General features: G+C 63.1%; 211 protein-coding genes, 2 tRNA genes, 1 other RNA gene and 2 pseudogenes (1 of these 216 cut by a window edge). 107 read left to right on the top strand and 109 right to left on the bottom strand.

The genetic code is table 11. The features are described from left to right. Both argJ and IVB22_RS36140 read right to left on the bottom strand, forming a co-directional pair. A protein-coding gene (gene argJ, locus IVB22_RS36145; RefSeq protein WP_247521905.1) for a bifunctional glutamate N-acetyltransferase/amino-acid acetyltransferase ArgJ crosses the window boundary here: on the bottom strand, window positions 1-575 show its 5' portion. The gene continues 682 nt to the left of window position 1, outside the view; only the first 575 of its 1257 coding nucleotides appear in the window; its start codon is at window positions 573-575; its stop codon lies off the left edge, out of view. Between the two features lie 221 nt (window positions 576-796). After that, window positions 797-1717 (bottom strand): peptidylprolyl isomerase, encoded by a 921-nt coding sequence (locus IVB22_RS36140; RefSeq protein ID WP_247521904.1) that lies wholly within the window; start codon window positions 1715-1717, stop codon window positions 797-799. A gap of 350 nt (window positions 1718-2067) precedes the next feature. On the opposite strand from IVB22_RS36140, the gene secA reads away from it, so the two are divergent. Then, on the top strand, window positions 2068-4902 hold the full coding sequence (gene secA, locus IVB22_RS36135; RefSeq protein WP_247521903.1) for a preprotein translocase subunit SecA: 2835 nt from the start codon (window positions 2068-2070) through the stop codon (window positions 4900-4902). Window positions 4903-5019: 117 nt separating this feature from the next. Here the strand turns inward: secA and IVB22_RS36130 are convergent, their stop codons facing one another. From IVB22_RS36130 to IVB22_RS36110, 5 genes are all read right to left on the bottom strand, one after another. Continuing rightward, window positions 5020-5355 carry a GYD domain-containing protein gene (locus IVB22_RS36130; RefSeq protein WP_247521902.1) on the bottom strand — a complete coding sequence of 112 codons (336 nt, stop codon included), beginning with the start codon at window positions 5353-5355 and terminating at the stop codon, window positions 5020-5022. 475 nt (window positions 5356-5830) lie between these two features. Beyond that, complete coding sequence (locus IVB22_RS36125) at window positions 5831-7306, bottom strand: murein L,D-transpeptidase family protein (protein WP_247521901.1); 1476 nt, start codon at window positions 7304-7306, stop codon at window positions 5831-5833. Window positions 7307-7593: 287 nt separating this feature from the next. Further along, on the bottom strand, window positions 7594-8556 hold the full coding sequence (locus tag IVB22_RS36120) for an acetyl-CoA carboxylase carboxyltransferase subunit alpha (protein ID WP_247521900.1): 963 nt from the start codon (window positions 8554-8556) through the stop codon (window positions 7594-7596). Window positions 8557-8851: 295 nt separating this feature from the next. Continuing rightward, window positions 8852-9814, bottom strand: a complete 963-nt coding sequence (gene xerD / locus IVB22_RS36115) for a site-specific tyrosine recombinase XerD (protein WP_247521899.1) — start codon at window positions 9812-9814, stop codon at window positions 8852-8854. A gap of 70 nt (window positions 9815-9884) precedes the next feature. Beyond that, window positions 9885-10031, bottom strand: a complete 147-nt coding sequence (locus IVB22_RS36110; RefSeq protein WP_247521898.1) for a histidine kinase — start codon at window positions 10029-10031, stop codon at window positions 9885-9887. 143 nt (window positions 10032-10174) lie between these two features. Here IVB22_RS36110 and IVB22_RS36105 point away from each other — a divergent pair, with 143 nt between their 5' ends. The 3 genes from IVB22_RS36105 to IVB22_RS36095 all read left to right on the top strand — a co-directional run bounded on the left by IVB22_RS36105 (window position 10175) and on the right by IVB22_RS36095 (window position 13369). After that, window positions 10175-10807 carry a shikimate kinase gene (locus tag IVB22_RS36105; protein WP_247521897.1) on the top strand — a complete coding sequence of 211 codons (633 nt, stop codon included), beginning with the start codon at window positions 10175-10177 and terminating at the stop codon, window positions 10805-10807. Continuing rightward, complete coding sequence (gene aroB / locus IVB22_RS36100; protein ID WP_247521896.1) at window positions 10804-11946, top strand: 3-dehydroquinate synthase; 1143 nt, start codon at window positions 10804-10806, stop codon at window positions 11944-11946. Before IVB22_RS36105 ends, aroB begins: the two co-directional genes overlap by 4 nt. Window positions 11947-12016: 70 nt before the next feature. Next, a complete protein-coding gene (locus tag IVB22_RS36095) occupies window positions 12017-13369 on the top strand; it encodes a hemolysin family protein (protein WP_247521895.1) in 1353 nt (450 codons plus the stop codon). 18 nt (window positions 13370-13387) lie between these two features. On the opposite strand, the gene IVB22_RS36090 is transcribed toward IVB22_RS36095, so the two are convergent. The 3 genes from IVB22_RS36090 to IVB22_RS36080 all read right to left on the bottom strand — a co-directional run bounded on the left by IVB22_RS36090 (window position 13388) and on the right by IVB22_RS36080 (window position 14807). Continuing rightward, on the bottom strand, window positions 13388-13828 hold the full coding sequence (locus tag IVB22_RS36090) for a hypothetical protein (RefSeq protein ID WP_247521894.1): 441 nt from the start codon (window positions 13826-13828) through the stop codon (window positions 13388-13390). Window positions 13829-13977: 149 nt separating this feature from the next. Then, window positions 13978-14493, bottom strand: a complete 516-nt coding sequence (locus IVB22_RS36085; RefSeq protein ID WP_247521893.1) for an AAA family ATPase — start codon at window positions 14491-14493, stop codon at window positions 13978-13980. A 35-nt stretch (window positions 14494-14528) separates the two neighbouring features. After that, window positions 14529-14807 (bottom strand): BolA family transcriptional regulator, encoded by a 279-nt coding sequence (locus IVB22_RS36080; RefSeq protein ID WP_247521892.1) that lies wholly within the window; start codon window positions 14805-14807, stop codon window positions 14529-14531. 110 nt (window positions 14808-14917) lie between these two features. On the opposite strand from IVB22_RS36080, the gene IVB22_RS36075 reads away from it, so the two are divergent. After that, window positions 14918-15565, top strand: a complete 648-nt coding sequence (locus IVB22_RS36075) for a J domain-containing protein (protein ID WP_214488917.1) — start codon at window positions 14918-14920, stop codon at window positions 15563-15565. 150 nt (window positions 15566-15715) lie between these two features. Here IVB22_RS36075 and IVB22_RS36070 read toward each other — a convergent pair whose 3' ends face one another. Then, window positions 15716-16807: a citrate synthase/methylcitrate synthase gene (locus tag IVB22_RS36070; protein ID WP_247521891.1), complete on the bottom strand. Its 1092-nt coding sequence runs from the start codon at window positions 16805-16807 to the stop codon at window positions 15716-15718. Between the two features lie 73 nt (window positions 16808-16880). Here IVB22_RS36070 and IVB22_RS36065 point away from each other — a divergent pair, with 73 nt between their 5' ends. Further along, window positions 16881-18098 carry a citrate synthase family protein gene (locus IVB22_RS36065; protein WP_247521890.1) on the top strand — a complete coding sequence of 406 codons (1218 nt, stop codon included), beginning with the start codon at window positions 16881-16883 and terminating at the stop codon, window positions 18096-18098. Here IVB22_RS36065 and IVB22_RS36060 read toward each other — a convergent pair. Beyond that, a complete protein-coding gene (locus tag IVB22_RS36060) occupies window positions 18056-18715 on the bottom strand; it encodes a DedA family protein (RefSeq protein ID WP_247521889.1) in 660 nt (219 codons plus the stop codon). The genes IVB22_RS36065 and IVB22_RS36060 overlap by 43 nt on opposite strands. Window positions 18716-19017: 302 nt before the next feature. Here IVB22_RS36060 and cobS point away from each other — a divergent pair, with 302 nt between their 5' ends. The 4 genes from cobS to IVB22_RS36040 all read left to right on the top strand — a co-directional run bounded on the left by cobS (window position 19018) and on the right by IVB22_RS36040 (window position 24386). After that, a complete protein-coding gene (gene cobS / locus IVB22_RS36055) occupies window positions 19018-20016 on the top strand; it encodes a cobaltochelatase subunit CobS (RefSeq protein WP_247521888.1) in 999 nt (332 codons plus the stop codon). A 155-nt stretch (window positions 20017-20171) separates the two neighbouring features. After that, the gene (cobT, locus tag IVB22_RS36050) at window positions 20172-22073 is read left to right on the top strand and encodes a cobaltochelatase subunit CobT (protein ID WP_247521887.1); all 1902 of its coding nucleotides are present in this window, start codon (window positions 20172-20174) and stop codon (window positions 22071-22073) included. A 4-nt stretch (window positions 22074-22077) separates the two neighbouring features. Then, entirely contained in the window at window positions 22078-23148 is a 1071-nt protein-coding gene (locus tag IVB22_RS36045) for an esterase-like activity of phytase family protein (RefSeq protein ID WP_247521886.1), read from the top strand. 125 nt (window positions 23149-23273) lie between these two features. Further along, window positions 23274-24386 carry an NADH:flavin oxidoreductase/NADH oxidase gene (locus IVB22_RS36040; protein ID WP_247521885.1) on the top strand — a complete coding sequence of 371 codons (1113 nt, stop codon included), beginning with the start codon at window positions 23274-23276 and terminating at the stop codon, window positions 24384-24386. 189 nt (window positions 24387-24575) lie between these two features. On the opposite strand, the gene IVB22_RS36035 is transcribed toward IVB22_RS36040, so the two are convergent. The 8 genes and pseudogenes from IVB22_RS36035 to rpmB form a co-directional block, all read right to left on the bottom strand. Next, complete coding sequence (locus IVB22_RS36035; RefSeq protein WP_247521884.1) at window positions 24576-25700, bottom strand: DUF2336 domain-containing protein; 1125 nt, start codon at window positions 25698-25700, stop codon at window positions 24576-24578. Between the two features lie 1014 nt (window positions 25701-26714). Further along, on the bottom strand, window positions 26715-28001 hold the full coding sequence (locus IVB22_RS36030) for a DUF2235 domain-containing protein (protein WP_247521883.1): 1287 nt from the start codon (window positions 27999-28001) through the stop codon (window positions 26715-26717). A 113-nt stretch (window positions 28002-28114) separates the two neighbouring features. After that, window positions 28115-28441, bottom strand: a complete 327-nt coding sequence (locus IVB22_RS36025; RefSeq protein WP_247521882.1) for a transcriptional regulator — start codon at window positions 28439-28441, stop codon at window positions 28115-28117. 4 nt (window positions 28442-28445) lie between these two features. Further along, window positions 28446-28703, bottom strand: a complete 258-nt coding sequence (locus IVB22_RS36020; RefSeq protein ID WP_247521881.1) for a type II toxin-antitoxin system RelE/ParE family toxin — start codon at window positions 28701-28703, stop codon at window positions 28446-28448. A gap of 107 nt (window positions 28704-28810) precedes the next feature. Continuing rightward, a pseudogene (locus tag IVB22_RS36015) lies at window positions 28811-29014 on the bottom strand (DUF2235 domain-containing protein); the annotation flags it as partial. A gap of 281 nt (window positions 29015-29295) precedes the next feature. Further along, window positions 29296-31068, bottom strand: a complete 1773-nt coding sequence (locus tag IVB22_RS36010; protein WP_247521880.1) for a hypothetical protein — start codon at window positions 31066-31068, stop codon at window positions 29296-29298. Window positions 31069-31300: 232 nt separating this feature from the next. Then, complete coding sequence (locus IVB22_RS36005) at window positions 31301-32182, bottom strand: hypothetical protein (RefSeq protein ID WP_247521879.1); 882 nt, start codon at window positions 32180-32182, stop codon at window positions 31301-31303. A gap of 98 nt (window positions 32183-32280) precedes the next feature. Continuing rightward, window positions 32281-32589, bottom strand: a complete 309-nt coding sequence (gene rpmB / locus IVB22_RS36000; protein ID WP_247521878.1) for a 50S ribosomal protein L28 — start codon at window positions 32587-32589, stop codon at window positions 32281-32283. A gap of 451 nt (window positions 32590-33040) precedes the next feature. On the opposite strand from rpmB, the gene IVB22_RS35995 reads away from it, so the two are divergent. From IVB22_RS35995 to IVB22_RS35965, 8 genes are all read left to right on the top strand, one after another. Beyond that, window positions 33041-33931, top strand: coding sequence for a DUF3108 domain-containing protein (locus tag IVB22_RS35995; RefSeq protein WP_374207811.1), 891 nt, complete (start codon window positions 33041-33043; stop codon window positions 33929-33931). Window positions 33932-34530: 599 nt separating this feature from the next. Then, complete coding sequence (locus tag IVB22_RS35990; protein WP_247521877.1) at window positions 34531-38007, top strand: helicase-related protein; 3477 nt, start codon at window positions 34531-34533, stop codon at window positions 38005-38007. A 12-nt stretch (window positions 38008-38019) separates the two neighbouring features. Continuing rightward, a complete protein-coding gene (locus IVB22_RS35985; protein WP_247521876.1) occupies window positions 38020-38289 on the top strand; it encodes an RNA-binding S4 domain-containing protein in 270 nt (89 codons plus the stop codon). A 136-nt stretch (window positions 38290-38425) separates the two neighbouring features. Next, window positions 38426-38764: a ferredoxin FdxA gene (gene fdxA / locus IVB22_RS35980; RefSeq protein ID WP_247521875.1), complete on the top strand. Its 339-nt coding sequence runs from the start codon at window positions 38426-38428 to the stop codon at window positions 38762-38764. 415 nt (window positions 38765-39179) lie between these two features. Then, window positions 39180-39971, top strand: a complete 792-nt coding sequence (locus IVB22_RS35975) for a CarD family transcriptional regulator (protein ID WP_247521874.1) — start codon at window positions 39180-39182, stop codon at window positions 39969-39971. A 254-nt stretch (window positions 39972-40225) separates the two neighbouring features. After that, window positions 40226-40360, top strand: a complete 135-nt coding sequence (locus IVB22_RS41485) for a hypothetical protein (protein WP_256467505.1) — start codon at window positions 40226-40228, stop codon at window positions 40358-40360. A gap of 189 nt (window positions 40361-40549) precedes the next feature. Next, window positions 40550-40942, top strand: a complete 393-nt coding sequence (locus tag IVB22_RS35970; protein WP_247521873.1) for a hypothetical protein — start codon at window positions 40550-40552, stop codon at window positions 40940-40942. Between the two features lie 196 nt (window positions 40943-41138). Continuing rightward, window positions 41139-41537, top strand: a complete 399-nt coding sequence (locus tag IVB22_RS35965; protein WP_247521872.1) for a hypothetical protein — start codon at window positions 41139-41141, stop codon at window positions 41535-41537. A gap of 192 nt (window positions 41538-41729) precedes the next feature. On the opposite strand, the gene IVB22_RS35960 is transcribed toward IVB22_RS35965, so the two are convergent. Both IVB22_RS35960 and IVB22_RS35955 read right to left on the bottom strand, forming a co-directional pair. Further along, window positions 41730-43217, bottom strand: a complete 1488-nt coding sequence (locus IVB22_RS35960) for a M48 family metalloprotease (protein WP_247522085.1) — start codon at window positions 43215-43217, stop codon at window positions 41730-41732. Between the two features lie 98 nt (window positions 43218-43315). Further along, the gene (locus tag IVB22_RS35955; RefSeq protein ID WP_247521871.1) at window positions 43316-44101 is read right to left on the bottom strand and encodes a thermonuclease family protein; all 786 of its coding nucleotides are present in this window, start codon (window positions 44099-44101) and stop codon (window positions 43316-43318) included. An 83-nt stretch (window positions 44102-44184) separates the two neighbouring features. On the opposite strand from IVB22_RS35955, the gene IVB22_RS35950 reads away from it, so the two are divergent. From IVB22_RS35950 to IVB22_RS35930, 5 genes are all read left to right on the top strand, one after another. Then, window positions 44185-44598 (top strand): VOC family protein, encoded by a 414-nt coding sequence (locus tag IVB22_RS35950; RefSeq protein ID WP_247521870.1) that lies wholly within the window; start codon window positions 44185-44187, stop codon window positions 44596-44598. 340 nt (window positions 44599-44938) lie between these two features. Continuing rightward, the gene (locus tag IVB22_RS35945; protein ID WP_247521869.1) at window positions 44939-48289 is read left to right on the top strand and encodes an adenylate/guanylate cyclase domain-containing protein; all 3351 of its coding nucleotides are present in this window, start codon (window positions 44939-44941) and stop codon (window positions 48287-48289) included. A 180-nt stretch (window positions 48290-48469) separates the two neighbouring features. Then, window positions 48470-49657, top strand: a complete 1188-nt coding sequence (locus IVB22_RS35940; protein WP_374207832.1) for an ABC transporter substrate-binding protein — start codon at window positions 48470-48472, stop codon at window positions 49655-49657. Between the two features lie 149 nt (window positions 49658-49806). Continuing rightward, window positions 49807-50601 (top strand): enoyl-CoA hydratase, encoded by a 795-nt coding sequence (locus tag IVB22_RS35935; protein ID WP_247521867.1) that lies wholly within the window; start codon window positions 49807-49809, stop codon window positions 50599-50601. Window position 50602: 1 nt separating this feature from the next. Next, a complete protein-coding gene (locus IVB22_RS35930; RefSeq protein WP_247521866.1) occupies window positions 50603-51358 on the top strand; it encodes a hypothetical protein in 756 nt (251 codons plus the stop codon). Window positions 51359-51511: 153 nt separating this feature from the next. On the opposite strand, the gene IVB22_RS35925 is transcribed toward IVB22_RS35930, so the two are convergent. From IVB22_RS35925 to IVB22_RS35915, 3 genes are read right to left on the bottom strand one after another with little or no spacing between them, the layout of a single operon-like run. Next, a complete protein-coding gene (locus IVB22_RS35925; protein WP_247521865.1) occupies window positions 51512-52312 on the bottom strand; it encodes an enoyl-CoA hydratase/isomerase family protein in 801 nt (266 codons plus the stop codon). 42 nt (window positions 52313-52354) lie between these two features. Continuing rightward, window positions 52355-53515, bottom strand: coding sequence for an acyl-CoA dehydrogenase family protein (locus IVB22_RS35920; protein WP_247521864.1), 1161 nt, complete (start codon window positions 53513-53515; stop codon window positions 52355-52357). A gap of 41 nt (window positions 53516-53556) precedes the next feature. Next, the gene (locus tag IVB22_RS35915; protein WP_247521863.1) at window positions 53557-54624 is read right to left on the bottom strand and encodes an acyl-CoA dehydrogenase family protein; all 1068 of its coding nucleotides are present in this window, start codon (window positions 54622-54624) and stop codon (window positions 53557-53559) included. A 279-nt stretch (window positions 54625-54903) separates the two neighbouring features. Between IVB22_RS35915 and IVB22_RS35910 the strand changes: the two genes are divergently transcribed. Then, window positions 54904-55686, top strand: coding sequence for an SDR family NAD(P)-dependent oxidoreductase (locus IVB22_RS35910; protein ID WP_247521862.1), 783 nt, complete (start codon window positions 54904-54906; stop codon window positions 55684-55686). 135 nt (window positions 55687-55821) lie between these two features. On the opposite strand, the gene IVB22_RS35905 is transcribed toward IVB22_RS35910, so the two are convergent. Together IVB22_RS35905 and IVB22_RS35900 are read right to left on the bottom strand one after the other, a co-directional pair. After that, complete coding sequence (locus IVB22_RS35905) at window positions 55822-56100, bottom strand: GlsB/YeaQ/YmgE family stress response membrane protein (RefSeq protein ID WP_247521861.1); 279 nt, start codon at window positions 56098-56100, stop codon at window positions 55822-55824. 67 nt (window positions 56101-56167) lie between these two features. Beyond that, window positions 56168-56749: a YidB family protein gene (locus IVB22_RS35900; RefSeq protein ID WP_247521860.1), complete on the bottom strand. Its 582-nt coding sequence runs from the start codon at window positions 56747-56749 to the stop codon at window positions 56168-56170. A gap of 140 nt (window positions 56750-56889) precedes the next feature. Between IVB22_RS35900 and IVB22_RS35895 the strand changes: the two genes are divergently transcribed. Next, window positions 56890-57897 (top strand): 2-dehydropantoate 2-reductase, encoded by a 1008-nt coding sequence (locus IVB22_RS35895; protein WP_247521859.1) that lies wholly within the window; start codon window positions 56890-56892, stop codon window positions 57895-57897. Window positions 57898-57965: 68 nt separating this feature from the next. Next, window positions 57966-58175 (top strand): hypothetical protein, encoded by a 210-nt coding sequence (locus IVB22_RS35890; RefSeq protein ID WP_247521858.1) that lies wholly within the window; start codon window positions 57966-57968, stop codon window positions 58173-58175. A gap of 179 nt (window positions 58176-58354) precedes the next feature. On the opposite strand, the gene IVB22_RS35885 is transcribed toward IVB22_RS35890, so the two are convergent. Then, window positions 58355-59002, bottom strand: coding sequence for a hypothetical protein (locus IVB22_RS35885; protein ID WP_247522084.1), 648 nt, complete (start codon window positions 59000-59002; stop codon window positions 58355-58357). A 248-nt stretch (window positions 59003-59250) separates the two neighbouring features. Continuing rightward, window positions 59251-60207 (bottom strand): helix-turn-helix domain-containing protein, encoded by a 957-nt coding sequence (locus IVB22_RS35880; protein WP_247521857.1) that lies wholly within the window; start codon window positions 60205-60207, stop codon window positions 59251-59253. A gap of 399 nt (window positions 60208-60606) precedes the next feature. Between IVB22_RS35880 and IVB22_RS35875 the strand changes: the two genes are divergently transcribed. The 4 genes from IVB22_RS35875 (at window position 60607) to IVB22_RS35860 (ending at window position 63046) form a co-directional block, all read left to right on the top strand. Then, a complete protein-coding gene (locus IVB22_RS35875; protein WP_247521856.1) occupies window positions 60607-61245 on the top strand; it encodes an RraA family protein in 639 nt (212 codons plus the stop codon). A 41-nt stretch (window positions 61246-61286) separates the two neighbouring features. Further along, a complete protein-coding gene (locus IVB22_RS35870; RefSeq protein WP_247521855.1) occupies window positions 61287-61655 on the top strand; it encodes a cupin domain-containing protein in 369 nt (122 codons plus the stop codon). 56 nt (window positions 61656-61711) lie between these two features. Then, window positions 61712-62671, top strand: a complete 960-nt coding sequence (locus tag IVB22_RS35865) for a tripartite tricarboxylate transporter substrate binding protein (protein WP_247521854.1) — start codon at window positions 61712-61714, stop codon at window positions 62669-62671. 298 nt (window positions 62672-62969) lie between these two features. After that, window positions 62970-63046 (top strand) — tRNA-Arg (locus IVB22_RS35860). Between the two features lie 35 nt (window positions 63047-63081). On the opposite strand, the gene IVB22_RS35855 is transcribed toward IVB22_RS35860, so the two are convergent. Beyond that, window positions 63082-63717, bottom strand: coding sequence for a TetR/AcrR family transcriptional regulator (locus IVB22_RS35855; protein WP_247521853.1), 636 nt, complete (start codon window positions 63715-63717; stop codon window positions 63082-63084). Between the two features lie 214 nt (window positions 63718-63931). Between IVB22_RS35855 and IVB22_RS35850 the strand changes: the two genes are divergently transcribed. Both IVB22_RS35850 and IVB22_RS35845 read left to right on the top strand, forming a co-directional pair. Then, entirely contained in the window at window positions 63932-64936 is a 1005-nt protein-coding gene (locus IVB22_RS35850; RefSeq protein WP_247521852.1) for an alpha/beta fold hydrolase, read from the top strand. Further along, on the top strand, window positions 64933-66342 hold the full coding sequence (locus tag IVB22_RS35845) for an MATE family efflux transporter (RefSeq protein WP_247521851.1): 1410 nt from the start codon (window positions 64933-64935) through the stop codon (window positions 66340-66342). The genes IVB22_RS35850 and IVB22_RS35845 overlap by 4 nt, the downstream gene beginning before the upstream one ends. Window positions 66343-66390: 48 nt before the next feature. Here IVB22_RS35845 and IVB22_RS35840 read toward each other — a convergent pair whose 3' ends face one another. Further along, window positions 66391-67353, bottom strand: coding sequence for an alpha/beta hydrolase (locus IVB22_RS35840; protein ID WP_247521850.1), 963 nt, complete (start codon window positions 67351-67353; stop codon window positions 66391-66393). Between the two features lie 241 nt (window positions 67354-67594). On the opposite strand from IVB22_RS35840, the gene IVB22_RS35835 reads away from it, so the two are divergent. Continuing rightward, on the top strand, window positions 67595-67837 hold the full coding sequence (locus tag IVB22_RS35835; protein ID WP_247521849.1) for a hypothetical protein: 243 nt from the start codon (window positions 67595-67597) through the stop codon (window positions 67835-67837). Between the two features lie 13 nt (window positions 67838-67850). On the opposite strand, the gene IVB22_RS35830 is transcribed toward IVB22_RS35835, so the two are convergent. Continuing rightward, window positions 67851-69599 (bottom strand): NAD(P)/FAD-dependent oxidoreductase, encoded by a 1749-nt coding sequence (locus IVB22_RS35830; RefSeq protein ID WP_247521848.1) that lies wholly within the window; start codon window positions 69597-69599, stop codon window positions 67851-67853. Window positions 69600-69801: 202 nt separating this feature from the next. Further along, on the bottom strand, window positions 69802-71649 hold the full coding sequence (locus IVB22_RS35825) for a di-heme-cytochrome C peroxidase (RefSeq protein WP_247521847.1): 1848 nt from the start codon (window positions 71647-71649) through the stop codon (window positions 69802-69804). A gap of 237 nt (window positions 71650-71886) precedes the next feature. Here IVB22_RS35825 and IVB22_RS35820 point away from each other — a divergent pair, with 237 nt between their 5' ends. Continuing rightward, window positions 71887-72570 carry an alpha/beta family hydrolase gene (locus IVB22_RS35820; protein ID WP_247521846.1) on the top strand — a complete coding sequence of 228 codons (684 nt, stop codon included), beginning with the start codon at window positions 71887-71889 and terminating at the stop codon, window positions 72568-72570. 184 nt (window positions 72571-72754) lie between these two features. After that, window positions 72755-73489 carry an aspartate/glutamate racemase family protein gene (locus IVB22_RS35815; RefSeq protein WP_247521845.1) on the top strand — a complete coding sequence of 245 codons (735 nt, stop codon included), beginning with the start codon at window positions 72755-72757 and terminating at the stop codon, window positions 73487-73489. Here the strand turns inward: IVB22_RS35815 and IVB22_RS35810 are convergent. Then, the gene (locus tag IVB22_RS35810) at window positions 73481-74263 is read right to left on the bottom strand and encodes an SDR family oxidoreductase (RefSeq protein WP_247521844.1); all 783 of its coding nucleotides are present in this window, start codon (window positions 74261-74263) and stop codon (window positions 73481-73483) included. The two genes, IVB22_RS35815 and IVB22_RS35810, sit on opposite strands and share 9 nt — an antisense overlap. Before the next feature lie 186 nt (window positions 74264-74449). Here IVB22_RS35810 and bioB point away from each other — a divergent pair, with 186 nt between their 5' ends. Continuing rightward, window positions 74450-75430 carry a biotin synthase BioB gene (gene bioB / locus IVB22_RS35805; protein ID WP_247521843.1) on the top strand — a complete coding sequence of 327 codons (981 nt, stop codon included), beginning with the start codon at window positions 74450-74452 and terminating at the stop codon, window positions 75428-75430. Window positions 75431-75456: 26 nt separating this feature from the next. On the opposite strand, the gene IVB22_RS35800 is transcribed toward bioB, so the two are convergent. After that, complete coding sequence (locus tag IVB22_RS35800) at window positions 75457-76431, bottom strand: ketopantoate reductase family protein (RefSeq protein WP_247521842.1); 975 nt, start codon at window positions 76429-76431, stop codon at window positions 75457-75459. 166 nt (window positions 76432-76597) lie between these two features. On the opposite strand from IVB22_RS35800, the gene IVB22_RS35795 reads away from it, so the two are divergent. The 4 genes from IVB22_RS35795 to IVB22_RS35780 all read left to right on the top strand — a co-directional run bounded on the left by IVB22_RS35795 (window position 76598) and on the right by IVB22_RS35780 (window position 78825). After that, entirely contained in the window at window positions 76598-77398 is an 801-nt protein-coding gene (locus IVB22_RS35795; protein ID WP_247521841.1) for an enoyl-CoA hydratase-related protein, read from the top strand. A 70-nt stretch (window positions 77399-77468) separates the two neighbouring features. Next, window positions 77469-77705: a hypothetical protein gene (locus IVB22_RS35790; protein ID WP_247521840.1), complete on the top strand. Its 237-nt coding sequence runs from the start codon at window positions 77469-77471 to the stop codon at window positions 77703-77705. Then, window positions 77693-77992 (top strand): type II toxin-antitoxin system RelE/ParE family toxin, encoded by a 300-nt coding sequence (locus tag IVB22_RS35785; protein WP_247521839.1) that lies wholly within the window; start codon window positions 77693-77695, stop codon window positions 77990-77992. Before IVB22_RS35790 ends, IVB22_RS35785 begins: the two co-directional genes overlap by 13 nt. 26 nt (window positions 77993-78018) lie before the next feature. Further along, window positions 78019-78825: an aspartate dehydrogenase gene (locus IVB22_RS35780; RefSeq protein WP_247521838.1), complete on the top strand. Its 807-nt coding sequence runs from the start codon at window positions 78019-78021 to the stop codon at window positions 78823-78825. A gap of 27 nt (window positions 78826-78852) precedes the next feature. On the opposite strand, the gene IVB22_RS35775 is transcribed toward IVB22_RS35780, so the two are convergent. Continuing rightward, a complete protein-coding gene (locus IVB22_RS35775; protein ID WP_247521837.1) occupies window positions 78853-79737 on the bottom strand; it encodes a LysR family transcriptional regulator in 885 nt (294 codons plus the stop codon). 111 nt (window positions 79738-79848) lie between these two features. Between IVB22_RS35775 and IVB22_RS35770 the strand changes: the two genes are divergently transcribed. The 4 genes from IVB22_RS35770 to IVB22_RS35755 all read left to right on the top strand — a co-directional run bounded on the left by IVB22_RS35770 (window position 79849) and on the right by IVB22_RS35755 (window position 84147). Further along, on the top strand, window positions 79849-81213 hold the full coding sequence (locus IVB22_RS35770) for an FAD-dependent oxidoreductase (protein ID WP_247521836.1): 1365 nt from the start codon (window positions 79849-79851) through the stop codon (window positions 81211-81213). Window positions 81214-81396: 183 nt separating this feature from the next. Next, window positions 81397-82401, top strand: a complete 1005-nt coding sequence (locus IVB22_RS35765; RefSeq protein ID WP_247521835.1) for an ABC transporter substrate-binding protein — start codon at window positions 81397-81399, stop codon at window positions 82399-82401. A 161-nt stretch (window positions 82402-82562) separates the two neighbouring features. After that, window positions 82563-83336 (top strand): ABC transporter ATP-binding protein, encoded by a 774-nt coding sequence (locus IVB22_RS35760; protein ID WP_247521834.1) that lies wholly within the window; start codon window positions 82563-82565, stop codon window positions 83334-83336. Continuing rightward, window positions 83329-84147, top strand: coding sequence for an ABC transporter permease (locus IVB22_RS35755; RefSeq protein WP_247521833.1), 819 nt, complete (start codon window positions 83329-83331; stop codon window positions 84145-84147). The genes IVB22_RS35760 and IVB22_RS35755 overlap by 8 nt, the downstream gene beginning before the upstream one ends. Before the next feature lie 108 nt (window positions 84148-84255). Here the strand turns inward: IVB22_RS35755 and gtdA are convergent, their stop codons facing one another. Next, window positions 84256-85296 (bottom strand): gentisate 1,2-dioxygenase, encoded by a 1041-nt coding sequence (gene gtdA / locus IVB22_RS35750; RefSeq protein WP_247521832.1) that lies wholly within the window; start codon window positions 85294-85296, stop codon window positions 84256-84258. Window positions 85297-85408: 112 nt separating this feature from the next. Here gtdA and maiA point away from each other — a divergent pair, with 112 nt between their 5' ends. Genes maiA through IVB22_RS35735 form a run of 3 tightly spaced genes read left to right on the top strand, consistent with a single transcriptional unit; the run spans window position 85409 to window position 87775 of the window. Then, window positions 85409-86041 (top strand): maleylacetoacetate isomerase, encoded by a 633-nt coding sequence (gene maiA, locus IVB22_RS35745; RefSeq protein WP_247521831.1) that lies wholly within the window; start codon window positions 85409-85411, stop codon window positions 86039-86041. Then, window positions 86031-86540, top strand: coding sequence for a MarR family winged helix-turn-helix transcriptional regulator (locus tag IVB22_RS35740; protein ID WP_247521830.1), 510 nt, complete (start codon window positions 86031-86033; stop codon window positions 86538-86540). Before maiA ends, IVB22_RS35740 begins: the two co-directional genes overlap by 11 nt. Next, complete coding sequence (locus tag IVB22_RS35735; RefSeq protein WP_247521829.1) at window positions 86540-87775, top strand: 3-hydroxybenzoate 6-monooxygenase; 1236 nt, start codon at window positions 86540-86542, stop codon at window positions 87773-87775. The genes IVB22_RS35740 and IVB22_RS35735 overlap by 1 nt, the downstream gene beginning before the upstream one ends. Before the next feature lie 140 nt (window positions 87776-87915). Here the strand turns inward: IVB22_RS35735 and IVB22_RS35730 are convergent, their stop codons facing one another. Next, window positions 87916-89529 carry a benzoate-CoA ligase family protein gene (locus IVB22_RS35730; RefSeq protein WP_247521828.1) on the bottom strand — a complete coding sequence of 538 codons (1614 nt, stop codon included), beginning with the start codon at window positions 89527-89529 and terminating at the stop codon, window positions 87916-87918. After that, window positions 89526-90665, bottom strand: a complete 1140-nt coding sequence (locus IVB22_RS35725; RefSeq protein ID WP_247521827.1) for an FAD-dependent monooxygenase — start codon at window positions 90663-90665, stop codon at window positions 89526-89528. The genes IVB22_RS35730 and IVB22_RS35725 overlap by 4 nt, the downstream gene beginning before the upstream one ends. Window positions 90666-91182: 517 nt before the next feature. Here IVB22_RS35725 and IVB22_RS35720 point away from each other — a divergent pair. Continuing rightward, window positions 91183-91539: a hypothetical protein gene (locus IVB22_RS35720; protein ID WP_247521826.1), complete on the top strand. Its 357-nt coding sequence runs from the start codon at window positions 91183-91185 to the stop codon at window positions 91537-91539. A 44-nt stretch (window positions 91540-91583) separates the two neighbouring features. Here the strand turns inward: IVB22_RS35720 and IVB22_RS35715 are convergent, their stop codons facing one another. Further along, a complete protein-coding gene (locus IVB22_RS35715; RefSeq protein WP_247521825.1) occupies window positions 91584-92432 on the bottom strand; it encodes a cysteine rich repeat-containing protein in 849 nt (282 codons plus the stop codon). Between the two features lie 206 nt (window positions 92433-92638). Between IVB22_RS35715 and IVB22_RS35710 the strand changes: the two genes are divergently transcribed. Both IVB22_RS35710 and IVB22_RS35705 read left to right on the top strand, forming a co-directional pair. Then, the gene (locus IVB22_RS35710) at window positions 92639-93832 is read left to right on the top strand and encodes an efflux RND transporter periplasmic adaptor subunit (protein ID WP_374207831.1); all 1194 of its coding nucleotides are present in this window, start codon (window positions 92639-92641) and stop codon (window positions 93830-93832) included. A gap of 10 nt (window positions 93833-93842) precedes the next feature. Further along, window positions 93843-96998 (top strand): efflux RND transporter permease subunit, encoded by a 3156-nt coding sequence (locus tag IVB22_RS35705; RefSeq protein ID WP_247521824.1) that lies wholly within the window; start codon window positions 93843-93845, stop codon window positions 96996-96998. Between the two features lie 106 nt (window positions 96999-97104). On the opposite strand, the gene IVB22_RS35700 is transcribed toward IVB22_RS35705, so the two are convergent. From IVB22_RS35700 to IVB22_RS35690, 3 genes are all read right to left on the bottom strand, one after another. Beyond that, window positions 97105-98106 carry an NADP-dependent oxidoreductase gene (locus IVB22_RS35700; protein WP_247521823.1) on the bottom strand — a complete coding sequence of 334 codons (1002 nt, stop codon included), beginning with the start codon at window positions 98104-98106 and terminating at the stop codon, window positions 97105-97107. A gap of 91 nt (window positions 98107-98197) precedes the next feature. Then, on the bottom strand, window positions 98198-99514 hold the full coding sequence (locus tag IVB22_RS35695) for a folylpolyglutamate synthase/dihydrofolate synthase family protein (RefSeq protein ID WP_247521822.1): 1317 nt from the start codon (window positions 99512-99514) through the stop codon (window positions 98198-98200). Continuing rightward, on the bottom strand, window positions 99514-100512 hold the full coding sequence (locus IVB22_RS35690) for a hypothetical protein (RefSeq protein WP_247521821.1): 999 nt from the start codon (window positions 100510-100512) through the stop codon (window positions 99514-99516). Before IVB22_RS35690 ends, IVB22_RS35695 begins: the two co-directional genes overlap by 1 nt. 289 nt (window positions 100513-100801) lie before the next feature. On the opposite strand from IVB22_RS35690, the gene IVB22_RS35685 reads away from it, so the two are divergent. From IVB22_RS35685 to IVB22_RS35670, 4 genes are all read left to right on the top strand, one after another. Beyond that, the gene (locus tag IVB22_RS35685; RefSeq protein ID WP_247521820.1) at window positions 100802-101575 is read left to right on the top strand and encodes a ferredoxin--NADP reductase; all 774 of its coding nucleotides are present in this window, start codon (window positions 100802-100804) and stop codon (window positions 101573-101575) included. Window positions 101576-101811: 236 nt separating this feature from the next. Beyond that, the gene (locus IVB22_RS35680; RefSeq protein WP_247521819.1) at window positions 101812-102684 is read left to right on the top strand and encodes a patatin-like phospholipase family protein; all 873 of its coding nucleotides are present in this window, start codon (window positions 101812-101814) and stop codon (window positions 102682-102684) included. Between the two features lie 181 nt (window positions 102685-102865). Beyond that, complete coding sequence (locus IVB22_RS35675) at window positions 102866-104497, top strand: FMN-binding glutamate synthase family protein (protein WP_247521818.1); 1632 nt, start codon at window positions 102866-102868, stop codon at window positions 104495-104497. Between the two features lie 104 nt (window positions 104498-104601). Continuing rightward, window positions 104602-105909, top strand: a complete 1308-nt coding sequence (locus tag IVB22_RS35670) for a hemolysin family protein (protein ID WP_247521817.1) — start codon at window positions 104602-104604, stop codon at window positions 105907-105909. 11 nt (window positions 105910-105920) lie between these two features. On the opposite strand, the gene IVB22_RS35665 is transcribed toward IVB22_RS35670, so the two are convergent. From IVB22_RS35665 to IVB22_RS35655, 3 genes are all read right to left on the bottom strand, one after another. Then, entirely contained in the window at window positions 105921-107819 is a 1899-nt protein-coding gene (locus tag IVB22_RS35665) for a carbohydrate porin (RefSeq protein ID WP_247522082.1), read from the bottom strand. A 620-nt stretch (window positions 107820-108439) separates the two neighbouring features. Continuing rightward, window positions 108440-108700, bottom strand: a complete 261-nt coding sequence (locus IVB22_RS35660) for a hypothetical protein (protein ID WP_247521816.1) — start codon at window positions 108698-108700, stop codon at window positions 108440-108442. Window positions 108701-108853: 153 nt separating this feature from the next. Next, the gene (locus IVB22_RS35655) at window positions 108854-109663 is read right to left on the bottom strand and encodes a creatininase family protein (protein WP_247521815.1); all 810 of its coding nucleotides are present in this window, start codon (window positions 109661-109663) and stop codon (window positions 108854-108856) included. 144 nt (window positions 109664-109807) lie between these two features. Here IVB22_RS35655 and IVB22_RS35650 point away from each other — a divergent pair, with 144 nt between their 5' ends. From IVB22_RS35650 to IVB22_RS35605, 10 genes are all read left to right on the top strand, one after another. Continuing rightward, window positions 109808-110827 carry an ABC transporter substrate-binding protein gene (locus IVB22_RS35650; RefSeq protein WP_247521814.1) on the top strand — a complete coding sequence of 340 codons (1020 nt, stop codon included), beginning with the start codon at window positions 109808-109810 and terminating at the stop codon, window positions 110825-110827. A 6-nt stretch (window positions 110828-110833) separates the two neighbouring features. Beyond that, the gene (locus IVB22_RS35645) at window positions 110834-111646 is read left to right on the top strand and encodes an ABC transporter ATP-binding protein (RefSeq protein ID WP_247521813.1); all 813 of its coding nucleotides are present in this window, start codon (window positions 110834-110836) and stop codon (window positions 111644-111646) included. Next, complete coding sequence (locus IVB22_RS35640) at window positions 111643-112431, top strand: ABC transporter permease (RefSeq protein WP_247521812.1); 789 nt, start codon at window positions 111643-111645, stop codon at window positions 112429-112431. Before IVB22_RS35645 ends, IVB22_RS35640 begins: the two co-directional genes overlap by 4 nt. Continuing rightward, window positions 112431-113420, top strand: coding sequence for a 2-hydroxyacid dehydrogenase (locus IVB22_RS35635; RefSeq protein WP_247521811.1), 990 nt, complete (start codon window positions 112431-112433; stop codon window positions 113418-113420). The genes IVB22_RS35640 and IVB22_RS35635 overlap by 1 nt, the downstream gene beginning before the upstream one ends. After that, window positions 113420-114121, top strand: a complete 702-nt coding sequence (locus IVB22_RS35630; RefSeq protein ID WP_247521810.1) for an AprI/Inh family metalloprotease inhibitor — start codon at window positions 113420-113422, stop codon at window positions 114119-114121. The genes IVB22_RS35635 and IVB22_RS35630 overlap by 1 nt, the downstream gene beginning before the upstream one ends. A gap of 137 nt (window positions 114122-114258) precedes the next feature. Next, a complete protein-coding gene (locus tag IVB22_RS35625; RefSeq protein WP_247521809.1) occupies window positions 114259-114657 on the top strand; it encodes a YciI family protein in 399 nt (132 codons plus the stop codon). A 31-nt stretch (window positions 114658-114688) separates the two neighbouring features. Continuing rightward, window positions 114689-115966 carry an RNA polymerase sigma factor gene (locus tag IVB22_RS35620; protein WP_247521808.1) on the top strand — a complete coding sequence of 426 codons (1278 nt, stop codon included), beginning with the start codon at window positions 114689-114691 and terminating at the stop codon, window positions 115964-115966. Between the two features lie 224 nt (window positions 115967-116190). Next, the gene (locus IVB22_RS35615) at window positions 116191-117276 is read left to right on the top strand and encodes a cytochrome-c peroxidase (protein ID WP_247521807.1); all 1086 of its coding nucleotides are present in this window, start codon (window positions 116191-116193) and stop codon (window positions 117274-117276) included. Between the two features lie 29 nt (window positions 117277-117305). After that, window positions 117306-117626: a plastocyanin/azurin family copper-binding protein gene (locus IVB22_RS35610; RefSeq protein WP_247521806.1), complete on the top strand. Its 321-nt coding sequence runs from the start codon at window positions 117306-117308 to the stop codon at window positions 117624-117626. Between the two features lie 31 nt (window positions 117627-117657). Continuing rightward, the gene (locus tag IVB22_RS35605; protein WP_247521805.1) at window positions 117658-119316 is read left to right on the top strand and encodes a methyl-accepting chemotaxis protein; all 1659 of its coding nucleotides are present in this window, start codon (window positions 117658-117660) and stop codon (window positions 119314-119316) included. A 9-nt stretch (window positions 119317-119325) separates the two neighbouring features. On the opposite strand, the gene IVB22_RS35600 is transcribed toward IVB22_RS35605, so the two are convergent. From IVB22_RS35600 to IVB22_RS35585, 4 genes are read right to left on the bottom strand one after another with little or no spacing between them, the layout of a single operon-like run. Then, entirely contained in the window at window positions 119326-120216 is an 891-nt protein-coding gene (locus IVB22_RS35600; protein ID WP_247521804.1) for a metal ABC transporter permease, read from the bottom strand. Beyond that, window positions 120213-121034, bottom strand: coding sequence for a metal ABC transporter permease (locus IVB22_RS35595; protein ID WP_249805616.1), 822 nt, complete (start codon window positions 121032-121034; stop codon window positions 120213-120215). Before IVB22_RS35595 ends, IVB22_RS35600 begins: the two co-directional genes overlap by 4 nt. Window positions 121035-121069: 35 nt before the next feature. Then, window positions 121070-121966, bottom strand: coding sequence for a manganese/iron ABC transporter ATP-binding protein (locus tag IVB22_RS35590; protein ID WP_247521802.1), 897 nt, complete (start codon window positions 121964-121966; stop codon window positions 121070-121072). Window positions 121967-121971: 5 nt separating this feature from the next. Continuing rightward, the gene (locus IVB22_RS35585; protein WP_276576935.1) at window positions 121972-122877 is read right to left on the bottom strand and encodes a metal ABC transporter substrate-binding protein; all 906 of its coding nucleotides are present in this window, start codon (window positions 122875-122877) and stop codon (window positions 121972-121974) included. Between the two features lie 119 nt (window positions 122878-122996). On the opposite strand from IVB22_RS35585, the gene IVB22_RS35580 reads away from it, so the two are divergent. Both IVB22_RS35580 and IVB22_RS35575 read left to right on the top strand, forming a co-directional pair. After that, a complete protein-coding gene (locus IVB22_RS35580; protein WP_247521801.1) occupies window positions 122997-123491 on the top strand; it encodes a Fur family transcriptional regulator in 495 nt (164 codons plus the stop codon). Between the two features lie 156 nt (window positions 123492-123647). Then, complete coding sequence (locus IVB22_RS35575; protein WP_247521800.1) at window positions 123648-124964, top strand: carbohydrate porin; 1317 nt, start codon at window positions 123648-123650, stop codon at window positions 124962-124964. Window positions 124965-125101: 137 nt separating this feature from the next. Here the strand turns inward: IVB22_RS35575 and IVB22_RS35570 are convergent, their stop codons facing one another. After that, the gene (locus tag IVB22_RS35570) at window positions 125102-125413 is read right to left on the bottom strand and encodes a putative quinol monooxygenase (RefSeq protein WP_247521799.1); all 312 of its coding nucleotides are present in this window, start codon (window positions 125411-125413) and stop codon (window positions 125102-125104) included. Window positions 125414-125597: 184 nt separating this feature from the next. Between IVB22_RS35570 and IVB22_RS35565 the strand changes: the two genes are divergently transcribed. Beyond that, window positions 125598-125975, top strand: coding sequence for a hypothetical protein (locus tag IVB22_RS35565; RefSeq protein WP_247521798.1), 378 nt, complete (start codon window positions 125598-125600; stop codon window positions 125973-125975). Between the two features lie 9 nt (window positions 125976-125984). On the opposite strand, the gene IVB22_RS41480 is transcribed toward IVB22_RS35565, so the two are convergent. The 4 genes from IVB22_RS41480 to IVB22_RS35550 are packed head-to-tail and all read right to left on the bottom strand — an operon-like array spanning window position 125985 to window position 128296. Next, window positions 125985-126107, bottom strand: coding sequence for a hypothetical protein (locus IVB22_RS41480; RefSeq protein WP_256467503.1), 123 nt, complete (start codon window positions 126105-126107; stop codon window positions 125985-125987). Between the two features lie 56 nt (window positions 126108-126163). After that, the gene (locus IVB22_RS35560) at window positions 126164-126682 is read right to left on the bottom strand and encodes a GNAT family N-acetyltransferase (protein ID WP_247521797.1); all 519 of its coding nucleotides are present in this window, start codon (window positions 126680-126682) and stop codon (window positions 126164-126166) included. Between the two features lie 13 nt (window positions 126683-126695). Next, window positions 126696-127379, bottom strand: a complete 684-nt coding sequence (locus IVB22_RS35555) for a DUF6064 family protein (RefSeq protein WP_247521796.1) — start codon at window positions 127377-127379, stop codon at window positions 126696-126698. Continuing rightward, window positions 127379-128296 (bottom strand): aldo/keto reductase, encoded by a 918-nt coding sequence (locus IVB22_RS35550; protein WP_247521795.1) that lies wholly within the window; start codon window positions 128294-128296, stop codon window positions 127379-127381. Before IVB22_RS35550 ends, IVB22_RS35555 begins: the two co-directional genes overlap by 1 nt. A gap of 434 nt (window positions 128297-128730) precedes the next feature. On the opposite strand from IVB22_RS35550, the gene IVB22_RS35545 reads away from it, so the two are divergent. Beyond that, window positions 128731-129399, top strand: a complete 669-nt coding sequence (locus tag IVB22_RS35545) for a DUF1326 domain-containing protein (RefSeq protein ID WP_247521794.1) — start codon at window positions 128731-128733, stop codon at window positions 129397-129399. A 60-nt stretch (window positions 129400-129459) separates the two neighbouring features. Here IVB22_RS35545 and IVB22_RS35540 read toward each other — a convergent pair whose 3' ends face one another. Then, window positions 129460-130452 (bottom strand): tripartite tricarboxylate transporter substrate binding protein, encoded by a 993-nt coding sequence (locus tag IVB22_RS35540; protein ID WP_247521793.1) that lies wholly within the window; start codon window positions 130450-130452, stop codon window positions 129460-129462. 67 nt (window positions 130453-130519) lie between these two features. Here IVB22_RS35540 and IVB22_RS35535 point away from each other — a divergent pair, with 67 nt between their 5' ends. After that, entirely contained in the window at window positions 130520-131194 is a 675-nt protein-coding gene (locus IVB22_RS35535) for an IclR family transcriptional regulator C-terminal domain-containing protein (RefSeq protein ID WP_247521792.1), read from the top strand. Window positions 131195-131289: 95 nt separating this feature from the next. Here the strand turns inward: IVB22_RS35535 and radC are convergent, their stop codons facing one another. The 5 genes from radC to IVB22_RS35510 all read right to left on the bottom strand — a co-directional run bounded on the left by radC (window position 131290) and on the right by IVB22_RS35510 (window position 136668). Beyond that, window positions 131290-132003: a DNA repair protein RadC gene (gene radC / locus IVB22_RS35530; protein WP_247521791.1), complete on the bottom strand. Its 714-nt coding sequence runs from the start codon at window positions 132001-132003 to the stop codon at window positions 131290-131292. A 115-nt stretch (window positions 132004-132118) separates the two neighbouring features. Then, window positions 132119-133078: an MBL fold metallo-hydrolase gene (locus IVB22_RS35525; protein WP_247521790.1), complete on the bottom strand. Its 960-nt coding sequence runs from the start codon at window positions 133076-133078 to the stop codon at window positions 132119-132121. Between the two features lie 234 nt (window positions 133079-133312). After that, the gene (locus IVB22_RS35520; protein WP_247521789.1) at window positions 133313-134272 is read right to left on the bottom strand and encodes an SMP-30/gluconolactonase/LRE family protein; all 960 of its coding nucleotides are present in this window, start codon (window positions 134270-134272) and stop codon (window positions 133313-133315) included. A 40-nt stretch (window positions 134273-134312) separates the two neighbouring features. Next, complete coding sequence (gene map, locus IVB22_RS35515; RefSeq protein WP_247521788.1) at window positions 134313-135137, bottom strand: type I methionyl aminopeptidase; 825 nt, start codon at window positions 135135-135137, stop codon at window positions 134313-134315. 214 nt (window positions 135138-135351) lie between these two features. After that, window positions 135352-136668 carry a mechanosensitive ion channel family protein gene (locus IVB22_RS35510; RefSeq protein ID WP_247521787.1) on the bottom strand — a complete coding sequence of 439 codons (1317 nt, stop codon included), beginning with the start codon at window positions 136666-136668 and terminating at the stop codon, window positions 135352-135354. A gap of 230 nt (window positions 136669-136898) precedes the next feature. On the opposite strand from IVB22_RS35510, the gene IVB22_RS35505 reads away from it, so the two are divergent. The 5 genes from IVB22_RS35505 (at window position 136899) to ilvD (ending at window position 144495) form a co-directional block, all read left to right on the top strand. Continuing rightward, window positions 136899-138692: a potassium/proton antiporter gene (locus IVB22_RS35505; protein WP_247521786.1), complete on the top strand. Its 1794-nt coding sequence runs from the start codon at window positions 136899-136901 to the stop codon at window positions 138690-138692. Between the two features lie 106 nt (window positions 138693-138798). After that, window positions 138799-139128, top strand: coding sequence for a helix-turn-helix domain-containing protein (locus tag IVB22_RS35500; RefSeq protein WP_247521785.1), 330 nt, complete (start codon window positions 138799-138801; stop codon window positions 139126-139128). Between the two features lie 886 nt (window positions 139129-140014). Then, window positions 140015-140944 carry a glycine/sarcosine/betaine reductase selenoprotein B family protein gene (locus IVB22_RS35495; protein WP_247521784.1) on the top strand — a complete coding sequence of 310 codons (930 nt, stop codon included), beginning with the start codon at window positions 140015-140017 and terminating at the stop codon, window positions 140942-140944. A gap of 174 nt (window positions 140945-141118) precedes the next feature. Next, the gene (locus tag IVB22_RS35490) at window positions 141119-142312 is read left to right on the top strand and encodes a CaiB/BaiF CoA-transferase family protein (RefSeq protein WP_247521783.1); all 1194 of its coding nucleotides are present in this window, start codon (window positions 141119-141121) and stop codon (window positions 142310-142312) included. Between the two features lie 338 nt (window positions 142313-142650). Further along, the gene (gene ilvD / locus IVB22_RS35485; RefSeq protein WP_247521782.1) at window positions 142651-144495 is read left to right on the top strand and encodes a dihydroxy-acid dehydratase; all 1845 of its coding nucleotides are present in this window, start codon (window positions 142651-142653) and stop codon (window positions 144493-144495) included. Between the two features lie 107 nt (window positions 144496-144602). Here the strand turns inward: ilvD and modC are convergent, their stop codons facing one another. From modC to mepA, 5 genes are all read right to left on the bottom strand, one after another. Continuing rightward, window positions 144603-145262: a molybdenum ABC transporter ATP-binding protein gene (gene modC, locus IVB22_RS35480; protein ID WP_247521781.1), complete on the bottom strand. Its 660-nt coding sequence runs from the start codon at window positions 145260-145262 to the stop codon at window positions 144603-144605. Between the two features lie 2 nt (window positions 145263-145264). Continuing rightward, window positions 145265-145960, bottom strand: coding sequence for a molybdate ABC transporter permease subunit (modB, locus tag IVB22_RS35475; protein WP_247521780.1), 696 nt, complete (start codon window positions 145958-145960; stop codon window positions 145265-145267). Continuing rightward, entirely contained in the window at window positions 145960-146745 is a 786-nt protein-coding gene (gene modA / locus IVB22_RS35470) for a molybdate ABC transporter substrate-binding protein (protein WP_247521779.1), read from the bottom strand. Before modA ends, modB begins: the two co-directional genes overlap by 1 nt. Window positions 146746-146947: 202 nt before the next feature. Further along, window positions 146948-147472, bottom strand: a complete 525-nt coding sequence (locus IVB22_RS35465) for a Spy/CpxP family protein refolding chaperone (RefSeq protein ID WP_247521778.1) — start codon at window positions 147470-147472, stop codon at window positions 146948-146950. Between the two features lie 32 nt (window positions 147473-147504). Beyond that, window positions 147505-148452, bottom strand: coding sequence for a penicillin-insensitive murein endopeptidase (gene mepA, locus IVB22_RS35460; RefSeq protein WP_247521777.1), 948 nt, complete (start codon window positions 148450-148452; stop codon window positions 147505-147507). 106 nt (window positions 148453-148558) lie between these two features. Here mepA and IVB22_RS35455 point away from each other — a divergent pair, with 106 nt between their 5' ends. Then, complete coding sequence (locus IVB22_RS35455; protein ID WP_374207830.1) at window positions 148559-148783, top strand: L,D-transpeptidase; 225 nt, start codon at window positions 148559-148561, stop codon at window positions 148781-148783. On the opposite strand, the gene IVB22_RS35450 is transcribed toward IVB22_RS35455, so the two are convergent. The 3 genes from IVB22_RS35450 to IVB22_RS41290 all read right to left on the bottom strand — a co-directional run bounded on the left by IVB22_RS35450 (window position 148732) and on the right by IVB22_RS41290 (window position 150809). Beyond that, window positions 148732-149538, bottom strand: coding sequence for a phytanoyl-CoA dioxygenase family protein (locus IVB22_RS35450; RefSeq protein ID WP_247521775.1), 807 nt, complete (start codon window positions 149536-149538; stop codon window positions 148732-148734). The genes IVB22_RS35455 and IVB22_RS35450 overlap by 52 nt on opposite strands. A gap of 273 nt (window positions 149539-149811) precedes the next feature. Beyond that, window positions 149812-150489, bottom strand: a complete 678-nt coding sequence (locus IVB22_RS35445) for a tripartite tricarboxylate transporter substrate-binding protein (protein ID WP_308200496.1) — start codon at window positions 150487-150489, stop codon at window positions 149812-149814. Further along, window positions 150486-150809 carry a tripartite tricarboxylate transporter substrate binding protein gene (locus IVB22_RS41290; RefSeq protein WP_253075354.1) on the bottom strand — a complete coding sequence of 108 codons (324 nt, stop codon included), beginning with the start codon at window positions 150807-150809 and terminating at the stop codon, window positions 150486-150488. The genes IVB22_RS35445 and IVB22_RS41290 overlap by 4 nt, the downstream gene beginning before the upstream one ends. A 118-nt stretch (window positions 150810-150927) precedes the next feature. On the opposite strand from IVB22_RS41290, the gene IVB22_RS35440 reads away from it, so the two are divergent. Together IVB22_RS35440 and IVB22_RS35435 are read left to right on the top strand one after the other, a co-directional pair. After that, entirely contained in the window at window positions 150928-152112 is a 1185-nt protein-coding gene (locus IVB22_RS35440) for an FAD-dependent monooxygenase (protein ID WP_247521774.1), read from the top strand. 304 nt (window positions 152113-152416) lie between these two features. Continuing rightward, window positions 152417-154609, top strand: a complete 2193-nt coding sequence (locus IVB22_RS35435) for a bifunctional diguanylate cyclase/phosphodiesterase (RefSeq protein ID WP_247521773.1) — start codon at window positions 152417-152419, stop codon at window positions 154607-154609. A gap of 88 nt (window positions 154610-154697) precedes the next feature. Here IVB22_RS35435 and IVB22_RS35430 read toward each other — a convergent pair whose 3' ends face one another. The 4 genes from IVB22_RS35430 to IVB22_RS35415 form a co-directional block, all read right to left on the bottom strand. After that, entirely contained in the window at window positions 154698-155168 is a 471-nt protein-coding gene (locus IVB22_RS35430) for a DUF1801 domain-containing protein (RefSeq protein ID WP_247521772.1), read from the bottom strand. Window positions 155169-155248: 80 nt separating this feature from the next. Continuing rightward, window positions 155249-155599, bottom strand: coding sequence for a plasmid stabilization protein (locus IVB22_RS35425; protein ID WP_247521771.1), 351 nt, complete (start codon window positions 155597-155599; stop codon window positions 155249-155251). A 100-nt stretch (window positions 155600-155699) separates the two neighbouring features. Next, complete coding sequence (locus IVB22_RS35420) at window positions 155700-156872, bottom strand: acyl-CoA dehydrogenase family protein (protein ID WP_247521770.1); 1173 nt, start codon at window positions 156870-156872, stop codon at window positions 155700-155702. An 84-nt stretch (window positions 156873-156956) separates the two neighbouring features. Beyond that, window positions 156957-158192: an MFS transporter gene (locus IVB22_RS35415; RefSeq protein WP_247521769.1), complete on the bottom strand. Its 1236-nt coding sequence runs from the start codon at window positions 158190-158192 to the stop codon at window positions 156957-156959. Between the two features lie 175 nt (window positions 158193-158367). Here IVB22_RS35415 and IVB22_RS35410 point away from each other — a divergent pair, with 175 nt between their 5' ends. Beyond that, the gene (locus IVB22_RS35410) at window positions 158368-158859 is read left to right on the top strand and encodes a GNAT family N-acetyltransferase (RefSeq protein WP_247521768.1); all 492 of its coding nucleotides are present in this window, start codon (window positions 158368-158370) and stop codon (window positions 158857-158859) included. A 122-nt stretch (window positions 158860-158981) separates the two neighbouring features. Here IVB22_RS35410 and lepA read toward each other — a convergent pair whose 3' ends face one another. Further along, window positions 158982-160793 carry a translation elongation factor 4 gene (lepA, locus tag IVB22_RS35405; protein ID WP_247521767.1) on the bottom strand — a complete coding sequence of 604 codons (1812 nt, stop codon included), beginning with the start codon at window positions 160791-160793 and terminating at the stop codon, window positions 158982-158984. 115 nt (window positions 160794-160908) lie between these two features. Between lepA and IVB22_RS35400 the strand changes: the two genes are divergently transcribed. Both IVB22_RS35400 and IVB22_RS35395 read left to right on the top strand, forming a co-directional pair. Then, window positions 160909-162507 carry a glycosyltransferase family 39 protein gene (locus IVB22_RS35400; RefSeq protein ID WP_247521766.1) on the top strand — a complete coding sequence of 533 codons (1599 nt, stop codon included), beginning with the start codon at window positions 160909-160911 and terminating at the stop codon, window positions 162505-162507. A 35-nt stretch (window positions 162508-162542) separates the two neighbouring features. Next, window positions 162543-163340, top strand: coding sequence for an SDR family NAD(P)-dependent oxidoreductase (locus tag IVB22_RS35395; RefSeq protein WP_247521765.1), 798 nt, complete (start codon window positions 162543-162545; stop codon window positions 163338-163340). A gap of 124 nt (window positions 163341-163464) precedes the next feature. Here the strand turns inward: IVB22_RS35395 and IVB22_RS35390 are convergent, their stop codons facing one another. The 5 genes from IVB22_RS35390 to IVB22_RS35370 form a co-directional block, all read right to left on the bottom strand. Beyond that, window positions 163465-163791 (bottom strand): HPr family phosphocarrier protein, encoded by a 327-nt coding sequence (locus IVB22_RS35390; protein ID WP_247521764.1) that lies wholly within the window; start codon window positions 163789-163791, stop codon window positions 163465-163467. Further along, on the bottom strand, window positions 163788-164189 hold the full coding sequence (locus IVB22_RS35385) for a PTS sugar transporter subunit IIA (RefSeq protein WP_024339151.1): 402 nt from the start codon (window positions 164187-164189) through the stop codon (window positions 163788-163790). Before IVB22_RS35385 ends, IVB22_RS35390 begins: the two co-directional genes overlap by 4 nt. 132 nt (window positions 164190-164321) lie before the next feature. Then, window positions 164322-164846, bottom strand: coding sequence for an HPr kinase/phosphorylase (locus IVB22_RS35380; protein WP_247521763.1), 525 nt, complete (start codon window positions 164844-164846; stop codon window positions 164322-164324). Then, window positions 164843-166660, bottom strand: a complete 1818-nt coding sequence (locus tag IVB22_RS35375) for a sensor histidine kinase (protein ID WP_276576934.1) — start codon at window positions 166658-166660, stop codon at window positions 164843-164845. The genes IVB22_RS35380 and IVB22_RS35375 overlap by 4 nt, the downstream gene beginning before the upstream one ends. Before the next feature lie 100 nt (window positions 166661-166760). Then, window positions 166761-167462 (bottom strand): response regulator transcription factor, encoded by a 702-nt coding sequence (locus tag IVB22_RS35370; protein ID WP_027541437.1) that lies wholly within the window; start codon window positions 167460-167462, stop codon window positions 166761-166763. 216 nt (window positions 167463-167678) lie between these two features. On the opposite strand from IVB22_RS35370, the gene IVB22_RS35365 reads away from it, so the two are divergent. The 4 genes from IVB22_RS35365 (at window position 167679) to IVB22_RS35350 (ending at window position 170992) form a co-directional block, all read left to right on the top strand. After that, the gene (locus IVB22_RS35365) at window positions 167679-168413 is read left to right on the top strand and encodes a HugZ family protein (RefSeq protein ID WP_247521762.1); all 735 of its coding nucleotides are present in this window, start codon (window positions 167679-167681) and stop codon (window positions 168411-168413) included. A gap of 97 nt (window positions 168414-168510) precedes the next feature. Continuing rightward, complete coding sequence (locus tag IVB22_RS35360) at window positions 168511-168741, top strand: hypothetical protein (protein ID WP_247521761.1); 231 nt, start codon at window positions 168511-168513, stop codon at window positions 168739-168741. Beyond that, window positions 168651-168935: a tetratricopeptide repeat protein gene (locus tag IVB22_RS35355; RefSeq protein WP_308200498.1), complete on the top strand. Its 285-nt coding sequence runs from the start codon at window positions 168651-168653 to the stop codon at window positions 168933-168935. Before IVB22_RS35360 ends, IVB22_RS35355 begins: the two co-directional genes overlap by 91 nt. Before the next feature lie 440 nt (window positions 168936-169375). Further along, window positions 169376-170992 carry a phosphoenolpyruvate carboxykinase gene (locus IVB22_RS35350; protein ID WP_247521760.1) on the top strand — a complete coding sequence of 539 codons (1617 nt, stop codon included), beginning with the start codon at window positions 169376-169378 and terminating at the stop codon, window positions 170990-170992. Between the two features lie 131 nt (window positions 170993-171123). Here the strand turns inward: IVB22_RS35350 and rocF are convergent, their stop codons facing one another. From rocF to IVB22_RS35335, 3 genes are all read right to left on the bottom strand, one after another. Further along, window positions 171124-172092 (bottom strand): arginase, encoded by a 969-nt coding sequence (rocF, locus tag IVB22_RS35345; protein ID WP_247521759.1) that lies wholly within the window; start codon window positions 172090-172092, stop codon window positions 171124-171126. Between the two features lie 118 nt (window positions 172093-172210). Beyond that, entirely contained in the window at window positions 172211-173029 is an 819-nt protein-coding gene (locus IVB22_RS35340; RefSeq protein ID WP_247521758.1) for an acyl-CoA thioesterase II, read from the bottom strand. A gap of 147 nt (window positions 173030-173176) precedes the next feature. Continuing rightward, on the bottom strand, window positions 173177-175663 hold the full coding sequence (locus IVB22_RS35335) for a glycogen/starch/alpha-glucan phosphorylase (RefSeq protein ID WP_247522078.1): 2487 nt from the start codon (window positions 175661-175663) through the stop codon (window positions 173177-173179). A gap of 300 nt (window positions 175664-175963) precedes the next feature. On the opposite strand from IVB22_RS35335, the gene IVB22_RS35330 reads away from it, so the two are divergent. Continuing rightward, window positions 175964-176194, top strand: coding sequence for a hypothetical protein (locus IVB22_RS35330; RefSeq protein WP_247521757.1), 231 nt, complete (start codon window positions 175964-175966; stop codon window positions 176192-176194). Between the two features lie 17 nt (window positions 176195-176211). Here IVB22_RS35330 and IVB22_RS35325 read toward each other — a convergent pair whose 3' ends face one another. Then, window positions 176212-176442, bottom strand: coding sequence for a hypothetical protein (locus IVB22_RS35325; RefSeq protein WP_247521756.1), 231 nt, complete (start codon window positions 176440-176442; stop codon window positions 176212-176214). A gap of 168 nt (window positions 176443-176610) precedes the next feature. Between IVB22_RS35325 and IVB22_RS35320 the strand changes: the two genes are divergently transcribed. Then, window positions 176611-177042 carry a hypothetical protein gene (locus IVB22_RS35320; protein ID WP_247521755.1) on the top strand — a complete coding sequence of 144 codons (432 nt, stop codon included), beginning with the start codon at window positions 176611-176613 and terminating at the stop codon, window positions 177040-177042. A gap of 106 nt (window positions 177043-177148) precedes the next feature. Here the strand turns inward: IVB22_RS35320 and IVB22_RS35315 are convergent, their stop codons facing one another. Next, entirely contained in the window at window positions 177149-177952 is an 804-nt protein-coding gene (locus IVB22_RS35315; RefSeq protein WP_247521754.1) for a DUF2865 domain-containing protein, read from the bottom strand. 244 nt (window positions 177953-178196) lie between these two features. Next, window positions 178197-178760, bottom strand: a complete 564-nt coding sequence (gene pyrE, locus IVB22_RS35310) for an orotate phosphoribosyltransferase (RefSeq protein ID WP_247521753.1) — start codon at window positions 178758-178760, stop codon at window positions 178197-178199. A gap of 195 nt (window positions 178761-178955) precedes the next feature. On the opposite strand from pyrE, the gene IVB22_RS35305 reads away from it, so the two are divergent. Continuing rightward, entirely contained in the window at window positions 178956-179582 is a 627-nt protein-coding gene (locus IVB22_RS35305) for a glutathione S-transferase family protein (RefSeq protein ID WP_247521752.1), read from the top strand. Window positions 179583-179633: 51 nt separating this feature from the next. Here the strand turns inward: IVB22_RS35305 and IVB22_RS35300 are convergent, their stop codons facing one another. The 3 genes from IVB22_RS35300 to IVB22_RS35290 form a co-directional block, all read right to left on the bottom strand. Then, complete coding sequence (locus IVB22_RS35300) at window positions 179634-180269, bottom strand: LysE family translocator (protein WP_247521751.1); 636 nt, start codon at window positions 180267-180269, stop codon at window positions 179634-179636. A 100-nt stretch (window positions 180270-180369) separates the two neighbouring features. Further along, window positions 180370-183444 (bottom strand): DNA polymerase I, encoded by a 3075-nt coding sequence (polA, locus tag IVB22_RS35295; protein WP_247521750.1) that lies wholly within the window; start codon window positions 183442-183444, stop codon window positions 180370-180372. A 186-nt stretch (window positions 183445-183630) separates the two neighbouring features. Further along, entirely contained in the window at window positions 183631-184683 is a 1053-nt protein-coding gene (locus IVB22_RS35290) for an acyltransferase family protein (protein WP_247521749.1), read from the bottom strand. A 180-nt stretch (window positions 184684-184863) separates the two neighbouring features. Here IVB22_RS35290 and IVB22_RS35285 point away from each other — a divergent pair, with 180 nt between their 5' ends. From IVB22_RS35285 to IVB22_RS35270, 4 genes are all read left to right on the top strand, one after another. After that, window positions 184864-186174, top strand: coding sequence for a UDP-glucose/GDP-mannose dehydrogenase family protein (locus tag IVB22_RS35285; RefSeq protein WP_247521748.1), 1311 nt, complete (start codon window positions 184864-184866; stop codon window positions 186172-186174). A gap of 158 nt (window positions 186175-186332) precedes the next feature. Further along, window positions 186333-188810: an ATP-dependent helicase HrpB gene (hrpB, locus tag IVB22_RS35280; protein WP_247521747.1), complete on the top strand. Its 2478-nt coding sequence runs from the start codon at window positions 186333-186335 to the stop codon at window positions 188808-188810. Window positions 188811-188934: 124 nt separating this feature from the next. Next, window positions 188935-189450, top strand: coding sequence for a TIGR02281 family clan AA aspartic protease (locus IVB22_RS35275; RefSeq protein WP_247521746.1), 516 nt, complete (start codon window positions 188935-188937; stop codon window positions 189448-189450). A gap of 122 nt (window positions 189451-189572) precedes the next feature. After that, window positions 189573-191072, top strand: a complete 1500-nt coding sequence (locus tag IVB22_RS35270; protein ID WP_247521745.1) for a phosphomannomutase/phosphoglucomutase — start codon at window positions 189573-189575, stop codon at window positions 191070-191072. A 188-nt stretch (window positions 191073-191260) separates the two neighbouring features. On the opposite strand, the gene IVB22_RS35265 is transcribed toward IVB22_RS35270, so the two are convergent. The 6 genes from IVB22_RS35265 to IVB22_RS35240 all read right to left on the bottom strand — a co-directional run bounded on the left by IVB22_RS35265 (window position 191261) and on the right by IVB22_RS35240 (window position 196156). Next, window positions 191261-192730, bottom strand: coding sequence for a methyl-accepting chemotaxis protein (locus tag IVB22_RS35265; RefSeq protein WP_247521744.1), 1470 nt, complete (start codon window positions 192728-192730; stop codon window positions 191261-191263). Window positions 192731-192749: 19 nt separating this feature from the next. Then, window positions 192750-193043, bottom strand: a complete 294-nt coding sequence (locus IVB22_RS35260) for a hypothetical protein (RefSeq protein ID WP_247521743.1) — start codon at window positions 193041-193043, stop codon at window positions 192750-192752. Between the two features lie 120 nt (window positions 193044-193163). Continuing rightward, on the bottom strand, window positions 193164-193664 hold the full coding sequence (locus tag IVB22_RS35255) for an Lrp/AsnC family transcriptional regulator (protein ID WP_108512319.1): 501 nt from the start codon (window positions 193662-193664) through the stop codon (window positions 193164-193166). 68 nt (window positions 193665-193732) lie between these two features. Continuing rightward, complete coding sequence (locus tag IVB22_RS35250; RefSeq protein ID WP_247521742.1) at window positions 193733-194695, bottom strand: sugar kinase; 963 nt, start codon at window positions 194693-194695, stop codon at window positions 193733-193735. 80 nt (window positions 194696-194775) lie between these two features. Then, complete coding sequence (gene nudC, locus IVB22_RS35245) at window positions 194776-195726, bottom strand: NAD(+) diphosphatase (protein WP_247521741.1); 951 nt, start codon at window positions 195724-195726, stop codon at window positions 194776-194778. A gap of 4 nt (window positions 195727-195730) precedes the next feature. Beyond that, on the bottom strand, window positions 195731-196156 hold the full coding sequence (locus tag IVB22_RS35240; protein ID WP_247521740.1) for an HIT domain-containing protein: 426 nt from the start codon (window positions 196154-196156) through the stop codon (window positions 195731-195733). Between the two features lie 226 nt (window positions 196157-196382). Between IVB22_RS35240 and ffs the strand changes: the two genes are divergently transcribed. The 5 genes from ffs (at window position 196383) to IVB22_RS35215 (ending at window position 199830) form a co-directional block, all read left to right on the top strand. Then, an RNA gene (gene ffs, locus IVB22_RS35235) (signal recognition particle sRNA small type) lies at window positions 196383-196479 on the top strand. Window positions 196480-196587: 108 nt separating this feature from the next. Further along, window positions 196588-198429 carry a DNA polymerase III subunit gamma/tau gene (locus IVB22_RS35230; protein ID WP_247521739.1) on the top strand — a complete coding sequence of 614 codons (1842 nt, stop codon included), beginning with the start codon at window positions 196588-196590 and terminating at the stop codon, window positions 198427-198429. Between the two features lie 24 nt (window positions 198430-198453). Then, window positions 198454-198774: a YbaB/EbfC family nucleoid-associated protein gene (locus IVB22_RS35225; protein ID WP_247521738.1), complete on the top strand. Its 321-nt coding sequence runs from the start codon at window positions 198454-198456 to the stop codon at window positions 198772-198774. Between the two features lies 1 nt (window position 198775). Then, window positions 198776-199381, top strand: a complete 606-nt coding sequence (recR, locus tag IVB22_RS35220) for a recombination mediator RecR (protein ID WP_214489070.1) — start codon at window positions 198776-198778, stop codon at window positions 199379-199381. Between the two features lie 23 nt (window positions 199382-199404). Beyond that, window positions 199405-199830 carry a hypothetical protein gene (locus IVB22_RS35215; RefSeq protein WP_247521737.1) on the top strand — a complete coding sequence of 142 codons (426 nt, stop codon included), beginning with the start codon at window positions 199405-199407 and terminating at the stop codon, window positions 199828-199830. A 54-nt stretch (window positions 199831-199884) separates the two neighbouring features. Here IVB22_RS35215 and IVB22_RS35210 read toward each other — a convergent pair whose 3' ends face one another. Both IVB22_RS35210 and IVB22_RS35205 read right to left on the bottom strand, forming a co-directional pair. Next, a complete protein-coding gene (locus tag IVB22_RS35210) occupies window positions 199885-201255 on the bottom strand; it encodes an MFS transporter (RefSeq protein WP_247521736.1) in 1371 nt (456 codons plus the stop codon). Between the two features lie 168 nt (window positions 201256-201423). After that, window positions 201424-202632: a DNA recombination protein RmuC gene (locus IVB22_RS35205; protein WP_247521735.1), complete on the bottom strand. Its 1209-nt coding sequence runs from the start codon at window positions 202630-202632 to the stop codon at window positions 201424-201426. A 170-nt stretch (window positions 202633-202802) separates the two neighbouring features. Between IVB22_RS35205 and def the strand changes: the two genes are divergently transcribed. The 3 genes from def to truA all read left to right on the top strand — a co-directional run bounded on the left by def (window position 202803) and on the right by truA (window position 205137). After that, window positions 202803-203330, top strand: coding sequence for a peptide deformylase (gene def / locus IVB22_RS35200; RefSeq protein WP_247521734.1), 528 nt, complete (start codon window positions 202803-202805; stop codon window positions 203328-203330). Between the two features lie 137 nt (window positions 203331-203467). After that, a complete protein-coding gene (gene fmt, locus IVB22_RS35195; RefSeq protein WP_247521733.1) occupies window positions 203468-204400 on the top strand; it encodes a methionyl-tRNA formyltransferase in 933 nt (310 codons plus the stop codon). Next, window positions 204400-205137 carry a tRNA pseudouridine(38-40) synthase TruA gene (gene truA, locus IVB22_RS35190; protein WP_247521732.1) on the top strand — a complete coding sequence of 246 codons (738 nt, stop codon included), beginning with the start codon at window positions 204400-204402 and terminating at the stop codon, window positions 205135-205137. The genes fmt and truA overlap by 1 nt, the downstream gene beginning before the upstream one ends. Window positions 205138-205261: 124 nt before the next feature. Here the strand turns inward: truA and dapE are convergent, their stop codons facing one another. The 11 genes from dapE to rpmH all read right to left on the bottom strand — a co-directional run bounded on the left by dapE (window position 205262) and on the right by rpmH (window position 214913). Then, complete coding sequence (gene dapE, locus IVB22_RS35185; protein ID WP_247521731.1) at window positions 205262-206416, bottom strand: succinyl-diaminopimelate desuccinylase; 1155 nt, start codon at window positions 206414-206416, stop codon at window positions 205262-205264. Beyond that, a complete protein-coding gene (locus IVB22_RS35180) occupies window positions 206409-207026 on the bottom strand; it encodes a DUF805 domain-containing protein (RefSeq protein ID WP_247521730.1) in 618 nt (205 codons plus the stop codon). Before IVB22_RS35180 ends, dapE begins: the two co-directional genes overlap by 8 nt. A gap of 69 nt (window positions 207027-207095) precedes the next feature. After that, window positions 207096-207941, bottom strand: a complete 846-nt coding sequence (dapD, locus tag IVB22_RS35175; RefSeq protein WP_247521729.1) for a 2,3,4,5-tetrahydropyridine-2,6-dicarboxylate N-succinyltransferase — start codon at window positions 207939-207941, stop codon at window positions 207096-207098. Between the two features lie 236 nt (window positions 207942-208177). Beyond that, window positions 208178-208873 carry a pyrimidine 5'-nucleotidase gene (locus IVB22_RS35170; RefSeq protein WP_247521728.1) on the bottom strand — a complete coding sequence of 232 codons (696 nt, stop codon included), beginning with the start codon at window positions 208871-208873 and terminating at the stop codon, window positions 208178-208180. A gap of 168 nt (window positions 208874-209041) precedes the next feature. Next, the gene (locus IVB22_RS35165) at window positions 209042-210031 is read right to left on the bottom strand and encodes a DUF1036 domain-containing protein (RefSeq protein WP_247522077.1); all 990 of its coding nucleotides are present in this window, start codon (window positions 210029-210031) and stop codon (window positions 209042-209044) included. 74 nt (window positions 210032-210105) lie between these two features. Further along, complete coding sequence (gene argB, locus IVB22_RS35160) at window positions 210106-211002, bottom strand: acetylglutamate kinase (protein WP_247521727.1); 897 nt, start codon at window positions 211000-211002, stop codon at window positions 210106-210108. 267 nt (window positions 211003-211269) lie between these two features. After that, window positions 211270-211641: a DUF423 domain-containing protein gene (locus IVB22_RS35155; protein WP_247521726.1), complete on the bottom strand. Its 372-nt coding sequence runs from the start codon at window positions 211639-211641 to the stop codon at window positions 211270-211272. Further along, window positions 211641-212291, bottom strand: a complete 651-nt coding sequence (gene yihA / locus IVB22_RS35150; protein ID WP_247521725.1) for a ribosome biogenesis GTP-binding protein YihA/YsxC — start codon at window positions 212289-212291, stop codon at window positions 211641-211643. The genes IVB22_RS35155 and yihA overlap by 1 nt, the downstream gene beginning before the upstream one ends. A gap of 138 nt (window positions 212292-212429) precedes the next feature. Then, complete coding sequence (gene yidC / locus IVB22_RS35145; RefSeq protein WP_247521724.1) at window positions 212430-214313, bottom strand: membrane protein insertase YidC; 1884 nt, start codon at window positions 214311-214313, stop codon at window positions 212430-212432. 20 nt (window positions 214314-214333) lie between these two features. Further along, window positions 214334-214753: a ribonuclease P protein component gene (gene rnpA / locus IVB22_RS35140; protein WP_247521723.1), complete on the bottom strand. Its 420-nt coding sequence runs from the start codon at window positions 214751-214753 to the stop codon at window positions 214334-214336. Window positions 214754-214778: 25 nt separating this feature from the next. Continuing rightward, window positions 214779-214913: a 50S ribosomal protein L34 gene (rpmH, locus tag IVB22_RS35135; RefSeq protein ID WP_008542748.1), complete on the bottom strand. Its 135-nt coding sequence runs from the start codon at window positions 214911-214913 to the stop codon at window positions 214779-214781. 414 nt (window positions 214914-215327) lie between these two features. Between rpmH and IVB22_RS35130 the strand changes: the two genes are divergently transcribed. The 6 genes and pseudogenes from IVB22_RS35130 to IVB22_RS35105 all read left to right on the top strand — a co-directional run bounded on the left by IVB22_RS35130 (window position 215328) and on the right by IVB22_RS35105 (window position 221721). Next, a complete protein-coding gene (locus IVB22_RS35130) occupies window positions 215328-216803 on the top strand; it encodes an ATP-binding protein (RefSeq protein WP_247521722.1) in 1476 nt (491 codons plus the stop codon). A 188-nt stretch (window positions 216804-216991) separates the two neighbouring features. Further along, window positions 216992-217068 (top strand) — tRNA-Arg (locus IVB22_RS35125). 593 nt (window positions 217069-217661) lie between these two features. Further along, window positions 217662-218477, top strand: a pseudogene (locus IVB22_RS35120) (TrlF family ATPase); the annotation flags it as partial. Window positions 218478-218670: 193 nt separating this feature from the next. After that, window positions 218671-220068: a DEAD/DEAH box helicase gene (locus tag IVB22_RS35115; RefSeq protein ID WP_247521720.1), complete on the top strand. Its 1398-nt coding sequence runs from the start codon at window positions 218671-218673 to the stop codon at window positions 220066-220068. 56 nt (window positions 220069-220124) lie between these two features. Next, entirely contained in the window at window positions 220125-220889 is a 765-nt protein-coding gene (locus tag IVB22_RS35110) for a recombinase family protein (protein WP_308200495.1), read from the top strand. Between the two features lie 313 nt (window positions 220890-221202). Continuing rightward, window positions 221203-221721, top strand: coding sequence for a septal ring lytic transglycosylase RlpA family protein (locus tag IVB22_RS35105; protein WP_247521719.1), 519 nt, complete (start codon window positions 221203-221205; stop codon window positions 221719-221721). 1079 nt (window positions 221722-222800) lie between these two features. Here IVB22_RS35105 and IVB22_RS35100 read toward each other — a convergent pair. Both IVB22_RS35100 and IVB22_RS35095 read right to left on the bottom strand, forming a co-directional pair. Next, entirely contained in the window at window positions 222801-222986 is a 186-nt protein-coding gene (locus tag IVB22_RS35100; protein ID WP_247521718.1) for a hypothetical protein, read from the bottom strand. A gap of 169 nt (window positions 222987-223155) precedes the next feature. Next, a complete protein-coding gene (locus IVB22_RS35095; RefSeq protein ID WP_247521717.1) occupies window positions 223156-223596 on the bottom strand; it encodes a hypothetical protein in 441 nt (146 codons plus the stop codon). 979 nt (window positions 223597-224575) lie between these two features. Here IVB22_RS35095 and IVB22_RS35090 point away from each other — a divergent pair. Further along, a complete protein-coding gene (locus IVB22_RS35090; RefSeq protein WP_247522075.1) occupies window positions 224576-225130 on the top strand; it encodes a nucleoside deaminase in 555 nt (184 codons plus the stop codon). A gap of 289 nt (window positions 225131-225419) precedes the next feature. Next, window positions 225420-225899, top strand: a complete 480-nt coding sequence (locus IVB22_RS35085) for a 50S ribosomal protein L11 methyltransferase (RefSeq protein WP_247521716.1) — start codon at window positions 225420-225422, stop codon at window positions 225897-225899. The last annotated feature ends 392 nt before the right edge of the window (window positions 225900-226291 follow it).

The following is a 226291-nucleotide window of genomic DNA, read 5'->3' as shown; positions in this document are numbered from 1 at the left end:
CCGGCGCCCTTGGCCATGCCGTTGATGGTGACCTTGGCCTTGCCGAGCTTGACGGTAGCGGTCGCAACCTTCGGAAAGGTATCGGTGGTCATGATTGCCCTGGCCGCGTCCATCCAGTGGTCGGGCGTGGCGGCCTCCGTCAGCGTCGTCAGCACGCCGTCGAATTTGGTGGCGTCGAGCGGCTCGCCGATCACCCCGGTAGAGGCCAGGAACACGTCGCCGGTGGTGCAGCCGACTGCCTTCGCCGCGGTTTGCGCGGTCAGCGCCGTCGACTGCTTGCCGGTCTTGCCGGTGAATGCGTTGGCGTTGCCGGAATTCACCACCAGCGCGCGGGCAAATCCTCCCTTAGATCCGCCCCGGCCGAGCTTGGCGCGGCACCATTCAACGGGAGCGGACGGGCATTTGGATTTGGTGAAGACGCCGGCGACCGTGGTGCCCTTGTCCATGACGGCGAGCAGCACGTCGGTACGCCCCTTGTAGCGAATGCCGGCGGCGGCGGTCGCGAGCTTCACGCCCGCAATCGCGGGCATCTCGGGGACATCGGTCGGGGCGAGGGGGGAGATGGTGGTGGACATCGGTGACTTCCGGCTTCGAGAGGGAAGCGCTCTCTATCACCTTCATCGTCTGCGCGGGAGAGGGGGTAAGGTGTGCTTACCCTCCGCGTCGTCCCCGCGAACGCGGGGACCCATAGCTACAGGCGTACGTTATTGTGCACGCTGGAGATACGGTCGAGCGTCACAACTAACATCGGTGGTTATGGGTCCCGGCTTTCGCCGGGACGACGATAGAGTTGGGCTTACTTCTTCGCCGGCGCCATCTTGGAATCCGCGGGCTTGGCGGCATCCGGCTTGGCGTCGGTCTTGGCGGCTTCCGCCGGCTTGTCCATGCGCTCGACCTTGGCGGCTTCGCGCAGCTTGGCGACGTATTCGGCCTGCGCCTTGCGCGTCACATAGGTCTCGATCTGGGCTCTGACCTGCTCGAAGTCCGGCGCCTTGCGGGCGCGCTTTTCCTCGACCTTGATGATATGCCAGCCGAATTGCGACTTGACCGGGTCGGAGATCTTGCCGGGTTCGAGCGTGAACGCGACGGTGGAGAATTCCGGCACCATCTGTTCCTTGGTGAAGAAGCCGAGATCGCCGCCGTCGGAGGCGCCGGGGTCCTTGGACTTCTTCTTCGCCAGTTCGGCGAAGTCGCCGCCCTTCTTCAGCTCTTCCGCGATCGCCTTGGCCTCGTCCTCGGTCTCGACCAGGATATGCCGGGCGTGAACTTCCATTTCGCCGGTGATCTGCTTGGAGGCCTCCTCATAGACCTTCTTCATGGCCTCGTCGGTGGTCGCAGCCTTGCCCTCGGTGGCGAGCAGGCTGTCCATCAGAAGACGGCTGCGGGTGAACGCCAGACGCTTCTTGAAGTCTTCGGAATTCTCGACCTTCTTGTCCTCGGCCGCCTTGGCGACGATTTTCAGATCGATCAGGAACGCCAGCACGTTGTCCTTCTTGGACGCCGGGTCCATTTGCGCGAGGCTGGGGCCGAGTTCCTCTTCCGCGAGCGCCACATCGCTCTGGCGGATCTCCGCACCGTTAACCTTGGCAAGAACAGGGTTGTCCTGGGCACGAACCGGCAGGCTGGCGGCCAGAATCGCAGCCAGACAGGCCGTTGCGGCCAGGGAGGCGAGGCCGAAGCGCAGGCCGGTTTTCGTTTCCGGGAACGAGGTGGTCATGGAAAATCCTTGTCTTGAAGTAGGGGGGCGGCAAAGGCGGCGGGACACTCGCCCAATCATGCGGCCTTGGCAACGCGAAAAGTCTGTCAAAATGATGAATTCCTTGACAGATGGACCCACGTTGACAAGGCCCCAACCCAGCCATATCTGTGCCGGAACCTCCAGCGGCGATAGCGCTTATTTTGCTGCGTTTTTTGCCGTTGAACCTTGGATTGCTTAATTCCCACTCATTAGGCGGATGGCCCCCGGGAGCGGGGTATTTGCCGCGATGCGTCACGGTGAGTTGATAGGCAACTTGGTGGTCCACGTCACGGCTCGCAACGCAAGTAACGGCAAAGGCAGGAATTGGCATGATCGGCGCGCTCGCCCGCAAGTTTTTCGGCTCCGCCAACGACCGGCGGGTGAAGGGATATCAGTCCCGCGTCAACGCCATCAACGCGCTTGAGCCCGAGGTCGCCGCGCTTTCCGACGAGGCGCTGAAGGCCCGCACCGCTGAATTCCGCCAGCAGCTTGCCGACGGCAAGACGCTCGATGACATCCTGGTTCCGGCCTTCGCCACCGTGCGCGAGGCCGCCAAGCGCACCCTCGGCCAACGGCATTTTGACGTCCAGCTGATCGGCGGCATGGTGCTGCATGAGGGCGACATCGCCGAGATGAAGACCGGCGAAGGCAAGACGCTGGTGGCGACCCTTGCGGTCTATCTCAACGCGCTGGCCAGCAAGGGTGTTCATGTCGTCACCGTCAACGACTACCTCGCCCGCCGCGATAGCGAATGGATGGGCCAGATCTATAATTTCCTCGGGCTGACCGTCGGCGTGATCGTCCACGGCCTCGACGACGCCGAGCGCAAGGAAGCCTATTCGCGCGACATCACCTACGGCACCAACAACGAATACGGTTTCGACTACCTGCGCGACAACATGAAGTACCGGCTGGAGGACATGGTCCAGCGCAGCCACTTCTACGCCATCGTCGACGAAGTCGACTCGATCCTGATCGACGAGGCGCGCACGCCGCTGATCATCTCCGGCCCGCTCGACGACCGCTCGGATTTCTACAACACCATCGACACCTTCTTCCCCAAGCTCGACAAGACGGATTACGAGGTCGACGAGAAGCAGCGCACGGTGACGCTTACCGAAGGCGGCATGGAGAAGCTCGAAAACCTGCTTCGCGATGCCGGCCAGCTCAAGGGCGAATCGCTCTACGACGTCGAAAACGTCTCCGTGGTCCACCACGTCAACCAGGCCCTGCGCGCGCATACGCTGTTCAACCGCGACAAGGATTACATCGTCCGCGACGGCGAGGTGATCATCATCGACGAGTTCACCGGCCGCATGATGCAGGGCCGCCGCTATTCCGAAGGCTTGCACCAGGCGCTGGAAGCCAAAGAGCACGTCCAGGTCCAGCCGGAAAACCAGACGCTGGCCTCGATCACGTTCCAAAACTATTTCCGGATGTACCAAAAGCTCGCCGGCATGACCGGTACGGCGCTGACCGAAGCCGACGAACTGTTCGACATCTACAAGCTCGAGGTCGTGGAAATCCCGACCAACGTTCAGGTGGCGCGTCTCGACGAGGACGATGAGGTCTACCGCACCCAGAATGAGAAATACGCCGCGATCCTGGCCGAGATTGAACGCGCCAACAAGCGGCTGCAGCCCGTGCTGGTCGGCACCGCCTCGATCGAAAAGTCGGAGGTGTTGGCCGATTATTTGAAGAAACACGGCTACAAGCAGATCGATTTCGGCTCGGAATCCGGAATGGAGAAGCTCTACGCCGCGGCGCGTGCGGGCAAGCCCGCAAAGCTGTTTGCGGTCTTGAACGCGCGCTTCCACGAACAGGAAGCCTATATCGTCGCCGAGGCCGGCGTCCCCGGCGCGATCACGATCGCCACCAACATGGCCGGCCGCGGTACCGACATCAAGCTCGGCGGTTCGCTCGATATGCGGATCCAGCAGGAGACCGCCAACATTACCGACGAGGCCGAGAAGGCCAAAAAGATCGAGCAGATCAAGGCCGACATCGAACGCTTCCGCGAGATCGTGCTGAAGGCCGAGGACGTGGTCGAGGTCGAGCCCGCCAAGGGCAACAAGCCGGCCAAGACCATCAGCAAGCCGGGTGGGCTCTACATCATGGGCTCGGAGCGGCATGAATCCCGCCGCATCGACAACCAGTTGCGCGGCCGTTCCGGCCGTCAGGGTGACCCCGGCCGCTCAAAATTCTTCCTGTCGCTGGAAGACGATCTGATGCGGATCTTCGGGTCCGACCGGCTCGACAGCATGCTGCAGCGGCTCGGCCTGAAAGAGGGCGAGGCCATCATTCATCCCTGGATCAACAAGGCGCTGGAGAAAGCGCAGCAGAAGGTCGAAGCCCGCAACTTCGACATCCGCAAGAACCTGCTCAAGTTCGACAACGTCCAGAACGACCAGCGCAAGGTGATCTTCGACCAGCGCGTCGAGTTGATGAAGAGCGACAGCGTGGCCGAAATGGTTGCGGACATGCGTCATGACTTCATCGACGACATCGTCGTCAAGCATGTGCCGGAACACGCCTATGCCGAACAGTGGGATGTCGCGGGCCTCAAGGAAGAACTGAAGCGCGTGCTCGACGTCGACCTGCCGGTCGACGAATGGGCCAAGGAAGAGGGCATTGCCGACGAGGAATTGCTGACGCGGATCGAGCAGCGCGTCGACGAGCACATGGCGGCCAAGGTCGCGCAGTGGGGCCCCGACGTGATGCGCTACGTCGAGAAGACGATTTTGCTGCAGACGCTGGATCACCTCTGGCGCGAGCATCTGATCATGCTCGATCATCTGCGTCAGGTGATCGGCTTGCGCGGCTATGGCCAGCGCGATCCGTTACAGGAATACAAGTCGGAAGCCTTCGGCCTGTATGAAGCGATGACCGCGCATCTGCGCGAGGCGGTGACGGCGCAATTGATGCGCGTCGAGATCGTGCCGCCGGAAGAGCAGCAACCGCTGCCGGCGATGGAGGCGCACAAGTTCGATCCGAATACCGGCGAAGACGAGATGGCCTTCGCCAACGCCTCGCTGGTGCCCGAGACCATTGCTGCCGATCGCGATCCGAAAAACCCCGCAAGCTGGGGCAAAGTCGGCCGCAACGAGGATTGCCCCTGCGGAAGCGGCAAGAAGTACAAGCACTGCCACGGCAGGTACGCTTAAGCGATCATTTCAATGACTTTGTCGCCGTCTTGGCGACAGCATTGGTGGCAGGTCATCGCCTGCCACCAATGTTTTGATGACCGTGTCCGACAGATCTCAACGAGCTGCCGTCAATCTTTAGCCACCGGGCGGTGTGTACGAGCCTCGAAGCTGGGCGGCCTTTTGCCGAACTTGCGTAATTTCATCCTGCGTCCACAGCCGAGTGAGGTTTACATTGTGGACGGCGCCGGTAGCAACCACAATGCCTGATATCGCCGGTGCCGAGTTGGGATCGGGTACATCGAAGATCACAAGCACGCCGGGCCCGTTTACAGCAGTGCTGTACATCGAAATCAATTTGCCGCCGGCACCTTCGACCAGCTTCTTTGCCGCTTCGTAGCGATTGGTCTTGGGATTTTCCAGAATGGCGTTGAGAGATTTTGGCGTGTATTGTGCTGTCATACAAAAATGCATGATGTCCTCCTGTTGGGGCGTGTTTGATCGATGAGGCGACAGCCTCTCTTCCGGCTCACATGAAAAACGAGCCGGCCCAAAACCTGGAGATGAAGGACTTTAACCCCGCCGTGGGCATGAGGCCGCTGATACTCCGACGGGCCTTCGGCACTGCCCGCTGGCGGCCTGTCTTCAGGCTACATCAACTTCGCACCGTGCGGAAGAAGTCATGCCTCAGCGGTGAAGCACTCTGGTACCAGCAGGCCAGCCTGAGACAAGCATCGATGACACACTCAAAAGCTTGGGACGCTGCGAAGCCCAGCGGGGAAATGAAGACGCGTCGTTGAGCAGCGCAACGGATCAGCCATCATCGGCGAAAGCAGATGAACCAGTACACCGCGCTGTCTCGGTAAATTCACCCTCGCCAATAGCGGATGCCGCTTTCGCGGCACATGACGGCTCTTGTTGTTCTGCAGTCCGCGAAGGCGCGTCGCGCCTACTTCACCGCCCCGAAGCGACTGTCGAATGAGTTCGTCGACACGATCGGTGCGGAGCCGGAAACCAGATTGTCCTTGGCGGCGGGGGCCGGGGTATCCACCGACGGTTTCAGCGGCGGACGGCTGGCAGCGGCATGCTTGGTGTCAGCAGGCTTCGGCGCCGCAGTCTTCGGCGCGGCGGCTTCCGGCCGTGGCGGCTCGCTGCGCTTGGCCTCGGGTGCCTTCGGCTTCGAAGGCGGCGTGCTGGCGGTAGCGTCAGCCGCGCCGCCGATGCCGACCTTGCGGGCAAGGTTGGAGAAGAACCCGTCATTCTGGGCCGGCGGCGCCGCATTGGCGACGCGCGTCGGTGCCGCGGCAGGGGTGGGCGCTGGGGCTGCGGCAAGCTTCGGTGGTTCCGGCGTACCCATCAGCAGATTATCGGAGGGCGCCTTGGGCGGATTGACGTGGGAGGGAACGGTGCCAGGGGCGCGTGCCATCAACGACAGGCTTGAGCCGTCGCCGGGTTCCGAAAGACCGGTGCTGGCCTCAGGCACACGGGCGGCGAACACCCGGTGCATACCGCCGTCGATGCCCGTGTTGGTCCGGGCGACCGGCGTTCCCTTTGCAATCAGGCGGGCGGTTTCGGCAAGGTCGGTCGCCTGCTTGTCGCGCACGGCGTTGGCGACCTCGTCGGAAATCACATAGGCCGGGCACTTCGCCGAAGCATCGAATACCAGGTCACGCGCGGCGTTCGGCGGCTTGGCGGCATCGAACACGTATTTCTTCTCGCAGAAATCGACCTTCGGCTCCTGCTTCGTCACCTCGAAATGATCATTGCCTTCCTTGATCATCTTCCAGAACGGCATGTTCGGATTGTTGCGGTGCTTGGCCATGTTGGCCGGCGTCATCTTGAACGGATAGGCCTGCAGCTGGAACGATTTCTGGCCGCCGAAGAAGGATTCGCGGCCCAGTGAATAGATTTCCGCGATCTGCTCGTCGGTCATCGCGTAGCAGCCGCGCGATGAGCAGTCGCCATGCACCATCAGTTGCGAGCCGGTACGCCCCAGCGCCTTGTCGAACGCGTTCGGATAGCCGGTGTTGAAGGAAAGATAATAAGCCGATTGCGGGTTCATCTGCGCCGGCGAGATCGCATAGAAGCCTTCCGGCGCCTGGCGGTCGCCCTCGCGGACCTTGGGTCCGAGATCCCCCGACCAGCGGCAGATCGGATAGGTTTTCAGGAGCGCGAAACGGCCGGAGCGGTCCTGCTTCCAGATTTCCAGTTCGGCTTCCTGCTTGAACAGCCGGACCAAGATCGGCGACTGCAGGTCCATGTCTTTCGCCGTCATGTCGGCGATCAGTTTGGGTGGAACCGGCTGGTTGGCCTTGGCGTTGTTGGCGAGCGACATGTCGCCGCCATTGCAACTGGCCAACAGCGCGCCTGCGCCCGCGAGGGCAGCCGACGTGACGAGCGCGCGAACCAGCGAACGGTTAATCAAAGGCTAAGCTCCACACCCACCGGGCATTTTCGCACCCCAAATCACAGCGAACATGCCCTGAAGCCAATGCATAAAATAGTACCCTTTGACCTTCCGCGCCGCAACCCGAACGCGATGCGTCAGCCGCTTCCACGGCAGGCATAGTCAATAGAGTTTAAAGACCGTCTCTGGGCCTAATTAGGGCCGAATCAAGCGATCCGACGAAATAAAGCGCCTTTAAGGCGGCGTTAACGAATGGGGCCGGGCCGGCCGGCCGCCCCTCATCCAAGGCGGAGGGCAACGGCCAATCAGCCGAGCTTGCGGCCGATATCGAGAAATTTCTGCCGCCGCTGCCGGCGCACGCCGTCCGCGTCCAGATTGCGGAGGTCGTTGAAGGCCTCGGCGATCGCATCGCCGGTGGCCGAGATCATGGCGGCGGAATCGCGATGAGCGCCGCCGGAGGGTTCTTTCAGGATCTCGTCGATCACGCCGAATCGCAGCATGTCCTGGGCAGTGATCTTCATGCCGTTGGCGACTTCCTGGGCCTTGGTGCCGTCGCGCCACAGGATCGAGGAGGCCGCTTCCGGCGAGATCACGCTGTAGATCGCGTGTTCGAACATCAGCACCTTGTTCGCGGTGGTGATGGCGATGGCGCCACCCGACATGCCCTCGCCGGTGATGATCGCGACATTGGGGACGCCGAGCGAGAGGCACGTGTCGGTCGAGCGTGCGATCGCTTCCGCCACGCCGCGCTCCTCGGCGCCGATGCCGGGATAGGCGCCGGCGGAGTCGACGATCGACAGCACGGGAATGCCAAAACGGTCGGCCATCTCCATCAGCCGCACCGCCTTGCGATAGCCTTCGGGCCGCGCCATGCCGAAATTGTGCTTGATACGGCTGTCGGTGGTGGCGCCCTTCTCCTGGCCCATCACGCAGATAGGCTCGCCCCGAAAACGGCCGAAGCCGCCCATCAGCGCCTCGTCCTCGGCGAATTTGCGGTCGCCCGCCATCGGGGTGAATTCGGTGGTCAGCGCGTTGACGAAATCGCTGAAGTGCGGGCGCTGCGGATGGCGCGCCACCAGCGTTTTCTGCCACGGCGTCAAATTGGCATAGAGGTCGGTCAGCGCCTGGGACGCCTTGTCCTCTATGCGCGCGATCTCGTCGCCGATGTCGCTGCCGGACGCCGCCAGCGCGCGCAGTTCATCGACCTTGGCCTCTAGTTCGGCAACGGGTTTTTCAAAGTCGAGATAACTGCGCATCTGATCCGGCATCGAGACAATATAGGTAACAACGTGCTTTGAGGCGAAGCGGTTTCGATTCGCTTAAGGAAAGCACGCATCTTCAATGATTTAGCGTGCATCTCGGTCCGGATGACCCGGTTTGCCGAAAGCGCGCCAAACAAGGCCGCAGGCGGGAGACGGCTGTTTCGGGGGAGACGCCGCGGAAGTCAAGGCTGCAATGCATTCTGGTAGCCCGGATGGAGCGGAGCGCAATCCGGGACGGCTGCTCGCGGGAAGACCCCGGATTTCGCTTGCGCTTCATCCGGGCTACGCTGTCTACGCCGCCTTACTTCTCCGCCAGCGGATGCAGGTCGCGCACCAGGCTTTTCAGCCGCTCCTCGACCACGTGGGTGTAGATCTGCGTGGTCGAGATGTCGGTATGGCCGAGCAGCGTCTGCACGATGCGCAGGTCGGCGCCGTTGTGCAGCAGGTGGCTGGCAAAGGCGTGGCGAAGCACGTGCGGCGAGACCAGCCGCGGCGCGAGGCCCGATGCCGCCGCCAGTTCCTTCAGGTCGCGGGCAAAATGCTGCCGCGTCAGATGGCCGCTCTCGCCGAAGGAGGGAAACAGCCATTTTGAGCTTGCGGCGTCTTTCTTCTTCTCGGGCTTGAGCGCTTCCATCGCGGCGAGATAGTCGGCCATCGCCTGCCGCGACGCTTCGTTGAGCGGCACCAGCCGTTCCTTGTTGCCCTTGCCGCGCACCACGATCATGCGGGCGTCGCGCCGCGAGGCCGACAGCGGCAGCGCCACCAGCTCCGAGACGCGCAAGCCGGTGGCGTAAAGCACTTCCAGAAGGCAATACAGCCGTATCGCGCGCAGCCGCTGCTGCGGCGAAACGTTCTGGCCTAGCGTCAATTCCTTGGCCCGCGTCAGCATGCGGTCGACGTCCGGGATCGACAGCACCTTCGGCAAGCCTCGGCCGCGTTTCGGGCCTGACAGGATCGCCGCCGGATCGTCGCTGCGGATGCGCTCGTTCAGGAGAAAGCGGAACAGATGCCGCATCGCCGACAGCCGGCGCGCCACGCTGGAGGATTTGAAGCCGCGGGTGTCGAGGTCGGCGAGGTAGTCGCGCAGCTCATCCGTCCCGGCGCCGGCAAAGTTTTGTCCCTTGCGGCCGAGAAATTCGGAAAAATCCGTGAGGTCGCGGCGATAGGCATCGAGCGTGTTGTCGCCCGCACCCTGTTCCGCCGCGAGCATGTCGAGGAACAGGTTGATCAGTGTCTCGTCTTTGGCCGTCTTGCTGGAACGCATTGCACCCGACATCTCGCAATGGAGATGCCTCTCTCCCCGAGTTCGCCTCTCACAAATCAGACGATAGCGGCTATTTCTTGAGGAACTTGTCTGCGGGGATGGTGACCGTCATTTCCCGGGGCTTCGGCGTGACGAAGTTCGCCAGCGAAAAAATCACGCCATAGATCACCCCGGCGATGATGCCGACGACCGTCAGAAAGCGGAACAAACTGGGCATAGGGGGCTCAGGGCGGCGAATTAACCAATGAAATCATCCAACATGTTCCTATCCCCGTGGCAAGAGTCTCTGGCGGGGGCGTCAATGGGGGTAGTATAGGTGTCGCAGCGCGGAGCAAGTCGCGCAAAACCGCAGGGTTTTTGATGTCCGAGACCGCCGCACCGGCACAAACGAGCCCCACCCAGGAGGCCGACATCACGTCGGCGCTGGGAAGGCGTTCGGTCGTGCTGGTCGGCATGATGGGCGCCGGCAAATCCACCATCGGGCGGCGGCTGGCGGCCCGGCTGCACCTGCCGTTTCTCGACGCCGATATCGAGATCGAGGCCGCGGCCGGGATGTCGATCCCGGACATTTTCGAAGCCCATGGCGAGCCACATTTCCGGGACGGCGAGGCGCGGGTGATCGCGCGGCTGCTCGATGGCGGGCCGGCCGTGATCGCCACCGGCGGCGGCGCCTTCATGCGGGAGGAGACCCGCAACCGCATCCGCGACAAGGCGGTCTCGATCTGGCTCAAGGCGGATGTCGAAATCATCATGAAGCGCGTCAAGCGCCGCGCCGACCGGCCGCTGCTGCAGACCGAGGATCCGATGGCGACCGTCAGCCGTCTGCTCGAAGCGCGCGAACCGGTCTACCGGACCGCCGACCTGACGATAGGTTCGCGCGACGTGCCGCACGACCGCATCGTCGACGAATGTATCGATGCCCTGCGCGCCCGGCTGTGCGTAGGCAGCCCTTCTGCCCAGCCGACAACCGACGGGATCAGCGTTACGCCATGACTGCGCCACTGAAACATTCCGCCGATATCACGGTCGACGTTGCCCTCGGCGACCGCGCCTATGACATCGTCATCGGCCGCGGCGTGCTGGCGTCGCTCGGCGCACGTGTCGCCGCGTTACGCCCCGGCGTGCGGACCGCCATCGTCACCGACCGCACCGTGGCAAAGCACTGGCTGGATCAAACCGAGCGTTCGCTTACCGAGGCCGGCATTGCGACCTCACGCGTCATCGTCGAGGAAGGCGAAGTGTCGAAGACCTATTCCGGTCTCGAAAAGGTCTCTGAGGCGTTGATCGCGGCGAAGATCGAACGCAACGATCTGGTGATCGCGCTCGGCGGCGGCGTGGTCGGCGATCTCGCCGGCTTTGCAGCGGCGATCCTGCGCCGCGGCGTCGATTTCGTGCAGGTGCCGACCTCGCTTCTGGCGCAGGTGGATTCTTCCGTCGGCGGCAAGACCGGCATCAACTCGCCGCAGGGAAAGAACCTGCTCGGCGCGTTTCATCAGCCGGTTCTGGTGATCGCCGATACCTCGGTGCTCGACACGCTGTCGCCGCGCCAGTTCCGCGCCGGCTACGCCGAAGTCGCCAAATATGGCGTGCTCGGCGACGAAGCCTTTTTCACCTGGCTCGAAGCCAACCATGCCGACATCTTCTCCGGCGGCACGGCGCGCGAGCACGCGATTGCGACCGCCTGCCGCGCCAAGGCCGCGATCGTATCCCGCGACGAGCGCGAGAACGGCGAGCGCGCGTTGCTCAATCTCGGCCACACGTTCGGCCATGCGCTGGAGGCTGCGACCGGCTTTTCCGATCGCCTGTTCCACGGCGAAGGCGTCTCCGTCGGCATGGTGCTGGCGGCGGAGTTTTCCGCCGAGCTCGGCATGATCTCCGAGGCCGATGCCGCCCGCGTCGAACGCCATCTTGCCTCCGTCGGCCTGCCGACCCATTTGCAGCATATCGCGGGCTTCGCCCAGGAGGGGCTGGCGGACGCCGACGCCCTGATGGCGCTGATGGCGCAGGACAAGAAGGTCAAGCGCGGCAAGCTGACGTTCATTCTGCTGCAGGCGATCGGCCGCGCGGTGGTCGCAAACGACGTCGAGCCCGCTCTGGTTCGCGCCTTCCTGCAACAGAAGCTGTCGGGATGAGAACGGGATTGTCCGGGTGCATTGTGGGCAATAGGTCGCGCACGGCCGAGGCCGACGCCGCGAGGCAATCATGAGTTCGACTGCGTTCAATCTGCTGCTTGCATTTCTTCTTCTCGCCGCCAACGCGTTCTACGTGGCCGCCGAGTTTGCGCTGGTGAAGAGCCGCGGGTTTCGCATCAGGGCGATGGTCGAGCAGGACCGGTTCGGCGCACGCCTGCTGCAAGGCATGATGGGCAACATCGAGGCCTATCTCGCGTGCTGCCAACTCGGCATCACCATGGCCTCGCTCGGCCTCGGCTGGGTCGGCGAACCGACCGTTTCGGCGCTGCTCGAGCCGGTGCTCATCCCGCTCGGAATGTCGGAAGCCACGTTGCACTTCGTGTCCTTCCTCGCCGGGTTCCTGGTGTTCTCCTCGCTGCATATCGTGATCGGCGAGCAGGTGCCGAAGACGCTCGCGATCCGGGAGCCGATGCCGGTCTCGCAATGGATCGCTTATCCGCTCTATCTGTCGTATCTGGTTTTCTGGCCGCTGAACTGGCTCCTCAACAGCGCGTCACGCGGAATTTTGCGCCTGCTCGGCGTGCAGGAATCCTCGCAGCACGAAATTCTCACCGATTCCGAGATCGAAGGGCTGGTGGAGGAATCGGCCGTGCACGGCGGGATCGAAAGCGGTGAGGCTGAATACCTTCAAAATGTCTTCCGCTTTGGCGACCTCGCCGTGTCCGACGTCATGGTCCATCGCACAGCGATGGTGATGATCAATGCCGACCTGCCGCCGGACGAACTGGTGCGCGAGGTGCTGGCCACCGAATACACCCGCATCCCGTTGTGGCGCGACAAGCCGGAGAACATCATCGGCGTACTGCACGCCAAGGATCTGCTACGCGCGATCCGGGCTTCCGAAGGCGATACCTCGCACATCGATGTTTCGGCCATCATGCTGCCGCCGTGGTTCGTGCCGGAGATGCGGCCTTTGTCCGAACAGCTCAAGGCGTTCCGCCGCCGCAAGACCCATTTCGCGCTCGTCGTCGACGAGTATGGAGAAGTTGAGGGGATGGTGACGCTGGAAGACGTTCTGGAAGAGATCGTCGGCGACATTTCCGACGAGCACGACGTTGTGGTGGCCGGCGTCCGCGCCCAGCCCGACGGCTCCGTGGTGGTCGACGGTTCGGTGCCGATCCGCGAACTCAACCGCGCCATGAACTGGCATCTGCCCGACGAAGAGGCGACGACCGTCGCCGGGCTCGTGATTCACGAGGCGCGTTCGATCCCCGAGCGCGGCCAGAGTTTTACCTTCCACGGTTTCCGCTTCCGCGTGCTTCGCCGCGAGCGCAACCGCATCACCGCGCTGAAGATCGCGCCGCTGCCGCGCGAAGCCGACGGCGAGGATCCGAAACCGAAGCGGGCAGGGACCGCGTTCTGAGCGTCCGCACTGGCACCGCTATTCGATATCGATGGTGATGCCGCTGAGTTTCCACTGGCCGTCGGAGGCAATGAAACCGAGCTGGTACTTCACCTTCTTGGGCGCGGTGTCGAAACGGCCCTTGAGGCGTAACACGCCCTTCTCGTCGATCTTGGCTTCCTCGTCGGGAACGAGCGGGCTTGCGACGATCGCGTCGAACACGGCGTGCTTCTCGACCAGGTCCTTGAAGACGGCCCGCAGCTTGTCGGGCGGAAACTGATCGCGGAACGGCTTTGAAATCTTGGCGTGGAGGACCGTGAAATTATCCGATGCCACCGCGTCGTTGAGCGTTACCAGAATGCTCTTGACCAGGACTTCCTGGACAAAGGGGCTCGGCATGTCCAGCGCGTGCGCCCTGGTTGGGGAGGCCGCAACCAGCAGCGCTACGGCGGCCCATCGGAAGCGTGCCCAATATTGCATCGGACGACCCCATCGACCTGCGATGGCCTCGGGGTCAGTCCGACCCCGCCACCGAACGGAACCTCATCCATCGCTTTGGCGATTGTCTCACAGTTGCAAAAACGGTTCTACCGTCTCTGCCGATCTTCACAGGAAGCTGGCGGACCACCTCATGCCAGATAGACGATGGCTTCCGCGAGCAACCGTTCGGGTGGGTGCGCCGACGTATCCAGCGCCAGCCTTGCATCGGTCCAGGCTTCATAACCGCTGCGTCGTTTCTCGACCTCGGCCCATGTGATCTCGGTCATCCCCTCGATGGCGCGCATTCGCGCTTCGATACGCCGGCGATGCGTCGCCTCATCCACGCAAACGCATTCGATGATCGCGAGGTCCGCGCGATATCTTGCGGCGAGGTTTCGCCATGCGGCGCGGGGGGCCTCGACCGGATTGACGGCGTCGATCACGACGGAATGCCCCAGCCGCAGGTGCTCCTCGGCCAGGGTTTGTGCGATGGCATAGGCGGCGATCCCCGTTTGATCCCGGGGCAGGCCGCCGCGCCACATCGCCGCCTCGATCGGATCGACCGAGAACAGCGGCAGCGAGAAATGGCGCGAAAGCCCTTCTGCCAGCGTGCTCTTCCCGGAACCCGGGAGCCCTGCCAAAATTACGAGCTTTTGCGGCAGCATCGGACGCTCATATTCTTGCGGGCAGGTTTGCCAAATTACCGGCCGGCGGTTTCTCCCGGCGCCTGCGCCTTGATGGCGAGCGCATGGACCGAGCCCCTGAGTTCCGCTTCAAGCGCCGCATTTACCATGCGGTGGCGCTCGATCCGGCTCTTCCCTTCGAAGGCCGGAGATACGATATAGACCCTGAAATGCGTCTCGCCGCCCGGCCGGTGGCCCGCATGGCCCTCATGCAGATGAGATTCGTCCGTAACGTCGAGGCTTTCCGGCAAGAAAGCTTCACGCAACTTGTTTATGATAGCGTCCCTGGTGCTCATGATGGCGGCAGATAATTCTGTTGTCGGCTTTTCGTCAATGGCGCATCCGAACAGAGGTATTAGCAATGTCAAGACTTGAAGCCTCGGGCATTGCGTAGTCAAAGTCAGTCATGGCAATTGATTCATCCAAATTCTTCGATTCCATTCGCATCAAGCCCAACAAGCTGAGCGCGAAGCAGCAGGCGCAGGCGCGCGAGGAAGCCGCCATGTGCGAATGGGCGGGCTGCCAGAACAAGGGCCCGCACCGCGCGCCCAAGGGCCGGGAGAATTCGCGGGAGTACTTTCACTTCTGTCTCAATCACGTCCGCGAATACAATCAGAACTACAATTTCTTCCAGGGCATGAATGCCGACGCCGTCGCGCGTTACCAGAAGGATGCGCTGACCGGCCATCGGCCGACCTGGAAGATGGGTGCCAACACGGCCGGCAAGAAGGGCAAGCAGGCCGCTGAGGATTTTGACGGTGCCGCAGATCCCTTCAGCATGTTCTCCGAGCTCAACGGCCGCGGACGCTGGCGGCCCGGACCGGGCGCCGAGGCCAAGGCCGAAACCCGGAAGGTGATGAACGCCGAGCGCAAGGCGCTGCAGGTGATGGGCCTCACCGCCGAAGCCACCCTCGAGGACGTCAAAGCGAAGTACAAGGCGCTGGTCAAGCAGCACCATCCCGACGCCAACGGCGGCGACCGCTCCACCGAGGACCGCCTGATCGAGATCATCAAGGCGTATAATTATCTGAAGACCGTGGTGCGCGGCGCGTAGCAACAGTCTCGCGTCGTCCCTGCGAAAGCAGGGACCCATACGCCGCGGCTTCTCGATTTTATTCCGCTGCTCGACGGCTTTCGCTCACCAACAAAGGCCTGTGGTTATGGGTCCCTGCTTTCGCAGGGACGACAGCGGTGATTGTGACGCTCACCCCGGCATCGGCCCAATATAAGCCGAACTCGGCCGGATCAGCCGCCCGCCGCGCTGCTGCTCGCGGGCGTGTGCGGTCCAGCCGGCGGCGCGTGCCACGGCGAAGATCGGCGTAAACGCCTGCCGCGGGATTTTCAGCGCGTCGAGCAGGATCGCGGTGAAGAACTCCACATTGGTGTCGAGCGGGCGGTCCGGATTCTTTATCCGCAACGCGCTACGGATATAGGCCTCGACCTCGCCCGCGAACGGCAGATCGGTGTCCTCACCGGCAAGCCGCTCGATCGCGTCCTTCAGCACATCGGCGCGTGGATCGCGGACGCGATAGATGCGGTGCCCGAATCCCATCAGCCGCTCGCCGCGGGCCAGCGCGCTGTCGACCCAAGGCTTGATGCGCTCGGTTGAGCCGATTGCGTCCAGCATTTCCAGCACCGGCTCCGGTGCGCCGCCATGCAGCGGCCCTGTCAGCGCGCAATAGCCGGCGGTGACGGCTGCGAACAAATCCGCCTGCGTCGAGGCCACCACGCGCGTCGTGAAGGTCGACGCGTTCATGCCGTGGTCGCACACCGTGACGAGATAGGCGTCCAGCGCCGCCACCTCGCGTGCATTGGGCTTGCGGCCGAGCATCATCGACAGCGTGTCGGCGGCATGGCTCGCAGTTGGATCGGGTGCAACGGGGTCATTGCCCTTCACGCGCTGGACCAGGGCACCGGCGATGACCGGAAACGCGCCGACGATCGTGGCTTCATGCGCAAGGCCGGCTTCCGCGCGCAGCCCCGCGACTGTCGCGCGAAATCCGTCGACGATCGATAGACCGCGCGTGATGCCGAGCAGATCCGGCAGTCGGGCTAAGGCGCGTTCGCGCCCTGCACCAAGGGCGGCGCGTACCGCGGCTTCGCCGACCGGCTGGCCGGTTCCGCCGCTCCATAGCCGGGCGGTCACGCCCTCAAAACCGGTCTTGCGGGCGAGGTCGCCGACCCGCTCGCCGGCGATGATCAGTTCGCCGCGCTCGCCATCGACATGGCTGAGCACGGTTTCGGCGGCGGGAATCCCGTCCAGGCCGATTGGGGTCTTTGAAAGCTGCATATTCATAAGGGCTCTCCTTTGTCGCCTTCAAAGGTCGGGCCTCTCGACAGATTGATCAATCTTGATTATGTAAATCAATATGAAAAAATCCGCCGGCCTTTACCTTTCGGCCCGCGAGGCCTCCGCCGAACTCGCGATCTCGCAAGCGACGCTCTACGCCTATGTCAGCCGCGGCCTGATCCGCTCGGAGCCGTCGCAGGATTCGCGCAGCCACCGCTACCGGGCCGAGGACGTCCGCACGCTGAAGGAACGGCGCACGCCGGCGCCTGAGCCACGCGGTATGCGCAGTTTCGACGCCGACCTGCCTGTGATGGATTCAGCGGTCGCGACCATCACCGAGGACGGGCCGATCTACCGCGGCGTCAATTGCGTCGACCTCGCCGAGCGCGACACGCTCGAACATGCCGCGACGCTGCTATGGGATGTCACCGGCGCCGATCCGTTCGAACAGGACAACTGCCCCGTCGTGTCGGACGAAATGCGTGCCGTCGCCGAGGCCGCGCGGGGGGCCAGTGCGATCGATCGCACGATCGCCGTGCTGGCGCTGGCGGCCAGCGCCGACCCGCGGGCGTTCACCCGTGCCCCTGAAGGCCGCGCGATGCTTGGCGGCCGCATCATGCGGCTCGTGGTCGCGACCATGCTGAATGCCAAATCCTCGGCAAAGCCGCTTCATCTGCAGATCGCGCGGGTCTGGGCGCCTGATAACAAGCACGCCGCCGATTTGATCCGCCGCGCGCTCGTGCTGCTGGCGGATCATGAACTGAACGCGTCGACCTTCACCGTGCGCTGCGCGGCCTCGACCGGGCTAAACCTCTACGATGCGATCATCGCCGGGCTCGTCGCGCTCAAGGGCCCCAAGCATGGCGGCGCGGGCGTGCTCGCGGCTCAGCTTCTGAAGACGCTTGCCAATGGCGAGGTCGCCCCCGTCATCCGCGAGCGCGTCGCGCTTGGCGAACGCTTCGCGGGCTTTGGTCATGGTGTCTACAAGCATGGCGATCCCCGCGCGCGGGCCCTATTGGAAGCGCTGGCGCGCTCCGGCGCGGATCGCAAACTCACCCACGAAATTCCCGAGCGCATCGCGGAGGCGACCGGCGAGTTCGTCAATATCGACTATGCGCTTGCGGTCCTCGTGCACACGCTCGGCCTGCCGCCCGGCCATGAACTCGTGCTGTTTTCCATGGCGCGCACGGTGGGGTGGATCGCGCATGCCTGCGAACAATTGCGGCATGGCCGGCTGATCCGGCCCCGTGCCCGCTATGTCGGTCCGGCGCCCGGGCGCAGCCCCGTCCGGGCCTGACGGCGGCGCAGCGTCCAAACGCCGAGCGCGATGATGGCCGCGGCAAATACAGCCAGAATCCAGAGATGCTTGCCGATGTGCTCGTGATGCGGAAAACCGGCATAGTGATGCAGCGCCGAGACCGCGAACACGCCCGGCAGCACGTGCGCTAAAGCCCATGCAAGGACCGCTGCAATGTTGACGCCGTAGAACCGGATCGGCCGCATCCCGAGCGCACCCGCCGTGATCGGAACGAAGGCGTGGATCGGCGGCACGAAGCGGGCGAAGAAAACCGCCAGCGTGCCCCAGCGGATGAAGAACGCCTCGCTCTGTGCCATGACGCCGGGATATCCGGACATCGGCCAAGCACCAAGGATTTCGCGCTGCGAACGATGGCCGGCCCAGAACGCCGAGCCGTCGCCAAGCAGGGCGCCGGCAACGGCTGCCGCCAGCACCCCCCACAGGTTCAATTCGCCACCGGGCACGAGCGCGCTCAGGGCAAGGATGATGGTCGAGCCCGGCACAAGCGCTCCCACGACCGGGATCGCCTCCAGCAGGGCCGCGAGAAATAGCGTCAGATAGGCCGCCCACGGATGGGCCGAAACGAATGCAATCACGGGATCGAGGAATGAAGTCACAATCTTGCTGTCCCAGGGGCGCCTGAACCAGAGCTACCAGGCCCGGGCAGGGGTCGAAAGTGCCGGCCAGCCTCCGGTTTTAAGCCCGGCAGGGGCGGCCTGGGCGGCAAAAGTGCGGCGTGATTCGCAGGGCAGCCCTCCAAAAACCTGATACACGACCTATCTCAATGATATAGCAACGGAACTTTGATTGCGCCGCGGGCTTCTGCCGGCCCTTGCTCTCTGCTAGGTTCGTAGTAGCCCCCATCCGCAGCCATTCAACAGATCTGGTTTCGGGAAACGCCCGGGACCTCGGAGGATTGATGACGACCGCCGCCATGAGCAAAGTTTCGGAGCCCGCCGGTTTGCCCGACATGAAGGTGTCGGTCCGGCAGGTTTTCGGTATCGACAGCGATCTCGAAGTGCCGGCCTATTCCGAAGTCGACCCGCATGTGCCGGAAGTCGATTCGGATTACCGCTTCGACCGTGCTACTACGCTCGCCATCCTCGCCGGTTTTGCCAAGAACCGCCGCGTCATGGTCACCGGCTATCACGGCACCGGCAAATCGACCCATATCGAGCAGGTCGCAGCACGGCTGAACTGGCCTTGCGTGCGCGTCAACCTCGACAGCCACATCAGCCGTATCGACCTCGTCGGCAAGGACTCGATCGTGGTCCGGGACGGCAAGCAGGTCACCGAATTCCGCGACGGCATCCTGCCCTGGGCGCTGCAGCACAATATCGCGCTGGTGTTCGACGAATATGACGCCGGCCGCCCCGACGTGATGTTCGTGATCCAGCGCGTGCTGGAAGTTTCCGGCCGCCTGACGCTCTTGGACCAGAACAAGGTGATCAAGCCGCACCCGTCGTTCCGCCTGTTCTCGACCGCCAACACGGTGGGCCTCGGCGATACGTCGGGCCTCTATCACGGCACCCAGCAGATCAACCAGGGCCAGATGGACCGCTGGTCGATCGTCACCACGCTGAACTACCTTGCGCATGACGAGGAAGTCGAGATCGTGCTCGCCAAGGCGAAGCACTACCGCACGCAGGAAGGCCGCGACATCGTCAACAAGATGGTGCGGCTCGCCGACCTGACCCGTAACGCGTTTGCCAATGGCGATTTGTCGACGGTGATGAGCCCGCGCACGGTGATCACCTGGGCCGAGAACGCCGATATCTTCAGCGATATCGGCTTTGCGTTCCGCGTCACCTTCCTCAACAAGTGCGACGAACTGGAGCGGCCGCTGGTGGCCGAATTCTACCAGCGTTGCTTCAATGCGGAGCTGCCCGAGAGTTCGGTGAACGTGGCGCTCTCGTAGTCGTCGTCCCCGCCTAGTGTGCAATTGCGCACGGGGCGCGGGGACCCATACGCCGCGGCGTTTCGGTAGGATGATGGTGCTAGAGATCGGCAGAACAATAATCGCCGGTGGTTATGGGTCCCTGCGTTCGCAGGGACGACGGCGGTGAGGTGGCAATGACGACATCCAACTCCAAATTCCGTACCGGATCCAAGGAAGCGCCGACCGAGCCGTTCAAGCGCGCGGTGACCTCGTGCCTGCGCGCGATCGCAAAGGCGCCGGAACTGGAAGTGACATTTGCGGCCGAGCGCCCCGGTCTCGCGCCGGGCAAGGCGCGGTTGCCGGAGCCTGCCCGCAAGATGACCAAGCGCGATGCGGCGATCGTGCGCGGCCACTCCGACTCGATCGCGCTGAAGCTCGCCTGTCACGATCCCAAGGTGCACCGCAAGCTGATGCCGGGAAATCCGCAGGCGCGCGGCGTGTTCGAGGCGGTGGAGCAGGCCCGCGTCGAGGCGATCGGATCGCGCCGGATGTCGGGTGTTGCGAAGAATCTCACCGCGATGCTCGACGATCATTTTCATCGCGGCAAATACGACGAGATCACCGACCGCGCCGATGCGCCGCTGTCGGATGCGCTGGCGATGCTGGTGCGCGAACGGCTGACAGGCCTCGCCCCGCCCACGGCGGCCAAGAAGATGGTCGACCTCTGGCGGCCGGTGCTGGAAGACAAGATCGGAACCCGGCTCGACAAGCTCAGCCGTGTCACCGAAGACCAGGCCAAGTTCGGCGACCTCGTGCACGATTTGCTGTCGGCCCTCGACCTTGGCGACGAACGCGATGCGGACGCCGATGACGACGAGAACGACGAGAATCAGGACGGCGAGAACGATCAGTCCGGCGCCGAGGGCTCGCCCGATTCCGACTCCGCGCAGGAAATGAGCGCCGACCAGGCGCAGGCTTCCACCGACGAAATGTCTGAGAGCGCGATGGAAAGCGCGCAGGCCTCTACCAGCGACACCTTCGACGACGGCGAACTCGGCGACGACGAGACGCCGGGCGAGGCGACGCGGCCGAATACGCGCGGCGCCAACGAGCCGCGCGGGCCGGAATATCACGCGTTCGCGCCGAAGTTCGACGAGGTGATCGCCGCGGAAGATCTCTGCGACCATGACGAGCTGGAACGGTTGCGCTCCTATCTCGACAAGCAGCTCGCGCATCTGCAGGGCATCGTGGCGCGGCTCGCGAACCGGCTGCAGCGCCGCCTGATGGCGCAGCAGAACCGCGCCTGGGAGTTCGATCTCGAGGAAGGCATCCTCGATCCCGCCCGGTTGTCGCGCGTGGTCACCGACCCCTATCATCCGCTGTCCTTCATGCATGAGAAGGAGGCGACCTTCCGCGACACCGTGGTGACGCTGCTCTTGGACAATTCTGGCTCGATGCGCGGCCGCCCGATCACGGTGGCTGCGACCTGCGCCGATATTCTCGCACGCACGCTGGAGCGCTGCGGCGTCAAGGTAGAGATTCTGGGCTTCACGACGCGCGCGTGGAAGGGCGGGCAGTCGCGCGAGGCGTGGCTGGCCGCCGGCAAGCCGGCCAATCCAGGCCGGCTGAACGATTTGCGCCACATCATCTACAAATCGGCCGATGCGCCCTGGCGGCGCTCGCGCAAGAATCTTGGCCTGATGATGCGCGAGGGCCTGTTGAAGGAAAACATCGACGGCGAAGCGCTGGACTGGGCGCACAAGCGGCTGCTCGGCCGGGCCGAGCAGCGCAAGATCCTGATGATGATTTCGGACGGCGCGCCGGTCGACGATTCCACGCTGTCGGTCAATCCCGGCAATTACCTCGAGCGGCATCTGCGCCACATCATCGAGGAGATCGAGACCCGCTCACCGGTCGAACTGATTGCGATTGGCATCGGTCACGACGTTACGCGCTATTACCGCCGTGCCGTCACCATCGTCGATGCCGAGGAGCTCGGCGGCGCCATCACCGAAAAGCTCGCCGAACTGTTCAGCGAGACCCACGGCGCCGCGCCCGTCTCGGGTCACCACCGGCCGCGCCGCCTGCATTCGTGAGAGCATGCGCCCGCTCATAGGCCGCCGCCGCCTTTTGAAATATGCAGCGGCGGGGCTTTCGGTGGCGGCCGTGCCGGGGGTGGCGCTGACGCAGACCGCCGTTCAGCGGCCCCCGAAGCAGACCGTTCCCGACGAATTCTCGGTCACCGCGCCGGTCTCGATCGAGGTCAACGCCCGGCCGCTGCCCTCGTTCGACACCCGCGACCGGTCGCGTCTGCGGTTTGGCGAGCTTGAATACCGCAGCGGGCTCATCCTGACTTCGCGGTTTCGCGGCTTCGGCGGATTGTCGGGTCTCCGCCTTGATGCAAAGGGCGAGCGCTTCATCGCGATTAGCGACAAGGGCGGCTGGTTCACGGGGCGCATTGTCTACAAGGGCCGCGAGATGACCGGGCTCGACGATGTCGAGGCCTCGCCGATGCTCGGTCCTGATGGCAAGCCGATCACCTCGCGCGGCTGGTACGACACCGAGGCGCTCGCGCTCGACGGCTCGCTGGTCTATGTCGGCCTCGAACGCGTCCATCAGATACTGCGGTTCGACTTCGCCAAAGGATTTACGCGCGCGCATGGCGAATTGATTCAGTTGCCGCTGGGCGTGCGCAAACTGCCCTACAACAAGGGCATCGAGGCGCTTGTCGTGGTGCCGAAGGGCTTGCCGCTGGCGGGAACGCTGATCGCGATCTCGGAACGCGGGCTCGACGCCCAGGGCAACATCACAGGCTTCCTGATCGGCGGCAAGACGCTGGGGCTGTTCAGCATCCGCCGTACCGACAATTTCGATGTCAGCGACGCGGTGCTGCTGCCGTCCGGCGGGCTGCTGCTGCTGGAGCGCAAATTCTCCTGGCTCGGCGGGATCGGCATTCGCATCCGCCGCATCGCACTTGCCTCCATTGCCCCCGGCGCTGTCATCGACGGCCCCTCGATCTTCGAGGCCGATCTCGGCCACGAGATCGACAACATGGAAGGCATCGACGTTCACGTCACGCCGGAGGGCGACACGGTGCTGACGCTGGTCTCCGACGACAATTTCTCGATGATCCAGCGCAATCTGCTGCTGCAATTCGCGCTCGTGGAGTGACGTTGCCGGCGGCGCGGGCAGCGATGAATCGCCCGGCAGGGTTGCGGCCGGAGCGGGTTGAGGAGTGCCGAGCGGCTCGCTAGACATGGCGGGTCGTTTTCCCTCCGGTCCGGATTCCTTAGCCCATGAGCGCTCTGTTTACCCCGATCAAGCTGCGCGGCCTCAACCTTGCCAACCGCATCATGGTGGCGCCGATGTGCCAGTACTCGTCCGTCAATGGCGAGGCCAATGACTGGCACTTCACCCACATCAATTCGCTGGCGCTGTCGGGGGCCGCGATCTTCTGCATCGAGGCCACCGCGGTCGAGGCGATCGGCCGTATCACGCCGGGCTGCCTCGGCCTCTACAACGACGCCACCGAAGCCGCGCTCAAGCCCATTCTCGCCTCGGTGCGCAAGCGCTCGAAGGCGGCGGTGATGATCCAGCTTGCGCATGCCGGCCGCAAGGCCTCGAGCCACACGCCGTGGGACGGCGGGCAACTGATCCCGCTCGCCGAAGGCGGCTGGCGGGCGGAGGGGCCCTCGGCGATCCCGCACAAGGAGAGCGAGACGCCGCCTTTGGCGTTCGACGCGGAGGGACTGAAGCGCGTGCGCGACGCTTTCGTGGCGGCGGCGAAGCGCGCCGAGCGGCTCGGCATCGATGCCATCGAGGTGCACTCCGCGCACGGCTATCTCCTGCATCAGTTCCTGTCGCCGATCGCGAACCGGCGCACCGATCAATATGGCGGCTCGCTGGCGAACCGCATGCGCTTTCCGCTCGAAGTTTTCGACGCGGTGCGCGCGGCGTTCCCGCATGACAAGCCGGTCGGATTGCGCGTCTCCTGCACCGACTGGGTCGAGGGCGGCTGGGACCTGGCGCAGACCATTCAATTCGCGCACGAACTCAAGGCGCGCGGCGTCGACTGGATCGACGCGTCCTCGGGCGGCGTGTCGCCCTTGCAAAAAATTCCGCTCGGCCCCGGCTACCAGGTGCCGTTCGCGCAGGCGATCCGCGAGGCGACCGGCCTTCCTACCATCGCCGTCGGCCTGATCACGGAAGCGAAGCAGGCCGAGGAGATCGTGGCCTCGGGCAAGGCCGACATGGTCGCGCTCGCGCGCGCCATGCTCTACGACCCGCGCTGGGGCTGGCACGCGGCGGCCGAACTCGGCGGTGAGGTTTTCGCCCCGCCGCAATACTGGCGCTCGCAGCCCTCGACGCAGAAGGCGCTGTTCGGCGCAACCACGTTCGGGACGAGGTAGCGTGCCTCTTCCCTTCTCCCCTTGTGGGAGAAGGTGGATCGCTGACGCGAAGCGGCAGCGAGACGGATGAGGGGTCTCTATCCGCGGAGACAGACCCCTCATCCGCCTTCGCTTCGCTACGACACCTTCTCCCACAAGGGGAGAAGGGAAGTAAGAATCGCTTCGCTCCCAATGACGGAGTACGCTCTCTCAATTCGGCTTCGGCGGCGCGTCGGCGGCGCGGACTTGCCAGAATTTAAGCAGGCGGCGGGCGTTTTCGACTGTCAGCTTGCCGTATTGCTCTTTCGCTTTCGCCAGTTCATAGCGGCCCGTGCTGCCGGAGGCGAAGCGGCTGTCGAGCACGGCGGCGACGGTTTCCCAATTCAGTCCGGCGACGCGGCAGGGGATCAGCACGCCGTCATCGCGCAGGCTCTGCATGACAGGGCGGATCACCTCGAGGGTAGAGCCTGACAGTACGGCGAGTGCGGCAACCGTTTCGGCGTATTTCCGCTCTTTCGCAAACGCCAGCAGCGCCGGCTCGTTGAGCTTGCCGTGCTTGGCGAGGGCTGCGACGAAGCGGCGGGCCGCGGTGAAATCGCGCGTGCGCGACATTTCGCGGTTGGCGCCGGCGGCGGCGACGGCGATCGCGTTCCGGATTTCCTCGAACAGATGCGGCGGAGCGCGCGACAACAGCCGCGTGCGCACAACCTCGGTAGCGCTGCGCAACAATTGCGCGCGCTGATCGGCCGGCAGGTCGACGCGAATGCCGGTCTCGACGGCCAGCTCAGGATCGTTCTCCGCCTGCTTCAGCACGATGGCATAGCCGCCAGCCGACATCCGCGCGCCGGGATTGGTGACGAGCCGCCGGCTGACCGAAGGGTAATGCCGCTTCAACAGCGCGTCGGTGACGATCTCGGTCAGCCACCAGCGCCCGGAGATCGCGAGCAGATGCTGCTCGCCCTTGGTTTGTGCGAGCTCGACCAGATCCTCGGCCGAAAGCCGCGCCGATTCGGTCAGCACGGGCCGCGCGATCGAAATCTCGTCGTTCTGCGCGAGGCGCCGGACCACGGCTGGCGGCGCCCGCTTGATGGAGGCGAACTGCGTGCTCATTTCGGCGAGCGCAATGCGCGCGGAGACGTCGGCGAGCGCACGCAGCTCGACGGTCCTGATCAGCCGTTCCAGCACGTCGCCGAACAGCTCGATCTGTTCGCCGGAATAGCCGTCGGCGGACACCAGAAACAGGTCGGTGACCTGCCTCAGCGTATCCAGATGTTTTTCCGTCGAGCCGGCCTTGATGGCCGCCTCGACCTCGTCGGCGATCGATCGTTCCAACATCGCTCGTCCTGAGCGTTTAAAGCCGGTTCTGGCAGCGGATGGTTGAGAATAGGGGGCAGAGTTGAACGATCCGTAAACCATTTGGGTCGCGCGGCGGCGGGATTGGGGCCGTAAGATTGCGGGGGTGGTCGGCCAGTGGCCGAGTGATGAGAGTTTCGCTCCCACGTCGTCCCTGCGAAAGCAGGCACGACGGATGGATGTAGTCGCGATTCAAGTATGACTCCGCGTTCTCGCGGCGCATTGCGCCCGAGTCTTTCCATGAACCTTGTCCCTCCAAAACAAGAGGGCGCAGGGAATGCCGGGTGCCGGCTGGCACCCGCGGTCTCGTGTGCAAATAGTGCGAGAGATGCGCACACGAGCATACAGGTACAGCCGGAGCAGCCCGGCATTCCCTGCGCGATGGGTTTACGGCTTATACCGAGCTCTCCCCGGAGACGAATTCCTTTTGCCTCCGTCACCGGCGGATTGAAGGTTTTGGCGAAACCCGGTTGGGTTCGCAAAACCTCCGCCGGCTTGACACCAGCAACGGGCGCCAGGACCACACGGCTTTGCCGTCCGCTTCAATCGCCGTTCGTCGGCGCGCGGCCTTCGCTCATGAGCAAGCTCACCCTGCGAAAACTTGTTGCGCGCCCGGCGTGCCGCGGCCCACCGCTCCCCGCACCCTACGTCCGTGACGATCGCGATACGCCCCTCTTGTGGGCGCGGGATGGCTGATGTTGTAGGGTTGATTTGGGGTGAACGCGAAGCGGAATATTTTTCATGCGAGGGCTGGACAGGTTTTAAGTGATTTGCCCGTCGGGCAGTCACACAGGACATCACACCACACCCTCCCCTGGAGGGGGAGGGTCGACGCTCATGCAATGAGCGGCGGGGTGGGGTGACGGTCTCTCCACATCCAACAGTGCCCGAGTGGAGAGATCACCCCACCCCGTCTCGCATTCCGCTACGCTCCACGCGAGCCGACCCTCCCCCTCCAGGGGAGGGTAAGTGAAGTTGCGTCAATCCTCCCCCAGCCTACGCATCCTCTTCCACTTGCGCGGACGCATGTCCCGGCGCTACCGGCATCGGAAACTTCTCGTACTGCTTCGGCAAATTCACCGGCCGGTAGCTCGGCATCGCGTCCATGCGCATAAGCGCGGATTCGTGGATGATGGCGCCGTCGGGAATCAAGCGCGGTTCGGCGTCCGGGATGTAATAGCCGAAATGCGTTTTTCGCGCCGGCCACTCCTTGTAGCGCGCGCTCTTCGGCAGATATTCGAGGATCCACCACGCCCCTCGCAGCGAATCGTGCAGCTCGCCGCGCACATCAGGCACGACATAGGAGAACGGTGAGCCCTTGCGCTGAATGCCCCAGGCGAGCTGGTTGACGGTGGCCTGGTTGACCTGCAGGCCGCAACTCGTCGCCTCGTCGATCATCCAGAGCAGCGGATATTTGGAAAGCCCGCTTTGCTTTTCCGGATAGCCGCCGCCGATATCGGCATGCACGCCGGCGAACCACACCTGCAAGATATCCTGCGGCTCGGCGTGCGCATCGTTGAAGCGGTTGTGCTTGTAGGTCTGCGGGTCGTCCCACTTTTTCAGGCGGAACATGCAGCGCCGCTCGTCCATCGAGATCGCCTGACGAAATGTTTGCACGCTCGGGTTCACAAGGGTGAACGCCAGCTCCTCCAGGCTCGGCCAATAGAAGCGATCGGCCCGCGGCACGATCACGCTCGCCACCGTATCCCAGACGCCGACAAAGCGGATGGTCGGCCAGCGCGCCGAGGTGATGCGCGCGAATTGTGCGGCGTTGTCGAAGGCGGTCTGCGGAGCTGCGTCTTCCGCGGCGGCGACATCGATGGCCGACTTGATCTTCGCCCGCAGCTTCGGCGCCTCGTCGGAGGAGAACTGCTTGTAGGCGATCAGGCCGCTCCCTGCGAGATTGACCTGCTCCGGCGAGATCAGCCCCACCTTGTGGATCAGCCCCGCCAGCACCCGCACGGTATAGGCGCCGCGGGAAAAGCCGAACAGATAGATCTGGTCGCCGGCCTGATAATTGTGGACCAGGAAGCCATAGGCCGCGAGCACGTTGTCATCGAGCCCATACCCGGTGGCGAGCCCCAGGATCGCGTTGAAATCTTGGCGTAGCTTGTGCCACGGATCCGGCCGCGCCAGTGTGCCGACCCCCGGATCGTAATAGACGAGCTGCCGCGGCTGTGTCTTCTCCGTCTTGCGCAGGCAGCGATAGAGCTTCAGCACGTTGGAGATGTTCTCGGAAATCTCGTTGCCGGTGCCGTCGCAGCAGATGATGATGTTGCGCATAGTGATGCTCCCCCAGTGCTACCAGAGCGAGTATAGCGAAATTTGGGGATTTTGGATGACGTTGCGGGCGGCGGCCGCGCCTCGTCCACGGCATTCTCAGCGCAAGGCCCGCGTCAGGCCGCCTCGGTGACCGCGCGAATCTTCAGGTGCACCCCGGTTTCTTCCTGCAACGCGCCGATGACGCCGAGCAGATTTTCAGCCGTTGGGTTGCCATCCGGGCCGAACATCCGCATCAGGCTTTTCGGCGAACGCCCCAGCACTTCGCCCAACCGGTCGAATCCGACCGTTGCATTGATATAGGCCCGTAGCGCCGCGCGGCCCTCATCGGTCTCGCCCTGCAGCAGGGCCTGCACCGCCTCCTGAAACAGCGCCCGGCGAAAGGCGGGTTCGCGCTCCGCTCGCGTTCGCACGGTGTCGCGAAAGTTCCGGGTCAGTGGCATGGCGTCATCCTTCGTTGCGCTTTCGCTTCTTGTAATCGCGCCAGCGGCGCAGCGCGGCCTCGATGTCGTTCTGCTGCCTTCGCTTGGTCCCGCCGCCGAGCAAAATGACCAGCACCTTGCCGTCCCAGCCGAAATACACGCGATAGCCGGGACCGCGATTGATTTTGAGTTCGGCGGCGCCTTCTCCAATCGGCTTGACGTTCGATGTGTTGCCTTCGGCCACCCGCTCGATCGCGACCGTCACGCTGGCCGCCGCCTGCACGTCGAGATCGTCGAACCAGCGGCGGAAAGGGCTGCTTCCTTCCGAGAGGTACTCTCAATCCGGATCATGTGGTATCATATATGTTACTATTGCGCAAGCCGTACAGGACCGAGGATCGCGTTGAAATCCTGCCTCAGCTTGTGCCACGGATCCGGCCGCGCCAGCGTGCCGACCCCCGGATCGTAATAGACGAGCTGCCGCGGGGACGTCTTCTCCGTCTTGCGCAGGCAGCGATAGAGCTTCAGCACGTTGGAGATGTTCTCGGAAATCTCGTTGCCGGTGCCGTCGCAGCAGATGATGATGTTGCGCATGGGGACTCGCGGGGGAATCGGTGATGCTACCTTGGCGAGTATAGCGGATTCTAGGAGGGGTAGCCTATGGTGCTAGACGATCGCCAGCAAAGGCCCAAGGTTATCAAAATCGGAAACGGTTAGGCGAGGGCAAGGACGGATATCCGCCAGAACCCAAAAGGAACTCGCGTAACGCTCGATTATCCAGCCACCACTTCCATCCGCCCGCGTCGTCGGATCCATAGGTTTCCCGAACCCGACTTTCTGCAACTGAGCGGGTGCCAGTCCTGGCTGATCCCTCTTTAACCAAAACCGGGTCGGAGGACTGCTCGGATGCCGGCTAACGCCATGGCCGCGCTAGCGATCATCGCCTTGCCCTGTTCGACCAATCTAAGGGTCGTGTCTACGCCTGCCAACAGGAAGGCATCAGCGATCTGGCTGGCCGGAAGATGCGCGTCTCCGAGACGGAGTTCATAAATTCCAACAAGGGGCGTTAGGAGCTTCCTAGCTTCTTCCTTTGGAACGAAATTTCCGAGCAGCCGCTCGAGTGATTTTAGGGAGCCCAGTGTTTCATCCGGTTTGCCAACCGCCTTATGCATTGCGCTCACATCAAGCCGATCTGCGGTGAGCCTCGCGATGTCCTTCGCAAGCGCCAGAAGGCCTTGTTGGTCTACGGCCCGAAATCTATGGATTTTGGCGGCGATTGCATCTGTAGCGTGATGGTGCCGGAAGACAGGAACACCGAACGTTCTAGTGAAATCCTCGTCTAGCGCTGCCATCTCGGCTAGAAACAGAGCCTCAGGAGCAACTGTCTTTGCGGGTCGAGAGCGCATTTGCGCCGCCAGTAGCTCGGCTGAGACGCCCCCGTCGGGCAAGACGTTAGCTCCTGCCCAAATTCTCTGCTGCCACTGCGGAAGCCTGGCAACGTCGTAGGCGTAGACGTTGATTAGACCAAGCTGATTGACGCCAAAATGAACACGGTAGTCAGGCGAACACCGCAACGAGCCTGTGTCACCAGTGTACCATTCCAAGCTTGACCCTCGGTAACTGGTCAACTCCGAAACGACGCGCGGATTGAACCAAAGATATCTGCCGACATCCTCGTTGTTCAATTTTTGAGAAGGAAGCCGGCTCCCCGCCCCATCAATGATGAAGTCAAGGTCGGTCTCCGGCTTGTCCCCTCGCATTCGTTCGCTTCGAAGGGCCGGCTCGATCCATTCTTCACGCCAGAGTTCACCCATTACGCGAACGACGGGCTCACCTTTTCTTTCAAAGCTAAATGAGCGGCCGCCCGTGTTACTGTCAGTCTCTGCCGGGAAAATGGGTACTTCCTCGCCTTCATCAACATCTGTGCGCCACATCTCGAACACCGCCACTGAGCCGCGAAGACTTCCGTCCATTCCTGTCTCGAAGGCACGCGCTTCAAACCGATCATGAGGTCGGCTCTCGACTAAACCCGACTTCACCCACGTGACGTGCGAAGCGTCTCGGAGCGTGGCAGTACGCTGCCGATAGATGGCTATCCGAAGCGCTAGCCTACGAGCTGCTAAATAATCCCGGAGGAAGTCGCTCCTCATTACAAACCCCGCCATGCTCCCATCAGGCTCTAGCACCTCTCTCACAACGTCGACGTATCCTTCTTGAGGCCTAACCCAGCTCGTATCTTCGCGGATTAGTCCGAGCGCTATGATTAGGTCTTGGCTTAGATGCCAAACAGGAGGGTGCCCGGCCCCTACATGTTGCTGGAATACAAAGCTGACGCCGAGGTCTTGCTGTTCGTTGTACTGATAGACCTCGCAAGGTTTGTAACTGTCTTTGAAGGCATACGGTCCTTCAGAGTGACCAATCCCTATGTCGCTCCAGCCCAGCTCCTCAGCTTTCGCTCTATTGCTTTCAGGAAATGCGACAGAACCGACAAAGAACAACTCCTCGCCAGAGATGATGCCGGTACCAGGTCCGCTGGGAAAAGGCAGCGGCTTCGTTTGGGCTAATCGTAGTGGTATCCACACCGCGTTGGCGATGCGACGCCGCCGAACGTCATGCATCTCAAACCATTCTTGCGGCGGAACACTCATAGAGGTTCTCTCTTGGCTGTCGGGCACCCGATCTGCCTAAGTCACAATCCGCAGCTTTGGCGGGTATTCGTTCTAACCGACAGACCTTTTCGACGACAACAGTAACGAAACGGCCGATCCGTCCCAAACGCTACGACTTTCTCCGCTCGACTCAAATCGCCCTCAACTGGCCTTCGCAACCGGCGCGCAGAACTATCATGATTGACCGGCCATCGATGCCGCACGCATCGTTCTATGTCCCCGCCGGTCCTTGATTGACGTCCACCACGTGCCGATCCTGCCCGACCGTAATCACGATCGTGTAGCTCTTCTTCCCGCCAGCCTGATCGGTCGGAGGCGCAATGTGCAACTGGCCGCCGTACCATTCGCCGGGCATGAGCGTGTTGTCCTTGATGACCGTCTGTTCAAGCGCGGCCATGTTGCGTTGGCCCGTTTCGATGGTGGCGGCGAACATGGCCTCGTTTTGCACGGCGGCGTTGTTCTGTGCGATCACGGCGGCTGTCGGGCTGTAGAAAGTACCGGTGCGACCGCTTGGCGTCGTATAACTTCCGTGGCCCGCCTGAGAGGCGCTGTAAGCGTTCGCAGCACCGGCAACGCCAGCGAGAACGGCTCGTGCCACCTGCCGGTTTTTTTCTTCCTGCTGCAGCATTTCGAACGTGACGATCTGCATTCCGAAATCGGAGCCGCCGACGTGCTGGATGGCTTCTACCTGAGCAACGCGAAATTCCGTCGGCTGCTTTCCGAAATTGTTGATGCCGACGACAAACACCGGCCGCCCGTTTGCCTGCAGTTGACGCGAGGCCGGACGCACCAGCACCAGGGAATGCTTCTGGCGTGAAACGAGTGCCGGTTGCCCGTCGCGCATCATCGCCTGTTGCTGTGGATTAGAAGCGCGGAACGCAATGGTTTCGCCGTTCGAAACGCAGCCGCCCAGCGCGGCGCACAGCGCCACGATTCCGAAATTACGCATGACAATGAGCCCCCCAGACCCGTCAGCGATACAATCGCAACCAAAGGGAGTGGGCAAGGGTGAATACGCGTGTGTCCTCACCGTGGAAATACGGTGTGCGCTCAAGGCAAGGAAGACGTGGATGGCCGGGTCAAGCCCGGCCATGACGGAGAGTGGGTGAGGCGTGTGCGTAAACAAAAGCGGCCGGGTCTTTCGACCCGGCCGCTTCAAACTCCGATCCGCCGATTTTGTGCAGCTAAAGCTCAGCTCGCCTTCTTCACGAACACCGGCTTGCCGACCTTCTTCTCGATCGCGCGCTTGAGATCCAGCGCGCGGGGCGAGAGCACGTCGGCCTTGGCCTTCAACAAATACTTGTCGAGGCCGCCATTGTGGTCGACGCTCTTGAGCGCATTGGTCGAGACGCGCAGGCGCACGTTGCGGGCGAGTGCGTCCGAGATGAAGGTGACGTTGACCAGGTTCGGCAGGAAGCGCCGCTTGGTCTTGATGTTCGAGTGGCTCACCTTGTGGCCCGTCTGGGGGCCCTTGGCCGTCAGTTCGCAGCGCCGGGACATTGCAAAATCCTCTTCCATCCCCGCCATAGGCAAGCGCATCTCGCGGCTGCGCGGGGGTCCAAAATCGCGTCCATTTCCAGGAACTGCGGTCGTATAGGGGGAGACGGCCGAACCGTCAAGGTTTTTGGGCGGTGTGGCGCCCCATTCTGAGCCCCGAGCCCCTTGTTTTGACGCGTTTTCTTCTCGCGAACCGAAAGATCGCCCAGGCGCCAGGTCCGGGCAGGCTTCGCTCGAAAACGCTGGTGTCCGGACCGCGGAATTGGGCCGGTTTGTAAGGGGTTCCAGCCACTTAAGGCATCATATAAAGGGCGCAATCCCCGCCGACACCATGGCTTTCGTTAAGGGGTAGGCCTTGGCCTTCCGCAAAGAGGCGGGCGGCGATGCGAGGCCTGATTGTAAGGCGTGGTTTTTCGCGAAAGCTGCGCGTTGTTTGCCGGATATGTCTGCTTACATGAACATCAGCTCGCGCCGATCCCGGGACAATCCATTCGTGACCGCAAAACGCGCCGTTTCGCCCCTCTCGAGGCTCGGTTTCAGCCTGTACGCCCTGGCGTTCGCAGCGCTGGCGCCGCAGGCGGCGTTCGCGCAGGGCCGGCTCGATGCGCAATACGAGGCGACGCTGGCGGGCATCCCGGTCGGCAAGGGTAGCTGGACCATCGAAATCGGCGACGACACGTTTTCGGCCTCCGCCCAGGGCGGCACCGCGGGCCTGTTGAAGGCGTTTTCCGGCGGCACGGGTTCCGGCGCCAGCCAGGGGCGCGTCGTGGGCGGCGCGCTGGTGGCGAATGCCTATACCGCGACCACCACCACGCAGAAGAAGTCCGAAACCATCCGCATGGTGCTGGCCAATGGCGGGGTGAAGGATTTTTCGATCGAACCGGCGCCGCCGGTCGATCAGGACCGTATCGTCGTCACCGACGCGCACCGCAAGGGCGTGCTCGATCCCATGACCGGCTCGATGCTGCGCGTGCCCGGCAATGGCGAGGTGCTGTCGCCGGATTCCTGCCGCACCGGCACGGGGATCTTCGACGGGCGCATGCGCTACGACCTCAAGCTCGATTACAAGCGCATGGAAACGGTGAAGGCCGAGAAGGGCTATCACGGGCCGGCGCTGGTCTGCGCGATCTATTTCACCCCGATCGCGGGCTACATCCCCGATCGCCCCGTGATCAAATATCTCGCCACCGAACGCCGCATCGAGATCGCGTTCGTGCCGATCGCGGGAACCCGCATCCTGATTCCGTTCCGCATGACCATCCCGACGCCGTTCGGCCCGGCGATGCTGGAAGCGACGTCGTTTGTCACGACCGCAGCGCCGCCGAGGGTGGCGAAGACGCAGTAGGGGTCGGGCGCGCTCGTGATCCACGCACCGCGGTCGTCCCTGCGAAAGCAGGGACCCATACGCCGCGGCCGTGCGGACTAAGGGACTCGGAGTTGCTGCCGGTGCCAAACAATGAACGCCTGTGGTTATGGGTCCCTGCGTTCGCAGGGACGACGGCGAGAGGCTTTACGGAATTCAGTTGACTCTTACCTCGTTCTGATTCGACTCGGGGCCTTAAGGATTTCACCGCCAAACCGTCGCTTGTGGAGCCGTCACAAACTTGATCTAGTGCCGCCCCGGGCGTGTCAGCGCGAGATGTTGCGGTGAACGTATCGGGTTTCGGGAAGAGTCAGCGATTCGGGCGCGTTTCGTTCCAGACTCGTTCCAGAGCTTAAGCCGCGACCGCATCGCCGTCGCAGAATGAAACAGAATCGGCGGAAGATGGTGCCAAACGACGAAGTTCTGAGTTTCCCCGTCATTGCGAGGAGCGTAAGCGACGACTTGTCCGCCGTAGCTCGCAGAGCGAAGGCGGAAGCAATCCATATCTCCACGTGCGGCGCCATGGATTGCTTCGCTTCGCTCGCAATGACGACCGGCACCTAAAGAAACACCTGCAACACATGGCTTTCTCACCTTCCACGTTCGCGAATGATCGCGCGCCCGGCGCCGGCGTCACCGCCGTGCTCGGGCCGACCAACACCGGCAAGACGCATCTGGCCATCGAGCGGATGCTGGCGCATTCATCCGGCGTGATCGGCCTGCCGCTGCGGCTGCTCGCGCGCGAGGTCTACAACAAGATCGCGGATCGGGCGGGTGCCGAGAGCGTTGCGCTGATCACAGGCGAAGAGAAGATCAAGCCGAAGAATCCGCGCTATTGGGTCTCCACTGTGGAAGCGATGCCGCGGGATCTCGACGTGTCGTTTCTCGCTGTCGATGAAATCCAGATCGCGGCCGATCTCGAACGCGGGCATGTCTTCACCGACCGTATCCTGCATCGCCGCGGCCGCGACGAGACGCTGCTGCTCGGTGCCGCCACCATGCGCCCGATCATCGAGCGGCTATTGCCCGGCGCGTCCATCATCACGCGGCCGCGGCTGTCGCAGCTTGAATTCGCCGGCGACCGCAAGATCACGCGCCAGCCGCGGCGCACCGCGATCGTCGCGTTCTCGGCGGATGAAGTCTACGCGATCGCCGAACTGATCCGCCGGCAGCATGGCGGCGCTGCTGTTGTATTGGGCTCGCTAAGCCCACGCACACGCAATGCGCAGGTCGCGATGTTCCAGAACGGCGACGTCGATTATCTCGTCGCCACCGACGCCGTCGGCATGGGGCTGAACCTCGACGTGGATCATGTGGCTTTCGCCTCCGACCGCAAATACGACGGCTATCAGTTCCGAAGGCTCAATCCGTCCGAGTTCGCGCAGATCGCGGGTCGTGCCGGACGCGCCACCCGCAACGGCACCTTCGGCACCACGGGGCGCTGCGGGCCGTTCGAGCCGGAGCTGGTGAACGCGCTGCAGAACCACACGTTCGACAGCGTCAAAATGCTGCAGTGGCGGAATTCGAAACTGGACTTTGCCTCGCTCGGCGCGCTTCAGGTGTCGCTGGCGCTCTCGCCGGGGCATGAGGCCTTGACCCGCGCGCCGATTGCCGAAGATTTGCGCGTGCTCGATCATGCGGCGCGCGACGGCGAGGTGAGGGACATGGCCCACGGCGCGGCCGCCGTGGAACGGCTGTGGGACGCCTGCCAGATCCCGGATTACCGCAAGATCGCGCCGGCTGCCCACGCCGAGCTCGTGACCACGCTTTATGCATTCCTGATGAAAAAGGGCCGGATCCCTGACGCATGGTTCGGAGCCCAGGTTGACCAGGCCGACCGCGTGACCGGCGATATCGACACGCTGTCGGGCCGGATCGCGCAAATCCGCACCTGGACCTTCGTCGCCAACCGCCCGGACTGGCTGTCCGACCCCGACCACTGGCAGGGGATCGCCCGGGAGGTCGAAAATAAATTATCCGATGCGCTGCATGAACGCCTTACGGAGCGTTTCGTTGACCGGCGGACCAGTGTATTGATGCGCCGCCTGCGGGAGAACAGTGTTTTGAATACGGAAATTGGCAAGACCGGCGAAGTGATTGTGGAAGGCCACGCGATCGGCCGGCTCGATGGATTTACCTTTGCACCCGATGCGGCGGAAGCCGGCTCGGACGCCAAGGCGTTGCAGGCGGCCGCCCAGCAGGTGCTCGCCAGCGAGATCGACGCGCGCGCCACGAAGCTTGCCGCTGCGCCCGACGACCAGTTCGTGCTGACGTCCGACGGCACCATCCGCTGGACCGGCGATGCGGTCGCAAAACTCGTTGCGGCCGACGACGCGCTGCATCCGCGCTTGCGCATCATTGCCGACGATCGTCTCTCCGGCGCGCCGCGCGAGGCCGTGCAGGCGCGGCTCGATCTCTGGCTGAAGACGCATATCGAAAAGCTGCTCGGCCCGCTGTTCGGGCTGTCGAAGGCCGAGGACATCACCGGCATCGGGCGCGGCATCGCGTTCCAATTGGTCGAGGCGCTCGGCGTGCTGGAGCGCGCAAAAATTTCCGCCGAGATGAAGGATCTCGACCAGGCCTCGCGCGCCACGCTGCGCAAATACGGCGTGCGGTTCGGCGCCTATCACATCTATTTCCCCGGGCTCCTGAAGCCCGCTGCGCGCGCGCTGGCTTCGCTGTTGTGGGCCGAGAAGCAGGACAATGTCGACATGTCTGCGCTGTCGGGCGCGCAGCATCTGGCGAGCTCGGGCCGCACCTCGTTCCCGGTCGACAAGGCGCTGCATCGCGACGCCTATCGCGTGCTCGGCTATCGCCAGTGCGGCGAGCGCGCGGTGCGTGTCGATATCCTGGAGCGGCTCGCCGATCTCATTCGTCCCGCGCTGGCGTGGCGCGAGAGTTCGCCCGGCGAAAAGCCGACCGGCGCGTTCGATGGCCGCGGTTTTGTGGTGACGCAGGCGATGACCTCGCTGACAGGATCTGCCGGCGAGGACTTTGCCTCGATCCTGCGCGCGCTCGGCTATCGCATGGACCGCCGTGCGCCATTGCCGCCGAAGCCCGCGCCTGAGGTCGTTGTCGAGACCGTCGCCGCTGAAACGCCGCCGGTCGAGGCGAGTGCCGAGGCAACATCAGAGACGCCGGCGGAGATAACGGCAGAGACGCCGGCGGAAGAAGTCGCGGCTGAATTGCCGATCTCCGGCGATCCCGCGCCGTCGGCATCGCTGCTGCCCAACGTCACGCCGGTACCCTTCGTGAGCGAAGAGCCTGCGGTGCCGGTCGAGGCCGCACCCGAGCCCGTCGAGACCACGCCGGCGGAAGCCGCGATCGCGGATGCGCCTCCGGAACAGGAGGCGGAGCCGACGATCAGCGCCGCCGAAGCTGCGGCCGAGCCCGCAACCGCGAGCGAAGCGCCTGCTGAAGGCGCTGCTGCGGAAGCCGTTCCCGCTGAAGCAGCCAGCGCAGAGACAAAACCCGAGACGCCGGTTGAGCCGCAACTCGTCGAAGTCTGGCGGCCCGGCGGCCGTTCCGACGAGCGCCGTCCGCATCATGACCGCAACCGCCAGCGTCATCACGGCCGTCCCCAGGAAGCCGCGCCGGCAGCCGCTGCCGGCGAAGGCGGCGAGGGGGCGCCGCGCGAGCAGCAGCGCCATCGTCGCGGCCGTCGTAACAACGAGTTCCGCAAGCCGCGCGAGGGCGCGCCGGCCAACGCCGCCGCTACACCGGCCGCGGAGGGCGCAGCGCCTGCCGAGGCGCGTCAGGATCGCCCGCCGCGCGAGCGCGTTGAGGGCAAGGGTCGCGACAACGACAACCGCCGCGACAAGTTCGATCGCAACAAGGGCGACCGAAACAAGGGCGGTGGTCGCGACAAGGGCGAGCGCGGCGGCCGTGATTTCGGCGGACGCGACAAGGGCGGCCGTGACAAGCGCGATAGCGGCCCCTCGCACCGTCAATGGGCAACCAGCGCGGCACCGCGCGAGCGCGATCGTCCCGTCGATCCCAATTCGCCGTTCGCCAAGTTGGCGGCGCTGAAGGAGCAGCTCGCCGGCCGAAAGGAATAGTCGAGAGCACAGTTGGAGCGGCAGCGTCTCGATAAGTGGCTGTGGCACGCGCGGGTGGTGAAGGCCCGCACCTCCGCTGCCGCGCTCGTCGAGGCCGGTCACGTCCGTATCAACGGCGTGCGCGAAAAGGCGCCGGGACATGCGGTGAAGGTTGGCGACGTGCTGACGATCGCGCTCGATCGCAATGTGCGCATCCTCAAGGTGGTGGGATTTTCCGAGCGGCGGGGCGACGCGACAGCGGCGCGCGTGCTGTACGATGATTTGCAGAACGGCAAACAATAACTATCTGCAATGGGCTCGCGGGAACGCCTGAAAATCGGCGGCCAGAGGCCCGCCGCTTCCCTTGCGGCAGCGCACCGCATGCGCTACGCAAACCCCGGAAAACAGATCCGTCTCGGAGCCTTGTTCGGAGCCCTGGATGACTTACGTCGTCACTGAAGCCTGCATCAAATGCAAATATACCGACTGCGTTGAAGTCTGCCCCGTCGACTGCTTCTACGAGGGCGAGAACATGCTGGTCATCCATCCCGACGAATGCATCGACTGCGGCGTCTGCGAACCCGAATGTCCCGCCGACGCCATCAAGCCGGACACCGAGCCCGGCCTGGAGAAGTGGCTCGAGGTCAACACCGAGTACGCCAAGAGCTGGCCCAACATCACTCAGAAGAAGGACATGCCGCCCGACGCGAAAGAATTCGAGGGTGTGGAAGGCAAGTTCGAGAAATATTTTTCCAAGGAGCCCGGCTCCGGTGACTAGGCTGTGGATAAGTTAAGGGCTCCTTGAGCCTGTTTTCGGCCCCAATCTGAACCGAACCAGCGTTGCGGATTTAACCCTGTTAGCGGACTTATGGCGGAACCGGCCCCGTAAAGGACCGGAACTCGGCGTAAATCATTGATTTTTGCGGAAAATGTGCTATATTGGGCACATTACAAGCCGATCCTGGCCATGCGTAGCTTTGTGGCCCCGGTGGGTTCCCGTAAAACATCGAACAGGGGCGTGGCAGTTCCGCGCGCAGGCTGTGTCACAGAAAACGCGTAAAAAGAGTGCTTCCAAGACCACGAAAAAAGCCGCTCCGGCCAGCCGCAGCGCAACCAAAGGCCGTGCCAAGGCGACCGTAAAGGCTGCCAGGAAGGTTGCGGCCACAAAGTCCTCAAAGAACAAAAGAAGCGCAATGCCAGAAAAGACTGCCAAGACTGCCGCGAAAGCGACGGGTTCGAAGACCACTGCGTCGAAAGTTGCTGCCAAGGCTCCCGTGAAGACCCCTGTGAAGGCTGCGCCCCCGAAAGCCGCCGTTGCTGCGCCGAAGGCTCCCGCCAAGCCGGTCGTCGCCGCGCCGCGCGTCGAGGAGCCGAAGAAGGTCGTGACCCAGCGTCAGGGCTTCAAGGCCAATGAATTCGTGGTCTATCCCGCCCACGGCGTCGGCCAGATCCTGGCCATCGAGGAGCAGGAGATCGCGGGCGCCAAGCTCGAGCTGTTCGTGATCAATTTCATGAAGGACAAGATGACGCTCCGCGTGCCGACCGCCAAGGTCGCCAATGTCGGCATGCGCAAGCTGTCCGAGCCGGCGCTGGTCAAGAGGGCGCTGGAGACGCTTAAGGGCCGTGCGCGCGTCAAGCGGACCATGTGGTCGCGCCGGGCGCAGGAATACGAAGCCAAGATCAATTCGGGCGACATCGTCGCGATCGCCGAAGTGGTCCGCGACCTCTACCGTTCGGAATCGCAGCCCGAGCAGTCCTACAGCGAGCGCCAGCTTTATGAAGCCGCGCTTGATCGGCTGTCGCGCGAAATCGCCGTCGTGCAGCATTCGACGGAGACCGAAGCGGTCAAGGAAATCGAAAGCCAGCTCGCCAAGAGCCCGCGCCGCGGCGCCAAGGCTGAGACGACCGAAGCTGACGGCGAAGCCGACGAGGCCGATGTCGAAGCCGACGGCGACGACGCTGCCGTGGCGGATGAGGCCGCCTGAAAGGGTTCGACGGATTGAGATAAAAGCCCGGTCGCGAGACCGGGCTTTTTGTTTGGGTTGCGCTAGTTTCCTGTCCTCGCGCCGCTGCCCTTCTCTCTGCACCAGACGGTCGAACTCATTGCGGCAACATGAGCGCCAGCGGGTTAACCCCATGTTAACCATAACCGCTCAGCATCTGGCCTTACAAAGAGCCGCCAAAAGGCGGGTATTCATCGTTCATCCGGGGGCTTGCGGGGGCTCCAAGGAGTAACGCCATGTCGTTACCTGATGTGCGACCCCAAGCAAATCTGCCCCAAGCAAATCTGCTCTCCGAGTTCGCCCTGGCTACGCTCAGCGCATTTGGTCTGGGCTTGCCGATTGCGGTCGCGATCATCTGGATCTGTTCCTGATCTCGGTGTCGCTTGACGCAGTCGGACGGCGAACAATCCGCCTGCACTCGCAATGATAGATAGTTGCCGAATCACCTCAACTCGTCACGCCGCCGTTCGCCCGGAATGTGGCCAAATTTTCGGCCATTTGTGGCCAAATTTGAGAGTGAGGCTTCTGTCCACATTTAATTGAACCGCAGGGGGTGTTTGATGAAGACGCAAATTCTGCTGGTCTTTTTCGCCGCTTGTATCGCTGCCCTCATGCCAACCGGCGTGGCAAATGCGAAGGCCGTGGAATGCAGTGTCGCTCGGCCTTCGAGTGCGCAAGCGTATTGGTCCTGGCGCCTGATCGATGGACGAAAATGCTGGTACGCCGGCAAGACCATGATCTCGAAATCACTGTTGCAGTGGCCCGCGAAGGCGACGGTGCAAGCGAAAGCGACAGTGCAAGCGAAAGCCGATACAGCGCCAGTGCCGGTAACCGTCGCCCCGGTAACCGTCGCCACGGAGAAGCGCAGCGATCCACTCGATGCGCAAGCGCGGCTGCTTGAGTACGCCAACAGTTTCGAAGCGCGGTGGCGCGCGCGGGCGATCGCCGACTAGGCTTGGTCACGAAGCCGCAGGAAGTAAGTGGCGAATGCGTGCGTCCGGCGGGCAGTGTCCGCGCCCTTTGATGGGGCCACCGGAGATGGCGTTTTGAGGGCGCTGACGTGGAAGCCAGCCAGATTTTCGACCTCTTATGACCAGAATAGAAAGCGAAGTTACTCCCGCGCTCAACTAACCGCAGGGGGAGTGACCGATGAAGATGCAAATTCGGCTTATCTTTTTCGCCGTTTGCATTGCTGCGCTCGTACCGATTGGCGTGCTGACCGCGCAGGCCAAAGCGCAGATCAAGCAATGCGTTGCTTCGCCATCAAAGACGCAAGGGCATTGGTCCTGGCGCCTGATCGACGGGCGAAAATGCTGGTACGCCGGCAAGGCCGTGATCTCGAAATCTTTGCTGAGGTGGCCCGCAGCGGCGCCCGCGCAAGCGAAAGCCAAGGTCGACGCGGTATCCGCGCAAGCCAAGGTCAAGGTCGAGGCGGCGCCCGTTAGCGTCGTCGCGGAGAAACGTAGCGGCCCCATGGATGCACAGGCACGGATGCTCGACGACGATAGTTTCGAGTCGCGGTGGCGTGCGCGCGTAACCAGCGAGTAGATGAAGCGAGCTTGATGTCGCTTCCCTTCTCCCCTTGTGGGAGAAGGTGCCTTCGCGCTAGCGAAGGCGGATGAGGGGTTCTCTCCGCGGAGACAGACCCCTCATCCGTCTCGCTGCCGCTTCGCGCCAGCGATCCACCTTCTCCCACAAAGGGAGAAGGGAAGAAGAGTCGCTTGATGATCTTACCTAGCCTCAATCCACCACGATCTTCACGCGATCCCTTGGCTTGACCTGCGCGTGCTGGTCGAGGCCATTGAGGATGCGGAAGCGCTCGGCGGGGCGGTCGACGCCGGTCATGCGGTGGGCGAGGGATTCCACGGTATCGCCGGGTTGCACGGTGATGACCTTGATGCGCAGCGGGCGCGCGGCCTGGATTTCTTCCAGCGTCAGGCGGCGGAACGAGTTGACGGTCTCGCGCGCATTGCGCTCGCTCTCGGTGTTACGCTGCTTGGCGGCGAAGATGAAACGGTAGACGTCGCTGCCGTAGCGCAGCGCATAGACCTTGAATTGCCACTGATCGCCGTTCGCGGAAGCCGAAGCCACCGGGAAACCGTTGATCATCATGTCTTCGCTGGAGCCCTTGTCGACGCCTTCCATCCAGCCGGAATTGAGGTAGTCGGCGAGCGACTGTTCAGCCGGCACGCGCACCACGTCGAAGCGCATCGCCTGCGTGCCGCCCTCGCGCACGCCGATCACGGCCTGCGCGGTGTTATCCAGCGTGAACGTATCGGGGGCTGCAAAGGTGAAGCCGAGTTTCGGATGCAGGAAGCGCCGGCCACGCACAAAACCTTCGCTGGGGTCTTCGCCATAGACGATGTTGTCGATCGCGGCGAGATAGGTCTCGCGGTCGCGCTCGGCGCTCTGCGGCGAGGTGTATTGCCGGGCGCTGGCCTGCGCGTTCTGCACGCGTTCGGGGGTCGCCGGATGCGAAGACAGGAAATCCTGCGCGCGGGGATCGAGCGAGGTCTTGCCGGCCTTCATCGCCGCATTGCGCTCCATCGCGGCAAGGAAGCGCGCCGCGCCATAGGGATCGAAACGGGCACGGGCCGCAATGCCGACGCCGATGCCGTCGGCTTCGAATTCCTGTGCGCGCGAGAAACTCGCCATCGTCAGTTTCGTTTTCGCCAGCGCCAGCGCCGTCAGGTCGGGGTCGTTGCTCATGTCGGTGACGACACGGGTAACCACCGCGGCCTGCCGTGCCTGGTCTTCCCGGATCGAGGCGTGTTTTGCGATGACATGCGCCATCTCGTGGCTCAGCACCGAGGAAAGTTCCGAGGTGTCGCTGGCGAGCGCCACCAGGCCGCGCGTCACATAGAGCTGGCCGGTCGGCAGCGCGAAGGCGTTGACCGCGCCGGAATTGAGGATGGTCACCCGGTAGGGCTGCTCCGGACGGTCGGAGGCCGCGACCAGCCGGTCGACGGTCTTGCCGATCAGGGTCGCGAGCTTCGGATCGTCATAGGCGCCGCCATAGGAGGCGAGAATGCGCTCATGTTCGCGCTCGCTCGCCGGCGTCTGCGCGACAGTGCGGCTCGGCTTCGGCGCGGCCACCGTCGGCGCGGGGGTCTCGAGTTTTCCGAGATTTCCACAGGAAGCAACCGTAAGCGCGGCGCACAGCAGCGCCGGCGCAGCCAATAGGCGGCAGCCCGTGTTTCCTCCGCGCCGTTCTGCACGATGCGTCAAATCAGCCACTGGACCTACGATCCGACCGGGATCGTCGATCTCATCCCTTTTTTGCGCGTGATCCAAACGAAAACCGGTGCCAGCCTTCGGATCAAGCGCTATTTCCCCAGCACCTCAATTTGCCCCACCCTGAGCAGCTCGATCCGTGGTCCTCCCCGCGACGAGACAACGCCGCGGACACGAATCCGTCGATTTTCGAGCGACTTAGGTCCAAGGTTGGCGCCCTCGAACGCCGGTATGATGCGCCTTGAAATAGTCGCAGCAAAGTCCCGTGTCCAGTTCCGCCCGAAATTCAAGTAGGTGATTGCCCCTGTCTGCCGAACGGACAGGACTCTGCCCTCGATTACCGTAAACTGCCCTATCGCTGCCAGAATATCGCCCGGACTTTCCGCGTTTTTTATGGCCGTGCGATCGGCCCAAATGCCCAATTTGGCATCCCGCGCCGCGCCCTCGGCGGCGGCCAGTGCTGCAGCGCAATTTTTTTCGGATATATCGACAGCTGCCAGCGCCTCGCCGCGGCGTAGCAACTCGCTTTGCACCGAGTGTTCCGAGCCGGCCACGAACACAAAGGCGCCTTGGCGGCCATAGCGATCCGGCGTGTCGTCGTCGCCATGCAGCGTCACCTCGCGGCCGCCGGCGATGGCGGACAAAGCGGCCCTGCCGCTGGCTCCGTCGGTTCCACCACGCTCGATGCCTGCGAGGCGGACTTCGCGGCCGTCTTCAAGGCGAAAGCTGCGCGCATCGACCACGGCGACGACACGGCCTTCGCCCTGCGGCTCAAGCGCGCAATCGGCGGCGTCGGCCCACCCCATGGACGCCAGCACCAGAAGTGATGCGGCGCATGCCGGGAGCGAAGCGCTGCCACGCGATGCCGGAGGGATCATGCCGCTGCTCTCTGTTCCGCCTGTTCCTGTATGCTCAACATCAGCCGGCATTGCTACCAGAGATTGCCACGCAGGGGGAGAAAATGGAAGTCAACGGCATTGCACATATTTTCCTCACCGCCTCGAATTACGAACGCTCCCGCGATTTCTATCGCAAGCTGCTGCCGTTTCTCGGGCCGAAGCCGGTGCTCGATACAGAGACAACCTACTATTGCGTCGGTGGCCGCACCGCAGTCGGCATCAGCGCGCCGTCAGCCAAGCATGAAGGCGCGGCGTTCGAGCAGAAGCGCGTCGGCCTGCATCACCTCTGCTTCCGCGCCCGCGAGCGCGCCGACGTCGATGAACTGCACGGCTTCCTCCAGACGCTCGGAACGAAGATCATCCGCGCGCCACGAGAGGATCAATGGGCGCCGGGATATTATTCGATTTTGTTCGAAGACCCCGATGGTATCCGGCTCGAACTCAATCATGTGCCGGGGAAGGGGCTGTTGGGGTGAGAGCGAGATATCGTGCGTAGGATGGGTGGAGCGAAGCGATACCCATCATGTCTCTGCACCGGGATTGATGGGTATCGCTGCGCTCCACCCATCCTACACGTTAACTTGTGCAACGCTGCTTGCTGCAAATCGCGCGCGCATCAAGATCCAGTTGTCGGCATCATGTCATGCGCTGCTTGGTAGTGAGCATCTGTAGCCGAGCACCGCTTCGCAAGAAATAGAGAGCTAATCGCAGTCGAATTGCTGCATCAAGGCGTGCCATCCGAGGGGCATTGGGATAAGTTTTCGTCGCCTTGGTCCAACATGCCGCCTGCTGTCAACCACATATCCGGTGGAGCCAATGCAGCAGATTTCAGACTGGCTCGATAAGCTTGGGCTTGGACAATACGCGCTGCGTTTTGCCGAGAACGGGATTGATCTTGGTGTCCTTCCCGAACTGACGGACCAGGACTTCGACAGGCTCGGTGTCCTGCTCGGCCATCGACGTAAAATGCTGCGCGCGATCGTCGAACTCAAACAAGGCGAACTGGTCGCCGAGCCGGCGCTTCAGCATGCTGCCGAGCGGCGCCACCTCACCGTCATGTTCTGCGATCTGGTAGGCTCGACCGCGCTCTCGGCTCGCCTCGATCCCGAGGACATGTGGGAAGTGATCCGCGCCTATCGGGCCGCCTGCGCGAGGGTGATTGCCACTTACGACGGCAGTCTCGCCAGGTTTGTGGGCGACGGCATACTCGTCTATTTCGGCTATCCCCGCGCACACGAGGATGACGCGGAGCGCGCAGTGCGAGCGGGGCTCGACATCATCGCCGCAGTAGGGCCGCTTGAAACGCGCTCGGAACGGGTCGAGGTGCGGATAGCGATCGCGACCGGGCTGGTGGTGGTAGGCGACCTCATCAGCGGAGGCGCGTCAGAGCAGCAGGCAATGGTCGGCGATACACCGAACGTCGCGGCCCGGCTCCAGGGCCTGGCAGAGCCGGGGGCGGTCGTCGTTGCTGCTTCGACGCGCGAGCTGCTTGGCGATCTATTCATTTTTCGCAGCCTCGGCCTCCGGGAGGTCAAGGGCATCGCCGAACCCATCGCGGTCTGGGCGGTCGAAGGTGGAGCTGCATCGGAGAGCCGCTTCGAGGCAGTGCGCACCGCGCGCTCGATGGGCTTTGTCGGCCGCAAGGCGGAGATCGAATTCGCGCTCTCGCGCCAGCAACTGGCGTGGCAGGGCCAGGGCCAAATGGTGCTGATTTCCGGCGAGGCCGGGATCGGCAAATCGCGCATCGTTGCAACGCTCTCCGAAAGCCTCGCATTGGGGACGCACCGCCGGATACGGTATCAGTGCTCGCCCTACCACACGAACAGCGCGCTCCATCCCTTTGTCGCCCAGCTCGAGCGCGCTGCCGGCATCGGGTCACAGGATGCAGCCGAGCAAAAGCTCGACAAGCTTGAGGCAATGCTTGCGCTTGGAACGGACCAGGTCGCTAACGCGACACCGCTCATCGCCGCGCTGCTTTCGATTCCCACCGGCGAGCGTTATCCGCCGCTCGGCTTGAATCCAGTGCAGCAGCGGCGACAGACATTCGCTGCCCTTCTCGACCAGCTTGAGGGTTTGGCGCGGCAGCAACCTGTGTTGATTGTCTGCGAGGACATGCATTGGGCCGACGCCACGACGCTTGAGCTGTTCGATCTTACCGTCGACCGGATCAGGGGGCTGCCGATACTTGTGCTCATGACCTTCCGGCCCGAGTTCGAGCCGCCCTGGGCGGGTCTTCCCAATGTCAGCCTGCTGCGGCTCGATCGGCTTGACCGGCAGGACACGCGCGCTCTGGTCGAGCAGGTGACGGTCGGTCGGAGCCTGCCAGGCGAAATGATGACGCGGATTATCGACAGGACGGATGGCATCCCGCTGTTCGTGGAAGAACTGACCAAGATGGTGCTGGAGTCGGGATTGCTCGTCGAAAACGCCGGGCGCTATCGCCTCGACAATCCGCTACCGCCGCTCGCGATTCCCGCGACGCTGCAGGATTCCCTCATGGCGAGGCTTGACCGGCTGGCGCCGGTCAAGGAAGTGGCACAGATAGGCGCTGCAATTGGCCGCGACTTCTCATACACGCTGTTGCGATGTGTCGCGGGGCGCGATGATCTAACGCTGTGCGTCGCGCTGACGCAGCTCGAAGAGGCCGAACTGCTGTTGCGCCGCGGGACACCGCCGGAAGCGAACTACAGCTTCAAGCATGCGCTCGTTCAGGAAGCAGCTTACGACAGTCTGCTGAAGAGCCGCCGGCAACTGCTGCATCGGCAAATCGGCGACGTTCTGCGTGAGAAGTTTCCGATTGTCGCCGAGACCGAGCCGGAACTGCTGGCATATCACTTCACGGAGGCGGGGCTGAGCGGAATAGCCCTCGAGTGGTGGCGCAAGGCGGGTCAGCAGGCGTTGAAACGCTCGGCATATACCGAAGCGATCGCACATCTCGGCAAGGCGGTTACGATCGCCGATGGCTCGCCCGATGAGCCGCGCCGGGCTATGAGCCGACTCCATCTTCAAATCGCCTATGGCCGCGCGTTACGGGGCAACCTTGGGCACAGCGCCCCCGAAACGGTGGCCGCATGGAAGCGCGCCCGACAGCTCGCAGCCGACATCAATGATCCGGTCGAATTGGCGCCGATCCATTCGGGCCTGTTCAATGCCTGTCTGACCCACGGCGAGATCGCGCCGATGCGGGAGTTGACGGAGGCAATCATGGGCGTCGCCAGGCAGCGGCCGGAATCGCCGGTGGCCGCAGTCGTTGCACACTGGACAACCGGCGTGACCTGCTGGTTCGGCGGCGATTACCTGAACGCGCGACTGCATCTCGAGCGCGCACTTGCGATCTATGAGGCTGAGCCTGACCCGGCGACCTTCAAGGCGTCGGCGCTGGATCTGCCTTTCGTCATCATGAGGTTTCTTGCTCTGGTGCATTGGCCGCTTGGGAGGATCGATCGATCGCGCCGGCTCGCCGCCGACGCGGTGCGCGCGACCGGAGATAAGCCGGCGCTTTCTCAAGCCAATGCGCTCGTTCACAAGGCGGTCTTCGATGGACTATGCGGGGGCGTGTTGCAGGAAACCGAGACGATACTGGCGCTCGCCCTCGCGCGCGACCATACGATGCCGTTGTATGTAGCCGCCGGCAGCTACCTGAACGGCCTGGCAAAGTGGCGCGCCGGCGACCGGACGGGTGGGCTTTCGGAAATGCAGCGGGGCTGGACACTGCTTCACGAGAATGACTGCTACCTCTGCGAACCGTTCTGGGGGATGCAGGTTGCCGCGGCGAATGCGGAGGCCGGGCAAGCTGAAGCTGGCTTGGAAATCTTGCGGGAGTTGATCTCCTCAACAGGACAATCCGGCCAGCATTGGCTCGATGCTGAACTCTATCGCAGCCAGGGTGAGCTGTTGTTGCGGCTTGATCCGCCGAACGTTGCCATGGCCGAAGACACGTTCCGCAGCGCCCTGGAAATCGCCCGCGCCCAGCAGACGAAAACTTTCGCGCTGCGCAGTGCAGTTGGACTTGCGCGCCTCTACCGTGCAAACGGGCGAGCCGAGGCAATACCCGAGCTGCTCGCGCCCGTTCTTGTCGATTTCGACACGGAGCGAGATCTGCCCGAAATCGAAGAAGCGGAAACCCTGCTCAAGCGTGGAGAAGCGGCCGGGCGCGGCAACTGGTGACCGTTGCTGTCGCTACGAATTGCCGGCTAGTCATTCCGTTTAGCGGAAAACGCGGCAGTGTGGTCTGCGCCTTGCCGCTATGGATGCCATGCGGCATGATCGCGGCGAGCAAAATTCAAAAGCCGCAGGCAATGCGGCAGCCGACTAGGGAGGCCTTCCATGAAGAGAGCAATAACGGGCATGTTCGCGGCCGCGCTGGCGATGTCGGCGAGTGCCGCACTGGCGCAGAGCAAGCCGCCGCTCAAGCTTGGCGGCATCCTCGACATGTCCGGACTTTACGCCGATATCACCGGGCCGGGCTCGGAGACCGCCGCGAAGATGGCGGTAGAGGATTTTGGCGGCGAGGTGCTGGGACGCAAGGTCGAGATCGTCGCGGCCGATCATCTCAACAAGGCTGACCTTGCCGCCAGCATAGCGCGCGACATGCTCGACAACCAGGGCGTCGAGATGATCTACGATGTGGCTGCATCCGCCACCGCGCTTGCTGCCGGCGAGATCGCCAAGGCGCGCAACAAGATCATCATGTATAGCGGCCCGGCCTCGATCCGCCTGAGCAACGAGGCCTGCGGCCCCTACACCGTGCATTATTCCTACGACACTTTTGGGCAGGCCAACGTCACCGGGCTCGCCACCGTCAAGTCAGGTTTCGAGACCTGGTACTTCCTCACCGCCGACTATGCGTTCGGCCAGGACCTGGAAAAGGACACCACCAATGTCGTGGTGAAGGCCGGCGGCAAGGTGCTCGGCGGCGTCAAGCACCCGCTCAATACATCGGACTTCTCCTCGTTCCTGCTGCAGGCGCAGAGCTCAAAGGCGAAGGTGGTGGGTCTTGCCAATGCCGGCGGCGACACTATCAACGCGATCAAGCAGGCGGCGGAATTCGGGCTGACCAGGAGCGGTGGCCAGAAGCTCTCGCCGCTGCTCGCGTTCGTGACGGACATCGATAGCGTTGGGCTGGAGACGGCGCAGGGCCTGTTGCTGGCGGAGGCGTTCTACTGGGACCTCAACGACGACACTCGCGCGTTCTCAAAACGCTTTCAGGAGCGCGTCAAGCGGCCGCCGACCGCCGCGCAGGCCAGCGTCTACTCTTCCGTCCTTCACTACCTGAAGGCCGTGAAGGCCGCCGGTACCACGGACGCGGCCGCGGTCATGAAGGTCATGAAGGAGACGCCGGTCAACGACATGTTCGCCAAGAACGGCAAAATCCGTGAGGATGGCCGCATGGTGCACGACATGTATTTGTTCGAGGTCAAGAAGCCGTCTGAATCGAAGGCGCGCTGGGATTATTACAAGCTGCTGGCCACGATCCCCGGCAGCGAGGCGTTCCAGCCGCTGGAAGCCTCGCGCTGCCCGTTGGTGAAGAAGTAAAGCTTCGTAGGGTGGGCAAAGCGCAGCGTGCCCACCATTCCAGCGGCGAAGCTGGTGGGCACGGCGCAAGTGCGCCTTTGCCCACCCTACGGCATCGTCGCAATGACGATGGAAAGTCACGACAACCAACAACAACGAAAGCACGACACATGAGCGCAAACGAAATGGTCCTCCAAAAACTCGAACAGGGCTTGCTCACCATCACCATGAACCGCCCTGACCGGCGCAACGCGCTCAATCCGGACATGACGCGCGGGCTGGTGGAGGCGGCGCGGCGCGCGGCTGAGGATCACGAGGTGCGCGCGGTGCTTTTGAAGGGCGCCGGTGGCACGTTCTGCGTCGGCGGTGACGTCAAGTCGATGGCGGAGGGCAGGGCGGCGCTCGGCTTCGAGGCCAAGATGGCCAATCTGCGCCGCGGCATGGAAGTCTCGCGCATCCTGCACCAGATGCCGAAGCCCGTGGTGGCGCAGGTCGACGGCGCCGCTGCCGGTGCCGGACTTTCGATCGCGCTGTCCTGCGACATGCGTATCGCCAGCGCGTCCTGCAAGATCACGACGGCTTTTGCCAAGGTCGGATTATCGGGCGATTACGGCGGAACGTACTTCCTGACCCAGATGCTCGGCAGCGCCAAGGCGCGTGAGCTTTATCTGATGTCGCCGGTGCTGTCGGCGCAGGAGGCCTACAATCTCGGCATGGTGACAAAAGTGGTGCCGGACGCCGATATCGAAGCCGAGGCGTACGATCTCGCGATGTCGTTGGCGCAGGGGCCGTCGGTGACGCTGGGCTACATCAAGCGCAACATCAACAACGCCGAGACGATGTCGCTGGAAGCCTGCTTCGACGCCGAAGCGATTCACCACTCGCGCTCGGGCGACACTGCCGATCACAAGGAAGCGGCGAAAGCCTTTGTCGAGAAGCGCAAGCCCGTATTTCAGGGGCAGTGAGATGGCCGAATATCTCAGGCTGCGGCAGATTTGTTTGGTGGCGCCGAACCTCGCACCCGTGATCTCGGACATTTCCGCGATCATGGGCCTCAACGTCTGCTACCGCGACGGTAACGTCGCAAAATACGGGCTGGAGAATGTGCTGCTTCCGGTCGACACCATTTTGCTGGAAGTCGTGGCGCCGACCCAGCCGGGCACCGCGGCGGGGCGCTTTCTCGACAAGACCGGCGGGCGTGGCGGCTACATGGCGATCTTCTGCTGCGACGATCCCGACGCGCGCGGCAGGCACGCCAATGCGATGGGTGTGCGGACGGCGAACGTGATCACGCATGCGCCATACCATGGCGTGCAACTGCATCCGCGCGATTGCCGCGCGGCGTTCATCGAGTTCAATCACACCACAGGCAGCGACGATGTGCTGGGACCCTATCCGCCGGCGGGGCCGGACTGGCAGAAAGCGATCCGGAAAGATGTGACGCTGGCGTTGACGGAAGTCGAGATGCAGAGCCCGGATCCGCAAGTGCTAGCGGAGCATTGGGGGAAAATTCTGGGGATCGCTGTCAGCGGCGGCGAGCCCACGTTGAAATTACCCAATGCCAGCTTTCGTTTCGTCAAGGGCGCGAGCGATCTGATGAGCGGGTTGACGTTCAAGGTTGCTGACGTTGCGAAAGTGCGTGATGCAGCCAAGGCAAAGGGCTGCAAGGTGTCGGGCGATGCGTTCGATCTTTGCGGGGTGACGCTCAGGCTTGTGGAGTAGCGAGATCCATCACCGAGTCGTCCCTGCGAAAGCAGGGACCCATAACCGAAGTTAGTGGTGTAGCGAGACATCTACGCACGTGCCTCTTTCGCGGGCCGCGGCGTATGGGTCCCTGCTTTCGCAGGGACGACGTGTTGAGAGGGGCGCGCTAAATCACCGCCCCTTGAAGTTCGCCACTCGGCGTTCGGCAGTCGCCTTGACGCCTTCCTTGAAATCCTCTGTCGCGCGGAGCTTGGTCTGCTCGGCCAGTTCGTGGTTGGTGGCGGCCATGACGCGGTCGGCGAGGCCGGCGCGCATGGTGGCGCGGGTCGAGATCAGGCCGAGCGGCGAGCACTCGGCGATCTCGGCCGCGAGCTTCATCGCTTCGGCCCGCACCTGGTTCTGCGGCACGCAGAGATTGGCGAGGCCCATGCGGGTGGCTTCCTCGCCCGTGATGCGGCGGCTGGTATAGAAAATCAGTTCCGCATTGTTCTTGCCGACCAGTTCGGGAAGCGTCGCGGTCAGGCCAAAGCCGGGATGGAAACCGAGCTTTGTGAAATTGGCGGCGAAGCGCGCTTCGGGGCAGGTGACGCGGAAATCCGCTGAGACCGCCAGTCCAAGCCCGCCGCCGATGGCGGCGCCATGGATGGCGGCGACGACCGGCTTCTTGTTGCGGAAGATGCGTACGGCCTGAACGTAGAGATGGTTGATCGGCAGGTTCGCCGCCGGATCCTTTTGAGCGCTCTCTTCCTGCTCCTGCCGCTTCGGGTCGGAGAAATCGGCGCCGGCGCAGAACGCCTTGCCTTGCGCTGCGAGTACCGAGGCGCGGATTTCGATGTCCTTGTCGAATTCTTCCAGCGCATCCGCGATCTGGTTGATCAGGGAGACGTCGAAGAAGTTGAGGGGCGGCTTGCGGATTTCGATCAGGCCGACATGGCCGTGCTTCTCGACGCCGATATCAGTGTATTTGGTCATGAAGATTCCCTCTTTGAATTAGCGCAGACCAAGCCCGCGCGCTCAGCGCAGGCCGAGCCCGCGAGCGATGATGCCGCGCAGCACTTCGGTGGTGCCGCCCTGGATCGTCAGCTTGGGCGCGGTCTTGATGGCGAAGTCGAGCTGCTTTTCCAGCGTCTCGCGGTTGGTGGCGGTTTCCTCGACGAAAGCGGCGAGGTCGCGCACGCGGTGCGGCAGTTGCTGTTCCCACACCGTGCCGATGTCCTTGACGATGGAGGCTTCCACCACCGGCTCCTTGCCGGCTTGCAGCATGCCCGCCACTGAAACCGACATGCGCCGCATGGTGTGCACCTGTGCCACCAGCCGGCCGATGCCTTCGGCGCTGCGGGTGTCCGGGTTGGTGCCGACGGCGCGGACCAGTTCGGTCAGCACGTAGTAGGTTTCGAGAAAACGTTCCGGGCCCGACCGTTCATAGGCGAGCTCGCTGGTCGCCTGCTTCCAGGCGCCGTCGATTTCGCCGAGCACGTGGTCGTCGGGAACGAAAAAGTCCGTGAAAACCACTTCGTTGAATTCATACTGCCCGGTGATCTGGCCGATCGGGTTCACCTGGATACCCGGCTGCTTCATCTTGACCAGGAACTGCGTCAGGCCGTGGCGGCGGTTTTCCTTGGTCGGCGGTGACGTCCGGAAGATCGCGATCATGTAGTCGGCGATGTGGGCCGAGGAGGTCCAGATCTTGGTGCCGTTGATCAGATAGCCGCCGTTGGTCTTGGTGGCGCGGGTCTTTGCCGCGAACAGATCGGAGCCGGAATTCGGCTCGCTCATGCCGATCGCGAAACATACCTCGCCACGGCAGATGCGCGGCAGGATGTCCATCTTGATGTTCTCGGGCGCGTATTTCAAAAGCACCGGGCCGCTCTGCCGGTCGGCGACGAAGAAGCGCCGTGTCGGCGCGTTCGCGACGCGCATTTCCTCGGTCACCACATAGCGCTCGAGGAACGAACGCTCGTGGCCCCCATATTTCTTCGGCCAGGTCATGCCGAGCCAGCCGCGCGCGCCGACCTTGCGGGAAAATTCCGGCACGTCGGTGTCTTCGCGGTTCGGCTGGTGCGGATCGAAGGTGCCGGCGGCGATTTCTTCCGCAAGGAAGGCGCGCACTTCCTTGCGCAACTGCTCGCATTCGTTCGGCAGGCGGATCGGATCGAAACGGAGGGCTGCGGTCATTTAATGTCTCGACTTCTTAAGCAGGCAAATCGGTGTTGATGTCAGCGCGAGGCCACCAGCGGCCACAACTCATCGGCGCCGCGATTGCATACGAGCTTGCCGAGTTCGACCGCCCAAAAGCTTTCGGAACCGAAATCGTCGCGCCACGCCAGCGCGCGCAACGAATAGCGATGCAGGATATGCTCGTTGGTGAAGCCGATAGCGCCGTGCACCTGATGGGCGATGCCGCCGCCTTTCTCCGCCGCTTCTGCGCAGCGGATTTTTGCCGCCACCGCTTCGAGGAAGACCTCGTCGTTGAAGGAGGTGGCGTTGACAATGGCGTCCGCGGCGGAGGTGGCCGCGGCCAGCGCCGCCGCCGACTCGCCAGCGAGCCGCGCCAGATTGTGCTGCACCGCCTGGAATTTCGAAATCTTCTTTTCGAACGCGACGCGCTCGTTCGAATAGCGCACTGAAATTTCCAGCATAGATTCCAGCGCACCTGCGATCTGCAGGGATCGCGCGACGCCGCCCATCAGCATCAGCCGGGTCTGGTCGAAACCTTTGGGCGCGGGCTTGATCGTGAGCGGCTGCACCTTGTCCAGCGTCACCGTATCCGATTGGTCGCCGCCGAGATTGAGCCCAGTCTCGATCCGGCATTTGCCGGCATCGACCAGCGCAATGGAGACGCTGCCCTTCGCATCGCTCGCGAGCACTGCGAAATGCTTTGCAGCTTTCGCAAACGGCACGCCGCGGGCACGGCCTGAGAGGCTGCCGTCGGCATTGACGGTAATCCGGTCCTTCGGGCTCGCGGGCACCACCGTCATCTCGCCATCGGGCGAAGAAATTTTCGCCTGCGCCAGCAGCCAGCCTGCCAGCATGGTCTCTGCCAGCGGCACCGCGACCGCAAAGCGACCGGCCGCGCTCAACACGCTGAAACCTTCGGCGAGCGAGGCTCCCGAGCCGCCGCAATCTTCGTCCACCCATGACAACGGCAGGCCGGCCTCGGTCAGCGCCTGCCAGAGCGGGGTTTTCCACGCGCCCTTGCTGTCACGATTGATGGTTTGGGCGTCGGCGAGATCGGCGAAGATTTTTTCCGCGGTCTCGGCAACGATGTTCTCACTCTCCGCCACAGCGTTCCCCGATTTGAGATTGGCATGCCAATCCCGACTGATATTGCCGGGTCCGGCTGCGGTCTTTTCTTGCGCTTTATGATGGGCAAAAGCCATAGCCGTGACAAGCGCTGTCCGCAGGGCGGCATGTGGCGGTGGCATGAAGGCCATCAGGCAAAGAATAAATTCCGCGCAACGGATTTCGCGAGTTTGCACTCCGTTCATCGCGGGATATGGTAGCCGTGAAGCCTGTCCACGGGCGGTTCGAAACCCAGCCAAAAGCAACAAGAGGAAATGCGGATGTCGAAGGATGGTTTGTGCGCGATTGTCACCGGTTCTGCCTCGGGCCTCGGGGCCGCTACCGCCGGCATTCTGGCAAAGGGCGGCGCGCGCATCGTCGTCAACTATTCCAACAGCAAGGCGGAAGCTGAAGCGACCGCCGATCTCTGCCGCAGCGCCGGCGCCGAAGTCGTGGTCGTGCAGGGCGACGTATCGCGCGATGAGGACTGCAAGAAGATTGCGGCTGCGGCAGCAGCCTGGGGCCGTCTCGACGTGCTGGTCAACAATGCCGGCACCACCAAGCATGTGCCGCATCACGATCTCGACGGGCTTTCGGCTGAGGATTTTCAGCGCATCTACGCCGTCAACACGATCGGCCCGTTCCAGATGATCCGCGCCGCGCGTGCGCAGCTCGAGGCTGGCGCGAAAGCCTCCGGCCTGCCGTCGGCCGTCGTCAATGTATCGTCGGTCGCCGGCATTTCCGGCGGCGGCTCCTCGGTCGCCTATGCCGCGAGCAAGGGCGCGCTCAACACCATGACGCAATCGCTGGCACGCGCGTTGGCGCCCTTGATCCGCGTCAACACGGTGTGCCCCGGCTATATCGATACGCCCTGGTTCACCAAGGGCCGCGGCGAGGCCGGCGCGAAAGCGGTGCGCGACGCCGTGGTGGCGAAGGTGCCGCTGAAGGTCGCTTCGACGGCGGAGGATATCGCGCAGCTGGTGTGCTTCCTGGCCTCACCGGCATCGAGCAACATGACCGGGGAGTTCGTTCGCATGGATGCAGGCATGCATCTGGTGTTGTGACGCGCGGACGTCATTGTAAAATTGTAGGGTGGGCAAAGCGAAGCGTGCCCACCATCATCACCGCAAGAAAAATGGTGGGCACGGCGCAAGGGCGCCTTTGCCCACCCTACGCAGCGACGACGGCGGAGAGCACCGTCACCTGTTACCCGGATCGGAAATCATTCCCCTCGCCACCAGCCGGTTCCAGATGAACAGCACCACCAGCGCGCCGATGGTGGCGGTGATGAAGCCGGCGCCCTGATCGGGGCCATAATGGCCGATTGCCTGGCCGATCCAGGTCGCCAGAAACGCGCCGGCAATGCCGAGCACCGTGGTCAGGATGAAGCCGGTCGGATTGTTCTGGCCCGGCGAAAGGATACGCGCGATGATCCCTGCGACAAAACCGACGACGATGATCCAGATAATGCCGCTCATTGCTGTCCCTCCAATGCGTCGATGGTAAAGCAGCGCGGCGCGGTCTGCGCGCCACGCTGAAGTGGCGTCAAATCCAGCGCGACATTTCGTTCTCGTCCGGCAGCCGTCCGTCCGGCGTCAGTTTGTTGACGACGTCGGGTAGAAACTGGCTGAGGCCTTGCAGCAAATCGTTGCGCTCGAGGCCGCTTTGGGAGGCGAGGGACTCGATCTGGTCGGCACCGAGCGCGTTAGCGAGATCGCCGGGCGCGACCTGCTTGTTGGGGCCGTTGCTGACCCAGGAGTCGGCCTGATCGCCAAGGCCATTCTGTTGCAACTGCTTCATGAGGTCACCGAGGCCGCCGCTCAGGATGGTGCCGGCCGCGCCGCCCGCGAGCAGACCGCCCAATCCGCCCTTGAGCATGTCGCTCATACCGCCCGCGCCGCCGCCGGGCATGCCGGCAGTCACATTGCCGGGTGCAGGAGCGGGTGCGGGTCGCGGTGCGGAGCCGGCCTGATTGCCGGTGAAATGCTTGATGCCTTTCCAGGCCAATAGCGCCAGGATCGCCATCGTCATCGGCGACATGCCGCCGCCGCTATCGGATTGTGCGCTGGGGGTGCTGGGGCCGCGCGGGCCGTTCTGCATGCCGTTGAGTACGTCGAGTAAACCCATGGTCGTCTCCTCTGCGTAGCCCCGCGTGGAACATAACGGTGGCGTATGACGGTTACAAGGAGCGGGCGGCCAGCGCCTGCGATAGTCACGGTCCCTGCGCTCTGCTATTTGAAAGCCCGGTGCAACTCGTTGGTGACGAAATGGTTTCGGGCCAAACGATCGGTATTGCGGGAGCGGGCAGCATCGGCTGCTTCGTCGGCGGCATGCTGGCGGCTGGCGGCCGCCGCATTGCGCTGCTGGCGCGTCCGCGCGTGATCGCTGAAATCGAAGCAGGCGGCTTGCGGCCGACGAGTTTTGAAGGTTTGGACCAAACCATCATGCGCGATCGGTTCGCATTGTCGGAAAATCCGTCGATATTTGAGGACGCCGGCATCGTACTCGTCACGGTGAAGAGCGCGGATACCGCTGCGATGGCCGACATCATCGCCAAGCACGCACCACCAGATGCCGTCATCGTCAGCCTGCAGAACGGCGTCGGCAATGCAGCCGTCCTGCGTCATCATCTGCCGGGGCGGCGCGTGCTCGGCGGCATGGTGCCGTTCAACGTGATGGCACTCGGCAACGGGCGGTTTCATCGCGCGACCTCAGGCGACATCGTCATCGAGCAGGATGAGGCGCGCACCGCCGACAAGCTGTCGGTGGACGGCCTGACGATGCGGCCGACTGACAACATTGACGGCGTGCAATGGGGCAAGCTGCTGCTCAATCTCAACAACGCGCTCAATGCGCTGGCCGACCTGCCGCTGCGCCGGCAACTCAGCTCCCGGCCATGGCGGCGATTATTCGCCGATCAGCTGGCGGAAGGTTTGGCTGCGATCCGCGCCGAGGGCATCAAACCGATCTCGGCGACGCCGATCCCGCCTGCGTTGATGCCGTCGCTGCTGCGCCTGCCCAATATCATCTTCGAACCGATGCTGGGACGGACGATGAAGATCGATCCCGAGGCGCGCTCGTCGATGTGGGAGGATCTGAAACAGGGCCGGCGCACCGAGATTGATTATCTGCAGGGCGTCATCACCGAGATCGCCGACCGGCGTGGGCTCGCGGCGCCGCTGTCGCGCCGGATCGTGAAACTGATCCGGCAGGCCGAGCGCGCCGCCAAGGGCTCGCCCGGCCTGACGCCGGAGCAGATTCGCGCGGTGAATTGATTTGGCTGAGCGCGCCCGACTTGCTTGAAGTGGCTGGCCAAGCGATTTCAGGGCCGAGGGAGAAACGAATGAAACGAACGGGTCTGGCGCTACAGGTGGTGACCGCCCTGGCCGTCTGGGCGTCACTGACGCCCGCGCAGGCCGTGCCGCCGACGGTGACGCCGTCGCCGGGCTATGATGCACGGCTGCAGGAGCAGCGGGCGGCGCAGCGCAGGCATGTCGAGCCCGCGTTCAAACCGGCCGTAAAGCGCCGCGGCAAGAAGGTGCCCACGCATTGATCTGGAAACTCTGGGCGATGATGATCACGGATTGACGTGAAGTATCCCCACGTCGTCCCTGCGAACGCAGGGACCCATACCGCGTGATCTATCGATAAGGCAGAACGGCAGACGTCATCTCAAGACAATTGAAGCCGGTGGCTATGGGTCCCTGCGTTCGCAGGGACGACAGAAAATATCTAGCTCTTCTTCTGCTTGGTCGCCGCCTGCTGCTGCTGCTGTGGGTTGAGCAGCCTTTTCAGCTCGTTGACTTTCTCTGAAAGCCGCGGCCATTCACACGAGAACTGGTTCTTGGCGCATTGGGCAGCCCTGATGCGCGCCGCCTGCTTGACCGGACTTGCCACCGGCACCGGCACCTTTTCGGTTTCAGCCGGTGGAGGAGATACCTGTTCGGTGCGCAGCGAGACCTGCTGCCACGCCTGCACTGGCGGCGGCTCCGGCTGTTGCTGCTTGGCCGCCAGCGCGGCGGCGATGTTGCTGCGCCGCTCGCGCTCGAGGTAGGCGGTATATTGCTCGTCGATTCTCTTCTGCTCTTCCGGCGTCGGGTTGGGGCCTGCGATGTCGAAGGTCCGGTCCTGCATGAAATCGTAATAGGTGTAACCGCCACCCGGCTTGCGGCGGCCAGCGAAGTTCGCGTTGCATTCGGCGAGCTTCGCCGTCTTTTCTTCCTTGGTCTTCGCCTTCTCGGCCACGTCAGCGCAGGATTCGAAATCGACAGGCGCGCTGCGCCACCACTGCGCGTCGCAGCGCACCGGAGCCAGCACGACGAGGCTCCCGATGGTGGCAACAACAAACGAAGATGTACGTGAGGCGATCACGGACGGTATTCTCCAGTCGAATTCTCTAGGGAACTTTGATTGAGTCGATTGTCATCATTTTGGCAGCGCTGTCACCCCGAAACTGCACGGCTTTCCCGCTGTCGTTGTGACCTTATCCGGTGGATGTGACTGACGGAACACAGTGCTATGTCGTTGACAATTATTGAATAAATTCAACGACAAATCGAGTTGCCCGCACCGATGCTGCAGTGATTCTAAGTGGGCGAGTCGATAAGCACGCCACATTGTGGCAACAATCAGTCAGCCCCGCGCGCGCGGGCCAGGGTGCGCGATGCCGTTTCATGGAACGTCGCGCGATAGAGCCTTGCAAATTCGCCCATGTGATGGAAGCCGTTGGCTCGGGCGCACGACGTCACGGTGATGGCGTCGGATCCTTTCACGAGTTGTGCACGGGCCGACCAGAGCTGCTTGAGACGCAGATAGCGATGCAGGCTCATGCCGCGAACGCTCGCCACCGCCGTGCCCAGCGTTCTGACCGACACGCCGCATTGTTCGGCGAGGTCGGCGCTGTAGATCGGCGAGGCGGCATGAAAGGCGACATAGTCGTCGACCCTGCGAACGAGGCGGCAATAGCTCCTGCTTGCAAGCCGGCCCGCCACTTCCGGTGGCCTGCTTCGGCGGAACATCTCGTCGATGGCGAGCAGCAGGCTTTCCTGGAGGGCAAGCGCCGAGCGCGGCACCTGCAACAGATCGGGTCTGGCGGAAGCCGTCTGCAAAATACCTGTCGTGACGGATCTGACTGTCGCCAGAGCGTCAGGGTCCGGCGTGAACGGACACAACTCGTCCGGCGTATCGAACCATTCCCGATCCTGCAGGCCAGCGCCAAGGGTAATGATCGCGTGCAGCGATCCACGGGGTTCGACGAACTGCAAATCCAGATTGCCGCGCATGCCGATAAACGTCGGACGGTTCACGGACATGCCGTTGACGGACACCTCGTAATTGTCCTCGATCTGGAAGATGACGACGCCATGCGCCGCGCGGTAGCTGACATCAACGATGCGGGGAAACGAGGTGAGCACGGTGATCTGGCAGAACGGCAACTGCACCATCGCGCGCGCGGTATGGAAATTCGCAAGATTCAGCGGGACGCTGCGCGCATCGGCGACGAACTCGACGGGCCGGAAGGCGTCGATGTCGGAAAATTGCGTGATCGAAAGCGCCGGTGAAGGCGAAAGGTTCTGGAACAGCATCTCGAGGTGACCGGCGCCCGAATCGTCGAATCCGGTCCTTAACGTCGAACGTTCTGGTTAACTTCGTGTTAACAAGTGTGGCCGATGCATCTGCGATGCAGGCCCGGCTGCATGAACATGGCTGTGCGTTCGATACCGAAGGCGGCGGAAAACTGCCAAGGAATTAGAAGGGCTTGGCCGGCGGCGAGGCGACGGCCGGGCCGCCGGTCCAGGCGGAGGCGACGTGTTGCAAATCCATTATAGCTGCTCATGAGGAATGCTATTTGTTTTGCGGCACCGGAAGATTTCATGGTGTTGCGCCAGGCGGGTGGCCCGAGCCACCGGTTCAGTGCGCAGCTTAGCTCACCGCGGCGCCGGCGGGCAGAGTGGCAGAACAATCGCAAGGGGGAAACAGACTGCATGAGCATCACCACGGCCATGACCAGCGTGCCGAAGCCCGCGTCCGATCTGATCGAGGCGTTCAGGAACGCGCCTACCTCGGTCATCAGCGACAATCTTGCCCGACTGCCGGGCGCCGTGGGCCTGCGCCCGTTCCATCGCGGCAGCAAGCTGGTGGGCATAGCGTTCACCGTGCGCACGCGGCCGGGTGACAATCTTGCGATTCACCGGGCGCTTGAACTCGTCGGGCCGGGCGACGTGATCGTGGTCGATGGCGGCGGCGACGAGACGCGGGCGCTGGTCGGCGAGATCATGAAGAACATCGCCGAATACAGGGGCGCCGCGGGTTACGTGATCGACGGCGCGATCCGCGACGTCGCGGCCTTCGCCGCATCCGACTTTCCCTGCTTTGCCCGCACGGCGATCCACCGCGGGCCCTACAAGAGCGGACCGGGAGAAATCAACGTGCCGGTATCCATCGGCGGCTCTGTGATCTCCCCCGGCGATATCGTGGTCGGCGACGAGGACGGCGTGGTGTCGTTTCCGGCCTCGATTGCAACCACCGTGCTGGAGGCGGTCCGCGCCCAGATCGCGCGCGAGGAGGATACACTCCTTGCGATCCGCGAAGGCCGCTACCAGGGCAGCTACGGCAAGTCTTGAAGCGCCGAAATGGAAGCGCAACTGCGCTTGAGGGAGAAACGATGAGTCAGAAGGACGAGTTTCACAATCTGGATAATCCAGCCGACGGCTTGTTTCGCGAACTCGCGTCCGGGGTCACGACGCGGATCTTCTCCGGCGAGCACGCGATGCTGTCGGTGGTGACGCTGGCGCCGCACGCGCAAGGCACCCTGCATCATCACCCCGAGGAGCAATGGGGCGTGCTGCTCGATGGCTCGGCCATCCGCGTCCAGGGGGATGAGGAAATTCCGGTCAGGAAGGGCGATTTCTGGCGCACGCCGGGAAATGTGCCGCACACGATGCGGGCTGGACCGGACGGCGCGCGCGTGCTTGACATCTTCAGCCCGCCGCGGCCCGAGTACAAAAAGGCCGGATCCGGCTTCGGCACTTAGGTAAAGTCTGCGAACAAAACAAAAAAATCGCAGCCACAATCGGGAGGAGACACTAGGTGAAGATTACCAGACGCAACTTGCTTGCGGCGTCGGCCGCGTTCGCGGTGACGCCGGTGCTGGCGCAGCCGGCAAAGAACATGACCCTGGTGGTGCCGTTCCCGCCGGGAGGCTCCACCGACGCGCTGGCGCGGCTATTGCAGTCTCACCTGCAGACCAGGCTCGGCCGGACCGTGCTGGTGGAGAACAAGTCCGGCGCGGCCGGCTCGCTCGGCGCCGTGCAGGTCGCCAAGAGCGCGCCTGACGGCGCGACGTTTCTGGTGACCTTCGACTCGCACGCGGTCATCCCCTCGATCCTCGAAAAGCCGGGGCTGGATGTCGAGAAGGATCTGGTACCGGTGTTTCTCGTGGGCACCGCGCCTTACGTCCTCGCCGCGAACGCCGAGCGGCCATACAAGACCTTTGCCGACGTGGTCGCGGCGTGCAAGGCAAGTCCCGGTGCGGTGAAATACGCCTCCGTCGGCATCGGCACGCTCGGTCATCTCGCGATGACGGTGCTGGGCAAGAAAGCCGGCGTTGAGATCACGCATGTGCCCTACCGCGGCGGCGGCCCGGCGATGAACGATGTGCTCGGCGGCCATGTCGATCTGATCATCGGGTCGGCGGCGCTGATCACGGCGCAACTCGGCACCGACAAGCTGCGTCCCATCCTGCAATTGGGGCGCGAGCGGATGGCTGCGCTCAAGGACACCCAGACCGCGATCGAGGCAGGCTTCCCGGATTTCGAGACGCTGGCCTGGTGGGGCGTTTTCGCTCCCAAGGACACGCCGCCTGACGTCATCGCCAGCATGGCGAAATCGGTGAAGGAGATTCTGAGCGAGCCGGCGGTGGCCTCGCAATTGCGCGAGACGCAGCAGATGACGCTGCTGCTCGCCGACGGCAAGGAGTTCTCGACGTTCTTCGCCAAGCAGGTCAGCATCTGGGGCCAGGTCGTGCGGGAGAACAACATCAAGGCGTAGCGGTGAAAATCCTGATGCCCTCCGGCTGTGTTGCCGCGGCAACATGGCGCGAGCCGAATCAGCGCTACCTTGAACCGGTATGGCCGCAAACAAGGTAACGGCGGTACACGGGGCTGAACAAGCTGCAACTGGAGCCGTCTGTGGACGGCTCCTTTTTGGCTCTTGCGATCCTGTCTTCACGATCTTTCGACCCGGAACCGTAGCTTCCGTGCGACCGAAGAGGCGGTCTGGAGGGCTGGCGATGACGCGCGCCCTTTGATATGAAGCTTCCAAGTACCTGCCTATCCAGCAGGTCCGCGGTCCCGTAGCTCAGCCGGATAGAGCGACGGTTTCCTAAACCGTAGGTCGCATGTTCGAGTCATGCCGGGATCGCCAGCCCTGAAGGGCACTGAGTCCAATCAAGGCCGGTCCTAACCGCGCTTCGGATAGATTTGCAGGAACGCCATCGTGGTGTCCCGCGCCCGCCGCGCGATTTCGCCGGCGCTCGGGCGATCGGTCACCTGAAGCAGCAGGCCGGTCATCAGGTCGCCCGAGAGCAGGCCTAAAAACTTTTCGGTCATCGCGTCGGGATCGCCAACGACAAGCCCGGCTGATTTGGCATTCGCCATGATCGCTCGCAATGCATCGCGCGTGGGTTTGCGCGCGATCGATTCCAGCGCTTGCGCGACTTTTGGTGCGTGCACGGTTTCGGATATGGCCAACCGGAACACCGCGACGACGACCGGATCGGTCGTTTCCGTGAGAAGCCTTGTTCCAAAAGCGATAAGCACCTTGGCCAGGATTTCCCTGTCGCGTAGTTCGGGAAGATCGGCCGGCGCTTTCAGCCGCCGGGCGCGCTCGGTGATGCAGGCGACCAGCATCGCTTCCTTGTTGCCGAACAGCGCGTAAAGCTCGCGTTTCGAAACCCGCGCCCGCGTTGCAATCTCCAGCGTGCTGGTCTGCGCATAGCCGCCCTCCATGAACGCCGAAAGGGCCGCGCCGAGGATCCGCTTCCGGGTCTCGGTCCCATCGGCTTCCTCCTCGCGCGCCTTCATCCTTGGACTCATCGCCTGATTTTTCCACTTGACTTGGTACTATGTAGTACCATATTTCGATTTACGCGGTACCGGATCGTACCAAAATGAGCCCGGATGTAAAGGATGGAAGATCATGAACAGACGCCAGCTATTGGCTGCGGCACTGACGCCGCTCGCATGGCGGGTTGCCTCTGACGTGCTCCCATCCAACGCATTTGCTGCAACTGCGGAGCGCGATGGAAAAATGAGCAAGACAACGCAACGCATCATCGAATGCAACGGAATCCACATCAACATCGCCGAGCAGGGCGAGGGGCCGCTGGTACTGCTGGTGCACGGTTTTCCTGAATCCTGGTTCTCGTGGCGGCATCAGATCGACGCCCTCGCGGCCGCCGGTTTCCGTGTTGTCGCCCCCGACTTGCGTGGTTACGGCAAGAGCGACGCGCCGCAGGCGATCGACCAGTACACGATCCTGCATCTCACAGGCGACATGGTCGGCATTCTCGATGCCCTGGGCGCGGCGACCGCCGTCATCGTCGGTCATGATTGGGGCGCCAGCGTCGCCTGGCAGGCAGCTCTCATGCGGCCCGACCGCTTCAGGGCGGTGGCAGCGCTCAGCGTGCCGCTCCGGCCGCGCGGTAAGGTGCGGCCGACAAGCCTCATGCCCCGCACGGAGCATGCGCAATTCTATCAGCTCTATTTCCAGGAGCCGGGGCCGGCGGAGGCGGAGTTCGAGCGCGATCCACGCGCGACCATTCGCAACATGCTGTTCGGGGCGTCCGGCGATGGCGTGGCCGCGGCCCGCGCGGCCGCCACTGCCGGCGGGCCCGCACCGAACCTCGGCATGGTGCCGAAGGGCGGCGGATTCTTGCAAGGACCCGGCGCGCCGAAAATCCTGCCGTCCTGGCTAGCCGAAAGCGACATCGACTTTTACGGCGAAGAGTTCAAGCGCAGCGGCTTCCGTGGCGCGCTCAATTACTACCGCAACATCGACCGCAACTGGGAAATCACGGGCGCGATGGCCGGCCTGCAGGTAACGGTACCGGCGCTCTATGTCGCGGGCGATCGCGACTTCGTGGTCTCCTTCCCCGGCATGGACCAATTGCTCGCAAACCTGAAGAGCTTCGTTCCCGGCTTGCGCAAGATCCAGATGCTTCCCGGTTGCGGTCACTGGACGCAGCAGGAGCGGCCGAACGAGGTCAGCGCCGCGCTCGTCGAATTCATTCGAGCGCTGCCGAGCCGCTCATGACAACGCTGACGGCCCAGGAACCCTCGTCGCCAGGAAACGAAGCGGTGAGGGTCAAGCAGACGGCGATGCTCGGCGGCCCGATCCTGCCGACGCTCCTGAAGCTCGCGTTGCCGACCGTCGTGGTGCTGGTCGTGCAAACGCTTGTCGGGGTGGCGGAGACCTATTTCGTCAGCTTCCTGGGAACGGAGGCCCTTGCCGGCGTCAGCCTGGTGTTCCCCATCTTCATGCTGATGCAGATGATGTCGAATGGCGGCATCGGCGGCGGCGTCGCATCGTCGATCGCGCGTGCGATGGGTGCAGGCAAGGTGGCAGAGGCCGAGGCGCTCGCATTGAACGCCCTGGTTCTTGCCGTTGTATTTGGCGTCATCTTTGCAGGAGCCGAATGGCTGTTTGGCGAGGCTGTCTACCGGTTGCTCGGCGGTCAGGCGGGAGCCCTCGGCGCGGCCCTCGAATATGGCCACGTCATCTTCTTCGGCGCGGTCTTTGTCTGGATCGTCAGCCTTCTGGCGGCGGCCCTTCGCGGCGCCGGCAACATGGTCGTGCCGGCGGTGGTCATTCTGCTCGGCGTGTTCGTGCTGCTTCCGCTTTCGCCGGCGCTGATTTTCGGCTGGGGTCCTTTTCCCCGGCTGGGAGTGGCGGGAGCCGGGCTCGCTGTCGTCGTCTATTATCTCGCCGCGGCGATCGTGTTGATCGTCTACATGCGTTCCGCCCGCGCTTCGTTGCACTTGCCCTTCGACGCTACGCTCATCACGTGGCGGCTGCTCGGCGATATCCTTCGCGTCGGCGGATTGTCGGCCATCGGCACCATCCAGGCCAATTTGACGGTGGTGTTGGTTACGGGCGCGGTCGGGCTGTTCGGCACGGACGCCATCGCAGGCTACCGAATCGCTTCGCGACTCGATTACATCCAGATCCCGCTGCTGTTTGCGCTTGGCAGTGCGGCGCTCACCATGGTCGGGGTGAATATCGGGGCCGGTCAGGTCAGGAGGGCAGAACGCATCGCGTGGGTCGCCGCGTTCTTCGCGGCCGGTGTTACCGGGATCCTCGGACTTTTCGTGGCACTGTTTCCCCATGCCTGGCTGACGCTGTTCAGCAGCAATGCCGAGGTGCTTGCTGCCGGCTCGCTCTATTTCCGTACCGTGGCGCCGTTCTACGGGATATCGGGTCTTGGGATGCTGCTGTATTTCGCTGGGCAAGGGGCAGGTCGCGTGATGTGGCCGGTTCTCGGTGGAACCGTCCGGCTACTCATCGCGGCAGGGCTCGGCTGGATCATTGTCGTCGATCTTGGCGGAGGATTGCGGGAGCTCTTCATGGCAGGTGCCGCCGGCTCGATCGTTTCCGCTGCCATTGTCGCAGGCGCCCTTTGGCTTCGCGGCTGGGGCCCGGCCGGGGAGGTTTCGAAATAGTTTTCGGCATGCGGCGGCTTCGCTTGCTGCGGCTCGCGATCTCGCGTCTTACGCGCCCTTTTCCAGCAGCGCCTTGAAATCCGCCCGTGCGCGTTGCGCTTCGCGCTTGGCGGTCTCGGAGGCCTCGCCGAGGCCGAAATAGCCGTGGATCAGGCCGAGGCCGTCGTAATAGCTGGTCGGAACGCCGGCGGCGGCGAGCGCGTCGGCGTAGGCCTTGCCCTCGTCGCGGAGCGGATCGAACCACGCGGTCGCGACGATCGCAGGCGCAACGTCTGCGAGATTTTTGGCGCGCAGCGGCGATACGCGCCAATCCGTGCCGTGGGTCTTGTCGGCGAGGTAATGGCCGCAAAACCATTCCATGGTGGCGCGGGTGAGGAAGTAGCCTTCCGCGTTCTCGCTGCGCGAGGGAAAGCGCGCGTTCTCTTTCGCATCCGCGAAATTTCCGGCGACGTCGGTGACGGGATAGACCAGCAGTTGCGCCGCCAGTTTGATGCCGGCGTCGCGGCAGGCGATCGCGGTGGTGGCCGCCAGATTGCCGCCGGCGCTGTCACCGGCCACGCCGACGCGCGTCTCGTCGCCGCCGAATTCGGCGATGCGCGCGATGACGTCTTTCGTTGCTGCGAAGGCATCTTCAAAGGCGCCGGGAAACCGCACCTCGGGCGGGCGGCGATAATCGACGGAGACGACGACCGCGCCGGTCTCGATCGCAAGCCAGCGCGCCTGCCGGTCATGGGTGTCAAGATCGCCCGCGACCCAGCCGCCGCCGTGGAAGAACACCACCGTTGGTGATTGCTCGCTCAAGGTCCGGTAGGCCCGCGCGTTGAGGAAGCCGGCGGCGCCTTTCACCTTGATGTCCTCCGCGCTCGTCACCGGCGGTGGCGGAACCGCCGCGCGCGCGGCCGCCAGCGCGCGTAGTGCCTCGCGCGCGCTCTGCGGCGTCATCGTCGTGGGATCGCGCAGCGGCAACAGCGGAATGATCTGGGCGACGACGGGATCGAGCGGTGTAACCATGCGGGGTGCCTCATTCCGGAACAAGACGACAGCATAGGTAACGGGCGCGGCCGCCGCAATCGTAGCGTTTGGCCAGAGCAGACCGGTCGACTTCCTTCAATTGATAATGAGTCCTGCAAGCAGATGCGCAGGCGCGCGTTGATGGAATCGTGCTCCGTTTACTTTTCATTATCCGTAAACGGGCGTGCGCGGGGAACGGGCGGGCGGGCCGCTCATTACTCCTTACCAGAGGAGTGGTGCGATGGATCAAATTGCCGGAGTGGATCGGGCGCTCGACGAAATGCTGGTGCAACTCGGCGGGATGGTCCTGAGGCTGTCCAGTCCGCAGGTGACGCGGACCGCCGAAGAGCGGCGCGCGCTGGCGTGTTCGGTCAACCAATATTCGGTGTGTGCGGCGCGCTCGGGCGATCCGCGCGTGCACCAGCTCAAGGCCGAGCTGGAAGAGACGATCAAGCCGCACTTGCGGCTGGTTGCCAGCCGGTAACGCGACCACGCCTTCACACCACAGGCACGCGCCGTGCGGCGACTGCGGCGGGCGAGATTACCTCGATGTCGAGCGGTACGCGCCATCGCTCGGTGAGCCGCACGCGCGGTGCTTCGTTGCCGATATCGGCGCCTTCCATGACGAAGCCCTCGAAGCCGTTGGTCATGACCTCGTTGCACTTCTGAACATAGATAGGGAAGCCGCCGATATAGGGCATGAAGACGCGCGGGCGTCCGGGGATATTGGCGCCGACGTACCACGAGCTGCAGGTCGAGCGCAGCGAGATATTCGATACCTCGTTGACATGCTCGACCCACTCATCCTCGTATGCCTGCACCGGTTCGACGGTCGCTGCGCCAATGTCGCGCATGTGCGCCATGCAGTCCGCCATCCAGTCGACATGCTGCTCGATTGCCTGGATCATGCTCGCCAGTACCGACGGACTGCCCGGCCCGGTGATGGTGAAGAGATTGGGAAAGCCCGCTGTCGCCACGCCGAGATAGGCGCGGGGGCCGGCCCGCCATTTGTCCGCCAGCGTCCAGCCATTGCGGCCCGTGATCGCGATCCTGTCGAACGATCCCGTCATTGCCGCAAAGCCGGTCGCGCAGACGATGGTGTCGAGCGGATATTCCGTACCGTTCACTTCGATGCCGTCGGCCGTGAAGCGCTCGATCGGTGTTTTCGACACGTCTACCAGCTTCACGTGAGGTAAATTGTAGGTCTCGAAATATCCGGTATCGACGCACAGCCGCTTGCAGCCGAACACGTTATGGGGGCACAGCCGCTCGGCGGTGACCGGATCCTTGACGATGGAGCGGATCTTGTCGCGCGCGAATTCGGCGATGGTGTCGTTGGCAGCTTTCTCGAACAGCAGGTCGCCAAAGGCACCCAGGAAAGGCAGCCCGCCGCGTTGCCAGGCTTCTTCATATTGCCGCGTGCGCTCCTCCGGTGCGGCTTCGAGCGCGGGCTTCATGTTGAACGGGAAATAGAAGCCGGTCGGCCGTGCGCGGGCTTTGGCGCGCAGGGCGGGGTAGTCGGCCTTGATCGTGTTGCGGTACTCCGGCGTCAACTTCGTGTTCCAGGCCGGCACGGAGTAGGTCGCGGTGCGCTGAAATACCGTCAGCGCAGATGCCTGCTGCGCAATGATCGGGATCGACTGGATCGCCGATGAACCGGTGCCGATGACACCGACGCGAAGTCCGGTGAACTCCACCCCTTCATGCGGCCATTCGCCGGTGTGATAGATCGGGCCCTGAAAATCCTCGCGGCCACTGAAGGGCACATGGTTGGCAGCCGAGAGACATCCGACGGCCATGATGCAGAATTTGGCCGATACCTTGTCGCCGCGATCGGTCTCGATACGCCAGCATTTTGCGGTCTCGTCGAAGGTCGCCGCCGTGACGCGCGTGTCGAACAGGATATGCCGGCGCAGGTCGAAGCGATCGGCGACGTGGTTGGCGTAGGTCAGAATCTCCGGCTGAGGCGCGTATTTCTCCGACCAGTCCCATTGCTGGTCGAGCTCCTCGGAGAACGAAAAGGAATATTGCATGCTTTCGACGTCGCATCGCGCGCCGGGATAGCGGTTCCAGTACCAGGTGCCGCCGACGCCCCCGCCGGCCTCGTAGACCCGCGCGGTGAAGCCGAGTTCGCGAAGGCGATGCAGCATGTACATCCCGGCGAAGCCGGCGCCGACAATGACGGCGTCGAAGGCTGCGCCGGCTTCCGGCGCACGTTGCGGCTGGTCTTGCGTCGCGGGAGGCATGTGGCTTTCCCAGGATGAACCGTTTCCAGTCGCGCGCCCGCACCGCTCCTGTTGCCGGCGGCGCTTCATTCGCTCGCGATCATGCCTGCTAGAACAGCGTAAAGCGCATTGACGGTCAATCGTGCCGGCGCGATCCTGGCCCCGCGGTTACGCGGACCTGACATGCACGCGGGGCACCGTGATCTTCGGTTGCGGAAAATCCCTAGAGCGTCTTGAGGTATTCGATCAGCGCCTTTCGATCGTCCGCCGACAGGGCCGGCCCGATCACGCCTTTGATTTCCTTGTCCTTGTTATAGTCCTTCCTGAATTCGTGGCCTCTGTTCGAGTTTCCGCGAATGGAAGTGTCGAATACGAAACCGTTGGTGATCGGGTCGGTCTTGTAACCGAGCTTCACGGGGTCGTATTCGCGGCTGCCGAGATAGAATGTCGGCGGCCTTTTCTCGGGATCCCCAAGCAGATCATCGATGGTCGGCACCGAACCGTTGTGCAAATAGGGCGGCGTCGCCCATACGCCGTTCAGCGGACGAACCTTGTAGGCAAGCTCACCCCGGAGTTCGTTCGGCATATATCCGTCGATCCGCTTCCGCTCCGCGGGGTTCACGGGCGGCTTCTTCTGGTCGAAGCCGTAGTTGACCGTCTTCTCGACCAGTTCGCCCAGTGCGAACGCGAAACTGCTGCTCTTGATCCCGAGGTTTTCGGGCACCGCGACCGTTCGGTTCAGCATGTCTGCCGCCTGCGCAGGATCGGTTCCGATATGCGAGATCGGAACATTTTCGACCTTGAGGATCGCCTCGCCGGCCTGGTTCTTGGTCCACCAGTCCTTGTTGTTGAAATCGTAGAACGCTTCGCTCGTTACCGGCGGCCGGTGGCATTCCTGGCAATGGGTCTTGTAGAGTCCGGAACCCTGGGCGGCCAGCTTCTGATCGATCGGCGGCAAAATGTCGGCCGGCCATTTCGGAGATCTCAGGCCCGGAAAGCCATCCTTGGCGTTCGGCTGCGTGTCGCCCTTGATCATCTGCTCCATCTTGAACAGCGCATCCACGTCCACGCTCGATTTATACAGTCCCTTCGACGGATCGATCAGATTGAGCTCCGCCGACACGCCGAGCGACTCGCCGGCGTTGCGCACCATCGGCTGCATGATGGAGCCGTTATACTGCACCCAGTCGAACCACGGCGTGTTCCAGATCCGCGGGTAATGCACCGGCGCGGAGGAGCCGGCATAGTTTTCCGGCTTCTTCAGGTCGATTGAAAACACCTGGTTGCCGATCCGGTTGAGGGCGTCCAGCCGTCCGTAACCTTCCACGATACTCTGGGCGGCGACGCGCTCTTCCAGGTTCTTGACCTGCTTGTACTGATTGAGAACCTGCTCGAGCTGGTTCTTCAGCGTTTCGCGGTCGTCGAGCGTGGCGTCGGGCCCCAGGATGCGCTCGGCGAAGCGGTCGAACCGGCCGGGCCAGTAGCGCGTCAGCAAGAGCGAGATGCCCATGCCCTGCTTCATCGCGAAGAGATTGGTGAGCGCCGGCCCGCCGTCGATGACGACGGCGGTGTCCTTGTAGGTGAAGCTGCCGGTGTGGCAGCCCGCGCAGGTCAGGCCGACGCCGATCATCTCCTTCTTGGTGCGCGGGTTGCGCCATATCGCGCCCGTCGGGTCGAGCATCGGGGTGCCTTTCGCGAACCCGATCGGAAGTGCCTCCTTGCCGGGGATGATGGTATCCGCGATGAAGCCATAGCGGTCGAGATAGGCGCTGTCGCTGAAGAGGCCGACCTTGGTGAACGGCAGCCACGAAATCGTCGGCTGCTCCAGGGCCATGAACCACTCATAGGGGAAGCCGAAGGTCCGCGTTCCCTGGTCGGCGTGATAGAACCAGCTCAATTTGTCCTTGCTGATGCCCTGGTCGAGCCAGACGGTCTTCTTCGGCGTGGGATGCTCCACGATCTTCACGTGCAAATCCTGCCAGAGCTTGGCGATATCGTCCTTGAAGGCGGCATAACCGATGCCGACGATCGCCAGCGCGATCACAATTTTCGCAATCCTCTTGCCACGCATGGCCCGCCCCTTGTCAAAACTGCGCACGTTGCGCGCAATATCCGTCTGTTATCAAAAAACGCCGGAAGGCGAATCACCCTCGGCGTGCGGTTGAGTATGATGCCATCTTATAGTGGCGCTATAGGTCTGTCCATAAATCCGATTCTTCGGGCCGGGACGCGGTCGGCCGGGTCATCGCTCGCCCGGCCTTTTTCAGTATAGAGTCCCGATTATGCAGCAGAGTGTCGGATAGATCACATGAAGGCAGCCGAGGCGGAATTGCTCCCAATTGAGATTGGGCCCAATGAGGCGGTCTCCGGGTTGGTGATGCGGCCGCCGCAATCCCGCGCGTGTTACGTGTTCGCGCACGGGGCCGGTGCCGGCATGACCCATGCGTCGATGGAAACGGTTGCGGCTGGCCTGGCCGAGCGCGGCATTGCGACGCTGCGCTATCAATTTCCCTATATGGAAAAAGGCAGCAAGCGGCCCGATGCGCCCAAGGTCGCCCACGCCGCCGTCCGCGCCGCCGTGCAGGAAGCTGCGCGATGCTGCCCCTCGTTACCACTGATCGCCGGCGGCCGATCGTTCGGCGGGCGGATGACATCGCAGGCGCAGGCGCTTTCTCCCTTGCCCGGCGTGAGAGGGTTGGCGTTTATCGGTTTTCCGCTGCATCCGGCTGGAAAGGCCTCCAGCGACCGCGCCAAGCATCTCGCCGATGTCAAGATCCCGATGCTGTTTCTGCAGGGCACGCGCGACGCACTGGCGGAACTGAGTCTGCTCAAGCCTGTCGTGAAAGGCTTGGGATCGCGGGCGACGCTGCATTTGCTTGATGGCGCCGATCATTCCTTCCATGTGCTGAAGAGCTCGGGGCGGAATGATCGTGAGGTGATGGAAGAGGCGCTGGATGCATCTGCGGCGTGGGTGGACGGCATCGTAGGCTAAGCTTTCTGCTGTCGTCCCTGCGAAAGCAGGGACCCATACGCCGCGGCGGTTATTGTGTGGCGCTGTGGCAATCGCTTTGCCCAAACAACTATGTCCTGTGGTTATGGGTCCCGGCTCGCGCTTCGCTTGGCCGGGACGACGGTGAGAGAGTTGCGCTTCGTTCCATCCCAGCTACGATGCATCCATGACAAAAATCCTGATCGTCAATCCGAACACGACCGTCTCGATGACCGAAACGATCGGCGCCGCCGCACGCGCCGTCGCCGCGCCCGGCACGGAAATATCCGCCGTCACGTCGTCGATGGGGCCGGTCTCGATCGAGGGCTATTACGACGAGGCATTCGCCGTACCCGGCCTGATCCAGGCGCTTCTGAATGCGCCGGACGCCGACGCGGCGATCGTTGCATGTTTCGACGACACCGGCCTCGACGCCGCCCGGACCGCCGCTCGTTTTCCGGTGGTCGGCATCTGCGAGGCGGCGCTGGTGACCGCGGGCCAGATTGCCAAGCGGATCGCCGTCGTCACCACGCTGCCGCGCTCGATCGTGCCGCTGGAAGAGCTGGTGCGTCGCTATGGTTTTGCGGAAAGGGCTGACGTCACCGCCTGCGACGTCGCGGTGCTCGATCTCGACAAGCCCGGCTCGGGTGCGGAAGCGAAGCTGGAAGCCGAGATTTCCCGCGCGCTCGACAAGGGCGCGGAAGCGATCGTGCTGGGCTGCGCGGGCATGGCCGATCTTGCGCTGAAACTGTCGCGGAAGTTTGACGTTCCCGTCGTCGATGGCGTGGCGGCCGCGGTGAAGCAGGCCGAGGCGCTGGCCGGCCTGAAGCTCGTGACGTCACGGCGTGGTTCCTATGCGTCGCCGGGCGTGAAAAAATACGATGGCATCTTGGCGCCGTTCGCGCCGAAATCGTCACGCTGATTGCGGCGCGCCGTAGATCTTGTCACGCAGCCGGCGCATGCCGGTGAGCCAGCGGTCGCGGCTGGACGCCTTGCGCTGCATGTATTCGGCGACCTGTGGGTGCGACAGAATGAGAAAGCGTTCTTCCTCCATCGCCTCGATCACCATGCGCGCCACTTCCGGCGGCTGCAGCACGCCGTCGACCCGCGCGGCGCTCGGGCCGGGCGTCGTCATGCCTGTTTGCACCGATTGCGGGCAGAGCACGGACACACGGATGCCGCGGTCGCCATACTGAATGGCAAGATGTTCGGCGAGCGCGACTGCCGCATTTTTTGTCACGCCATAAGGCATCGAGTTCAGCGAAGCCAGCAGGCCCGCGGCGGACGCGGTGTTGAGCAGATAGCCGGATCCGCGTGCAAGCATGCCCGGCACCAGCGCGCGCGCCGCGAACACATGGCTCATGACATGGACGCGCCAGCTCACGTCCCAATCGGCGTCGGAGGCGGTCTCCTGTCCCTTGCGCGAAAGGCCGGCGTTGGAGAAAAACACGTCGACCGGCCCATACTTGTCTTCGGCCGCGGCGATCAGCGCCTTGATGTCTTCTTCCAGGCCGACATCGGCCGTGATCGCCAAGCCGTCGATGTCGCCGGCGACCTTCGCCAATCTGTCGCGCGAGGTCTTGAGGTCGGCCACGACCACGCCGCGCGCGCCGGCCTCCGCATAGGCGCGCGCCACCGCTTCGCCGATGCCGCTCGCAGCTCCCGTGACGACGCAGACCTTGCCTTTGACATGCATGTTCGGTTCCCCGCTTGTTTCTTTTTCTTGAGTGGGATCGAGAGTGATACGAGCTGCGCTGCGCGGTCAATGCCGGTTTGCGCCGGCGATCAATTTTTTACAAGCACGGCGCACGCCACTGGCGTCAGCTTCGCCACCGTGCGATGACGCGCCGCGAGGGGCAATCAGGATCGGGAGAATTGAAGGATGCTCGAAGTGCGGGATGAGTTGGCTGTGACGGCGCCGCTTGCGGACAAACCGAAGTGGACGAGCGAGGCGGCCTGGTCGCTCTACCGGCTGCCGTTCAACGATCTGCTGTTCCAGGCGCAATCCATTCACCGCCGGCATTCCGATCCCAACCGCGTGCAGCTCAGCAAGCTGCTCAATATCAAGACCGGCGGCTGCCCCGAAGATTGCGGCTATTGCAGCCAGTCGTCGCATCATTCGACGGGGCTTGTCGCCTCGAAGCTGATGGACGTCCAAAAGGTTGTCGCCGAAGCACGCAAAGCCCGAGACGGCGGCGCGACGCGTTACTGCATGGGCGCGGCATGGCGCAATCCGAAACCGCGAGACATGGATGCCATCGTTGAAATGGTCGGCGCGGTGAAAGCGCTCGGGCTCGAGACCTGCATGACGCTGGGAATGCTGGACCGCGACCAGTCGAACCGCCTCAGCGCGGCGGGGCTCGACTACTACAACCACAATATCGATACGTCGGCGCGCTATTATCCGCAGGTGACCTCGACGCGAACGTTTGCCGTTCGCCTCGACACGCTGGAGAATGTCCGGCAATCCGGCATGAAAGTGTGTTGCGGCGGCATCCTCGGCATGGGCGAGGAAGAAACCGACCGCGTCGACATGCTGGTCACGCTTGCGAACCTCGCCGAGCCGCCGGAAAGCGTTCCGATCAACATGCTGATTCCGATCGCCGGCACGCCGCTCGCCGAGGCTGTACCGATCGCGCCGATCGAGTTTGTCCGGATCGTCGCGCTGGCGCGCATCATGATGCCGAAATCATATGTCCGCCTGTCAGCGGGCCGCTCGGCCATGACCGACGAGATGCAGGCGCTGTGCTTCTTTGCCGGGGCGAACTCGATCTTCGTCGGCGACACCTTGCTGACAGCCGGCAATCCGGAGGACGAGGCCGACCGGAAGCTGTTCAAGCGGCTCGGACTGGAGCCGATCTGACGACCGGGTCCGCAACGGCCCGGCCTTCAGCCCTGATAGAGCCCCTTGTCGCGCGCCTGGCGGATCGCGAGCGCCGCCATCATGTCGAGCATCGGCGTCGAAAGTCCGGCGGCGCGCGCGAATGCGGCAGGTGCGCGGACCAGCACGTCGACCTCCATGGCGCGGCCGAGTTCGTAATCCTGCAGGATTGAAGGCTTGTGATCCGGCGCGGGGCCGGAGCGCGCGACGCGCTTGACCTCGGGAAAGCAGCTTCGCGCGACGCTGTTGGCCTCGTCGAGCAGGCGCGGCACGATTTCGGCGAGATCAGGATCGTCGCGCACGGCGCGCGCGGTCTGCCCGGTCAGCAGGCACAGCACCGACATCGACATGTTGGTCAGGAGTTTTGACCAGATCGTCTCCCTGATTTGCGTGACCTCGGGCGACTCGATCGAAGCGTCGTTCAGCGCCGCCCGCAGCCGCGCGACCCGCTCGCTTCGGCGGTCGTCGCATTCGCCGATCAGGAGCCGGTTGCGCTCGGGCGAAAGGTTTGCCACCACGCCGGGTGCGACGACTTCGTTGGACGAAAACACCACGCCGCCAACAATAAGCTGCTTCGGGATGGCCTTGCGCAGGCGACCGTCTGGATCGAGGAACGCCAGATCCGGTACAGGAGGATGTGAAGGGGGAAGTCCGATATCGTACCACCAGGGAATGCCGTTTTGTGCGAACACGACGGCGGTGTCATCGCCGAGCAGAGGTCGGAGGCCGGTGGCAAGACTGGGCAGCCCGGTCGCCTTCAATGTGCAGATGACAACATCCTGCGGTCCCAGCGCGACGGGATTATCGGACGCTTTCACGTGGGCATTGAACTCGGCGCCTCCCACGCGCAGCGTGAGCCCTTTGGCATTCACCGCATCGAGATGCGCACCCCGCATCACGCAGGACACCTCATGCCCCGCGTGCGCGAGCCGGACCGCAAAATGACTGCCGACGGCGCCCGCACCGAAAACGCAAACCCGCATGGCGTGGATGTCCTGAGGAACGATGGCTTGAGTGCCAGTTTCCACAAGCCCGCGCCATTGCGCAACCGGTCATGTCGTTTGCATCGCTGGCATGGCGAAAAATGATAGATCAAATTCCGCAGCCTCGGCATAGTGCCTGATGTAACAACCAACCAAGGGAACGCCGATGAGCGCCAATCCGGTTTTGTGGGATCTCGACGCGCGCGGCGTCGCAACCGTCACGTTGAACCGCCCCGAGGTGAACAACGCCTATGACGCCGGGCTCATCAACGGCGTGCTCGCGGCGATGGATGAACTCGGTAAGAAGCCCAATCTCCGCGTCGTGGTGCTGAAGGGCAACGGCAAGCATTTCCAGGCCGGCGCCGACCTGAAATGGATCAATGGAGTGCGGCCGAAATCGGCGGAAGAAAACGAGGCGGTGTCGCGCGCGACGTTCGAGGCCGTGCAGCGGTTGAATACGCTGCCGATCCCGACGGTGGCGCTGGTGCAGGGCGGCTGCTTCGGCGGCGGCACCGGCGTGATCTCGGCCTGCGATGTCGTGGTCGCCGCCGACAATGCGCTGTTCTCGATCACCGAGGTGCGCTGGGGGCTAACCGCTGCCATCATCATCCCGCAGCTCTGCGACGCCATCGGCGTACGCCAGGTCCGCCGCTACGCGCTGACCGGCGAACGGTTTGGTGCGGAGGAGGCGCGGCGGATCGGGTTGGTGCATGAGGTGGTGCCGGTGACCGAGCTGGAGGCTGCGGGTGCGAAGGTGGTGGAGCAACTGCTTGCCAATGGTCCGGAAGCGCTGGCAGAGACCAAGGCGCTCGCGATGGAAAGCTCGTTCGGCGGCATGGGCGTAGACGACGACGCCTATGCGCGGCTGGTGAAGATGCATTCGGCGCGGCGGCAGACCAGTGAGGCATCAGAAGGGTTGGCGTCGTTTGCGGAGAAGCGGGCGGCGAACTGGGGAGCGGGGAAATAGGTGTCCTACTTGGCACAGACACGTTTGAGACGGCAGTGGCGGATTTGGAAGAGTTTGCTATATTGAAGCCATGACAGCGAAAGATCTTGAGGCGCTCATTGAGCGGGTTCGGCACTGGCCCAAGGAGCGCCAGGAAGACGCGGCGGAAGTCCTGCTCGAAATGGAGCGGCAGGACGCGAGCCGCTATCGTTTGACCGATGCTCAGGCGAAGGAGGTCGCCCGCATCCAGCGCGATATTCGCGATGGAATAGGGACTTTCGCAACTGATGAGCAGATGGCGGCGCTTTGGAAGTCATGCGGCCTGTAAAGCTGCGCTTCACCGCGGAAGCGCGAGAACACATTGCCGCAATTTACAGCTACATCGGAGATCGAAATCCCGTCGCAGCCACGCAGGTGATCGCCCGCATCCGTCTGGCTGCCGAACAGTTGGCTGAATTTCCACGCATGGGACATGTCGGCCGCGTACCGGGCACCCATGAATGGGTGGTGCGTGGCCTGCCCTATATTATTGTCTATCAACTCGATGCTGCCGATACCGACGAGGTGTTGATCCTCGGCATATTTCATGCAGCCCAAGACCGAGAACGGGACTGAAGCCGCGATCACAGGAGCACCACAGCTTGCCATCGAAACGTATCGCCATCGCCGGGCTGGGGGAGATCGGCAAAACCGTGGCGCGCAAGCTGGCGCAAGGTTTGCCAGGCCTTTCGCTCGCGGCGGTCGTGGCAAGGGATCAGGCGAAGGCGCAAGCCTGGCTTGATCGCGAAGGTATCGCCTGCCCGCTGATCTCGCTCCATGAACTGCCCGCCCACGCCGATCTTGTCGTCGAATGCGCACCGGCCGCGATCCTCGATCAGATCTGCCGGCCGATGCTGACCGCAGGCAGGCAGGTCATGGTGCTCAGCGCCAGCGCCTTGCTGCCGCGCCCCGATCTCATCGAACTGGCCAAAGCGCATGGCGGTCAGATCATCGTGCCGACCGGCGCCTTGATCGGCTTCGACGCGGTTTCGGCTGCTGCCGAAGGCACTATCCATTCGGTGCAGATGGTGACGCGCAAGCCGCCCGGAGGTCTCGCCGGCGCGCCCTATCTCGTCGAGAACGGAATTTCGATGGAGGGGCTGACTTCCGCCCTGTGCGTTTTCAAGGGCTCGGCGCGCGACGCGGCCGCGGCCTTTCCGGCCAACGTCAATGTGGTGGCGGCGTTGTCGCTCGCAGGCATCGGCCCCGATCGCACCACGATCGAAATCTGGGCCGATCCGGCCGTGACGCGGAACTGTCATCAGATCAGGGTCGAAGCTGACTCGGCTTCGTTCACGATGTCGATCGAGAACGTCCCGTCGGAGAATCCGAGGACAGGACGCATTACGGCGCTCTCGGTGATCGCGGCGTTGCGCAAGCTGACTTCGCCGCTGCAGGTCGGAACGTAAGCGAGGGCGGTCTGCATCATCCGCGTTTTATAGCGCCGGCGCGAGCGCGCGTTTCAGTTGCTGAAGCAGCGCCTGCACGGCGGCCGCATTGACGCGTCGCTCGGGGATCGTCGCCTTGACCCACAAATCGGGAATCGGGAATTCCGGAAGCACCACCTGCAGCGAGCCGTCGCGCAGCGCGTCGGCCGCGAGATACTGCGAAATGAAAGCAATGCCGTTTCCGGCGATCGCGCTTTTCACCAGCACATGGCCCTCGTTCGAATTCAACAGCGGCCGTACCTGAATGGTGATGCGGCCGCGGGGGCCGTCGAATATCCACTCCGGCCCGGTGGGAAGAAAGCTCAGGCAGCGGTGCTCGACCAGATCGCGCGGGTGCCGCGGCGTGCCGTGTGATTTGAGATATGTGGGCGCTGCGCACAGCAGGCGCTTGAGTGCGCACAAGGGTTCATCGACGACACCCCCGAACGAATGCGGGAATGCGCCGATGGCAACGTCAAAACCTTCCGTGACCGGATCGACCGGCCGGTCAATCAGCACGACTTCCAGTTTCAGCCGCGGATTTTCGGTCTGGAAGGCGCTGAACACATCGGCAAGCCGGGCGATGGTCAGCGATGTCGGCGCCTTGATGCGCAGGTGATCGATCAGATCATGGTCCTTTTCGCCCATGCGCGACAGAAGGTCGCCGACGTCAGCCACCACGCCGCGGGCGCGATGCACATACTGCTGTCCGGCTTCGGTCAATCGCAATTGACGGGTCGATCGATGAAACAGCGCGATGCCGATTTGATCTTCGAGCTGGGTGACGCGCTTTGCCACGACCGAGGTCGAGACTTTCAATTTGCGGGCGGCAGCCGAGAAGCCGGCGGCGTCGGCGGTCGCCAGAAAGGCCTGGAGATTGACGAGCGTATCCATCTACTTTTCTCGATTCGAGAAAGCTGATCGCACAATTTGCCGGATTGTAGTCCGCTTCGCGTTAATTCATAGTCCCGCGAAACAAAAATCATCAGGGATGGGATCGCTGCCGTGTCGGCCAAAACCATTGAAGAACCCGCTCGCCAGATTCCGCTGTACGGCGAATATGAAGTCGCCGTCCTCGGTGGAGGTCCTGCCGGCATCGCCGCCGCGGTGGCTGCCGCGCGCGCGGGCCGCCGTACATTGCTGATCGAGCGTTACGGCTTTCTCGGCGGCATGGGGACGGCCGCAGGCGTGACGAATTTCTGCGGGCTGCACGCCAACGTCCATGGCGAGATGCGCCGGGTGGTGCAGGGCATCGCCTCCGATCTGCTCGCGCGGATCGACCGGCTCGATGGGCTCAACGCGCCGCATCTGATCCTCGGCAAGATCTTTGCGCAGGCCTATGACACGGCGGCCTACAAGATCGCCGCGGATGATTTGCTCGCCGCCCACAAGGTCGACATTCTCTTTCATGCGCTGGGCGCAGGCGTGGTGATGCAGGACGAGAGGCACATCAACGTGCTGATGGTGGAGACCAAGGCCGGGCGTCAGGCGGTGCGCGCCGGCATCTTCATCGACTGCTCGGGCGATGGCGATCTCGCGGCCTGGGCGGGGGCGCCGTTTGAAGTCGGCGACAATGCCGGCAGCATGCTCTATCCCTCGATGATGTTCCGGCTCAATGGCATCGATCCCGAGAAGGCCGGCGAGGCCTGGCGGACGATCCCGGCGCTGATGGAAAAGGCGGAAGCCGCGGGCACGCATCACTTTCCCCGCAAGACCGCGATCATACGGCCGCAGCGGTCGGCGATTGAATGGCGGGTGAATTTTACTCAGCTTGCGCGGGAGGACGGCACGGCGGTCAGCGGGATCGATCCCGAGCAGATGACGCGCGGTGAAATCGAGGGACGGCGGCAGGCGCTGCAGGCGTTCGAATTCCTGCGCACGGTGCCCGGCTTCGAAAAATCCTACATCGTCGATTTGCCGCCGCAGCTCGGCATCCGCGAGACGCGGCGTGTGATCGGCGGCTACATGCTGTCGGGTGAGGACGTGCTCGGCTGCGCTTCTTTCCCGGATTCCATCGGCGTCAATGGCTGGCCGATGGAGCAGCATGTCGCGGGCGATGTGATCTTCAAGTTCCCGCCGATCCCGGAATCGCGCGGCTTCAACGAATTGCCGTATCGCATGCTGGTGCCCGAAGGCATAGACAATCTCCTGATGGCCGGGCGCTGCGCCTCGATGACCCATGACGGCCAGTCGGCAGCGCGGGTCTCCGGCGCCTGCTTTGCGATGGGGGAGGCGGCAGGCACGGCGGCGGCGCTGGCGCTGTCGGGCAATACGATTCCGCGCGACATTGCGGTTGAAAAGTTGCAACAAAGCCTGAAACAACAGGGCGCGTTCATCGGGCGGGATCAGAAGGTGCCCGAGGGGTTGTAGAGCGATGCGTTACGACGGGATGAAATATGCTACGTCGTCCCTGCGAACGCAGGGACCCATAACCACAGGGCTGTGTATTAGCAAAAGTCGTCTGCCCGGGTGCCCAACGAAAGGCCGCGGCGTATGGGTCCCTGCGACGACCCATGTAGATGGGCTATGACAAGAAAAGGCGGAGGGAACGGGATGATGAAGTTTGCACGGCTCGCGCTGGCGGGTCTGTTGGCAGTTGCGGCGGGCGGGATCGCTCGGGCTGAGGACGCGCAAAAGGCCAAAATTGGCGTGCTCCGGCTGTCGTCCTCGGCGCCGGTGTTCATCGCGCAGGACAAGGGTTATTTCCGCGAAGCAGGCCTCGATATCGAACTGAAATTCTTCGACGCGGCGCAGCCGATCGCGGTGGCGACGACCTCTGGCGACGTCGATTTCGGCATCACGGCGTTTACCGCCGGGCTCTACAATCTTGCCGGCAAGGGCACGCTGAAGGTGATCGGCGGCATGAGCCGCGAGAAGGCGGGCTATCCGCTGATCGGCTACTTCGCCAGCAACAACGCCTATGCGGCCGGTCTGAAGACGCCGAAGGACCTGGCGGGCAAGCGCATCGCGGTGACGCAGGTCGGCTCCAGCTTTCATTATTCGCTCGGCCTGCTCGCCGACAAATACGGCTTCAAGCTCGCGGACGTGAAAGTGCTGCCGCTGCAGTCGCTGTCGAATGCCGCGGCGGCGCTCAAGGGCGAAACCGTCGATGCGGCATTGCTGCCGATATCGACCGCGCGGTCGCTGGTGGATTCCGGCGGAGCAAAGTTCCTCGGCTGGGTCGGCGACGAAACACCGTGGCAGTTGGGGGCGGTGTTCGCCTCGCCGAAGACACTGACCAACAAGGCAATGGTGACCAAGCTTCTCGCCGCGCTGGTGCGTGCCGACCGCGAATATCATGACGTGATCCTGGCTTCCGTGAAGGACGGCAAGGCTGATATCAACGACAAGACAAAGCCGTTGCTGGAAATCATCGCAAAATACACCAATTTGCCGCTGGAGCAGGTGGTTGGCAATTGCGCCTATATCGATCCCGAGGGCAAGCTCGACGTCAAGAACGTCGACAACCAGATCGCGTGGCTGCAGGAGCAGGGTTTTGTCGACAAGGGGTTTGCGGCGGACGCGATCATCGCGAAGGAATATGTGAAGGCGGATTGAGGGTGTTCTTACCTCTCCCGCTTGCGGGGGAGGTCGACGCGCTCGTTAGAGCGCGGCGGGTGGGGGAACTCTATCCATTCGGGCGGTATCTGAGGAGACACCCCCACCCCAACCCCGCAAGCGGGAGAGGGAGCGCAGCGGAGCAAGGCTCGAAAGACAAAATGGACCTGATCGCACATCAAATCAGCCACCGCTTCGGCGGGCTCGACGTGCTCGATCGCGTGTCGTTCACGGTTGCCTCCGGCGAGGTGGTCGCGATCGTGGGCCCCTCCGGTTGCGGCAAGAGCACGCTGCTGTCGATCCTTGGCGGGCTGCTGCGGCCAAGCGAGGGAAGGGCGGAGCTGTGCGGTGCGCCGCCGGCCGACAGCCTCAATCCGCTGACCTTTGTGTTCCAGGATTTCGCGCTGCTGCCGTGGTGCACAGTGGAAGCGAATGTCGAATTTCCGCTGGTTCATACCGCGCTTGATGCCGCCGCGCGCCGCGCCGTCGTCGATGACGCGCTGCGTCGGACGGGCTTGTCGGATTTCCGCGGCGCCTATCCAAAACAACTCTCCGGCGGCATGCGCCAGCGCGTCGGCATCGCGCGGGCGCTCGCGGTGCGGCCGGCGATTCTCCTGATGGACGAGCCGCTGTCGGCGCTGGATTCGCAGACCCGCGAATTGCTGATGGAGGATTTCATTCGCCTGCTGGCCGATGGCGCAATGGGCGCGGTCTATGTCACGCATAATCTGGAGGAAGCGGTGCGGCTTGCCGACCGTATCGTGGTGCTGTCGCGCCGTCCGGGGCGCGTCAGGGAGATCGTCGAAATCCCGATGACGCGCGCCGAGCGCGGTGCGATCGATGCGCGCGGCAAGTTGCTGGCGCTGCAGAACGATCTGTGGTCGCTGATCCGCGAGGAGGCGATCGATGCCGAGCGCGAGGTGCAGCATGCTTGAGCGCGCACCGCAGGACGATCCCGCAACCGAAGCCCGGCCGGTCGCCTTTCGCGGTGCCGGCTTTGTACCAAGGGCGGGGCGTTATTCCGGCTGGATCGCGCTCGCGCTTGTCATCGCGCTGTGGCAACTCGCCGGCAGCGCCGGCTGGGTCAATCCGCTGTTCCTGCCGGCGCCTTCAGCGATTGCGGTCGCGATCTACAAGCTCGCGATGTCAGGTGCGCTCTGGCAGCATGTATCGGCTTCGGTCGTTCGCATCGGCAGCGGCTGGCTGCTCGGCACCGTGGCCGGCGTGATCACAGGCTTTGCAATCGGGCTGTCGACGCTGGCGCGCGGCGTCGGCATCACCTTCATCTCGGCGTTGTTTCCGATTCCGAAGATCGCGCTGTTGCCGCTGTTGATCCTCTGGCTCGGGATCGGCGAGGAGCCGAAGATCGCGACCATTGCGCTTGGCGTGTTCTTCTCCACCGCGATCTCGGTCTATAGCGGCGTCGACGCGGTGCCGCGCAACCTGATCCGGATGGCGCAGAGTTTCAATGTGCCGTTCCACGCCATCGTGCGGCGCGTGATCTGGCCGGGCGCGCTGCCCTCGATCCTTGCGGGCTTTCGCATCACGGCGTCAGTCGCGCTGCTGCTCGTCGTCAGCGCCGAAATGATCGGTGCCCAGTTCGGCATCGGCGCCTTCGTGCTGCAGGCCGGCAACCTCATGCAGACCGATCAGTTGCTGGCCGGTGTCGTGATCCTGTCGCTGTTCGGGCTGGCGGTGGGGAAGGCGATCAACGTGCTGGAGGCGCGGTTGCTGCACTGGCGGTGATGCACGTAGGGTGGGCAAAGCGTAGCGTGCCCACCATTGCGCGTGGAGCCACCGGTGGTGGGCACGTCGCTGACGCTCCTTTGCCCACCCTACGGTTCTTGGTACCCCTCACGCATTCCCGCGATCTTCGCGGAACAAATCGAGCTTCTGCTGCACCGGGCGGTCGGAGAACGAGAACAGCACCGCGTCGGTGTCGGCCTCATGCGTGACCCAGTGCCAGCTCGGCACCACGAACAAATCGCGCGCGCCCCATTCAAACGTCTGGTCGCCGATTCTGGTGCGGCCCTTGCCTTCGATCGCCGCGAACACGGTGGCATCGGTCGCGCGATAGCGCGCGGTCTTGAAGCCTTTTGGCAATAGCTGGATGAAGGTGCCGATCGTCGGCATCGCAAAATCGCCGGTCTCGGGATTGGAGAATTTCAGCTTCAGCCCGTGGCAGGCGTCCCATTCGTTGCGCGTCTTGGCCAGCTCCAGCGCCTCGCGGGTGTAGCTGTAGGGATAGTTGAAGATCGGCGAGGTCTTGGATTTGCGCTTCTCGTCGACCGGCAGCAGATTGTGGCCGTAGCGCGCAAAGCTGTCGCCGGCCGGCTTACTGATCTTCTGCTGGTCTTCGTTCGATCCTTCGGCAAAGGAGGCGTCGAAGAATTGCACCATCGGGATGTCGAGCCCGTCGAGCCAGAACATCGGTTCGGATGTTTCGTTGGAATGGTCGTGCCAGGTCATCGAGGGCGTGATGACGAAATCGCCGGGCTCCATCGCGGTGCGCTCGCCGTCGACGGTGGTATGGGCGCCCTTGCCTTCGAGCACGAAGCGCAGCGCCGACTGGCTGTGCCGGTGCGCCGGGGCGACGTCGCCCGGGACCACCATCTGCACGCCGGCAAACAGCGAGGTCGTAACCTTCGACTGGCCGCGCAGGCCGGGGTTTTCCAGCACCAGCACCCGCCGCTCGGCTTCCTTGGCGGTGATCAGCTTGCCGGCTTCGGTCATATAATCGCGGATGGAATCGAACTTCCACAGATGCGGCCGGCAGGCGCTTCGTGGCTCCGGCGTGACGAGATCGCCCAGCACGTTCCACAGCGCGGAAAGATTCTCGCCGTCAATCTTCTTGTAGAACGCCTCGCGTTCCGGGGTCTTCTGCACGGCTTCCATGGTCAGCCTCCCGTCATTCTTTATTGGTTCATGATTGACAGTATACTTACAATATGGGTAGCGTCAATGTCACCCCGCCGGGGCAAAACGATAGAATCCGAGGGAGGTTCCGATGAAGCTGCATGGCTATTTCCGCAGCAGCGCGGCGTACCGGGTACGGATCGCGCTGAACCTCAAGGGTCTTACGGCCCAGCATCTGCCGCATCACCTTCGCAAGGGCGAACAAAGCGCACCCGCCTATCTCGCGATCAACCCGCAGGGGCTGGTGCCCACGCTGGAGGGTGACGACGGTGGTGCGCTGACCCAGTCGCTCGCCATCATTGAATGGCTGGACGAGACCCATCCCAACCCGCCGCTATTGCCAAAGGATCCGCTGCGCCGCGCCAAGGCGCGCGCGTTCGCGCTGGCCATCGCCTGCGACATCCACCCGGTGCAGAATTTGAAGGTTCTGGCCCGGCTGCGCCAGCTCGGCGTGGCCGAGGAAAAAGTGACGGAATGGGCGGCCTGGGCCAATCGCGAGGGCTTGTCCGCCTGTGAAGCGCTGATCAAGGGCGAGAAGGGGCCGTTCTGTTTCGGCGCGGCGCCGACGGTTGCGGACCTTTGCCTGGTACCGCAGCTTGCGAACGCACGGCGCTTCGGCGTCGACGTCGCAGCCTTTCCGCGCCTGCTCGAGGCTGAAGCTGCGGCCAAGGAAATGAAGGCGTTCGCCGACGCCGCGCCGGACAAACAAGCCGATGCCGAGTAAGCCATCACACATCACGATGGATGCGGTCTACACCGCGCCCGGCTACCTGTTCCGGCGCATGCAACAGATCGCGGTCTCGATCTTTGTCGAAGAGTGTAGCGCGTTCGACCTGACGCCGGTGCAGTATGCGGCGCTGGTGGCGATCCACACCCATCCCGGCATCGACGCCACCCGGCTGTCGGCGGTGATCGCGTTCGACCGCTCCACGCTCGGCAACGTGATCGAACGGCTGGAGAGCAAGGCCCTGATCGAGCGCAAGCCCTCGCGCGAGGACAAGCGCGTCAAGCTGCTCCATCTGACCAAGTCAGGTGCAGCCGTGCTGCGCGACATCATGCCGTCGGTGGAACGCGCGCAGCTAAGGATGCTGCAGCCGCTTAAGCCGGCCGACCGCAAGACCCTGCTGGCGCTGCTGACGCAGCTCGTCGATCTCAACAACGAGGCCTCGCGCGTGCCGCTGCGCGCCGAAGACGCGCTCGAACATCTGGGGAAATCGAACTGATGGACGCACGGCCGGTTTTGATCGCAGGTGGCGGAATCGGCGGGCTCGCCGTAGCGCTTGGGCTGGCGCAAAAAGGCATCCGCTCGATCCTGCTGGAAAAAGCCTCGGCGCTCGGCGAAATCGGCGCCGGCATTCAGCTCGGGCCCAACGCGTTCCATGCCTTCGACTATCTCGGCGTCGGCGAGGCGGCGCGTGGTATGGCCGTCTATATCGACCAGCTCCGGCTGATGGATGCGTTGACCGCCGAAGAAATCACCCATGTCGATCTGGGCGATGCGTTTCGCTCGCGCTTCCGCAATCCCTATGCGGTGGTGCATCGCGGCGATCTGCACGGTGTTTTTCTGCGCGCGTGTCAGAATCACGAGTTGATCGAGTTGCGCGTCAGCAGCGAAGTCGTCGGTTTCGATCAGGATGGGTCGTCGGTGACGGCGCGGCTGGTGAATGGAGAGCGTGTCACGGGCCGGCTGCTGATCGGCGCCGATGGCCTATGGTCGAACGTTCGCAAGCAGGTCGTCGCGGACGGGCCGCCGCGGGTGTCCGGCCATACGACCTACCGCTCGGTGATTCCGACCGAACAAATGCCGGAAGACTTGCGCTGGAACGCGGCGACGCTGTGGGCCGGGCCGAAATGCCACATCGTGCATTACCCGCTGTCAGGCTGGAAGGTGTTCAACCTCGTCGTCACCTATCACAATGATGCGCCGGAGCCAGTGGCGGGCCAGCCGGTGTCCGACGAAGAGGTCATGCAGGGCTTCGGGCACATCCACCCGCGTGCGCGGGAGATCATTCGTCACGGCAAAAACTGGCGGCTGTGGGTTTTATGTGACCGCGATCCGGTCGAGCGCTGGATCGACGGCCGCGTCGCGCTGCTCGGCGACGCCGCGCATCCGATGTTGCAATATTTCGCGCAAGGCGCCTGTCAGGCGATGGAGGACGCGGTGTGCCTGTCGCACATGATGGGGCAGCATGACGATTACGCCACCGCACTCGAAGCCTATCGCACGCAGCGTTTCCTGCGCACCGCAAAGGTGCAACTGATGTCCCGCGCCATCGGCGAGCACATCTATCACCCCGCAGGCGGACATGCCCGGCTGCGCAACGAGATCATGAGCGCGAAGACCTCGGAAGAGTGGTACGGCGATCTGGCGTGGCTGTATGGCGGGACGGGGCTGGGCAGCGTAGCAACCGGAAATTCCTCTGTCGTCCCTGCGAACGCAGGGACCCATACCGCGTGATCGATCGATAAGACGCGGTGGCTGACGCTCTGCGTTAATCAACAAGCGCTGCGAGGTTGTCTCCCCGCGTGCCCAGCACACCGGCCGCGGCGTATGGGTCCCTGCGTTCGCAGGGACGACATTGAGTTTGCGAATGCGCGCTACATCTTCATCAACGCCTGGCGGTCGATCTTGCCGGTGCCGGTCTTCGGCAGTTCCGCGATGAACCTGATCTCGCGCGGATATTTGTAGGGCAGTAGCTTCGCCTTGACGTAATCTTGCAGCGTCTTCGTGGCGTCCCTGGTATCGAACTCGCCCTTGTTCATGACCACCACCGCCTTCAGCGTCATACGTCTATCCGGCAGTTCGGCGGCGAAGACAGCGCATTCCCTGATATCGGGATGCTCGGCAAGGCACAGTTCGACTTCTAGCGGGTAGACCCATTGGCCTGATATCTTGATCAGGTCGTCGGCGCGGCCGCGGAAGAAATGGAAACCGTCGATATCACGCAGAAAACGGTCGCCGGTGTAGATCCACCCCTCTTCACGAATGGTCTCCGCCGATTTGTCGGGCCGGTTCCAGTAAACCGGCGTGTTGGAATCGCCGCGTACCCACAAAATGCCTTCCTCATTGTCGCCGACCTCGCGGCCGTCCTTATCCTTGAGCAGGATTTCGTAGCCGGGTACGCGCAGGCCTGCAGCGCCGAGCTTCTTCTTTTCCGGGCGGTTGGAGAGATAGATGTGCAGCGCTTCAGTCGAACCGAGGCCTTCGATGATTTCCAGGCCCGTCAGCGTCTTCCAGCCGTTGAAGACTTCCGCCGACAGCACCTCGGCGGCCGATAGCGCCATGCGCAGCGACGAGAAGTCCGTGGCTGAAGCACCCTCGGCCTTGGTCAGCGAGGTATAAAGCGTGGGCAATCCGTAGAATATCGATGGCCGGTATTTTCCTATCGCCTCGAAGATCGTTGCCGGCTTCGGCTGGCCGGGCAGCAGCAGCGCCGCCGCGCCGACCGAGAACGGGAAGGTGATGGCGTTGCCAAAGCCGTAGGCAAAGAAAATCTTCGGCACCGAGAAACAGATGTCGTCGGGGCCGAGCTTGAGCACGCTGCGCGCAAAGGCCTGCTCGCTATAGGCCATGTCGTGCTGCAGGTGCACGATGCCCTTGGGACGTCCGGTCGAGCCGGATGAATACATCCAGAACGCCATGTCGTCGCGCTTGGTGTCGGCTTCCGGCAGATCGGTGGAGAATCCCTGCAGCCATTGCTGGGCGACCAAGGTTTTCGGCACGGCGTGTTCGCTCGCCGCGCCATTGACCACGACCAGGGTTTGCAGCGGTGTGTCCTTGCAGGCTTCCGCATTGAACCGCGCCGTAAACTCGGCCTCCGCGACCGCGACCGCCGCGCCGGCGTCCGAGAGATAGAACTGCAGCAAATCCGGCGGCGTCAGCGTGTTGATCAACAGCGGCACAAAACCTGACCGCACTGCGCCGAAAAACGCCGCAGGATAAGCCGGCGTGTCGTCGAGGAACATCAGGATGCGGTCGCCGCGCTTCAAGCCGAGCGACTGAAAGCCATGCCCCCATTGCGAAGCCTCGGCGCAGAGTTCTGCGTAAGTGCGCGTGCCGGCGGGGCCGGTTAGCGCCAGCCTGTCGCCGCGCCCTTGGGCGAGATTGTCGAACAGGATACGGCTGGCGTTATAGCTTTCCGGAATCGCAAAGCCGATCTCGCGAGCGCCCGGATTGTCACGGGGGACCAAATCGGAAATTGCTGACGTCATGCTCGGCTCCCAATCTTCTTTTCCGCCTCGTAACGCGCCATGAATTCGGGCGACATCGCGCGCAGCCGCGCGTCGGCGATCCGCCCCGAGCGGGTGATGTAGCTGTAGGCAAAATCCATCAGGTCGAGCTTCATGTGTTCGGGGAAATGTTCGTACCAGTCGGCGCTGGTGCGCGCCGCCGTCACCAGCTTCTGCACGATCGGCTTGCGTTCGGCCTGGTAGCGGGCGAGGCCAGCGGGAATCTCCGTCTCCGCCTCCAGCGCCCTGGTCAGCGCGATCGCGTCTTCGATGGCAAGCCGGGTGCCCGAGCCGATCGAGAAATGCGCGGTATGCAGGGCGTCGCCGATCAGCACCATGTTGCCGTGCGACCAGTTCTCGTTCCAGATCCAGGGAAAGTTGCGCCACACCGATTTGTTCGAGACCAGCGCATGGCCATCCAGGGTGTCGGCGAATATCTCCTCGCAGATGGCCTGCGACTGCTCGATCGTCTTGTGCTCAAAGCCGTAGGCCTGCCAGGTCGCCGCGTCGCATTCGACCAGGAACGTGCTCATGGCGGGCGAATAGCGATAGTGATGGGCGTTGAATGAGCCGAGACCGGTCTTCACAAAAGTCTGCGACAGCGCGGCAAAGCGCTTGGCTGTGCCATACCAGGCGAATTTGTTGGTCGAGTGCGAAACCGAGGCGCCGAACTCCTGCTCAAACCCGCGACGCACCAGCGAATTCAGCCCGTCGGCGGCGACGATCAGGTCGTACCCCCCGAGTTCATCCAGCGACTGGATCGTGGTGTTGTATCGCGCCGCAATTCCCGCCGCGCGCACGCGCTGCTGCAGGATGGTCAGCAGTTCGAGCCGGCCGATCGAGGAGAAGCCGATGCCGTCGATCTCGACACTCTCGCCACGCAAATTGAGCGTGATGTTCTTCCAGCTCTCCATCCGGGGCGTAATGGCATCGACCGTCTCGGGATCGTCGGCGCGTAAGAATTCCAGCGCCTGTTCGGAGAACACCACACCAAACCCCCAGGTCGCGCCCTCGGGGTTCTGTTCGAACAGGTCGATATGCGCGTCCGGATGACGCCGCTTCCAGAGATAGGCGAAGTAGAGGCCGCCGGGGCCTCCACCGATGACGGCGATACGCACGTCTTCCTCCCAATCGACAGTATACTGATTAATTTGGATCGGAGACTAATCCGCGCCGGAAATTTGCGCTACAGAAAAATCATCAGGGAACGAAGAAGCTTCCGGTCCCGCCCGCGTCGGGACCGCCAGCCAATGTCTTGTTTTCAGCCCGCCGGTTCTGTCCACGAACGGATGTCCGCTCTGCGGCGGCTCCGGCTTGACTTTGCCTTCGACGAAAACGCCTGGGGCTCAGGTACAGCGGCGAACCCTCGCGCCGTTCACCACCACGGTCCTGCAGACCTCGGCGTGCTTGCGGACGACGACTGCGCCGCGGGCTCCGGCGCAGCCGGCACGGACAACGCCGTTGGCGCACACCACCGCGCTGGCCTCGATGGCCGGTTTTCTCGCTTCGTTGAGGCGACTAATCGTTGAGGTTAAGTCTCCGCGGCTCAGGATGCCGGCCTTCTTGCTTCTTGGTTGCGGACCCGCTGTAGTGAAGCTCCCGTTCATCGCCGCTAGGAAAATCCAAGGAAAATTCATGGCGCAGGTCAGAGCCAAATGGCTGGTGTTCTATTCCGAACATGTCGAGCCGGTCTCCAAGGAAATCTTTTCTCATGTCGAGAAGATGATTATCGGGACGTTGATCGTATCGGCCGGCGCGCATGTATCGAGCAATGAGCCGTGGATCGAACTGTTCGGATACGTGCGCCATGGTCTCGTCGGCCGCGGCGTCATGTTGTTCGGTGTCATTCTCCTGGTGCTGAACTTCGTCGACGGCCTCTACAAGCTCGCAAAGCTGAATTGGCATATTGCGTACCAAACCGGGATGGCGATCCTTTATGTAGCGCTTTCGATACGGCTCATTCAGCTCATCCTCGCCTTTCGCGGCGAATGATCGGCGGTCCCCGGATCAATGAGGGACCGCCGCAGGCGAGTGGATTATCGCGCCGCGAACTGGGACAGCACGTCCTTGCAGGCCGGCGAAAGCTGCGCGGCGTTGGTCGCCAGACATTGCACGATCCGGCCACCGCCCGGCGCCACGCCGCCGCAAATCGAGCGGACGTCGGCGCCGCAGGCCGACCGCAGCACGAACAGTTCTTCACGCGGCCGCATCGGCCGCAGCACGATCGCGGCCGGCGCCGCCGGAGTAACGGCAGCCGCTGCTCCCGCTGGGGCGGCCGGAGCCGCGCCTGCCGCGGGTGCAGCCGCTGCTGCTCCACCGCCGCTGGCAGCGGAGACGGCTTTCTCGCAACCGGCCGAGAGTTTCGCCTTGTTCTTTTCCAGGCATTGCAGCGCCGGCGCGCCGCCGGTTGGTACGCCCGCGCAGACCTTCGGATAATCGGAGCGGCATGCGCTGCGGACGGCGGAAACCTGCGCGCTAGTCGGCTGCCCGGCTGCGGGGGCTGTTGCAGCCTTTGGTTCGGCAGCTTTGGGCGTTGCTGCCGTTGCCGCCGCAGGAGCAGCGGCCTTCGGCGCCGCGGTCTCGGCCGGCTTGGCGGTCTCAGCTGGCTTGGAAGTCGCAGCCGCCGGCGCTTCCACGGCCCGCACCGCGCTCTGGCAGCTCGATGAGAGGCTCGACATGTTCTTCTGCAGGCATTGCAGCGAGGCCTCGCCGCCCGGCGGCACGCTGGAGCAATGCGCCATGTAATCGGAGCGGCACTGCGATTTGATGGCGTCGCGTTGCGCCTGGCTCGGCGCTTGCGCAAAAACCGGCGCTGCGGTTGCCAGTATCGCGGCGACCGAAAGCCACGGCGCAAGCTTGCTCGCACGTTTCAACGTGTTGATCATTTGAATAAATCCTTTTGCCGTCGCAGGAAGCCGCGCTTCAACCGCAGTAAAATTTCGCAGCAAAAATTTCTAACGACCGGCATCATTTTCGCTTTCGGGTTTCACCGCAAGCGGATTGTTGCTATTTTCATGGGGTGGCGCCGAACGCCGATTTCTGAATAGACATTTTTCTGAACAAACCAATTGAGGCACGAAAAATGAAGCCGATGCGTTCGCCTGCACGCCTGAGTCCGCACCGCACCATCGGACACGGAGCCGCTTCGGTCCGGCGCGCGGCGTTCGCAATTGCGGCGATGGGCGTCTTAAGTGCCTGCGAACAAAATACTTTTGTCCCGCCGCCACCGCCGAAGGTCGATGTCGCGGTGCCGATGCAACGGTCCTTCACGCGTTATCTGGAAGCGACCGGCAACACCGCACCGATCAAGAATGTCGATCTGGTCGCGCGCGTGCAGGGCTTTCTGCAATCGATCAACTATACCGACGGCGCCTTCGTGAAAGAAGGCACACCCCTGTTCACGATCGAGCCTGAAACCTACAAGCTGAAGCTCGAACAGGCGCAGGCCGCGGAAACCGGCGCGCAGGCAACGGTGAGGCAGGCCGAGGCGGACTTCAAGCGCCAGCAGGAATTGGTCCAGCGGCAAGCCGTTTCCCAGGCCACGCTGGATACTTCCACTTCGACGCGCGACAATGCGCAAGCGAGCCTGCTGCAGGCCCAGGTCAACACCAAGATCGCGGCGGTCAATTACGGTTACACCAATGTGGCCGCGCCGTTCGACGGCGTCGTCAGCGCGCATCTTGCCTCCGTCGGTGAACTCGTCGGCGTATCGTCGCCGACGCAGCTCGCCACCATCGTGGCGCTCGACCCGATCTGGGTGAATTTCAACGTCAACGAACAGGACGTGCTGCGGATCCGCGCGGAGGCCCGCCGGCGCGGGATGACGGTGGACGATCTCAGGCAATTGCCGATCGAAGTCGGTTTGCAAACCGAGACCGGCTTTCCGCACAAGGGCAGGCTCGACTATGCCGCCGTGACGCTCAACCAGTCGACCGGCACGCTTCCCGTGCGCGGCGTGCTGCCCAATGCCGACCGCGCGTTGCTGCCGGGGTTCTTTGTGCGCGTCCGCGTCCCGATCGATCAGGAGCAGAATGCGCTTTTCGTGCCGGACGTGGCGCTCGGCAGCGATCAGGCCGGCCGCTATCTGCTGGTCGTGAACGGTGAAAATGTCGTCGAGCAGCGCAAGGTGAGGGTCGGGCCGCTGGAGGGCGAGCTGCGTGTCATCGAAGAAGGCCTCAAGGCCGACGACCGCGTCGTCACCGCCGGGCTGTTGCGCGCGATTCCCGGCCAGAAGGTCGATCCGCAACTGAAAAAGATCGAAGCACAGCCAATAGCGGCCAAGTAGGAGCCGGGCCATGATTTCGAAATTTTTCATCGAGCGGCCGGTTCTTTCCAACGTCATCGCGATCCTGATGATCCTGATCGGCGGCGTGTGCCTGTTCCGGCTGGCCGTCGCGCAGTATCCTGAGGTCGTGCCGCCGACGGTGCAGGTCACCACCCGATATCCCGGCGCCAGTGCGAAAACCGTGATCGATACGGTAGCGCTGCCGATCGAGCAGCAGGTCAACGGCGTCGAGGACATGCTCTACATGCAGTCCTACAGCGGCGCCGACGGCACCTATACGCTGACGGTAACGTTCAAGATCGGCACCGACCTCAACTTCGCGCAGGTGCTGGTGCAGAACCGGGTGTCGAGCGCGCTGGCGCAGTTGCCGCAGTCGGTGCAGAACCAGGGCGTCACGGTGCAGAAAAGATCGACCGCGATCCTGCTGTTCGTGACGCTGACCTCGCCGAACGCGACCTATGACAGTTTGTTCCTTAGCAACTACGCCACCATCAATATCCGCGACGAGCTGTCGCGTTTGCCCGGCGTCGGCAACGTCACCGTGTTCGGCGCCGGCCAGTATTCGATGCGGGTCTGGCTCGATCCGAACAAGCTCTACGCGCGCGGGTTGATGCCGCAGGACGTCATTTCCGCGATCCAGCAGCAGAGCCAGCAGGTGACCGCGGGGCAGGTCGGCATGCCACCAGCGCCTCCCGGGCAGGCGTTTCAGTATACGCTGAACGTCAGCGGACGGCTCGACGACACCACCGAGTTCGAGAACGTGATCGTCAAGACCGGCACCAGCGGCGACGTCACGCGCGTGCGCGATGTCGGCTGGGTCGAGCTCGGCGCCCAGACCTACAGCCAGGTGTTCTCGCTCAACAACAAGCCCGCCACCGGCATCGGCGTATTCCAATCGCCCGGCGCCAACGCACTCGAGGTCCAGCAGGCCGTCGAGAAGAAGATGCAGGTGTTGGCGAAGGCGTTTCCGCAGGACGTTACCTACGACACGCCGTTCGACACCACCAAATTCGTCTCGGAATCGATCAATGAGGTCTACAAGACGCTGATCGAGGCGGGTTTGCTCGTCCTCGTCGTGATCCTGATCTTCCTGCAGGACTGGCGCGCAATGCTGGTGCCCGCGACCACGGTGCCGGTGACGATCATCGGCGCCTTTGCGGCGATGGCGGCGCTCGGCTTCACCGTCAATATCTCGACCCTGTTTGCGATCGTGCTCGCGATCGGCATCGTGGTGGATGACGCGATCGTCGTGGTCGAAGGCGCCGCGCACAATATCGAGAAGGGGATGTCCGGCCATGACGCCGCGATCAGCGCGATGGACGCGCTGTTTGCGCCGATCATCGGCATCACGCTGGTGCTGATCTCGGTGTTCCTGCCCTCGGCGTTTCTGCCGGGATTGACCGGCCAGATGTATGCGCAGTTCGCGCTGGTCATTGCCGCAACCGCGCTGCTCAGCGCCATCAACGCGGCGACGCTGAAGCCGACGCAGTGCGCGTTGTGGCTGCGCCGGCCGGTGCCGCCGGAACAGCGGAACTTTTTCTATCGCGGCTTCAATGCGGTCTATAACCGCGTCGAGGCCGGCTACAGCCGGTTGATCGGCCGCATGGTCGCGCACAGTAATGTTTCTGTCATCTGCGCGCTGATCCTGATCGCCATCGGTGGCTACGGCCTGTCGCGGGTGCCGACCGGCTTCATTCCGATCGAGGACCAGGGCTATCTCCTGGTCGCCGTGCAACTGCCTGATGGTGCGGCGCTTGAGCGTACCCAGCGTGTGCTTACCCAGGTCAGCGAGATAACCGGCAAAGCGCCGGGCGTCGATCAGGTGATCACCATTGCCGGCATTTCCGCGCTCGACAATTCTTCCAGCCTCGCCAATGCGGGCGTCGCCTATTTGATCCTGAAAGAGTGGAGTGCGCGAGGGTCGGGCGAGGATTTGCGGTCGCTGTTCGTCGGATTGAACGAGAAGCTCTCCGTCATCGAGGAGGCGCGGATCCTGGTGGTTCCGCCGCCGCCGATCCAGGGTATCGGCAACGCCGCCGGCTTTGCGATGCAGGTCCAGCTCCGCGACGGCAATTCCGACTTTGCGAAGTTGCAGGCGATCACCGGCGCGATCGTCACCAATGCGACGTCACAGAGCGCGCTGCAGCGGGTGAGTTCGCCGTTCCGCTCGATGGTGCCGCAGTTCGACATCGAGGTGGATCGGGTCAAGACCCAGACGCTGCATGTCACGACCGATCAGATCTTCTCGACGTTGTCCACCTACATGGGTTCGACCTTCGTCAACCAATTCAACAAGTTCGGTCGTACCTTCCAGGTCTATGCGCAGGCGGACGCGCAATTCCGCCTGACGCCGCGTGATATGCAGAACATGATGGTGCGTAACAGCAATGGCGACATGATCCCGCTCGGCACGGTGGCCAAGATCACGCCGGCGGTCGGTCCGTCGCTGATCAGCCTGTACAATCTCTATCCTTCCGCAACCATCATCGGCCTGCCGGCCACCGGTTACAGCTCCGGTCAGTCGATGAACTTGATGGAAGAGATCGCGGCGAAGACCTTGCCGCCGGGCACGGGCTTCGAGTGGACGGCAATGTCGTACCAGGAGAAGGTGGTCGGTGGCCAGATCTACTGGGCCTTCGGGCTTGCCCTGCTGCTGGTGTACCTCGTGCTCGCCGGACAATATGAAAGCTGGTACGCCCCGATCTCGGTCATTCTCGCGGTGCCGTTGTCGCTGCTTGGCCCAATGATCGTGCTGACGGGCTTAAGGATCGAGAACAACCTCTATACCCAGATCGGCATCATCCTGTTGATCGCGCTGTCGGCCAAGAACGCCATCCTGATCGTCGAGGTCGCGCTGGAACTGCACGTGCGCGATCGCAAGCCGCTGTTGGAATCCGCGGTCGAGGCGGCGCGCGCCCGCTTCCGCCCGATCCTGATGACGTCGTTCGCCTTCATCCTCGGCGTCGTGCCGCTGGTGCTCGCCACCGGCGCGGGCGCCAATGCGCGGAAGTCGATCGGCATCACGGTGTTCTCGGGCATGCTGGCCTCGACATGTCTGGCCGTGCTGTTCGTGCCGACGTTCTTTGTCGTGGTCCAGCGGTTCGAGAACTGGCTGAAGGAACGGAAAGTGAAGAAGGCGGGGGCGCAGGCGGCGCCTGCTGCGTAGGGTAGGCAAAGGCGCACTTGCGCCGTGCCCACCATCCATCCACATCGTCATCTTCAATGGTGGGCACGCTTCGCTTTGCCCACCCTACGAAGTACGGATTTCAGCCCTACACCCTCACCATCCGCTTGCCGCGGTTCTCACCGGCGAGCAGGCCGATCAGCGCCTTCGGCGTGTTCTCGATCCCGTCGATGACGTCCTCCTGCACCTTTAGTTTACCCGAGGCCACCCAGGACTGCAGGTCGGCCAGCGCGGCGGCGCTCTCATTCATGTAATCCATCACGATGAAGCCCTGCATGATGAGGCGCTTCACCACGATCAGGCCGGGCACGCCGCGCGGGCCATGGGCCGACGGCGCGCCGTCATATTGCGAAATCGCACCGCAGCAGGCGATGCGGCCGCGGTTGTTCATCAGCGAAAGGCAGGCTTCGAGAATGTCGCCGCCGACGTTGTCGAAATAGACGTCGATGCCCTTGGGGGCGGCGGCGCGCAGCGCCTTGAAGGTGGCGCCGTCCTTGTAATCGACCGCGGCGTCGAAGCCGAGTTCGGAAGTCAGCCATTGGCATTTATCCTTGCCGCCGGCGATGCCGATGACGTTGCAGCCCTTGATCTTCGCGATCTGCCCGACGATCGATCCGACGGAGCCGGCTGCCGCCGAAACTACTACCGTCTCGCCTTCCCTGGGCTTGCCGACGTGCAGCAGACCGAAATAGGCGGTGAGGCCGGCGATGCCGTAGACGCTGAGCAGATGCGTCATCGGCTCCATCCTGGGCATCTTCGTGAGATGCTTGGCGGGCACGGCGGCATAATCCTGCCAACCGGTGTCGCCGAATACGATATCGCCCGGCGTGAGGCCTGAGGCCTTCGAGGAAACGACCTCCGCGATGCTGCCGCCGGCCATCACGGTGTTGGCCTCGACCGCGGCGCGATAGGTGGCGCCGTGCATCCACGCCCGATTGGCGGCGTCGAGCGAGATATAGCGTGTTCGTACCAGCGCCTCGCCATCCTTCGGCTCAGGTACCGCGCCCTTGACCATCTTGAAGTGCTCAGGGCCGAGTTTGCCGGTGGGCTTCTCGACCAGCAGGATCTGACGATTGACGGTGTCGCTCATGATGTTCTCTCCCTCGCATTGTCTTGTTCCGGCGTTTCCGGATGCGCTGGCCACGGACAAGCCGTTCGACTGCGCGGATTGTGCGCCACGTTCAGAAAAATTCCAAATCCTCCGCGCGGCCGCCCTTCACGATGGTGGCGTATTCGACCGCCAGGAATAATCCGCCCGCCACATACACGCTTCGCTTTTGCAGCCGCGCCATCTCCTGTGAGAGCCGCGCTGCGTCCGCGATCGTCGCGGCGACATGAATGTTCGCTTTGGGATTGCCGCGCCTCGCCGCGGCAGCGATGACTTGCGCCCCCGCTCCCTTGTGGTGCGCCGCTGTGCAGACGATGGTGTCGAAGGAAGGCGCCAGCGCACCGATAATCTCGTCTGCCTTTTTGTCGTGCGAGGCGCCGGTAACGAGGATCCAGTCGTCGCGGCCATGAATCGACATAAGGCTGGCTACCGATTGCCGGATGCCATCAGGGGTGTGGCCGACGTCGATCACGGTGAGCGGGTCGTGTTGGATGACTTCGAGCCGGCCGGGCCAGCGTGCCTCGCGCAGTCCGGCGCGTATCGCGGCTTCGATCCGGTCGGGAGCCTTGCGCGGCTGTTCGCGCCGCAGCCAGAGCAGGAACAGTGTGATCGCGATGGCTGAATTGCTGAACTGGAACGCACCGGGCAAGTTCAGTTCGATCCGGCGAAAATCATGGTATCCGAACTGGAAATCAAAATGCTGCCCCGCGGCCGCGGCGTCCTCGTTATCGACGGCGATTTCATCGCGGATGAACAGCGAGCTACGGGCCGGCCAGCGGTTGTATTCGAGAAGATGCGGCCGCAGGTCCCGGCAGTTCTCGCCATAAACGATCGTGCCACCGGCAGCGCAGGCGTCGCTCTTGTCCGATACGATCAATTCAAGCGAGTTGCCGAGCAGTTCGATATGTTCATAGTCGACGGAAGTGACGCAAGTCTCGTGCGCGCCGACGAGGCGGACCGGATCGTAGCGTCCGCCGATGCCGGCTTCGAACACGGCGAAGTCGCATTGGCTTTCCTGGAAGTGTATGCATGCAAGCGCGAACAGCGCTTCGAAGGCGCCGAACTTCTCGCTGATCTTCTTCGAGACGGTTGCAATGGCAGCTTCGACCCGCATTCTCAGGCGTACGAACGCATCGTCGCCGATCTCGACGCCGTCGATCTGAATCCGCTCGTTGAAACGAAAAAGATGCGGGGAGGTGAACAGGCCGGTCCGCAGGCCATAGGCGCGGCCGATGCCCGCGCACATCGCCGCCGTGCTGCCCTTGCCGTTCGAGCCGGTTACCACCACGGAGATGCGCTGCAGCCGTGCGCGATCGATGGAAAGCGCCTCCAGCAGCACGGCCATGCGCGCGAGGCAGATGCCGTCGCCGTATTTCGGCAGGTCGAACACTACAGCAGTCCCATGGCGGAGAAGGTGTGATGCCAGATTTTTAGAATGAGGTCGCCGCGATTGGATTCTTCCAGCAGCCGGATCGCAGGATTGGAGTTGATCTCGATGATCTCGATTGCCTCCGGATTGCCGCCGACATCGACGAACATGTCGATGGCCGCGACGCGAAGTCCGATCGCGCGCGCGGCCTGCCGCGCCAACGTGATGGACTTTTCGGATGGCGCCGGCGTCAGCACCATCGTGCCGCCCGCACTCAGATTCATGCGCCCGGGAATCTCGCAGCGCTCGCCCCTTGCCGGGACAGCGTCGAGCGACGGATCCTGGTTCGGCAGCGAAGCAGGCGAGAGGCCGCGGACGCGCAGGGCGTCGTTATGGGTGGCGAGCAATTCACGAACGGTGTGCACGCCGTCGCCTGTAACGGACGGCGGATATTTTCGCGCGCAATAGAGCGCGTCGTCGTCGAGCAGGAAAACGCGATACTCGATCGCTTCGACGATCGGCTGGATCAGCACAGCGTCGTAATATTTCGTCACCGCGTCGAGATAGCGAATGAGCGCCGCGTCGCCGTGAATGGCTTGCGCGAAATCGCCGCGCGATCCCGTCAGCGGCTTGACGAAAGCCGATCCGCCCAGTGTCCTGAAATAGGCGTCCGCGTCGCTGCGCTCATGCCCCGCCGGGCGATGCGCGCGATAGCGCTCGTTAAGGAAGAAATATTCGCCGCCAAGCGCCGGTACGCCGGCTTCTCGCAGGATCCTGCTCGCAAAGTGCTTGTCGGACGCCAGCGTCGAAGCGGTCGCGTTGTTCTGCGGATACCAGGAGCATCGACCGGCGCCGAAATGCAGCAACCTGCCGCGCGAGGCGACGCTGAATAGCAATCCCGACCCACCGTCGAGGTCGCGAAACGCCAGTCCGAATTCGGCGCAGGCGAACTCGGCATAGACCGACTGGTCCGGATAAAAGCCCGGTTTTCCCGTTCGAAACTCAGCTGGGCTTCGCATGCGATCTCTTTTGAAACGTTCTTAATTAGACGTGGTCATTTATTGCCAGATCGATGCCGAATTCAGCAAGTTAATTGCGTGAGAAAGCGTTAACGAAGCCAATCGAACCTTTTTGCAAATTCGACCGACAGCCATTCCGAGTTCTCGATTGTGCTGTAGGTCATATTGACTATGTATCTCCTGTGCGCAAATGAAGCGCCAAATCGCCAGTAATTTCGCTGATTTCTGGCACTTCGAGGCCCGAAGACCGAAACGTTCTACATCGAGACGTCAGGAAAAACGAAAACCCATGAGCGCATTCTATAGAGAGAAAGTCCTTTCTGTCCGCCACTGGACCGATACGCTTTTCAGCTTCCGAGCCACCCGCGATTCCGGTTTCCGTTTCCAGAATGGCCAGTTTGCGATGATCGGCCTCGAGGTCGAGGGCCGGCCGCTGTTGCGCGCCTACAGCATGGCGAGCGCCAATCACGAGGAAGAACTCGAATTCTTCTCCATCAAGGTCGCGGACGGGCCGTTGACCTCGAAGCTGCAGAAGATCCGCGAGGGCGACGAGATCCTGGTCGGCCGCAAGGCGACCGGCACGCTGATCACCGACAATCTGATTCCGGGTAAGCGCCTGCTGCTGCTCTCGACCGGCACCGGCCTGGCGCCGTTCGCGAGCCTGATCAAGGACCCCGACGTCTATGAGCGGTTCGAGACCATCGTGCTCGTTCATGGCTGCCGTCAGGTTTCCGAGCTCGCCTATGGCGAGGAGCTCGTCGCCAAGCTGCGCGACGATGAACTGTTCGGACCGTTGCTGTCGGAGAAGCTGCTGTATTACCCGACGGTGACCCGCGAGCCGTTCCGCAACCGCGGCCGCATCACCGACCTGATCTCGTCGGAGCAGTTGTTCAACGACATCCATCAGCCGCCGCTCGATATCGAAACCGATCGCATCATGATGTGCGGCAGCCCGGGGATGCTGGACGAGCTGAAGGTGATGTTCGAATCCGGCGGCTTCATCGAAGGCAGCGGCAACAAGCCCGGCCATTTCGTGATCGAGAAGGCGTTCGTCGAGCGTTGAGTTTTCTTGTCCCGGACGCGGTGCAGCGCCTCTTCGGCGGTGCGCCGCAGAGCCGGGACCTGCCACAATGGATGGACCCCGGACCAGCAGCGCACCACGCCGCAAGTGCGGCGCGCTGCGCAGCATCCGGGGAACGCCACCTACAATGTTGTTGGCTCTCCCCACTCTCCCACTGCTATAAACGCCTCCCAACGTCGCGCGGTCTATCACCGTCGCGACGATGAGGGAGTGTGTGCGTGTCGGTACGCGATGAGATCGGCCCGGCAAAGACCGCCTTTGTGTTTGCGGGCGGCGGCAGCTTCGGGGCCATCCAGGTGGGCATGCTGCATTCGCTCGCCGCTCACGGTGTCGCCGCGGACATGGTGGTCGGCTGCAGCGTTGGCGCCCTGAACGGCGCATTCTATGCCGGCGATCCCACGCTCGATGGCGTGCAGCGGCTCGCGGCCATCTGGCGCGGATTGCAGCGGCACGACGTCTTTCCGATGAGCTGGCGGACGGTGCTGAGCTTCCTGTGGCACCGCGATTTCCTGATCTCCCATGACGGCATCCGAAAGCTGATCGAGGATCACATCCCCTATCGCAATCTGGAAGAGGCGAAGCTGCCGGTGCACATCGTCACCACCGACATCGTCTCCGGCGACAGCGTGGTGCTGTCGGAAGGCTCCACGGCGGAGGCGATCGTTGCGTCCACCGCGATCCCGGGCGCATTCTCGCCGATCCGCTACAAGGACTATTATCTCGCCGACGGCGCGATCTCCAGCAACACGCCGATACAGGTCGCGGTGAACAAGGGCGCCCGGCGCCTGATCATCCTGCCAACCGGGCACGCCTGCGCGAACCAGGCGCCACCGGTCGGGGCGGTCGCCAACGCGCTGCACGCGCTCACGCTCCTGATTGCGCGGCAACTGGTCAACGAGCTCGAAGCGCTTGGGCCCGATATCGAGTATTTCGTGGTGCCGCCGCTATGCCCGCTGGTGGGTTCACCCTACGATTTCTCGCGAACCGCCGATCATATCGATCGCGCCATTCTCTCCACCGACGCATGGTTGACCCAGCACGGCCTGCAGCAGGGCAAGATTCCGCACGAGATGCGGTTGCACAGCCACTGAGTGGCTGGGCGCCGGGTCGTTACGCTGCACTGCGAAAGGCGACAGATTTATTTAAGCCGCCAACTATTTTTTCGAGCCCGACGTCACTTCCGCGAGCATCGCTCGGTATATCGTGTAGCGCTCGTTCCGTCGGTTGGACTAAGCTGGCGCTGGCGACGCGACAATACGGCTGAGGGATTCCATGGAAACGCTGCTGCTTCCGTTCTCGCCACGCTACATCATTTTGACGGTCTGCGCCGTTGTCACGGCATTGCTGATCGGCATCGGGATTTTCGACCATAATCTCAAGGTGTGGGAAATTCTGCTGATCCCGATCGTGATTTTCGGCGCCCTCACATTTGTCGGCATTCGCGATCTCCTGCAAAAGAACCACGCGGTTTTGCGCAACTATCCGATATCGGCGCATATTCGTTTCCTGCTCGAGGAAATTCGCCCGGAGATACGGCAGTACTTCTTCGAGAGCGAAAAGGACGGCATGCCGTTCTCCCGCGACACCCGCGCTCTGGTCTATCAGCGCGCCAAGATGCAGCTCGACAAGCGGCCGTTCGGCACCCAGGAAGATGTCTATCGCGAGGGTTACGAATGGATGCACCATTCGGTGGCGCCGAAGACCCGTAGCGGCGCGGAATTCCGCGTCACGATCGGCGGCCCCGATTGCACCAAGCCGTATTCGGCATCGGTCTTCAACATCTCGGCGATGAGTTTTGGCGCGCTCAGTCCCCAGGCCGTACGGGCGCTGAACATAGGCGCCAAGAAGGGCGGTTTCGCGCATGATACCGGCGAGGGCGGTGTCAGTCCCTATCACCGTGAAAACGGCGGCGACCTCATCTGGGAGATCGGCTCTGGCTATTTCGGCTGCCGCAACCGCGATGGTTCGTTCAACCCGGAAGAATTCGCCCGCGTCGCGGCCGCCGACCAGATCAAGATGGTCGAACTCAAGATCAGCCAGGGCGCCAAGCCCGGACATGGCGGCGTGCTGCCGGCAGCCAAGGTGTCGGAGGAGATCTCCAAAATCCGGGGCGTCGCGATGGGCGAGGATTGCATCTCGCCGGCCACCCACCGCGCGTTTTCGACGCCGCTGCAGATGATGGCGTTTATCGGCGAGATGCGCAGGCTGTCGGGCGGCAAGCCCACAGGGTTCAAGATGTGTATCGGCCACCCCTGGGAATTCCTGGCGATCTGCAAGGCGATGCTGGAGACTGGCATTTATCCTGACTTCATCGTTGTCGACGGCAATGAGGGCGGCACCGGCGCGGCTCCGTTGGAGTTCATGGATCATCTGGGTATGCCGATGCGTGAGGGCGTCAGTTTCGTCCATAACGCGCTGATCGGCATCAATGCGCGCGACCGCATCAGGATCGGCGCCGCCGGCAAGATCGCGACCGCCTTCGACATGGCCCGCGCCATGGCGATCGGCGCCGACTGGTGTAATTCCGCGCGCGGATTCATGTTCGCTCTCGGCTGCATCCAGTCCTTGAGCTGCCACACCGATCGCTGTCCGACCGGTGTGAGCACGCAGGATCCCTTGCGCGCCCGAGCGCTGGTGGTGCCGCTCAAGACCGAGCGGGTCTACATGTACCATCATGCCACCCTGCACGCGCTGTCCGAGCTTCTCGCCGCCGCCGGCCTCGACCACCCGCGGCAACTGCGGCCGATCCACTTCTCGAAGCGAACGTCGAGCACCGAGGTAATGTCATTTGCGAAGCTCTACCCGTCGCTGCGGCCGGGCGAGTTGATCGAAGGCACCCAGGATCAGCGCTTCCGCGACGCCTGGGCGATGGCGCGCACGGATTCGTTCCAGCCGGTGGGATAAATTCTCTGCGGCATCCGCACGCTCTTTTGACCTCATCCGGATGGGATTTCTGGTAACAGATTTGCTTCCGTGGTGGGAACCGATACCCACAAGAAAATGAGATAATGATCTACCTCGATCTCGGGGTCGTTGCGGTCCTGATTGTCATCAACGGCTTGCTCGCAATGTCAGAGCTGGCCATCGTCTCTTCGCGGCCGGCGCGACTGGTGGCGCTAGTTGAAAAGAACGTCAAAGGTTCCCGCCGCGCGCTGGCTCTGGCGTCCGATCCGGGCAAATTTCTCTCGACGGTGCAGATCGGTATTACGCTGATCGGCGTGCTGTCCGGGGCATTTTCCGGCGCCACTCTCGGTCTGCGACTGACGAGCATGCTGGTCGAAGCCGGATGGTCGCAAGGTCTGGCTGACGTCATTGGCGTCGGCACCGTGGTGACGGTTATTACTTACGCGTCGCTCATCATCGGCGAATTGGTGCCCAAGCAAATTGCCCTGCGCGATCCGGAATCGGTGGCGATTCGCGTGGCGCCTTACATGACGCTGCTTGCGAAGATCTCGTTGCCCGTCGTTTGGCTGCTCGACCGGTCCGGCAAGGCGCTGTTGTGGCTGTTGGGGCATCGCGGCGCGGCCGACGAAAAAGTCAGCGAGGATGAAATCCGCACCCTGGTCGTCGAAGCCGAGAATGCGGGCGTGCTCGAGCCCGGTGAAAAGGAAATGATCGCGGGCGTCATGCGCCTCGGCGATCTTCCCGTCGGTGCCGTCATGACACCGCGCCGCGAAGTGAGCATGATCAACCTGACCGACACCCTGCAAGCCATCCGCTCTGCGCTGGCTGCCAGCAGCCATTCCCGTTTTGTCGTCTTCGATCAGGCTGGCGATGCCGCGGTCGGAATCGTCAAGGCCAAGGACATTCTGGATTGCTATCTGTCGGGGCAGACGCCTGATATCGGCAAGCTGGTCCGTCCGGCGCCGGTCATTCCGGAATTTCTCGATGCGAGGGATGTCGTCGCCATCCTGCGCGACTCCACCGTCCATATGGGGCTGGTCCACGACGAATATGGCGTGTTCCAGGGCGTGGTGACCAGCGCAGACATCCTGGAATCGATCGTCGGCGGCTTTCACACGGAGGAGGGGCAGCCGGAAGCGGCAGCCGTCAGACGCGACGACGGTTCGTATTTGATCTCAGGTTGGATGTCCGCCGTTGAGTTTGCTTCGCTGCTCCGGTTCGAGGTGCCGGTGTCCCACGACTACGAGACGGTTGCCGGCTTCCTGCTCAGCCATTTCGGCCGGATACCTGACGTCGGCGACCATATCGAGGTGGACGGTTGGCGCTTCGAGATCGTCGATCTCGATGGCCGACGCATCGACAAGCTGCTGGCCGTCAGGACTGGCGAGGCTTCTCTTGGCGGAGAAGCGTGACGCGAGAGGGTTTAAAACTCGCCGTGCAGCCTTCCGGAGAACACATGGACCGGGCCGCGGTCGGCATTGAACGCCGGGTTGGTGACGAACTGGTAGTCCGCCGTCAGCGTGATCTGCCTGGTGAGGGCATAGGCGTAATAGGTTTCGAGGATGCGTTCCTTGCGGTAATTGAGCTGCCCATCGCCGATCAGTGGCCCGAGCCCGCCGGCGGCGAGGAAGTCGCGATGATCGCGTGACAGCGCGTTGATGGCGCCGGCGATGCCGATCGTGTCGTCCGGCCGCCCCCATTTGGTGCCCTTGATCGAGGTGCCGAGCGACAATGAGGCATCGATGTCGGTGAACGACATGATCTCGGTCTTGCCGTTGTTCCAGCTCCAGCGGCCGAACAGGCCGATATCATCGGTGACCGACTGTTCGACGTTGATGACATAGCCGTATTTGGGGCGGCCCGTGCGCGTCAGCGCAATGTCGAGATTGAGCGCGGGATTATCCAGCGTCTCGCGATAGCTGCCGGAATTGGCGCTGCTCAACCAGCCGATGGTGCGCAGCTTGCCCGGACGGGAAAATATCGAGTATCGCGTCTCCAGTTCAGCCACATACTGGCCGCGGCGGAATACCTGCGTGTCGAAATTGTTGGAGTTGGATACCGCGCCCATCAGGAAATAGCCGCCGCGCAGTGCCCAGTTCTTCTGGTTGAGTTCGGCGGTCATGCCGTAGGTCAGCCCGAGCCTGTCGGCGGCATAATCGAACGCGCCGGGGGCCCAGATCGACCAGTTCATGAAATCCCTGCGGGTATCCTTGGCGTAGGAATTGCCGTCGAAGACGTCGCCGACCGAGAATTTTCCGGCCTGAAGCGTCAGCCTGTTGACGTCGACCTTGCCCGCAAGCTGCTGCTGTCCGCTGGCAAGCTCTTCCTGCTCGCCGCCAAATCCGAAAGTCTGGCGCACATACAGCCGCGAGGTGTTGTAGTGCGGGTAGGGGAAGTTGGACTTCTGGGCCTCGCCGCTGGAAAATCCGGCGAGACCGACGGTGTCGCTCAGGCCAAAGCCCTGCAGCAGTTCGGGGTTGTAGTAGACCTCGCCGCCTTCCCAGAGCCGGGCGTTCAGATAGAGGCTGTTGCTCCAGGTGGCCTGCGCCTGTCTGGCGGGCGTCAGGCTGTTGGTGCCAGTATAGGGTGCGCGGAATGCCGGATAGCCCTGTCCCAGATACGTGCTCTGTCCATGGATCTCCCAGCGGTCGGATTCGGGATCGGTCAGGTCGGACTTCGGCGTCCAGGTTTTTGACCCCGGCCAGTCGACCTTGCGGTTGAGGCCGATGCGCACCTGCTGGAAGTCGAGCGTCGAGCTGTGTTCCGTACCGGAGGGGAAGCGATTGTTGGCGCGATCGAACTGGCTGTAGAGATATTCGAGCCTGACGGTCCAGTGCGGCGCGAAGGCGTATTCCATGCCGGCGCCAGCGGCCCAGCCGGGGCGGACGTTGATGTGTTTCTGGTCAGTGCCGACGTCAGGCGTATTGATGAAGCGCTCGCCGGCCCAGGCGAAACCGCCGGTGGCGTAGAAGAGCCACTGTCCGCTTGCGTAGCCGATGCGGCCTCGCGCGGTGCCGACGTAGTCCAGTTTCTCGACCACTTCGGAGCGTATGCCGGTAAGCGTCGATACGATCGAGTTCGAGGTGAAATAGTTCGGAAAGGTCAGGTCGGCTTCGACGCCGAGCACCAAGCCGGAGGGCAATTGAACATTGTAGCCGCCCTGGACGCCGCCGATCACGCCGCTGAAGACGCTGTTGGTCGAAACCGCCAGCGGATCGGAGAGTACCGCGCTCGAGGAGCCGCGGCCGTAGCCGGTGTGGCCGCCGATGTAGAAGCCGCTCCAGTCGAACGCCGGGCGAAGATAGGGCGCTTTCAGCGGCATGTCGGCCGCAATTGCCGGGCTGCCGAGCGTCAGCGCGCCGAACGCGGCGCCGGCCAGCGCATAGTCCAGGGATCGGCGGTTGCGGTTCACAGTGCGGACATTCCCGGCGCGACCCATGCTGTCGCTGCTTGCCATCACTGCAGATTCGAATGCCTGCCGCCACTCAACAATTGAAGTCATCAACCCCGCCGCCCCCGAATCGGATTCCCTACGGTTCCCCGATCAGCGCCCAGATCGAGATCATTCCGACATTTACGCCTCGATCCTTATTGCAAGTAATTCGCAATAGCCAGAAGGGGAGCCGGCGGCAGCACTTGGATGGCACGGTTGCGTGACGTGCTTGCAACACGTCATCGCCCCTGCCGCTACCGTTCGGACAGATCGCTGACGGGTGTTCGGAGACATCGCTGACACATCGCGACGGGCCGGGCGCTAGCGGCCGGCCTACATCCTCCAAAAGGGTGACCCGCCCGGGGGGACAACCGGGCGGGTCGGGTTCAGCACGGGGTGGATGAGGCGCCCGTGCCGGACGCAAATCCACGAGAAGCGTTTTCGGGTCTTGAAATGGCTTGCTTGAAGAAGTCGCTTCTCAAACAGAGACCAAGTCAGCCGAAGAAAAATCAGTAGGAGCAGGTCCGGACGCGGCCGATATAATTGCCGAAGGCGTCGAACTGGCGAACCCAGCCGCAGCGGCGATAGCCGTCGTAGTAGTAGCCGGGGCCAGAAGCTGCGATCGCGGTGCCGACGATGGCTGCGCCAACGAGGCCGGCTCCGACACCCCAGTGCAGCGGCTTGGCTTGCGCCTGGGTGGTGGAAGCGATCGTACCGGTAACGGCAAGGGTAGCGAGAGCGAGAGCGGCGAACTTGGTCTTGATCGACATGGAAGTCTCCATCCTGTGTTAGGCGGCCATTGTGGTCCGCATGCCCAGTTGGACGGAGGCTCCTCGAAAGCGGTTCGAGGCTGTGGCTGGAAATATGGTTTCGTCGTTTATTTCTTAGATATTTCAGATGGTTGCGAGAATAAATCCTCGATTCTATACTTTACGAAGAAACAATTCCGGATCGAATTTGTCGACGTCGTCGAGCAATTCGCAGAACGCGCGTGCGCCGTGATCGAGCAGTTGTTCGCCCTTCTCCGCGGAGGCTTTGGTGGCGTCGCCGACCGCGCCGCTTTCATGCAGGTCCTGCGTCTGCCACGCGAAGGGGACCGGCCGATGCGCCGAGAGCCAACGAAATTTTTTCTCCATCGCGACGCTGGCGGGATGAAAATCCGCGATCGCTTCTGTCCGCACGGCGTGCGGATAGCGCGCCATCATGATCGAAGTCTCGACCGCGCCGCCATGAATGCCGTGACGCAGCTCTTCCGCGGAAAACAGTCCGTCCGGCGCACCAAAGCGCGACCAGCTCGTGGTGACCACGAGAAGCCCGTGATGCGCGCGCAGATCCTGCGCCACCAGCGACATCGCCGCGCTGTTGCCGCCATGGCTCGTCACGATCACGAGCTTGCGGATGCCCGATCGTGCGACACTCTCGCCGATCGCCATCCACTCCTTCAATGCGACAACGGTCGGCAGCGTCAGCGTTCCCGGGTAATCGATATGTTCGGTGGAAATGCCGACCGGCTGCAGCGGCAGAAACGTGACGGGAAGCGCGACAGGCAGCAGCTCGCGCACCCGCGCCAGATAGGCCTCGCCGATCAGGACGTCGGTTTCCAGCGGCAGATGCGGGCCGTGCTGCTCGGTCGCCGCCAGCGGCAGCACCGCGATCCAGCGCGCGGCGTCCGCCCTGGCGATATCCGGCCAGTGGATGTCGGTCCAGTCGCGGGGCGGAACGGTTGAGGTCATCGAGCGAAGCGTTTCTTTGAATGAATTTGCGGGGTAGCTTGTTAGATATTCCGGGAATTGATCCAATTCCTGGATAAACCGGTGGAACGATATCCACGTCCATTGCCTCCCATCATGGGCCAGAACGATCGACGGAGTCCAACCATGAACCCGGCCATTTTGACGCGAGCGTTAACCGCGGGTCTTCTGGTGCTGGCTGCGGCACTGATGCCGGCGCGCGCGCAGACCCTCGACAAGGTGTCGTTTGGAACCAACTGGGTGGCGGAGGCCGAACATGGCGGCTTCTTCCAGGCGGTTGCCGACGGCACCTACAAGAAATACGGCCTCGACGTCACCATCGTGCCGGGCGGTCCCAACACCAACAATCGCATCCTGCTGACCGCCGGCAAAATCGACTTCTTCATGACCGCGAACACGTTGCAATCCTTCGATGCGGTCACCAACAACGTGCCGGTGGTCGCCGTCGCTGCCATCTTCCAGAAGGATCCTCAGGTTTTCCTGACCCATCCGGAAGCCAAATCCACCAAGCTCGAAGATCTCAAGCCGCTCACGCTATTCGTGTCCAAGGAAGGCGTCGCGAGCTACTTCCAGTGGCTGAAGTCCGAATACGGATTCAGCGAGAGCAAGGTAAAGCCCTACACCTTCAATTCGCAGCCCTTTATCGTCAACAAGCAGAGCGCGATGCAGGGCTATGTCACGTCCGAGCCCTACGCCGTCGAGAAGGCGGCGGGCTTCAAACCCGGCGTGATCCTGCTCGCCGATCACGGTTTCAACGCCTATTCGACGCTGATCGAGACCCGCCGCGAGATCGTCGACAAGAAGCCCGACCTCGTGCAGCGCTTCGTCGATGCTTCCGCCATTGGCTGGTACAATTATCTCTACGGCGACAATTCGGCCGGCAATGCGATGATCAAGAAGATGAACCCGGAAATGACCGACGAACTGCTCAGCTATTCCGTCGCCAAGATGAAGGAATACGGCATCGTCGATTCCGGCGATACCTTGCGCGACGGCATCGGCGCCATGACCGACGCGCGGGTGGCGAGCTTCTTCGACAAGATGGTCCGGGCCGGCGTGGTTCGCCACGATATCGACTACCGCCAGGCCTACACGCTGCGCTTCGTCAACAAGGGCGTCGGCGTCGATCTGCGGCCGAAGAACTGACACGAGATGGCCGAGCCCGCTTTGTCCGAGACGGATATCGATTCGGCGGGCCTTGCAGTGCGTCTGCGCGCCGTTATCAAGACCTATGATAACGGCGTGACCGCGCTCGGGCCGCTCGATCTCGATGTTGCAAAAGGCGAGTTCGTCTCGTTGCTCGGGCCTTCCGGCTGCGGAAAATCGACCGCGCTGCGGTTGATCGCGGGGCTCAGCGCGCCGAGTGCGGGCACGGTGAACGTTTCCCATCACGCAAACAGGAAGGATGGGCGGCATCCCATCGGCTTCGTGTTTCAGGAGCCGACGTTGATGCCGTGGGCAAGCGTGCGTGAAAACGTTCGTCTGCCGCTGAAACTTTCGCATGCGCCGGCGGCTGATGCCGACAGCCGCATCGAGGGGGCGCTGGCGCAGGTCGGCCTTTCCGAATTTGCCGATGCATACCCCCGTGAATTGTCCGGCGGCATGAAGATGCGGGTTTCGCTGGCGCGTGCGCTCGTCACCGACCCGGATATTCTGCTGCTGGACGAGCCGTTCGCGGCGCTCGACGAGATCACGCGCTTTCGGCTCAACAACGATCTGCTTGATCTGTGGCGCAGGCTGCACAAGACCGTCATCTTCGTCACCCATTCGGTGTTCGAGTCGGTCTACCTGTCGCAGCGGGTGACCGTGATGACGGCGCGGCCGGGCCGCCTTGCCAGCGAGTTTCATATCGACACCGTGGAGCCGCGCGGGGAGGAGTTTCGCACCTCGGCCGAATATGCCGCCTATTGCCGCGAGGTCTCCAGCGCGCTCGCGCCTTCCTATTCCGGGCAGCGCAGCGCATGAGCTCCTTCCAGAATATTGGCCGGATGCTGCTGCCAGTCGTTGTGCTGGCGGCGGGCCTGGCGCTGTGGGAACTCGTGGTGCGCGTCAACGACATCCAGCCTTACGTGTTGCCGAGCCCTTATGTCGTGTTTCAGACGCTCGTCAGCGACTGGCCGGTGCTGTCGGAATCGCTCGGCGTCACCTTGCTCACCACGCTGGAAGGCTTTATCGCCGCGGCCATCGGCGGCGTCGCGCTGGCGCTGCTGTTCAATCAGTCGAAATGGCTGGAATATTCGTTGTTTCCCTATGCGGTCATCCTGCAGGTCACGCCGGTAATCGCAATTGCGCCGTTATTGCTGATCTATCTGCCGCAGCAGACCGCGGTCATCGTCTGCGCCTGGATCGTCGGTTTCTTTCCGGTCCTGTCCAACACCACGCTCGGGCTGAATTCGGTGGACCGCAATCTGGCCGGGCTGTTTCAGCTCTACGGCGCGTCACGGCTGCAGACGCTGCGGTACCTGAAATTGCCGGCGGCGCTGCCGTATATTCTCGGCGGCCTGCGGATCGCGGGCGGCCTGTCGTTGATCGGCGCGGTGGTTGCCGAAATCGCGGCAGGCACCGCGGGCGCCGGGTCCGGACTTGCCTTCCGGATCGCCGAATCCGGTTATCGCCTCAACATTCCCCGAATGTTCGCGGCGTTGCTGTTGCTGTCCGTCGCCGGGATTGTCATCTATGGGCTGCTGGCGCTAGTTTCGCATCTGGTACTACGGCGCTGGCATGAGAGCGCGCTTGGAAAGGAAAATTGATGGCTGCCGCGAATACTTCCTCCGAAAAGATCGACCTCCTGATCTACGGGCCGATCAGGCCGATCCTGGAGAACGGCTTTCCGGATCAGTTCGTCCTGCATATGGCGGAGAGCCGCGCCGACCTCGAGCGGTTGACGCCCGATACGATAGCGAAGATCCGCGGCATGGCGGTGACCTATCATATGGTGCCGGCCGATGCGAAGGCGCTGTCGCAGTTCCCGAAGCTCGAAATCATCGCAAGCTTCGGCGTCGGCTACGACCACGTCGATTCCGCCTATGCGCGCGAGCACGACATCGTCGTCACCAACACGCCCGACGTGCTGACGGAAGAAGTCGCCGACGTCGCGATGGGGCTTCTGATTTCGACCTTGCGCGAGTTCGTCAAGGCCGATCGCTACCTGCGCTCCGGCCTGTGGCAGGCACAGAACTATCCCTTGAGCGTCGGCTCGCTGCGCGACCGCAAGATCGGGATCGTCGGCATGGGCCGCATCGGACAGGCGATCGGACGCCGGCTCGAAGCCTCGCTCGTGCCGGTGTCCTATCACTCGCGCAATCCGTCTTCGGCCGTGTCCTACAAGCACTATCCTGACCTGATGGAAATGGCGAAGGCGGTGGATACGCTGATCGTGATCGTGCCGGGCGGCGCCTCGACCGCAAAGATGATCAACGCCGATGTGCTGAAGGCGCTGGGTCCCCGTGGTGTGCTGATCAACGTCGCGCGCGGCTCCGTGGTCGACGAGCCGGCGCTGGTGGCGGCGCTGAAATCCGGCACCATTCTCGCGGCCGGGCTCGACGTCTTCGCCAACGAGCCGAACGTGCCGGACGAGCTGAAGGCCATGCAAAATGTCGTGCTGCTGCCACATATCGGCTCAGCTTCGGTGGTAACGCGCAACGCCATGGATCAGCTTGTCGTTGACAATCTGAAAAATTGGTTTGCCGGCAAGGCGCCGCTGACGCCCGTTCCGGAAACCCCGGTGAAGGGACGCTGATGTCGTCTGGGCGTTCGGGCATTACGGTGGCAGCGCTGACGGCGCTGCTCGCGCTTGCGCCGCAGGTGGCGGCGCAGGATGCCTCGACCCTGAAGAAGGACATGATCGGGCAGTGGGAGCTTGCCACTACCGAGCGCAGCAAGACCTGCGTCGTCACGCTGAAGGGCGATACGACACCGCAGGGGTTCAAGCTCGAGCTCGAGCCCGGTTGCGTGAAGGCGTTGCCGTTTACGAAGGAAATCACGGCCTGGAATATCAAGGGGCTGGATATCGTGCGGCTGCAGGATGCGACCGGCCAGCCGGTGATCGACCTCACCGAAGTCGAAAGCGGCATCTTCGAAGGCTTGCGGACCGGCGAGGGCGTCTACATCCTGCAGAACCTCGCCGCCGCCCGCTCGCTCGCCAAATCGATGGACCAGATGATCGGCGACTGGTCGATGGTTCGCGGCAACGGCCAGACGATCTGCGGCCTGACACTGACCAATACCGAGGCCACCGGCGATAATTTCCAGGTGTTTTTGAAGCCGAAATGCGATCCAGCGGTTGCGGCCTTCGCGCCGAACCAGTGGCGGCTCGAACGCGGGCAGATGATTCTGATGTCGGCCGCCGGCCAGACCTGGCAATTCGAGGCCGACGACAATGCGCAGTGGCGGCGGGTGCCCGATACCGCCGATCCCCTGATCATGATCCGGGGACAATAGGTCCCGGAACCCACAACCAGGGTTCGGAATATTTCTTGGACCCCTGTCGATCCGGCGCCATCCCGTTCGTCGTCTCCCATAGCGAGCCAGTTTTGCGGGCGATCACCGCCGCAACTCGCCCTAACGGGAGTTCCGCAATGCGCTTCATGTATATCGTTACCTCGCCTCAGCCCGATACAGGTCCGTCGCCGGCCCTGATGGAGGCGATGGGCAAGCTGGCCGACCGCGAGATCAAGGCCGGCCGCATGCTCGATACCGGCGGCCTGATGCCGATTGCCATGGCCGGTGCACAGGTCAGGATAACGAACAGCAAGCTCGGTGTGATCGATGGGCCATTCGTCGAGACCAAGGAGCTGATCGGCGGCTACGCGATCTTCGAGCTCCGGGACATGGAAGAGGCTGTGGCCGCCGCGAAGGAGTTCATGCAGTTGCACCTCGAGCACATGCCGGGCTGGGAAGGCACCTGCGAAGTTCGCGTGCTTGCGACACCGGGCGTGGATGGCGCATGCGAGGTCGGCATACGCGCTCACGCCTGATGCGGATGTTCGACAAGCCCGGTCGGCGGCGATGACGGCCGCCGACATCCATCGCACCATTCTGGCGGTCTGGCGCATCGAGCAGCCGCGCCTGATCACCGGCCTGTCCCGGATGTTGCGCGATGTGACGCTGGCCGAAGACCTGACGCAGGAAGCCCTGGTGGCGGCGCTCGAACATTGGCCTGCCACCGGCGTGCCGGACAAGCCCGGCGCATGGCTGATGGCAACCGCCAAACGACGCGCGCTCGACGACCTGCGCCGCCGCCGCATGCTCGCTCTCAAGCACGAGATGCTGATACGCGACCTGGAGCAGGAGCAGCAGGCGATGCCAGATCCGGACGCCGGGCTGGACGATGATATCGGCGACGAACTGCTGCGGCTGATCTTCACCGCCTGCCATCCGCGGCTGTCGCGCGAGGCCCGCGCCACTCTCGCACTCAGGATGATCTGCGGCCTGACGACGGAAGAGATTGCGCGCGCCTTTCTTCAACCGGAAGCAACCATTGCCCAGCGCATCGTGCGCGCGAAGCGGACGCTGTCGGAATCCGGGCTCGCCTATGAAACGCCGCGCGGCGAGGAGCTTTCGGAACGGCTCGCCTCGGTGCTGGAGGTCGTCTATCTCATCTTCAACGAGGGCTACACGGCCGCCCGCGGCGACGAATGGCTGCGGCCGCAGCTCTGTAACGATGCGCTGCGCATGGGCCGGGTGCTGACACTGGTCGCGCCGCAGGAAGCCGAAGCCCACGGCCTGCTCGCGCTGATGGAGCTGAACGCCTCGCGCACCGCGGCGCGCACGGATGTGGCCGGCGATCCGATTTTGCTGATGGACCAGAACCGGATGCTGTGGGACCGGCTTCAGATCCGCCGCGGCTTGCTCGCGCTGACGCGAGCGCATGAGCTCGGCGGTGCACGTGGTTTCTATGCGCTGCAGGCGGCAATTGTCGCCTGTCACGCCCGGGCCGGCGCTGCCGGCGAAACCGATTGGCCGCGTATCGCTACACTCTATGCCGAGTTGACGGCGCTGGTGCGCTCGCCGATCATCGAGCTCAACCGCGCGGTGGCGATCGGCATGGCCGAGGGACCGGCGGCCGCGCTCGCGATTGTGGACGGACTGGCAGGCGAGCCCGCACTGAAAAGCTATCATTTGCTGGAAAGCGTGCGCGGCGATCTGCTTTTCAAGCTCGCCCGATTCGCAGAGGCGCGCGCCGCATTCGAGGCCGCAGCACGATTAGCGCGCAACAAGCGCGAACATGAGTTGTTGCAACGGCGCGTTGCCGATGCGGCCCGGCGCAGCGAAATCGTGCGCTGATTTCTGAATGAGCGGCGCATCTTGCGCACGCCATGATTGCCAAATTCGCTGCAAAAAGCCGTGTTTTTGCGATTCGTAGAACTACGGAATCTCGAGTGCCCATTCCGAACACAGTGATTAACCATTGGCAATTATCGTAACGCCAACACTTGCGGAATTTCCGTATTCGCCCTCGTGCCGCATTTTTCCAAGCGGCCATTGGCACCATCATTCGAGGACGCGGCATGTCGGGATTCTTCTCTCGTCGATCAACCCTGCTCGCAACGGCCATTGCTGCGGCCGGTTTTGGCGCGCTCGGGTTTGCCAGCATCGGCCTCGGCGCGGTCATCGTCGGCGAAACCCGCCGCATCGACCTCGGCCCGAAGGCTGCGCCCGGCATCGATGCGATGAAGACGCAGTACAAGCGGCCGGCAACGATCCCGTTCCCGAAGGAGAATCCCTACACGCCGGAAAAGGCTGCGCTCGGCAAGAAGCTCTATTTCGATACGCGGCTTTCGGTCTCCATGGCGCAGTCCTGCGCGAGCTGCCATAGCCCGGGCTTCGGCTGGGGCGATGGTCTGGCGGTGGGCGTCGGCCACGGCATGGCGAAGCTCGGCCGGCACTCGCCGACCATCGTCAACGCGGCGTGGGGTGAGATCTTCATGTGGGACGGCCGGCTGGCTACCCTCGAAGAGCAGGCGCTCGGTCCGATCCAGGCCGCCGGCGAGATGAACATGCCGCTCGAGCAACTGATGGGACGGCTCGCCTCGATCGGCGAATACAAGCAGCTGTTCGCCGCGGCCTTTCCCGGCGAAGACATGAGTGCCAAGACTTTGGCCAAGGCCATCGCGACCTACGAACGCACCGTGGTCTCCGAGCGTGCGCCCTTCGATGCATGGATCGAGGGAAATGAAAAGGCGATTTCCGAGGAAGCCAAGCGGGGCTTCGCCGTGTTCAACGGCAAGGCGCTCTGTTCCGCCTGCCACGAAGGCTGGAACTTCACCAATGACGGATTCCAGGACATCGGGCTGCCGAGCAAGGATATTGGTCGCGGTGAGTTCGTGCCGGGCGTGGTCAAGATGCAACACGCCTTCAAGACGCCTGGCTTGCGCGAAATTGCGCGCCGAAGTCCCTACATGCACGATGGATCGCTCGCCACGCTCGAAGCGGTGGTTGAACATTACGATCACGGTGGCGTCGACCGGCCGAGCCGTTCCGACCTGATGAAGCCGCTCGGACTCACTTCCCAGGAAAAATCCGACCTGGTCGCCTTCATGAAAACCCTGTCCAGCAACCTCAGTCCGACCGCGGTGCCGGTCCTCCCGCGCTGATCCCAGCCCTACCGATCCAAGGATATCCCATGCACAAGACCATTCTGTTCGCTCTCGTCATTCTCTCCGGCCTGTCGGCTGGCGCGCTCGCCGCCAACCAGGTGATCCATCAGCAGGGCCGGGTATTCTCCTCCGAGAGCGTCACCATCAAGAAGGGTGGCGCGCTGACCTTTGTGAACGACGACAGCATTCCTCACAACATCATGTCGGGCACCAAGGGCAGCGAATTCAATCTCGGCTCGCAGGCGCCCGGCATGTCGACGGATGTAACCTTCAAGGAAGCAGGCGACGTGCAGGTGATCTGCGCAATCCATCCGCGGATGAAGATGATGGTGAAGGTTACGGACTAGTCGCGCCAGGCGGCGCTGCCGGAGATTTGTGATGTCGATTCGCTACAAGATTTTCGGTGCCTTCAGCGTAGTCATCCTGCTCGCCTGTGGGCTCGCATTTTACGGCATTCGAGGTATCTCCACCGCGGGCGATCAGGTGGTGCGTCTCTATGACGGCCCCCTGATGGGGATCAACCACGCGCGCTCAGCGCATGCGGGCTTGAACGAGGCGCGTCTCGTCATGCAGCACAGCCTGACTGACGGGACCACGCGCGAAGCAGTCGCCCGGTTTGAAAAGCTGGTTCGCAACATCTCCGAAGATCTCAGCGTGGTCCGGGACAGGGTCCAGAGTGCGAACGTCAAGACCGCCCGGGAGAAGGCTGAAGCCAGCCTCCGCGGCTGGTCGGACGCCGGACTGAAGATCCTCAAGCCGGTACCGGGCGGCCTGACCGAGATCCCCACGACCTTCACGCTGATGCGGCAGGGCGATGAGGCCGTCGCGGCGCTCGACGATCTCGTGGAACTGGTGGCGGCCTATGGCTTCGACTACCGGACCGAGGCGGAAGCATCGGTCGCATCAGCACGTACCGCCATGTCGGGTATCGCCATCGGCACCGTGTTGATCGGGTTCGTTATCGCCATGGCCTTTGCCTATTCGCTCAGCAAGCCGATTTCGGCCGCGGTGCGCGTTGCAGAACGCGTGGCGGCAGGCAACTTCGCGGATGATATCGCGGTCCGGAGGCGCGACGAACTCGGCCGTCTGTTGAAATCGCTCGCCGTCATGCAGGCGAGCCTGAAAGCCCGCGCCGATCAGGATCTCGCGCTGATGTCATCGAAGGACGAGACCCATGCGCAACAGGTCAATCGGCGGCAGCGCATTGAGGCCGAGATAGAAGCCTTCCGCTCCACCTTCACCGCCGCTCTCGCCAATACCGACCGGATGACGGGCGAATTGACGAACACCGCGCAAACCCTTTCCTCGATTGCGCACGCCGCCGGCAAGCAATCCGTCGAGACGGCTTCCACCGCAGGCCAAACCTCGGCCAACGTTCAGACCGTGGCGTCCGCCGCGAGCCAGCTCGGCGATTCCGTGCAGGCGATCAAGACGCAGGTCAATGACGCCACCACGATCGTGCAGCGCGCCTCCGGAATGGCCGGTACGGCCAACGATACGATTCGGGCCCTCGCCAGCTCCACGCAGCATATCGATGAGGTCGTGGGCTTCATCCGCAACATTGCCGGTCAGACCAATTTGCTGGCGCTCAACGCCACGATCGAAGCCGCGCGCGCCGGCGAGGCCGGCCGGGGATTTGCCGTGGTCGCGTCGGAAGTCAAGGCGCTCGCCACGCAGACCGCCAAGGCGACCGAGGACATTTCTTCCCAGATTGCCGAAGTGCAATCGGCGACGAAGCAGGCGGTCGACAATGTCGGCGCCATCGCTTCGATCATGGATGAGATCGATCGCTTCACCGCGGCGATTGCCGACGCCGTCAGCCAGCAGAACGCGGCAGCGAACGAAATATCGAGGAGTATCGGGCACGCCGCCGCCGGAACCGAAAGCGTCGCCCGAAGCATCGCGGGAACGGCCACCGCGACCGAGAACACCAATCGTTCCGCCGACCTCGTGCTGGCAACAGCGCGCGACCTGTCGGATCAGGCCGCCGATCTGCGCGCCTCCGTCGATCGATTCCTGTCGAACGTGGCGGCTTAAGGGGCGGCTTCACATTCGGGACTGACCGCTTCCGGGGTCGTTGGACTCTGTGGCCAGAGCTGCTTCACGGCCCTGCAGCCTTGCGACCTTGGTCGTGACGAAGACGAAGGCGGCAATGAAGGCGATGGTCATCAGCAGCACGATGGTCGGGGCCGGCGCGCTGTCGATGAAGAACGAAAGATAGACACCGAGGAAAGAGGCAATCACCGCGATGATGACGGCGATCGCCAGCATGACGCTGAACTTGCGTGTCATCAGGAAGGCGATGGCCCCCGGTGCAATCAGCATCGCAATGGCGAGGATAATGCCGACGGCCTTCAGTGCGCCGACGATGGTCAGGGAAAGGACCGCCAACAATCCGTAGTGCAGGAGCCTGACCGGCAGTCCGATCGCTCTCGCTTGCGCCGGGTCGAACGCATGCAGGAGGAGGTCCCGCCATTTGACGACGATGACGCCGGTCGCAACGGTCGCGATAATTCCGGTCTCGACGATGTCACGGAGATCCACCCCAAGCATGTCGCCAAACAGAATGTGATCGAGATGTATGTCGCTCTGGATCTTGACGTAGAGCACGAGCCCCAGTCCGAACATGCCCGAGAACACGACCCCCATCACCGTGTCCTGCTTGATGCGGCTGTTCTCCTCGAGGAAGCCGGTCGCCAGTGCGCAGATCATGCCGGCTGCGAACGCGCCAACCGCATAGGGAAATCCGACAATGTAGGCGATCACAACGCCGGGAAAAACCGCATGCGAGATCGCATCGCCCATCAGCGACCAACCCTTGAGGACGAGGAAACAGGAGAGAAGTGCGGTCGGGATCGCGACCAGCACCGAGATGATCAGCGCATAGCGCATGAACTCGAACTGGAAGGGCTGGAAGAGCGTGTCGAGTAGCGTCATGGGCCGGCATCCAGCGCCTGGGTCGCGCGGCGGCGGGCCGCCAGCATGCCGTGTTTGGGGGCGAGGAAGAAGACCGCGAGGAAGGTCAGCGTCTGCAAGACGACGATGATTCCGCCAGTCGCGCCGTCCAGGAAATAGCTTGCATAGGCGCCGACGAAGCTCGTCGTGGATCCGATCGCAACACTGATCACGAGCAGGCGAGGGAAGCGGTCGGTCAGGAGATAGGCGGTCGCGCCGGGCGTCACCACCATGCAGATGACGAGGAAGGCTCCGACAGTCTGCAGCGCCGCAACCGTCGAGGCTGATAACAGCGTGAAGAACATGATCTTGAGAACGGTCGTGTTGAGCCCGATCGAGCGCGCGTGGGTCTCGTCGAAGAAGGTAACCATCAGATCCTTCCATTTGACGATGAGAACGGCGAACGAGACGAAACCGATGATGGCGAGCTGCAGGGTGTCTTCCGGGGTGATCGCCAGGATGTTGCCGAGCACGATGGTCTGGATGTTCACCGAAGTCGGCGAAAGCGACACCATGAAAAGTCCGAGGCCGAAAAAGGAAGAAAAGATCAGGCCGATGATGGCGTCTTCCTTCAGCTTGGTGCGCTGGTTGAGGAAAAGCATGGCCGCTGCCGCGAGGCCGCCCGAGAAGAAAGCGCCGATGGAAAACGGCAGGCCAAGCATGTAGGCGCCGGCGACACCGGGCACGATGGCGTGAGAAAGCGCGTCGCCGATCAGCGACCAGCCTTTCAGCATCAGATAGACGGAGAGGAATGCGCAGACCCCGCCGACGAGCGCGGAGACCCACATGGCATTGAGCATGTACCCGTAAGTGAAGGGTTCGATCAGCAAGGACACTAGCTGCGATCCTCATCGCCCGATGACGATTTGCGCCTGGTCGCCTGGCCGTCCTGGAATATCACCGCCCGCTCGTCGTCGGTGATCACATCGAACGCGCGCGGCTTGCCGCCTTCGCTTTCGTTCAACACGAAATGCCGCAAGACGCCGCCAAAGGTCTTTTCCAGGTTCGCCTGGGTGAAAATCTCCACCGTGGGTCCATAAGCGAGCACGGTGCGGTTGAGGAGCACGGTGCGATCGCAGAATTCCGGCACGCTGCCGAGATTGTGCGTGGAGACCAGCATCACCCGTCCTTCATCGCGGAGCGAACGCAGCAGCTTGACGATGGCGTCTTCGGTATTGACGTCGACACCCGTGAAGGGTTCGTCGAGCAGGATTACTCGCCCGTCCTGGGCAAGCGCGCGGGCGAGGAACACCCGCTTCTTCTGGCCGCCGGAGAGTTCGCCGATCTGGCGCTTGCGGAAATCGCTCATGCCGACGCGGGCAAGCGCTGCTGCGACTGCTTCATGATCCGCGGCTTTGGCAAGGCGCATCATGTTCATGTGGCCATAGCGGCCCATCATCACCACGTCCTCGACGAGAACGGGGAAGTTCCAGTCGATGTCCTCGCTCTGGGGCACATAGGCGACAACGTTCTTTTTCAATGCGGCATTGACCGGTTGGCCGAGAATCGTGATCTCGCCTTTGGCGAGGCCGACGAACCCCATGATCGCCTTGAAAAGGGTGGATTTGCCGCTGCCGTTCACCCCGACGAGCGCGGTGATCGTGCCTGCCGGGATTTTGAACGTCGCATCGCGCAGAGCCGTGTGACCGTTGCGGTAGGTGACGGTGGCGTTTGTGACGGAGAGGCCGGATCCCGTATTCGAGGACGCGGGATTGAGGAACGGATCGATCATCGCGCTCACTGTGCGAGGCCGTTTGCGATCGTCTCGGACGTCACGCGCAGGAGATCGATATAGGTCGGAACCTTACCGTCGGCGGCGCTGAGCGAGTCCACATAGAGAACACCACCATATTTGGCCCCCGTCTCGCGGGCAACCTGCTTGGCCGGGTCCGGCGAAATAGTGCTTTCGGAAAACACGACCGAGATCTTGTTGGCTCGCACCGCATCGATCACCTTTCGGACCTGCTGCGGCGTGCCCTGCTGATCCGCATTGATCGGCCAGAGATAAAGCTCCTTCATGCCGAAGTCCCGCGCGAGGTAGCTGAAGGCGCCCTCGCTCGATACCAGCCATCGACGCTCAGGCGGAATAGCCGAGAGTCTTGTCTGGATCGGAGCGATCGCCGCAGTAATCTTCTGCTTGTACGCCTCGGCATTCGCCTTGTAGGTCGCGGCGTTCTTCGGATCGTACTTTGCGAAAGCGTCACGGATATTATCGACGTAGATGAGCGCCGCATTCGGCGACATCCAGGCATGCGGATTGGGCTTGCCCTTGTAGGGCCCCTCCACGATTCCCATCGGCTTGACGCCCTCGGAGACGACGGCGCCCGGAACGCCTTTGAGGCGCTGGAAGAACCTTTCGAACCAAAGCTCGAGATTGAGCCCGTTCCAGAGCACGAGATTTGCTTCTTGCGCCTTCAGGATGTCACCGGGCGTCGGCTGATAATTATGAATTTCAGCGTCGGGCTTGGTAATCGACTCGACGGTTGCCGCGTCGCCGGCAACATTTCGGGCCATGTCGGCGATAACCGTGAAAGTCGTGACGGCCTTGAATTTGGTTTGGGCGAACGCCGCTCCCGTCATCAGCCCAAGCACCGCAGTGCCCGCAACCGCCGCAAGAACGGCGCGCCTGCCCCGATCAAACATTCCCTTGCTCTCCTATGTCGCGCGCACGCCGCTGCTGTCCGCAACGGCCTGCGACATTCTGTAATTGCAATTCATTCGCAACTAGCTTGACGTCTAGCGAACCTTCAGACATTTTGCAAATGCGACTTATTCGCAAAATTCTCAAGGGTGGTTTCGTGGGGCGCAGTGGGCTTGACCAAAAGGATATGATGATCGCGAGGGGTTCGCGGGCACGCGACCTGCTCGCTCAGGCCGCTTTGCGACCCACCCGACAGCGTCTGGCGGTTGCAGAACACCTTTTCGCCGCCGGCGGACGACATGTGTCCGCCATCGGTCTCCATGACGAACTCGCCCGACAAGGCACGCGTGTGTCGTTGTGCTGCATCTACAGCAGCCTGCGCCGGCTCAGCGAGATCGGATTAATCCACCGGGTGCCGGTGTATGGAGAGACCGCTTATTTCGACACCCAAGTTTCGCACCACCATCACTTCTATGTCGCTCACGAAGATCGCCTGATCGACGTGCCCAGCGGCACGATCAAGATCCACGGCGTTCCGGCTGCGCCCGAGGGATACGACCTCATCGGCATCGACGTGGTGCTTCGCTTGAAGCCTTCCCGCCAGCCGAGGCCATAGTCGCTCAATCCGCAGAGTCACTCAGCCTGGATGAACCACACCACAAGCCTCCGCACGTATCCGCTCTTTAGATGCAATTGAGTTGCAATAGCAGTAAGGATTGCTCTTTCAGTGAGTAAGTTAAGGCTGAATATTTCCGTCCTCGCAGTAATCGCGATGGCCGAACCGGCGATGGCGGAAACGGATATTGTCGATGGCATTCCGCCTGTGTCGATCGCGACCAGCATGCCGGCCGACGGCGATCCGACGGGCAGCCGCAGATGGCTCGCCCAGCACGGAATAACCTACGGGTTGGTCTACACCGGCGAAGCACTTGGCAATGCGTCCGGCGGCATCCGCCGTGGCAACCTGTACCAAGGCAAGCTTGAAGCATTTGCTGCGGTCGATTTCGGGAAGTTCGCCGGATGGCAGGGCTTGAGCTTCTTCGGCAATGCTTTTCAGATTCATCGAACAGCCGGAATGCGCGGCGAGCACTTCAACAGCCTGATCACGATCAGCAACATCGAGGCAGTGCCTTCGACGCGCCTTTCCGAACTGTGGCTCGAGCAAAAGCTGTTCGACGATCGGTTTGGCTTTCGCTTCGGTCAGCTTGCCGCCGACGCTGAGTTCTTCATCAGCGACTACAGCAGGATGTTCTTGAGCAGCGATTGGCCCACGATCACAGGCGCCAATCTGCCCAGCGGCGGACCGGCCTATCCCCTCGCTACACCGGGCGTACGCTGGAGGTTTGACCCCGACAAGAACTGGTCCGCTCTCGTCGCCGTGTTCAATGGAGATCCTGGGGAACAAGGGACGGTCAACACCACCGGGACCAATTTCAGAATCAACGATCCTCCGTTGCTGATGGGTGAGGTTCAATACCGGCACAATCAGGGAAAAGATGACAGCGGGCTGGCAGGAATCTACCGGCTGGGCGGCTGGCATCATTTTGGAGAATTCCACGACCACAGGTACGGCACGGACGGACTCTCGCTTGCCTCCCCCCTGAGCAATGGCATTGCCCGCCGGATCCGCGGCAACAGCGGCATCTACGGCGTCATCGATCAACAGATCTACCGTCCGGTGAATGGCGGCCCCGATAGCGGCATCGGGATATTCAGCCGGATTTCGGCCAGCCCCTCCGACAGCAGCCACATCAACTTCTTTTTCGATGGTGGCATTGTCTTCTCCAGCATGATTCCGGGCCGCCCCAATGACAAGTTCGGCGCAAGCTTCATCTATGCAAACATTTCCAATCACGCACGGGCCTTCGATCGCGACCTGATTTTTCATTCCGGAAATGGGCAGCCGGTCCGCGACTATGAGATGACGATCGAGTTGAGCTACCAGGCGCAGATCAAGCCCGGCTGGACCTTACAGCCCACATTCCAATACGTGACTCATCCAGGCGGCCACATCTCCGATCCCGACAGGCCGGAGAGGCCGATCAAGAACGGCGCGATATTCGGCGTGCGAACGACCATTGCATATTGAGTCCAGTACGCCGCTTTCGGATGTCGTGAGAGACGAAAACTCCCGGCAGCGGCGCTCGCCGGCAACAAGCGCGAACAGCAATTGTTGAAGCGGCGCGCTGCGGAGGCGATCGGCAGCGCGCCCGATCCGGCCTGAATTCAGATGAAGTGGAACTGCGACCGCTCGCGCTTGGCGAGTTTCGGGATCGCCTGGCCGAGGATGATGTTCTTGAAGTGGTCGGTCTGCTGGTGCTCGGCGAAGGCCGCTTCGCCGGCGAACACCTCGTAGAAGAAGAATTCCCGCGGCTTGGCGATGTTCTGGTGAATCTGGAATTCCTTCACGCCCGGCTCCCGCTGCGCCTGGGGAAGAAAGTCTTTCAGAAGTGCCGCGACCGAGCCTTCCTCTCCAGAATTGACCTCCCAGAATGCGGTGACGATCAGGTGCTGGTTCGGGCTGTTGGTGGTTGTCATGGTGCTCTCCTGTGAAGCCCGGCACCGCTCGATTGTGGCGCCGGTGACTGAAATCACTGTGCCCGGTTTTCTGACGTTGATGCTTCGGCAATAGTCGAACTATGATGTCAGTATTCGGTTCGGAACTGTGGGCGCGCCGCGCGCGTTTTCCGGGCGTTCGTTTCACCCGGCATGGAGCAGGTACATGGCGAAAAAGACCGTGCTCGCGATCGGCATCGAGCCTTCCTTGGTTGACTTCAGCGCCTTCCCGGGGCTCACGGCCGAACTGGTGACGAGCTACATCGGAGCTCAAATCGAGAAGCTTCGCGCGATGGGCTATGACGCCGATAGCTGCCTGATCGACCTCGGCGACACGGCCGAAGCGGTGGCTGCGGCGGCGCTGGGCGCAAAGCATTACGACTGCGTGGTGATCGGCGCCGGGCTGCGCGAGCCGCGAGAGCGACTGCTTCTGTTCGAACGGATCATCAATCTGGTTCACCTCGGCGCGCCGCAAACCCGCATCTGCTTCAACACCACGCCGGCGGACACGGCGGAAGCCGTGCAGCGGTGGATCGAGCCGTGAGGGGAGCGCTCAAGCCGTACGAAGCGAGCCGAGCAGACTGCCGATGATCTTTTGCCCGCGCGCGCGGAGCTTCTTCGGATTCTCCGCACCCGGCAGCAGCAGCGCCACCTCGCAGATCATCGCATCGACCATGCGGCTCACCGTCGCGCTGGCGCGGCATGGCAGCCGAGGCGCGCGGCACCGGCTTTCTACAGGATCCGTTCGAAGTAATATCGACGAATGCCGCCTCCCAACGTCTTGTTGCTCGCCTCGTCGGCGACGGCCTCGTTCAGCAACCGATATCCTGCGCGCCTATACAGTTCGAGCGCAGCCGGCTGCAATTCAGACGTGCTCAATTCAAGTCTTCGCATGTCAAGCCGACGGCATTCAGCTTCCGCAAATTGCAGCATCAACCGCGCGATCCCGCTACGTCGGGCGGACGGGTCGACATACATGCGACGCAGCTCCATGGCATCGATCGCTGCGGGTTCAAGGCCGAACATGCCGACGACTTTCTCCTCCCTCAGCGCGACCCAAAAGCCGCCGCCTCGCTCACCATAGTAAGCGGCGACCCGGTCCATTTCCTCGATCAACGAACGAGCGATGTAAGCTTCAAAGGCATCGCGCATATGCGGCGGCGATAGCAGTCGGTTGACCACAATGAAAATCTCGCGCACTTGAGATGCGTCTTCCTCCCGGAACGGTCGGATCGCTACTTCGGCGCTCACGTTCGATTCCCCTTCATGATGTCGGCGATCCGCGCCGGCGGACGATCGTCCAGATCCAGCCTGCAGCGGCCAGCGCCAGGGCGGCATAAGGGGCCCAGGCCTGCGGCTCTCCCATCGTGCTGAGGGTCATGCCGCTCAGGAGGCACCAGAGAACAGGGATCGGCAGCAGCAATGGCAAAAGCCTGCCGCGGGCGAGGAGCAGAACGCCGAGCGTCGCGATAACAGTCGGATCCGGCGCGATGCCAAAGGCCTCGGACGTGGCCCAGCCACGCCCCTGCAGCGGCGCAAGCAATGGCTGTCCGGCGAGTGCAAAGCCAAGGATGAGATACCCTGTCCAACCGGCAAGTCCGCGCCGTTCGAAGGCGAGACCATCGCGCAACGATCCGATGACGAGCAGCAACACGCCTTCAACGACGAAAGCCGGCGCGGCATAGGCGGCAGCCCAGTTGATGGTCGCGTAGCGATTCCACAGGAAGGACCACCCGACGAAGATCCAAAGCATCGCGAGGATGAGTGCGATCCAGCGTGCAGAGCTTCTCGGCCGCCACGCGATGAGCAGGATGATGATGAGGCCGGTAGCGAGCGTCAGCACGTGCAGCGGCCAGAGCGCCGCATTGTGCAATTCGAACATGCGCCAGTAGACGCGCTGCGAAAACAGCAGAAAATCTTCCGCCCGGTAGGTCCACCACTCCGACATCAAAGAGCCTTCACATGGGCCGAGATGCGCTGCCGCATGGCGAGATCAGGCATGGGGCCAGCGGCGGCCGAGAGGTTTTCACGCACGTGGTCGACGCGGGAGGTCGCCGGAATCGCGACGGTGACGGCCGGGTGAGAGAGGATGAACTTCAGGATGAGCTGCGCCCAGGTTGAAGCGCCGAATTCGCGCGCCCATTCGGGCAGTGGTTCACGCTTGAGGCGGTCGGTCAGCGCGCCTTGCCGGAACGGCCGGTTGACGATCACGGCGATGCCGCGCTCCGACGCCAGCGGCAGCAGCCGCGCCTCCGCCTCGCGATCGACCACGTTGTAGGAGAGCTGCACGAAATCGATCGGCTCGTTCCGCATGATCTGTTCGATCAGATCATGACGGCGGCCTTCGGACGTGGTGATTCCAACGTAACGCACCGCACCGGCCGCTTTCATCTGGAACAGCATCTGCAGATGCGCCTTCCAGGCAAGCAGATTGTGAACCTGAACGAGATCGAACTTCGGCACACCCCAGAAGCGGCGCGATTGCTCGATCTGCGGCGGACCTGCCGCTGCCGAGGACGTCCAGACCTTTTCGGCCGAGAATAGCGCGGAGGGCCGCCCGAGTTTTTGAAGGCCGTAACCTATCACCGGCTGCGACGAGCCATACATGGGGGAGGAGTCGATCATGCGGCCGCCCGCCTCGAAGAAGGCGGCCATGACACCAGCGCATTCGTCGCGGAGCACCGGATCGCCGCCGACATTGAAGGTGATCCAGGTCCCTAATCCGACGATCGGTATCTCCTCGCGAGTCGAGGGTATGGGACGGCGGGCGGGCGCGCTCTCCTGGGCGCGCAGAGAGATTGGCAGCGCTGCGGCGGCCGTCGCCGCCAATGCGGCCTGCACAAACGTTCGGCGTGTCGTCCGCATCCGATGCTCCATAACAGCGGCCGGGAAACTCGCGCAAAGGCGCAGAGTAACGTAACGGAACGCCGCCGCTAGCTTTGCAATACACAATTGCAGATTAAGGCACTGGATCAAATATGCAGTCACGCACCGTACTCAATCTACGATGGACCCTGACGCCGCTGGATGAACTGCAGTCCCCTCAAACCTGCGTGACCGTTCTTGCCAACGATGATGTGATCGTGGACGGAACCGGGTGTCGCCGGGGGCGTCAATGGGCCACAACCGGAAATCCAAGCATCCGGTTTCAGTTGCGGGTCAACGCCGCTAAACTTCCGGGGCAAACGGGGTGTGAACACTACAGCGTAAACCCCCGGTTCCAGACTGAAGGCTCGGGGCGACACTCGCTTGCTTGCGGAATCATGGCGTCAACCACAAGCGAGGGGAGGCGCAGTGAGATGGCTGATCAATGGCTGTTCAAGAGCGAGACTTACGATAACTGCAATTGCGCCATGAATTGTGGTTGCCAGTTCAACCTGCCGAGCACCCATGGCTATTGTCAGTCGGCCTTCGTCGGCACCATCGTTGAAGGTCACTTCGACGATACCCCGCTCTCAGGCCTGAACTGGGCGGCGCTGTACAAGTGGCCTGGTGAAATCAAGGACGGAAACGGCCGGCGCCAGATCGTTATCGACGAGCGTGCAGATGAAGCTCAACGGATCGCCCTTGAAACGATCATCTCAGGCGAGGCATGCGAACCATTGAGCAATCTTTTCGCCGTCTTCGCGTCCACGTGCTCGGAATTTTGCGAGACGTTGTTCCTGCCGATTGACCTCGATGCGGACCTGGAGCTCAGAACTGCAAGGGTAGAGATACCCGGCGTCATGCGGAGCACCGGCAGGCCGAAGATCAACGAGTTTACTGGTCAACCATTCCACATTGCGCTGGCGCGCCCCAGCGGCAGTTTCGAGTTTACCTACGCAGAAATCGGGCTGGGTACCACATCGGTCACGGGTGAGATGGAAATGGCGTACGAGGATTCATGGGCGCACTTTTGCGTTCACCACTTCAATCAGGATGGTTTGGTCAGACAAAGATCAAGGCTCACGGCATGGCTTGGCACATGACCCCGCCTTCCGCGGCTTTGCATCTGAGCATGGGTTTGGCTCTCGCTACCTGTTCGACAGTCACTCGGGCATCTTGATCCCCGCGTCCTTCACGACCTTGCTCCAGTGCGCGATCTGCGACTTGATATGCGCGCCGAACTCGCCGGGCGTGCCGCCGGCGGGCTCCGCCGCGATCTTCGCGAACGCCTCGCGCACGCTCGCCTTCGCCAAGGCCTTGTTGATTGCCTCGTTCAGCTTGCCGATGATGGCGTCTGGTGTGCCGCTCTTCACCACGAAACCGAGCCAGTCCGCGATAATGAGCTCCGGGAATCCCTCCTCGACGACGGTGGGAACGTCCTTCAGGGCTGCCATGCGCGTTGGCGCCGTGACGGCGAGCGCCCGGAGCTTGCCGGAGGCAATCAGATCGAGAACAGGCAGAGGCGTGATGAACTGATAGTGGTTAGTGCCGTTGACGAGATCCCCGATCGCCTGCGGCAGGGCCCGGTAGGGGACGTGGGTCGCGCGCACCCCGGTCTGAAGCCTGAACTGTTCGCCTGCGAGATGGGCTGGCGTGCCCATCCCGCCTGATGAGAATGTGAGCTTGTCGGGCTGGCTTTTCAGCAAGGCGACAAGCTCCGCCATCGACTTGGCGGATACTGACGGATTGGCAACCAGAACGTGATGCGCGGTCATGACCTTGATTACCGGAGCAAAATCGGTGTCATGACGAAAAGCTATGTTCGACAGGAGTGCGGGAGATGCCGAGGCGCCCAATGTGAAGGCCAGGATGGAATATCCGTCCGCCGGTTGCTTGAGGACCTCGCCGGCTGCAAGCGTCCCGATGGCCCCAGGCTTGTTCTCGACGACAATCCGCCAGCCTTCGCTCTGCCCAAGCTCGTTGGCGATGATGCGCGTGATGATGTCCGGCGGCGCGCCCGCGCCGCCTCCGACGACGATGCGGATCATGCCGGACGGGTAGGATTGCGCGACCGCCGGTTGGGCCATTGCTCCCAGGCTCACTGCCAGCAGGAGGCGCCCCCACCAATAGATTCCACGAAATGTTTGCGTTGCCATTCTCACCCTCCTCGTAGGTGCACAGCATCGTGCCGCCTTGGATGTCCCGCTCGCGAAGGATCGGGCTGTGTTGCGTAAGAAACCACAGAAATCGGGGGTGATTCCGCTAAGCGGAACGCTGCATTCCGGGCTGAGCGTCTTCACGGACGTGGTGCGAAAGCAGGACCGGTACGACCGCGTTGCCGAGGCTGCGGCACCCGTTCTGGCCCGGTTGTGTCAGAAGGTGAAGTGGCCGTCCGATCTGTTCGTGCCGGCCGGCGGCTGCATGGAAAGACGCGAGACGAATTTTCCGCACAGTCCGTTCGTGCTCCCAGGGCTGCACAGCCGGGTTGGTGGCCGGGTGGGGTGGCTGATGACGGGCGTCGGGCGCGCTTATCTCGCGTGGTGCCCGGAGAAGGAACGGGAGGCAACTTTGCGCACACTCCGGAAATCCAACAACCCGGAGGATTGGCTCGCGCGCGACCCGAAGAAGCTCGAGCGAGTTCTCAGTGAGGTGCGGCGCCGGGGTTACGCCACACGTGACCCAAGCTACGTGGCGGGTCGATACGGAGAAACCCCGGTTGATGATGGGGCAGCCGCAATTGCCGTGGCGCTGTTCGACGGCAGGCGTGTTCACGGCTCGATCAATTTTCGCTGGATCAGGACGGCGTTCACGGTAGAGGAATTCGCCGCCCGGCACCTTGCCGACCTGCAGGAGGCCGCGCGCGAGATCGTGGGCTCGCTGCAGAGACCGGCAAGGTAGCTAATTCCCAACGTCTATGGTTGATGGCGAGTCGGCTTGGGGTTAAAGGGCGGCGCTTCCGGTGCACGTCGGCTTTGCGCCTGAAAGCTGACTTGCTAGATCAGCTTCAACCCCTTCAAACTCGCATGCCCGTTCTTGCCGACGATGATGTGGTCGTGCACGGAAATGCCGAGCGGCGTGGCGATCTGGACAATCGCTTTCGTCATTTGGATATCCGCCTGCGATGGCGTGGGATCGCCGGAGGGGTGGTTGTGCACCAGGATCAATGCGGTCGCCGATAGTTCGAGCGCCCGCTTGATCACCTCGCGCGGATAGACCGGCGTGTGGTCGACGGTGCCGGTTTGCTGGATTTCGTCCGCGAGCAACTGGTTGCGCTTGTCGAGGAACAGCAGGCGAAACTGCTCCTTGTCGGCAAACGCCATGCCGCTGCGACAATAGTCGATCACGTCGTTCCAGGACGACAGCGCAACCTTGCGCTTTATTTCGCCCTTCGCCACCCGGCTCGCGGCGGCCGCGAGCAATTTGATCTGGTTGATCGAGGCCTCGCCGATACCGTCGACCTCGCGCAGGCGGGCGACCGGCGCGTAAATGACTTCGGCGAACGAGCCGAATTTTTTCAACAGCGCTTTCGCCAGCGGCTTGGTGTCGCGCCGGGGCAGGGCCGGGAATAGCGCCATCTCCAGCAATTCGTAATCGCTCAGCGCTTCCGGCCCGGCCGTATAGAAGCGCTCGCGCAAGCGTTCGCGATGGCCGTGATAATGCGGCGTCTCGGTGGATTGATCCGGGGGAGTGCTGGTCTTGGCTGGCATCGCGGTAACCATGCCGTGCCGGCGAGCTTTTGCAACTCTAAAGTGCGGGAGCGTCTAACGAAAAGGCGCCGCACACGGTGCGGCGCCTTCGGATCGTTTCAAAAGTTGCGCGCGGTCAGGCCTTCACGGCCGCGAACGCATAACCGTTGCCGTCCTTCGAGAGCGTGCCGACGTTCGGGAAGCCGAAATGATAGCCGGCGATCATGCCCTTTTCGGCGATGACGCGATCGAAGAACGCGCGCCGCGTGGCTTCCGCCTTAGGCCCGTCGGCGTCGAACGACGAGAACCAGCCGGGATTCCGCACGTATAGCTGATGGATGCCGGTGACGTCGCTCTGGATGAAGAGTTGCTGTCCGCCCGACGCCACCAGGAAGGACATGTGTCCGACGGTGTGGCCCGGTGTGGCGATGGCCTTGACGCCAGGCGCGAGGTCGGCGCCATCATTGTATTGCTTGACGTTCTTCCAGGTCGGGAAGGTCGCCTGAATCCGCTTGATGAACGGACGGTTGGCCTCCGGCACCTTCTCCACAAGCGCCGGATCAGTCGCGAACTTGAACTCCACCTCAGGCATCATGATTTCCGCGTTCGGGAACACCTGTGCGCTGGTCTCCTTCACCCACAGGCCCGAAATGTGATCGGGATGGAAATGCGAGATCACGACGGTGGAAACCGTCGCCGGATCGAGGCCGGCCGCCTTCATGTTGTCGGCGAGCTTGCCGACAGTTGCCGGGCCGTTGCCGCCAAAACCGGTGTCGAACAGCACGACCTTGCCGCCGGTCCTGACCGCCGTGACGGTGAAGGGGTTGTCGATCTTGTCGGGCCCGATGCCTGCAGCGGTAAGCGCCTTCTTGACGTCGTCGAGCGAGGCGTTCTTGACCATGCCCTCGGTGACCGCACGCTCGATGCTGCCGTCATGCAGGCTGAAGACCTCGATCTCGCCGACCTTGTATTTGAGGCTGTCCGCGGCACGCTGCGCATGCGCCGCGCCGATGAATGAAACCGGCCCCTTGAGGCCGAAAACGAGTGCTGCCCCCACGCTCCCGAGGACCAGATCGCGACGTGAAATCTCGAACATTGCGCTTGCTCCCTTTGGTTGATCCCTAGCCCGCCGGGCCCTTCTGTTCCGAAGGGCTCACGCTAGATGCTACCCCGCACTACCCGGGATATTCCGGTGCGATTCCGGCTCAATGACAGGCGGTTGCCCAGTGTGGAGGGAGTTTCGTAGCCCGGATGGAGCCAAGCGCAATCCGGGGCCGGCCTGTCCACGTGTTGGATCCCCGGGTTACGCTAGCGGCGGCTGTCCGCGTTTTCAGCACATACCGGGCGCCTGCAGGCACGGCTCGCGACCGGGACGGTCCACGCGGAAAGCCTCGATGAAACGGCCTTCCTTCTGGGTCACGAACACGGTTCTGCCGTCAGGACCGCCAAAGGTGAGGTTGGTCGGCTGCTTTCCGCTCAGGGGTACCTCGCGTTCGAGCGATCCATTGGCCGCGATAATGGCGATCTTGCCGGCCGAAAGCCGCGCGAGATAAATCCGGCCATCGACGTCGGTGCGCAGGCCGTCGACCTCGAAATCCGCAAAACCCCTGACCAGCCGCGGCTCGAGCAGCTTGCTGCCGCCGAGGCGATAGGCCCAGACCTGCCGCGAATTCGACTCGCTCACGTAAAGCGTGGCGCCGTCCGGGCTCAGATCGATCCCGTTGGTCACGCCGAGGCGCCTTGTACTGGACATCACTTCACCCTGACCCTTGCCGTCGGGGCCGCGGGTAATGCGCCAGATCTGGCCGCCCGAGGGCGATGCAAATCGCGGGTCGCTGGCATAGAGCGTGCCGTCCGCCGCGATCGCCAGGTCGTTTGGCTGATTGAACCGATCGGAATGAAAGTAGACGCGCGGCGTGGTCTCGCCTGATGCGATGACCCAGACATTGTGCTTCCTAAAATCAGCGACGTACATCCGCCCCTGCCGATCGAAACGAATGCCGTTACCGATGCTGCCTGCAGGAAGCGATGTGAAGAGCTCGGATTGCGAGGCGCCGGGCGCCAGCTTGCCGATGTTGCCGCTCTGTTGAAAATTGACAACGTAAAGGTTGCCTGATGCGTCGACCGCGGGACCTTCGATGCCGGCAGTGTATTCGCCCTGCGGCGTGATCCTCTTGCTTGCGAACAGGGTATCCTCGGCCGCGTTGCTCTGGCCTGCGAAGAAAACGGCACATGCAACGAGATAAGTCGCAACAAGTTGCGCTTGAGAGCCCCGTTCCACCGTCGCCATCATCAGCTCCCTGCGCGGGGAGGGTTAGGCGCCGGCCCAACTATGTCCCAGCCAGCGGCTTCTCGCCGTTGCGCTGCGATAGCGTAAAAATCTCGACGCCGGTCGCGGTCACGCCGACCGAATGCTCGAACTGCGCCGACAGCGAACGGTCGCGCGTCACCGCGGTCCAGCCGTCGGACAGGATTTTTACATGCGGCTTGCCGAGATTGATCATCGGCTCGATGGTGAAGAACATGCCGGGCTTCAGCATCACGCCTTCGCCGGGTCGGCCGATATGGATGATGTTCGGCTCATCGTGGAACATGCGCCCGAGCCCGTGGCCGCAGAAATCGCGCACCACGCTCATGCCCTGCGGCTCGACAAAACTCTGGATGGCGTGGCCGATGTCGCCGGTGGTGGCGCTAGGCTTCACCGCGGCGATGCCGCGCATCATGGCCTCATAGGTGACCTCGATCAGCCGCTCCGCCTTGCGGGCGATCGGGCCGATCACATACATGCGGCTGGAATCGCCGTACCAGCCATCGACAATGAAGGTGACGTCGATATTGACGATGTCGCCTTCCTTCAGCGCGCGATCGCCGGGCATGCCGTGGCAAACCACGTGATTGATCGAGGTGCAGGTCGAGTAACGGTAACCGCGATACATCAGCGTCGCCGGATAGGCGCCATGGCTGAAGGCGAAGTCGCGGACGAATTCGTCGATCCGTGATGTCGGGACGCCCGCCTTGACGATGTCGGTGAGCTCGTCGAGGCACCTTGCGACCAGCGCGCCCGCCTTGCGCATGCCGGCGAACCCGCTTGCGCCATGCAGTTTGATCTGGCCGGTTTTTCGCAACGAGGTGTCTGACGCTTCAATATAGCTCATGGGCGGGTCATGCTTCGGAGGAACGGGAATGGTTGATTTAATGGTCTAATTTAGTGATCGGAGCGGTCTGCGGCAAGCCGAGGTTGGGGTTCTGGAGGCGCTAAAAAGACTTGCATCCAGAGCGTTTTCCAGCGAAGTGGGGACCGGTTCGCGTTAAGAAAACGCGTCAAATCAAAAACCTAGAGCCCCGTTCCGATTGAATCGGAACGGGACTCTAGCCGGAAACTTCCACCACCTGTTCGACCGGCAGCGCGCCGCCGCGGACGCGGATTTCGCGCACCGGATAGGGAACACGGATACCCTCGCGCTTGAAGGCGTCCCACAGCGCCAGCATCACCTCGCTCTTGACGTTGTCCAGGCCGTCCGGATCGGGCAACCAGAAGGTCAGGGAGAACTTCATCCCGGCCTCTGCGAATTCGGTCAGGATGCAGTTCGGGGGCTTGTTCTTGATCGCGCGCGGCACGGCGCCGGCAATGTCGATGGCCAGCTTGCACACCGCCCGCGGATCGGCGTCGTAATTGGTGCTGAACAGCACCTTCACCAGCGTGTTCTTGTCGGTATAGGTCCAGTTGACGACCTTCTGCGTCACCAGATCCTCGTTCGGGATCAGGAACTCGCGGCCGTCGCCGGCGGCGACCGAGATGTAGCGCGTCTTCATCGCGCTGATGCGGCCCGAACTGTCGCCGATGGTGACGAGGTCGCCGGGTTTCACCGATTTGTCCGCCAGCAGGATGATGCCCGAGATGAAATTGGCGACGATCTTCTGCAGGCCCAGACCAATGCCGACGCCGGCCGCACCAGTAAAGACCGCGAGCGCCGAAAGGTTGATACCGACGGTACCGAGCGCGATCGCGATCGCCACCACCATCAAACCGATGCGGATGATCTTGACCAGCAGCACCTGGACCGACGGCGTCAGGTCGCTGGCGCGGGTAATCTTGCTTTCGATGAAGTTGCTGGCGATGTTGGTCAGCCACAGCGCGGCGATCAACAGTGCGCCGGCCTTGATCAAAAGCAGCGGCGTCAGCCGCAAGCCTCCGATCTCGATCGCAAACGAGTCGAGCGTTTCCGCCGCCGGATCGAGCTGGCCGAGGATGCTCAGCGCGGCGATGAACCATGCCGTTACCGATACCAGCTTGACGATGAAGGTGTTGCGGATCACCGAGGTCACCAGCCGGATCACGAGCCACGCCAGCGCCAGCTTGGCGGCGACCATCAGCAGGTAACTGCGGCTTGGCCACGTCATGTGGTACATCGCGATGCGCTCCGCGATCACGAGGACCGCAAACACCGCGGTCGACGCGCTACCAACCAGCACGCGGGCGAAATGCCGCAGCGGCAGCGGCCAGCGCATCGCCAGCGAGGTCATGTCGACCCGCGCGCGGATCGCTGCATCCGCCGCATAGGCGATGCCGGCGGCGGCCAGGATCAGCCCAAACTGCAAATAGAACCATGGCGAGGTGATCTCTGCACCGACCGATCGCGCGGTCGATTGCAGAAACTCAATGATCTCTTTCGGGGCCATGTCCATCGGCAAAATCTCGTCGGGCGCAGAGCAGGCAAATTTGATTCGAACGGTGGGCAGATTTCCACAAACAGGGCGGGCGGGCCATCGATACATGGGCCGGCGAAGTCAATTAAGCCCCTAAAACCGGGCACATTGCCGCTACCGCAGAAATGGGTTGGCGTTCAACTGTGGCAACGATAAGGATGCAATTGCAAGTATTTGCCAAGATTTTGTAGAGGTTACTGCGGAGGTACATGGCTTCTCTCGACTCGGTCAGCATCGCCATCTTTCTGGGCGCCGTTCTGGTGATGGCGGGCATCCTGTCGAGCCTGCTCGCGCTGCGCTTCGGGGCGCCGCTGCTGCTGGTGTTCCTCCTGATCGGCATGCTGGCGGGCGATGCCGGGCCGGGCCAGCTCAGCTTCGATGACGTCCGCACCACCTACCTGGTGGGATCGGTGGCGCTGGCGCTGATCCTGTTCGACGGCGGCCTGCGGACCAAGTTTCAAAGCATCCGTATAGTGCTGGCGCCATCGATGGTGCTGGCGACGATCGGTGTGCTGGTCACCGCGCTGGTCGCCGCGCCAGCCGCCAAATACGCCCTCGATCTGAACTGGACCGAGTCGCTTCTGGTGGGGGCCGTCGTGGCGTCGACGGACGCGGCGGCGGTGTTCCTGCTCGTTCACACGCAGGGCCTGCGCCTGCGTCCCCGTGTCGGCGCAACCCTGGAAGCCGAATCCGGCACCAACGACCCGTTCGCGATCTTTCTCACGCTGATGCTGGTCAAATTCATTTCACTCGGTGAAAGCTCGCCTCTGCAAGTTGTACTGCAGCTTGTGCGCGAAGGCGTGCTCGGCGCCGTCGTCGGCGTGATCGGTGGCCGTCTGGTGGTGGTGGCGCTCAATCGCATGGCGCTGCCGCAAGGCTTGCATGCGCCCTTTGTCGCGACCGCTGCGCTCGTGATCTTCGGCGTGGCGCAGATTTCGCACGCCTCGGGATTTCTCGCGGTCTATCTCGCCGGCATCATCATCGGCAACCGGCCGACGCGCGCGCATAATTCGGTGGTGACGTTTCTCGACGCCGCGACCTGGCTGGCGCAGATCGTGATGTTCGTTCTGCTGGGCCTTCTGGCGTCGCCGCAGCGCCTTCTGGACAGCGTGGGTCCCTCCGTGATCGTGGCGCTGGTGCTGATGCTCGTGGCGCGGCCGCTCGCGGTGCTGCTGTGCCTGGCGCCGTTCCGGTTCAACTGGCGGGAAAAGGTCTTCATCGCATGGACCGGGCTACGCGGGGCGGTCGCGATCTTTCTCGCGTCGATCCCGATGCTGGTCGGGCTGTCCAAAGCCTATCTCTATTTCGACGTCGCCTTTGTCGTGGTCGTCATCTCGCTGCTGCTGCAGGGCTGGACGCTGGGGCCGGCGGCGCGGTGGCTGCATGTGGCGCTGCCGCGCGTCGACCGCGGCCCGCGGCGTGTCGAGCTCGATCTGCCGGGCCAGCTCGAACAGCAACTGGTCGGCTATCCGGTGCGGCCGAGAAGTCTATACTTCCGGCGTGGCCTGCTTCCATCCTGGTCGAAGCCGACGCTGGTGATCCGCGACGAGCGAATCCTCTCGCCCGTCGAGGCCGAGCCGGTCGCGGCCGGAGATTACCTCTATCTGCTGGCGCCGCCGGAAAAGGCCGAGGCGCTGGATCGCTTCTTCGTCGACATGCCACCAAGCTCGGCGCCCGACCCGCATCTGCTCGGCGATTTCATGGTATCGGGCGAACACACGCTCGGTGAACTGGCCCAGATCTACGGCGTGTCGGCCGGAGACGAGCAGGCTAGTCTGACGCTGTCGGATTATTTCGACATTCATCTCGACCATGCGCCCAAGGAAGGCGCCGAGCTCGTGCTGGATCCCATTGTGCTGGTCGCGCGCAGCATCAGTGGCGGGCGGGTTAACGTGGTCGGCCTGCGGCTGCCCGAGGATGAGGAAGAGGCCGTGCCTTTGACGCGCACGCAGAAGGCCAGGCGCAAGCTCGCGGAGATCTGGTCGTCGGTGGCGGGGGTCTGAATTAAGTGCGTAGGGCGGATTGGAGCCGACTTGTCCGCCGTAGCTCGCAGAGCGAAGGCGGAAGGCGCAATCCGCCATTCACCGACAATGAAAAAGGCGCCCCAGAATGAAAAAGAAATTCAGAGTCACAAAGAGCAACGGCAACGTGTTCGCGGATATCGGTCTTCCTAATGCTGCCGAACACTCCATCAAGGCGGATCTTGTCCTGCGCATTGCCGCTCGGATCAAATCAAAGGGCCTGACCCAAGCCAAGGCCGCGTCGCTGCTCGGTCTAGCTCAACCGGATGTGTCAAAACTTTTGCGCGGGCATTTTGCCGGTTACACCTACGACCGTCTGTTTGGTTATCTCAATGCCTTGGGTGAGAAAGTCTGTATCGAAATATCGGAAGCAAAAACCAAGAAAGACGCCCGGCTTGAGCTGGAGATGACAGACTGAGAAAGATCTGGACGCAGCAGCGTCGGCAATTACTCCAGCACCGTAATTCCGGGGCAAATCAGTGAGCGTTTCGGCCCACGGTCGCACGGTCTCGCTTCCAAAAACACTGCCAAACCCGCTGCGCGCAAAATCAAATTTCGCCTGCCGATTCAAAGTGATTTGGGTCGTCCAGATTGCGCAGCAAAAATATTCCGCTTCTCATTTCTCCCAAATCAGCTCCATCTTCGCGCCAACCCGCCTCATCGAAGAGGGGCGTACGCGTCGTCACGATACGTGGAGTGCGGGTTGCGGTGGACGCGATGGCGTTGCGCGCGCAAGGCATTGCAGGGCGGTCTTGAGCTTTGTCTTGGGGCTGTGAGCGATCGATCCGCGCAGGACGAGCGACGTTGTTGCGTACGGCAAAAGCGTGTGGTTCTGGCACCCGTGGCTGGTGTCAAGCTGGCGGAGGTTGTTCGAATCCAACCGGGTTCGATCGGCCGTCAATCCGGCAGCGACGGAGGCAAGAGGAATTCGTCTCCGGGGAGAGCGCGGCATAAGCCGTCAAACCATTGCGCAGGGAAGGCCGGATGCTCTCCGCTGGACCTGTATGCTCGTGTGCGCACTTCTTTGTGCTCATTGCACACGAGACCGCGGGTGCAGCGCGCACCCGGTCTTCCCTGCGCCCTCGCTATTTCGAGGGACACGAGCCGTCGCATCAGCTCGGGGCGCGCGTCGCCTGCGAGCGTAGAGGTGCGTCTGGGCTTGTTGAGGCTATTTGAGTCGACCTTTGGTCGTCGGTCGCGGGGTTCGAGTGACTATTTCGACGGTTGAGGAATAGGCGGACTATCATTAGCTTAGCCGAAGGTCACTCGATGACCTGACGGTGGAAACGCAAGGAGACACAACAATGTCCAGCCCCCTCGACGACCAGCTCGGCTTTGCGCCCGACTACGATTCCCCGGTCCCCTACATGCAGCGGACCCGCGATTATTACGCCGCGATCGGCTACACCACGCCCTACCGCTGGGCGCATTATGTCGATGCGCCGTTCCAGCCACTGAAAAAGCCGCTCGCGAAGTCGCGCGTGACCATCGTTACCACCGCCGCGAAGTATGATCCCACCAAGGGTGATCAGGGTCCTGGAGCTGCTTACAACGGCAGCGCCAAGTTCTACCAGGTCTATGACGGCGACACCGCCAAGCAGCACGATTTGCGGATCTCGCATATCGGTTACGACCGCAAGCACACGACGGCCACCGACAGCGGCACCTGGTTTCCACTGCAGCAGCTTCTGAAAGCCGCCGCCTCGGGACGTATCGGCGAGGTCGCGCCGCGCTTCTTCGGTGCGCCGACCAATCGCAGCCACCGCGTCACCATCGATGTCGACGCGCCGGATATTCTCGCCCGCTGCCAGGCCGACAAGGTCGATGTCGCCGTGATCGTGCCGAACTGTCCGGTCTGCCACCAGACGTCAGCTTTGGTGGCGCGGCATCTCGAGGCCAACGGAATCGCCACCGTCGTCATGGGCTGCGCCAAGGACATTGTCGAACATGCCGCCGCGCCGCGCTTCCTGTTCTCGGATTTCCCGCTCGGCAACTCCACCGGCAAGCCGCAGGACGTGGAATCGCAGGCGCTGACGTTCGAACTGACGCTGCGTCTGCTGGAGTCCGCGGCAGGCTCCCGCACCACGATGCAGTCGCCGCTGCGCTGGAGCGAGGATGCCTCCTGGAAGCTCGACTACAACAACATCGCGCAGATGAGCCCGGAAGAACTCGCGCGCCGCCGCGCCGAGTTCGACAAGCAGAAGGAGATCGCGCGCGGCAACCGGGCGGCGTGAATCCCTTCCTTCTCCCCTTGTGGGAGAAGGTGGTGCGAAGCGCCGGATGAGGGGTATCTCACCGCGCATTCGGTATTCGTGGAGACAACCCCTCACCCGTCCGCGATGCTTCGCATCGCGTCCACCCTCTCCCACAAGGGGAGAGGGGAAAGATAAAACTAGGAGGACGTCCATTTGACCCGACCGTTCGAAGGCGTGAAGATTCTCGACTTCACGCAGGTGCTGGCTGGTCCCTATGCGAGCTACCAGCTCGCGCTGCTCGGGGCCGACGTCATCAAGGTGGAGCGGCGCGAAGGCGAGGACATGCGCCGCACGCCGCTGAGCCGCGAATGGGCCGAGCGCGGCCTCGCGCCGGGCTGGCAGGCCATCAACGGCAACAAGCGCAGCCTCACCCTCGACCTCTCGAAGCCGGAGGCGATCGCTATCGTCAAGCAGCTCGCCGCCCAAGCCGACGTGGTGATGGAGAATTTCCGCCCCGGCGTGATGGACAAGCTCGGCATCGGCTACGCTGAGCTTTCGGCGATCAACCCGCGGCTGATCTATTGCGCCATTTCGGGTTTTGGCCAGACCGGCCCGGAGAGGCTGGGCGCCGGCTATGACGGCAAGATCCAGGCGCTGTCAGGCATCATGTCGATCACCGGCCACGCCGAGACCGGGCCGACGCGCGCCGGCTTTGCGGTTTGCGACGTGTTGTCGGGCTCGACCGCAGCCTTCGGCGTATCGAGCGCGCTGTTCCAGCGCACCCATACCGGCAAGGGGCAAATGGTCGATGTCTCCATGCTCGAGGCGACGCTGGCGTTCCTGTCCGGGCAGGTCGCGGACTACTCGGTCGCCGGCCATCGCCAGCAGCTCTCCGGCAATCAGGCGGTGAGCCGCCGGCCTACCGCCAATCTGTTCAAGGCCGGTGACGGGTATCTGCTGCTTGCCGTCAACAGCGAAAAACAATACCGCGCGCTGATGACTGCGCTTGATCGAGCCGATGCGCTGGAGGACCCGCGCTTCGTCGATTGGTTTGCCCGGCAGGAAAACGAGTCGGCGCTGCGGGCCATCATCGAGGAGGCGCTCGCAAAGAAGAATCCCCGCGAGTGGGAGAAGCTGCTGGAGGCCGCGGGCGCGCCCTGCGCCAGCATCTGGAAGGTCGAGGAGGTGATCGATCACCCGCAGATCGCTGCGCGCGGCGCCATTCAGGAGATCGATACGCCCTATGGACGCCTGCGCTTCGCCGGCAGCGGGTTCCAGCTCGCCCATGGCGGCGGCAGGCTCGACCGCATGGCGCCCGCGCTCAGCGCCCATACCGAGGAGGTGCTGGCCTCGCTCGGCTATGACGCGAAGGCGATCGCGGAACTGCGCGCGCGGGAGATCGTCTAAAGCTTGATGGGATTAGGTTCGATTGCGACCACGAAGAAGGTGCGGCTCCCTCTCCCGCTTGCGGGGGAGGGCTGGGGTGGGGGTGTCTCCGCGGGTGACACTGCCCGAGTGGAGAGAGCCCCCACCCGGCGCTTCGCGCCGACCTCCCCCGCAAGCGGGAGAGGTGAAGCGCGTCCGCTGCCAAATCTAACCAAAAATCATCATGCACTAGCGGCGGGGGACGTCCGGTTCCTGTCCCGTTTTGGGTTGACCAGCGCATGGCGACCCTGCGCCAAGACGCTTTAATCAGCAGAGCTCACCGTCTAAAAGACGCCTTTCCCGATCCATAAGGACAGATCATGCCCGCCTACCGCTCCCGAACCACGACCCACGGCCGCAACATGGCGGGCGCCCGCGGCCTCTGGCGCGCCACCGGCATGAAGAACGAGGATTTTGGCAAGCCGATCATTGCCGTGGTCAATTCGTTCACCCAGTTCGTGCCCGGCCATGTGCATCTGAAGGATCTCGGCCAACTCGTCGCGCGCGAGATCGAAAAGGCGGGCGGCGTTGCGAAAGAGTTCAACACCATCGCGGTCGACGATGGCATCGCCATGGGCCATGACGGCATGCTCTACAGCCTGCCGTCGCGCGAGATCATCGCCGACAGCGTCGAATACATGGTCAATGCGCATTGCGCCGACGCGATGGTGTGCATCTCGAACTGCGACAAGATCACGCCCGGCATGCTGATGGCGGCGTTGCGGATCAATATCCCGACCGTGTTCGTCTCGGGCGGGCCGATGGAATCCGGTAAGGTGAATATCAAGGGCAAGCTCCGCGCGGTCGATCTGATCGACGCCATGGTCGCAGCCGCCGACAGCAATGTCAGCGACGCCGAGGTGGAAGTGATCGAGCGCTCGGCCTGTCCGACCTGCGGCTCGTGCTCGGGCATGTTCACGGCCAATTCGATGAACTGCCTCACCGAGGCGCTGGGGTTGGCGTTGCCGGGCAACGGCTCGGTGCTGGCGACCCATGCCGACCGCAAAGGGTTGTTCGTCGAGGCCGGGCATCTGATCGTCGACCTGGCGCGGCGCTACTACGAGCAGGACGATGAAACCGCGCTCCCGCGCAACATCGCGAACTTCAAGGCGTTCGAGAACGCGATGACGCTCGACATCGCCATGGGTGGCTCCACTAACACCGTGCTGCATCTGCTGGCGGCCGCCTATGAAGGCCAGGTGCCGTTCACGATGCAGGACATCGACCGCCTGTCGCGGCGCGTGCCGGTGCTATGCAAGGTGGCGCCGTCGGTGGCGGACGTGCATCTGGAAGACGTCCATCGCGCCGGTGGCGTGATGGCCATCCTCGGCGAACTCGACCGTGCGGGTCTGCTCAACCGCGGTCTGCCGATGGTTCACAGCAAGACGCTGGAGGATGCGCTGAGCCGCTGGGATATCAAGCAGACCAAGAGCGAGAGCGTCCGCAAATTCTTCATGGCCGCACCGGGCAACGTGCCGACGCAGGTCGCGTTCAGCCAGGAGCGCCGGTTCGAGGAGCTCGATACCGATCGTGCCACCGGCTGCGTTCGCGACGCCGAGCATGCCTATTCGAAGGACGGCGGCCTTGCCGTGCTGTCGGGTAACATCGCGCTCGATGGCTGCATCGTGAAGACTGCTGGCGTCGATGAGAGCATTTTGAAGTTCGAGGGGCCGGCACGGGTCTTCGAAAGCCAGGACGCCGCGGTCGAAGGCATCCTGGGCAACAAGATCAAGGCCGGCGACGTCGTCGTGGTCCGCTATGAAGGCCCGCGCGGCGGTCCCGGCATGCAGGAGATGCTGTATCCGACCAGCTACCTTAAATCGAAGGGCCTCGGAAAAGTCTGCGCACTGGTCACCGATGGCCGCTTCTCCGGCGGCTCGTCAGGCCTGTCGATCGGACATCTCTCGCCGGAAGCCGCCGAAGGCGGGTTGATCGGCCTGGTGGAAGAGGGCGATCTTATCAAGATCGACATTCCCGCGCGTTCGATCAGCCTCGTGGTCGATGACGCCACGCTGGCGAAGCGCCGCGAAGCCATGCTGGCCCGCGGCGCGGACGCATGGAAGCCCGCCAAGAAGCGCAGCCGCAAGGTGACGATGGCACTGAAGGCCTATGCCGCGTTGACGACGAGCGCCGCCCGCGGCGCGGTGCGGATCGTTCCGGAGTGAGACTTGTAGTGAGACTTGTAGGATGGGTAGAGCGAAGCGAAACCCATCGTGTCTCCGCGCATCGGGATTGATGGGTTTCGCTTCGCTCTACCCATCCTACGAAGAAGCTACGTCAGCACCTTGACGCCACCGAGCGCGGTCACGCGGCCGCGCTTGAGCATCACGATCTGCGTCGCGAGCTGACGCAGCTCGGCGGCGTCGTGGCTGACATAGACCATGGGAATGCCTTCGTCGCGGAGCCGCACCAGGTAGGGCAGGATTTCCTCCTTGCGGCCTTCATCGAGCGAGCCCAATGGCTCGTCCAGCAGCAGCAGGCGCGGCTTTGACAACAGCGCGCGGCCGAGCGCGACGCGCTGGCGTTCGCCGCCGGAGAGCTGGCCGGGCCGGCGGTCGAGCAGAGGGCCGATATCGAGCAGGTCGGTGATGCGATTATGCTGGGAAGAATCCACAGCAAGCCTGTTCATGCGCCGGCCGTAGTCGAGATTTTGCCGCACGTCGAGATGCGGAAACAGCCGCGCATCCTGAAACACGTATCCGATCCGCCGTCGGTGCGGCGGGACGTGAATGCCTTTCGAGGTGTCGTCCAGCGTTTCGCCGTCGAGCGCGATGACGCCACGGTCGGGCCGCAACAGGCCTGCGATCATGTTGATCAGTGACGTCTTGCCGGCCCCCGACGCGCCGAACAGGCCGGTGACGCGGCCCTGGCTTTCGAACGCGGCTTCAAGCGAGAACTCGCCGAGCTGTTTGGTGACGTCGACGCGCAGCATGGTCAATTCCCGTGCAGGCGTTTGGTGGCGCGCCGCGCAAACCATTCGGACGCGATCAGGGCGCCCATCGCGATCACGATGGAAATCAGCACCAGCCGTCCCGCCGCGGTGTCGCCGTCCGGTGTCTGGATCAGCGAATAGATCGCGGACGAAATGGTCTGGGTCTCGCCGGGGATGTTGGAGACAAAGGTGATGGTGGCACCGAATTCGCCGATCGCCTTGGCAAAACCGAGCACCATGCCGGCCAGCACGCCCGGCAGCGCCAGCGGCAGGGTTACCGTCGCAAATACCTGCCACGGTGCGGCGCCGAGGGTGCTTGACGCCTGTTCCAGCCGGCGGTCGATCGCCTCGATCGATAACCGAATCGGCCGCACCAGGAGCGGAAACGACATGATGCCGCAGGCGAGCGCAGCGCCGGTCCAGCGAAACGCGAACACGATGCCGAGATTATCGGCGAGCCACGCTCCGACCAGGCCGCGGCGGCCGAAGGTCAGCAGCAGCAGATAACCGGTGACGACGGGGGGCAGCACCAGCGGCAGGTGAACCAGCGCATCGAGGATGGACTTGCCCCAGAATTCACGCCGCGCCAGCAGCCACGCCAGTGCGATGCCGAACGGCGTCGCCACCAGGGTCGCAACAACGGCGACCCGGAGCGAAAGCAGAATGGCCGTCCATTCGGCCGGCGAAATCTCGAACATCAGGTCGAAGGGCTGACGAGGAACTTGAAGCCATATTTCTCGAGGATGGCCTTCGCCGCCGTCGAGCGCAGGAAGGCGAGATAGTCCGCCGTCTCCGGCTTCGCTGTTGTCGTCGCCGCGACGGGATAGACGATCGCGGGATGGGAATCGGCCGGGAATGCGCCGACGATCTTGACGCCGGGCTCGACCTTCGCGTCGGTGGAATAGACGATGCCGAGAACGGCCTCGCCGCGCGCCACCAGCGTCAGCGCGGCGCGCACGCTTTCGGCCATCGCGAATTTCGGCTCTGCGGCTTGCCATGCGCCGAGCTTCTCCAGCGCCGCCTTGGCATATTTGCCGACCGGCACGGATTTCACGTCGCCGGTAGCGATTCTGCCGTCGCCGGCGAGCTTGGCGAGGTCGAAACCGGCGCCAATGTTCACATTGTCGACCTTGGAATCCTTTGGGGCGATCAGCACGATGCTGTTGCCGAGCAGATTGACCCGGCTCGATTCATTGATCGTCTTTTTCGACGCCGCATAGTCCATCCAGTCGGTGTCGGCGGAGATGAACACGTCGGCGGGTGCCCCCTGTTCGATCTGCTTGGCGAGCGCAGAACTGGCTGCGTAGCTGACGGTGATCTTGACGCCCGACTTCGCGGTATAGGCAGCGTCGATCTCGTCGAGCGCGTTCTTCATCGAGGCCGCGGCGAAGACCGTCAGGGACTTGTCCTGCGCGGCGGCGGGCGAGGGGATGGCTGCTGACGATACGGCGAAGGCCAGGAAAAGGCCGGCAAGACGGTTCATCGGGCGCTCCATGCATGATTGCGAGCCGCGGTTGCCGCGCGCAAGACAGGCGTTGGTTGGGTTAAGGCGGCCGTCGGAAGCGCCGTTCCGGTATTTCCTGGAGGACTTGCGGTCGATCAGGATGTCGCCAGCCCCTGACAATAGTCAGGATAGGGGAGGAGGTAAAGGCGGCTGCACCGCCTTGCAGGGTGCAGCCGGAGCATCAATGGTGGTGGTGTCGCTTGTGCCCGCCGCCGCCGTAACCGCGCAATTCCGCATACTTTGTCATTTGCGACGGGGTCAGGATGCTTCCGGTCGACAAATGATATTTCAGATGGGTCTCGCGTAGCGTCCCCTGCGTGGCCGCGACCGCCGCGGTGGACGCCTTCAGGCTCTCCGGCGTGACCGTGCGGGTTGCAAACTGCTTGTCCAGTTCGGCTTCCTGCTCGATCAGCTTCGCGCCCAGCGGCATCGCTTCGGCCTTCATGGAATCGAACAGGCGCTGCATGCTGGCGCGTTGCTCGGTGGAAAGTTCGAGCTTGTCGGCGAGTTCGAGAACGTGCAATGGCCCCGGATAACCGTTCAGTTCGGCTGCGAGCGCCAGGCCCATGCCGCGGCCGGCGCCGAGGTCGGCAATCTGCTGTTCGGAAAGCGCCTTGATCGGCCGCGTCTGCATCCCGGCATAAGGGGTTTGTGCATGCACGCTGGTGACGAAGGCGATGGATGCGATCAGAGGCCAAATCTTCATCGTCATTCTCCGGTGGGTTTGATCTTGTACTGTCAGTGCTTCGCATCGGGCGCGTGCAATACCGCCTTGCAGGCCGGCGGCAGTGACGCCATGGTCATCGGCGGCTTCGGCTTTGGCGGCACTTTCGGCGGCTTGGGATGAAGCACCGCATCGCTGAACCAGTAGGCGAGATCGCCGGTACTGCAGCCTTCGCCGTCGTTCGGTTCGGGCTGGCTTTCGCATTCGCCGGCGCCGGGCGGGCATTTGATGCGGATGTGGAAGTGATAGTCGTGGCCGTACATCGGCCGCACCTTGTGCAGCCAGTATCGATCGCCCCTAGCTTCGCGGCACAGTGCCTTCTTTATCGCGGCATTGACGAAGATGCGCTGCACGCTGGGCTCCAGCGCGGCGGCGCGGATCACCGCAAGATGCGTCGGCGTCCAGGCATGCGGATCGATGTCGAGCCGGTCGGTGCGCACCATCATCACGGCCGACATCTCTTCGCGCTCGTTGCGCGACAATTGACGGCCCGGCATCGGGGTCAGCCAGATATCGGCGTCGAGCCCAACCTGATGGCTGGCGTGTCCGGTAAACATCGGCCCGCCGCGCGGTTGCGACATGTCGCCGACCAATATGCCGTGCCAGCCGGCATCCCTGCGCGCCTTCGCGGCCAGCCGCTTGACCAGCGCGACCAGGTCGGGATGCCCCCAGTAACGATTGCGCGACAGCCGCATCACCTGCCAATTGTCGCCGTTGATCGGAAGCCCTTCCGCGCCCGAGATGCAGCCATGGGCATAGAACCCGTGCACCCGCGTCGGCATTGCCGCCGGCAGCACCTTGCGGCCGAACAGCTCCTTGGCGGCGATGTTGGGATCGTTGGGGTTGGCCAGCGGCGGCAGCGGTTTTGGATGGACCGTGCCCCTGTCCTGCGCCCATGCGCTCACCGCATTGGCGGCGGTCATCAAGATCAGGAGGGGAATCAGAATCAGGCGAGGGTTCATCGGATCACTCTATTCGCGAAAAACGTAGCATGAAATTGGCAACGGGAGACAGGTGCGGCATACGCAATGCTGAGACCCGCGACAGCCGCCCGCCCCCGAGGTTAGGATTGACCCGGTTCCTGCCTCGCATGGCTGCGTCAGGATGCATCCATCGCACGCTGCGGCGTTGTTCGCGCTCGTCCAGCGCAACGGCCCGCGTAACACCCGGATCGAGATTCAACTAGAGCGGGGACGTCCCCTTATTGGCGACCCCGCTCCAGCTTCCATTTCCGGCTCTTGTTATCCGCGCGCCTGCAAGGCCTGCCGGATGGATCGCTCAACCGGCGAATAATCGCCGTCCGCTCGCTCAAGCCTGAACGGATGAGACGGGTGCAGCGGCGGCTGCGCCATGAATCGTGGCGCGGATCCCCGGTGCATTTGCGCGGCGTGAACGAGGAACGGGTGGCACAGATAGACTGTACCGACGTCGCCGATTGCCTGTACCTCGGGCCGGTTGCTTCCCATTTCGTCCAGCCTCAAATGCGACATGCCGGCCTCGCCGGCCGGTTCGAGAAAGCGCGCCATGTGAAGATGCGAGCCCGGCCTTATTCGGGTGGGCGCGTCGGTTTCCCCCACATCGGAGAACAGGAACAGCATCAGCAGCGCGCGTCCGCGCGACGTCACATTGACCCGCCATGCGGCGTAATCGTGGTTGTCGATAAGTTGGTCTTCGCCCGGGAAACTGAGATCGACATGCCAGCCGGCATCGCCGGGATCGTGCGGGCTTGGAAATCGCACGGGGAAGGTGCCGAGGTCGGCTCGTGGCCACCAGCGTCCCTTTCCGGCGAGCTGGTCGAAGGCGGTATGAAGCAGCGGGCTGTTGACGGCTCTCCTGAAGGGTTCGTCGTTGTAATAGCCGAGGCGGATGACTGGCCGCGTCCAGGTTGCGGGATTGTCGGGATCGCAGGGCAGATCGCGCCACAGGATGGCGCGGCCTTGCTCGGCAAGCTCGCGCAGAAAGGCCTGATCGATTCGGACGAAGCCGTCTTGAACGAATTGCTCGATCTGCGCGTCGCTGAGCGCGCGCGCTGGTTTGCTGGTAGGCATGAAAATCCTCTTATCGCTGGGCAAGCGGCCATGGCCTGCGAAGCAGGAGCGGCCGGGCTGTTTTCGGTTGGAACTTCCGCCCGCGTGAGAGCGGGCGTCGCGATCAGCGCGCGAGGAAGAAGACCGAAGCGATATTGGAGGTGCGGATCATCATGGCAAACATAGTCTAGCAAACCAGCTACCAGTGTTCAACTCGGCGATCGGCGGCGCTGTTTCGTACTCGATACAGCGCAATGGATTTCCACACGTGGATCGCGATAACCAGAACCGGCCTTACTGAAGCTCTATATTGGCCGACTTGATCACCGCGGCCCACCGGTCGATTTCCTCGCGCATGTAGGCAGATGCCTTGTCGACCGGGCCGCCGAAAATTCCGGCGGAAAGTTTCTTGAGCTGGTCCTGCACCGCGGGCTGACGCAATGCCTCGTTCACATCGGCATTGATCTTGTCGACGATGTTCTTCGGAGTTTTTGGCGGCGCCACGATGCCGTACCAGGCGACCGCTTGAAAACCCGGAAGCGTTTCGGCCATCGTCGGTACATCCGGCAGCGCCGGAAGACGATCGGACGAGGCCACCGCGAGCAGTTTCAGCTTGCCGGCCTGAACCAGCGCCAGCGAGACGCCGAGATTGTCGAACATGACGTCGACGTCGCCGGCGACAAGACCTTGCAGCGCAGGCGCCGAGCCGCGATAGGGAATGTGCCGCAGCTTTACCTTTGCCATCAGCTGAAACAGCTCCGAGGTCAGATGCGAGGTCGTGCCGTTGCCCTGCGTGGCGCAGATGGTTCTGTCGGAATTGCCCTTCAGGTATTCGATCAACTCGGGCACGCTCGATGCCTTGATGTTATCAGGATTGACGATCAGCGCATTCGGCACATGGGCCATCACGATGACAGGCTCGAACTTGGTCGGATCGAAGCCTAGCCTGGGGTACAGATTGTGATTGATCACAAGCGGCGGCGCGGTGACGAGAGCAAGGTGTAGCCGTCGGGCGCCGCATGGTAGACCTGTTCGGCGCCGATGTTCCCGGCGGCGCCCGTGCGGTTCTCGATGACCACAGGCTGGCTCCATTTGCGTGACAGCCAGTCGGCCACAATTCGTGGAATCGCGTCGGCCGTTCCTCCGGCCGGAAATGGAACGACGATTTTTACGGGACGGTCCGGGTAATCACCGGCCAGCGCCGGCGCGTGATCCTGCACGGAGAAGGCCAGAAGCAGTGTCAGGATCGCCAATCTACGGCGAATGGGAAGAGCTGGCGTAGAGCCGGGCATTCAAACTCCTCCCGCTGCCGTTTTATTCCGTCCAGTCTGAGCTGTCGGCGCTTGGTGTTCGCAGCAAGGGAGGATAGCTTGAACGACCAAGCTTCCGAAGCATTTTTTGCGTGGGACAATGACGCAGCCGCAACTCACTGTCGTGATCATTGGAGGCGGAATTGGCGGGCTCTTCGCCGCGAACGCGCTGATTGCCCGCGGCTTCGATGTTTCCGTCTATGAGCAGGCACCTGCTCTCGGCGAGGTCGGGGCAGGGGTATTCCTGACGCCGAACAGCGTGCGGCAATTGCAACGGGTGGGCCTTGAACATCAGGTGGAACGATGGGGCGCCAGGGTCGGCCACGGCTCTCATTATTTTCGCCACGACGGCGCGCCGATAGCCCCGGTCCAGGTGACGGACTCCGCGGGCTGGAACGCCACCTTCGGCATGCATCGCGCCGACCTCGTCGAGATGCTGTCGCGCGCATTGCCATCAGGTGTGGTGCGCACGGGACATCGCGCCACAAGCTTTGAGCAGGCCGGCGAGGTTGCGCGTGTTTCATTCGCCAACGGTGCGGTCGCCGAAGGTGACGTCGTCATTGCCGCCGACGGCATTCACTCCGAACTCCGGCCCTATGCCGCGCCGCCGTCCCGGCCGGTCTTTCACGGCTCCGTCGCCTATCGCGGCGTGCTGCCGCATGCGCGCATTCCGCACTGGCCGACCGATTGCTGGCAGATGTGGCTCGGCACGGGAAAACATTTCCTCAGCTTTCCGGTGCGATCAGGCGAACTCATCAACTATGTCGGCTTCGTGCCGGCCGATGCGGAAATGAAGGAATCCTGGTCTGCGCCAGGCGATCCCGATGTGCTGCGACGCGAGTTCGACGGCTGGGATCCGCGCATCGGGTCGTTGTTGAGTCAGGTTGAAAAGACATTCCGTTGGGCGCTGTACGACCGCGAGCCGCTGCCGACCTGGACGTGCGGCCGGTTGACGCTGCTCGGCGATGCCGCGCACCCGATGCTGCCGCATCTCGGCCAGGGCGCCAACCAGTCGATCGAGGACGGCATGGCGCTGGCGACAATTCTGGCGCAGACGACATGCGCCGGCGTACCGGCGGCGCTGCTGGCGTATGAGCGGCTGCGACGTGAGCGGGTGGCGGCGGTTCAGCGCGGTGCGCGCGAGAATGGCATGCGCTACGATTCCTCCTATGCCGATCTCGGCGTTCGCGATGCCGAGATATCGGCGCATGCGGCGTTCCGAAAGAGGCTTTACGATCACGACGTCGTGCCGGAAGCGCAGGCCGCGGCGGCTGCCTTGAGTTGAATGGGCGTTATATCACCACCGCTCTTAACCGTCCGGTAACCCTGTCTATCGTTGGCGTATCTTCATGGGCATGCCCGGAGTTTCGCGCATTCCTTGTGCATGCGGCACAGGTGCGACGATCTTGCCCCGTGATTTTACGGACTCCTGCCGATCACGTCGATCGACGATACACGCAAGGCGTGCGGTCGCCGTTCTTTTCGGGCGATGCATGACCACGCACGAGGCCAGTTTCATCGACAAGAGATACTATTTTTTCAGACAACTTATCCGAAAACTGCACGCAGAGTGCGAGTAGAGCGTAGCAATGCCGAAAAAGCCAAGAAAGACCAGAAAGCCAAAGCAGACGGCGATTGTCCGCTTTCTCGGCCGGCCAGCAAAGCCCGCTGTAAAACTGTCAGCCAGCCGTCGGCACGCGACCGGCGAAGCTGCACGCATCGCTGAGCTCAAGGCTGCCCTTGCGGAGGCGCGCAAATCGCACGAGCGCTTGCGGGAGGCGATCGATATCCTGCCGCAGGGCATGGTGCTGCTCGATGCCGAGGGCCGCTACATTCTCTGGAACAAGAAATACGCGGAGATGTACCGGCGCAGCTCGGAGCTGTTCAGCCCGGGCGTGCGACTGGAAGATACGATCCGCGTCGGCGTTGCGCGCGGCGATTACCCGGAGGCGATCGGGCGTGAAGAAGAATGGATCGCCGAACGGCTGAAGAAGCTGTACCAGCCGGGCGAGCGGCATGAGCAGACGCTGGCCGACGGCCGCGTCATCCTGGTCGATGAACGCCTGACCGAGGATGGCGGCATCATCGGTCTGCGCGTCGATATCACCGAGTTGAAACAGCGGGAGGCCTCGTTCCGGCTGCTGTTCGAGAGCAATCCGGTCCCGATGATCGTCTGCGCGCTGGGTGACGAACGTATTCTCGCCGTCAACGATGCCGCGACCCAGCACTATGGTTACAGCCGCAGCGAATTCGAGAAGCTGACGATCCGCAGCCTGCAGGCCTTCGACGCCGGACTGCCGTGGACCGGCGACGAGCGCGCGGCGCGCACCTGGAAGCATGTCCGGGCCGACGGCACGCTGATCGATCTGGCGATCTATTCACGCCAGCTCGTTTACGGCGATCGGCCTGCGATCCTGCTGGCGCTGATGGACACCACCGAACGCAAACGCGCCGAGGCGCGGCTGACGTTCATGGCCCAGCACGACGGCCTGACCGGGCTGCCGAACCGCAATTTGCTGGGTCAGCAGATGGACGACATCCTGCTGCGCACACGCCGAAACGCCGAGCAGGTGGCGGTGCTCGTGCTCGGCCTCGACCATTTCAAGGCGGTCAACGATACGCTCGGCCATGGCATCGGCGACAAGCTCCTGCGCGGCGTCGGCAAGCGATTGCGGTCGATGCTGCGCGACGACGATGTGCTGGCCCGGCTCAACTCCGACGAATTCGCAATCGTCCAGAGCGGGGTAACGCGGCCTGAGGATGCGGCGTTCCTGGCGAGGCGCCTCCTGGACGCCATCGGCGATCCCTACCTGCTGGACGGGCATTCCGTCGTGATCGGCGCCAGCATCGGCATTGCGGTGTCGCCCGGCGACGGCGATGAATCCGAGAAGCTTTTGAAGAACGCCGACCTCGCATTATCGCGCGCCAAGAACGATTCGCGCGGCACATTCTCGTTCTTCGAGGCCGGAATGGACGCGCGCGCCCAGACCCGCCGCAAGATCGAAATCGAACTGCGCGAGGCCGTCCACGGCGATGCGCTGCGGCCCTATTACCAGCCGCTGGTCGATCTTGCGAGCGGGCGCATCACCGGATTCGAAGCGCTGGTGCGCTGGCCGCATCCCGAGCGCGGCATGATCTCGCCGGCCGAATTCATCCCCGTTGCGGAGGAAACCGGGCTAATCAACGCCGTCGGCGGTTTGATGCTGCGCCGCGCCTGCACGGATGCGGCGCAATGGCCCGATGACGTTCACGTCGCGGTCAACCTGTCGCCGCTGCAGTTCCGTCTCGGCAATCTGCTGGCGCTGGTAACGGATACGCTGAAGCAGTCCGGCCTGCCGGCGAAGCGCCTGGAACTCGAGATCACGGAGACGCTGCTTCTGGAAAAGAGCAGCGAGGTGCTGGCGACTTTGCATGCGCTGCGCGCGCTCGGCGTCCGCATCTCGATGGACGATTTCGGCACTGGCTATTCCAGCCTGAGCTATCTGCGCAGCTTTCCGTTCGACAAGATCAAGATCGACCAGTCCTTCGTGCGCGACCTCGCCGCCAACCCCGACGCGCAGGCGATCGTGCGTTCGATCATCAGCCTCGGCAAGGGCCTGGGCGTCACGATCACGGCGGAAGGCGTCGAGACCGAAGCCGAAGTAAACTGTCTGCGCAACGAGGGATGCCACGAGGGGCAGGGATTCCTGTTCAGCCGCGCGCGGCCCAATGCGGAGATCGTGGGCATGTTGAAGACGCAAGGCAACTGGAACTCGCCGGCAGGTGCGGCGCTGGTGGCTTAGTCGCAAGCGTAGCCCGGATGGAGCGAAGCGCAATCCGGGGTAAGTCCGCTGATAACGCTGTCCCGGATTTCGCTTCGCTCCATTCGGGCTACGCGCGTCTATTGGCCGCCTGCCGCTTCCGCAAATGATACGTCAGCGCCAGCGCGACGCAGTGGCGCAACGCTTTCTCGGGCAGCTTCTCGCCGGCGTCGAGCAGAATGCTGCGGTTGCCGCCATAGCGCAGTTCCGGATAGAGCTCGCGAAAAGTCTCGACCAGATCGGTCTGGCAGTGGAAATAGACCGCGTACCGGCCGGCTTCCGCCTTCACCTGGTCGATCCGGATCGTGCTGCCGCTCTTGCTCTCGGTGGTGAGATAGCTCGGCTGCCCCCATTTCAGCGCCTCTTCCAGCGCGCCGACGCCCTCGGTGGCGTCGGCGGTATCGAGGATCAGCCGGCGCAGCGCCAGCAGTTTTGATTTGACCGGAGTGGGGTAGGTGCCGAAGACGGCGTCCACCGCGGCGTCTCGCGTGACAGCGCTCGGCTTTTTGGCGATGCTTTTCTTCTTTGCTGCCTTCTTCATCGCGCTGTCAGCACATCCTGCCGTGGCCGTCGCCATCATCCTAGGGCAGGAGGCGGGCGGACGGAAGCGGGATCGAAATCCTACTTCCTTCGCGCCGTTTTGCGGGCGCCGGATCTCGCGGCCGCCTTGCGCTTGCGCGTTGCAGCCGCCTTCTTGGCGGAACGCGATCGTGCCGCTGCGGGCCGTCTGGCTGCGGCCTTGCCACCGCGCGGGCCACCGATCCGGCCGCCCTTTTTCGCCGCGACGTTGGTATCCTTGACGCCGCGGCCTGAGCCGCTCTTGTTGCCGCCGCCGGTTTCCTTGTTGACGGTCGCCCAGGCGCGCCGCTCGGCTTCGTCCTTGCTGACGCCGCGCTTTTCGTAGCCTTCCTCGATATGCTCGGCCTTGCGTTTCTGCTTGTTCGTATAGCTCGATTTGTCACCACGGGGCATGCGGTGTCTCCTCGTTGTTGCGGTTGCTGAAAAAGCAACGCACACCTTGCGAGGGGGTTCCGAGCGGAGCCTTCGCGCCGCGCGAGCCGGGACGGCCGCCTCAACGCGCCGTCGGCGGCGTATCGAGGTCGCCTGACAGGATCGCCTTGCCGGCGTCTTCATAGTGGGCGTCGCGGCCCTGGATCTGCTGCGCGATTGCATGCATGTCGCGAAAGCGGCGCTCGAACTTGTTGGCGTTGAACACGGCCGTGGCGCCCGCCATGCGATAGGCGGTGTCGACCACGGCAGCCGATTGATGGATGGTCCAGGTGGTCGCGATACGCAGCGCGATACGATGCGCCTCCGTGGCGGCCTCGCCGCGCGCCAGATCACGCCAGACTTCGGCGGCGGTCGCGTAGAGATAGGCGCGCGCCGCGCGCAAGCTCGCCTCGGTGCGGCCGATCACTCCTTGCACGGCATTGTTGTCGCGCATCGCCTTCAGCGCCTGCGGCGTCTTGGCGCGCGCCAGGTCGATCGCTGCATCAAGCGTCGCGCGGGCGACGCCGAGCGAGGTCGCCGCAAAGCCCATGCCGAACACCATGTTGGTGGAGAGCTTGTACAGCGGCCCGCTTTCGCGCCGCGCCTGCGGTTCGTCGCGAAGCGCTGCAAATTTTTCAGGGATGAAAAGGTTGTTGACCGAATAGGAATCGGTGCCGGTACCCCGCAGACCGATCACGTCCCAGACGTCGTACATCGTGGCGCTGGTCACCGGAAACAGGATGGTGCGGATCTCCGGCGAGCCATCCGGCTTGCGCCGCGGCGTGCCGTCGGCCTCGACGACGCGGACATGGGCGCCCAACCAGCTCGCCTGCCGCGAACCGGAGGCAAAATCCCAGCGCGCGCTGGCTTTGTAGCCGCCCGGAACTGCCTGCACTTCATGGTTGATCGCGCCCCAGGCCAGAATGCCGGGCGCGACGTTGAAGATTTCGTTGGCGGCGTCGGGATCGAGATAGGCCGCGGTCATCGCGCAGACGCTGCACTGGCCAAGGCACCACGCGGTCGAGGCGTCTGCCTTGGCGACTTCCTCCTGCATCTGCATGAACGCTTCGAGTGAGGCCTCGATGCCGCCAAAACTCTTGGGCAGCAGCGCGCGGTAAAGCCCGTTCTCGATCAGCGCCTGCGTCACCGCTGATGTCAGCCGCCGCGTCCGCTCGATCTCGTCGGCATCGCGTGCGATCAGGGGAGCAAGTGCGCGTGCACGCTCGGCGAGGTCGAGGCCGGGATGCTTGCTCATGCGCTTCCTCGCGTTCTCTTGTTCTTGGGTAGGATGGTGGCCCATCCGTCGCCATCGATCAAGGCGGCGGAGATTGCCGACCTCTCACGCCGTCGCCCGCCCCAGATCGAGCGACGGTTGCGACGGCCGCCTGGCCGACGGGAAGCTCAGCGCCACGGCGACGGCGGCGATGCCGATGGCGAAGGAGCCGACATAGAGCCAGTTGTAGGTGTGGAAGGTGTCGAACACCCATCCGCCGGCCAATGGCCCCAGCGCCATGCCGAGGCTGGCGAAGGCGGAGACGGCGCCGAACACTGTGCCCATGATCCGCGCGCCGAAATATTCGCGCACCAGAACCGCGTAGAGCGGCATCACGCCGCCATAGGCAAGGCCGAACACCACCGACAGCGCATAGAATTCGCCGAGTTGGCCGACGGCGAGATAGCTCGCGACCGACAAGGCCTGCACGAACAGGCCGCCGACCAATACCTGCTTGGCGCCGATGCGATCGGCCAGCGCGCCGAGCAGCAGACGTCCGCCAAGACCGGAGAACCCGGCAAGACTATAGACGGTGACGGCGGTTAGCGGCGCGATGCCGCAGACCATGGCGTAGCTCACCATGTGGAAGATCGGCCCCGAATGCGCCGCGCAGCAGGCGAAATGCGCGAGCGCGAGCGTAATGAATTGCGGGGTTTTGAATGCCTGGGCGGCCGTCCACTGCACGTCAGGCGCGCCGTCCACGCCTGCTGTTGCAGACGCCGCGGCCTGCGGCGCTGGGCGCACCAGCAGCGAAGCCGGAATCAGCAGCGCCAGTGCCACGATGCCGATCACCAGCATCGCCGTGCGCCAGTCGTAGGTGGTGATCAGCCAGCTCGCGAACGGCGCGACCGTCAGCGGCGCCACGCCCATGCCAGCCGACACCAGCGCAACCGCGAGGCTGCGGTGATCCTCGATCCAGGCGCTCGCGGCTGCCATCATCGGCGCGTAGAAACTGCCGGCGGCAATCCCGATCAGGACGCCGAACGCCAATTGGAACTGCCAGAGCGTGGTGGCCTGGCTCGCCGCGATCAGGCCGGCTCCCAGCAACAGCGTGCCTGATAGCACGACGATGCGGGTACCGAACCGGTCGGACAGCGCGCCCCAGAAGAACGCGGCCAGTCCCATGCAAAGGAAATCGATCGTCGCCGCCGCCGAGACGCCGCTGCGCGACCAGCCCATGGCTTCCGAAATCGGCTGCAGGAACACGGCCAGCGACAACATCGCGCCGAAGCCAACGCAGGTCATCATCGCTCCCGCGCCGACCACGACCCAGCCGTAGGAAAATCCGAAGGACTTGCTCATGCGTTTCCTTAGCTCTTTTTGTCTTTTTGATCTGAGCGAGGGAGATCGTGGCCTATCTGTCGCACTCGCGCAATGATCTTACGCCTGCCCGTTCGAGGATTGTCTATCGGGCTCGCTAAGCCCAGATATGCGTCTGCGCTTTGATGCGCCAGCTTGATAAAACGGCAGGACACCCATGCAGGAAATTCTTGTCACCGCGTTTTCCGAGGCTGATCAGCAAGGAGTCCTGGATGTCATCCTGCCAATCCAGCAACGCGAATTTGGCATCCCCATCACGGAAGCCGATCAGCCTGATCTCACTGATATTCCCGAGTTCTATCAGTCGGGGACTGGCGGCTTTTGGGTGGCTCGATCCAATGGCGAAGTCGTCGGCACGGTCGGATTGAAGGATATCGGTTCAAGACAAACGGCCTTGCGCAAGATGTTTGTTGCCGCGCCGTTTCGCGGCCGGGAGTTGGGCGTGGCGGGAAAGCTGCTTGACGTGCTGCTGGCGCATGCCAACGCGCGGGGCGTTGCCGAGATATTTCTCGGCACCACGGACAAATTCCTGGCGGCGCATCGATTCTATGAAAAGCGGGATTTCAGGGAGCTGCCAAAAGCCGGTCTGCCCAAGGCTTTTCCGGTCATGACCGTCGATTCGAAATTCTATGTCCTGCGCGTGTCGTGAGGCGATCGGCGAAGTCGTAGGGTGGGCAAAGCGAAGCGTGCCCACCATCGAGGCTCCGATTTGGATGGATGGTGGGCACGCTGCGCTTTGCCCACCCTACAATTTCCTTTGTCTCACGTCCCTCAGCTATCCACCTTCAGCGCGGCAATGAACGCTTCCTGCGGGATGTCGACCTTGCCGAACTGCCGCATCTTCTTCTTGCCTTCCTTCTGCTTCTCCAGAAGTTTGCGTTTGCGCGTGATGTCGCCGCCGTAGCATTTGGCGGTGACGTCCTTACGCAGCGCGCGGACGGTTTCGCGGGCGATCACCTTGCCGCCGATCGCGGCCTGGATCGGGATCTGGAACATGTGCGGCGGGATCAGTTCCTTCATCTTCTCGACCATGGCGCGGCCGCGGCCTTCCGCACGGGTCCGGTGCACCAGCATCGACAGCGCATCAACCGGCTCGTTGTTGACGAGAATCTGCATCTTGACGAGATCGGCCACCTTGTAATCGGTCAGGTGATAGTCGAACGAGGCGTAGCCCTTGGAGACCGATTTCAGGCGATCGTAGAAATCGAACACGACTTCGTTGAGCGGCAGGTCGTATTTCACCATCGCGCGGGAGCCTACATAGGTCAGCTCCTTCTGGGCGCCACGGCGGTCCTGGCAAAGTTTCAGCACGCTGCCGAGATATTCGTCCGGGGTGAGGATCGTGGCCTCGATCCACGGCTCCTCGATGTCGGCGATCTTGACCACGTCGGGCATGTCGACGGGATTGTGGATCGAGATCTCCTGCCCGTCGGTCAGGTGCATCTTGTAGATCACGCTCGGCGCGGTCGCGATCAGATTGAGGTCGAATTCGCGCGACAGCCGCTCCTGGATGATTTCCAGATGCAGCAGCCCGAGAAAGCCGCAGCGGAAGCCGAAGCCGAGCGCGGCTGATGTTTCCATCTCGTAGGAAAAGCTCGCATCGTTGAGCCGCAGCTTGCCCATCGCCCCACGCAGCGTCTCGAAATCGTTGGCATCGGCTGGAAACAGGCCGCAGAACACCACTGGGATTGCCGGCTTGAAGCCTGGCAGCATCTCGCTGATCGGCTTGCGATCGTCGGTGATGGTGTCGCCGACGCGCGTATCGGCGACTTCCTTGATCGCTGCGGTGATGAAGCCGATCTCGCCGGGACCGAGCTCGTCGACCTGCTCCATCTTCGGTGTGAAAAAGCCGACGCGTTCGACGTCATAGGCTGCGTTGGTGCCCATCATGCGGATGCGCTGGCCCTTTTTCATGGTGCCGTCGACCACGCGAATGAGCACGACGACGCCGAGATAGACGTCGTACCAGCTATCCACCAGCAGCGCCTTCAGCGTCGCATCGCGGTCGCCCTTTGGCGGCGGCAGGCGGGTGACGATGGCTTCCAGGACGTCGGGCACGCCAAGGCCGGTCTTTGCCGAGATCATCACGGCGTCCGACGCGTCGATGCCGATCACGTCCTCGATCTGCTGCCTTATCTTCTCAGGTTCAGCCGCGGGCAGGTCGACCTTGTTGAGGACCGGCACGATTTCGAGATTGTTGTCGAGCGCCTGATATACGTTGGCAAGCGTCTGCGCCTCGACGCCCTGGCTGGCGTCGACCACAAGCAACGCCCCTTCGCAGGCCGCCAGCGACCGTGAGACTTCGTAAGCGAAGTCGACATGGCCGGGCGTGTCCATCAGGTTGAAGATGTAATTCTTGCCGTCCTTGGCGCGGTAGTTCAGCCGTACCGTCTGCGCCTTGATGGTGATGCCGCGCTCGCGCTCGATATCCATGGAATCGAGCACCTGTTCCTTGCCCGCCATTTCACGGTCCGTCAGCCCGCCCGTCATCTGGATCAGGCGGTCGGCCAGCGTCGATTTGCCATGGTCGATATGGGCGACGATGGAGAAGTTGCGGATGTTGGAAATGGGGGCAGTTGTCATGGGGCGCGGGATAGCATTCACACCCCCGGGCGGCAACCATATTGCTGTTTTTCAAGGGGGTTTCTTCACGCCAAGCTAATTCCACTTCGCCCGAAAACGCGCTAGGCACGGGGCCATGTCGACTGCATCCATTTTGCCCACGGCCGCGCGCGGCAAGCGCATTCCCACGATCCGGCGGCTCGGGGCATGGCTGGCCTCGCGCGCCAGCGATCCCAAAGCCGGCCTGTGGCTGGTGACCGGCTTTGCGGCGGTTCACGCGGTCCTGTGGACGCTGATTCTGGTCAATCTGAAGACCGGGCAGGACGTCCATATGGACGTCGCGGAAGCCTTCGCCTGGGGGCAGAAGTTCCTGCTCGGCTATGGCAAGCACCCGCCGCTGTCCGGATGGGTCGCAGGCGTCTGGTTCATGCTCTTTCCGGTCACGGACTGGGCGACCTATGCGCTGGCGATGGCGACGCTCGGTTGCGGGCTCGTGATCTGCTGGTGGCTGGCGTTGCGTGTGGTCGATCGCCGCCGCGCGTTCTTCGTCGTGGTGATGCTGGCGCTCTATCCGATCTTCAACTTCAAGGGCTTCAAATACAATCCGGACCTGTTGCAGCTCGTCACGTTGCCGCTCGTCGTGCTGGCCTATCTCGACGCGTTCGAGAAGCGCAGCATCAGGTCTGGCGTGTGGCTCGGGCTCGCCGGTGCGCTGGCGCTGATGACCAAATATTGGGTGCTGACCATGATCGGCGCTATCGGTCTTGCCGCGCTGATCCATCCTGCGCGCTTGCAATTCCTGCGCTCGCCCGCGCCGTGGGTCGCGATTGCCACGCTCGTGGTGGCAATGCTGCCGCACTTGATGTGGCTGAAGCAGGTCGACTTCGTCCCGCTCACCTATGCCGGCGATACGTATTCGCTCACCGACCGCGCGATGATCGACGATCTCGCGCTGGGCTATGTCAAGCATAATCTCGCACTGCTGGCCTTGCCGGTGGTGCTCGGCGCGATCGCGCTTGGCTGGCGGCCGTTGCGCTTGACACCGTTTCCGGCCCTGGCGCGTGGCGCCAGTTCCGGCGTGAACATGTCCCAGGCGCTCAATGTCTGGGTCATCCAGGCAGTGGTGGCGATCGGACCGCCGCTCGGCGCCCTGATATTCCACGTCTACATCAAGACCGACTGGGGCATTTCGCTGTTCTTCCTGATGCCGCTCGCGCTGATCGCAATCCCCGCGGTGCGGGTTCGCAAAATTGCGCTGTTGAACCTGACGGTGACCTGGCTGGTGATTTCGCTCGTCGTGCTGGCGGCCTCGCCAAAGATCGTCGCCCATGAAATGAATGAAAAGCGCACGGCAGGCGCGACCTACCGGGCGCGCTCCGAACTCGCCCGCGAACTGACGGAAGCCTGGCACACGCGCTTTTATTCACGCTGGCCGGTGGTCGCGGCCTACACCGATACCGGCCAGCCCGTCACCTTCTACAGCCCCGATCATCCGGCGCCGCTGACCCCTGACGAGCCATGGTCGTCCGGTCTGACTTCGCTCGACGACGCGAAGCGATCGGGTTTCATCGGCATCTGCGAGGTCGGCGACTGGAAGCTGGAAAAATGCGAGGCGTGGATGAAGGCCCATGCCGCCAATGCCGAGCGCATGGTGATGACTACGCGGCGATACTTCTTAGGCTACCCCGGCCCCGCGACGGCCTGGAACATCTTTATCGTGCCGCCGGCCAAATAGAAGCAGCCACAAGAAAATCAAAAGGGGGGTAACGCATGGATATCGATCTGACGGACAAGACGGCGCTCGTCACCGGTTCGACGCGCGGCATCGGGCTCGCGACCGCCATCGGGCTTGCGCAAATGGGTGCGGAAGTGATCGTCAACGGACGCGACAAGGCGGCGGTCGGCGAGGCCGTGGCAAAAGTCCAACAGGCTGCGCCGTCGGCCAAGGTGCATGCCGCGACGTTCGATCTCGGCAACGCGGCGGGCTGTGCCGCGCTCGTGAAGCAATTCCCTGACGTCGACATCCTCGTCAACAATCTCGGGATCTATGAGCCGAAGGGCTTCTTCGACATCGAGGACGCGGATTGGACCAAGATGTTTGAAGTCAACGTCATGAGCGGGGTCCGGCTGACCCGGCATTATTTGAAGCGGATGCTTGATAACAAGGACTGGGGCCGCGTCGTGTTCGTCTCCAGCGAGTCCGGCGTCTATATCCCGAAGGAGATGGTGCACTACGGCTTCTCCAAGTCGGCGCAACTCGTCATTGCGCGCGGCGCGGCCGAGACCACCAAGGGCACCAACGTAACCGTCAATTCGGTGATGCCCGGCCCGACCTGGGTCGAGATGGCGCCGGTCCGTCTGGCCGCGCGCGCCGAGGCGGCAGGAACCACCGTCGACGATCTCGTCCAGCGCACCTTCACCGAACGCCGGCCGGCGTCGCTGTTGCAGCGCTACGCCAAGCCGGAAGAGGTTGCCAATCTGATCTGCTACGTCTGCTCGAAAGCCTCCAGCGCCACCAACGGCGCCGCGCTTCGTGTCGACGGGGGGATTGTGACGAACCCGTTTTGATGGTGTCAGGCCGTGGAGCCGTAGGGTGGGCAAAGCGAAGCGTGCCCACCATCTCTCCGAAAACGTTGTCTTGAATGGTGGGCACGCTGCGCTTTGCCCACCCTACGAATACCGTTGATGCCGCTCACGTACCTTCTTCGTTGAACTTGTCGGCCACCAGCGCGGCTATGGCGTCGACCGCGGCTTGCGCTTCCGGCCCCTTCGCCGACACCGTAACGGTGGTTCCCGGTCCCGCCGCCAGCATCATCAATCCCATGATCGAGGTGCCGCCCACGGTCTCGTTGCCGCGCGTCACCCAGACCTCGGCATTGAAGCGTTCGACCATCTGGACGAACTTCGCCGATGCCCGCGCGTGCAGGCCGCGCTTGTTGATAATGAGAAGTTCCCGCGAAATGGCGTCCGCAGGCACGCTCGGCCCGAGTTCCTTTTCGGGCGCGGCCTCGTCGCTCATTTGCCGGCGAGCACGCGGCTGGCGATGGTGACGTATTTGCGGCCGGCTTCCTGGGCCATGGCGATGGCGTCCGGAAGCGAGCGCTCTTCACGCACCTTGGCGAGCTTAACCAGCATGGGAAGATTGATGCCTGCGAGCACCTCCACCTTGGGGCGGCTCATGCAGGAAATCGCAAGGTTGGAAGGTGTGCCGCCGAACATGTCGGTGAGGATGGCGACACCATCGCCGCTGTCAACGCGATTCACCGCTTCGATGATATCGCTTCGACACAGATCGGAGTCGTCCTCGGCTCCAATCGTGATGGCTTCAATTTGTTTTTGCGGACCCATGACATGTTCGAGCGCCGCCTTGAACTCGTCGGCAAGGCGCCCATGGGTCACAAGCACTAGACCAATCATCGGAAACTCCTCGCGGGTGCTTTTTGGTGCACCGCACGAACGCGCCACTTTGACCATCCAGAGGCCCCGCGCAAGAGGGCATCTTGGCTATTGTTCCAGTACTTGGCGGTAAACAGTGAGGCCTGTGCCGGTTTAATCGGTGGCGATATTGGGGCTTATATGGTTACCAATCCCCTTCGAACAATCATCCAAAGGTTGGACCGAATCTGAACTTGCGGTTGTCGTGAGGGCAGCTGCAATCAGCGGGAGGGGGTCATAGTCGCTTCCAACGGGGATTCGCGGTAGTGAAACACCGTTTAGGCGGATAGAGAGTGCTTCCGGCGGCGGCAGGCGCTCCGCATCGCTGGCCGCGAGATCGACCACAATGCCGACAATAGCCTCAATCGCGAAGTCGCAGCGGCGGATGCCGAGGCCCCGGACCTCGATCAGACCGGCCAGTTCCGGCGCCGGGCGGACCCACAATTCTCCGGCCACTGTGTCGAGATGGACACGGTCATCGCCGACCAGAACGGCCGGCGGAAGCTGTCCGGCGCGTCCGGCGAGAATCAGATCGAAGGCCAGCCGGGACTTGCCGGCGCCTGACGGCCCGCGGATCAGCACGGCGCGGTCGCCCACCAGCACCGCGGAGGCGTGCACGCTCGCGCCCTGCGTCATCATGGCGCTGGCAGCCGCACCACGAAGCGCGCGCCGACCACCGTCGGCCTGCCGTCGGCATCGGCTGGGCCGTGGCGATTTTCCGCCCAGACCCGCCCGTTATGCGCTTCGATGATCTGCTTGGAGATCGACAGGCCCAGGCCCGAGTTCTGGCCAAAGCCCTGATGCGGCCGGTCGGTATAGAAGCGCTCGAAGATGCGCTCCAGCGCATCCTCGCCGATGCCCGGCCCGTCGTCATCGACGACGATCTCGATTTCCGAGCGCGCGCGGCGGCAGGTGACGCGCACCTTGCCGCCAGGCGTGGAGAACGATTGCGCGTTGGACAGCAGGTTGGAGATCACCTGCCCGAGCCGGGAATCATGGCCAGGCACGGAGAACGTGTCGGTCGCTCCACGGCCCTCAAAGCGCGCCTCGACCGCGACGTCGTGGCCGAGCCTGGTTTCGTTGGCGACCGAGGTCAGCGTCGTCAGCAGCCGGCGCATATCGACCGGCGCCATGTCCTGGCGCTGCAATTCGGCATCGAGGCGGCTGGCGTCGGAAATATCCGAGATCAGCCGGTCGAGCCGCTTGACGTCGTGCTCGATCACCTCGAGCAGGCGCGCGCGGCTGGTGTCGTTGCGCGCCAACGGCAGCGTTTCCACCGCCGACCGCAGCGAGGTCAGCGGGTTCTTCAATTCATGGGCGACGTCGGCGGCGAACATCTCGATCGCCTCGATGCGGCTATAGAGCGCATTCGTCATGTCGCGCAGCGCGCCCGAGAGATGGCCGATCTCGTCGCGGCGGCGGGTGAAATCGGGAATCTCGACGCGGGTCTGGATGCGCCGGCGGACGCGCTCGGCGCCGTCGGCCAGCCGCCGCACCGGACCTGCGATCGTGCTCGCCAGCAGCAGCGACAGCACGATCATGACGGCGGAGGCGACACCGCCGACCTTCAGGATCGCCAGCCGCTCGGCGGTCACCATCTGGTCGATGTCATCGCCCTGCGTCGAGAGCATCAGCGCGCCATGCACGGCGCGGAACCGCTGCACGGGGACTGCGACCGAGACGATCACCTCGCCGCGGTCGTTGACCCGCACCATGCTGCTCTTGACGCCGTCGAGCGCCTGCACGATTTCCTGGTAGCCCTTGCCGTTCTCGGGGCCGAGTTCGCGATACAGCGGCAGGTCGCCGCGGTTGAGCCAGGTGCGGACCGAGATCGTGGCGCGCTCGACGAAGCCCGGCTTCTCCGTCGAGGGCGGCGGCAGTTCGAAACGCAACACGTCGCCGCGGCCGTAGAGACTGCGGCTGTCGAGAATCATGCCGCCGTCGCCGCCATAGATGCGCGCGCGGGTCTTGGTCGGCGAGATCAGCCGCCGCAACACCGGCGCGACGCGCTCCGGATTGATCGGAAAATCCAGCCCCGAGGATTCGTCCGGCGCGCCGTAGCTTTCGCCGGGCTTGAGGTCGAGCAGGCGGTCCGGATCGATGGTGATGGTGTTGGTTTCGACGGTGGCGGAGGCGGCAATCGCGCCGGCGATGATTTCGGCCTGCACCAGCAGGCTCTGCGCGCGCGCGTCGATCAGGCCGGCGCGGAACTGCGAGAGATAGAGAATGCTCGCCACCAGGGCGACGAGGCCCGCCAGATTGAGCGAAACGATTCGGCGCGTGAGGCTGGAGAAGGAGAGCGCGAAGAAGAATTGCCCGGCCCGGCGCAGCCAGCCCAGCGGCCGCCGCCACCCCTTCTCGCCCGGATTAACGTCGGCAACGCGATCCCGATCGGGGAGCTCCGAAGCATCCTCGTGGTTCAGGCTGGGATCGGACTGCGTTCGATCTAGCAAGGGCTGAAACTGCCGTTTGTGATGCGCCGCTCTGTAATTCTACGCTTCTACGTCGAACGGGCGGATGTGTCAGTCGGCACTTCCGCCCGTAAAACGCAGATCAGGCTTCCTTGAAGCGATAGCCGACGCCGTACAGCGTCTCGATCATCTCGAAATCGTCGTCGACCACCTTGAACTTCTTGCGCAGCCGCTTGATGTGGCTGTCGATGGTGCGGTCGTCGACATAGACCTGATCGTCATAGGCCGCGTCCATCAGCGCGTTGCGGCTTTTCACCACACCGGGCCTGGTCGCCAGCGCCTGCAGGATCAAAAATTCCGTCACCGTCAGCGTCACCGGCTCGTTCTTCCAGGTGCAGGTGTGACGTTCCGGATCCATCCGCAGCAGGCCGCGGTCGAGAGCACGCGCATCCGGCTCCTTCGGCACGGCGGTCGGATCCTTGGGCTGGCCGCGGCGGAGCACGGCCTTGACACGCTCGACCAGCAGGCGCTGCGAGAACGGCTTGCGGATGAAATCGTCGGCACCCATCTTGAGACCGAACAATTCGTCGATCTCTTCATCCTTGGAGGTCAGGAAGATCACCGGCAGATCGGACTTCTGCCGTAGCCGGCGCAGCGTTTCCATGCCGTCCATGCGCGGCATCTTGATGTCGAGGATCGCGAGATCCGGCGGCGAAGTGCGGAAGCCGTCGAGCGCCGAAGCACCATCCGTGTAGGTCATGATGCGATAGCCTTCGGCTTCGAGCGCGATCGACACGGAAGTGAGAATGTTGCGGTCATCATCGACCAGGGCGATTGTGGGCATGAGCCTGCTTTCGAATAAGAGAGTGGCTTAAACGGCGGGCAATTCAGCCAGACGCCGCATAAATGGGCTTCGTACACGGTCAACGAGCAATGCAAGCTGGGCTGAAGTGTGACCGAGTTCCACAAAACGTTTCTGCAGAGATACGCCGTCCCCCATATAGCACCCTGTCGGGTCGAGAAAAGGCCCTTTTTGCAATAAGATGGCCGGAAAGGAACCATGCAGCCCACCGCCGATTTTGAAGCTTCCAAACTTGCCCGTTCGCTGCTGCGGCGCAGCCGGCAGGGCGCGCTCGCCACCCTTATGCCCGAAAGCGGCGATCCCTATTGCTCCTTGGTTAACGTCGCAAGCCACGCCGACGCATCCCCGATTCTGCTGATTTCGCGGCTCGCGCTGCATACGAAAAATATTCTTGGCGACGGCCGCGTGTCTCTGATGTTGGACGAGCGCGCCGCCGGCGATCCCCTGGAGGGCGCGCGAATCATGCTGGCGGGCCGGGCCGAGGAGGCCACAGGCGAGACGGCGAAAATCCTGCGCCGGCGCTACCTCAACGCCCATCCATCCGCGGAAGCCTTTGTGGATTTCAAGGATTTCTCGTTCTTTCGGATCGCCCCGTCAGGCCTGCATCTGGTCGCCGGTTTTGGCCGCATCATCGACCTCAAGCCGGAGCAGTTTGTGACCGAGATCGGCGATGCCGCCGATTTGCTGGAAGCCGAGCAGGGCGCGGTCGAGCATATGAACGAGGATCACCGCGAGGCGATGAACCTCTACGCGACCAAACTACTGGGGGCAGAATCCGGCGACTGGTGCTGCACCGGCTGTGACCCCGACGGCATGGACATGCAGGCCGGCACGGCGACGCTGCGGCTCGATTTCCCGGAACGGGTCACCAGCGCCATGGCACTGCGCAAGATGCTGGTGCGGCTGGCGGGCGAGGCGCGGGCCAAGGGCTAACGAGGGCTAACGCCGGCACCCAAAGCGGATTTGAACGGGGCGCGGACGTTTCCGCGACCTAATCCATGCCCGTTCAAAGGTGACCAGCGAAAGCCGCATGAAATCCCGCAATCGACTGATATTTTCAGTGTGTCTCGCGCTGTTGTCGAGCACGTGCCTCTCCGCACCGTCGCTGGCGCAAAAGGGCGATGTCGCCGCGCTTAGCGCCAAAATCAACGAACTCGGCCGCGCCGGCAAATACACCGAAGCCGTCGCGCTGGCGCAGGCACAAGTCGAAAGCCTCGAGAAAAATTCGATCCCGCGCATCGCGACGTCGGCGCTGCGCTGAACAATCTGGCGCAGGCCTACCGCAACCAGGGCAGGGACGGCGAAGCCGAACCGCTGTTCAAGCGCGCGCTTTCCGTCCGCGAAAAATCGCTGGGAGGCGGTCATCCGGATCTCGGACAATCCCTGAACAATCTGGCGACGCACTGCGAGAAGCTCGGCCGTCACAGCGATTCCGAACCGTTGTCTGGCTGTTGAAGCGTCAGGCGGTGTCGATCTTGCCGTCGGCCGCGAGCCTGAAAGCGCTGCGCACAACTGCCCGACACCGCCGACGAACTCAACGCGATTGCCAAAGGCCTCGGCGTCGAGGCTGCCGATATTCACCTCGGCGAGGGTGCCGCGCGTTGAAATTTTCTAATTGTGCGTCGCAGCAATTTTCAGTCGGGCCGGGCAGCGACGGATGGTCGCGCAACCACGACGGCAAACCAACGAAAAGCGCTGCAGCAAACGATTGATGCAGATCAACCGCCCTCGCTCGAATAAACCAAATCGCGTGGATCGGCTTGGCAAGCCCAGCGTTCATCAGTATTAGGTCGCCGGACCGAGGCCGGAAGGCTATATTCAGGGGTCACCGCGACAGAGCGCGTCAAGCGAGATGCGCGCGATTCGAGTAACGCGGGTTCGAGGAGGATTTCTTCGTGCAAGAGACGGGTCTACGCAACGGTGCCTTCGGCGCCGACAAATTCGGCTTAAGAAATCTCAACACGGTGCACTGGAATCTCGGTGCGCCGCAGCTCTATCAATATTCACTCGCGGCGGGCGAGGCCGTGCTGTCGGCCGACGGTGCGCTGTGCGCGGACACCGGTGAGTTCACCGGCCGCAGCCCCAAGGACAAGTTCACGGTTCGCGATGCGACCACCGACAAGAACATGTGGTGGGCCGGCAACCAGTCGATATCAGCGGATCAGTTCTCCGCGCTCTATGCCGACTTCCTCAAGCATGCCGAAGGCATGAAGCTGTTCGCGCAGGACCTCTACGGCGGCGCCGATCCCAGCTTCCAGATCAAGACGCGCGTCTTCACCGAGCTCGCCTGGCACTCGCTGTTCATCCGTACGCTGCTGATCCGCCCCGAGGCGTCGGCGCTGCAGGATTTCGTTCCCGAGCTCACCATCATTGACCTGCCGAGCTTCCGCGCCGATCCGAAACGTCACGGCGTGCGCTCGGAGAACGTCGTCGCGATCGATTTCGCCCGCAAGATCGTCCTGATCGGCGGGTCTTATTATGCCGGCGAGATGAAGAAGTCGGTGTTCACGACGCTGAACTATTATCTGCCTGCCAAGGGCGTGCTGCCGATGCACTGTTCGGCCAACGTCGGTCCCAAGGGCGACACCGCGATCTTCTTCGGCCTGTCCGGCACCGGCAAGACCACGCTGTCGGCTGATCCCAACCGCACGCTGATCGGCGACGACGAGCACGGCTGGGGCAATGACGGCGTCTTCAATTTCGAGGGCGGCTGCTACGCCAAGTGCATCAAGCTGTCGGAAGAAGCCGAACCGCAGATCTTCGCCGCCAGCAACCGCTTCGGCGCCGTGCTGGAAAACGTCGTGATGGACGAACGCACCCGCGTTCCCGATTTCGATGACGGCTCGAAGACCGAAAACACCCGTTCGGCCTATCCGCTCGACTTCATTCCGAACGCCTCGCGCACCGGCCGCGCCGGTCAGCCGAAGAACGTCGTGATGCTGGCGGCCGATGCCTTCGGCGTGCTGCCGCCGATTGCAAAGCTCTCGCCGGCGCAGGCGATGTATCACTTCCTGTCCGGCTACACCGCCAAGGTCGCCGGCACCGAGCGCGGTCTCGGCAACGAGCCGCAGCCGGAATTCTCCACCTGCTTCGGCTCGCCGTTCCTGCCGCTCGATCCCTCCGTCTACGGCAACATGCTGCGTGAGCTGATCGCCAAGCACAATGTCGATTGCTGGCTGGTCAATACCGGCTGGACCGGCGGTAAATTCGGCACCGGCAGCCGGATGCCGATCAAGGTCACGCGCGCGCTGCTGACCGCAGCGCTCGACGGCAGCCTGCGCAATGTCGAATTCCGCACCGACAAGTATTTCGGCTTTGCGGTGCCGACGGCGCTGCCGGGCGTGCCGAGCGAGATCCTCAATCCCGTCAACACCTGGAAGGACAAGGCCGAGTTCGACAAGACCGCGCGCGCGCTGGTCGGCATGTTCCAGAAGAACTTTGCCAAGTTCGAAGCCCAGGTCGACGCCGAAGTCCGCGCCGCTGCGCCGGATCTGAAGCTCGCGGCGGAGTAATCGCCTCGCACCATTCGAGAACGACGAGGGCGGCCGAGAGGGCCGCCCTTTTCGTTTCACGCTGCGCTGTGCGTTCGCGCCTCGATGGAGGCAAACATCGTGGCGCGCATATCCAGCAGCGCTCGCCGCGCCTACTTGTTTTCCGGCAGCACCGCATTGGTCGGTGTCCGCCGGTCGGTGATCTGCAGCCCGAAAAGGCTGCCGATCAGTTCGACGGCGACGCGCGCGGTACGGCCACGTTCGTCGAGAAACGGGTTGAGCTCGACGATATCGACCGAGCGCACCAGGTCGGAATCGTGCAGCAGTTCCATGATGAGATGCGCTTCGCGATAGGTCGCGCCGCCTGGCACCGTGGTGCCGACGCCGGGCGCGACGGCTGGATCGAGAAAATCGACGTCGAAGCTCAAATGCAGGACGCCGTTTTGCGCCCGCACGCGCTCGATGACCTTGCGGATCAGCACGCCGACGCCGAACTCGTCGATCGCGCGCATGTCGGCGATCGCGACGCCGCGCTCGAACACCAGCTGCTTTTCCGGCGGATCGATCGAGCGGATGCCGAACAGGTCGAGTTTGTCGGGACCGATCGAGGCGCGGGGATGGTTGCCGAGCAGCCCGTCGAGGCCGCCTTCGCCGCACAGGAAGGCCGCCGACATGCCGTGCATGTTGCCGGTTTCCGTCGTCTGCGGCGTGTTGTAGTCGGCATGGGCATCGACCCACAGCACGAACAGCGGCCGGCCCTGCTCCTGCCAGTAGCGCGCAACGCCGTTCACCGATCCCATCGACAGCGAGTGATCGCCGCCCATGAAGATCGGAACGGCGCCGGAGCGCGCCAGTGAATAGGAACGTTCGCTGAGCTCGCGGATCCAGCCCTTGATCGTGTCGTAATATTTGGCATTTGCGGGCGGCGGGCCCTCATCGGGAGCAACGTCAGGCTTGGCCATGTTGCCGTGGTCCTCGACGGCAAAGCCGAGCTGATTGAGGATGCGGCCGATGCCCGCGGTGCGCAGCGCGTCCGGCCCCATCAAGGTTCCGAGTTGCGAGGCCCCGATCTCGATGGGGACGCCGAGCAGCGCGATGCGGGCAGCGTTGGCGTCGGACATAGAGCGGACCTCCGAAGAATCGTAGGGTGGGCAAAGCGTAAGCGTGCCCACCATTGAAGGCAACGATTCGATGGATGGTGGGCACGGCGCAAACGCGCCTTTGCCCACCCCTACGCCGCTACGCCTTGAAATAAGCGATCTGCGTCGTCGTCGCGAGCAACCGTCCCGACGGCGACCACAATTCGCCGTTCTGGTCGCCATAGCTCCTGTGGAAGATCTTGGCATCAGCCACTGCCAACACCCGCGTGATGTCCTCGGCCGCGAGTTCGTCCGACGACGTGTGGAAGTAGGTCGTCAGGGAGACCGTGCCGAACGGTATCAATTCCCGGCGCGCCAGAAATACCCGGCCGAAGAACGCGTCCGACATCGACATCAGCGACAGCATGTCGATCTTTCGCGGCACGTGGTCGCCGATCCATTGCTTTGAGTACGCGTCGAGCGGCGACGCCGCCGGCGAGCCGTAGAAACTCGGCTCGCCCTCGACGAAGCGGAAATCATACTGGTGTGTCCACGTCATCGGCGTGTTCGGAAACGCGCGCGCCTGCTCGAACGGGATGGCGCCCGGAAACGCCGCCTGCTGGTGCGACCAGGATGGACGGCGCTCGGCGAACACGGCGGTCGCCAGCGTCGCGACGTCGCCGCCGCCTTGCGTCATCTCCACGCACCAATGCTGGCTCGAACGGTTGGCCTTGACCACGCGAATGTCGAGATCGAACGCGCCTTCGGCGATCGGCGCGCAGAAATTCACGGTTAGCGACAGCGGATCGCCCGAGCGCTGCGGATGGTCGATCAGCGCGCGCAGGATGGTGGCGGCCGTGCAGCCGCCGAACGGGCCGACAAAGGCCCAGTAGTCCGGGCTGGTCTTGCCCTGCCAGCAGCTATCGCCGGCGGTGATCTGCGTGGCGTCGTCGAAAAGATGCGGGGCTTTTGTCAGCATTGATACTCTTCGATCTTGAGAGGCGCGACGCAGTTGCCGCAAACGCCGTCATTGCTTCGCTCCGCTCGCAATGACGAGGATGCAGTATCGCGACTATTCCGCCGATTTCAATGACGCCAGAGGTAATGGATTCCCGCCGGCCGGGATTTACCGCGTCGCCCCGCGCTGGGCGCCGACTTCCGGCACCGGCGCGGCCGCGCGCACCGGCACGTTCCAGATATCTTCGGCATACTCCCGGATCGTGCGGTCGGAGGAGAACCACGGCATCCGCGCGACGTTGAGGATCGAGGCGCGGGTCCAGGCCGGCACTACCTGCCAGCGGGCGTCGATGCCGCGCTGGGCCGCGTAGTAGGAATCGAAATCGGCCGAGACCATGTAGTGATCGAGATAGCGCAGCGCGTGGCCGATGGAAGCAAAGCGGGCGGGATCGTCGGGCGAGAAGGCGCCGCTCTCGATGGCGGTAATCGCCCGCGCCAGCCGTGGCGAGCGGCTGATCACATCCGTCGCGTCCAGCCCCTGCTTGCGGCGGACCATGACGTCGCCGGCCTCCATGCCGAAGATCGCGATGTTCTCAGCGCCGACATGGTCGCGGATTTCAATATTGGCGCCGTCAAGCGTGCCGATGGTGAGCGCGCCGTTGAGCGCCAGCTTCATGTTGCCGGTGCCGGAGGCTTCCATGCCGGCGGTCGAAATCTGCTCGGACAAATCGGCGGCCGGAATGATCACCTCGGCGAGGCTGACATTGTAGTCGGCGAGGAAGACGACCTTCAGCCTTCCTGCGACATCAGGGTCGTTGTTGACGGCTTCGGCGACGTCGTTGATCAGCTTGATGATCAGCTTGGCGTAGCGATAGCTCGCCGCCGCCTTGCCGGCGAAGATCTTGACCCGCGGCACCCACTCGCGCTGCGGTTCGTCCTTGATCGCCTGATACAGCGCGACGGTCTCGACGACGTTGAGCAGTTGCCGCTTGTATTCATGGATGCGCTTGATCTGGATATCGAACAGCGCCGAGGGATCGATCTTGATCCGGAGCCGCTCGTTGATCAGCCGTGCCAGCGCAACCTTGTTCTGATGCTTGACGTCGCGAAAACGCTGCTGGAATGAGTTGTCGCTGGCGCGCGCCTCTAGCCGTTCGAACAGCGAGAAGTCGTCCAGCACGGCCTCGCCGCAGACTTCGCGCAGCAGCTCCGTCAGTTTTGGATTGGCCAGCATCAGCCAGCGGCGAAAGGTGATGCCGTTGGTCTTGTTGGTGATGCGGCCGGGATAGAGATGGTTGAGATCGTGGAACACGGTCTCCTTCATCAGGTCGGAATGCATCGCCGAGACGCCGTTGATGCGGTGCGAGCCGACGAAAGCGAGCTGCCCCATCCGCACCCGCCGTCCGGACTTCTCGTCGATCAGCGATACCGAGGCGCGGTAATCGATGTCGCCGGGACAACGCTGATCTGCCAACGCCAGATGCGCGGTATTGATGCGGTAGATGATTTCGAGATGCCGCGGCAACAGCCGCTCGAACAGTTCGACCGGCCAGGTCTCCAGCGCCTCCGGCAGCAGCGTGTGATTGGTGTAGGACAGCGTCGCCACCGTGATCTTCCACGCTTCGTCCCAGCGGAAATTGTGCAGGTCGACCAGGATGCGCATCAGCTCGGTGACGGCGAGGCTCGGATGGGTGTCGTTGAGCTGCACCGCGACCTTGGAGGGGAGGTTGCGCAACTGCCCGTCGGAAGCGAGGTGCCGCTTGATCAGGTCCTGCAGCGAGGCCGACACGAAGAAATATTCCTGCCGCAGCCGGAGTTCGCGCCCCGCCGGGCTCTCGTCATTCGGATAGAGGAACTTGCAGATCGATTCCGCGCGTGCCTCCTCGGCGACGGCGCCGAGATAATCGCCGGTGTTGAAGACGTCGAGCCGCAGCGGGTCGGGCGCGCGCGCCGACCACAGCCGCAGCGCGTTGACGTGCTGGCCGCGCCAGCCCACGATCGGGGTGTCGTAGGCGACAGCCTGCACGGTTTCTCCCGGACGCCAGGTGGCGCGGTCGCGGCCGCGGTCGTCGACGTGGTCGACAAAGCCGCCGAAATGGATGTGGTAGACCACTTCGGCTCGCTGGAATTCCCAGGGGTTGCCAAAACTCAGCCATTCGTCCGGGTATTCGTGCTGCCAGCCCTGCGCGATGATCTGGCGGAACAGGCCGAAATCGTAGCGGATGCCGTAGCCGATGGCGGGAATGGCGAGCGTCGCCATGCTCTCCATGAAGCACGCCGCAAGCCGCCCCAAGCCGCCATTGCCGAGCGCCGCGTCCGGCTCGCATTTGCGCAGGTCGTCAAGCCCGACGCCGAGATCGCCGAGCGCCGCTTCGAACACCGGCAGCAGGCCCAGATTGTTCAGCGCGTCGGTGAACAGCCGGCCGATCAGGAATTCGAGCGAGAGGTAATAGACCCGCTTGCTGCCGGCGTCGTAGCTCTCCTTTTCTGCGGTCAGCCAGCGGTGCACGATGCGGTCGCGCAGCGCCAGCGCCGCGGCCTTGTACCAGTCGCGCCGTGTCGCCATGCCGGCGTCCTTGCCGATCGCAAGCCGGAGCTTGGCGAGGATCGCACCCTTGATCTCGGCCAGCGCCAGTTCATCGATCGGCTGGCCCATCGCCGGATAATTGGCCGGATAGTTTCCTGGGAGTTGTTCCTGCAATACGTTGATTCCTGCGATTGAGACTCAGAACGAAGATACGCGCCTTGCCCGGCAATCGAAACGCCGGAGTATGCCGGAGTGTGTTGTGCGCTGCGCTGGTATGATTTTATGCAAGGACCGGGCCGATTTCGCGGCACCGGTGGCCGGCTTTTGGTGATATAATCGAGGCACGAAAGCCTGTGGGATCGCTGGGGTTTGAGTGGCCGGGCGCAAGTGCGCGAAGGAAACGCGTGCCGCCAGAACGGGAGGCCTGCCATGAGGTTGACGATCGAGATCGCCGCCACAGCGTTGTTGGTAGTCTGCATCAGCGCGACCAGCGCAGCCTTTGCCGCCGGCAACGCCGCCAGGAGTGCCGACGGCCTGAGCTGTTCGTTCAGTGTCGCGCAAGGCGCTTCGCCCGCCGCGCGTTGTGCGGCGATCAAGCGGCAGTGCGGCGGAAAGTTCCACGCCAATTATTGCGGCGACAAGCTGTTGTCGGCGATGTGAGGAATTGAGGCCCTCGTTCACATTCGCAGCCCGTGCCAGACTTGGCCTTCCTCTTTAAAGCCGGGGTGACAGAGGTAGAGCTGCAGCAGCAGCCTGGTGTGCATGGCTAGCGATATCTCGTCGAGAGATGCGGAAAGCGAGGCTTGATCGTCACTGTCGAGGGTGGAGACGATCGCGTGCGCCCGCTCGATCGCATCGACCGCTTCCAGTATCAGCAAGCGGATTTGGGTGGCCTTTGTCCCGTCCATCGTTCGATCGTTTGCGGCAAAATCGCCGGGAGGCAACCATCGATAGCTGATATTTCGAGGTGCAGCCAGAACAAATTAAGAACATCTTAGCAAGTATTTGATATATCATTGTGATTCGGCACATCGCTGACACAACATTTATGGTCTATCCGAGTTTGCGAGGACTACATGTCCACTATCGCCTTCGATCAGTTCGCTCTCACCCGTGTCGCCGATTTCGCGCGCTCGCTGTCGCGCCTGCATCAGGCCTCGCGCCGCCGGCCCGTCGACGACGACGCGATCGACCGCGAGTTCAACTCGGTCTGCATGTCGGTGTGGGGCTACACCACGGACGATTTCAGCGACGAGCTGTTTTCGGTCGAGGACCACGCCTTTCTCGACGCGCTGGACGAAGCGCAGGCGCGAATCTTCGCCGCCGAACAGGGCTACGACCTGGTCGACGATCAGGGCATGCTGACCGACTGGTGGGGATATTGCTGGATGATCCTTGCTGAGAAGCGCGGCTTGCTGACGCCGGAAAACCGCGCCGCGGCGCGTGCGGCGATCGAGGAAAAATATCTGTCGGCGCCGAACGTGATCGGGGTGATCGTCGGGCGGTGAATGCACTCGGGCATCAATCGCGTAACCCGGCCCCATTCTACTTTGCATGGGGTTGTTTTCGATATTTTGTGTCCGGGTCCAGCGGTGGAAGATCGTCAGTCCCGCTTTAGTTCACTTCCGCCCGCTTCGCCGGCTTCGGCGCAACCGTCTTCGGTATGGAGGCGGTCGGCAGTTCGACATCGCGTCTCGTCTCGGGAAGCGGCGCGTTGGCCGCGACCATCTCTGCACTGACCGGCGCCACCTTCATTTCACCGAGCCGTGCGCGGACATCGGCCGTGAGGCCGGGATAGGCGGCGACGGGGGTGAATTCCGCCGTCTGGTCGGCCCCCAAGCGAACGCCGGTATAGGCTACCAGGCCGTCTGTGGTGGCGACGACGTCGCCGGAGCGCAGCGAGGTATCGAGCGTGAGATCGACCGGCGCCAGCCCGGACGGGCTTCGGCCGTTGCAGGTGCAATCGGCGCGCAACGCCTTGCGATAGGCGTAGGCGTTTTCGCTGTCGGCATAGCGCTCGCCATTGCCCGCGGCCGCGCTGTCGATATTGCTGCCGTAAAATACCTTGGTGACGCTCGCCGGGCAGAACGCCTGGCAGGTCTGAACCGGCGAGGCGTTGCCGCGCATGGTCAAGGGAAAATATTTGCCGTCGCAGCTTCGCACGCAGAACGCAGGTCCGGAACCCGCGACGCGCGGCGCTGGCGTCGGGTGAGACGGTTGATTCGTGCCGAACGGATCGGCGAAGAAGTTCGAAGGCGCTTGCCGCGACTGCTGCTTTTGTATGCCGCCGAACAGGAAATCGAACAGGCCCTCAGCGGATACGCTGGCAGGCTTCAGCATGAGGGCGCCCGCAAGGGTCGCGGCGGCCACAAGCGTCGCGCGGCGCAGCACGCGTGAAAAAGCCAATTCTGTACGCAACGCCAACTCCACCCAACAAACGCGCTGAAGCGCGACAGACTTCAGTCCGGGGTAACCTTAATGGGCGATGGTAAATGAGCTTTTACTCACGGCGAGAAGCTGGAAAAGAAATGCGGAGAAAGCGTGGCAGGCGCTCGCTCTGCGTCATGGCCGGGCTTGGCCCGGGCCAACCATCCAACCGCGGTACGTGGATGCCCGGGGCAAGCTCGGACATGACGGCAGCGCGTGCGGAGAGGACGAGCCCTCACCCCTTCAAAAATTCACCCGCCTTGTACAGCGAGCGAAACTCCAGCCCTGCCTCGGCGAAGGTTTCCGTCGCGCCTTCCTCTCGGTCGACCATGGTCAACACCAGCACGATCTCGCCGCCGGCCTCGCGCACGGCCTCGACTGCTTTCAGTGCCGAGCCTCCGGTCGTGGTGACGTCCTCGACGATCACGATGCGCTTGCCCTGCAGGGTCTCGCCCTTGGCGAGCCCCTCGACCGCGAGGCGGGCGCCATGCTCCTTCGGCTTCTTGCGCACGAAGAACGCCGCAATCGGATGCCCCTTGATCCAGGACAGCTGCGCGATCGCGCCCGCCAGCGGCACCGCACCCATTTCCAGCCCGCCGACGAAATCGAGATTGTCGTCCTTGAGCGCCTCATAGGTCAGCTCGGCGAGCAGCGCCGCGCCTTCGGGGTCGAGCATGGTCGGCTTGAGGTTGAAATAGAAGTCGCTCTTGCGGCCCGAGGCCAGCGTGATCTCGCCGCGGCCGAACGAGCGCTTGCGGATGATCTCGGCGAGGCGGGCGCGGGAGGCGGATTTGGACAAGGCGGTTTTCCTAAGGCGGTTCAGGCGGGGCGCAATCTATCGGCGCTGCCGGGCACATTCCAGCGCTGATCTCGTGCCGTCAACAGTGGCGCATGCGTCCTGCTTTCGCAGGGGCGCCCCGTTGAAAGCGCGGGTTGTAAGGCCCGGAGGTTCCGGGGTACGGGATGACCAAGCTTTTTGTGGGGGAAACCGTAAATGACGATCGAACTGCACACCTGGAACACGCCGAACGGCCGCAAGATCTCGGTTGCGCTGGAGGAAATGGGGCTGCCTTACAAGGTAATCCCGGTGAACATCACCAAGGGCGAGCAAATGGCGCCCGGTTTCCTCAAGCTGAGCCCGAACAACAAGATTCCCGCGATCCTCGATCCGGACGGTCCCGGCGGTAAGCCGGTCGGCATCTTCGAGTCCGGCGCGATCCTGCTCTATCTCGGCGAGAAGACCGGCAAGTTCCTGCCGAAGCCGCTGGCGGAGCGTATTCCGGTTTATGAATGGCTGATGTGGCAGATGGGCGGTTTCGGGCCGATGCCGGGCCAGGTGCATCATTTCATCGCGCTGGAGAATGAAACCGACCGCGCCTACGGCCTGAAGCGCTACATGGCCGAGACCCGCCGGCTCTATGGCGTGCTGGACCGCCGGCTGGAGGGGCGCGAATTCGTCGCCGACGCCTTATCGGTCGCCGATTTCGCCATCCTCGGCTGGGCCTGGCGCCACCCGCGCCACAAGGTGGAGCTGAAGGATTTTCCGAACGTCGAGCGCTGGTACAACGCACTGATGGCCCGCCCGGCCACGAAGCGCGGCATGGAAGCGAAGCTGGATTAGCGGACGCACCTTGCTTTCTTCCTTCTCCCCTTGTGGGAGAGGGGAAGGGCATCACGCCCGCTTCGCCTCGAACGCCATCTTCACCGCAAGCCCCGCCAGCACGGTCCCCATCAGCCAGCGCTGCACCCGCAGCCAACTCGGCCGTGTGCCGAGAAAGCGCGCGATCGATCCGGCAGCGAGCGCAATCATGGCGTTAACGCCAACGCTGATGACGATCTGGATCGCGCCCAGCGCCAGCGACTGCGTCAGCACGCTGCCGACAGCGGGATCGATGAACTGCGGCAACAGCGCCAGGTACAGCATCGCGATCTTCGGGTTCAAAAGATTGGTGACGAACCCCATTGCAAACAATTTGCGCGGGCCGTCGACCTGCAGCTTCTTCACCTGAAACGGCGAGCGGCCATTCGGCTTGACCGCCTGCCACGCCAGCCACAACAGATAGGCGGCGCCGGCAAAACGCAGCGCGTCATAGGCGTAGGGAACGGCGAACAGCAGCGCCGTGATGCCGAACGCCGCGCACAGCATGTAGAACACAAAACCGAGGGCTACACCGCCGAGCGAGACGATTCCGGCCACCGGGCCTTGCGTGATCGAGCGCGAGATCAGGTAGATCATGTTCGGCCCCGGCGTCAGCACGATGCCGAGCGAGACGAGCGCAAAACCGAGCAGCGTTGCAATGTGAGGCATGGGAGACCCGCGGAAGGAATGCGCAAGTTTCTAGCGCGCGCCGAACCGCGATGTCATTTCGTATATTGCTCCGAGGACATTTCTGGCGATGACAGTGTGGCTAATGCGCCTCGTCCCAATTATTGGCGGCGCGCGCGTCGACCTGCAGCGGCAGCGACAGCAGCACCGCCGGGAACGGTGCGTCCTGCATGACATGCTGCACCACCGGCAACGTCGCCGCCACTTCATTGTCGGGCACTTCAAAAATCAGTTCGTCGTGCACCTGCAAGAGCATCTGCGCCGAGAGTTTCTTCGCCGCCAGCGCGTCTTCCATTCGGATCATGGCGCGGCGGATGATGTCGGCGGCGGTGCCTTGCAGGCGCGCATTGATCGACGCGCGCTCGTTGAAAGCGCGGACCGACGCGTTGGAGGCCTTGATGTCGGGGTAGTACATCTTCCGGCCGAACAGCGTGGTGACATAGCCGTTCTTGCGGCATGATTCCTTGGTCTCGTCCATATAGGCGCGGATGCCCGGAAAGCGCTCGAAATACTTCTTGATGTAGGCGGAGGCTTCCTCGCGGGCGATGCCGAGCTGGTTCGCCAACCCGAAAGCCGAGATGCCGTAGATGATGCCGAAATTGATCGCCTTCGCGCGGCGACGCACCTCGCCCGGCATGTCCTTGATCGGCACGCCGAACATTTCGGACGCCGTCATGGCGTGAATGTCGAGCCCGTCGCGGAATGCCTGCTTCAGCACGGGGATGTCGGCGATCTCGGCCAATAGCCGCAATTCGATCTGCGAATAGTCCGCCGACACCAGCTTGTGGCCGGGCGTCGCGATAAAGGCGCGGCGGATTTTTCGGCCGTCCTCGGTGCGAACCGGGATGTTCTGCAGGTTCGGCTCGTTCGACGACAGCCGTCCCGTGGTGGTTGCGGCCAGCGCGTAGGTCGTGTGGACGCGGTGGGTCTGCGGATGGACATATTCCGGCAGCGCGTCGGTGTAGGTCGATTTCAGCTTCGACACCTGCCGCCATTCGAGGATCTTCTTCGGAAACTCGTGCCCCTGTTCGGCGAGCTCGTCGAGGATCTGCGCCGAGGTCGACCACGCGCCGGTCTTGGTCTTGGTGCCGCCGGTTATTCCCATCTTGCCGAAGATGATGTCGCCGATCTGCTTGGGGCTGCCGACATTGATCGGCTCGCCCGCGATCTCCTGAAGCTCGGCCTCGACGCGGGCCGCAGTCTGGGCGAACTCGCCCGACAGCCGCGACAGCACTTGACGGTCGATCGAGATGCCGCGCCGCTCCATTCGCGCCAGCACGCTGACCAGCGGCCGCTCCAGGGTCTCGTAGACCGTCGTCATGTGCTCGGCGATGAGGCGTGGTTTGAGCACACGATGCAGCCGCAGGATCACGTCGGCACTTTCGGCCGAATGGGCGGTCGCCCTGTCGATCGCGACCTGATCGAAGGTGAGCTTGTTCTTGCCGCTGCCGATCAGCTCGCTTTCGCCGATCACGGCATGACCAAACCAAAGTTCGGCCAGCGTATCCAGCGCATGCGAGTTGCGTCCGGCGTCGAGCGCGTACGACATCAATTGCGCATCGTCGGTATTGCGTAACGTAATGCCGTGCTGCGCCAGCATCACGGCGTTGAACTTGATGTTGAAGCCGATCTTGAGAACGCCTGATGATTCCAGCAGCGGCTTCAGCGCCGCCAGCGCGTCGCCGGCCTTGATCTGGTCGGGCGCGAGGCCGGCGTCAAACAGGCCCGCGCCGTCGCCGGACTGCCGGTGGGCGAGCGGCACGTAGCAGGCGTCGTTCGGCGCCAGCGCCAGCGCAACGCCGCAAATGTCGGCCTGCATCGGATCGTCGGAATTCGATTTGGCGTCGATCGCGAACGTGCCGGCGTCGTAGGCGCGCGCGATCCACGCTTTGAGTTCATCCAGGTTGCGGATGGTCTGATACTTGCTGCGGTCGACCGGCAGTTTTCGGGCAGCTTCGGCGCGGGCGGCGGCGAGCGAGATCGGCGCTCCCTTGGGGCTCGCGGCCTTGTCCTGCTTGTCGGCGCCTTTGGCCGGTGCGGTCCCTCCCTTACCCGAGGGCGCGGCGGCGGCGGAGCCGGGGGCATCGAACAGTGTCGCGCCCTCGGAATAGCCCTCCGGCTTCTTGCCGGATGGCGGCACTGCGAAAACGCTCGCGCCGCTCTTGTTGCCCGCATCAGCCTCCACATCGGCCGGGTCTACTTGCGAATATTCGGCCACGCGGCGGGTGAGGGTGGAGAATTCCATCGCTTTCAGGAACGCGATCAGCTTTCGTGCATCCGGCTCGTGCACGGCGAGGTCATCGAGCGGCACTTCGAGATCGACCTTGTCGTCGAGCAGCACCAGTTGTCGCGAAATTCGTGCCTTTTCGGCGTTCTCGATCAGGGCCTCGCGCCGCTTCGGCTGCTTGATCTCGCCGGCGCGGAACAACAGTTGTTCCAGATCGCCATACTCGATGATCAATTGCGCGGCGGTCTTGACGCCGATACCGGGCACGCCGGGCACGTTGTCGGTGGAGTCGCCGGCCAGCGCCTGCACCTCGACAACCTTCTCCGGCGGCACGCCGAACTTCTCGATCACTTCGGGAATACCGATCCGGCGATCCTTCATGGTGTCGTACATGGTGACGCAATCGGTCACGAGCTGCATCAGGTCCTTGTCCGAGGACACGATGGTGGCGGAAGCTCCGCGCTCGCAGGCGATGCGGACATAGGTCGCGATCAGATCGTCGGCCTCGAAGCCGACTTGCTCGAGGCAGGGCAGGTCGAACGCACGCACCGCTTCGCGGATCAGCGCGAACTGAGGAATTAGATCATCCGGCGCCGGCGGCCGGTGCGCCTTGTAGTCGGGATAGAGCTTGTTGCGGAACGTGATCTCGGATTTATCGAAGATGATCGCCAGATGCGTCGGCCGGTTATCCTCCGGCATGTCGCGCAACAGCTTCCACAACATGTTGCAGAAGCCGAGCACCGCATTGACCTGCAGCCCGTCCGATTTGCGGTTCAGCGGCGGCAGCGCGTGATAGGCGCGGAAAATGTAGGAGGAACCGTCGACCAGGAACACATGGTCGCCCTTGCCTGGTTGTTTGGCGGGCGCCTTGGCAGGGGCTTTGGCGGCGGGAGCGGGTTTCGCGGCGGCTTTGGGGGCTGATTTCGGCATGGCCGAAATTTAGGGATTTTTTGCGCGGATTGACAGCCTGGGCGGGCGGTTTTTGAGCCCAATACACACCGTCATTATCCGCGAAAGCAGAGAATCGTAGCCCGGATGGAGCGCAGCGAAATCCGGGATTCGCGCCAGTCGCGGGATTTCCCCGGATTGCGCTGCGCTCCATCCGGGCTACGAATCCTACTCCGCCGGCTGCAACGCCGGGGCGGCCTTTTTCGGCGCGATCCAGAAGGCCGCGGGGCGCTCGAACAGGAAGTCGGCGCGCAGCGCCAGCGCCAGCCGCCAGATCACCACCGCGCCAGCAACGCCGGCAACGGTGACGATCAGGGAAATCGTCCCGATATCGGTGATCAGGCCGGTCTTCAGCAGCAACGTTCGGGTCACCGCCATCGGCAGGAAGAAGGCGAGATAGATGACGATGGAATGCTCCCCGCAATAGCGCAGGAAATTGAGCCACTGCATCCGAGCCAGCAGCGCGCCCATGACGATGATGGCGCCGGCGCCGGCGAAGCCGAGCGCCAGCGAGACCAGCGGCCAATGGCTGGAGCCCGACATCACGAGGCCGCCATTGACGAGGGCCCATAGCGCCAATCCAATCAGCGCCAGCGCGGGCTTCTCCCGGGAACGGTCCGCCAGCGCGAACACGTAAGAAGCGAACAGATAGCCGGAATAGAAATAGACGAAGCGGGCACAGAATTCGTCGATCACCGTCCAGCCGGTCATGACATGCGCCATCTCCAGTGCGGCGGCGACAAGCCAGATGGCCAGCGGCGGAGCCCGTCGTGACAGTTTTGTGACGACAAAGAACACCGGCAGCAGATAAATGAACCACAGCGTGCCGAACGGCTCGACGAAGGATTCCAGATAGAGGAAGCCGACGTGGCGCCAGCCGCTCTCGGCGGCGAAGCCCGGCGCCTTGAAGCCGAACTGGATCGTCATCCACAGCACGTAGAAGTAAGCGAAGTGGACGACCTTGCGGTCGAGATAGGTGCGCCAGTCGCGGTCGATCACGACGGCGAGAAAAAGGCCTGAAATCAGGAAGAAGTCCGGCATCCGGAACGGCTGAGCGAACATGACGAACGCATGCATGAAACCGGTGTCGCCGGCCGCCTTTTCCACGCCCAGCACCGAATGCATCATCACGACCATGACGATGCAGATACCCTTGGCGTAGTCCACCCAGTCAATGCGGGTGGAATGTTCGGTGACGGCGGATGTACCGTTTAGTGTCATCGGTGTCCCTTTTCGGCGCGACGTGGCCGCATCTTCGGCCCGAACCGTTGCTTTCTCCTTTATTCATACAAATGACATGCCGGCTTACCTCGTTTTTTCCGGTTTCCCCTTTGCTGAAAAATGCTCTAAGACGCCCGCAAAATCGGGATTGGCGTTAACCATCAGATACGGGTTGTTTTCATGCGAATCGCCATGATTGGCACGGGCTATGTGGGGCTGGTATCCGGCGCCTGCTTCGCCGATTTCGGCCACCAGGTCACCTGCGTGGACAAGGACGCCGGCAAGATCGAAGCCCTGCGCCGAGGCGAGATCCCGATTTTCGAGCCCGGGCTCGACGCGCTGGTGGCCTCCAATGTCAAGGCCAAGCGGCTGGATTTCACCACCGACCTGACGGCGCCGGTCGCGGAAGCCGACGCCGTGTTCATCGCGGTCGGCACCCCGTCGCGGCGCGGCGATGGCCATGCCGACCTCACTTACGTGTACGCCGCCGCGCGCGAGATCGCCTCAGCGCTGTCGGGCTTCACGGTGGTGGTGACAAAATCGACCGTGCCGGTCGGTACCGGCGACGAGGTCGAGCGGCTGATCCGCGAAGCCAATCCGTCCGCTGACGTCGTGGTCGCCTCCAATCCGGAATTCCTGCGCGAGGGCGCCGCGATCCGCGACTTCAAATTCCCCGATCGCGTCGTGGTCGGCACTTCGGACGAGCGCGGGCGCAAGGTGCTCGGCGACGTCTACCGGCCGCTGTCGCTCAACCAGGCGCCGCTGATGTTCACGGCACGGCGCACCGCGGAGTTGATCAAATACGCTGCGAACGCGTTTCTCGCCACCAAGATCACCTTCATCAACGAGATGGCGGATCTTTCCGAAAAAGTCGGCGCCGACGTGCAGGAAGTGGCGCGCGGCATCGGGCTCGACAACCGCATCGGCACGAAATTCCTGCACGCAGGTCCGGGCTTTGGCGGCTCCTGTTTTCCCAAGGACATCCGTGCGCTGGTCAAGGTCGCGCTCGACCACGACGTGCAGCTGCGGATCGTCGAGGCAGTCCTCGGAGTCAACGACAACCGCAAGCGCGCGATGGCGCGAAAAGTTTCCAACGCGGTGGGCGGCAGCCTGCGCGGCAAAACCGTTGCCGTGCTCGGCCTGACCTTCAAGCCGGATACCGACGACATGCGCGAGGCGCCGTCGATTCCGCTGGTGACGGGCCTGCTCGACATGGGCGCCAAGGTGCGCGCGCACGATCCCGTCGGCATGGAGCAGGCGCGGAAGGAACTGCCTGACATCGAATATTGCGAAGACCCCTATGAGTGCGTGAAGGGGGCGGACGCCATGGTGCTCGTCACCGAGTGGGTGCAATACCGTGCCCTCGATTGGGAGCGAATCAAAAGCGAGATGGCGCAGCCCGTCGTGGTAGATTTGCGCAACATCTATCGTTCCGAAGACATGGCGGCCCATGGCTTCACGTATGAGAGCGTGGGGCGCGCGACGAGTTGATCTTCCTTCCCTTCTCCCCTTGTGGGAGAAGGTGCCTTGCCGAAGGCAAGGCGGATGAGGGGTCTCTATCCGCGGAGACAAACCCCTCACCCGTCTCGCATCTTGCGATGCGAGCCACCCTCTCCCACAAGGGGAGAGGGCAACAACGCGAGCCGCAATTGCCCCGCAGCTTCGACACCCCCCTTCCGATCGACGCGGTGCTCGATGAACTCGGGCGCACGCTGTCGGCCAATAACGCCGCCGTGCTGGTGGCACCTCCCGGCGCCGGCAAGACCACACGTGTGCCGCTGGCGCTGCTCGACGCGCCCTGGCTGAAGGGGAAAAAGATCATCATGCTGGAGCCGCGGCGGATCGCGGCGCGGGCGAGTGCCGAGCGCATGGCGCGCACGCTTGGTGAGCGCGCCGGCGAGACCGTCGGCTATCGCGTCCGCTTCGGTTCAAAGATATCGCGCGCGACGCGGATCGAAGTCGTCACCGAAGGCATTTTCTCGCGTCAGATTCTTGACGATCCCGAACTGTCAGGCGTCGCCGCCGTGCTGTTCGACGAGTTTCACGAGCGTTCGCTCGACGCCGATCTGGGCTTGGCGCTGGCGCGCGATGCGCAGACCGGCTTGCGCGAGGATTTGCGCATCCTGGTGATGTCGGCGACGCTCGACGGCGCGCGGGTCGGCAAACTGCTCGGCGACGCGCCGGTGGTTGCCAGCGAAGGCCGCGCCTTTCCGGTCGAGACGCGCTATCTCGGCCGCAAGGCGGATGCGCCGATCGAGCGGCAGATGGCGGATGCGATCGCGACCGCGCTGCGCGCCGATCCCGGCTCGGTGCTGGCGTTCCTGCCGGGCGCCGCCGAAATCCGCCGCACGCAGAATTTTCTTGGCGAGCGGGTTCATGATGCAAGCGTCGAGATCGTGCCGCTGTTCGGCGCGCTCGACGCTGCCGTGCAGGACCGCGCCATCGCGCCGGCGCCGAAGGGCCAACGCAAGGTCGTGCTGGCAACCTCGATCGCCGAGACCTCGCTGACCATCGAGGGGGTTCGTATTGTGGTCGATTCCGGCATGGCGCGGGTGCCGCGCTACGAGCCTGATATCGGCCTGACACGGCTGGAGACCGTGCGCGCCTCGCGCGCCGCGGTCGATCAGCGCCGGGGCCGCGCCGGCCGCACCGAGCCCGGCGTGTGCTACCGGCTGTGGGACGAGCCGCAGACCGCTTCGCTCGCCGCCTACACCCAACCCGAAATACTCTCGGCCGATCTTTCCTCGCTGGTGCTCGATCTGGCGCAATGGGGTGTCCGCGATCCCACCACGCTGGCGTTTCTCGATTCTCCGCCGGCGCCCGCGCTGAAGGAAGCCAACAGCCTGCTCCTCGAACTCGGCGCGCTTGATGCCGACGGCCGGATCACCGCGGAAGGCCAAAGCCTGCGCGCGCTGGCGCTTCCGCCACGGCTGGCGCGCATGATCGTGGATTCGCATCGGCTGGGGGCGGGCGAGGAGGCGGCCGAAATCGCCGCCGTCCTGACCGAGCGCGGCCTTGGCGGCGACAGCGTCGATCTCGACGTCAGGCTCGACCAGTTCCGCCGCGACCGCTCGCCGCGCACCGGAAGCGCCCGTAGTCTCGCGCAGCGCTGGGCACAGCAAGTGGCGGCGACGGAAGGGCCGGACAGCGAGGACGCTTCGCCCTCTACCGGGATCATGCTGGCGCTTGCCTTCCCGGACCGGGTCGCGCGCAACCGAGGCAATGGCAGCTTCGTGCTCGCCAATGGGCGAGGGGCTGCCGTCGACCAAACCTCGTCGTTGGCGCGCGCGCCCTATATCGCGGTGGCCGAACTGACCGGCACCGCCGCCCAGGGGCGCATTCTGCTGGCGGCGCCGATCGCCCAGGTCGATATCGAAACACGCTTCGCGGATCAGATCGAAAACACGGAAGAGATATCGTTCGATCGTAACGCCATGGCGCTGCGTGCGCGCCGCAAGCGAACCCTGCACGCAATCACGCTGTCGGAAGCACCGGTCGCGCTGTCGCCCTCGGCGGAGACCGCGCGCATCTTCGCTGCGGGACTGGTCGCCGCCGGGCTCGACAAGCTGCCGTGGTCGAAATCCCTCAAGCAATGGCGCGACCGCGTGATGTTTTTGCGCAAGGCGGAAGGTGATAGCTGGCCGGATCTGTCCGACGCGGCGCTCGCCGCCGACGGCGAGAACTGGCTGGTGCCGGCGTTATACGACAAGACCTCGCTGAAGGAGCTTTCCCCCGGCGATCTCTCCGACGCGCTGATGGCGTTGTTGCCGTGGGAATTGCGCGCGCGGCTGGAGCGCGAAGCGCCGACGCATTTCGAAGCGCCGACCGGCACCATGCTGGCGATCGACTACGAGGCAGAGCAGGGCCCGACCATTGCCGTGCGCCTGCAGGAACTGTTCGGGCTCAACACCCATCCTTCAATCGCCAAGGGTGCGGTGCCGCTGGTGCTGGAATTGTTGTCCCCGGCGCAGCGCCCGGTGCAGGTGACGCGCGACCTGCCGGGCTTCTGGCGGGGCAGCTATGCGGCCGTGCGCTCCGACCTGCGCGGCCGCTATCCCCGCCACCCCTGGCCGGAAGATCCGGCGACCGCGCTGCCGACCCGGCGGGTCAAGCCGCGCGGGACGTGAACGCGCCGGCCGTTAACGCTTCACTCATCCTTTTCGTCAAAATGGCAGCCTCGGCCGCCTCTGTTAGTCGCGGCTTGGCCCCAGGCGTGGTGTTATCGGCGGTCTGGCAATCGAGTGTGGCGTAATGCGTAACCTGATGATCCTTGCCGCCGTTCTCGTCGTTCTCGGTACCTACATGGCGCAGATGGCGGACAAGATGTCGCCGGCGCCGGCCTCCGCCAGCGCATCGCCGAACAAAGCCTCCACCCAAACGGTCGCGCAAGCCGCCGGCCGCAGCCTCGACATTCCCCGCGACGCCCGCGGCCATTTCCAGACCGACGGCCGCATCGAAGGTCAGCGCGTCAATTTCATGATCGACACCGGCGCTTCGCTGGTGGCGCTGAACGAAAAGTCCGCGGCGCGGTTTGGCCTGCGTCCCTCGCGCAGCGACTACAACGCGACCGTCACCACCGCCAACGGCACCATCAAGGCCGCGCGCACGCGGCTCGCCATGATCGAACTCGGCGGCCTCGTGGTGCGCGACGTCGACGCCCTGGTGCTGCCCGACGAGGCGCTGTCGGAGAACCTGCTCGGCCTGTCGTTCCTGTCGAAGCTGAAGCGCTTCGAATACGCCAATGGCCGGATGGTGCTGGAACAGTAAGGTTTACCGGTTACCAATCTGCCTTAATTAGCTGCCACAAGCCGCCAGTCCCGCCTATCGCCCAGCCTGCGTATTCGCTAAGGCTGCGGTGTTCCCTTAAGCATTTCATGACAAGGCAGCCCATGTTCCCCAAGCCCAAATCCGTGCTGGTTCCGAATACCTATGAGTTCGAATCCGGGCCAATGGTGAAGGCAACCGGCTTTCGCGAATACGACGCGCGATGGCTGTTCGAGAAGGAAATCAACCTGATGGGCGTGCAGGCGCTGGGCATGGGGCTCGGCGCGCTGATTGGGGAACTCGGCGTCGCCAAGGAAATCGTCACTGGCCACGATTTCCGCGGCTATTCGGCCTCGATCAAATACGCGCTGATTTCCGGCCTGATGGCGGCGGGCTGCAAGGTGCACGACATCGGGCTGGCGGTGACGCCGATGGCCTATTTCGCGCAGTTCGATCTCGACGTGCCCTGCGTCGCGATGGTGACGGCATCGCATAACGATAACGGCTGGACCGGCGTCAAGATGGGCGCCAACCGTCCGCTCACCTTTGGCCCCGACGAGATGACGCGGCTGAAGGAAATCGTGCTCAACGCCGATTTCAAAAACAAGGCCGGCGGTTCCTATCAATTCCACGAGAATTTCCCGGCGCGCTACATCGCCGATCTCACCAAGCGCCCGAAGCTCAAGCGCAAGCTGAAAGTCGTGGTCGCCTGCGGTAACGGCACCGCGGGCGCGTTCGCGCCGCAGGTGATGGAAGCGATCGGCTGCGAGGTGATCCCGCTCGACACCGAACTCGATCACACCTTCCCGAAATACAATCCGAACCCCGAAGACATGGAGATGCTGCACGCGATCCGCGACGCGGTGCTTCAGCACAAGGCCGATGTGGGCTTAGGCTTCGACGGCGATGGCGACCGCTGCGGCGTGGTCGACAACACCGGCGAGGAAATCTTCGCCGACAAGGTCGGCGTCATGCTGGCGCGGGATATGTCGGCGATCCACAAGGATGCGCAATTCGTGGTCGACGTGAAATCCACCGGCCTGTTCGTGACCGACCCGGTGCTGCAAAAGCAGGGCGCCAAGACCGCCTACTGGAAGACCGGCCATTCCTACATGAAGCGCCGCACCAACGAGATGGGCGCGCTGGCGGGTTTTGAGAAATCCGGCCACTTCTTCTTCAACAAGCCGTTCGGCCGTGGCTATGACGACGGTCTCGTCTCGGCGATTGCGATCTGCGAAATGCTCGACCGCGCATCGGACAAGTCGATGGCGGACCTGAAAAACGCGCTGCCGAAGACCTGGTCGTCCCCGACCATGTCGCCGCATTGCGCCGACGAAACCAAATACGGCGTCGCCGACGCAGTGGTGAAGCATTTCGAAGCGTTGCAGAAGAAGGGCGACAAGGTCGCGGGCCAAAAGATCCGCGATCTCGTCACCGTCAACGGTGTGCGCGTTACCGTCGAAGACGGCAGCTGGGGCCTGGTGCGGGCATCATCCAACAAGCCCGAACTGGTGGTCGTGGTCGAAAGCCCGGTGAGCGAAGCGCGCATGCGCGACATGTTCGAGGCGATGGATTCGGTGCTGCGGACGCATCCGGAGGTCGGCGCGTATAATCAGAAGATTTGAGAGGCGACGGTGTTTGACTAACACCCGGTCGTCGTCCCCCGCGAAGGCGGGGGACCCGGTACGCCGCGGCTTCTCGGCTGAAAACGAACGTCTCTGGAATACCGGGTCGCCCGGTCATAGGCGAGCGGAAGCGACGCCGTCCTTCAGACGGCTATGCCGGGCGACGACAAGTATGTGGAGATCGACGCTTACGCCACGTGCAGCGATCCTAGGAAGCTGTCGACCTCGGACTTCAGCCGGCCGGATTGCGACGACAGGCCGTTCGCGGCGTCCAGCAGCTTCGACGTCGCCCGGCCCGCTTCTTCGGAAGCGCGGCTGACGTTGAGGATGTTGCTGCTGACGTCCCGCGTCCCGTTGGCTGCCTGCGCTACATTGCCGGCGATCTCCCGCGTCGCTGCGCCCTGCTGATCGACGGCAGCGGCGATCTCATTGGAGATTTCGTCGATCTCGGCGATAGTGCCGCCGATCGCCTGGATGGCGCTGACGGCTTCGCCGGTGGCGGTCTGGATGTCCTGCACCTGCGCGGAGATTTCCTCGGTCGCTTTCGCGGTCTGATTTGCCAGCGCCTTGACTTCGCTCGCTACCACGGCAAATCCCCGCCCATGTTCGCCGGCGCGGGCCGCTTCGATCGTGGCGTTCAGCGCCAGCAGGTTGGTCTGGCTCGCGATGCTTTGGATCAGCGTAACCACTTCGCCAATCTTCTGAGTGCCGGCGGCAAGTCCCTCGACCACGGAGTTGGTGCGGCGCGCCTCTTCGGCGGCCTTGTTGGCGATTTCGGCGGAGCGCGTCACCTGCTGGGCAATGTTGCTGATGGAGGCCGTCAGTTCCTCGGTCGCCGCCGCCACCGTTTCCACGTTCGACGAGGCCCGTGTCGAGGCGGCCGCCGCCTCGGCGGTCTGCCGCGTGGTTTCCGCGTTGCTCTTGCTCATCGAGGTGGAGAGGCCCTGCACCTCGTTGGCGGTTACCGCGACCGCCTCGACGATGCTGCCGATCTTGCGCTCGAAGCCCGCGGCGAGTTCGCGGCGTGCCGCGTCGCTGTCCTGCTTGGCCTGCCGTTCGGCGGTCATCCGGCTGATATTGGCGCGGGCTTCGGCGGCATTTGCCGCTTCCGCCTCGGCGGTCTTCTGCGCGGTCGTCTCGAACAGGCCGGACAGCTTCACCGCCAGCCAGCTCAGCACGCCGGCCTCGATCAGAACAATGACGGCGTGAAGAACGACGCGGCCGAGATCAGCGCCGCCGGGATAGACCGCCGCCGGAAGTAGGAAGTTCAGCACCAGATGATGCAACGCGACCGCGACCGCGCCGGCAAGGATCGGGCGATAGTCGCAATAGGCGAGGAGACACGACAGCGTGGCAAAGAAATACATGTGCATGTCGACCTGCCAGGCATGGCCGGCGAGTTGGAAGGTAAACACCGACACGCTGCCCATCAGGGCGACGGCAAAGGTAAGCCGCGTCGAAAGCCCGTTACCCGAGGTGCGCCACGACAGGGTCGCGGCCAGCGCCAACGCCGCCGTCAGCGCGGTTGGCGCCAGCCAGCCGCTATCGCGCATCAGGCCGATGGCGAGCGCAATGGGAACATGAAGCCAGAGCAATCCCAGCAAGGCCTTGCTGGTGGTTTCGCGCAAAGCTGCAAGATCATCGCTTTCAATGGTCATTTCCGGATTCCCAATATGCTCAATAAATCGCTGCTTTGTTTGTGAAACAGGCCGCGATCGCCTGCGGATCGATTACGAACCAGGCCCCGGCCTCGTGCAGCCGTGACAATCCCTCAACGCCATCGGGCCGCAGCACCAGCAGCGATGGAACGGCGGTTACGCGGACGATTGCAGCATTGGCTGAAGCGGCGGCCGAGAAGGCCTGCTGAGAATCCCACCAAACGGGAAATGCTACGGCCACGACTTCGGTGCCTGGACGAGCCTGAAAAGACAGTGCTGCGACGCCGATGAAGCTGGCGATCAGCAACAGCACGGCGTTGAGCCATGCCGGCCATCGGTGGCTGAGTGTGACATTCCGACCCATTCCCCGTGTCTATGGACACAGGGCTAATGTTCGGTGAACGGACACGCCCCGTAGAATTACGGAGGTTACTTACGCCGCCGGCACCGGCAGTGCTGTCACCGACTTGATCTTCTCCATCGCAAAGCGCGAGGTGACGTTTTTCAGCGGCACTGCGCTGATCAGCTTTTTGTAGAACACGTCGTAGCTCGCCATGTCGGCGACCACGACGCGCAGCATGTAATCGACGTCGCCGGCCATCCGGTAGAACTCCATCACCTCGGGCATGGCGCTGACCGCGCTGGCGAAGGTCTTCAGCCAGGCTTCCGAATGATCGGAGCTCTCGACCGAGACGAATACGGAAATGCCGAGCCCGATCTTGTTCTGGTCGACCAGCGCCACCCGGCGCAGGATCACGCCATCGGCCTCCAGCCGCTGGATCCGCTTCCAGCACGGCGTTGACGACAGCCCGACCCGGTCCCCGATCTCGGCGACCGACAGGGAGGCATCCTCCTGCAGCACGGTCAGGATCTTGCGGTCGATGGCATCCAGGCGGCGGTTGGCTTCAGGGAGCTGAACGGCTAGGTCGGTCATGAGAAGAATGTTCCATACAATAGGTTTGATACCCTCATATATAGAAAATTCTTCTATAGCAAGCCCTGCTATCGCCCGGTCGTCGCCCGGTCCGTCACTTGACCGTGGCTCAAAAGCTCTTCAACTTCAGCACGTTGCGGGGCAGCGAAGGCGCCGCCGAAACGGGTGCATTTCAGCGCCGCGGCGGCAGAGGCAAACCGCAGCGCCTGCCGCAATTCCTGCTTCTCGGTAATCGCCAGCGCAAATGCGCCGTGGAACACGTCGCCGGCGCCGAGGGTATCCACCGTATGCACCGGGAAGGCGGGGGTCTCCTGAATACCCCCCTTCTCGTCGAGCCAGATCGTGCCTCTCGGGCCACGGGTCCCCGCCAGGAACGACGAGGTCAGTTTGGCGATCTTCTTCAGCGCTTGGGCGTCGTCAGTAACATCTGCGGTTTCCTGCAGCGGCTCGCTGGAGAACACCAGGTGCGTGGAGGCGTTCAACAGGCCCTCGCGCAGCGACATCGCCCGATCGACGTCGACGATCACGGGAATGCCACGCCGGACGGCCTCGGCGCAAAGCTCGGTGCAGAATTCCGCGCAGCGGCTCTCGGTGAGGATGGCGGCGCAGTCGTCCAGCAGCGTGTCGAAGTCGGGCAATTTCACGTGCCACAGTTCCGGATCGCGGAAGGTGACGATGGTGCGCTCGCCGGATGGATCGATCATCACCGCCGAGATCGGAGTCACCAGCCCCGGCATGTGGATGAGATGCTTCGTCTCGATGCCCTCATGCGCCATCTGATCGAAGATGAAACGACTCGATGTTTCCTTGACATCGCCCATCGGCCCGCAGATCGAGGCACGGCCACCGAGCCGAGTGATGCCGATCGCGCCATTGAGCGCGTTGCCGCCGCAGATTTCGTCGAATGCGGTGGCGTTCTCCTTTGAACCGCGCCCGGGAACACCTGGTGTATGAAAGGTGAGGTCGCGCACCGGCATACCGATGCAGAGAATCCGCGGCGGAGTTTTGGGGGCTTTGTCTTGAAAGTTCATCCGGGAATCCGTCATGTCGGTTCCGCCTTCAGCCGGAACCAATGTCCGGAGTTAATCGACTGGTCCATGGACGGTTCCCGCTATGCGCCCGTTTCGTTTCCCCCATGCACCCAGCGTCCGATCAGATGATGCGCAATCGCAAACGGATGCGCCGCAAATAAGCCGTCAGGATGTTCGCGCCGGTGCATCAGGGCGACTTCGGCACGATCGAACCAGCGGGCGTCCTCGAGTTCGGTGCGGTCCACCACGATATCCTCGTTGAGCGCGCGCGCAGCGCATCCGATCATCAGCGATGACGGATAGGGCCAAGGCTGCGTCATGTAATAGCTCACGTCTGTGCAGCGGATGCCGGATTCCTCGAAAATCTCGCGGCGGACCGCGTCTTCAATGGTCTCCGCCGCTTCGACGAAGCCGGCCAGACACGACCACATCCCGGGCATGAACTGCTTCTGCCGGCCGAGCAGGCACTTTTCGCCTGACGTGACCAGCATGATCACGACCGGATCGGTGCGCGGAAAATGCTCGGCCTTGCAGCTCGGGCATTCGCGCTTCCAGCCGCCTTCCTTCATCCCGGTGCGGGTGCCGCAATTGGCGCAGAAGCCGTGACGCTGGTGCCAGGTCACCATCGATTTCGCCATCGCGATGGCGGAGAGCTGTTCCGGCGGCACCGTGCCCTGCATCGCCATGCCGCGCAGCTCGGTCACGGCGACGTCGTCGCGCGTGATCAGCTTCTCCACCGCCGCGGCCGAAATGCCCATGCCGAAAACAGGCGCACCGTCGCGCAGGCCCAAAAAGATCGTGCCGGGATTGGCGCCGAGCTTCACGGCCTCTTCGACCCCGAGCAGCACGCGCGGTCCGTCCGCCTCCTGCCTCACCAGAAGGGAGTCGCGGTAGATCACATAGGCGCCGGCGTTGCGCTGGCTCTCCAGCGCGAACAGTTTTTCGTCATTGGCGCGCAGATGCGCGGCGCGATCCAGAATATGGGTGACGAAAGCGGGCTTCCCCAGCGGATACTTGTCGAATGCGGACATCGGTTCAACCCAACCAGATCTTGCGGCGAAGCGCGTTGATGAAATTCTGTACTTCCTCGGCGTCATGCGACAGTGGCGGCATCACGCCCCAGACCGGGCGCGGCCAGGCCGCGTCGCTGGTACGCCGCGCGATGACATGGACATGCAGCTGCGGGACCAGATTCCCCAAGGCCGCGACATTCAGCTTGTCGCATTTGGTGACCTCTTTCAGCGCGCGCGAGACCCGTGAGATTTCGGTCATCAACTGCGCCTGCGCGACCTCGTCGAGGTCGATGATTTCCACCGCACCCTCCCGGCGCGGCACCAGCAGCAGCCACGGGTAATGCGCATCCTTGATGACCAGCACCTTGCACAGCGGCAGGTCGCCGATGTCGATCGTGTCCTTTTTGAGCTGGGAGTGCAGCGACCAGGCGGAGGCGTCAGAGGGCATCAAGGGTTTCTCTATTTTGGAGCAGCCTTGCAGAGGGCGGCCCTGCAAACACACCCGTCGTGCCCGGGCTTGTCCCGGGCATCCACGTCTTTTTTGCGTTGAATTGGAAGAAGCAAGACGTGGATGGCCGGGTCAAGCCCGGCCATGACGAAACGGGGGTAGTTCCGGCGCATGGCACCCACCACCCCGCTTGCTTTCCGGCCCTTTTGGCCCCAAATAAGGACCGGGAGATTGGCGGTGGACGAGCCACTCGCCAACCGGGTCAGGTCCGGAAGGAAGCAGCCCTAACGAGGTCCGGATCGGGTCGCTCGTCAGTCTCCTACCTGTTTTTCGAGCGAATCGCGCAAGGAAGCGGCCAGTCCGTGTCCGGCGCGAAATTTCGTTCCTTTCCGCAAGCCGGCCCCGAGAGACAATCAATTGCGGATCGACCGATGAGTGATGCTGGCGCTCCCCCCGACAAGTCAGACGGCGCCGACCAGAGCGGTTTTGCTCTCGGCCAGGGCGAGACGGCCAAGCCGTACCGGGTGCTGGCGCGAAAATACCGGCCGTCCAGTTTTGACGACCTGATCGGCCAGGAGGCCATGGTCCGCACCGTTTCGAATGCGTTCGAAACGGGCCGGATTCCGCAGGCCTGGATCCTGACCGGCGTCCGCGGCGTCGGCAAAACCACCACGGCGCGGATTCTCGCCCGCGCGTTGAATTACGAAAAGCCTGACGGGTCGGTGAAGGGGCCGACTATCCACATGCCGAATCTCGGCGTGCACTGCCAGGCGATCATGGAAAGCCGGCACATGGACGTGCTGGAAATGGACGCGGCATCCCATACCGGCGTCGACGACGTCCGCCAGATCAATGACAGCGTGCGCTATGCGCCGGCCAGCGCCCGCTACAAGGTCTACATCATCGACGAAGTCCACATGTTGTCGACGGCGGCTTTCAACGCCTTCCTGAAGACGCTGGAGGAGCCGCCCGAGCACGCCAAATTCGTGTTCGCCACCACGGAAATCCGCAAGGTCCCGGTCACGGTGCTGTCGCGCTGCCAGCGTTTTGATCTCCGCCGGGTCGAAGCCGACGTGCTGATGGGCCATCTTTCCAACATCGCGAAAAGGGAAGGCGTCGAGGTCGAGCCCGAGGCGCTCGGCATCATCGCGCGCGCGGCGGAAGGCTCGGTGCGCGATTCGCTCTCTTTGTTCGATCAGGCGATCGCGCATGCGGCGGGCCTGGTCCGTGCCGACGCGGTGCGGCAGATGCTGGGGCTCGCGGACCGCACCCGGGTGATCGACCTGTTCGAGCATCTGGCGCGCGGCGATATCGCCAGCGCCTTTGGCGAATTCCGCAGCCAATATGACGTCGGCGCCGATCCGGTCGTGGTGCTGTCCGACCTCGCCGAATTCGTCAATTTCGTCACCCGCGTGAAGATCGTCCCCGCCACCGCCGATAACGTCGCGTTCGGCGAGACCGAGCGTGTCCGCGCCCGCGAGTTCGCCGCAAAATTGTCGATGCGGGTGCTGTCGCGGATGTGGCAGATGCTGCTCAAGGGCATCACCGAGGTGCAGACCGCGACCCGGCCGGCGGCGGCTGCGGAAATGGTGCTGGTCCGCATCGCCTATGTCGCCGACCTGCCGACGCCCGACGAGGCGGTCCGGATGCTCGACCAGAACGGCGGCGGATCGCAAATTGCCTCGGGCGGGGCGGCGCCGTCGCGGGCCGCGCCCACCGCACCGGTATCTTCAATGTCTGCCGCTTCGCCGATGCGGACGCCGGCTTCGCCCCGTTCCGGCGCGGAAGCGTCCGCGCGACCGCAAATGGTGGCGCCGTCGGTCCAAACCGAGTCCACGCCCGTCCTGCGGATCACCACGTTTCCGCAACTGGTCGCGCTGGCCGGTGAGAAACGCGATATCCTGACCAAGACGGCGCTGGAATCCGATATGCGCCTCGTTCGCTTCGAGGACGGGCGGCTGGAGGTGGCGCTGGAGCGCCATGCGGCGCGCGGGCTGGTCAACGACCTCTCCCGCAAGCTGGAATTATGGACCGGACGGCGCTGGACCGTGATCGTCTCCAACGAGGCCGGCCAGCCGACGCTGCGCTCGCAGAATGAGCAGGCGAGGAACGAGCACGCGCGTGCCGCGGAGGCCGATCCGCGCGTGCAGGAGGTGCTGGCGCGATTTCCCGGCGCCAAAGTGGTCGAGGTGCGCCGGCTTGCCGCCGAGCCGCCGGAATCCAATATTAACGCTGAAGACCTGAACGAGAGTTCCGACGGCGACGACGACTGATCGAACTCTCAAGAGGACGAACCAATGGCTGATTTTCTCGGCATGATGAAGCAGGCAGCGCAGTTGCAGGAAAAGATGCAGGCGATGCAGGAAGAGCTCGGCAATCTCGAGGTCGAGGGCATATCCGGCGGCGGGCTGGTCGCCGTGCGCATGACCGCGAAGATGGAAGTGAAGGGCGTCAGGATCGATCCCTCGCTGATGAAGGCCGAGGAGCGCGAAGTGCTCGAGGATCTGCTGGTGACCGCGCATAACGACGCGCGGCGCAAGGCGGAAACCGCGGCGATGGAAAAAATGCAGACGCTGACCGGTGGCCTCGGCCTGCCGCCCGGGCTTGGCCTCACCTGAAATGGCAGCAAGCGTTGCCGGCCCCGAAATCGAACGTCTGATCCAGCTCCTGGCGCGCCTGCCGGGGCTCGGTCCACGCTCGGCGCGGCGCGCGGCGCTGCATCTGATCAAGAAGCGCGAAGCGCTGATGACGCCGCTCGCCGGCGCGCTGCAGGTGGCAATAGACAAAATTCAGGTCTGCAAGACCTGCGGCAATATCGATACACAAAATCCATGCACGGTGTGCACCGATCCACGGCGCGATCCATCGACCATCGTCGTGGTCGCCGACGTCGCAGACCTCTGGGCGCTGGAACGGGCGAATGCGACCAACGGCCGCTATCACGTGCTCGGTGCCACATTGTCGCCACTCGACGGCGTCGGTCCGCAGGATCTGACCATCGACGCGCTGGTGGCCCGCGCGCACGAATCACAAGTCAGCGAGATCGTTCTGGCGCTTAACGCAACGGTTGATGGCCAGACCACCGCCCATTACATCACCGATCTTCTGCAGGACGCCAACGTCAAGGTGACCCGGCTCGCGCATGGGGTGCCTGTCGGCGGCGAGCTTGATTATCTCGACGAAGGTACGCTATCGGCTGCCATGCGGCAGCGAACGCTGTTCTAGCCAACACAACGGAACTGATCGACATGACGAAACCACGATTCGGCAAGCGCTCCTGTTTTGTGTTCATGATGGCGGTGGCCTTGGCCGCGCCTTCCGCGTGGGCGCAGCAGGCCGAGCCGGCGCCGAAGCCCGGCAAGCCGATCAATGCCGGCGACGTCCTGTCCGGCGAACTCAACGCCATGAAGGGCGGCAAGAAGAGCAAGCGCGCCGCGACCTATCAGATCACCAGCGAACCGCGCCGTCTGCCGCCGCCGAACGGGCTGTGCAATCTGGAAACCGGGCCCGAGACGTTCCAACTCGTCACCAACAGCGACGCCCAGGCCGCGCAACTGAAAAATTTCATCGGCAAGGCGATTTCCGTCAAGGTCGACGAAGTCGCCTGTGCGCAGGATGCCGGGCAGATGAGCGAAGCCGTCATCACCAAATGGAGCGTGGTGACCAAGCATTGAGTAGCGAACTTCGTCGCCCGGATTGCGCTTCGCTCCATCCGGGCTACAAGAGACTTAAATCCTCACCGGCCCCACCGCATCGAAATGCCCGCGCCGCTGCAGCCACGCCAGCAGGATCAGGCTTGGCACTGCGATCGCGACGGAGATCACGAAGAATAGCGGCCAGCCCGTCGCTGCCGCTACAAAGCCTGCGCCGGAGGATAGATAGGTGCGCCCGACCGCGGCCAGTGCAGTGAGCAGCGCGTATTGAGTAGCGGTGTGTAGCGGGTTCTGGCACAGCGCCGAAAGATAGGCGACGAAGATCACGGTGCCGATCGCGCCGGTGAAGTTTTCCGCCGAGATGGCGACGGCCAGCGCCCATTGATTGACGCCGACATAGGCGAGCCACGCGAACACCAGGTTAGAGATCGCCTGCAGCACGCCGCCGATCCACAGGCTTGCGACCAGCGAATAGCGCCGCGCCACATAGCCGCCGGCAAAACCGCCGATCAGGGTCGCGATGAGGCCGACGCCCTTGACGATGGCGGCGTAGTCGTTGCGGGTGAAGCCGAGATCGATCACGAACGGCGCGGTCATGGTGCCGGAAAACGCGTCGGTCAATTTGAATAGCACCACGAATGCCAAGGCTACCCAGGCATACTTGCGAGCCAGAAATTCGGAGAACGCTCCGATCGCCGCATGCATGACGCGCGAGAACGCCGTCTCATCTCGGGTCTCGGCCTCGGCGCGCACGGATTTCTCCGGCTCGGTGGCGGCCAGCGCCGTGACGGTGCCGATCAGCACCAATGCGGCCATGGCAACATAGCCCCACATCCACGCCGCGTGACGTCCGATGCCGGTGTCTTCGAACGCGCTCACCAGGAACAGCACGCCGGCGGTCGAGATCAGCATGCCGATCCGGTAGGCCGCAACATAGGACGCCATGCCGGCGGCCTGTTCGCTCTCGGGCAGGCTTTCGACGCGGAACGCATCGACGACGATGTCCTGCGTCGACGACATCGTCGCGACCAGGAGCGCGCCGAGCGCGACGAACAGCGGCGAGCGCGCTGGGTCGGTCAGCGCCAGCAGCAGGATCGCGCCGATCAGGAGCAGTTGTGAGAACACCAGCCAGCCGCGCCTTCGGCCGAAGGCGCGCGTGAAGATCGGCACGTGCAGTGCATCGACCAGCGGCGCCCAGATAAATTTCAGCGTGTAGGGCGTGCCGACCAGCGCAAACAGCCCGATGGTGCCGAGATCGACGCCGGATTCCCGCATCCAAACCAATAGCGTCGACCCCGACAGCGCCAGCGGCAAGCCGGAGGAGAAGCCAAGCATCAGCACGATCAGCACGCGCGGCTGGAGATATACCGCCCACGCCTCGCGCCAGGAGGTGCGCGCGGTTTCGGTCTTGTCGGTCGCTTTGGCAGCGGCTTCAGGTGTGGTCATGGAGACGTGTTAGCAGAGATTCGAGGCCACTTCCCCTCTCCCCTTGTGGGAGAGGGTGGATCGAATGAGCGCAGCTCATTCGAGACGGGTGAGGGGTCTGTCTCCGCGGAAAGAACCCCTCATCCGGCGCTACGCGCCACCTTCTCCCACAAGGGCAGAAGGGAGAACCTACTCCCCAGCCTGCAGCTTGCGCGGCACTGGGAACAGCTCGGGTGTTTCGCTCTTGACGAAGCGCGGGACTTCGACCGGCGCATCCGTCTTGCTGAAATCGAGTTCCTCGATCCGTCCGGCGCGCTTCTCGATCTTGTCGGCCGAAATCAATATCTGTCGCACATCCTCGTTGACGTCGCCAAAGTGCTTCTGCAGCTTGAGCACGCGCTCGCGCAGGCGCCCCAGATCGTCGCCGAGGTTGAGCACCTCGGTGCGGATCTGGTCGGCGGCGTCGCGCATCCGCGCGTCTTTCAGGATCTGCTGCATCACCTGGATCGCCAGCATCAGAAGCGAGGGCGACACCAGCACGACGCGGGCGCGGTAGGCCTTCTGGATCACGTCGTCGAAACCGTCGTGGATTTCCGCATAGACCGATTCCGACGGCACGAACATCAGCGCGGTATCCTGGGTCTCGCCGGTGATCAGGTATTTCTCGGCGATGTCGTTGACGTGCTTCATCACGTCGTTGCGCAGGCGTTGGGTGGCGAATTTCTTTTCCTCGTCGCTGCGTGCGTCGTGCAGCGCGGTCATTGCTTCAAGCGGAAATTTCGCGTCGATGCAGAGCGGGCGCTGGTCGGGCAGGAACACCACGCAATCCGGCCGCTTGCCGGACGAGAGCGTGTGCTGGAACTCGTACGAGCCCTGCGGCATGCCGTCCTGCACGATGGCTTCCATCCGCGCCTGGCCGAAGGCGCCGCGCGACTGCTTGTTGGCGAGCACGTCGCGCAAGGTCGTCACCTGCGACGTCAGGTCGGTGAGGTTCTTGTGCGCGTTGTCGATGATGCCGAGCCGCTCATGCAGCACGCGCAAGCTGTCCATGGTGTGGCGGGTGGTCGCTTCCATCGACTGGCCGACCCGATGCGTCACTGAATCCAGCCGTTCGTTGACCGCCCGCGTCATCTCGGACTGGCGGCCCACCAGCGCCTGCGCCATGGCGTCGACCCGACCGGTGGACTCGCTCTGCGCCCGCAGCATCTCGCTCAGGCGCTCCTCCAGCTCGTCGGCGCGAATCGCCTGCGCCATCGCCAGTTCCGCGCCCCGGCGACCGGAGCGGGCGATGATGATGGCGATCACCAGCAGCAGCACCAAAGCCAGCGCGCCGAACCCGATCAGCGCCTCGCCAACGTGAATCGGCAGGTCGCCGACGATGAAAAGAATTTCGTTCATGTGGCTATGTAGCCCGATTCGCTGGCATTCGCGAACGAAGAGGGAACGTTTATGGTAAATGGCGGGTTAATTTTCGTGGTTAACGTTGCCTTAAAAATCATGGTTAAGGCCGCCTTAACGGACGCCCCGGCGCATTGACCGCGACAAATCAGCAGCTTAAATCGCGCGCTATGGCCCTAAGAGAAATCATCATCCTGCCGGACAAACAGCTCCGGCTGGTCTCCAAACCCGTCGAGAAGGTGACGACGGAGATCCGCAAGCTTGCCGACGACATGTTCGAGACCATGTACGACGCGCCCGGCATTGGGCTCGCGGCGATCCAGGTCGCGCAACCCTTGCGGCTGATCACCATGGACCTCGCCAAGAAGGACGAGAACGGCGAGACCAAGCCGCGCCCGCGGGTGTTCATCAATCCGGAAATCATCTCCTCGTCGGAGGAATTGTCGGTCTACGAGGAGGGCTGCCTCTCGATCCCCGAATATTACGAGGAGGTCGAGCGCCCCGCCCAGGTCCGCATTCGTTTCACCGATCTCGACGGCAAGGTGCATGAGGAGGACGCCGATGGCCTGTTCGCCACCTGCATCCAGCACGAGATCGACCATCTCAACGGCGTGCTGTTCGTCGACTATCTGTCAAAGCTGAAGCGCGACCGCGTGATGAAGAAGTTTACCAAGGCCGCGAAACGCGCGGCGGAGTAAGGCCGCCACTCTCTCAACCGTCATGCCCGGCCTTGTGCCGGGCATCCACGCCTTTCTCGCTGCACTAAAGACGTGGATGGCCGGGACAAGCCCGGCCATGACGGAATAAACTGAATCGTCCCGGGATTTTGCGCCTCATGCCTCTCCGCTTGATCTTCATGGGCACGCCCGATTTTGCGGTGCCGACGCTGCTGGAACTCGTGGCCCACGGCCATGAGGTCGTGGCCGTCTATACCCGCGCGCCGAAGCCGGCCGGGCGGGGCATGAAGCTGCAGCCGACGCCGGTCGAGCAGGAAGCGCGGCGGCTCGGGATTCCCGTGCTGACGCCGACGACGCTGAAGACGCCGGAAGCGCTCGAGGAGTTTCGCGCGCACAATGCCGATGCGGCGGTCGTCGTCGCCTACGGCATGATCCTGCCGCAGGCCATTCTGGATGCGCCGCCGCTCGGCTGCTTCAACCTGCATGCTTCACTTTTGCCGCGCTGGCGCGGCGCCGCCCCGATCAACCGCGCGATCATGGCAGGCGATGCCGAGAGCGGCGTGATGGTGATGAAGATGGATGTCGGCCTCGACACCGGCGACGTCGCGATGGCCGAGCGGCTGCCGATCACGGACACCATGACCGCGGCCGACCTGCACGATGCGCTGGCGCCGCTCGGCGCCGACCTGATGGTGCGCGCGATGGGAGGGCTTGCTCGGGGCGGATTGCAACTCCAGAAACAGAGCGAAGACGGCGTGACCTACGCCGCCAAGATCGAGAAGACCGAGGCGCGGATCGATTGGCAGCGCCCGGCGCGCGAGGTGCTGCGGCATATTCACGGCCTGTCTCCGTTCCCCGGCGCCTGGTGCGAGATCGCGAGCGATGGCGAACCGGCACGGATCAAGATTCTGCGCTGCGAACCGGCAAGCGGATCCGGCGCGCCGGGCGAGGTGCTCGACGATCGCCTGACGATTGCTTGCGGCGACGGCGCGATCCGCATTCTGGAATTGCAGCGCGCCGGCAAGGCCCCGATGAAAGCCGCGGACTTTTTGCGCGGCACGCCGCTCAAACCGCCCGCGCGGCTAGGCTGATGCCCCGCTACAAGCTCATCATCGAATATGACGGCACGCCGTTCTCAGGCTGGCAGATCCAGGACAACGGATCGACCGTGCAGGGGACGCTGGAAGCCGCGGTGAAGGCGATCAGCGGCGAACAGGTTCGCGTTCACGGCTCGGGCCGCACCGATGCCGGCGTGCATGCGCTCGCGCAGGTCGCGCATTGCGATATAAAAAAGCCGTTTCCGCCGGGCCGGCTGCGCGACGGGTTGAACGCGCACCTGCGCCCGCATCCGATCGGCGTGCTCTCGGCGGAAATCGTAGCCGATGATTTCGAGGCGCGTTTCTCCGCGATCAAGCGCCACTACCGTTATCGCATCACCAACCACCGCGCCAACCTCGCGCTCGATATCAAGCGAAGCTGGCGGGTGCCGCGCCATCTCGATACGGACACGATGCACATCGCCGCGCAACGCTTGCTCGGCAAGCACGATTTCACGACGTTTCGCGACACCGAATGCCAGGCGAAATCGCCGGAGAAGACGCTCGATCAGCTCGACGTCGTCAGAGAGGGCGACGAGGTTGCGATCCTCACTTCCGCGCGCTCTTTCCTGCACAGCCAGGTGCGCTCGATGGTGGGCTCGCTGGTGTGGGTCGGCGAAGGCCGCTGGAGCGCCGACGATCTCGCCGCCGCACTCGCCGCCCGCAACCGCGCCGCCTGCGGCCCCGTCGCGCCGCCGGATGGGCTGTATCTGGTGCGGGTGGAGTATTAGGCGGCGGCGACGAGTTCGTAGGATGGGTGGAGCGAAGCGATACCCATCGGGCTTGCGGCGAGGTGATGGGTATCGCTTCGCTCCACCCATCCTACGAATCTGTGCGGATGACGACGGCGGTGCACTACGCGAAATACCTATCCAATATCCCCCGATAGATCTTAGTCAGCTTTTCCAGATCGGACACCGGCGTACGCTCGTCGACCTGGTGCATGGTCTGGCCGACCAGGCCGAACTCGATCACCGGGCAATAGCTGGAGATAAAACGCGCATCGGACGTGCCGCCGGAGGTGGAGAGTTCCGGCTTGCGTCCCGTCACCTCCTCGATCGCGCTGACGGCGAGGTCGGTGAACGCGCCGGGTTTAGTCACGAACACGTTGGAGTTGGAATACTCCCAGACGATGCGGGCGCGGATGCGGTTGCCGCAGGCCTTTGCCAGCCGTTCCTCGACGAGCGCGCGCAGCGTGTCCTGCGTGTGGTTGTCGTTGAAGCGGATGTTGAACTTTGCGCGCGCCTGTCCCGGGATCACATTGCTTGCGGTGTTGCCGACGTCGACGGAGGTGAATTCGAGATTGGAGGCCTGGAACTGCGCGCTGCCGTGATCGAGCGGCTCGTCGGAGAGTGCCACGATCAGCCGCGAAATATCCGGCACTGGATTGGCCGCGCGGTGCGGATAGGCGACGTGGCCCTGCACGCCATCAACATAGAGCGTGCCGGATTGCGAGCCGCGGCGGCCGATCTTGATGCAGTCGCCGAGCACTTCGACGTTTGACGGCTCGCCAAGCACGCAATGATCGAATTTCTCGCCGCGCTCCGCGCACCATTTCAGAAGCTTGATGGTGCCGTTGACGGAAATGTCTTCCTCATCGCCGGTGATCAAAAACGAAATCGAGCCCTTGGGCTTGCCACTGACGTTGGCGAGATATTGCAGCACGGCGGCAACGCTGCAGGCGATGCCGCCCTTCATGTCGACCGCGCCGCGGCCATAGAGGAAACCGTCCCTGACCTCGCCCGAGAACGCGCCGAGCGTCCACGCCGTCTCGTCACCGGGCGGCACCACGTCGGTATGTCCGGCAAAGGTGATGTGCGGCGCGCTGTCGCCGATACGGGCGTAGAGGTTGTCGATGTCGGCGGTGCCGGGTTCGCCGAAGGTGACGCGGTGCACCTCGAAGCCGGCGTCCTTCAGCAGGCGCTCGAGCACGCCGAGCGCACCGGCATCGGCAGGGGTGACAGACGGGCAGCGGACGAGGTCGCGGGTAATGGAAACGGCGTCATTCATACCCCGGCTTAACACGCCAAACCGGCGGCGGGCCAGCCTTGTGCGGCACCATTTCGATCTCACTCTGCTGGTCCCAAGGCGGCCGCGTGTCGCGCGGCGCCTTCGGTGCAAGCGGATCGGTGCCGAACCGGTTCGTCTTGCGCGAACCCCTCAGGCAATACATTTCGATGAAGCCCCACACGTATAAGGCAAATACGATCAGGGCAGGCAGCATCATGAAGTAGGAGTCGGGCAGCCGGTCGTCGAACTGGTTGTAGAGGCCGGGGACGACGAAGAACGGCACCATCCACCAGCCGCTCTTGTCGCGGTCGTGCAGCCGCTTCATCGAGGTGGCGAAGTAGACCCACAGCAGCAACGAGATGCCGAGCAGCTTGGTGACAAGCCTGGGAAGATCGGCTGGTTTCAGCGTCCGGTAGACGTCGGAATCCACCAGCTTGAAGATGTCCTTGGCGCCCAAACTGAACGATGTCGGCCCGCCGAACAGGCTCTGGATCGCCACGATCACAGCGCCCAGAACAGTCAGCCCGCCCAACATGACCAGCCCCGCGAGCCACAATTTGGCGCGGTTGATGCGGCCGTCGAAGCGGAACAGGTACCAGGTCCAGTCCATGCGCAAATGCTCCGGAGGGCGGAAGCCCGTGTCCGGTACGTTAGTCGCGCGGGAAAGTCCCCGGTTCGATTAGTCCCGCAGCAGTTCGTTGATGCTGGTCTTGGAGCGGGTGCGTTCGTCGACGCGCTTGACGATCACGGCGCAGGCGGTGGATGGGCCGGGTTGGCCGTTCTTCAAGGGCTTGCCGGGCAGGGCGCCGGGAACCACGACCGAATACTCCGGAACTTCGCCGATGAAGATTTCACCGGTCTCGCGGTCGACGATCTTGGTGGAGGCGCCGAGGAACACACCCATCGACAGCACCGCACCCTTGCGCACGATCACGCCTTCGGCGACCTCGCTGCGCGCGCCGATGAAGCAGTCGTCCTCGACGATCACGGGCTCGGCCTGCAGCGGCTCCAGCACGCCGCCGATGCCGACGCCGCCCGAAATATGCACGCGCTTGCCGATCTGCGCGCAGCTTCCGACCGTGGACCAGGTGTCGATCATGGTTGCTTCATCGACATAGGCGCCGAGATTGACGAAGGACGGCATCAGCACGACGTTGCGGGCGATGAAGGCCGAGCGGCGCACGATCGAGCCGGGGACAGCGCGAAAGCCCGCGTCGCGAAAACGGTTCTCGCCCCAGCCTTCGAATTTCGAGGGCACCTTGTCCCACCACGACGCCTTGCCTGGGCCGCCGGGAATCGCGCTCATGTCGTTGAGGCGAAACGACAGCAGCACCGCCTTCTTCAGCCACTGATTGACCTTCCACTTGCCATCAGCTCCGCGCTCAGCGACGCGCGTCTCGCCCTTGTCGAGCAGTTCGAGCGCGCTATCGACAGCCTCGCGAACCTCGCCCTTGGTCGACGTCGAAATGCCGTCGCGGGCGTCGAAGGCGGAGTTGACGGTGGATTCGAGTGCGGACAGGGACATCGGGATTTCCTTAGGCTTTCGGGCGAAGTTGACGGGCTTTTTCGGGATTTGGGCAGGGAGAGTCAAGGCTCTCTCGTCGTCCTGCGAACGCAGGGACCCATACGCCGCGGCCGGCGTATGGGTCAGGAAGGGCGACGGCTTCGCTTCAGCAAGCTACGGCGGTAGTTGGCAGAGCGTCGGCCACCATGTTTCCTCTATAGATCACGCGGTATGGGTCCCTGCGTTCGCAGGGACGACTATCCGCGATTACTCAACCGCTGCAAAAATCCTGTCAAATCATCCGTCACGTGATCCACGTAAGCCGCATCCCGGCCCTCCAGCTCCCAATCCTCGCGCACCACTTCCTTGGCGCCGTCGGGCACCACCAGCACCGTGGTCATGCCGAGCTGGTGCGGTACCACGAGGTTGCGGGCGAGATCCTCGAACATCGCCGACCTCAGGGGATCGACGCCATGGATGCGCAAGAATTTGTCGTAGGTCTGCGGCGCTGGCTTCGGCTCAAGTTCGGCGGCGATGATGTCGAACACCGCCTCGAAATGCTGGGTTATGCCGAGCCGAGCCAGCACCGCGCCGGCATGGTCGGTCGAGCCGTTGGTCAGGATCAGCTTGCGCCCCGGAAGCTTTGCGATCGCAGCGCCCATCGCGGGGTTCGGCTCCAGCGGCGAGTGATCGATCTTGTGCACATAGGCCAGATAGTCGTCGGCGCCCACGCCGTGCTCGGTCATCATGCCGCGCATGCTGGTGCCGTAGCGGCGGTAATAATCCTTCTGGATCACGCGGGCTTCTTCCGCGGAGATTTTCAGGAACGCGCTGATGAACTCGCCGATCCGCGCGTCGACCTGCTGCCACAGATTGACGTGATGCGGGTAGAGCGTGTTGTCGAGATCGAACACCCAGGTGTCGATGTGGCTGAAGGGGCGGGATGATGTCATGGCTCTCTCAATTTGTCGTCCCCGCGAACGCGGGGACCCATACGCCGCGGCGATAATGGGACGCACGGTGGGAATTGCCTTCTGATACGAGCGCCTCAAATGCAGGCCGGTGGTTATGGGTCCCCGCGTTCGCGGGGACGACGATAGAGTGGGCCGCGAACGCTACCATCACGGCATCGCAAACCGCAGCGTCTTGCCGCCGCTACTCATATCCACCGGCGCAAAGCCGATCCGCGCAAGCCCGCGGGTGCCGCAATCGCCCTGTTCCGATATCTCGAACTTGCTCTCGCGCGTGCAGAGCTCTTTCGGCCCGCCCCAGTTCAACGGCTTGTCCCGGTATTTGATGGCGCGGTTTTCGCCGTCGACGGCTTCGGCAAAGCTGTAGACCTGCTTCGGCTGGCCGGTCACATCGGGATGCAAGCACTTGCCGGGATCGATGCGGTACCAGCCGCGGCTGGTCACCGCCTTGCCGTCGTCGGTGGCGACCGCCGCCATGATCTTGTGCGGCGTGTCGTTGCACCAGGTCAGCCCCGAAGAGGAGGGCTTTTGCACGGCTTCGATCATGGCGGTGAAGAAATTTTGCGACTGCACGATGTCGGCGGCGAGCCCGCGGCTCTTCAGGAACGCCGAGAGGGCGCTTTGCGTCTTCGGCCCATCGACGCCGTCGATCGGAGCGGCGTCATAGCCGGCGATGACCAGCAGCCGCTGGATGCCAGCCAGCCGCGCCTGCTCGTCGTCATACTCGGAATCCTCGGCGAGATAGGCGACCAGATTGCCGTCATCGGTCCGCGTCGGCGTGATCTGGGTGAAGGGCGCAGGCGTCTGGTTGCCGCGGCACTGGCGGGCGGCGGCGATGACGAAATTATCCGGCGCGATGCACAGCGTATCGCTGCCGTTCTGCGGAATCGGCGAAGCGCCGTAGACGCCGAGCGCGCGTGCATTCAGCAAGATGCGGTCGGCGGTCAGCGCGCCCTGCAGCACCACGCGGCAGGCGGCCGGATCGATCCGGAACCAGCCGCGCGTCGCGGTCGCCGCTTTGTCGTCGATGCCGATCGCGGCCTCGACCACATAGCTCATGCGGTTGCAGAGTTTTAGATCGGCGAAGGCGGGCAGCGAGGAAGCGAACAGCGAGATCGCCGCGGCCGGCAGCGCAAGGATCGCGTATCTCCCATACCGCTGCGATCTTGCGCGGAAGCGGTGCGCGAAGGGAGCGGGCGGGGAGATCGCGCGGGTCACTTGTGGATCAGCGTGCCGGTGCCCTGGTTGGTGAACAACTCCAGCAACACCGCGTGCTGCGTCTTGCCGTCGATGATGACGACGCCCTGCACGCCCTGTTCCAGCGCGTAGATGCAGGTTTCGACCTTGGGGATCATGCCGCCGGAAATCGTGCCGTCGGCGATCAGTTTTCGCGCGTCCTTGACCGACAGTTCCGGTATCAATTTTTTCGACTTGTCGAGCACGCCGGGAACGTCGGTCAAGAGCAGCAGCCGCTTGGCCTTCAGCGCGCCGGCCACCGCGCCGGCAAAAGTGTCGGCGTTGACGTTGAGCGTGTGGCCGTCATGCGAGGTCGCGAGCGGCGCCAGCACCGGGATCAGCTCATGGCCGATCAACTGGTTCAATAGCGTGAGATCCACCTTGTCGGGATCGCCGACGAAGCCGAGGTCGATCGCCTTCTCGATGTTCGAATCCGGATCGACCATAGTGCGCGTCGTCTTCGACGCCTTCACCATGTTGCCGTCCTTGCCGCTCAAGCCCACCGCCTTGCCGCCGGCTTCGTTGATATAGCCGACCAGCTGTTTGTTGACCGATCCCGCCAGCACCATCTCGACGATTTCGATGGTGGCGGCATCGGTGATGCGCAGGCCTGCGGCGAATTCCGACTGGATGCCGAGCCGCTTGAGCATGGTCGCGATCTGCGGCCCGCCGCCATGCACGACCACCGGATTGATCGCGGTCTGCTCCAGAAGCACGATGTCGCGGGCAAAGGCCTTGGCGGTTTCCTCGGCGCCCATGGCATGGCCGCCATATTTGATGACGATGGTTTCCTCGTCATATTGCTGCATATGCGGCAGCGCCTCGGACAGGATGCGGGCCTGATCGAGGGGGCTGATATCTTGCGCTGATGTCATGAAGCGGGTCTCGCCATTCCAGATGCCGGGCCGGGTTCTATCCGATTGGAGGGCAGGGCGCAAAGTGGGGGATTTTGCGTTCGCGGCCTCTTTTTCCCCTCTCCCCTTGTGGGAGCGAGACGAGCGAAGCTCGCTCTTGGGTGGATCGAATGAGCGAAGCTCATTCGAGTGAGGGGTTCTTTCCACAAACACAGACCCCTCACGCGGAGACAGACCCCTCATCCGGCGCTACGCGCCACCTTCTCCCACAAGGGGAGAAGGGAAGAGTTATCCCCGCTTCGGCCAGGCCGCCGCGACCGCCAGCGCCAGCCAGCTTACAATCAGCAGCGTCCCGCCGGTCGGCGCGGCCATCGGAAACAACCCATGCCCCGCATAGTGCCGCAGCGTCAGGTCGCCGGCGAACAGACCTGCCGCAATGACGAAGCCGAAGGCGGCCACGATGCCGATGCGGCCATGGATAATCCCGCGCTCGGCCAGCGCGACGGCACCCAATACCGCGGTGGCGTGAAACAGCAGCATCGACGACGCCGATGCCAGCCGCGAAGCGTCCGCGCCATGGGCGGAGGCAGCCGCCAGCATGACGCCGTCGGCGCCCATGATGGCGGCGAGCACGATCAGGATGCGGGCTGTGCGGCTCATCAGGCGCGCTCGTGCAACAGGCGCACCATCGCGGCGCGCAATTCCGGCATGCCGGCGCCGGAGCGCGAGGATGTCACCAGCACTTCCGGAAACGCCGCCGGGTGCTTGGCGAGCGCCGCCGTGGTCTCGGCGATGTTCTTTTCGAGTTCTGGCTTCTTCACCTGATCCGCCTTGGTCAGCACCACCTGATAACTCACGGCGGACTTGTCCAGCGTCTTGAGCACGTCCTGGTCGACCTCCTTGATGCCGTGGCGCGCATCGATCAGCACATAGACCCGCGCCAGCGTGGCCCGCCCCTGCAGGAATTGATGGATCAGCCTGGTCCATGACGCGACCTGGGTCTTGGGCGCCGAGGCGTAGCCATAGCCGGGCATGTCGACCAGCCGCAGTTCCGCGCTGTGAGGGCCGTCGAAGAAGATCAGTTCCTGGGTGCGGCCCGGCGTATGCGAGGTGCGCGCCAGCGCGTTGCGGCCGGTGAGCGCATTGATCAGGCTCGATTTGCCGACATTGGAGCGGCCGGCGAACGCTACCTCCACGCCCGCCATCGGCGGCAGCGTCTCGATCGAGGGCGAGGCCCAGACGAACTTCCATTCGCCGGCGAAGAGTTTTCGTCCCTCTTCGATCAGCTTCGCATCGATGTCGGTATTCATGCGAAATATCCAGTCTGCGTCATGCCCGGGCTTGTCCCGGGCATCCACGTCTTGCTTTTCTGTGTCCTAAGACGTGGATGCCCGGGACAAGCCCGGGCATGACGTCCTGGATAAAATGGTGGCCGCTACCGGCGCCCGTCACGTCTTCTCGACGGCCTTCTTCGAGGCGAACGTCGCCTTGAGATTGTCGAACAGCTCCACCTTCACGCCGTTCTTGCGCATGATGTAGCTCTGCTGCAGCACCGAGAGCAGGTTGTTCCAGGCCCAGTAGATCACCAGACCCGCCGGGAACGAAGCCAGCATGAAGGTGAAGATCAGCGGCATCCAGTCGAAGATCATCTTCTGGGTCGGATCCGGCGGCGTCGGATTCAGCTTCATCTGAATCCACATCGTGATGCCCATGATGATCGGCCAGACGCCGAGGATCAGGTACGGACCGACAACCGGTCCCAGCACCATGGGATCCCATGGGATCAGCCCGAACAGGTTGAAAATCGTGGTCGGATCGTGCGCAGAGAGATCCTTGATCCAACCAAAGAACGGCGCGTGGCGCATTTCGATGGTGACGAACAGCACCTTGTAGAGCGAGAAGAACACCGGGATCTGCAGCGCGATGGGAAGACAGCCGGCGATCGGGTTGATCTTCTCCTTGCGGTAGATCTCCATCATCTCCTGCTGCTGCTTCTGGCGGTCGTCCGGAAAACGCTCCTTCAGCGCCGCCAGTTGCGGCTGCACCGACTTCATCTTCGCCATCGAGGCGTAGGATTTGTTGGCGAGCGGGAAGAACACCAGCTTGATCAGCACGGTCACCAGCAGAATGGAGACGCCGAAATTGCCGAACAGGTGGAAGAAATAGTCGAGCAGCAGGAACATCGGCTTGGTGATGAAGTAGAACCAGCCCCAGTCGATCAACAGGTCGAAATGGTTCAGCCCGAGCTGCTTGTTGTAGCCGCCATGGCCGGCGAGCGGAAAGTTGATGCCGACAACACCGGCTTCCTTGGCCCCCGCAAACAGCCGCGCATTGGCGCTGCCGGTGCCGCCGATCGCAATCGTCTGCGGATCCTGCAGGTAGTCGGCCTGGTAACGAACCTTGGCGCCCGGTTCGGCGAGGAAACGCGCCTTAAGCCGCGCCGACGTGTCGGGCAATAGTGCCGACGCCCAATACTTGTCGGTGATGCCGAGCCAGCCATTCGTGACATTGAACTCGAAGCCCTTCGCGCCATTGCCGAGCGCAGGCGCCTCGGCGACAGCCTTGTAGCCGTGCTCCTGGAGGCCTTTTTCACCGAGATAGCCGATCAGGCCTTCATGGAGGATGTAGTAGCCCGAGACCTCCGGCGTGCCGTGGCGGGAGATCAGCGCGAACGGATAGAGCGTGACCGGCGCACTGCCGACATTGGTGACGTCGTCCTTGACGGTGAAGAGATAGCGGTCGTCGATTGCAATGGTGCGGCGGAACGTGAGGCCTTCGCCATTGTCCCATTTCAGCGTCACCGGGTTGCTCGGTGACAGCGCGCCCGAGCCCTCCTGCTGCCACACCGTCTCGCGGTCGGGAAGCCGCGCCGTCGAGCCCGAGGCGGCGACCCAGCCGAATTCGGCATAATAGGGATGAGCCGTGTTCGAAGGCGAGAACAGCACGATCGCGGGCGACTTCGGATCGACGGTGTCGCGGAATTTCTCCAGCGAAAGGTCGTCGATGCGCGCGCCCTTCAGTGCGATGCTGCCGGAAAGCCGCGGAGTTTCGATCTTGATGCGGGGCGAGGCCGCGATCGCGGCGTCACGGCTGACGACCGGCTGGGCCGCGCCAGGCTGGCCGGCTGGCGTGGTCGCGGAAGGCGTCGAGCCCGGTTGCGGGGTGGTGGAGCCGGGGGTCGCCTGCGGCGACGACGGCTTGGCGAGTTCGGCCTGGGTCTGGCTTTGCGCGCGCTGCCGCTCCATCTGCGGCATGTTGTAGAAATACTGCCACGCGATCAGCACAAGGCCGGACAGAATGACGGCGAGGATGGTATTGCGATTATCGGTCATCGTTTTTGAGGTCTCGTCATTCAATTCGGGTTGCGGCTCGCGCCGCCTTTTCGTTTTGACGCGTTTTCTTGACGCGAACCGGTATCCACTTCGCTCGAAAACGCTTTCGTGGTCGGCTGCCGATCGAGGCGATGCAGCGCCGAGCGGAGATCGTCCATCATGATTGCGAAGTCGCGGGTGAGCGCGGCCCGGCGGCCAACCAGCACATAATCATGGTGTGGTCGCATGGATATGACGTCCAGCCGCTTCACGAGTTCGCGAAGCCGGCGCCGGATGCGATTGCGCTCGGTGGCGGTGCCGTTCTTTTTGGTAACGGTGAAACCGATCCGGATCGGGCCGTCATCGTCGCGAAGGCGGCCCTGCACCACGAAGGCAGCGCTGTTCGCCCGCGTGCCATTGGCAACGGCGAGAAAGTCCGCCCGCTGCCTCAGCCGATCCATGAATGAAATCTCCGGAAGATCCGGCTCAGGCGCTCAGACGCTTGCGGCCACGCGCACGGCGGGCGGCGAGAACCTTGCGGCCGCCGGCGGTGGCGAGACGGGCGCGGAAGCCGTGACGGCGCTTGCGCACCAGTTTGCTGGGTTGATAAGTCCGCTTCACGGGTAGTTCTCCGCTGACCGGGCAATTTGCCTGTTGGATTGATGCGTCCGGTGATGCGGGCCGGCCCGAAAAAAGGCCATTTACGGCCCAAACGAGCCGCCCCCGGTGGAACCGGGCCATCGCGGACAGTTGGCGCGGCTTATACGGGAGCGACCTGTTTTCGTCAACGTCGGGGGTTGCTGCGGCAGCTGTTCTTTGAAACGTCGCAATTGGGGCGAATATATCTGTTTTCGCGGGGTTTTTAGGGGCGAGAAGGCGGCGCGCCCGGACCAACGGAACCAGCGGACATTAGCGATCGGTAATTTGACCGGTCAGGGGCGCAGAACGCATCCTCGGAATCAGTGTACGGGTCAGAACCAGCGCCGGTCTTGTGTCCGGCGGGCTCCAAACACAGACATATCAAGGCGGATATTCGTGTCAGCGACCGACGAACAGCCGACCCCTCAAGCCCCGCGGTGCACGGGCCCGCGTCGGCTCGGCCTGTCCGGCAAGCTTTTGCTGCTGACGATTCCGCTCGTGATGATCGCCCTCCTGATGATCTACGTGCCTTCGATCGCGAATTTCTGGACCAACCGGCTGAACGACCGCCTTGCAGCGGCCAACACCGCCGCCCTGGTGCTGGATGCCGCGCCGCTCGGCATGGTGCCGGATTCGCTGGCGCGGCAGATCCTGACCAGCGTCGGCGCCCGCGCGGTCGCCATCAAGATGGGACAGCAACGCCGGCTGCTCGCCAGCGCCGACCTGCCGGCGGCGATTGACAGAGATATCGACATGCGGACCCTGACGGTGTGGTCCGCGATCGTCGAGTCCTTTGAGACCATGCTGGACACCGGCAACCAGACCATTCGCGTGGTAGGGCCCGCGCCCGGTGGCGCACAATTCATCGAGGTCGTGGTCGATGAAAAGCCGCTGCGGCAGGCGATGTACCGCTTTTCCAGCAACCTGCTGCTGGTCTCGCTGGGGATCGCGATGCTCGCCGCGGGGCTGGTCTACCTCGCGCTGCATTACCTGTTCGTGCGGCCGATGCGGCGGCTGACCGCAAATCTCGTCGGCTTCCACGAAAACCCGGAAAGCGCGGCGCGCATCATCGTGCCGAGCCAGCGCGGCGACGAGATCGGCGTTGCGGAGCGCGAATTGTCCGACATGCAGCGCGACCTCGTCTCGATGCTCTCGCAGAAGAGCCGGCTCGCCGCGCTCGGCCTCGCGGTGTCGAAGATCAACCACGATCTGCGCAATCTTCTCGCGTCCTCGCAATTGCTGTCGGACCAACTCGCCAGCGTGCCGGATCCAAGGGTGCAGCGCTTTGCGCCGAAGCTGATGCGCTCGCTGGAGCGCGCCATCGATTTCTGCCAGTCGACCCTCTCGTATGGCCGCGCCCAGGAAGCTGAGCCCGACCGCCGGATGATCCTGGTCGAACCCGTGGTGACCGAGGTGCGCGAATCCGCAGGGCTCGCCGCCGATGCCTCGATCACCTGGATCAGCGCGATCGAGCGTTCGCTCTCGATCGATGCGGATCCGGACCAGCTGTTTCGCGTCCTCCTCAACCTGGTGCGCAACGCGGGCCAGGCGCTGGAAAGCGCCAAGGGCGATGCCGCAACCTTGCAGATCCGCATCACCGGCCGCCGCGAAGGCTCGGTCGCGATCATCGAGGTTTCCGACACCGGCCCCGGCGTGCCGGCGAAGGCGCGCGAGCACCTGTTCGAGGCGTTCCAGACCTCCGGCCGCCCCGGCGGCAGCGGGCTTGGGCTCGCGATCGCCGCCGAACTGGTGCGCGCCCATGGTGGCGACATCCATTTGGTCGAAGGCACCATCGGCGCTACCTTCCGGGTCTCGATCCCCGACCGTGCGGTGGAACTGCAGAGCGTCCGCAATGAGCGGGCGCGGGCGTAAGGCGCGGCTTGGACCGTGTTTTGTGGCCGTTTGCGGCCGGTTTACCATCGGAAATGGATGGGCAGATCCCGTCAGCCGGACCTTGCAAAGCGGGGCCGGAGCGGGTAGCTAAAGCGCTCTTTCGCGACCGTCCGGACCTTATTCGGACGCATCCGGGCCCCTTAAAGCCCAAATGCACAAGCGAAAACGCGCCCGTAGCTCAGCTGGATAGAGCACCAGACTACGAATCTGGGGGTCAGGAGTTCGAATCTCTTCGGGCGCGCCATTAATATCAAACAGTTGCGGAAGCGCTCCGTTTGAGATGGGGCAAATAAAACGGTTTTTCAAACGGTGTTTGTGGATGCCGGCGGACGTCTAATCCCCGCAATGTGATTGACAGGGCCGAGCAGACAAAGCGGCTCGACGAGCGGCTTCTTATTTATTCGGGATCGGCCCTGAGTCCCCACGCGCCGAACGAGCCTACCGCCAGTTCGAATCCCACTCTCTCCGCCAAATTCCCCGAGCCGACGTATTCTCCAGACGAACTTGTTCGCAATTTAGCCCAGTAATAGTGCCGGTTTTTCGTTTGAGCCATGGACACCCGATCGGCAGAGTCGGCTTACTATTCTCCGAAACGCCCGCTTCTCTCCGAAGCTCTGGACTCCACCGATTCGATACGGTTCTCGAAATTCCAACGTTTCGAGCTACTTATGAACCGCGAGAAAAAAGTTTCTGCGGTTTCTCTTGGGCAACCGAGATATCCGATGGCGTGAGCGGCGCGTGCAGTCGGTCGCGTCTGACATGATTCCGTAATCGAGTTTTCCTTGCGCCGTGTTGCAACCTGAAGTTATGGTCTTTCGAAAGCTACGGCGGGGAAACATGGCGTTTGAACTGGGGCTTCACCCCGGGACGGTTTGGCATAAATGTGATTTTCAGTGCCATACACCCCGCGATCACGCTTGGTCTGGCTCGCCTGACCTGCCAGGCGGTGATCCCTTGGCCGAAAAAGCCCGACAGGACTGGGCTGAAAGCTTTGTCCGAGCGGCGGAGGCTGCAAAGCTGCAGGCCGTTGCCGTGTCTGACCACCACGATGTTTGCCTATCGAAATACGCAATCGAAGCCGCTCAGCGCCTGAGCTCATCGCTGCGCGTGTTCCCAGCCGTGGAAGTCACTTGCGCGGACAACGCCCAGTGCCTTGCGATATTTGACCCGTCGCTGGAGACCGATCGTCAAAAGCTCATTCTAGCTGCTGCGGGCAATATTCTCATGGCGCCGGAGAGTGACGCGAAAACCTGCACGATTGCTCCGGCCCGCGAAACCGTCATAGGGTTCGTCGACAACATTCTCGCAGAACAGCATCTCAAAGATAGCTGTGTGATTCTTCCGCATTTCAGCAAGCAAGACGCTCACAAAAGCCTAAACGAGGTAGGACATCACCCGCGTTTTGCAAACCTTTTGGTTGATGGCGTTTACATCGAGCGCCCTTATGAAGAGTTGGATCCCGTCACACTTGATAAAATCCAAGGTAAAATTGACGACTGGGGACGTCGGCGCCGGGCGGTTCTCGCTACAGGGGATAACCGCGCTGCAGATTGGAATCGTCTGGGCAAGCATGACTGCTGGATAAAACTAGGCGAGCACTCCGTCGAAGCGCTTCGCCAAGCGTTACTAGCTGACGAAGCCCGCATCGCATACAGCCTTGATTGCCGCGCAAGTCGCGCGCCGATCGTTCGAGGATATTCAAGCGTCTGGACGCGCGGCATTCGGTATTATGTGGCGGAAGGAACGCTCCGACTGGACGAAGTTGGGAAGCTTCATAACGTGGTGGACCGAATTTCCGAAGGAAAATCTTCCGGACGGTGCGCGCGATCGTTTGGCGCGAGTGACCTTGTCGACCGAAGATAGGAAATTGTTAGAGACCCTTCGAAAGGACTTTCAGGCGGCAAAGGATGGCGTCGACCGTCTCATCGAGTTCCTGAAACTCGACATGGCACGCATCCAGCTCGATGTCGCCGACGACATGTCCATCACCGGCATCGTCAATGCTATCTGCCGTTGGCAGAAATCGCCCGAACGCATCACCCGATGGGTCGCTTTCATGGATCGCATCCGGATAGTGAGGGAAAGTGGCCTCAATTCGATGGCCGAAAGCGTGCTCGATGGATCGCTTAGCGAAGCTTCATTGCTCCCGACCTTCGAACGGTCCTACTTTGAGGCCATGCGCAGCGTGATTTTCGCTAACAACCCCGAGATTAAGAGGTTTGATGGCGAAGTACATAGCCGCCTCGTGGAAAGCTTCCGCAAGCTTGACCTAGAGCGCATGCGGCTCGCACGTGACCAGATCGCGTACGGGCACGCGTCGCGGCTGCCGCGAAATGCCGGCGGCATCGGTCCACTTGGCGTCCTGAACGGGGAGATCGCTAAAAAGCGTAAGCATCTTTCGATAAGGCAACTGCTGGAGCGCGCTGGACCCGTCGTCCAGCAGATCAAGCCGATCTTCCTGATGAGCCCGCTCTCCGTGGCGCAATTCCTCAAACCGGGAGCGATCTCTTTCGATCTGCTGGTCGTCGACGAGGCGTCGCAGATCGAGCCCGTCGACGCGCTAGGCGCAGTTGCGAGATGCCGTCAGATGGTGGTCGTCGGAGACGAGCGTCAGCTTCCGCCCACGCGATTCTTCGCGAAATTGACCGGAAACGACGAGGACCAGGACGAGGACGAAGAGCTTACCTTCCAGGCGAAAGACGCGGAAAGCATTCTCGATCTTTGCCTTGCGAAGGGCCTGCCGCACCGGATGTTGAACTGGCACTACCGCAGCAAGCATCAGTCGCTTATCGCGGTGTCGAACAAGCAGTTCTACGATAATCGACTCTTCATCGTGCCCAGCCCGTACGACGCCGTCGCCGGCATGGGGTTGAAATTTCACTATCTTCCAGACGCGCACTACGATCGTGGAAACACCCGCACCAATCCGAAGGAGGCACGCATTGTTGCGGAAGCCGTGATCCGTCACGCCCGCGAAGCTCCGGGCAGGACGCTGGGCGTAGGCGAACTTGCAAACCTGCTCGGAGCTCGGCGCCTTCGCGTATTCAACACGCTGTTCGGCTGGACGCTTGAATACCCGCTCTATCGCCGCGACGAGAAGGGACGTCCGAACGACGACGAATGCCCGCTGGTCGCCTGTACGGCGTTGCTGGCACCGATAGCACCTGGACTGGCGCCTGACGATGACGCGACGGACGACCACCTGTGGGGCGCTGAAGGCCGTTCTGCCTTAACTGGTTACTAGGGGAACGCACATCCTTCGCGAGGCCTACGAAGGAGTGCGCACTCTTACGCTGCGCTGTGCTGCTGCAACATGAAAACAGCAACTATGTTGCTCTTGTTCGCGCTACGACCAAACCGCATACGGTGGTATGCCCTTTGGACATGGAGCAGGCGATTGCATATCTCAGGGTTTCTACACAACGCCAACACCGCTCCGGCTTGGGCATCGAAGCCCAGAGATCCGCGATCGAGCGCTTTGCGGCTACGGAATCCCTCAAGATAACTGCGGAGTATGTTGAAGCCGAAACCGGGAAGGGGTCCGACGCCCTGGAACGGCGCCCTCAATTGGCGGCCGCCTTGGCCGCTGCAAAGGCTGCGAAGTGTAGCGTAGTCGTTGCCAAGCTCGACCGGCTTTCGCGTGACGTGGCTTTTGTGGCCGGCCTGATGGCGCAGCGTGTGCCCTTCATCGTGGCCGAGCTTGGTCGGGATGCCGATCCGTTTATGCTGCACCTTTATGCGGCCTTGGCCGAGAAGGAACGGCGCTTGATATCCGAACGGACCAAGGCCGCACTGATGGCAAAAAAAGCAGCCGGGGCCGCGCTGGGGAATTGCGTCAACTTGGCTCAAGCAGGTTCGCTGGGAAGGGTCACGTTGATCGAAAGCGCCGACGATTTTGCTCAAAGTCTGACGCCGGCTCTGCGGGCGATCCGCTCCGAAGGAGCTACAACTCTTCGATCAATTGCTCAGGCACTCAATCGCCGGGGCATCAAATCTCCACGCGGCGGAACGTGGTATCCCTCATCAGTTTCCAACCTCCTATCCCGCTCTGACAGCTTTTTATAGGCGGGAAATTCCGCCTATCGTTGAATGCTGGTGAGCGAATGTGTGCTGTATGCAAAGGCGGATGGCCGCCCCTTGCCATCCCGGCGAAACCTTCGGCGCGCGCTGGCGACTCAAACTCTCCCGCTGAGGCCGCTCCAAAGCTGAGCAAGCGAGATACGTTCTTGCTGCAGCGCCTCCAAGCAGCTTGCTTCGGTATGTCTGGAATCAGCGGTAACGCATCACCGTCGCGGCAATGGAAGTCGTGCACCTCTCGGGAACTCGCCCTAATGCGTTGGCGTTATCATTTTGTTTTCATCGCTCGTGAGGTTGATCTATGCGTGCGTTGCTTAGAGCAGTCGCTATCGCGACAATCCCGGCCTGGTTAGGCACCTTTGTGAATTCTGCTGCGGCCCAAGACTTCAATGACAGATGGTCCATCATTCCAAAAGCGCACGCAGAACCAGCTCCTGAAGCACCCAACCAAACGAAGCAGAACTCGCCAGATCAGCCTGCGATTGAAAAACAGCCAACTGAATCATCGGTAAATCGCTTAGCTCCTCGGTCGGCCAATCGAATTTTTTCCGGGAAAGCGTCTTTCTATTCTTATGCGAAAGGCAAAACAGCCAGCGGCGCCACTTTCAACCGCGATGCCATGACCGCGGCTCACCGAAGCCTGCCGTTCGGCACAAGAGTTCGCGTAATTGATCCTGCGAGCACCAAGTCGGTGGTGGTGCGCATTGTCGACCGGGGCCCCTGGATTCGCGACCGCGTTCTCGACCTTTCCCTTGGCGCGGCGCGCACGCTGGGAATTACTGATCGCGGCGTGGCCCGAGTGCGCGTTGAAGTCCTCTAATCGTGCCCGGAATTCCGCTTGCCGTTGGGCTTCGAAACCCCGGTGCTGCAACGCCTTTCGCCTTCGCACTCTCGTAACGTGACCCATACCCCACTGACCCAGTGCCGCGTTTGGGGTGGTGGGTCATCGGGTGGCTTCCACTGCCCTTGCGATCAGTCTCATTCGTACCTCACGGGCCGCTCTGATTCCATCCATGCGCGACCCCTTCACCACACCGCTCTCAATGGGTGCATCATCCCCAATCGATAAAGTCCATTGCCATTCGTCAATGCCGCCGTGAGGACTGACGGAAATCCTTAAATCAAAAGGATCGTACTCCGATGGCATCCTGCGAATATGTCCCTTTGGGGAGACTGATCAACCCCATTTCCTCCGCCACGCTCAGTTCGCTCCCTTCATCCAAAGTTGTTTCATCGGAAGAATTTCATACCTCGCACCGACATCATCCAGAATTATCGGGTCGGCGGCTGTCAGACGCTCAACCTCCGTTTGGTCCTTTGTTGGAATCATCTACAGGGCCCTGACACACGATCGAACCAACTTCGGCCAGGCTCTGAAGGTAGTCGCCCGGCTGTCTCCTCCAAGCGCGGTCCCGCTCCTCAAATGGTATGCTCCCGGCACTGCTGCGGATCGCGGAAGGCATCGATCCGGGCGAGGCGTGATGCCTCGTTACTTCGATCACATGCCAGCCACCAAAACAAAAAGACCGCCGGATCGACCGACGGTCCTTTCGTTGACAGTTAGGGTTGATGCGCTCGACTTTGCTCTAGCCGTATGACAGTGCCATTCTATGGGAATGGTCTCTTGTCTCTCGTTGGTGCTAGCCGGTGCGAGAACCTATCGATCAAACCCAACCTTGCTTAGAGTTGGGCAAGGCTCAAAGGAAGATCAAGTGAGCTGTGCTGACCTAGATCGACTGTTTTGACGCCGGCTTCTTTGTTCGCGTCGCCGGCTTGCCTTTCTGTTCCTCAATGGCTCGGCAGGGCCGCCACATGCTCAGCCTCGGTCCGGAGAGCGTATCCCTGCTCATTCATGCAGGGATTTGTTACGGCCGGTCCCAGCGACGGGTCTCGCTCGAGTTATTTCGCCTTCGCCATCAGCGCGGTGATCCGCGCGCGGAATTTTTCGATCTCCTTTAGGATGCTCTGGCGGTCCGGTCCAGGAGGAAGCTTGCGGGCAGCCTGTAACAGCTTCGCGGCGATCTCTTCTAGGTCCCGCGGCACCTCTTTTTCGACCCGTTTTACATCGACCCTTTTCGAGATCATTCCCCTTCACCTTCAGTCCCAACTCTACAAGGCGGAGGTTATTCTTTCTGCCAGTCGATCACGAGCCTGCCGCTCGATGCGATCCGGCGGCCGGGCGTAAGAGATCACGCCCTATGCAAGGGTTCATCCGGATGATGAGCGATAGGTGCAGTTCATCTCCAGCGGGCGGTCACTGTTTTCCAACCGCAGAAGCCGCTTCGGTCTCGTGTGCTTCAGCAGGCGTTGTGGCCTTAGTCGAGCGCTCCGGCACCTGAGCTCGTATAGGTAATTGCAGCACGGTCGCTCGCTGGCCTTTCCTGAGCTGTGTCACAAGCACGGTGCTTCCGTCCGGAAACTCGATCGCATCATGATGCCGATATGAAACATCGGGCTCGACTTTGCGAAAGCGAGCAACTCTGACGGTCGTACTCTTTTTCCAACCCCAGTCGTCGTCGTACGCCACTGCGTCTGCGAAGGCTAATTCGGTCCCCGGGAGCAGACAAACCGCCACTTCGGGCTCTGTTTTGGCAGCAAACCCTCTGGTCCCTGCGCCGCGAAACGTTGTGGTGATGAGCGTCTCTCCAGCTTTGGCCGGACGCGAAGCCACTGCATGCAGGCTATAGTCACACATTAGATTTGCTCCTCTTTCAAGACAGCGCACCCACACCCGCGATGGCGCGGGCGTCTATCAGTGTGGTCGATACGATCGTTCAGCTTCCTCTGCCTTGTGGGCAATCCTACGGCGCGCCTTACATCGGCGAGTGCAAATCGCCTTGAAGCCAGCGGCCAAGGGCCTTGGACTTCATAGGATATTCATACGCGGCAAGGGCCGTAAGTACGTGATGGCAGACAGCACATTCAAACGTATGCAAGTCGACGCCTGGGCGTGCTGGCTCGATACTGGCGAGCATCATCTCGGCCTTGCACTTCGGACAGGTGGGGCGCCCAAATGCGACCGGCGGAATGGTGGACGACAGGCGCTGAGATTGGGGCATGATGCCTCCCCTCGAATAGGCGGGAGCGCAACACTCTCTGTCACCGGTAATGCCTCGGAGGCGGAGCGGTGATGGTGCAAATATACGCCGCAGGGATCTCAAACGCGAGTTAATTCGCGCGCCCGCTGGTTCACCTGCCTAGGCTCCAGGGCAGCCAAAAAGCCGGGCGCTGGTCGCCAAGAGCGGCCTTGCGTGGTGCATGCGGCTGGAGCGACCGCTGCAACCGCTCTGCTGCCCCCTCGTCCAACCGCATCGCAAGCATCTGATATCCGTTCCTGGCCCAAAGCCGACATGATCGCTCGAGTCGGCCACGTCCGCTTCAAGGCATAGAGCCGACCAACCTCGATCGAGGCCTCGACGTCCGCTTTTGACCCACAAGAGACATGGGTGACCTTCACGGATATTTGGTTGCCGACATGACGCGAGCGCGCGGCAACGGTCTCCCGACACGTAACACGCTCCCCTGCACAAAGCCGCGCGATCGAGTAGGCGCTAGAGTGCGCGGCGATTATCACTTATACCGGGGTTGGCCGGACGGGTCATTCGTGCAAAATGGAGTGGTGTCCATCCGCGGCAACGAGGCGGGCTCAAGTGCCGAACGATCTGGATTTGCGCATGATGGCGCGGTGCATCGAGCTCTCACGCGACTCCATCGCGGCGGGCGAACTTCCTTTCGGCTGCGTGATCTGTCACGATGAGGAGGTCGTGACGGAAGCCACCAACCGGGTGGTACGCGACGGGGACGTGACCCGTCACGCCGAAATGGTTGCGATGTCGGAAGCGCAACGCGTCCTCGGAACCAAGCGGTTGTCGCGCTGCACGCTTTATACCAATGTCGAGCCCTGCGCGATGTGCTGCTACTGCATTCGCGAGACCCGGATGCGCAAGGTCGTCTATGCAATTCGCTCGCCCATCATGGGCGGACACTCGAAATGGAAGGTTTTACAGGACAAGGAGATCTCTGGCGCCATCCCGGAAGTTTTCGGCCGCGTCCCCGAGATCGCTGGCGCGGTGATGCGCGAGGAGGCGGAAGCGGTGTGGCGGGATTGGAACCCGATGATCTGGAGAATCATCACGTTCCGCGGCTGCTTCGGCGGCGTCGCCCAAGCGGCCGCCGAGGTGCCCGGCCGCGAAGGATTTTTCCGTCGACTGACTCTGTTGCATCGCTGACTGCGGCGCTTAGGACGCCTTCCCTGATGAACCAAATCTCCCGCTCAGCCGACAGTGACTTCACCGTTCTCGATCGGCGCGGAACGCCGCACGGGCCGTTCCGCCGTCTTTTGCGCCACTTCATTCATTTCTTCTCGTATCACCTATCCTCGGCCGCCAGAGCATCCGAACGACCCGGGCGGCGGGCTTCCGCCTGCGCGTACGGCCGACGGTCTTCCACCCCCGCTTCTTTCTGAGTAGCGAGTATTTCGCGAAGTTCCTCGACGGGCTCGACCTGAGCGGCAAGTCCGTGGCTGATATTGGCACCGGGTCCGGCATCTTGGCTCTGGCGGCCGCGCGCGCCGGTGCGGTGGAGGTTTTGGCGCTCGACATCAATCCCCATGCGGCTCTCTCGGCGCTGGAGAATGCGCAGGCGAACGGCCTTGGCGACCGTGTGAGCGTCGCCTGTATGAACCTCCTCGCCGCGCTTCCAGTGCGCCCGCTTTTCGATGTGATCTTATCGAGCCCACCCAAGCATGCTGGCGAGCCGCGCGATCTCGCCGATCGCGGCTGGCACGCCGGCCCTCAATATCGGGACGTGGCGGCCTTGTTCAAGCAGGCCAGTGAGCGGCTGAAGCCCGACGGCTGCCTCTACGTCATGGTATCGTCGGACTCCGATCTCGACCTGTTCGGCCGGCTGATTGATGAGGCCGGCTTCCGCGCACGCCTCGTCTACGAGCGCTCGTTCTACATCGAGTCGATGATTCTCTACGAGCTGCGTGGTCGATAGCGTCGGTCCGGCTGGCTTACCCTGCTGCTGGTCCGCTCGCTCAGCTTCTTGACGTCCGGCGCCTTGGCGGCACGGCGGACGTCGCGTCAACTGGGTTCGCACCGCAGGGGGAATTTACGACAAGTTCGACGGCGAGTTCGCGTCGCGCTCGCAGGCCAGCACAGGGACCGTGCGTTATCAATGGTGAGATGACGTCTGTTATTGGCACTTTTCGGACCTGCCGAAGCGGCCTGACGACGTCCGTTCATCGAGGTAAAGCGGACCTCGCAAGAGCGCGCGGCGATGTCCGCCAATGTGAAGGGTTTCGGATGCCGGCCCCATGACGGTGAGGCCGCGCGCACGGGGCCGGCGTCCGAAACCCTCCAAGGGAGGAAACCGCGCTTGAGGGAACG

This window comes from Bradyrhizobium sp. 190, assembly GCF_023073415.1.
In the GTDB taxonomy this organism is placed as follows: domain Bacteria; phylum Pseudomonadota; class Alphaproteobacteria; order Rhizobiales; family Xanthobacteraceae; genus Bradyrhizobium.
The sequence above is the reverse complement of the archived record's forward strand: the minus strand, read 5'-3'. Positions and strand labels throughout refer to the sequence as shown.

Excerpts from the sequence above, each read along its gene's own strand:
- modA (WP_247521779.1), bottom strand. The coding sequence starts at position 146,745 with ATGAACCGTCTTGCCGGCCTTTTCCTGGCCTTCGCCGTATCGTCAGCA.
- IVB22_RS35810 (WP_247521844.1), bottom strand. The coding sequence starts at position 74,263 with ATGCATGTCAAAGGCAAGGTCTGCGTCGTCACGGGAGCTGCGAGCGGC.
- IVB22_RS35365 (WP_247521762.1), top strand. The coding sequence starts at position 167,679 with ATGCAGCCCACCGCCGATTTTGAAGCTTCCAAACTTGCCCGTTCGCTG.
- polA (WP_247521750.1), bottom strand. The coding sequence starts at position 183,444 with ATGCCGAAATCAGCCCCCAAAGCCGCCGCGAAACCCGCTCCCGCCGCC.
- IVB22_RS35990 (WP_247521877.1), top strand. The coding sequence starts at position 34,531 with ATGGCTTTCTCACCTTCCACGTTCGCGAATGATCGCGCGCCCGGCGCC.
- IVB22_RS35700 (WP_247521823.1), bottom strand. The coding sequence starts at position 98,106 with ATGAGCGACACCGTCAATCGTCAGATCCTGCTGGTCGAGAAGCCCACC.
- modC (WP_247521781.1), bottom strand. The coding sequence starts at position 145,262 with ATGCTGCGCGTCGACGTCACCAAACAGCTCGGCGAGTTCTCGCTTGAA.
- IVB22_RS35210 (WP_247521736.1), bottom strand. The coding sequence starts at position 201,255 with ATGACCACACCTGAAGCCGCTGCCAAAGCGACCGACAAGACCGAAACC.
- IVB22_RS36025 (WP_247521882.1), bottom strand. The coding sequence starts at position 28,441 with ATGCCACTGACCCGGAACTTTCGCGACACCGTGCGAACGCGAGCGGAG.
- IVB22_RS36080 (WP_247521892.1), bottom strand. The coding sequence starts at position 14,807 with ATGAGCACCAGGGACGCTATCATAAACAAGTTGCGTGAAGCTTTCTTG.
- IVB22_RS35900 (WP_247521860.1), bottom strand. The coding sequence starts at position 56,749 with ATGGGTTTACTCGACGTACTCAACGGCATGCAGAACGGCCCGCGCGGC.
- IVB22_RS35645 (WP_247521813.1), top strand. The coding sequence starts at position 110,834 with ATGGCCGAGCCCGCTTTGTCCGAGACGGATATCGATTCGGCGGGCCTT.
- IVB22_RS35425 (WP_247521771.1), bottom strand. The coding sequence starts at position 155,599 with ATGCCCCGTGGTGACAAATCGAGCTATACGAACAAGCAGAAACGCAAG.
- IVB22_RS35785 (WP_247521839.1), top strand. The coding sequence starts at position 77,693 with ATGCGGCCTGTAAAGCTGCGCTTCACCGCGGAAGCGCGAGAACACATT.
- IVB22_RS35685 (WP_247521820.1), top strand. The coding sequence starts at position 100,802 with ATGAGCGCATTCTATAGAGAGAAAGTCCTTTCTGTCCGCCACTGGACC.
- IVB22_RS35635 (WP_247521811.1), top strand. The coding sequence starts at position 112,431 with ATGGCTGCCGCGAATACTTCCTCCGAAAAGATCGACCTCCTGATCTAC.
- bioB (WP_247521843.1), top strand. The coding sequence starts at position 74,450 with ATGCTCGAAGTGCGGGATGAGTTGGCTGTGACGGCGCCGCTTGCGGAC.
- map (WP_247521788.1), bottom strand. The coding sequence starts at position 135,137 with ATGAGCTATATTGAAGCGTCAGACACCTCGTTGCGAAAAACCGGCCAG.
- IVB22_RS41290 (WP_253075354.1), bottom strand. The coding sequence starts at position 150,809 with ATGCCCGGCTCTACGCCAGCTCTTCCCATTCGCCGTAGATTGGCGATC.
- IVB22_RS35660 (WP_247521816.1), bottom strand. The coding sequence starts at position 108,700 with ATGTCGATCAAGACCAAGTTCGCCGCTCTCGCTCTCGCTACCCTTGCC.
- IVB22_RS35675 (WP_247521818.1), top strand. The coding sequence starts at position 102,866 with ATGGAAACGCTGCTGCTTCCGTTCTCGCCACGCTACATCATTTTGACG.
- truA (WP_247521732.1), top strand. The coding sequence starts at position 204,400 with ATGCCCCGCTACAAGCTCATCATCGAATATGACGGCACGCCGTTCTCA.
- IVB22_RS35940 (WP_374207832.1), top strand. The coding sequence starts at position 48,470 with ATGTTCGCGGCCGCGCTGGCGATGTCGGCGAGTGCCGCACTGGCGCAG.
- IVB22_RS36040 (WP_247521885.1), top strand. The coding sequence starts at position 23,274 with ATGAGCGCTCTGTTTACCCCGATCAAGCTGCGCGGCCTCAACCTTGCC.
- dapE (WP_247521731.1), bottom strand. The coding sequence starts at position 206,416 with ATGAATGACGCCGTTTCCATTACCCGCGACCTCGTCCGCTGCCCGTCT.
- IVB22_RS35325 (WP_247521756.1), bottom strand. The coding sequence starts at position 176,442 with ATGGACGGGACAAAGGCCACCCAAATCCGCTTGCTGATACTGGAAGCG.
- IVB22_RS35415 (WP_247521769.1), bottom strand. The coding sequence starts at position 158,192 with ATGAGCAAGTCCTTCGGATTTTCCTACGGCTGGGTCGTGGTCGGCGCG.
- IVB22_RS35580 (WP_247521801.1), top strand. The coding sequence starts at position 122,997 with ATGCGACTTATTCGCAAAATTCTCAAGGGTGGTTTCGTGGGGCGCAGT.
- IVB22_RS35955 (WP_247521871.1), bottom strand. The coding sequence starts at position 44,101 with ATGATCCCTCCGGCATCGCGTGGCAGCGCTTCGCTCCCGGCATGCGCC.
- IVB22_RS35975 (WP_247521874.1), top strand. The coding sequence starts at position 39,180 with ATGCCAGAAAAGACTGCCAAGACTGCCGCGAAAGCGACGGGTTCGAAG.
- IVB22_RS35710 (WP_374207831.1), top strand. The coding sequence starts at position 92,639 with ATGCGTTCGCCTGCACGCCTGAGTCCGCACCGCACCATCGGACACGGA.
- IVB22_RS35435 (WP_247521773.1), top strand. The coding sequence starts at position 152,417 with ATGCCGAAAAAGCCAAGAAAGACCAGAAAGCCAAAGCAGACGGCGATT.
- yihA (WP_247521725.1), bottom strand. The coding sequence starts at position 212,291 with ATGAATACCGACATCGATGCGAAGCTGATCGAAGAGGGACGAAAACTC.
- rpmB (WP_247521878.1), bottom strand. The coding sequence starts at position 32,589 with ATGTCCCGGCGCTGCGAACTGACGGCCAAGGGCCCCCAGACGGGCCAC.
- IVB22_RS35555 (WP_247521796.1), bottom strand. The coding sequence starts at position 127,379 with ATGTCGGAGTGGTGGACCTACCGGGCGGAAGATTTTCTGCTGTTTTCG.
- IVB22_RS35800 (WP_247521842.1), bottom strand. The coding sequence starts at position 76,431 with ATGCGGGTTTGCGTTTTCGGTGCGGGCGCCGTCGGCAGTCATTTTGCG.
- IVB22_RS35890 (WP_247521858.1), top strand. The coding sequence starts at position 57,966 with ATGAAACGAACGGGTCTGGCGCTACAGGTGGTGACCGCCCTGGCCGTC.
- IVB22_RS35760 (WP_247521834.1), top strand. The coding sequence starts at position 82,563 with ATGGACCTGATCGCACATCAAATCAGCCACCGCTTCGGCGGGCTCGAC.
- maiA (WP_247521831.1), top strand. The coding sequence starts at position 85,409 with ATGAAGCTGCATGGCTATTTCCGCAGCAGCGCGGCGTACCGGGTACGG.
- IVB22_RS35330 (WP_247521757.1), top strand. The coding sequence starts at position 175,964 with ATGAGGTTGACGATCGAGATCGCCGCCACAGCGTTGTTGGTAGTCTGC.
- IVB22_RS35925 (WP_247521865.1), bottom strand. The coding sequence starts at position 52,312 with ATGACCAAATACACTGATATCGGCGTCGAGAAGCACGGCCATGTCGGC.
- IVB22_RS35755 (WP_247521833.1), top strand. The coding sequence starts at position 83,329 with ATGCTTGAGCGCGCACCGCAGGACGATCCCGCAACCGAAGCCCGGCCG.
- IVB22_RS35655 (WP_247521815.1), bottom strand. The coding sequence starts at position 109,663 with ATGACCTCAACCGTTCCGCCCCGCGACTGGACCGACATCCACTGGCCG.
- IVB22_RS35370 (WP_027541437.1), bottom strand. The coding sequence starts at position 167,462 with ATGCCCACAATCGCCCTGGTCGATGATGACCGCAACATTCTCACTTCC.
- IVB22_RS35545 (WP_247521794.1), top strand. The coding sequence starts at position 128,731 with ATGGCTGATCAATGGCTGTTCAAGAGCGAGACTTACGATAACTGCAAT.
- IVB22_RS35815 (WP_247521845.1), top strand. The coding sequence starts at position 72,755 with ATGACAAAAATCCTGATCGTCAATCCGAACACGACCGTCTCGATGACC.
- rnpA (WP_247521723.1), bottom strand. The coding sequence starts at position 214,753 with ATGGATCGGCTGAGGCAGCGGGCGGACTTTCTCGCCGTTGCCAATGGC.
- cobS (WP_247521888.1), top strand. The coding sequence starts at position 19,018 with ATGACGACCGCCGCCATGAGCAAAGTTTCGGAGCCCGCCGGTTTGCCC.
- IVB22_RS36120 (WP_247521900.1), bottom strand. The coding sequence starts at position 8,556 with ATGCCGGATCAGATGCGCAGTTATCTCGACTTTGAAAAACCCGTTGCC.
- IVB22_RS35430 (WP_247521772.1), bottom strand. The coding sequence starts at position 155,168 with ATGAAGAAGGCAGCAAAGAAGAAAAGCATCGCCAAAAAGCCGAGCGCT.
- IVB22_RS35440 (WP_247521774.1), top strand. The coding sequence starts at position 150,928 with ATGACGCAGCCGCAACTCACTGTCGTGATCATTGGAGGCGGAATTGGC.
- IVB22_RS35650 (WP_247521814.1), top strand. The coding sequence starts at position 109,808 with ATGAACCCGGCCATTTTGACGCGAGCGTTAACCGCGGGTCTTCTGGTG.
- IVB22_RS35720 (WP_247521826.1), top strand. The coding sequence starts at position 91,183 with ATGGCGCAGGTCAGAGCCAAATGGCTGGTGTTCTATTCCGAACATGTC.
- recR (WP_214489070.1), top strand. The coding sequence starts at position 198,776 with ATGGCAGCAAGCGTTGCCGGCCCCGAAATCGAACGTCTGATCCAGCTC.
- cobT (WP_247521887.1), top strand. The coding sequence starts at position 20,172 with ATGACGACATCCAACTCCAAATTCCGTACCGGATCCAAGGAAGCGCCG.
- IVB22_RS36070 (WP_247521891.1), bottom strand. The coding sequence starts at position 16,807 with ATGAATATGCAGCTTTCAAAGACCCCAATCGGCCTGGACGGGATTCCC.
- aroB (WP_247521896.1), top strand. The coding sequence starts at position 10,804 with ATGACTGCGCCACTGAAACATTCCGCCGATATCACGGTCGACGTTGCC.
- IVB22_RS35305 (WP_247521752.1), top strand. The coding sequence starts at position 178,956 with ATGACGATCGAACTGCACACCTGGAACACGCCGAACGGCCGCAAGATC.
- IVB22_RS35340 (WP_247521758.1), bottom strand. The coding sequence starts at position 173,029 with ATGCTGACAAAAGCCCCGCATCTTTTCGACGACGCCACGCAGATCACC.
- radC (WP_247521791.1), bottom strand. The coding sequence starts at position 132,003 with ATGCCAGCCAAGACCAGCACTCCCCCGGATCAATCCACCGAGACGCCG.
- IVB22_RS35510 (WP_247521787.1), bottom strand. The coding sequence starts at position 136,668 with ATGGACATGGCCCCGAAAGAGATCATTGAGTTTCTGCAATCGACCGCG.
- IVB22_RS35270 (WP_247521745.1), top strand. The coding sequence starts at position 189,573 with ATGTTCCCCAAGCCCAAATCCGTGCTGGTTCCGAATACCTATGAGTTC.
- IVB22_RS35170 (WP_247521728.1), bottom strand. The coding sequence starts at position 208,873 with ATGACATCATCCCGCCCCTTCAGCCACATCGACACCTGGGTGTTCGAT.
- IVB22_RS35495 (WP_247521784.1), top strand. The coding sequence starts at position 140,015 with ATGTCCAGCCCCCTCGACGACCAGCTCGGCTTTGCGCCCGACTACGAT.
- IVB22_RS35880 (WP_247521857.1), bottom strand. The coding sequence starts at position 60,207 with ATGCTGTTCCAGAACCTTTCGCCTTCACCGGCGCTTTCGATCACGCAA.
- IVB22_RS35410 (WP_247521768.1), top strand. The coding sequence starts at position 158,368 with ATGCAGGAAATTCTTGTCACCGCGTTTTCCGAGGCTGATCAGCAAGGA.
- IVB22_RS35385 (WP_024339151.1), bottom strand. The coding sequence starts at position 164,189 with ATGATTGGTCTAGTGCTTGTGACCCATGGGCGCCTTGCCGACGAGTTC.
- IVB22_RS35570 (WP_247521799.1), bottom strand. The coding sequence starts at position 125,413 with ATGACAACCACCAACAGCCCGAACCAGCACCTGATCGTCACCGCATTC.
- xerD (WP_247521899.1), bottom strand. The coding sequence starts at position 9,814 with ATGCGTTCCAGCAAGACGGCCAAAGACGAGACACTGATCAACCTGTTC.
- IVB22_RS35595 (WP_249805616.1), bottom strand. The coding sequence starts at position 121,034 with ATGCTCAATGCCATGTGGGTCTCCGCGCTCGTCGGCGGGGTCTGCGCA.
- IVB22_RS35105 (WP_247521719.1), top strand. The coding sequence starts at position 221,203 with ATGCGTGCGTTGCTTAGAGCAGTCGCTATCGCGACAATCCCGGCCTGG.
- IVB22_RS36075 (WP_214488917.1), top strand. The coding sequence starts at position 14,918 with ATGGCAATTGATTCATCCAAATTCTTCGATTCCATTCGCATCAAGCCC.
- IVB22_RS36105 (WP_247521897.1), top strand. The coding sequence starts at position 10,175 with ATGTCCGAGACCGCCGCACCGGCACAAACGAGCCCCACCCAGGAGGCC.
- IVB22_RS35740 (WP_247521830.1), top strand. The coding sequence starts at position 86,031 with ATGCCGAGTAAGCCATCACACATCACGATGGATGCGGTCTACACCGCG.
- IVB22_RS36035 (WP_247521884.1), bottom strand. The coding sequence starts at position 25,700 with ATGTTGGAACGATCGATCGCCGACGAGGTCGAGGCGGCCATCAAGGCC.
- IVB22_RS35380 (WP_247521763.1), bottom strand. The coding sequence starts at position 164,846 with ATGATGACGCAGGGCGCGAGCGTGCACGCCTCCGCGGTGCTGGTGGGC.
- gtdA (WP_247521832.1), bottom strand. The coding sequence starts at position 85,296 with ATGGAAGCCGTGCAGAAGACCCCGGAACGCGAGGCGTTCTACAAGAAG.
- IVB22_RS35690 (WP_247521821.1), bottom strand. The coding sequence starts at position 100,512 with ATGCGAAGCCCAGCTGAGTTTCGAACGGGAAAACCGGGCTTTTATCCG.
- IVB22_RS36005 (WP_247521879.1), bottom strand. The coding sequence starts at position 32,182 with ATGGCCGGGCTTGACCCGGCCATCCACGTCTTCCTTGCCTTGAGCGCA.
- IVB22_RS35250 (WP_247521742.1), bottom strand. The coding sequence starts at position 194,695 with ATGAACTTTCAAGACAAAGCCCCCAAAACTCCGCCGCGGATTCTCTGC.
- IVB22_RS35265 (WP_247521744.1), bottom strand. The coding sequence starts at position 192,730 with ATGACCATTGAAAGCGATGATCTTGCAGCTTTGCGCGAAACCACCAGC.
- IVB22_RS35320 (WP_247521755.1), top strand. The coding sequence starts at position 176,611 with ATGTCCACTATCGCCTTCGATCAGTTCGCTCTCACCCGTGTCGCCGAT.
- rocF (WP_247521759.1), bottom strand. The coding sequence starts at position 172,092 with ATGTCCGACGCCAACGCTGCCCGCATCGCGCTGCTCGGCGTCCCCATC.
- IVB22_RS36030 (WP_247521883.1), bottom strand. The coding sequence starts at position 28,001 with ATGCGCAACATCATCATCTGCTGCGACGGCACCGGCAACGAGATTTCC.
- IVB22_RS35705 (WP_247521824.1), top strand. The coding sequence starts at position 93,843 with ATGATTTCGAAATTTTTCATCGAGCGGCCGGTTCTTTCCAACGTCATC.
- IVB22_RS35830 (WP_247521848.1), bottom strand. The coding sequence starts at position 69,599 with ATGCCTCCCGCGACGCAAGACCAGCCGCAACGTGCGCCGGAAGCCGGC.
- IVB22_RS35360 (WP_247521761.1), top strand. The coding sequence starts at position 168,511 with ATGAAATCCCGCAATCGACTGATATTTTCAGTGTGTCTCGCGCTGTTG.
- ilvD (WP_247521782.1), top strand. The coding sequence starts at position 142,651 with ATGCCCGCCTACCGCTCCCGAACCACGACCCACGGCCGCAACATGGCG.
- IVB22_RS35840 (WP_247521850.1), bottom strand. The coding sequence starts at position 67,353 with ATGGTTACACCGCTCGATCCCGTCGTCGCCCAGATCATTCCGCTGTTG.
- IVB22_RS35970 (WP_247521873.1), top strand. The coding sequence starts at position 40,550 with ATGAAGACGCAAATTCTGCTGGTCTTTTTCGCCGCTTGTATCGCTGCC.
- IVB22_RS35525 (WP_247521790.1), bottom strand. The coding sequence starts at position 133,078 with ATGTTCGAGATTTCACGTCGCGATCTGGTCCTCGGGAGCGTGGGGGCA.
- IVB22_RS35790 (WP_247521840.1), top strand. The coding sequence starts at position 77,469 with ATGACAGCGAAAGATCTTGAGGCGCTCATTGAGCGGGTTCGGCACTGG.
- fmt (WP_247521733.1), top strand. The coding sequence starts at position 203,468 with ATGCCTCTCCGCTTGATCTTCATGGGCACGCCCGATTTTGCGGTGCCG.
- IVB22_RS35505 (WP_247521786.1), top strand. The coding sequence starts at position 136,899 with ATGGCTTCTCTCGACTCGGTCAGCATCGCCATCTTTCTGGGCGCCGTT.
- IVB22_RS35565 (WP_247521798.1), top strand. The coding sequence starts at position 125,598 with ATGGCGAAAAAGACCGTGCTCGCGATCGGCATCGAGCCTTCCTTGGTT.
- mepA (WP_247521777.1), bottom strand. The coding sequence starts at position 148,452 with ATGAACCCTCGCCTGATTCTGATTCCCCTCCTGATCTTGATGACCGCC.
- IVB22_RS35205 (WP_247521735.1), bottom strand. The coding sequence starts at position 202,632 with ATGAACGAAATTCTTTTCATCGTCGGCGACCTGCCGATTCACGTTGGC.
- IVB22_RS35735 (WP_247521829.1), top strand. The coding sequence starts at position 86,540 with ATGGACGCACGGCCGGTTTTGATCGCAGGTGGCGGAATCGGCGGGCTC.
- IVB22_RS35420 (WP_247521770.1), bottom strand. The coding sequence starts at position 156,872 with ATGAGCAAGCATCCCGGCCTCGACCTCGCCGAGCGTGCACGCGCACTT.
- IVB22_RS35670 (WP_247521817.1), top strand. The coding sequence starts at position 104,602 with ATGATCTACCTCGATCTCGGGGTCGTTGCGGTCCTGATTGTCATCAAC.
- IVB22_RS35090 (WP_247522075.1), top strand. The coding sequence starts at position 224,576 with ATGATGGCGCGGTGCATCGAGCTCTCACGCGACTCCATCGCGGCGGGC.
- IVB22_RS35625 (WP_247521809.1), top strand. The coding sequence starts at position 114,259 with ATGCGCTTCATGTATATCGTTACCTCGCCTCAGCCCGATACAGGTCCG.
- IVB22_RS36110 (WP_247521898.1), bottom strand. The coding sequence starts at position 10,031 with ATGCCCAGTTTGTTCCGCTTTCTGACGGTCGTCGGCATCATCGCCGGG.
- IVB22_RS35640 (WP_247521812.1), top strand. The coding sequence starts at position 111,643 with ATGAGCTCCTTCCAGAATATTGGCCGGATGCTGCTGCCAGTCGTTGTG.
- IVB22_RS41485 (WP_256467505.1), top strand. The coding sequence starts at position 40,226 with ATGTCGTTACCTGATGTGCGACCCCAAGCAAATCTGCCCCAAGCAAAT.
- IVB22_RS35215 (WP_247521737.1), top strand. The coding sequence starts at position 199,405 with ATGACGAAACCACGATTCGGCAAGCGCTCCTGTTTTGTGTTCATGATG.
- IVB22_RS35630 (WP_247521810.1), top strand. The coding sequence starts at position 113,420 with ATGTCGTCTGGGCGTTCGGGCATTACGGTGGCAGCGCTGACGGCGCTG.
- lepA (WP_247521767.1), bottom strand. The coding sequence starts at position 160,793 with ATGACAACTGCCCCCATTTCCAACATCCGCAACTTCTCCATCGTCGCC.
- IVB22_RS35335 (WP_247522078.1), bottom strand. The coding sequence starts at position 175,663 with ATGGGCCAGCCGATCGATGAACTGGCGCTGGCCGAGATCAAGGGTGCG.
- IVB22_RS35620 (WP_247521808.1), top strand. The coding sequence starts at position 114,689 with ATGACGGCCGCCGACATCCATCGCACCATTCTGGCGGTCTGGCGCATC.
- IVB22_RS35905 (WP_247521861.1), bottom strand. The coding sequence starts at position 56,100 with ATGAGCGGCATTATCTGGATCATCGTCGTCGGTTTTGTCGCAGGGATC.
- IVB22_RS35825 (WP_247521847.1), bottom strand. The coding sequence starts at position 71,649 with ATGCGTGGCAAGAGGATTGCGAAAATTGTGATCGCGCTGGCGATCGTC.
- IVB22_RS35950 (WP_247521870.1), top strand. The coding sequence starts at position 44,185 with ATGGAAGTCAACGGCATTGCACATATTTTCCTCACCGCCTCGAATTAC.
- IVB22_RS35935 (WP_247521867.1), top strand. The coding sequence starts at position 49,807 with ATGAGCGCAAACGAAATGGTCCTCCAAAAACTCGAACAGGGCTTGCTC.
- IVB22_RS35230 (WP_247521739.1), top strand. The coding sequence starts at position 196,588 with ATGAGTGATGCTGGCGCTCCCCCCGACAAGTCAGACGGCGCCGACCAG.
- IVB22_RS35870 (WP_247521855.1), top strand. The coding sequence starts at position 61,287 with ATGAGTCAGAAGGACGAGTTTCACAATCTGGATAATCCAGCCGACGGC.
- IVB22_RS35395 (WP_247521765.1), top strand. The coding sequence starts at position 162,543 with ATGGATATCGATCTGACGGACAAGACGGCGCTCGTCACCGGTTCGACG.
- IVB22_RS36045 (WP_247521886.1), top strand. The coding sequence starts at position 22,078 with ATGCGCCCGCTCATAGGCCGCCGCCGCCTTTTGAAATATGCAGCGGCG.
- secA (WP_247521903.1), top strand. The coding sequence starts at position 2,068 with ATGATCGGCGCGCTCGCCCGCAAGTTTTTCGGCTCCGCCAACGACCGG.
- IVB22_RS35155 (WP_247521726.1), bottom strand. The coding sequence starts at position 211,641 with ATGAGCCGCACAGCCCGCATCCTGATCGTGCTCGCCGCCATCATGGGC.
- IVB22_RS35290 (WP_247521749.1), bottom strand. The coding sequence starts at position 184,683 with ATGACACTAAACGGTACATCCGCCGTCACCGAACATTCCACCCGCATT.
- IVB22_RS41480 (WP_256467503.1), bottom strand. The coding sequence starts at position 126,107 with ATGGTCGATGCGATGATCTGCGAGGTGGCGCTGCTGCTGCCGGGTGCG.
- IVB22_RS35730 (WP_247521828.1), bottom strand. The coding sequence starts at position 89,529 with ATGACGTCAGCAATTTCCGATTTGGTCCCCCGTGACAATCCGGGCGCT.
- IVB22_RS36090 (WP_247521894.1), bottom strand. The coding sequence starts at position 13,828 with ATGCAATATTGGGCACGCTTCCGATGGGCCGCCGTAGCGCTGCTGGTT.
- IVB22_RS35255 (WP_108512319.1), bottom strand. The coding sequence starts at position 193,664 with ATGACCGACCTAGCCGTTCAGCTCCCTGAAGCCAACCGCCGCCTGGAT.
- def (WP_247521734.1), top strand. The coding sequence starts at position 202,803 with ATGGCCCTAAGAGAAATCATCATCCTGCCGGACAAACAGCTCCGGCTG.
- IVB22_RS35615 (WP_247521807.1), top strand. The coding sequence starts at position 116,191 with ATGTCGGGATTCTTCTCTCGTCGATCAACCCTGCTCGCAACGGCCATT.
- IVB22_RS36130 (WP_247521902.1), bottom strand. The coding sequence starts at position 5,355 with ATGCATTTTTGTATGACAGCACAATACACGCCAAAATCTCTCAACGCC.
- IVB22_RS35240 (WP_247521740.1), bottom strand. The coding sequence starts at position 196,156 with ATGCCCTCTGACGCCTCCGCCTGGTCGCTGCACTCCCAGCTCAAAAAG.
- dapD (WP_247521729.1), bottom strand. The coding sequence starts at position 207,941 with ATGTCCCTGTCCGCACTCGAATCCACCGTCAACTCCGCCTTCGACGCC.
- IVB22_RS35995 (WP_374207811.1), top strand. The coding sequence starts at position 33,041 with ATGAACATCAGCTCGCGCCGATCCCGGGACAATCCATTCGTGACCGCA.
- IVB22_RS35180 (WP_247521730.1), bottom strand. The coding sequence starts at position 207,026 with ATGGACTGGACCTGGTACCTGTTCCGCTTCGACGGCCGCATCAACCGC.
- IVB22_RS36085 (WP_247521893.1), bottom strand. The coding sequence starts at position 14,493 with ATGCTGCCGCAAAAGCTCGTAATTTTGGCAGGGCTCCCGGGTTCCGGG.
- IVB22_RS35820 (WP_247521846.1), top strand. The coding sequence starts at position 71,887 with ATGAAGGCAGCCGAGGCGGAATTGCTCCCAATTGAGATTGGGCCCAAT.
- IVB22_RS36065 (WP_247521890.1), top strand. The coding sequence starts at position 16,881 with ATGAAAAAATCCGCCGGCCTTTACCTTTCGGCCCGCGAGGCCTCCGCC.
- yidC (WP_247521724.1), bottom strand. The coding sequence starts at position 214,313 with ATGACCGATAATCGCAATACCATCCTCGCCGTCATTCTGTCCGGCCTT.
- IVB22_RS35910 (WP_247521862.1), top strand. The coding sequence starts at position 54,904 with ATGTCGAAGGATGGTTTGTGCGCGATTGTCACCGGTTCTGCCTCGGGC.
- IVB22_RS35100 (WP_247521718.1), bottom strand. The coding sequence starts at position 222,986 with ATGATCTCGAAAAGGGTCGATGTAAAACGGGTCGAAAAAGAGGTGCCG.
- IVB22_RS35450 (WP_247521775.1), bottom strand. The coding sequence starts at position 149,538 with ATGCCTACCAGCAAACCAGCGCGCGCGCTCAGCGACGCGCAGATCGAG.
- argB (WP_247521727.1), bottom strand. The coding sequence starts at position 211,002 with ATGACATCAGCGCAAGATATCAGCCCCCTCGATCAGGCCCGCATCCTG.
- IVB22_RS35775 (WP_247521837.1), bottom strand. The coding sequence starts at position 79,737 with ATGGATACGCTCGTCAATCTCCAGGCCTTTCTGGCGACCGCCGACGCC.
- IVB22_RS35850 (WP_247521852.1), top strand. The coding sequence starts at position 63,932 with ATGAGCAAGACAACGCAACGCATCATCGAATGCAACGGAATCCACATC.
- IVB22_RS35590 (WP_247521802.1), bottom strand. The coding sequence starts at position 121,966 with ATGATCGATCCGTTCCTCAATCCCGCGTCCTCGAATACGGGATCCGGC.
- IVB22_RS35390 (WP_247521764.1), bottom strand. The coding sequence starts at position 163,791 with ATGAGCGACGAGGCCGCGCCCGAAAAGGAACTCGGGCCGAGCGTGCCT.
- IVB22_RS35765 (WP_247521835.1), top strand. The coding sequence starts at position 81,397 with ATGATGAAGTTTGCACGGCTCGCGCTGGCGGGTCTGTTGGCAGTTGCG.
- IVB22_RS35300 (WP_247521751.1), bottom strand. The coding sequence starts at position 180,269 with ATGCCTCACATTGCAACGCTGCTCGGTTTTGCGCTCGTCTCGCTCGGC.
- IVB22_RS35285 (WP_247521748.1), top strand. The coding sequence starts at position 184,864 with ATGCGAATCGCCATGATTGGCACGGGCTATGTGGGGCTGGTATCCGGC.
- IVB22_RS35400 (WP_247521766.1), top strand. The coding sequence starts at position 160,909 with ATGTCGACTGCATCCATTTTGCCCACGGCCGCGCGCGGCAAGCGCATT.
- IVB22_RS36140 (WP_247521904.1), bottom strand. The coding sequence starts at position 1,717 with ATGACCACCTCGTTCCCGGAAACGAAAACCGGCCTGCGCTTCGGCCTC.
- IVB22_RS35500 (WP_247521785.1), top strand. The coding sequence starts at position 138,799 with ATGAAAAAGAAATTCAGAGTCACAAAGAGCAACGGCAACGTGTTCGCG.
- IVB22_RS35930 (WP_247521866.1), top strand. The coding sequence starts at position 50,603 with ATGGCCGAATATCTCAGGCTGCGGCAGATTTGTTTGGTGGCGCCGAAC.
- IVB22_RS35575 (WP_247521800.1), top strand. The coding sequence starts at position 123,648 with ATGGCCGAACCGGCGATGGCGGAAACGGATATTGTCGATGGCATTCCG.
- IVB22_RS35550 (WP_247521795.1), bottom strand. The coding sequence starts at position 128,296 with ATGCGGACGACACGCCGAACGTTTGTGCAGGCCGCATTGGCGGCGACG.
- IVB22_RS35895 (WP_247521859.1), top strand. The coding sequence starts at position 56,890 with ATGGTTTCGGGCCAAACGATCGGTATTGCGGGAGCGGGCAGCATCGGC.
- IVB22_RS35835 (WP_247521849.1), top strand. The coding sequence starts at position 67,595 with ATGGATCAAATTGCCGGAGTGGATCGGGCGCTCGACGAAATGCTGGTG.
- IVB22_RS36010 (WP_247521880.1), bottom strand. The coding sequence starts at position 31,068 with ATGAGTGTTCCGCCGCAAGAATGGTTTGAGATGCATGACGTTCGGCGG.
- IVB22_RS35095 (WP_247521717.1), bottom strand. The coding sequence starts at position 223,596 with ATGTGTGACTATAGCCTGCATGCAGTGGCTTCGCGTCCGGCCAAAGCT.
- modB (WP_247521780.1), bottom strand. The coding sequence starts at position 145,960 with ATGTTCGAGATTTCGCCGGCCGAATGGACGGCCATTCTGCTTTCGCTC.
- IVB22_RS35275 (WP_247521746.1), top strand. The coding sequence starts at position 188,935 with ATGCGTAACCTGATGATCCTTGCCGCCGTTCTCGTCGTTCTCGGTACC.
- fdxA (WP_247521875.1), top strand. The coding sequence starts at position 38,426 with ATGACTTACGTCGTCACTGAAGCCTGCATCAAATGCAAATATACCGAC.
- IVB22_RS35585 (WP_276576935.1), bottom strand. The coding sequence starts at position 122,877 with ATGTTTGATCGGGGCAGGCGCGCCGTTCTTGCGGCGGTTGCGGGCACT.
- IVB22_RS35855 (WP_247521853.1), bottom strand. The coding sequence starts at position 63,717 with ATGAGTCCAAGGATGAAGGCGCGCGAGGAGGAAGCCGATGGGACCGAG.
- IVB22_RS35795 (WP_247521841.1), top strand. The coding sequence starts at position 76,598 with ATGAGCGCCAATCCGGTTTTGTGGGATCTCGACGCGCGCGGCGTCGCA.
- IVB22_RS35520 (WP_247521789.1), bottom strand. The coding sequence starts at position 134,272 with ATGGCGACGGTGGAACGGGGCTCTCAAGCGCAACTTGTTGCGACTTAT.
- IVB22_RS35920 (WP_247521864.1), bottom strand. The coding sequence starts at position 53,515 with ATGACCGCAGCCCTCCGTTTCGATCCGATCCGCCTGCCGAACGAATGC.
- IVB22_RS35845 (WP_247521851.1), top strand. The coding sequence starts at position 64,933 with ATGACAACGCTGACGGCCCAGGAACCCTCGTCGCCAGGAAACGAAGCG.
- IVB22_RS35665 (WP_247522082.1), bottom strand. The coding sequence starts at position 107,819 with ATGCCGCTGAAAGCGCCCTATCTTCGCCCGGCGTTCGACTGGAGCGGC.
- IVB22_RS35610 (WP_247521806.1), top strand. The coding sequence starts at position 117,306 with ATGCACAAGACCATTCTGTTCGCTCTCGTCATTCTCTCCGGCCTGTCG.
- IVB22_RS35600 (WP_247521804.1), bottom strand. The coding sequence starts at position 120,216 with ATGACGCTACTCGACACGCTCTTCCAGCCCTTCCAGTTCGAGTTCATG.
- IVB22_RS35715 (WP_247521825.1), bottom strand. The coding sequence starts at position 92,432 with ATGATCAACACGTTGAAACGTGCGAGCAAGCTTGCGCCGTGGCTTTCG.
- IVB22_RS35605 (WP_247521805.1), top strand. The coding sequence starts at position 117,658 with ATGTCGATTCGCTACAAGATTTTCGGTGCCTTCAGCGTAGTCATCCTG.
- IVB22_RS35540 (WP_247521793.1), bottom strand. The coding sequence starts at position 130,452 with ATGGCAACGCAAACATTTCGTGGAATCTATTGGTGGGGGCGCCTCCTG.
- IVB22_RS35465 (WP_247521778.1), bottom strand. The coding sequence starts at position 147,472 with ATGAAGATTTGGCCTCTGATCGCATCCATCGCCTTCGTCACCAGCGTG.
- IVB22_RS35965 (WP_247521872.1), top strand. The coding sequence starts at position 41,139 with ATGAAGATGCAAATTCGGCTTATCTTTTTCGCCGTTTGCATTGCTGCG.
- IVB22_RS35945 (WP_247521869.1), top strand. The coding sequence starts at position 44,939 with ATGCAGCAGATTTCAGACTGGCTCGATAAGCTTGGGCTTGGACAATAC.
- IVB22_RS36095 (WP_247521895.1), top strand. The coding sequence starts at position 12,017 with ATGAGTTCGACTGCGTTCAATCTGCTGCTTGCATTTCTTCTTCTCGCC.
- nudC (WP_247521741.1), bottom strand. The coding sequence starts at position 195,726 with ATGTCCGCATTCGACAAGTATCCGCTGGGGAAGCCCGCTTTCGTCACC.
- IVB22_RS35875 (WP_247521856.1), top strand. The coding sequence starts at position 60,607 with ATGAGCATCACCACGGCCATGACCAGCGTGCCGAAGCCCGCGTCCGAT.
- IVB22_RS35225 (WP_247521738.1), top strand. The coding sequence starts at position 198,454 with ATGGCTGATTTTCTCGGCATGATGAAGCAGGCAGCGCAGTTGCAGGAA.